We start from the raw sequence: 226082 nt of genomic DNA, 5'->3' as shown, positions 1-226082 counted from the left end.
CGATCTTCTCGGGCGCGTCGCGCTCTTTTCGCCGTGCCTCGTCGGCATTTTCGATCGGGACTTCCAAGCCATCTTCCTGAACGCCTACGGCCGCAGGATGATGGGATTGTCTGAAAACCAAGACCTCTCCGCCTTTTCGCTGGCCAGCTTCTTCGCGCCCGGCGTCCGTGGCGAGATGCTGCCCACGCTGTTGCGCGAAGGCGAGTGCGAGGGCGTGTACCGGCTCGGGCGCTTCGGCGGCGGGAGAGGCGCGAGCGTGAAGTGCAAGGCCTTCCTGTTGCGGGACGGCGCCGGCGAGCTGGCCGGCGCGTGTTGCTTCACCACTGAGCTGAACCAGCGCTCTGACTTCGAGGCTCGGCTCATGGAGAGCGCTCGTCTGAAGGCCGCCGTCGAGCTCGTGGAGTTGGCTTCCTACATCTGGGAGCCACAAACGGGCGTCTGGCGGTGGGATGAACGGCTCAAGGCGCTGTGGGGCCTCCCGGCCAGGACCGAGCCCGACGAGGTGCCGTGGATGCAGGGGATCCATCCCGACGATCGAGCGCGCGTGCAAGCGGCGGCCGACCAGGCGATGAGCCCAGACGGCGATGGAACCTACGCCATCGAGTATCGGGTCATGGGGCTGCAGGGCGCATCGGAGCGCTGGATTTCCACCTTTGGCCAGACTCTGTTCGAAGACCGCAAGCCGGTGTCCGTCACCGGAGCGGTATTGGACATAACCAGTCAGAAGCAGGCCGAGGCGCGCCTACGCGAGACAGAGGAACGCTTCCGCCGGTTCGCGGAAAACTCCAGCGACGTGATCTGGATCCTCGAGCCCAGGCAGCAACGGCTTGAGTATCTGAGCCCCGCGTTCCTGCCGACCTGGGGCCTGCGGTCCGACGAAGCCCTCCGCGACATCGCGGTCTGGCGCGACAGCATTCATCCAGAGGACCGAGCCGTCTGGGCCCAGACGCTGGAATATGTGAGCGCCCAGATGGAAGCCGTCACCCATGAATACCGCATCGTGCGGCCTGATGGATCGGTGCGCTGGATCCGCGACACGACGTTTCCCATCCGCGACGCCGAGGGGCGAATGACGCAGTTGGGCGGGATCGCTCATGACATCAGCCGCCGTGAGGCGGTCAGCGTCTATGTCGTCGAACCCGACCCTCACGAGCGCGAGATAAAGGGGGCGCTGCTGCGAGGCGCTGGTCAACGCGTAACCACCTTCCCCTCAGAGGCCGCCTTCCTCGATGTGGCCGCGGCGCTCACCTGCGGCTGCGTGCTGGTGCGGACTATCGACAGCAGTCCGGAGCCCTTCAGCCTGGCCCGAGCGCTAAAGGCGCGACGCATCAGCCTCCCGGTGATCTTCGAGTCGGCGCTGGGCGGCGACGTGGCGCTGGCCATCGCGGCGATGAAAACCGGAGCCGCCGACGTGCTGCAGGCGCCCGCAGATCCCGGCGCTATGCTCGCTGCAGTGGCCTGCGCCATGGCGAATGTACGCGAGCAGGAGCGCGATGAGCGCGAGGCCATGATCGCCCGCACCCAAATCGCGCTTATGTCCCCACGCGAACGCGAAGTGCTCGACGGACTGCTGGGAGGGGGCACCAACAAGACGATTGCGCGCGAGCTAGGGATCAGCCCGCGCACGGTCGAGATCCACCGCGCCCGGGTGATGGAGCGCTTGGGCGCCCACACGGGGCCCGAAGCGGTGATGGCCGCCGCCTCGGCTGGTCTGAAGCCCTTGCGCCGGAAGTCAGGCGGCGGCTGAGGCCCGTTACAAGCCTCCGGAGCCTGCGAGCTCCGGATTGAGCATGGCCCGCAAAGCCGTCACGACGCGCGCCGCCTCCTGCTGATCCAGGCCCCAAAGGAGCAGGGCCTGATCCGCCAGCCCCAGGCCCGCCGCTAGGTTCTCGGGGAAGACGACGTCGGCGCCTTGCGCCTTCAGTTCGGCCGCCGCGGTCTCGTCGGAAGCGTTGACCAGCCACCGCGCGCGCGGGGCCCCATCCTTGGCCCAATGCAGGATTCGCGCGGCGTCCGGCTCGGTGTCGAAGGTGAGCACCAGCAGTCGACTAGACTCGAGCCCGGCGGCGGCCAACGCGCCGGAGCGGGCCGCATCGGCGAACACCACTAGGACGCCGCGCTCGCGGGCCTCCCGGAAGCGTCGGAAATCCTTTTCCAGCGCCACATAGGGGACGCTGGCCGCGTGAAGCGCAGCAGCCACCAGCCGGCCTATCCTCCCGCAGCCGCACAGAATGACGTGGCCTTCGAGCCCCTGGACCGCGTCCTGAACCGCCGTCGTCGCTGGAACGGGGGCGAGCCAGCGGATCCGGCGCGCCAGCGCGGCCCAGCTCGGCATCAGCACCGGCGTCAATCCCATGCTCGCCGCCAGCGCCGGCACAAGCGGACCGGCCACGCTGGGCGGTATCAGACCTGCCGCTTGCGTCTGGGTTAGCAGCAGCAGACCGAACTCTCCGCCGTTGGCGAGCGCGAGCGAGATGCGCAATGCCTCCTCACCGGGCCAACGGAGCACACGGCCGACCAGCAGCAGCACGGCAGGCTTGACGAGGAGGAACACCGCGAGCCACGCGACGACAGCAAGCGGCTGGGCCGCCGCGGCGTCCAGGTCAAGGGTCATGCCGACGGTGACGAAGAACAGTCCCACCAGAACGTCGCGGAAGGGTCGGATCTCCCCCTCAGCGTGATGGCGGATTTCGCTCTCGCCGACCAGGACACCGGCCATGAAGGCGCCCAAAGGCGCCGCGAGGCCGGCGAGGCCCGCGACCCAGGCCGCGCCAAGGGCGGTGAGTAGGACGGTGAGCAGTATGAGTTCCGCCGATCGGCTTTGCGCGACCCAGACCAGCGCGCCGCGGAACAGGGGCCGTCCGATCACTGCGGCGACGACAAGCACAATTCCGCCGAGCGCGACGTGCCGCATGACCGCGAGCGGCTCGACGTCGGAGCCGCCGGCGTAGGCGCCGACCACGACCAGGAACGGCAGGCTGGCGAGGTCCTGGAAGAGCAGCAGGCCGACAGTGCGCCGGCCGAACGAGGAGCCCAGGTCGCCTTGGTCCGCCAGTTGCTTCAGGACGACGGCGGTGGAGGACATCGCCACTGCACCGCCGGTGAGAACCGCGGCGGTGGGGCCCGCACCCAGCAGGACTGCGAGGCCCGCGGCGAGGGCGGTTGTGAGGCCGACCTGCAGGGCGCCCGCCCCGAAGACATCCCTGCGTGCGGAGAGCATGACCGGCAGCGAGAACTCCAGGCCGCCGGTGAACATCAGGAATATCAGACCAAGCTCCGCCAGAAAGCGCGTCGATCCGTCAGGCGCGACGAGACCAAGGCCTTGCGGTCCGATGACCAAGCCCGCCGCGAGATAGCCCAGGATCGCCGGCAGGCGGAGCGGCCGCAGCAGCGCTACCGCAGCGACGGAGGCCGCTATGAAGACCAGGGTCTTGACCAGCAGCGGCTCGCCCAAGACAGTCACCGCTTGCGGGGCAGGGGCGTGGGCGTCGACCGGCGATTTGCTGCAGATCGCAATGCCGCCCGTAGCCCGCCCGCGCCGGCGCCGATGTCGCTGGATCGCAGGCGTCGGATGTGACGTTCCACATGAGCTCGGATGTCGCGGCCTGGCTGCATTGGCCTTCTCCTGAAGTCCGAACCGCGAACGTGGCCAAGGCGGCGGGCACGATTCCGCAGTCCGGCATTCGCCCTATCGGGCCTTGTGCTCTGGCGGCCGAGGATGCCGGGGGCGGCGGTCCGCCCGCACTGATCTGTGTCAGCGCGCGCCCGGCGGCCACCGAGCAGCCTTTGATGTTGCAGGACGCCGGCCGCGCCTTGCGCCGCTCGGCCCATCACCTTGCGCCGATGAGGTCTCCTAGGCCGCGCGAAGCGGCGCGCCCGGCCTCCACCATGACTGCGGCCCCGATCGCGGCGCTTGGCTTCTGAAGGCGCAGACCTCGGTCAGCAGGTCCCCAGCGCGGCTTCGCGGAATAGTCCTAAGGGATCGTACGAGTTGGCGGCCGCTGCGCCCGAGCCCCACGTTCACGGCGGGAAGAGGGAGAGCCCTATGTTCGAGGCCGCAGCCGCCTCCAGCCCCCGGACCTCGGCGCGCACAGCCCCGCTTGGGTTGTGGTTGGAGCCGCCGCCGGGCCCTCGCCGGGTGCTGGCGGGCTCGGAGAGATTCCTAGCGGCCAGCTCGACGATCTACGCTCAAAGCGCGCGCGCCGAGTTCATCTACCAGATCATCTCCGGCGTCGTGCGTACGGTCACTCTGCATAGAGACGGCCGCCGGATGGTGCACGGGTTCCACCTTCCCGGCGAGATCTTCGGCCTGGAGCACGAGAAGCTGCATCACTGCTCGGCCGAAGCCGTACGCGACACGCGGCTCGTTCAATACCCTGTCAGCCGCCTGAACCTCCTGTCCGACACCGATAGGGCTGCGGTCCAGGAACTCTGGACGAGCCTGCTGCTCAGCCGCGACCGCACCGCCGCGCGCTTCATGTACGTCATGCATGGATCGGCTTTCGAGAGGCTGGCCTACTTCCTGATCGACCTGGCGGAGCGCACCCAGTCGCACGTGCGGATCGAGCTTCCGATGTCTCGCTACGACATCGCCGACTACCTGGGTCTATCGAGTGAGACCGTCAGTCGCACATTCACCGCGTTCCGGGAGCGCGGATTCATTTCCACCAAGGGACGCGAGGTGCGGCTGCTGAGCGATGCGCTCCTGCGCCTGAGCGAAGGCCTTTGCGAGGAACCACGCCCGCACGGGCCACGACAATGACAAGACCCTTGGCGCCGGCCTCCGGGCGCGACGCCAGCAATGGAGGAAGATGCCATGGCCGAGCTTTGCGACATGTGCGGAGTGCGCCCGGCGACCGTGCGCGCGCGAGTGACCCGGAACGGGGAAAGCGAGGTCCTCAGCCTGTGCGACGTGGACTATCGGCGGCTGGCGGCGCGTCAGCGCTCGGCCTCTCCCATGGAATCGCTGTTCGGCGGCGGCGGCAGCCTGTTCAATGACTTTTTCGGCGGCAGCGGTTTCTTCGGCGGGCCGGGCGCGGAAGGCGAGGATCGCTCATTCGGCCAGACGCCTGCGCGCGCCGCGGCCCGGCAGATCGGCGAGCCCGAGGACCGTCTTAGCGACCACGCCAAGGATCTCCTGCAGGCCGCCGCCGAGCGGGCCGTGCAGTTCGGCCGCCGCGAAGTGGATACCGAGCACCTTCTCTATGCGCTCACCAACAGCGACGTGGTCCGCACGGTTCTGGAACAGTTCAAGGTCTCGATTGATGCGTTGCGCCAGCAACTCGACCAGGATTCGCCCCGGGGCGACGCTGGGGACAAGGGAGGCGAGATTGGGGTGACGCCGCGGGTGAAGAGCGCGCTTGGACGCGCCTTCGCCGCCTCGCACGAGCTGGGACATTCCTATGTAGGGCCGGAACACCTGCTGATCGGCCTGGCGGAGGAAGGCGAAGGCATCGCCAACGACGTCCTGCGCCGATATGGGCTGACGCCCCAGGCGCTGCGCCAGCAGATCGTCAAGGTCGTGGGCCAAGGCGCCGAGGCGGGCAGCGTCGATACGCCGACCAACACTCCAAATCTCGACAAGTACGGCCGCGACCTCACCCAACTCGCCCGAGACGGCAAGCTCGACCCGGTGATTGGCCGCGCCAATGAGATCGAGACCGCGATCGAGGTGCTGGCGCGGCGCAAGAAGAACAACCCGGTGCTCATCGGCGAGCCCGGCGTCGGCAAGACCGCCATCGTCGAGGGCCTAGCTCAGCGCATCATCGCGGGCGAGGCGCCAGAGGCGCTACGCAACAAGCGGTTGGTCGAGCTCTCGATCAACGCCATGGTCGCCGGCTCGAAATATCGCGGCGAGTTCGAGGAACGGGCTCAGGAGATCCTCAATGAGGTCGCCGAGCACAAGGATGAACTGATCCTGTTCATCGACGAACTCCACACGATCGTCGGTGCCGGGCAGGGCGGTGGCGAAGGAGGGCTGGACATCGCCAATGTGTTCAAGCCCGCCCTGGCCAGGGGGGAGCTGAACCTGATCGGGGCGACCACCCTCAATGAGTACCAGAAGCATATCGAGAAGGACGCCGCCCTGGAGCGCAGGTTCCAGCCGGTGTTCGTGTCCGAGCCGACGATCGCTCAGACCATTATGATCCTGCGCGGCCTGCGCGACATGTTCGAGGCGCACCACAAGGCGACCATCACCGACGAAGCGATCATCGCCGCGGCCGAACTCTCAGAGCGCTACATCACCAACCGCTTCCTACCGGACAAGGCCATCGACCTGGTCGACCAGGCCGCGGCGCGGGTGAAGATCTCGGCCACCGCCAGACCCCCAGAAGTGCAGGAGCTGGAAGCCGAAGTCCGCCAGATCAAGCGCGAGCTCGACAGCGCCCGGGCGCGCAAGCAGGAGGAGCGGGTCGCGGACCTGAAGCTCCGCTGCGAGGAGAAGGACAAGGCGCTTGATGAGGCCTCGGAACGCTGGCGGCGTACGGTAGGCACCGGAGCTGCGGAGGTGCGGGTCGAGCACATCGCCCAGATCGTCTCCAAGCTTACCGGCGTGCCGGTGTCCGAGCTCACCGTCGAGGAATGCCAGCGGCTAACCCAGCTCGAGCTGCAGTTGCACAAGCGGGTCGTCGGCCAGGAAGAGGCGGTGAAGGCGGTTTCGGACGCGGTGCGGCTGGCTCGCGCCGGCCTGCGCGAAGGCCGCGGACCGATCGCCAACTTCCTGTTCCTGGGCCCCACGGGGGTCGGCAAGACCGAGCTCGCCAAGGCCGTGGCCGAGAATGTGTTCGGCTCCGAGGACGCGATGATCCGGCTCGACATGAGCGAGTACATGGAGCGTCACACCGTGGCCCGGCTGATCGGCGCGCCTCCGGGCTACGTCGGCTACGAGGAGGGCGGCCAGCTCACCGAGCGGGTCCGCCGCCGGCCCTTCAGCGTGGTGTTGCTGGACGAGATCGAAAAGGCCCATCCGGACGTGCACAACGTCCTGCTGCAGGTCTTTGACGATGGCCGCCTCACGGACGGCAAGGGCCGGGTTGTGGACTTCACCAACACCATCATCATCGCTACCAGCAACATTGGCGCGGACATCATCCAGCGGCGGCTACGCCAGAGCGGGGACGAAGCAGCCGATCCCGCGCGGATGCGCGAGGAGCTGATGGAGCCGTTGCGCGCCCACTTCCGACCGGAGTTCATCAACCGGCTGGACGAGGTCATCGTCTTCCATTCGCTGACCCGCGAGCAGATCCGCCAGATTGTGGAGATGCACCTGGAACGCGTCCGTCGTACCGCCCACGCGCAGGGTGTGGAGCTTGAGACCGACAAGAGCTTGGTCGACCACCTGTCCGGCGCAGGCTACAGGCCCGAGTTCGGAGCCCGTGAGCTGCGGCGGCTGATCCGCTCGACCCTGGAAACCGGCCTGGCCCGAAGCATGCTCGCTGGTGAAATCACAGATGGCGACCGCGTCCGGGCTTGTTGGGATGAGGCGTCGGACCGGCTGATGTTGGAGACCCAGCGCGACGCCTCCGCCGACAAGCCGCCGCGCAAGGCCGCCGGTTCCGGCGGAGGAAGGCGCGGGGACGGGCCAGACGGTAAGGATCAGCGACCGCCAGCACGGTCCGCCGACGAGCAACCACGGCCGGCAGCCTGAATCCATGTGAAGGTCGCCTGCGGGAAAGGCCAAAGCGCCATTCAAGCGCAGTATTCGTCCGGCTCTCGCTTGGCGGGCCCATCATCGTCAGCGGCCTACGCACAGGTCGAAGCGGGGCCGCGCCGGCCAGGCTGGCTATGACGCCGTTGCCGAGAGCACTTCCCGCCAGGCCCGGTCGGCGACCGCGACGAGGTCAGCTTCGCGGCAAGGCTTCGGAATGTTGGCGTAGGCGCCAAGTTCCTCGATCACCGCCAGCGTGCGGGGATCGTTCCACGCTGAGGAAAACACGATACGGGTCGGCCGATCCGCCAGGATCCGACGCGCGACTTCCAGTCCGTCGCTTGGTCCAAACAGTCCAATATCCATGAAGATGAGGTCGGGACGGTGCGCTTTGGCCAATTGAAGCGCCTCCTCCGCAGATTGAGCGATTCCGCAGACGATGTGACCGTGTTCGACGAGCGCGGCCTCGAGCCCCCAGCTGACGAACATCTCGTCCTCGACGATGAGCACCTTGAGAGCTGGAGGAAGAAGAGAACTAGACATGGGCGTTGGGCGTAGAGCCCCCCTGGCTGTGGGTTGGGGCCAGATGGCCCAGCGGCAGTTCAAAGGTGCAACGCAGGCCGGTGCGGGCGAAATCGAGCACAGGATCAGCGCCCCGACGCATCATGCCATCGAGCAGCTCGGTGCCGAATCCCCGACGCGAAGGGCCAACTACCGGGGGCCCCCCGCTCTCTCGCCATTGAACCCGCAAGCGCGGCTGCCCCAACTTCTCCTCAGTCCACCATTCGACGTCGACGCGCCCGCTGTCGGCGGAGAGGGCGCCATACTTCGCCGCGTTGGTGGCGAGCTCATGGATCGCGAGACTTAGGGGCACCGCTGCTTGTGGCGGAACCTGACGGCGGTCACCTGCCAGCCGCAGCCGACTGACGTCATAGGGGCGCAGTTCGCGCTCGATCAAGTCGAGAACGTCGGCGCCCTTCCAACCGCCCTGCGTCAGCAACTCATGCGAGGCGGCCAGGGCGATCAGGCGGTCTTCGAACGCCCGGATAAACAGCTGGGGATCGGGGGTCGTACGGGCGCTCCGGGCGGCGATGGCCCGGACGGTGGCCAAGGTGTTCTTGATACGATGCTGCAACTCGCGCATCAGCAGCCGCTGCGTTTGCTCGGCACGGGTCCGTTCGGTGACGTCGGCGCCCTCAAGGAAAATGCCGAAGACCTCGCCAGCAGCGTTGGTCAGCGGCTGGAACACGAAATCCACGGCCTTCTCGGTCGGCTCGGAAAACCCATTGTCGACGATCATCGTCAAGCCGTGGCCTACAAAGGCCTCACCGGTCGCAAAGGCGCGCTCCAGCGCCGAGCCAAATACCTGATAGATCTCCGGCACAGCCTCGCGAGCGGGAAGACCGATCAGGGGCCGGTCTCCGACAAGCCGATGGTAAGCGCCGTTGACCAGCTCGAAGACGTGGTCGACGCCGGTCAGCAGTGCGATGAAGCCTGGCGCCTGATCGAACATCTGGCGCAGCCGATCACGGTCCTCGTAGAGCGCTCGGTTGGTGTCCACTAGGTCCAAAGCGCCCGACAGAATCCGAGACGCGACCTGAGGGACGTCCCCCAGTCGCAGCGGGGGCGAGGAGCCCGGCGCCAGCAGTCGCGCGAATTCGGTGGCGTTGCTCAGATGAGCCAGCACCAGATGAACCGCACCCGTTTCGTCGAAGATCGGAGAATGGCAGATTGTGAAGATGTCGCCGTCGTCCAAGGCCTCTTCCATCGAGCCGGCATGATAGTGCAGGGCGATACGGTCCGGCTGGCCAGTGCGGAAGACAGTGTCCACTGAACGACGAACGGCTTCGTCGCCCTCGACCTCCAGCACGCCGCGGGCTCGCGGAAACGCCTCGAACAAACCCTTCGAGATGAGGTCCGAACGTGCATGGCCAAAGCCCTCAGCCAGGGCCTTGTTGACCCACACCAAGGTCAGATCCGCCGAGAGCACCGAGTACCAGTTTGGCGAAAGGTCCAGGGCGGCGAAGCGATCAAGCATCTGGCGCGTCCTCATGGGATGGGTTGAGGGTGCAGTGACTGGCCCCGGTTCGGATTGCTTCGGCTAGGAGGTCCTCGGGCACTTCGTGCAGCAGGAAGGCGGGAATCACCCTGCGGACGGCCGCGAGCGGCGCCGCGAGCCGACGCAGAGACTTCTCCGTGAAAGGCTGACCTGTTTCAGGCGCCAGCGAACCTGTCGTGCCGGCGCGACGGAGTTGCTCGGCTGCGGTGGATGTCAGGGGGAGTCGGCAAACCACTCCGCGGCTATGGGGGCGCAGGAGAGCGACAATCTCGGCCAGGCGGTCTGGTGGAATTCCAGCTTCGAGATCTATCAGCTCCCACGCGAACGAGTTGCGGGCGCCGGGCTCCAGGCCCTGAACTGCGTGAATCAAGGCGTAGCGGCTGCTGGAATTGGAGATCACCTTGTAGGAAACCGGCACGAGGAGACCGCCGGCCGAACGCGGCGAGCGAGCTCGCAATTCGATTGCTTCGGTCAACGCCGCGAGGTCCACGTCCAGATGATCGGCCGGTTGCAGCTCCGACCGCCGCGCGGCGGAGATCTCGCGATCGGCGCCTTGGTCATGGATGGTGGTCCGCGCGTAGTGGCCAACCATCCGCAGGCCATTCTGGAGATCCCACATTGGCTCCAAGCTAAGGGCGATTGAAAGGTCGCGACCGAGGCGTGTGGGCACAGCGAAGCGCTTCCGCTTGATCTGAGCAGCGGATGGGGGGCTGCTCAGAGCAGGCCCGACCCTCCTGTGCTCTGCGCGAAACCGCCCTACGTCGATCGGTTCGCAGACCAGTCCGCCGCCCTCCGCTGAGGTGACGTTCCGAACGTCGATGTCGCTGTCGCTGGCCGAGCCCAGAAAGAATTGCATCAACTCCCCAGCCAGCCTCAGACATATCGCTTGGGCCGAGGCACCGCGCTCTTGTGTCTGAGCGATTAGGAAATGAACGTCATCGACGCGCACAACGAGGTCGTGGGGCGGCAGCTGCCTCAGCAGCACCGCTTCAAAGTGCGCCCAGATGTGCTCGCATTTCTTCGGCCAGCGGTCACCCAATCTGGCGCGAATGGGCTGCAACCCGATCACCTGGACACTGCCCTGGAGGATCAGGTCATTGATGCCGACGCGCTCCAACTGCGCGATTGCATCCGGGCGCATTACTGGCTGGGAGGAGGCGATCGACGCGATGGGGACTCTACTCATGCACATTCGGGCGTTGGACAAACGTCTAGCCATCTGGGGAGCGCCACACCTACCGAGAAGTTAAGTGCGAGCGTGACCCAAGGTCGCGCATTCGTTCATCGAACGATGGGCACCGATGATGGGGTCGGCCCCGCCGTTCTCCACAGCAGACATCACGCTAGTCCGCTTGGCCTGATTGGCAGAATGCCGAAGGCGAAACGCCGAATGTCGCGACGCCAGAGCAATCGGCTCCGGGCGCTGGCCCGACTGATGGTTAGGGCAACGGATGTCCTGGGAAGTTCGGCCGCCGCCCAAGCTTGGCTGGTCCAGCCAGCAATGGCGCTTGAACGACGGCAGCCGATCTGACTGCTGTCGATGTCCGTTGGCGCCCAGATGGTCGATGACCATCTGACCCGGATGGAGTTCGGCGTTCACACCTGACGCCAGAGGGCAACGACCCAAGACAATAATTTTGGATCGTTGGGACAAAAGCTTTGGATCGTTGGGACAGGAACTTTGGTCAAAAACGCCGGACAGGGCGGAATCCCCAAAAACTCTGACCTTTTAGAACAACAACTGACCCCATGGGGGCCGTCAACAAATATCGCCTAAGTAATATTATCGGCAATATCAACAATGGTCGGCGCACCTGATTGCTCCATCCTGCTGCAGATCGCCGCTCCAGGACATCGGCGCCAGCAAGACCAACTGTCCCGCCTCCAGGTCGCGGTCAGCGCCTGGGCCCCAGCCATGGCGAGGCGGACAATGTAGTTCATCGCAGGAACTCCCTCGGACGCCTTGACCCGTTCGACGCGGCGTCCCCGTTGGCTTCCAGCCATGCCGTCTCCTGCGTTCGTTCGGAGGCCCCTCGACGCATGCCGACTTGATCGTCAGGCCGACGCGGGGTGTGCTGGCCGCCGCCAGATTCCCCTGGCGGTGCGCGCAAGCGAAGGCCCGCTATGACCACGCGAAACCTCGATGCGCTGTTCCACCCGAATGCGATCGCGGTGATCGGCGCAAGCAACGCGCCCGGCTCGGTCGGACAGGTGCTGTCGCGCAACCTGCTGGAAAGCGGCTTCGCCGGGCCTGTCCTGCCGGTGTCGCTTAGCGCGCGGGCGATCCGCTCCTCGATCGCCTATCGCAGCGTCGCCGAATTGCCGCTGGTTCCCGACCTGGCGGTGATCGCCACACCGGCGCCGTCGGTGCCCGGGATCGTCGCCGAACTGGCCCAGGCCGGTTGCCGGGCGGCCATCGTGATCAGCGCCGGCGTCGACGCGACCCTGCGCCAGCAGATGCTGGACGCCGCCAAACCGACCTTGATGCGGATCCTCGGCCCCAACTGTCTGGGCTTCATGTCGCCGCGCCAGGGAATCAACGCCAGCTTCGCGCACCTGTCGCCGGCGCCCGGCGGCCTGGCCCTCGTCTCGCAATCGGGCGCCGTCGCGGCCGCGGCTATCGACTGGGCTCATGCCCGCGGGGTCGGGTTCTCGCACGTCCTGACCATCGGCGATGCGGCCGATGTCGATTTCGGCGACCTGCTCGACTACCTGGCCCTCGATTACGACACCCACGGCGTCCTGCTCTATGTCGAGAGCATCACCGACGCGCGCAAGTTCATGACCGCCGGCCGGATCGCCTCACGCGCCAAGCCGGTCGTCGTGGTCAAGGCCGGCCGAAGCAAGGCCGGCGCTCAGGCGGCGTTCTCGCACACCGGGGCCCTGGCCGGCGCGGACCTGGTCTATGAGGCCGCCCTCCGGCGCGCGGGCATGCTTCGCGTGGGCGGTCTGCGCGAGTTGTTCGACGCCGTCTCGACCCTCGGCGCCGGGATGCGGGTCTATGGCGACCGGCTGGCGATCCTCACCAACGGCGGCGGGGCCGGCGTGATGGCGGCCGACGCCCTTGAGGCCCGCGACGGCCGCCTGGCCGAGCTGTCTCCCGAGACCATGGAGAAGCTGGCCGCCACCGCGCCGAAGTACTGGTCCGGCGCCAATCCGGTCGACATCCTCGGCGACACTCACGCTCCGGTGTACGCCCGGGCGCTGGAGATCATGCTCGAAGACCGCAACGCCGACGCCGTGCTGGTGATGAACTGCCCCACCGCGGTCGAGGACAGCACCGCGGCCGCCGACGCCGTGGTCGAGGTGCTCAAGGCCAAGCGCTACCATCGCCCTGTGCTCAGCGCCTGGATGGGCCAGACCGCGGTCGCCGAGGGCCGGCGGCGGCTGGCCGCGGCCGGCGTTCCGGCCCACGAAACGCCCGACGAGGCGGTCCGCGCCTTCATGCACCTGGTCGATCACCGCAAGAACCAGGAAGCGCTGATCCGCACGCCAGGCGCCATGGCTGCGCCCAACGGCGCGGCGGCCCGCGCGGTGATCGCCAAGGCCCGCGCCGACGGACGCCTCACGCTCACCGACCCTGAAGCCCGCGAGGTGCTCAAGGCCTACGGCGTGCCGGCGCTGGAGGGCCGCGATGCGGCGACGCCCGAAGAGGCAGGCCGCATCGCCGAGCAGATCGGCGGCCCCGTCGCGCTCAAGGTCGTATCGCCGGATGTCAGCCACAAGTCGGAGCTCGGCGGCGTGGTGCTCGGTCTCGAGGGCGCGCTGGAGACCCAGATCGAGGCGCAGGCCATGTTGGCGCGGATCGCCAAGGCCCGCCCCCTCGCCCGCATCGAAGGCCTGGTGGTCGAGCCGCTGGTCCATCGGCCCGAGGCGCGCGAGCTGCTGGTCGGCGTCGCCCAGGACAGCCTGTTCGGTCCCATCGTGATGTTCGGAGCCGGCGGGATCAGCGTCGAGGTCACCGCCGACCATGTGATCGGCCTGCCGCCGCTGGACGACGTCCTGGCCCGCGACATGATCGGCCGCACGCGGGTCTCGCGCCTGCTGCAAGGGTTCCGGGACCACACCGCCGCCGATCTCGACGCCATCGCCGACGTCATCGTCCGGGTGTCGCAGATCGCCGCCGGCGAGCCGGACATCGCCGAACTCGACATCAATCCGCTGCTGGCCGACGCTTCCGGGGCCCTGGCCCTCGCCGCTCGGATCCGGCTGCGGGCGCTGGACGAGGCCCGGCCGCGGCTGGCGATCCTGCCCTATCCCGACGACCTGCAGCGGCAGATCGAAGTCGGCGGCCAGCCGGTGACCCTGCGCGCCATCCGGCCTCAGGACGGCCCGGCGATCGCCGCGATGGTCGAGGCCAGCAGCGCCGAGGACGTGCGGCTGCGCTTCCGCTCAGGCTTCCGCACCCTGCCCCCAGGTTGGCCCGAGCGCCTGTCGCAGATCGACTACGACCGCGAGATGGCGCTGGTGGTCGACGATGGCGAGAAAATCATCGGGGTCTCGCGCCTGGCCGGCGACCCACAGGGCCAGACCGCCGAGTTCGCACTGATGGTCCGCACCGACCAGCAGCACAAGGGCCTGGGCCGACTGCTGCTCAGTGAGATCCTGGATTACGCCGCGGCCAAGGGCCTGGCCGAGGTCTGGGGCGACGTGGCGCGGGAAAACACCGCGATGCTGACCACCGCCAAATCGCTAGGCTTCGAGCGGCGCGCGGCTGAGGACTTCACGCGGGTGAAGATCGTCAAGACCCTGCGGCCGCCGTCCGACTAATCCGGCAGGCGCAGCTCGCCTGCTGCGATGCGGGCCAGGGTCTCGACGAAGAAGCCGGGCTCCATCGCCGCCACCCGTGCCTCCAGCGCCTCGGCCGTATCGCCGGCCGACACCGGCACGGTGCGGCGCTCGATCACCGGGCCGTGGTCGTAGATCTCGTCGACCGCATGGATGGTGGCCCCGCTCTCGCTGGCGCCTGCGGCGATGACCGCCTCATGCACCCGCCGACCATACATTCCCTCCCCGCCGAACGCCGGCAGCAGGCCCGGATGAATGTTCAGGATCCGGTTGCGGTAGCGCCCGAGCGTCAGCGGACCCAGCCGCCGCAGATAGCCCGAGAGGATCACCAGTTCGACGCCGGCGCTCTCCAGCGCCGCGCAAAGCGCCGCGTCGGCCGCATCCGGATCGGCCTGAGTCGGGATGACCAGCGTCGGCACCCCGCGCTCGGCGGCGAATTCCAGGGCCGGGGCCTTGCGGTTGTTGCTGACCACCAGGCGCGGTTCGACCGCCAGTCCCCCTGCGCGCGCCGCCTCGACGATGGCCCGCATGCTGGTGCCGTTCTTTGACGCGAGGAAACCAAGCTTAAGCGGCGATGAAATCATGAAAAATCGCCACTCAATTCATGTTCGAAACGCAGGCCGTCATAGGCCGGCTCGACCCCTTCCGGCAGCTGCGCGGCCAGCTCGGCATAGTCCAGGTCGATATGCATGTTGGTCAGGATCGCCCGGCGCGGACGCGCTCGCGCGATCCACTCCAGGGCCAGCTCGACGTGCGCATGGGTCGGATGCGGCCGCCAGCGCAGCGCGTCCAGGATCCACACATCGAGACCTTCAAGCGCCTCGAAAGCCGCATCGTCCAGCCCAACCACATCGCTTGAATAGGCCACGTTTCCAAAGCGATACCCGACAGACCTCACACCGCCATGATCCTGATCGAAGGTCGTGACCGGGATCGCGCCGGACGGACCGTCCACCGCCCAGGCCTGGCCGTGCGGCGCCAGCGGGGTGATGTCGCCGATCGCCGGATAGCCGTTTTCGCCCTCGAACACATAGCCGAACCGCCGCTGCATGCTGAGCGCGGTCGGCGCGTCCATGTGGCAGGCGATCCGCGCGCGCTGGCGGATGAAGAAGGCGCGGATGTCGTCGATCCCGTGGGTCTGGTCGGCATGATCATGGGTCAGCAGCACGCCATCCAGCCGCTTGGCCCCGGCCTGTGAGGTCTGCCAGACGAGATCGGGCGAGGTGTCGACGATCAGGGTGGTGTCGTTCTCCGCGCCCTGCCCCAGCCGGCGGACCAGCAGCGAGCAGCGGCGGCGGCGATTCTTCGGCTCGGCCGGATCGCACGCGCCCCAGTCGCCGTCGGCTCGCGGCACTCCGCCGGAGGAGCCGCAGCCGAGAATGGTGAATTCCAGCCGCCCGCTCATGGCCGCGGGATCCTGTCGAACAGGGCGAAGAACGCGTCCTCTGCACGCTTCTCGGCGTCATGCCGCGACCAGCCGCGGATCTTGGCCAGCCCGGCCAGGACGTCTGGCAGGAAGGCCGGCTCGTTGCGGCGTCCGCGATGCGGCACCGGCGCGAGATAGGGGCAATCGGTCTCGACGATGATGCGGTCGGCCGGCATGTCGCGGACGATGGCGCGGACATCCTCGGCGGTCTTGAAGGTGGCGATGCCCGAGACGGAGAACCAGGCGCCCAGCGCCGCCGCCCGCGCCGCAAGCTCGGCGCCTGACGTGTAGCAGTGCATCAGCATCTTGAAGGGACCGGCGGCGTACTCCTCCTCGAGGATGTCGCCCATCAGCTCGTCGGCCTCGCGGGTGTGGACCACCAGCGGCAGGCCGGTCTCGCGCGCGGCGGCGACGTGCTGGCGGAAGACCTTGGCCTGGATGTCCCGCGGGCTGAGGTCGTAGTGGAAATCGAGCCCGGTCTCGCCGATCCCGACCACCCGCGGGTCGGCGGCGATGGCCACGAGGTCGGCCGCCGAGAGGTCCGGGTTCTCCTTGGCCTCGTGCGGGTGCGTGCCGACCGTGCACCAGATGTCGGGATGCTCGGCCAGGGCGCGCACGGCGGCGAAGCCCGAGACCTTGTCGCTGATATTGACCATCAGCTCGATGCCGGCGGCGCGGGCGCGGGCGATCACCTCGTCGCGGTCTTCGTCGAACTGGTGTGCGTGCAGGTTTACGTGGCTGTCGATCAGCATTCGGAGGTTTCAGGCGCGCGCGGCGGCGCGCAGTTCGGTGAGGGCCGTGAAGAACGCGTCCGCACGGTCGAGATTGACGGCCTCGACCTCCCGCGGAAGGCGCTGCAGCGTCTCCCATGCTGCGGCCCAGCGATCAAGCCCGCCATAGCCCTCGGCCGCCAGTCGCATGGCGTGGCCGTGGACCCGCTCGGCGAGCCGCTCCAGCAGCAGGTTGAACTGCGCCGCCCCCTCCGCGCCGCGAAATCGGTCGGCCAGCGACAGCGCCAGGCCCTCGTCGACCGCCGGCAGCGACTGCAGGATTTCCTTGGCCGCATCGTCGACGCCGACCGCGCCGGCCAGTGCGAGCGCCAACGCCTTGCCGGGCGCGCCCTTCGACATCCGCGCGAGGCGGATGGCGTCCTCAGGATTGGCGGTCGTCCGCGCCTCGACGAAGGCGGTGACCTCCGCCTCCGGCAGCGGCTGGAACCCCAGCCGTCGGCAGCGCGACTTGATAGTCGGCAAAAGCCCGCCCGGCGCGTGCGAGACCAGCAGGATCACACCGCGCGGCGGCGGCTCCTCCAGAGTCTTTAAGACGGCGTTGGCGGCGTTGACGTTGAGATCGTCGGCCGCATCGATGATCGCCACGCGGTGCGGCGCCGCCGCCGGCGACTTGGCGAAGAAGTCGGTCAGCTTGCGGGCTTCGTCGACCGGGATCACCTTGCGCGGCTTGCCGTCCTCGCCGACCCGCTCCAGCACCATGAGGTCCGGGTGCGAGCGTGCGATGACCTGGCGGCTGACCGGATGATCGGGCGAGGCGCCGAGCACCCCGTAGGCCGGATTGTGGGGCGCGCCCAGCAACCGGCGGGCCGCGCGGAAGGCGAAGGTCGCCTTGCCCACCCCCTCGGTCCCGGTCAGCAGCCAGGCATGGTGCAGCCGGCCGCGGCCGCGCGCCTCTTCAAACGCCGCCTCGGCCGCCTCGTGGCCCTTCAGGTCGAAGACCTGGCGCGGATGGGGCGCGGCGTCAGCCATGGACCAGCCGGCCCTCGACCGCCCGCCACACTTGGCTCTCGACCTCGTCCATGCCCTGAGCGGCGTCGATCAGCGTGCAGCGGTCGGGTTCGGCCGCAGCGATGGCCCGGAACGCCGCGCGCAGGCGCTCGTGGAACGCCACGCCCTTGGACTCGAAGCGTGTCTCGGCATGGCCATCGGCCTTGGCGAACGCTTCGGCGCGGGCCAGGCCGACCTCGACCGGCAGGTCGAAGACCAGCGTCAGGTCCGGCCGGACGTCCGCCAGGACAAAGGTCTCCAGGGCGGTGATGAAGGCCGGGTCGACCCCGCCGGCGCCGCCTTGATAGGCGCGGGTGGAATCGGCGAAGCGGTCGCAGACCACCCAGGCGCCGCGCTCCAGCGCCGGCAGGATGGTCCGCTCGATGTGGTCGCGCCGCGCCCCGTACATCAGCAGGGTCTCGGTGACCGGGCTCCAGCGATCCGCCTCGCCTTTCAGGACCAGGTTGCGGATCGCCTCCGCGCCAGGTGAGCCGCCCGGCTCGCGCGTGGCCACCACGTCATGGCCGGCGGCCTGCAGGCGCGCGACCAGGCGCCGGACCTGCGTCGACTTGCCCGCGCCCTCGCCGCCTTCGAAAGTGATGAACCGCCCACGCGTCACGCCGGCCAAAATGGCCGGTTCGGCCGGTTTGTCCAGCGCTCACCGGCCGCCGGGCGGACTTGTCCCAGCCGACGCGTCAGGCGCCCGGCCGCACGACCCGCGCCTCCGTAAAGCCGTAGGCCGCCACCCGATCGCGCAGATCGAAGGCTTCGGCCTCGTCGGCCGTGCCGTCCACCATCACGCGATAGAGCGTCATCCCGTCGGCCCGCTGGAACGGCTCGACCTTGGCGACGACCGCCGAACCGAGCTGGCTGACCACCCGCTGGGCGTTGGCCGGATCGGAGAACGCCCCAGCCTGGACGCGATAGATCAGCCCGGCGCTGGCGGTCGGTACCGCCGCTGGCGCAGCCGCCGGCAACGGAGCCAGCGGCTGGGCGGCCACCGGCGTCTCGACCGGCCCCGGGTTCAGTCCGGTATAGGCGGTCGGCGCGGCGGGCGGCTGCGCGGCCGGGGTCGGCGTCGGGGTATAGGCCGCATGGCGCAGGCCGGCGTCAGGCGCGCCCAGCGGCGCCGGGCCGACATAGCGGACGCGGACCCGCGCCGTGCCCTGCTGTTCAAAACCGAGTTGGCGCGCAGCCTCCTGCGAGACGTCGATCAGCGCCCCGCCCTTGAACGGGCCGCGGTCGTTGACGCGAACCTGCACCGTTCGATTGTTCTCAAGGTTGGTGACCTCGACGATCGACGGCAGCGGCAGGGTCGTATGAGCGCCCGACAGCGCATAGCGGTCGAACACCTCGCCGTTGGCCGTGGTCTTCAGGTGATGTGACTGACCGTACCAGGTGGCCATGCCTTCCTGGTCGTAGCCGGGCTCCTCCTTCGGCACGTACCAGACGCCGCCGACCTCGTAGGGCGAGCCGACCTTGTAGCGCCCGCCCGCCCCGTTCGGCAGCTGTCCAGGCGTGGGGCCCGCGGTCGGATGCTTGGCGGCGTAGCGCGGCTGAGGCGTGGCGCAGGCAGCCAGCGCCGCCGTTCCCATGAGCACGACGACGACGCCGCGAACCGGCGCGTACGGACGGATGCGAGCCATGGCCGCCCCCTCTTTCAAATCTACGCTCCCCAGCGCTGAGCGCCATGTTCGCCGCGCGAGCCTTGCGCCATGGTTAATGCGTCGGCGAATTTCATTAAGCATCGACGATGGGTGGAGACGCCGCCCGACGCCTGCTATAGGCCCCTCCTTCCGGAAGGGTGGCCGAGTGGTTTAAGGCAGCGGTCTTGAAAACCGCCGTAGGTGAGAGCCTACCGTGGGTTCGAATCCCACCCCTTCCGCCAAGCACCTCCGGAATACCCCCTAGAGCCCGATTTGGCGCTTCACGCGTTCAAGCGGCATGGGGCGGCGACGGGCGTCCCGCTTTGCTGAAAGGGATGCCATGAGCGCCGGCGACAAGGGTTCCAAGTTCACGGTCGAGGCTGACGCCACCGCCGCCTACTGGCGTAAGGGGCCGCACGACACCCTCCCCCCGCCCGACATGGTCGGGCCCTATCAACGCAACCGGCCGGTCGCCCCGAAGGCCGTCAAGGATCGTAAGGCCTACATCATCGGCAGCGGCGTCGGCGGATTGGCGGCCGCGTTCTACATGATCCGCGACGGCGGCATGAAGGGCGAGGACATCACCATCCTCGACGCGCTGAACGTCACCGGCGGGTCGCTGGACGGCGCGGGCGACGCCGAGGCCGGCTACATCGTTCGCGGCGGCCGCGAGATGAACTGGAACTACGACAACTTCTGGGACCTGTTCCAAGACGTCCCGGCGCTGGAATTGCCCGAGGGGTTCAGCGTCCTGGACGAGTACCGGCTGGTCAACGACAACGATCCGAATTTCTCCAAGTCCAGGCTGCTGCACAAGCGCGGCCAGATCCGCGATTTCTCGACCCTGGGCCTGACCAAGGCTCATCAGTGGGAACTGATCCGCCTGCTGCTGAAGCGCAAGGAAGACCTCGATGACGTGACCATCGAGGACTACTTCAGCGAGAGCTTCCTGGAGACCAACTTCTGGTACCTCTGGCGATCCATGTTCGCCTTCGAGAACTGGCAGAGCCTTCTCGAGATGAAACTCTACATGCACCGGTTCCTCGACGCGATCGACGGACTGGGCGACATGTCGGCCCTCGTCTTCCCCAAGTACAATCAATACGACGGCTTCGTCGTGCCGCTGACCCGGCTGCTCCGCGACAAGGGCGTGAAGGTCCAGTTCGACACCCGCGCCTACGACCTCGACATGACGGTCGACGGGGGTGCGCGCACCGTGACCGCCATCCGCTGCAAGGTCGGCGGCAAGGACAGCGCCATCACGGTCGGCCCCGACGACCTTGTGTTCGCGATCACCGGCTCGATGACGGAAGGCACAGCGTACGGCGATCTCGACCATGCGCCGGTGCTCCAGCGTGATCGCCGCGATCCGGGCGAGGCCAGCGACTGGGCGCTGTGGCGCAACCTCGCCAAGGCTTCGCCGATCTTCGGCAGACCGGAGAAGTTCTACGGCGACGTCGATCGCTCGATGTGGGAGTCGGCCACCCTCACCTGCAAACCCTCGCCGTTCGTGGACAAGCTGAAGGAGCTGGCGGTCAACGATCCCTACTCCGGCAAGACGGTCACCGGCGGGGTCATCACCTTCACTGATTCCGCCTGGGTGCTGAGCTTCACCTGTAACCGCCAGCCGCACTTCCCGAACCAGCCCAAGGACGTGCTGGTGATCTGGGTCTATGCGCTGCTGATGGACAAGGACGGCGACTATGTGAAGAAGCCTATGCCGGCCTGCACCGGACGCGAGATCCTGGCCGAGCTCTGCTACCACCTGGGGATCGAGGACCAGCTCGACGCGATCGCGGCCGCGACCAAGGTGCGCATGGCGCTGATGCCCTACATCACCGCCCAGTTCATGCCGCGGGCGGCGGGCGACCGTCCGCATGTCGTGCCGGCCGGCTGCACGAACCTGGGCCTGCTGGGCCAGTTCGTCGAAACCAGCAACGACGTCATCTTCACCATGGAAAGCTCGGTGCGGACGGCCAGGATCGCGGTCTATACCCTGCTGGGCCTGCCCAAGCAGGTGCCGGACCTGAGCCCCACCCAGTACGATATCCGCACCCTGTTGAAGGCTGCGCGGGCCATCAACAACGGCGAGCCGTTCCCCGGAGAGCGGCTGCTGCACAAGCTGCTCGACAACACCTACTTCGCCCACGTCCTGCCGCCGCTGCCCGAGGCGCGCGAGTCAAAACGCGAGCAGATCGACGCCGATCTGGCGGCGGTGCTCGGTCGCGGGAGTCAGGCGTTGAGTTCGGCGGCGGAACGGCTCGACCTCTTCCGCGAGCGCCTGCTGGCCAGGTGGAAATAGCTGCTCAGCGGCGCGCGGCTCTCTGCCGCTCGCCGACATAACCGAGCACCGAGGCACGGTGGACCGCCTGCGGGCGGCCCGCCACGCCCATCTTGTCGGCGGCGTTGCGCATGTGGAAACGGACGGTCGGCATCGAGATCTTCACGATCTCGGCGATCTCCCCGTCCGTCTTGCCCTTGGCCGCCCACTTCAGGCACTGGATCTCGCGCCGGGTCAGGTGGACCAAGCCGTCCGGCGACAGGCCGCGGTCGTTATAGGCGGCCATGAAGCGCAGCGAGAGGATCGACAGCTCTGCGGCGCGCTGTTCGAAGACCGGCCTCACGTCGATCACCTCGGGCGAGGCCCAGACGATCGCGCCGATCACGCCGCCCGGCAGGTGGGCGGGCGCGATAATCGCCGCGCCGATCTCGACCGTGTCGGCGCTCTGCACCACCTCGATCGACTCCAGCCGGCGCGAAGGACGCCAGGCGCCGAAGCGGCCGTCCTGGAAATAGAACGGCTCGGCCGTGTAGCGGCAGGCGAAGACGAAGGCCGAGCGCAGCGCAAAGCCCCGGTCCTTCCAATAACGCAATCCTGGGTCGAGCCACTGAAACAGGGTCTCGGCGAACGGCCGGCCACTGCGGTCGCGCATCGGTTCCGGATCGCCGATGTCGGCGCTGACCGCGACATAGGGCAGGCCGATCTCGCGCCCACGGTCGCGCACCTGGGCCGCAAGGGCTTCGATCAGCTCGTACTCGTCGTGAGCCTCAGCGCTCATCGCCACGACGGCCTGCCCCCCTGCGGCGCCTATCACTTCCGATAGCTTGTCCCGCAAAGCCTGTTTCTGCAAGCATTCCCGCTTCGCCGCGACAAGACGGCGACGTGCAAGAACGGTTCGCCGGCGACGCCGGCAGCGGGAGGGAACATGAAACAAGCACTGGCGACCGCCTCGTGGGCGGTCATCGCGGCGGCCTGCGCGGCCGGATCGTCCGTGGCGCAGGAGAGCGGGACGGTCGCCGAACTGGTGGTCACCGCCCAGAAGCGCGAGCAGAACCTCCAGGACGTCCCGATCGTCGTCACCACCCTTCCGCAGCGGCAACTTCAGGATGCGGGCGTCCGTGACATCAAGGACCTGCAGGTCCTGGCCCCCGGGCTCAGCGTCACCTCCTCGACCAGCGAGGCCCAGACCTCCGCGCGCATCCGCGGCGTCGGCACCATCGGCGACAATCCGGGCCTGGAATCCTCGGTCGGCACGGTGGTCGACGGCGTCTACCGCGCGCGCAGCGGGGTGGCCTTCGGCGACCTCGGGGAACTGGAGCGGGTCGAGATCCTGAAGGGGCCGCAGGGCACCCTGTTCGGCAAGAATACCTCGGCGGGCGTCATCAACGTGCTGACCAAGGCGCCGTCGTTCGACTTCGAGGCCGCCGGCGAGCTCACGGTCGGCGACCATGGCGCGCTGGGCGTGGCCGGCAGCGTGACGGGCCCGATCGTCGCCGACAAGCTGGCCGGACGTCTCTACGCCGCCAAGCGTGAGCGCGACGGCTTCGCCGATGTCCACGTCGGGGCCGGCCCGCGCACCCGCACCGACGACACCGACCAGAACTACTACACGATCCGCGGTCAGCTGCTGTTCACCCCGACCGACAGCCTCAGCATCAAGCTGCTGGCCGACTATTCCGACCGCGACGAACATTGCTGCGTGAACTTCGTCACCGTCGCCGGCCCGACCGCGCCGCTGATCGACGCTCTGGCCGCCGACGAAGGCGTCCAGCGCCCGCCCAATCCGGGCGCTCGGATCGCCAACGCCAACCGCGACATGGGCTCGAAGATCACCGACCAGGGCGTTTCGGCCCAGCTCGACTGGGATATCAGCGACGGCATGGCGCTGACCTCGATCACCGCCTTCCGCGACTGGCGCGCGGAAAACGGCTCGGACATCGACTTCTCCTCAGCCGACATCTGGTACCGCCCCGCCGACGGCTCAAGCTTCAACGAGATCAAAGCTTTCTCGCAGGAAATTCGCCTGGCCGGGTCCACCGAGACCATCAACTGGCTGATCGGCGCCTTCTATTCCGACGAGGACCTCAAGGCCGCGGCCGCGACCACCTTCGGCACGGCGTACGAACCCTATTTCGGCCTGCTTCTGTCGGCGCCGTCCGGCAGCCCCAATCCCACCTTCATCTCCCAGCTCACCGGCCTGCCCTATGGAACCAACTTCCCGGCCGGCGCCGGCCCGCGCGACAGCTACGACCACAATTCCAAGGGCTGGGCTCTGTTCACCAACAACAGCTGGAAGGTCACCGAGGCCCTCGAGCTGACCCTCGGCCTGCGTTACTCCGACGATGAGAAGACCGTCCGCAGCCACTACACCAACTCGGCCCCGGCCAACGCCTGCGCCGCGGCCCTGGCGCGACCGCTGCCCTCAACGGTCCGCGGGGCGATCTGCGCGCCGCATTCGGACCCCGCCTTCAACAACGTCGTCACCAACCAGGAGCAGAGCGAAGGCCGCTGGAGCGGCACCCTCAAGGCCAGCTACCGCTTCGACGAGGGGGTGATGGCCTACGCCTCGTACGCCGAAGGCTTCAAGAGCGGGGGGTTCAACCTCGACCGCGCCCGCCTGGCGGCCGGCGTCATCAACCCGGACACCAGTTTCCCGGCCGAAACCGTGGTCAGTTACGAACTCGGCGTGAAGACCAATACCGCCGACTACGGCCTGGTCGCCAACGCTGCGCTGTTCCACCAGACCTACGAGAACTTCCAGCTCAACACCTACACCGGCATCAGCTGGCTGGTCGCCTCGATCCCCGAGGTGATCTCGCGCGGGGTAGACGTCGACCTGATGTGGCGCCCGCCGGTCGAAGGCCTCAGCTTCTCGGGCGGCGTCACCTATGCCGAGACCCAGTTCGGCGACTTCGCGCCGCCGGCCGGGATCTCCCCTCGCCTGCCGAACGCCCGGCTTTCCTACGCCCCGCTGTGGTCGGCGGCCGGGACGGTGAATTACGAGCGCCCGGTGACCGAGACCCTCGAGTTCCGCGCCAGCGTCTCGGCCAAGTACACCTCGGAGTACAACACCGGCTCCAACCTCGACCCGCTGAAATCGCAGCCGCCGCTGACCCTGGTCAACGCGCGTCTGGTCCTCGCCAGCCAGGACGAACGCTGGTCCGCCGAGCTCTGGGCCCAGAACCTGACCGACGAGGACTACAACCAGGTCGTCGTCGACCAGCCGCTGCAGACCGGCACCTTCGCCACTTTCCTGGCCCCGCCGCGCACCTACGGGGTTACGCTGCGTGGACGCTTCTAGGACGCGCGCCAAGTGAACCTGGATCTGACCGCCGAAGAACTGGCCTTCCGCGACGAGGTGCGCGCCTTCCTGGAGGCGGCGCTCACGCCCGAACTGCGGGAGGCCGGACGCCGGGCCACCAGCGTCTTCATGGACAAACGCTACAGCCTGCCCTGGCAGAAGATCCTGCACGCCAAGGGCTGGGCCGCGCCGAGCTGGCCCAAGGCCTACGGCGGCCCCGGCTGGAGCGAGATGCAGCGGCACATCTTCTCGGCCGAATGCGCGCGGGCCGGCGCGCCCAGCCTGGCCCCGATGGGCCTGCGAATGGTCGGGCCGGTGATCATGGGTTACGGGACCGAGGCCCAGAAGGCCCACTACCTGCCGCGCATCCTGTCGGGCGAGGACTACTGGTGCCAGGGCTATTCCGAACCCGGGGCCGGCTCGGACCTGGCCGCCCTGCAGCTGCGCGCGACGCGCGACGGCAACGACTACGTGCTGAACGGCTCCAAGCTGTGGACCACCCACGCGCACTGGGCCAACCGCATGTTCTGCCTGGTCCGGACGTTGGCCGAGGGCAAGCCGCAGGCCGGGATCACCTTCCTGCTGCTCGACATGCAGACGCCGGGGATCCGGGTGCGCCCGATCATAACCCTGGCCGGCGAGCACGAGGTCAACGAGGTGTTCTTCGAGAACGTCAGGGTCCCAGTCTCCGGCCGCCTCGGCGAGGAGAACCAGGGCTGGACGGTCGCCAAGTATCTGCTCGAGTTCGAGCGCGGCGGCGGCTCGGCGCCGGGTCTGAAGGTGATGATCGAGCGGCTGCGCAGGACCGCCCGCGACGCCGGCCTGCTGGACCAGGCCAGCTTCCGGCGCCGGCTGATGGAAACCGAGGTCGCCGTCCAGGCCATCGAGGTCTCCGAGCAGCGCATCCTGGCGGCGCTGTCGTCCGGCAAGAACCCGGGCCCCGCCTCCTCGATGCTCAAGACCCAGGGCGGCGAGGCCATGCAGCGCATCGACGAGCTGCTGCTGGAGGTCGCCGGGCTCTACGCTGCCCCGGATCAGCCGGCCGCCCGCGAGCCCGGCCCCAACATTCCGCCGATCGGGCCCGACGCGGTGCTGACCGCCATGCCCCGATACCTCAACGATCGCGCCGCCTCGATCTATGGCGGCTCCAACGAGATCCAGCGGGACATCATCGCCCGGCTGGTGCTCGGGCTCTAGGGAGACCGCCCGTGGCCGACACCTCCGTCGACTTCAACGCCATTCCGACCCTGGCCGAGGCGCCGCGCTTCCATGCGCGCGAGCGGCCGAACGCCGTGGCCCTGACCTTCGAGGGCCGCGAGACCACCTACGCCCAGTTCGACGCGGCCAGCAATCGGGCGGCCCAGGCGCTGCTGGCCGAGGGGCTGACGAAGGGCGACCGCATCGCCTATCTCGGCAAGAACAGCGACCACTATTTCGAGCTGCTGTTCGGGGCCGCCAAGATCGGGGTGATCATGGCCCCGATCGGCTGGCGCCTGGCCCCGCCGGAGGTCGCCTACATCGCCGGCGACGCCCAGGCCCGGATGTTGTTCGTCGGCCCGGAGGTGATCGACACCGCCCGCCAGGTCGCCGCCGACCTGCCGGGCCTGAAGGTCGTGGCGATGGAGCCCGGCGCCGGGGACTGGCCGACCTACGAGGCCTGGCGCGACGCGCAAAGCCCGGTCGATCCCGCCCTACCGATCGACGAGCGCGACGTCGCTGTCCAGCTCTACACCTCCGGTACGACCGGGCGGCCGAAGGGCGCGATGCTCAGCCACCTCAACATCCTGGGCGGCCGCCGCCGGGCTCAGGAAAACCCCATGGCCTGGAATCAATGGGCCCCGGACGACATCAGCCTGGTCGCCATGCCGGTCGGTCACATCGGCGGCACCGGCTGGGGCATCGTCGGCCTTGTCAACGGCGCCAAGGGCGTGGTCGCGCGCGAGTTCGATCCGTTCAAGGTGCTGGACTACATCGAGCACGACCGCGTCTCGAAGATGTTCATGGTCCCGGCGGCGCTGCAGATCGTGGTGCGTCAGCCGCGGGCGCGCGAGGTCGACTATTCGCGCCTGAAGTACATCCTCTATGGCGCCAGCCCGATCCCGCTGGACCTGCTGCGCGAGTGCATGGAAGTGTTCGGCTGCGGCTTCGTCCAGCAGTACGGCATGACCGAGACCTGCGGCACCATCGTCTACCTGCCGCCGGAGGATCACGACCCGGCCGGCAACGCCCGCATGCGGGCGGCCGGCCTGCCGATGCCGGGCGTCGAGATCAAGATCGTGAACGAGGCCGGCGAAAGCCTGGGGCCGAACACCGTCGGCGAGGTCGCCGTCCGCTCGGTCTCGAACATGGCCGGCTACTGGCGCCTGCCCGAGGCGACGGCCGCGACCGTCGCCGCCGACGGCTGGCTGCGCACCGGCGACGCCGGCTACCTGGACGAGGACGGCTATCTCTTCATCCACGACCGCGTGAAGGACATGATCATCTCGGGAGCCGAGAACATCTATCCGGCCGAGGTCGAGAGCGCCGTCTATGGCCACCCCGACGTGGCCGAGGTGGCGGTGATCGGCGTGCCCGACGACAAGTGGGGCGAGTCGGTGAAGGCCATCGTCGCACCCAAGCCGGGGACCAACCCCGATCCGGAGGACATCATCGCCTTCGCCCGCACCCGCATCGCCGGCTTCAAGGCCCCCAAGAGCGTCGATTTCATCGAGGCCCTGCCCCGCAACGCTTCCGGCAAGATCCTGCGCCGCGAGCTGCGCGAGCCGTACTGGGCCGGACGTACCCGCCGCGTGAACTGACCTCCGTAGGACTACGTAAGGGCGCCCCCGTAAGGGACGATCCGAAATTTTCCGCCTGCCCGCCCCGTCCTAGTCAAAGGTCATCGGGAGTTGGGTATGATTTGCAGCGAAACGATCCTCCGTGACGACCACGACCTGATCAGCCGGATCGGCGTGCCGATGACCTTCGCCAAGGACGAAGAGATCTACGGCCAGGGCGAGCGCGCCGATCTCGTCTACCGCATGATCAGCGGCACGGTCCGCACCTCACGCTTCATGGCCGACGGCCGCCGGCCGATCGGCGACTTCTACTATCCGGGCGACGTGTTCGGCCTGGAGACGACCGGCAGCCACAGCATGGCGGCCGAGGCGCTCAGCGACTGCGTGATCCTGGCGGCCAGCCGCCAGGCCATGCTGGCCGCGGGCGGCGAGAGCGAACTCAAGGACCTGATGTGGGACGCCACCGTGCGCGACCTCGAAAGCGCTCGCGAGCACCTGACCCTGCTGGTCCGCAAGAGCGCCAGCGAACGGGTCGCCAGCTTCCTGCTGGGCCTGGCCCAACGTCGCGGCGAAAGCGCCGTCGAACTGGCCATGGGCCGCCAGGACATGGCCGACTACCTCGGCCTCACCATCGAGACGGTCTCGCGGATGATCACCCAGCTGCAGTCGTCCGGCGTCGTCGAGTTCGAAAGCTGCCGCCGCTTCCGGGTCCGCAACCGCGAGGCCCTGGAAGACCTCGCCGCCGCCTGATCTCCCCGTTTCTCTAGGATCCCCCCTCACAGCGCCTTGGCGTGCCGGCCTTGCTGGGCGTCGAAGTAGGCGTCCACCGCCGCGCAGATCGAGCGGATCACCAGCCGGCCGTGTCCGATCACCTCGACGCGGCCGGCTTCGGCGTTCAGCAGGCCTTCGCGCCGGAACGGCTCCAGCCGCGCCAGGATCAGCGCCAGGTCGGCCAGCGAGCGTCCATGACGGGCGCACACCGCATGCAGGTCGACCGCGAAGTCGCACATCAGCCGCTCGATGATCTCGCCACGGAATCGGTCCTCGTCGGTGATCGCCACGCCGCGCGCGACGGGCAGCTCGCCACGATCGAGCGCCGCGCGCCAGTCGAGTTCTCTCGTCACGTTCTGGACGAAGCCTTGCGGGAAGGCGCCGATGGCCGAGGCGCCCATCCCGATCAGCGTCTTGGCCGCATCGGTCGTATAGCCCTGGAAATTGCGCCGCAGCCGTCCTTCAACGAGCGCGACGGCAAGTTCGTCGGTCGGCAAGGCGAAGTGGTCGAGGCCGATCCGGACATAACCTTCGGCGATCAGGCGTTCTGCGGCGGTCTCGCTCTGGTCGAGGCGTTCGGCCGGTCCGGGCAGCGCCTCCTCGGCGATCAGCTGCTGGTGAGACTTCATCCACGGCACGTGGGCGTAGCCGAACAGGGCCAGCCGCTCAGGCCGTAGACCCAGCACCGCGTCGATGGTGGCCAGGGTGTTGGCGGTGGTCTGGTACGGCAGGCCGTACATCAGGTCGAAGTTGATCGACGTGACGCCCGCCTCGCGCAGCCATCCGACGCAGCGGGCGGCCTCCTCGATCGTGCCCTTGCGGTCCACGGCCGCCTGCACCTGCGGGTCGAGGTTCTGCACCCCCAGGCTGGCGCGGCGCAGGCCGTGGCCGGCGCAGGCCATCACCCACTCGCGGGTCAGCGCCGGCGGGTCGATCTCGGTCGCCACCTCGATGTCGGGCGAGAGGTCGAAGACCTCGCCGAGCGCGGCGAACAGCACGTCCAGCTCCTCGACCGCCAACATGTTCGGGGTGCCGCCGCCGAAGTGCAGCGCGTTGGCCGGCAGCTTGTCCGGCAGCGCCTGGCCCAGCAGACGGATTTCATCCAGCAGCTTGCCGACATAGGCGGCGATCGGCTCGTGCCGGTTCACGGCCCGCGTATTGCAGCCGCAGTACCAGCACAGCCGCGCGCAGAAGGGGATGTGCATATAGAGCGACACCGGGTCGCTCGCGGACAGCTCGGCCAGCCAGCGTCGGTAGACCGCCTCCCCGACGTCGGGGGTGAACTGCACGGCGGTCGGATAGCTGGTGTAACGCGGCGCGCGACCATCGAAGCGGGCGACCAGGTCGGCCAGCGCCTGGGGATCTTTCAGCGCGGTGAAGGTCACGGGCGGCTCCTGTGGTGTCTCAGGACTTCTCACCCGATCGGCCTCAGGGCGCCGTGATATCCGTCAATCGGGGCGATCGTGCTCCACCAGGATCCGCGAGGCGTCGCCGACCGGGTCCTCGTACTGGCCGCTGCGCAGCGTCCACCAGAAGGCCCCCAGGCCGACCAGAGCCAGCGCCACCGAGGCCGGGGCCAGGAACATCAGGATATCCATCAGCGTCTCCCCGCCCCGGTGCGCAGGGCGTTCAGGGTCACGACCAGCGACGAGCCCGACATCGCCAGGGCGGCTACGAACGGGTTGACCAGTCCGACCATCGCCGCCGGCGCGGCCACCATGTTGTAGAGCGCGGCGAACGAGAAGTTCTCCAGCGCCCGGCGGCGCGCCGAACGGGCGACATCGATCGCCTCGATCACCGCCTCCAGCCGCTCGCCCGAAAACACCAGATCGGCGGCGTTCTGGCTGGCGTCGAGCGCCGTTCCCGGGGCCATCGCCGCGTGCGCCCCGGCCAACGCCGCAGCGTCGTTCAGCCCGTCGCCGACCATTAGCACCTTGCGCCCTTCGGCCGTGCGTTCGGCGACCAGGGCCGCCTTGTCGGCGGGCGTCAGCGCCGCGCGCCAGGCCTCGACCCCGGCCTGCTCGGCCGCCCGCGCCACGGCGGCGAAGGTATCGCCCGAGAGGATCTCGACGCTCAGCCCACGGGCCTTCAGGGCCGCCACTGTGGCGGCCGCATCGGCGCGCAGCTGGTCGGCGAACACGAAGCGGATCTTGGTTTCGCCTTCGATCCCGAACCACAGCTCGGTCTCGCTGGCCGGGGCCCCGGCGACGCCGACGAACGCAGCGCGACCCAGCCGGGCGCGGCGACCGCCGATATAGCCCTCGACCCCCTGCCCTGGCGTCTCGACGACATTGTCGGCCAGCAAGGTCGGCCCGGCATGGGCGGCCAGCGCCCGCGACAGCGGATGGGCCGAGGCCTTGGCCAGCGGCGCGGCCATGGCGATGGCGGCCGGAACCGGGTCGATCAGCTGGGGCCGGCCTTCGGTCAGCACCCCGGTCTTGTCGAGCACCACATGATCGACTTCGGCCAGCCGCTCCAGCGCAGCGCCCGACTTGACCAGCACCCCGCGCCGGAACAGGCGCGCCGAGGCGGTGACCTGCACCGCCGGGACCGCCAGGCCCAAGGCGCAGGGACAGGTGATAATCAGCACCGCGACCGCCCGCAGCAGCGCTTCACGCGGCCCCATGCCCAGCGCCCAGACGCCGACGAAGGTCAGCGCCGCCGCCGTGTGGATGATCGGCACGTAGAGCGCGGCGGCCTTGTCGGCGAGCTGGACGTACTTCGACCGGGACTGGGCCCCGGCCTCGACGAGGCGGGCGATGGCCGCGACCGCGGAATCTTCCGAGCGGGCCACGGCGCGCAGGCGCAGCACGCCGCCTAGGTTGAGGGCCCCGGCTTGGCAGGCCTCGCCCGGAACCACTCGCACCGGCAGCGTCTCGCCGGTCAGCATCGACTTGTCGAGTTCGGAGACGCCCGCGGCGATCACCGCGTCGACGGGGATCCGCTCGCCCGGGCGCACGACCAGCACGTCGCCAGGGGCGACTTCGCTGAGCGGGATGCGACGTTCGGCGCCGTCCTCCCCGAGCAGGGCGGCCGACGGCGCCTGCATGGCCAGCAGGTCGGCGGCCGCGCTGCGGGCGTTGGCGCGCAGCCGGTGATCAAGCCATCGGCCGATCAGCAACAGGAACAAGAGGGTGACGGCGGCGTCGAAATAGGCGTCGCGTCCACGCAACACCGTCTCGATGAACGAGATCACCAGGGTCAGGATCACGCCGATGGAGATCGGCACGTCCATGTTGGCGCGGCCAGAACGCAACGAGCGCCAGGCCGACTCGAAGAACGGCATGCCGGCATAGACCGCGCACGGCGCGCCGATCACCCCGCTCATCCACATCATCAGGGTCCGGGTGGCCGGCCCGAGCTCTTGGCCGAACAGGCCCGCCCAGATCGGCACCGAGAACATCATGGCGTTGCCGGCCCCGAAGGCGGCGACGCCGAGCGCCAGGGTCAGCCGGCGGCCTTCGGCGTCGCGTGCGGCGGCGGCCTTGCCGGGATCATAGAGCGTGGCCGGATAGCCGAGGTCGTCGAGCCGCTCAAGCACCAGGCTGGGATCGCCGGCGCCCGGCTCAAAGCCGACCGTCAACTTGCCGGTCGTCAGGTTCAGCCGCGCCGTCTCCACGGCCGGCAACGCCCGGACCTCGCCCTCGATCTTGGCCATGCACGCCGCGCATCGCGCGCCCTTGACCAGCAACTCCAAGGAGCGGCCGCCGCCCTCGACCGGGCGGAGGAAGGCGGTGAAATCCTGGCGATCAGCGGTCAGGGCCATGTCAGTCGCCGCTCGGCTTGAAAGACCTGCCCGTGGCTCTGGACGTGGACGTCCCAGGCTCCCGCGGCGGGCTTGGCGGGGGCGCGATAGCGGCCGGGCGCCGCTTCCTCGAACTTCAGCGGATGCTCCCCGACCTCGGTCGCCGGACGGCGCAACAGGCCGGTCAGCTGCAGGCCGGAGACCGGCTGCCCCTTCGCGTCGGCGATCTCCACCACCACGCCGCCGGCGTCGGACGCAGCCGTCGCGGTCCAGCCCAGGGCCGCCTGGGCGCGGCGCTGGGCGACGGCGCGGTTGTAGGCCAGGCCGTCCTCGTAGGGGGTCACCGACACCTGCCCCGGGTGCGAGCGATAGGCCAGCACCAGGAACAGGGAGTCGACGGCGATCACCACTCCGAAGAAGGCGACCACGGAGACGAGGACGTGCCAGCCGGTGATCCGGAACGGCTTCTTCACGGCGCGGGCGGTCATGGCGCGTTCGCAGCTCCTGAAAGGAAGGTCGTCTCGGCCCGGTCCTGCGTCGACGGCGTAGCGACGACGAAGGCGGCCGACATGTTGGCGGTCGTGATCGCGGCTGGCGGCAGCGTGACGAACACTCGCACCGCGCGGACCTCATTGGCCGGGACCTCGACCTTCAGCACGTCGCGGCTCTCGCGGTCGCCGGGCGTCTTCAGGATCGCGCCCTTCGGACCGTCGAAAGCGACCGTATAGGTCTGGGCCTGGAACGTCCGGTTGGCGATCTTGATCGTGTACCCGTTGCGAACCGCTCCGTCGTGCAGCCGCACGAACACCGGGTTGCGGTCGTGCAGGACGTGGAGGTCCATGGTCGGCCGGGTCATCAGTCCCCAGGCCATCAGCCCGCCGACGACCGCCAGCGCGACCGCGTAGAAGACCGTGCGCGACCGCACCAGCCGATAGACCGCCGGCTTGCCGGCCGCCCGCGCCTCAACGGCCGCGTCGGTGTCGTAAGCGATCAGGCCCTTGGGCCGGTCGACCTTGAGCATGATCTCGTCGCAGGCGTCGATGCACAGGCCGCAGTTGATGCATTCAAGCTGTGCGCCGTCGCGGATGTCGATGCCCATCGGACAGGCGGTGACGCACTGATTGCAGTCGACACAGTCGCCGCGGCCTTCCCAGCCGGCGTTCTTCTTGTGGGCGCCGCGCGGCTCGCCGCGGTCGTAGCGATAGGTCACCTGCAGCGAGTTGGCGTCGAGCATCGCGCCCTGGATCCGCGGCCAGGGGCACATGTAGATGCAGACCTGCTCGCGCATGGTCCCGGCGAACACATAGGTCGTGAAGGTCAGCAGGACGCAGAACACGTAGCCGGTGATCGGCCCCTGCCCCGCCCAGAAGTCGCGCAGCAGGCTCGGCGCGTCGTGGAAGTAGAAGATCCAGGCCCCGCCGGTGGCGAAGGCGATGCCCAGCCAGGTGGCGTGCTTGCCGATCTTGCGCCAGGCCTTGTCCAGCGACCACGGCGCGGCGTCCAGGCGCATGCGCGCGTTGCGGTCGCCCTCGAACAGGCGCTCGACATAGATGAACAGGTCCGTCCAGACCGTCTGCGGGCAGGCGTAGCCGCACCAGAGCCGGCCGAACAGCGCCGTCACCAGGAACAGCGCCAGCGCCGACAGCACCAGCAGGCCGGTGATGAAGTGCACCTCCTGCGGCCACAGCTGGATGTCGAAGAAGTAGAACCGGCGGCCGGCGAAATCGACCAGCACCGCCTGGTCCGGCAGCACGCCCGGCCGGTCCCAGCGGATCCAGGGGGTGATGTAGTAGATCGCCAGCGTGACGATCATCACCGCCCACTTGATCGCGCGCCAGCGGCCGTGGACCAGCTTCGGATAGATCGGGGCGCGCGGCTTGTAGAGACCGGACCCGCTTCATGCTTGGGGGCGGAAGCTCGGGTCCTGTCTATGACGACGGTCATGGCCCTACTGGCCTCCGGCGTTGGCGTGGATGTAGACGGCGAGCGCCTTCAGGGTTTCCGGGTCGAACCGGGCCTTCCAGCTGGGCATGACGCCGCTGCGGCCGTTCCAGATCTGGGCGTGGATGTCGGCCCGCGTAGAGCCGTACAGCCATTCCTGGTCGGTCAGGTTCGGTGCGCCCTGCTTCTGGTCGCCGGTCCCGGTCGGACCGTGACAGGCGACGCACTGGGTCTGGTAGACAGGTGCGGCGCGGCGCACGGCGGCGGCGTTGGCCGGCCGGCCCGAGAGCGCCACGACATATTCGGTCAGGTCCGAGATCTCGGCCGCGCCCAGCATCTGGTCGCGCCCGAAGGCCGGCATCTGCGAGAAGCGCGTCTGCGGATGGTCGGCGCGGATGCCCACCTCGATGGTATGGTGGATGTCCTCCAGCGAACCGCCCCACAGCCACACGTCGTCGCGCAGGTTGGCGTAACCCTTGGCCCCGACCCCGCCGGTGCCGTGGCAGGTGGCGCAGTTGTCGCCGAACACCGACTGGCCGACCGCCTGGGCGTAGGCCTGCAGCTCCGGGTCGCGCTCGATCTCCTCGAGGCTGGCGGTCTTCAGCCGCGCGGCCTGGGCGCCGCGCACGGTCTTCAGGTCGTTCAGGGCCACGACGACGTCGGCGCGGTCGGACTGGCCGAGCACGCCCTGGGTGTAGCTGCGCACGCCGGGCCAGGCCGGCATCAGCACCCAATAGACGGCCGCCACCACGACACCGGCCCAGAACAGGTACAGCCACCAGCGCGGCAGCGGGTTGTCCAGTTCACGGATTCCGTCCCACTCGTGTCCCGTGGTTTCGACGCCCGTGACCTCGTCGGGTTCACGCTTGGACATCGGGGGCCTCATCATCTTGCAGGGGAAGGCTGGCGAGGCGCTTGAACGCCTCGCGGTTGCGCGGCCAGAGCGCGTAGACGACGCCGCAGGCGAAGATCAGCCCGAAATAGATCAGGCCGCCTTGCTGGGCGAACCGCGCCACGGTCTCGTAGGTGAGATCGCTCATCGACGGTTCTCCGGAGCCTTGGCCTCGTAGGTGCTGAAGTCGACGAGCGTGCCGAGCATCTGCAGGTAGGCGATCAGGGCGTCCATTTCGGACAGCCGGTCCGGCTCGCCGTCGAAGTCGCGCTGGATGACCTTGCCGCCGTAGCGGGCCTGGAACTTGCTGGCCGCCGCGAAGGGATCGGCCTGGGTCTCCAGGTCGTCCTTGGCGTTGTCGATCATGTCCTGGGTGTAGGGCACGCCGACCTTGGTCATGGCGCGGATCTTGTCCTGGATGTCGCGGTAGTCGAGCGCCTTCTCCGAGAGGAAGGCGTAGGGCGGCATCACCGATTCCGGCACGACCGAGCGCGGGTCGACCAGGTGGTCCTTGTGCCAGCCGTCCGAGTACTTGCCGCCGACCCGCGCCAGGTCGGGCCCGGTGCGCTTGGAGCCCCACTGGAACGGGTGGTCGTACATGCTCTCGGCCGCCAGGCTGTAGTGGCCGTAGCGTTCGACCTCGTCGCGCAGCGGGCGGACCATCTGCGAGTGACAGGTGTAGCAGCCCTCGCGGATGTAGATGTCCCGGCCGGCGAGCTCGAGCGGGGTGTAGGGACGCACGCCCTCCACCTCCTCGACGGTGCTCTCCAGCCAGAACAGCGGCGCGATCTCGACGATGCCCCCGATGGACACCACGATCAGGATCGCGATGACCAGCGGCAGGGAGTTCCGCTCAAGTTTGCCGTGATGTTTCCACATGTTGCTTGTCTCGCCTTACTGCGCCGCGACGAGCGCGGGGGCGGGACCGCTCAGGCTCTGGGCGCTGGGCGCAGAGCTGGGCATGCGGATCGTACGCCACAGGTTGTAGGACATGATCACCGCGCCAGCGAGGAACATGGCCCCGCCCAGGGTGCGGATGACGTTCTCGATGTGCTTGGCGGCGACGGTCTCGACGAAGGAGTTCGCGAGGAAGCCCTGCGGCGTGTACTCGCGCCACATGAGGCCTTCCATGATCCCGGAAACCCACATCGCGCAGATGTAGAGAAGGATGCCCAGGGTCGCGATCCAGAAGTGCCACTCGGCGAGCTTCAGCGAATAGAGGCCGTCCTTCTTCCACAGCCACGGCACCAGGCAGTAGACGGCGCCGAAGGTGATGAAGCCGACCCAGCCGAGCGCGCCGGAGTGCACGTGGCCGATGGTCCAGTCGGTATAGTGGCTGAGCGCGTTGACCTCGCGGATAGACATCAGCGGCCCCTCGAAGGTGGCCATGCCGTAGAAGGCGATCGCGACGGCCATCATCCGGATGACCGGGTCGGTGCGCAGCTTGTCCCAGGCCCCGGAGAGGGTCATCAGGCCGTTGATCATCCCGCCCCAGGACGGCATCCACAGCATGATCGAGAAGGTCATGCCCAGCGTCTGGGCCCACTGCGGCAGCGCGGTGTAGTGCAGGTGGTGCGGGCCGGCCCAGATGTAGATGAAGATCAGCGACCAGAAGTGGACGATGCTGAGCCGGTACGAATAGACCGGCCGCTCCGCGCGCTTGGGCACGAAGTAGTACATCATCGCCAGGAAGCCCGCGGTCAGGAAGAAGCCGACCGCGTTGTGGCCGTACCACCACTGCAGCAGGGCGTCCTGCACCCCGGCGAACATCGAGTAGCTGCGGCTGTTCAACCCCCCGACCGGAACGGCCAGGTTGTTGACGATGTGCAGCATGGCGATGGTGACGATGAACGCCAGATAGAACCAGTTGGCCACATAGATATGCGGCTCCTTGCGCTTCCAGAGCGTGCCCAGGAACACCAGCAGGTAGGCCACCCAGACGATGGTCAGCCACAGGTCAACCAGCCACTCGGGCTCGGCGTATTCCTTGGACTGGGTGATCCCCGCCACGTAGCCGACCGCGGCCAGCACGATGAACAGCTGGTAGCCCCAGAACACGAACCAGGGCCAGACGCCGCCGGCCAGCCGGGCGCGGCAGGTCCGCTGCACCACGTAGAAGGAGGTGGCGATCAGGGCGTTGCCGCCGAACGCGAAGATCACGCCCGAGGTGTGCACCGGGCGCAGTCGGCCAAAGTTCAGCCAGCCGTGCTCAGGGAAATACAGCAGGTTCGGCCACGACAGCTGGGCGGCGATGAACACGCCGGCGCTCATGCCGACGATCGCCCAGAACATGGTGGCGATGACCCCCGCTCTCACCACGCCATCGGCGTAGCGATCCTGCGGCGAGCGCAGCCGGCCGGAGTTGATGGCGACCGTCATGATCGACAGCGCGACCAGGAAGGCGCCGAGGAAGATCCAGCCCTGGAGTCGGAACAGCGGGTCTTCGGTGAAGGCGGTGGCGAGGAGCGCCCCGAAGGCGCAGATCCCCGTGGTGATGAACAGAAGGACCGCATCGCGCGGAGCCCTGCTCTCTGGAGCCGGCAAGGTAGTCATGGTCCCCCAAGCGAGTCATGGTGACAGCACCTGTGGGAATGGCCGCCCCCTGACCTAGGGGCATTGATTTCGGTCAAGGCGTCGCCCGACCGGCTAGTTCCTATGGCGGCACGCCAATCAAGGAGAACGCCATGACGTCGCTGAAGTCGGACCTGATCACCGCCGCCGGCGCGGCCATGCTCGTTGGAGCGGCGATCAGCGCGGAGCTGGCCTGGCTGGCCGCCCGCGGCGTGGCCCAACTCGGTGTCATCTGCGGGGCCGCCGGCCAGCCGCACTGCCCCTGGCTGATCGGCGCGGGCGCCCTGTTCGTCTCCGGGACGGCGACCCTCGTCGCGGGTCGCCGACGCATGAAGCCGGCGCCGGTGTCTTCGACCTGATGCGCGGCGCGGCGCCGGCCGGCCCCTGGGGGCCTGACCGGCGCCTTTCAGCCTTCTAGTAGGTGAAGCGCAGGCCGACCGTGAACCGGCGGCCGACGATGTCGTGCGCCGCCCCCGAGTTCGGGCTGCCGAAGATGAAGGTGTTCGGCGACACCGGCGGATCGACGTCGAACAGGTTGCTGATCACCCCGAACGCCTCGAGCGAACGGGCCCCGTCGTCCTTGATCTTCCAGGCGCCCGAGACCGTAGTCACGAACTGGCTGTCGACGTGGGCGTCGTCATAGGTCTGCTCGACGTCATAGAGCCCCTCGCCCACATAGCGGCCCTGGACATAGCCCTTGAAGGGGCCGTTCTCGTAGGACGCGCTGGCGGTCCAGCGCCAGTGCGGACGATTGTTGCCGACTTCGCCGGCCGTATCGAGCGAGGTCATGCCGTCATTGGTGACGTAGCGGTCCAGGTAGCTGCCGAGGAACCGCAGCGTCAGGTCGCCGCCGACCGCCTCGAAGATGTCCGACAGCGGAGTCGAATAGCTGACTTCGGTATCCACGCCGCGCACCTGGATGCTCGACAGGTTGATGAAGGTCCGCATCACCTCGTTGAGCGACCCGTCGGGGTTGCGGGTGATGTAGCGGCACAGGTCCGCCGCGCCGGCCGCGCAACGGTTGACGATGCTCTGCCCGGTCAGGGTCGAGATCGCTCCCTGCAGGTCGATGTCGTAGTAGTCGACCGACAGGCGCAGGCGCGGGGCGAAGGCGGGCTCGTAGACCACCCCGGCGGTGAAGGTGTCGGCCTCCTCCGGCTGCAGCGCGAGGTTGCCCTGCTGGGGCGAACGCACCGTCGACTGCCGGCCGGTCACCGGGTCGGTGATCGACGAGAAGGTCAGCACGTAGGACGAATACAGCTCCGACAGGTTCGGGGCCCGGATGTCGCGCGAGCGGGTGGCCCGGAACTTCAGCCCATCGAACGGCTCGTAGGTGAAGCCGGCCTTCCAGGTCCAGACGGTGCCGCTGGTCGAGTAGTTGGTCGCCCGCACCGCGCCGTTGAAGTCGAGCGACTGGGCGAAGGCCATGTCCTTGGCCAGCGGGATGACCGTTTCGACGAAGGCTTCCTGGACGTCGTACGAACCCTTCATCGCCTTGGGATTGCCGATGGAGAACTGGCTCGCCTGGGCCATCGCGTCGACGCGCTGCTCGACCGAGTCCTTGCGGTACTCCAGGCCCGTGGCGATCGAGACCGGCCCGGCCCAGGTGGAGAACGGCTCGCCCGACAGGCTGGCGGCGGCGGCTTGCTGCTCGATATTGGCGACCAGGTGCTGGCTGCCGGTCACGTAGTCGATCGCCGCGGCCGAGGGCGAGCCCTCGCCGAACAGGTTGATCGGCACGCAGCCGTTGCCGGGCGCGCTCAGGGTCGAGCGGCAGACGATCTGGTTGGTCGCCGGATTGATCACCGCGTCCAGGGCGTTGGTGAAGTTGGCGGCGATGCGGTTGTTGAAGATCCGGGCCGCGTAGCGGTTCTGGCCGTACTGATAGTAGGCGTCCCAGTTCCAGCCGTCGCCGAAGTCGCCCTTCAGGCCGACGACGATCCGCGACGTGGCGTTCTTGTTGTCGACCACGTTGAAGGCGATGTCGCGGTTGAAGCGGCCCATGCGGAAGGTCGAGACCCCGTTCGCATCCATCAAGGCTCCGACGTGCGCCGGCAGGAAGGCGTTGTCGCGACGGATGGTCAGGGTGCCCAGGTCGTAGGACGTCGACAGGTTGAAGGTCGTCTCGGCATAGGCGACCGAGGCCTCCATGAACGCCTCGACATTGTCAGTCAGGTCATAGGTCGTGCGGGTGAACAGGTTGGCTCGGGTCAGCGGGGTCATCAGGCTGATGATGTCGCCCGGATAAAGTCCGTCGCCGTCGGTGTGGTACTGGGTGCCGAGATTGTTGCCGTAGCGGAACGGCGCGGTGGCGCCGCCCGGCAGGAACTGCAGGCCCTTGAGAGGCCCGTCGGTGATCAGGCCGCCCAGCGTCGCCACCGATGCGGTGACGTTGGGAACCAGCAGGTTCTGCGGCTGGCCGTTGCCGGCGCGATAGGCTGGGTTGGCGATCACCTGCTGGTGCTCGCGGAACCAGTCGCGGTCGGCGCCGACGCCCTTCATGTCGACGAACTCGGACGCGGCCATGAAGTGACCGCGGCCGCCGGCGAAACGCAGCCCCCCGGCCAGGGCGAGGTTGAACTCCTCATTGTCCTTGTACTGGCTGGTGCTGCCCTGGACCTGGCCTTCAAGGCCTTCAAGGTCCTCACGGAAGATCAGATTGACCACGCCGGCCACGGCGTCCGAACCCCAGGCCGCCGAGGCGCCCCCAGTCACCACTTCGACGCGTCCCAGCAAGGAGGCCGGAATGACGTTGATGTCGACCAGCCCGCTGGCGGTCGTCGGCACGTGACGACGACCGTCCACCAGCACCAGGGTCCGGTTGTTGCCTAGGTCGCGCAGGTTCAGGAAGTTCGCGCCGGCGTTCTGCGAGCTGTGCGAGGTAGTCGACGGCGTCGTGCCGCCGCCGAAGGTCGGCAGGGTGTTCAGCATGTCGGCGACATTGGTCGCGGCCACGGCCTGCAGGTTGTCGGTGCCCACGACGGTGGTCGGGGTCGGCGCGTCGAATCCGGAGCGATTCACCCGGCTGGCGGTGACCACCAGTTCCTCGACCAGATCCTGGGCCAGCGCCGGCCCCGCCGGCATCATGCAGGCCACGGCCAGGCTGCTGGCCCCCGCCAGAGCCGTCTTGCGCAGCCGGCCGCCGGCCGCGGTGGCGCGGCCGTTCGATGTCGTTGTATTTCGCATGGTCCCCTCGTCGATACCCGTCATGCGAACGGCGATTGACGCCGCCCGTCGTCTTATCGCCGCGGACCTTTGGTCGGCGACCCCGCAACGCCAATGTCGAAGGCTTCCTCCGCCCATAACCTGAGCTCATGGGTCGACGGCGTTCAGGAAATCGTCCGGACGCGGCAGATGCCCCCTGTGGCGGCGCTGAATGATCGGCTATTCCGCAAACGCGTTTTCTCGCCCCAGTCCCGCACGTCCCGCGTTGCGCATCAGGATTTCAGTGGCGTTGAGGGGGAATGGTTATGGTCTCAGTTCCAGGTTCGTCGATGAACCTGCGCCACATCGAAGTCTTCCATGCGGTCTATCAGTCGGGGTCCGTCAGCGCCGCCTCCCGCGCGCTCAACGTCTCCCAGCCGTCGGTCAGCAAGGTCCTCAAACACGCCGAGAGCCGGATCGGCTTTCGACTGTTCCGCCTCGTGAAAGGGCGCCTCGTGCCTACGGACGAGGCGCACACCCTCTTCCGGGAGGTCGACGACATCTATGGCCGCATCGAATCGCTGCGCCAGACCACGCGCAACCTGCGCGCCGGCGGCGACGGGCACATCCGGCTGGCGGTTCTACCGTCCCTCGGATTGGGCGTCGCCCCGGCCGCCGTCGCTCGATTTCGTCAGCAAAGACCGAACGTTTCGTTCGATATTCACACCCTGCACAACGACGACATCCTGAAGGCCCTCTACGAGCGCAACAGCGATCTGGCCGTGGCCTACGACGCCCCGCGCCACCCGCGGCTGGCCGACGTCCGGATCGGTTCGGGCGAGCTGGTCATGCTCTATCGCAAGGACGAAATCCCGGACGCGCCAGAGCGTCTCGCCCTGGACGCGGCCCGCGGCCGCGACCTGATCAGCCTGGCCGGCAGCGGCCCCGTAGGCGCCCTGTTCGCCAGCGAGGTCGTGCAGGACGACCCCGGCCGCAGCGAGCGCATCTTCGTGCAAACCTACTACGTGGCCGCCGCCCTCGTGCGGCACGGCGCGGGCGTGGCCGTGGTGGACGAATTCACCGCGCGCGCCAGTCTCAGCCCGGAACTCGACTTCAGGCCGCTGACCCCCAAGGTGACCTTCGGCGTTCACTGTATCTACCTGGAAGACCGGCCGCCCTCGCGGCCCGCACGCGACTTCATCGGGATCCTCCAACAAACCCTCGCCGAACGGCACACATAACCGACGGCTATATCGCAGCCCCGTCTTTGACCTATCGCCGGGGCCGCCGGACGACATGATCCAGCCCGCCGGGCGCGCCCCGGCTGGTCTGGAGCTGTTGATGATCCCCTCCCCGTTTCTCCTTTATCTCGGCGACTCTCAGGACGAGCTCTCCGTGAAGACTTCGCGCGGTGTCGCCGTCTGGCGCCCGCAGGCCTGCGTCGGGGAATTCCGCGGTCCGAAGTGCAACCAGACACTGGGCCTGCCGCATCTGGGCTTCGAGGAAGCCAAGGCCAAGGGCGCCCGCACGGTGATCATCGGTGTCGCCAACGCCGGTGGGATCATGGGCCCGAGCATCGTCGCCGACGTCGTCGCCGCCCTGCGCGCCGGCCTGAATGTCGCCTCGGGTCTGCATGACCGCCTGCGCAATCACCCCGAAATCGTCGAAGCCGCTCAGGCCGGCGGGCTGGAACTGTTCGACGTGCGCGAGCCGCCGGCCGACATCCCGGTCGGCAACGGCCGGCCCCGGGCGGGCCTGCGGCTGCTGACTGTCGGCACCGACTGCTCGGTCGGCAAGATGTACACGACCCTCGCGCTCGAGAAGGAGATGCAGGCCCGCGGCCTGAAGGCCGATTTCCGGGCCACCGGTCAGACCGGCATCTTCATCGCGCAGTCCGGCGTGCCGATCGACGCTGTGGTCGCCGACTTCATCTCGGGCGCGGCCGAGCAGATCTCCCCCGCGCGTCACGATGGCGGCTGGGACCTCCTGGAAGGTCAGGGCTCGCTGTTTCACCCCTCCTACGCCGGGGTCTCGCTCGGTCTGCTGCACGGCGCCCAGGCCGACGCCCTGGTCATCTGCCACCAGCCGGGCCGCGAGAGCATGCGGGGCCTTCCCGGCCGCGCCCTGCCAGACCTCAAGACCTGCCTGGAGGCCAACCTCGCCGCCGCCCGCCTCACCAGCCCCGACGTGATCGCGGTCGGCGTGGCGCTCAACACCGCGGGCATGACGCCGGAAGCCGCCCACCGCGCCTGCTCCGAGGCCAGCGACCTCCTCGGCCTGCCCGCCCAGGATCCGGTCTCCATGGGCGTCAATCTCATCGTCGACAGGCTGATCGAATGCTTCGAACCCTCCAAGCTCGCCGCGAACACTGGCCGCTAGCCGCGCCGTTCCGCATCTCGCGCGGCGTGAAGACGGCGGCCGACGTGGTCGCCGTCGAGATCGGGCACGAGGGACAGGTCGGCCACGGCGAGGCCGTCCCCTACGGCCGCTACGGCGAAACCCTGGACAGCGTGCTGGCCCAGATTGACTCGGTGGCCGACGCGATCGGCGCTGGCATGACCCGGATCGAGCTGATGCGTGCCCTGCCGCCTGGCGCGGCGCGCAACGCCATCGACTGCGCGCTCTGGGACCTGGAAGCCAAGCTGTCCGGCCGCAGCGTGGCCGAGCTGCTGCACCAGCCCGAGCCGCAACCGGTGACCATCGCCCTGACGGTCAGCCTGGACACTCCCGACGCCATGGCCCGGGCCGCCGCGGCGATGAACGGGGCGCCGGTCATCAAGGTGAAGGTCGACGCGATCGAGCCGGAGGCCTGCCTGCGCGCCGTCCGCGCGGCGGCCCCCGACGCCCAGCTGATCGTCGATCCCAACGAGGGCTGGAGCTTCGCGCTGCTGCGCGACATCCAGCCCGTGCTGCAGGAGCTGAAGGTGGCGCTGGTCGAACAGCCGTTGCCGTCGGACGAGGATCATCAACTTGTGGGCTTCGATCCCGCCATCCCGATCTGCGCCGATGAATCGTGCCACGTCGCCGCCGATCTGGACGAACTGGCCGGCCGCTATCAGGTCGTGAACATCAAGCTGGACAAGACCGGCGGGCTGACCGAAGCCCTCGACCTGCTGGCCGCCGCGCGGTCCCGTGGATTCGGCGTGATGGTCGGCTGCATGGTTTCGAGCTCGCGGTCCATCGCGCCGGCCCTGCTGCTGGCGCACGATGCCGAGTTCGTCGATCTGGACGGCCCCCTGTGGCTCAAGGCCGACCATCCGGGCGGCGTGCGCCTGGAGGCCGGCAAGCTGGCGCCGGCGGCGCCGGGCTTCTGGGGGACGCCATGCCTGCAGGCTATGACCTCGCCAAGCGTCTGACGCTAGGCGAGGTCCGGCCGGGGGACGAGATTTGCCGACGGCGCCGTGGGCGCGGGTATTGGGGGAGAGGCTTGATGACCACGTCCAAGAATATCGCCGTCGCCGGCGCGAGCGCCCTGGCGCTATGCCTCGGCTCGGCTGGCCTCGCCCAGGCGGGCCAACAGGCCGACCTGCTCATCAAGGGCGGCACGGTCTATGACGGCGGCCAGGGCGCCGGCGTCACCGCCGATGTCGCCATCGCGGGCGGCAAGATCGTCTTCGTCGGCGACGCCGCCAAGGCCAAGATCAAGGCCGCCGCCACGATCGACGCCAAGGGCAAGGTCGTCGCCCCCGGCTTCATCGATCCCCACACCCACTATTTCGAGGACCTGTCGTCGGCGGACGCCGGCCTGCGCCGCAATCTGGCCGCCGCCATGCAGGGCGTGACGACCGTCTTCGTCGGCAGCGACGGCCGCGCCGCGCCGGAGGTGAAGGACGCCTTCGCCAAGCTCGAGCAGAACGGCGTCGGAACCAATGTGGCCACCTATGTCGGCTTCGGCACGCTGCGCCAGCGGGTGCTGGGCGATTCTGACCGCGCGCCCGACGCGACCGAGCTGGAGCAGATGAAGGGCATGGTCGCCAAGGCCATGTGCGAAGGCGCGCTCGGCCTCTCGACCGGCCTGTTCTATCCCCCGCAAAGCTACGCCAAAACCGAAGAGGTCATCGCGCTGGCCAAGGAAGCGGCCAAGCGCGGCGGAACCTACGACAGCCACATCCGCGATGAGTCGTCCTACACGATCGGCCTGAAGGGCGCTGTGCAGGAGGTGTTCGACATCGGCCGCGGCGCCGGCATCCCGGTCCACATCGGTCACATCAAGGCGCTGGGCGTCGACGTCCAGGGCCAGGCCGGCGAGATCATCAGGATGGTCGAGGCCGCCCAGGCCTCCGGCCTCAAGGTGACCGCCGACCAGTATCCGTGGGCGGCTTCCGGCACCGGCCTTTCGGCGGCGCTGCTGCCGCGCTGGGCGCAGGTCGACGGCGAGGCGGCGATGCTCAAGCGGCTCGCCGACCCGACGCTCGGCCCGAAGATCCGCGCCGAGATGGCCGAGAACATGCGCCGCCGCGGCGGTCCGGAGTCCCTGCTGCTCACCCGCACCGCGGTCGGCGAAGCCAAGGGCAAGACCCTGGCTCAGATCGCCACGGTCTGGAACGTCGATCCGATCGAGGCGGCGGTGCGCATCCTGCAGCGCGGCGACGCCGGCGTGGCCTCGTTCAACCAGAGCGAAGACGACATCAAGGCCTTCATGCGCCAGCCCTGGGTGATGACCTCGTCCGACGGCTCCGAGGGCCATCCGCGCAAGTACGCCAGCTTCGCCGAGAAGTACGCCAAGTACGTCAAGGCCGAGAAGACCGTCAGCATGAGCGACTTCGTGCACCGCAGCACCGGCCTGACCGCCGACACCTTCGGCCTGACCGGCCGCGGTTACCTGCGGCCCGGCTACCATGCCGACGTCGTGGTGCTGGACCCGGCGACCTACGCGCCCAAGGCCACCTACGTGCAGCCGGAACTGCTGTCCGTCGGCGCCGAGCAGGTGCTGGTGAACGGGAAGTTCGTGGTCCGTGACGGCCAGCCGACCGGCGCCCTGCCAGGCGCGGGCGTGCTGCACGCCCCGACGGCAGGTTCCTGCAACTGATCCTGCGGCTGCGCGGCGCACTAGCGCGACGCGCAGCCGCTACTATCGTCGGTCCTGGCGGCCGATGCGCTCGCACCCTGGGAACACTTGATGGCCACCGAGCAAGACGCCCGCCCTTCGGCTGACGAGGCCGCCCATCGGCGCACCCCCGGGGCGCTGCTGCGGCGCTACTGGTTCGGCGTCGTGCTGTGGAAGCGGATCCTGATCGCCCTGGTGCTGGGGACGATCGTCGGCCTGGCGCTCGGCGAGGCCGCGGCGCAGCTGAAGTGGATGGGCGACGTCTTCATCCGCCTGATCCGCATGGTCGTCGCGCCGCTGGTGTTCTTCTCGATCGTGTCCGGCATCGCCAGCATGGGCGATCCCAAGCGGCTCGGCGCCATCGGCTCCAAAACCCTGGGCCTCTACCTGACCCTGACGGTGATCGCGGTCAGCGTCGGCATGATCATGGGCGTGATCTTCCAGCCCGGCGTCGGCATGGATTTCGCCGGCGCTGCGCCCGCCCAGGTCGCCAAGGCGCCGCCGAGCCTCGGCGAGCACCTGATCAGCATCATCCCGACCAACCCGATCGCCGCCCTGGCCGAGGGCGCGGTGCAGTCGGTGATCTTCTTCGGGATCCTCGTCGGCCTCGCCATCCTGACCATTGCGCCCCGCGCCGAGCCGGTCGGCCGTCTGTTCCAGATGGGCGCCGACATCATGCTGCAGATCGTGCGCTTCGTGATGGAGGTCGCCCCCTTCGGCGTGTTCGCCCTGGTCGCCTGGGTGATGGGCACGGCCGGCCCCAGCGCCTTCGTCCACGTGTTGAAACTGGCCGCCGCCCTGGTGCTGGGCTGCGCCTTCCAGACCCTGATCATCCACGGCGGCCTGGTGCGCCTGGTCGCCCGCCTGCCGGTGCTGCCGTTCTTCCGCGACATCACCGACGTCGTCGCCATCGCCTTCTCCACCTCGTCCAGCGCCGCCACCCTGCCCGTCGCCATGCGGGTCGCCGAGAAGAACCTCGGCGTCAGCCACGCGGTGACCTCGACCGCCATGCCGCTGGGCGTGACGCTCAGCATGGACGGCACGGCTCTCTATGTGGCGCTGCTAGCCGTGCTGTCGGCCCAGGCGTTCGGCGTCGACCTGCACTTTTCGCAGTACGTGATGCTGGCGCTCGCCACCACGGTCGTGGCGCTCGGCACCGCCCCGGTGCCCTCGGCCTCGCTGTTCATGCTGGCCGCGGTCCTGCAGGTCATCGGCCTCGGCGCCGAACAGACCGCCCTGGTCGTCGGCTTCATCCTCCCCTTCGACCGGCTCCTGGACATGACCCGCACGATCACCAGCGCCACCAGCGACCTTTCCACCGCGGTCACGGTCGCCAAGTGGGAGGGCGAGCTCGATCGCGAGCTCTACCTGCGCAAGCCGACGGAGTAGGGGATTTTCCCCAGTAAGCTCTAGGGAAACGCCCGACAGCCAAGCGGCGATGGAACGCCCAGTCTCCTGACGCAGGATCAGGAGACGCCGATGCGGTGGTTCGGGGTATGCGCAGCTCTTCTGCTGGCCGGCGGCAGCCCGCTTGCAGCGCAGGCGCAGGACGATTGGCGGGTCGCGGTCACGCCCTACATCTGGGTCGCCTTCCCGCAAGGCGACGTCACCGCGATCGCTCAGCGAGGCGGCGGCGGCGGCGGGGGTAGACCGGACGACGACGTCAGCGCCAACTTCGACGACGTCGGCCTGTCTGGGGCCTTCACCGGTTCGGTGGATGTCGGCTATGGCCGCTTCGGGGTGCTGGCGGATCTCACCTATTACGAGATCACCGCCGACAAGGACATCGCGCTCGGCCGCCTGCCCGACGTCGAGGGCAAGCTGGAGATCGCCGGCACCAAGGGCCTGATCGTCGGCTACTGGCGGGCCTATGAAACCGAGAGCTCGCAGGTCGACCTGCTCGGCGGCGCGCACTATCTCGGCATCGACACCGACGTTTCGGCCCGCACGCTGACCCGCTCGGTCTCTTACAGCGCCGAGGAGGACCTTTGGGACCCGGTGATCGGGGTGCGCGGCAAGACCCGCTTCGGCGAGCACTTCGGCCTCACGGGCCTGGCGACGTACGGCGGCTTCGGGGTCTCGTCCGACCACCTCTACGAGCTGCAGGGCTATCTCACCTACCGCTTCAACGACCTGATCACCGCCGAAGCCGGATACCGCTACTACTCGACCAAGTGGGACGGCGACCGCCTGATCTACGACGCCTCGTTCAGCGGCCCCCTCGTCGGCCTGACCTTCAACTTCTAAGGCCGGCCGCGATCACCAGAACCGGCGCGGCGTCGAAGGCTGGCCGGCGTCCTGGGCGGGCTGCGCCTGCTCGGCCGAGGGCGCCTGGGACGGCGCCGCATCGCGGCCGTTCACCGAGTTCATGCCGGTGGCGACGACCGACACCCGCAGCCGGCCCTCCAGCGAAGGATCGAAGGCCGCGCCGAAGATGATGTTGCCGTCCGGATCGACCTGGTCGGAGATGACGTTCGCCGCCTCGTCGACCTCCAGCAGGGTCATGTCGGTCCCGCCGGTGACATTGATCAGCACCGCCTTGGCGCCGGCCAGCGAGGTCTCGTCGAGCAGCGGGTTCTGAATGGCGTTCTGCGCGGCGACCGCCGCGCGGTCCGCGCCCGTCGCCTCGCCGGTGCCCATCATGGCGTTGCCCATGCCGCCCATAACGCTCAGCACGTCGGCGAAGTCGAGGTTGATCAGACCGGGCAACACCATGAGGTCGGTGATCGAGCGCACGCCCGAATGCAGCACCTGGTCGGCCATCCCGAACGCGTCGGCGAAAGTCGTCTGTTCGGTGGCGACCCGGAACAGGTTCTGGTTCGGAACGATGATCGAGGTGTCGACGTACTGCTGCAGCTCCTGCAGGCCGGCCTCGGCCAGGCGCATGCGGTGACGCCCCTCGAACCGGAACGGCTTGGAGACGACGCCCACGGTCAGGATGCCGCGCTCACGGGCGCAGCGCGCCACGAACGGCGCGGCGCCAGTGCCGGTGCCGCCGCCCATGCCGGCAGTGATGAACACCATGTCCGCGCCGTCCAGATAGCGGATGATGTCCTCGGCCGACTCCTCGGCGGCGCTGAGACCGGCGTTGGGATTAGCCCCGGCCCCTAGCCCTTGCGTGACCCGCACGCCGAGCTGGATGCGCTGGCTGGCCAGGGACAGCGACAGCTGCTGGGCGTCAGTGTTGGCGACGACGAAGTCGACGCCTTCCAGCCCCTGTTCGATCATGTTGTTGACGGCGTTCACACCGGCGCCGCCGACACCGAACACCACGATCCGGGGCTTCAATTGGGCGGCCGCCGGGCGCGTTCCGTTCGGGGCTGACACTGACATGCTCGCAAAACTCCTCGTCCGTCCCTGCCGCGACCGCCGGCGATTCCACAACCAAGGCGGACCAGTTCCACAGGAATGTGGTGCAATCCGGACTCACCCCCGGGGCACGGGCCAACGAATTGGCCCATTGCGTCACAAACAGCAAGCGTGGGCGTAGCGCGGCGCTTTACGCCGCAGCCTGAAGGTTCCGGCGCGGCGTGGCGATCACCCCGCGGGCGCTGGAGCGCATGAACGCCACCAGCCGGCGGACGTGCTCGTCGTCGGCGACGGCCTCCACCGCCGCCAGGCGTTCAGCCAGCGCGCCGTCGCCATGGAAGATCGCACGGAAGGCGCGCTTCAGAACCGCCGCGTCCCCCGCCCCGATCCCCGCGCGCCGCAGCCCCACGGCGTTAAGTGACACGAGCCGCGCGCGGTCGCCCTGGACCAGGCAGTACGGGGCTACGTCTTGGGTGACGATCGCCCCCCCGGCCACAAAGGCCAGTTCGCCGATCCGCACGTGCTGGTGAACCGCGCAGAGGCCGCTGAGCTGAGCGCGGTCGCCGATTTGGACGTGACCGCCCAGGGTCGCCCCATTGGCCATCACCACCTCGTCGCCGATCACGCAGTCATGAGCGACGTGCGCGGTCGCCATGAACAGGCCCCCGCTGCCGATGCGGGTCGTCGCCTCGCCGCCGGAGTGCACGGTCACGAACTCGCGAAACACATTGCCCGCGCCGATCCGAAGACGGCCGACGTCGCCTGCCCGGCCGGTGATCTGCGGACTGGCCCCGATCGAACAGGAGGCCAGGAACCGATTGTCGGCGCCGATCTCGGTTTCGCCGTCGAGCACCGCATGGGGCCCGACGACATTGCCCGGCCCCAGCCGCACGCCCGGCCCGATCACTGCATAGGGGCCGATTTCGCAACTGGGGTCGATCTGCGCGCCGGGCGCGACAACGGCTGTCGGATGGATGCTCACCATGCGAAGACACCTGGACCCGTCGATGGTCGCCGCCAACTCAACTTCGGTGTCCGATTGCGACGGGCTACAGATGCCGCAACAGATTCGCCTGGACCTCCGCCTTGCCTTCAGCCGTCTACGGAAACCCGCCGCCCGACGTCATCGAGACGCCCAAGGGGGCCGTGCAGCTGTCGCCGCTGATCCCCGGCTCGGCTGACATCGCCAAGCTGGCCGACGCCAGCCAGGACGAGATCGCCTTGCTCGTCCCCGGCGGCGCCATTGAGGCGCGCTATCTGCTGGCCCAGGCGCTGCGGGTCCTACGTCCAGGCGGCGCGCTGACCGCCGCCGCGCCCAAGGATCGCGGCGGCCTCCGCCTGAAGAAGACTCTGGCCAGCCTGGGCTGCGAGGTCATCGAAACCTCACGCCGCCATCACCGCATCTGCCAGGTTGAACGGCCGGCCGGATCCCTGGCTCTCGCCGCCGCCCTGGAAGACGGCGCGCCCCGCATCCTGCCGAGCGGGCTCTGGTCGCAGCCGGGGGTGTTCAGCTGGGATCGGCTGGACCCGGGCAGCGAGCTCCTCCTCGCCCACCTTCCCGCGCTCAGCGGGACGGGCGCGGATTTCGGCTGCGGCGTCGGCTGGCTGTCGCGCGCGGTGCTTTCCTCGCCCGCGGTCACCGCCCTGACCCTGATCGACCTCGATCGCCGCGCGGTCGAATGCGCCGAGCATAATGTCGTCGACCCGCGCGCGACGTTCGCCTGGGCCGACGTCCGGACGGCCGCCAAGGACCTCTCCAACCTGGACTTCGTGGTCATGAACCCGCCGTTCCACGACGGCGGCCAGGAAGACCGGCGGCTGGGTCAGGCCTTCATCCGCGCCGCCGCCGACGCCCTGCGGACCGGCGGCCGGCTCTGGCTGACCGCCAACCGTCACCTGCCCTACGAAGCGGTGCTGGCCGAGGCGTTCAAGGCCGTGACGCCGGTCGCCGACGGCGGCGGCTACAAGGTCTACGAGGCTCGCAAATGAGCAAGACGCCGACCATGCGGCTCGATCGGCTGCTGTCCAACCTCGGCTATGGCAGCCGCAAGGAAATGCACGGCCTGGTCGCCGCGGGCCAGGTGGTGCTGGACGGCCTGGCCCTGACCGACGCGGGCGCGCGGATCGCCATCGGCGCGGACCTGCCGGATCGCATGCGGATCATGGGCAAGCCCGTCGACCCGCCGCCGCCGATGGTGGTGATGATGCACAAGCCGCTGGGCGTCGTCTGCTCGCACAAGGAATACGGCGACCGGGTCTACGACCTGCTGCCGCCGCGTTGGCGGGTGCGCGATCCGGCGCTGTCGACCGTCGGGCGGCTGGATAAGGAAACGTCCGGCCTGCTGCTGATCACCGACAACGGCGACTTCCTGCATCGGGTGATTTCGCCGCGCCGCCACGTGCAGAAAAGCTATGTCGCCGATCTCGACCGCCCGCTGGAAGGCCACGAGGGCGAGGTCTTCGCCGCCGGGACGCTGATGCTCGAGGGCGAGGAGAAGCCGCTGCTGCCGGCCGTGCTGGAACCGCTGGGGGAGCGCCGGGCGCGGCTGCTGATCGAGGAAGGCCGCTACCATCAGGTCCGCCGGATGTTCGCGGCCGTCGGCAACCACGTGACGGCGCTGCACCGCGACCGCATCGGCGGCCTCGTCCTGCCGGATGACCTGGCGGCGGGCGAGTATCGGGTGCTTCCGGCCGCCGTCGCCGAGACGGTGTTCGCCGGCTGACCATAGCCTGAGGGGAGTGAGCCGATGGCCACGGCCGATGACGCGTTCGAACAACTGATGCGATTGGCCGGCCGCCCCCGGCCCGATTTCGTCCGCATCGACGACGAACCGCCCGCTATGGCCACCCGCTTCCAGGCCGAGGCCGGGGCCGCCGCCGCGCTGGCCGCGGTGGGTACCCTCGCCGCCGACCTCTGGACGCTGCGGACCGGTCAGACCCAGCAGGTGAGCGTCTCCCCCCGCGAGGCCGGAGCGGCGCTGGTCAGCTTCGCTCTGCAGGTCTTCGAAGATCCCGACCGCGCACCGCCGCAACGGCCTGAGGACGCCGGCGGCGGCGGACGCGGCACCCCGGCCATGGGGTTCTTCCCGACCAAGGACGGGCGCCACGTCTTTCTGCATCCGAGCTTCCCGGACAGCGCCGCCAAGCTGCACCGGCTGATGGGCTCCCCAGCCGACACCGCGGCGGTCGCCGCCGAGGCGCTGAAATGGTCGGCGCTAGACTTGGAGAACGCCATTGCAGAGGCCGGCGTCTGCGGCGCCATGGTCCGCACCGCGCAGGAATGGGACGCCTCCGAACAGGGCCGCATCCTCGCCGCCCGGCCGACCGTCGAGATCATCAAGATCGCCGAAGGTCCGCCCATGCCCCTGCCCGACCGCGGCGAGGCTCCGCTCTCGGGGGTTCGCGTCCTGGACCTGACCCGGGTGCTGGCCGGGCCCACCTGCGGCAAGACCCTGGCCCAGCACGGAGCGGACGTCCTCTATGTCGCCTCGCCGACTCTGCCGGCCACTGAGTTCTTCATCAGCGACGTGGGGCACGGCAAGCTCGCGACTTGGCTCGATCTGAAGGACCCCGGCCAGTTGGCGCGGCTGAAGGAACTGATCGCGCAGGCGGACGTCTTCAGCCAGGGCTACCGCGGAGGCGCCCTGGAGCGGCTGGGTCTCGGCCCCCTCGATCTCGCCAAGTTGCGGCCGGGGATCGTCTACACCTCGATCAACGCCTATGGGCATGAAGGCCCCTGGGCGAACAGGCCGGGTTGGGAGCAGCTCGCCCAGACCGTGACCGGCATGGCCGATATTCACGGCGGCGACGCCGGGCCGAAACTGCAGCCGGGCGCCGTCGCCGACTACACCACGGGCTTTCTCGCCGCCTTCGGTACGCTGGCGGCGCTGGAGCGGCGCGCTCGCTACGGCGGCAGCTATCTGGTGCGGGTGTCGCTGGTCCAGACCGCGACCTGGCTGCGCGGCCTCGGCATCAAGCCGGTCGACGACCTCGCCAAGGTGCAGCCCGCCGGCCCGGCCGAGATCGATGCCTGGCGCATCACCTCGCCGTCGGGCTTCGGCCCCGTTCGCCACCTGCGCCCGCCGGTGCAAATGTCGGCGACGCCGGCGCGCTGGGCCCGTCCGACGACGCCGCTGGGCGCGGCGCCGGCCGAGTGGCCCCTCTAGAACGTTTTCCGCCGAAGCGTTTGCCGGTCGGCGAAGAAGAGTCCTGAGCAAATTCCGATCCGATCGGATCGGAATTTGCTCTAGGGGACGTCGTCGATCACCGACAGCGGCGGGGCGATCTCCTCCAGTGGCTTGCGCTCGGCGGCGACGCCCAGGAACAGCTCGACGACCGCCGCGCTCAGCATCAGTCCGCCGCCCAGCAGATAGCCCCAGAAGATCTGGCTGCGCTCGCCGCTGTCGATCAGGGCGCCGAACAGGGCCGGTCCGCCGACCCCGCCCAGCAACGTTCCGAAGGCGTAGAACAGCGAGATGGTCACCGCCCGCGTCTCCAGGGGAAAGCTCTCCCCGACGGTCAGATAGGCCGCGCTCGCTCCCGCCGAGGCGAAGAAGAAAATCACCGTCCACGCCGCCGTCTGGGTCGTGGCGGTCAGCAGCCCGGCCGAGAACATCCATCCCGTCGCGCATAGCAGCGCGCCGGCCAGGCCGTAGGTCAGCGCGATCATCGGCTTGCGCCCGACGCTGTCGAAGAAGTGCCCGAGCAGCAGCGGCCCCAGGAAATTGCCCGCCGCGAACGGCAGGATGAACCAGCCGATCGAGGCGGCCGGAACCTCGTAGAACTTGGTCAGGATCAGGGCGTAGGTGAAGAAGATCGCGTTGTAGCAGAAGGCCTGGGTCGCCATCAGCACCAGGCCCAGCACCGTGCGCTTGGGGTGGCGGACCACCAGCGAGCGCGCGATGTCGAACCACGAGGTCCGCATCGGCCGCAGGCGCAGGGTCGGCAGGTCGTTCGTGTGACCAAGGGGGCGGCCCGTATCGCGTTCGACCCGCGCCTCGATCGCCTCGATGACCGCCAGGGCCTCCTCGGGATGGCCATGGGTCATCAGCCAGCGCGGACTTTCCGGGATGTAGCGGCGCACCCAGATGACGATCAGCGCCAGAAGCCCGCCGATGATGAAGGCCAGCCGCCAGCCCCAGGCCTGGTCGATCAGGTTCGGGTCCAGCACGATCAGCGAGCCCATCGCGCCCAGTGCTGCGCCGAGCCAGAAACTGCCGTTGATCGCCAGGTCGGTATAGCCGCGTCGGCGCGCCGGGATCAGCTCCTGGATCGCCGAGTTCACCGCCCCGTACTCGCCGCCGATGCCGGCGCCGGTCAGGAACCGGAACAGCATGAACGACCAGAAGTCCCAGGCGAAGCCGGTGGCGATCGTCGCGACCAGGTAGACCGCCACGGTAATCGTGAACAGTCGCCGCCGCCCGAAAGTGTCGGTCAACCTCCCGAACACCAAGGCGCCCAGCACCGCGCCCAGGATGTAGGCGCTGCCCGACAGGCCGATCTGGGTGGTGCTGAGGCCAAGCCCCTCCGAGATCGCCGGCGACAGCGATCCGACCAGAGTCACCTCCAGTCCGTCGAGTATCCAGGTGATCCCCAGGGCCGCCACCACCAGCCAGTGGAAGCGGCTCCAGGGCAATCGATCGAGCCGCGCCGGCACGTTGGTCGTGAAGCTGTCAGTCATACGCCCCTCCCCCCGTCTTTCGCGTAAGTGAGCGACAACGCGACGGCGCCGCTTGGGTTCACGCCGTTCTGGCTGTATGGCCGCACAAGATGTTTACCGACGAAATCACCGTAGACGCCCGCGGCCACCGCTGCCCGGTGCCGACCCTGCGCCTGCGGCGCGCGCTGGAAGACGCCCAGCCGGGCGTGAAGGTGCGGCTGCTCGCCGATGATCCGCTCGCCCGGATCGACGTGCCGCACTTCGCCAACGGCGCCGGTTTCGTCGTCGTCGAGACCGGCGAGCGCGACGGCGTGCTCAGTTTTCTGGTGGCGAGGGCGGGGCCAGCCTAATCGTCAGGCAGGAGACGACGCTCGCGTTCGCGCAGGACCATCTCGATCTCGGTGGCGAAGGCGCCCCCGAAGAACACCGCGTTCACGCTCCACGACAGCCAGATCAGGAAGACCACGACCGCGGCGACCGAGCCGTAGGTCGCGCCCAGATGCGCCACCTGTTCGACATAGAAGGCGCTCGCCCAGGACACCAACAGGCAGAGGATCGCCGCCGAACCCCCGCCGAGGATGGACGGCAGCCAGGCCACCGGCCGGCTGGACATCGCATACCGGTAGATCAGCGTCATCGCGAAGGTCAGGCCGAAGCTCGCCCAGGTCCATTCGCTGTATAGCCACGAGACGCCCGCCAGCGGCTTGATCCCGAACGCCGCAGCGACGAACCGGAAATAGAAGAAGATGGCCGAGAAGAAGGCCAGCATCGCAAAGGCGGCGATGAGCACGGCCAAGGCCAGCAGATTGAACTGCAGGAAGCTGCGCGGCGCCTCTTCGTCGTGAATGAACGACAGCCCCGCCAACAGCGCCTTGAAGCCGCGGTGCGCGGCATAGCCGCCGACCACCAGCGCCACCCCGCTCTGCGCCGACACCGAATGGAACGGCGTCTGCGCCAGCCGCTCCAGCTCGGCCTGGAAGATCGCCTGCGCCCCCGACGGCATCAACCGGGCCAGGGCCTCGGCCTGGTGCGCCACCTCGTTCGGGTCGGCCAGCAGGCTGTAGAGCCCGATGCCGATCGCCAGCGCCGGAAACACGGCCAGCATGATGAAGAACGACACCCCGCCGGTGTAGAGCATGACGTCCCGCCCCCAGAGCCGGCCCAGCGCGCGCCCCGAAATCAGGACGGCCAGGCGCAGCCAGTGAGAAGGATCCCAGTCCCACTCCCGTACACGCTGGATTCGTTGCCTAAGCGACATGGCGCGGAAGGTGCTGAAGCTCGCCTGCCCGCGCAAGCGATGATCTTCGGCGAACGGCGCGCCGGCCCTTGCTGGGGGGCCGACGCGCCGCCGATGGGCGTGTCATGCCATCGGGCCGGCCGCCGTATCGAGGGACGGGAGTGACGACGACCGACCGTGGCCAAGGATGGCGCCCGGCGGCTGAACCCGCGCTGAACGCGGTTCGTAGAACCTGTTCAGCTCCCGCGCGTTCGTCACCCAACCTTCACATAACCGTCAAACAACAATGTTAGCGCCTCTGCCGTACCCGAGCGGAGCCAGATCATGAAGACTTTCGCCTATCTCGCCGTCGCCGCCGTCGCGCTCAGCGCCTGCGGTCAGCAAGCCCCCAAGGGCGGAGCCGAAAAGGCCGCGGGCCCCAGCGCCAGCGGCCGCGATCAAGTGTGGGCCGCCGGTTCGTCGACCGTCTTCCCGTTCGCGACCCGCGTCGCCGAGAACGTCGCCAAGACCACGGGCGGCCGCGCGGCCAAGGTGGAAAGCCTCGGCACCGGCGGCGGCTTCAAGCTGTTCTGCAGCGGAACGGGCGCGGGCTTCCCCGACATCGCCAACGCCTCGCGGGCGATCAAGAAGTCGGAATTCGAGCAGTGCGCCGCCAACGGCGTCACCGACATCGTCGAGATCAAGATCGGCTATGACGGCATCGTGATCGCCAACGCCAAGAACGGCCCGACCTACAACTTCAAGATCGACCAGGTCTATCGCGGCCTGGCCGCCGAGCTGCCGCAGGGCGCGGGCTTCGCCAAGAACGCCGCCAAGTCCTGGAAGGACGTCGATGCCAGCCTGCCGGCCCAGGCGATCCTGGTCTACGGCCCGCCGCCGACCTCCGGCACCCGCGACGCCTTCGTCGAGCTCGGCCTGGAAAAGGGCGCCCGCAAGCTCCCGGCTCTGGAAGCCCTGCGCGAGAAGGACGAAGACGCCTTCAAGGCCAAGGCCCACACCATCCGCTCCGACGGCGCCTGGGTCGACGCCGGCGAGAACGACAACGCCATCGTCCAGACCCTGACCAAGACCCCGAACGCCCTCGGCGTCTTCGGCTACTCGTTCCTCGAGAACAACATGGACACCGTGAAGGCCGCCACCGTCGACGGCGTCGCCCCGACCTTCGAGACCATCTCGAACGGGACCTATCCGGTGTCGCGCTCGCTCTACATCTACGTGAAGAAGGCCAATGTCGGCGTCATCCCGGGCCTGCGCGAGTACGTCAACGCCTTCGTCTCGGATGCGGCGACCGGCAAGGGCGGCTACCTGCAGCAGCGCGGCCTGATCCCGCTGGCGGCCGAAGAGCACGCCGCCCAGAAGGCCTCGGCGACCGAGCTGAAGACCATCAGCGCGCCCGAGAAGTAAGCTTCGCCCTCAAGGCGACGGAGAAGGCCCCGAAGCGCGAGCTTCGGGGCCTTTTTCGTTATCCGGCCATGTTATCCGGCCAGCGCGCCGGCCGCCTTCAGCTCGTCGATGGCGGCGGGCGAGAAGCCCCAGTCGGCCAGCGCTTCGCGGTCATGCGCGCCGATGGCCGGCGGCGGGCCCTGGATCTCGCCAGGGGTGGCCGAGAAACGCGGCGCCGGCGCTGGTTGCACCACCCCGCCCAGTTCCACGAAGGTCTGCCGCGCGACGTTGTGCGGGTGCTTGGGCGCCGCATCGAGGTCAAGCACCGGGGCGAAGCAGACGTCGGTGGCGTCCATGATCTCGCACCACTCGGCCTGGGTCTTCTGGGCGATCACGTGAGCCAGCTTGCCGCGCAGGTCGTTCCACGCGCCGCGGTCCATTTGGGCGGCGAACGCCGGATCGTTGATCCCGGTCTTTTCCAGCAGCAGGGCGTAGAACTGCGGCTCGATGGAGCCGATCGAAATCCACTTGCCGTCGGCGCACTGATAGGTGTCGTAGAAGTGCGCGCCGCCGTCGAGCAGGTTGGCGCGACGCTCCTCCTTCCACATCCCGCTGGCCTTGAAGCCGTAGAACATGGCCATCAGCGAAGCCGCGCCGTCGCTCATCGCGCAGTCGATCACCTGGCCCTGGCCGGTCTGGCGGGCGTTCAGCACCCCAGCCAGCAACCCGAAGGCCAGGTAGAGCGCCCCGCCCCCGAAATCGCCGACCAGGTTCAACGGTGGGATCGGCTTGTCGCCGGTGCCGATGGCGTGCAGCGCGCCGGTGATGGCGATGTAGTTCATGTCGTGGCCGGCGGCGTTGGCGTAGGGGCCGAACTGCCCCCAGCCGGTCATCCGACCGTAAACCAGCTTCGGATTGCGCTTCAGCGCGACGTCGGGGCCCAGGCCCAGCCGCTCCATGACCCCCGGCCGGAAGCCCTCGAACACCGCATCGGCGCCCTCCATAAGCTTCAGGCAGGTCTCGATGGCGGCCGGGTTCTTCAGGTCCAGCCCGATCGAGCGCCGGCCCCGGCTGGTGATGTCGGCCGGCGAGGAGCGCCCCTGCCCCTTGCGGTCGATCCGCACCACGTCGGCGCCCAGGTCGGACAGCAGCATGCCGCAGAACGGACCGGGGCCGATTCCAGCGAACTCGACGACCTTCAGCCCTGAAAGCGGTCCCTTACCCATGCAACGTCTCCCTGTTTCCTTGCCCCGAAGCTAGCGGCCCAGAACCTAGGGGCCATGACGCGCCGTCAGCCAACGGCTTCAGCCGCCGCCAGGCAGCGACTGGCCGTCGTCGATGGTGATCACCGTCCCGGTGATGGCCCGCGCGGCGGGGCCGCTCAGCATCAGCAGCGAGGCGTCCAGATCCTCGGCGTCCATCAGCCGCCGGCGCGGGAAGCCCTTCATCTGCTTCTGCCCGCCCTCGGTCTTGAACCAGTCGGCATTGATGTCGGTCTCGATATAGCCCGGGCAGATGGCGTTGACGGCGATCCCCCGGCGGGCCCACTCGCGGGCCAGGCCCCGGGTCATCATGGCGACCGACGCCTTCGAGGCGCAGTACGCCGAAAGGCCCGGCAGCACGGTGTGCGAGGCGATCGAGGCGATGTTGACGATGCGCGCGTCGCCGCGCTCGGCCACGCCCGAGGCGATCATCCGCTTGGCGGCCTGCTGGGCGGCGAAGAACACGCCGCGGACATTGACGTCGAAGGTCCGATCCCAGTCCTCGATGGAAAGATCCAGGGCCAGGCCCTCGCCGCCGACCCCGGCGTTGTTGATCAGGATCGAGATCGGGCCGAGCGCCGCCTCGACCTCGTCGAAGGCCGGTCCGATGGCGGCGGCGTCGGCGACGTCCAGCTTCAGCGCCATCGCCTGCCCGCCCGCCCCGGCGATCGCCCCGGCGTGGCTTTCGACCAGGTCCAGGCGGCGCGCGGTCAGCGCCACCGACGCGCCGGCCTTCGCCAGCACCCGCGCGAAGTGCGCGCCCAGCCCGCCCGACGCGCCGGTGACCACAGCCACCTGCCCCTTCAGGGTCTGTTCCATCAGTCTCTCCTCCACAGGCTTGCGACTCGGCGTCGCTGTGTCATTCGCCTTGCGGCTGTATAATCGTCAGGCACGTCGATTCCCGCCCAGCCTGGGCGGGCGCGCGACCGAGTGGCCAGGGTTTAAGCGAATGACGGCGGGCGTCCAGGCGCGAGTCTTGATCGTTGCACGGGACGACGCAGTTGCGGGCCCCCTGGCCGAGGGCCTGGATCGGCTCGGCTGGCGCACGGTGACGGCGCGGGGGCCCTTTGCGGCCACGACCGCGCTGGCCGATCTCAATGTCGAGGCCGCGATCGTCGACCTCGCCAGCGGCGGCCATGAGGCGCTGACCATGGCGCGGCGCCTGAAAACGGCCTGCGCGCCGCGCCGGATACCGGTCATCGCGATCGGCGATCCCGGCCCGGAACTCGAGACCTACGACTTCGACCTGACGCTGGCCGCACCGGTCCATCCGGCCCAGATGGTCATGCGGCTGGAGACGCTGGTCCGCACCGCCGTGGCCGAGGAAGAGTTCGAGCTGCGGCTGGAGACCTTCGCCGAACGTGGGCGGCGGCTGGACATGCCCGAGCCCGAATCCACGCCGTATCAGGTGCTGGCGATCGGCGAGCCGGCTCCTCAGTTCCTGGCCCTGGCGAACGCGTTGACCCGTTCAGGCGCCGAGGTCGTGGGCGCATTCACCGCCTATACCGCCTTCGACTACCTGCATGAGCGTCCGTTCGACGCCGTCGTGCTGTGGGCCGGCGACACCAGCCAGGAGGCGCTGTCCATCGCAGCCGGCATGCGGCGCAACACCCGGCTCTATCACACGCCCGCCCTGCTCTACATGCGCCAGGAGAGCTACGTGACGATGTCGGAGGCCTACCATCGCGGCGTCTCCGACGTGGCTTCGCCAGAGACGCCGGAGACCGAGACCGCCCGCCGCGTGCTGGAATTGGCCCGCAGCTATCGCCGTCAGATCGCGGTCCGCCGGGCGCTGGAACTGGCGCGCACGTCGGGCCTGATGGATGCGGCCACCGGCCTCTTCACTCGCGACCTCTTCGCCCGCCATGCCGGACGCCTGGCCCAGGCCTCGCGCGAGCGTGGACGGCCGCTGTCGGTCTGCGTGCTCAAGGTGGCCGAGCGCACCGACGTCTCCGCCGCACGCGCCGCGGGCTGGCTCGACCGCGCGATCCCGCAGATCGGCTCGATGATCGGCCGCCTGGTCCGCGTCGAGGACACCGCCGCGCGCCTCGGCCAGGAAGTCTTCGCCCTGGCCCTGCCCGCCACCGGCAAGGCCGCCGCCCGTGCCGCGGGCGAGCGTATCGCCGCCGTGATCGGCTGCACCGCGTTCGAGGCCGGCGACGGCCAGCCGCCGTTCGTCGTCGATTTCGACATCGGCGTCGCCGAGGTCACCTCGCCCGAGAGCGTCGGCAAGGCGCTCGAAGAGGCCGCCGCCCGAGCGCACCAGAAGGCCAGCTGATGGCCGTGGCCCCCGGTGGCGGCGCGTGGGGCGTAGTCGTTCCCCTGCTGGTCGTCGCCCTTGTGGCCTGGCGCGCGTTGAGAACCCGGCCTCTGCGCGTCGAGCGGATGTGGATCCTGCCCGCGATCATGCTGTTCGGCGTGGGGCTCGCGCTTCAGGCTCAGGGCCTTCCCAGCGCGCCCCTGCTCGGCGCCGAGGGCCTGGCCCTGCTGATCGGGGCGGCCGCCGGATGGTGGCGTGGGCGCACGACGAGGATTTCAATTGATCCAGCGACACATGAAGTCACCAGCAAGGCTTCGCCAGTCGGTCTCGCCTTGATCGCCGGCCTGTTGCTGGTTCGCTTCGGCCTGCGCGACTACGCCGGCGACCATGCCGCGGCGCTGCACGTCACTCCGATGCAGGTCGCCGACGTCTTCCTGTTGTTCGCCGTCGGCCTGGTCTGCGCCCAGCGCGCCGAGATGTGGCTTCGCGCCCAGAACCTTCTGCGCACCGCCAGAGCATCTTCCGCCGAAGCGGCGACCGGTTCGGCGAAGAAAGTGCTCTAAGCCTTAAGATTCCTGAGCAATTTCCGATCCAATCAGATCGGAAATTGCTCTAGGGGCGGACGCTCAGGCCGCGAGCTTCGCCAGCTCGCTGAGGATGCCCTCGGCCGCCGCCAGACGCTGCTCTGGCGTTTCCCATTCACCTTTCACCACGACCTTGTGGTCCGGGCGGATCTTCCAGGCGACCTGGTTCTTCTGCACGAAGCCGACCAGGCCCATGGGATTCTTGAACTCGTCGCCACGGAAGGTGACGACCGCGCCCTTCGGCCCGACGTCGATCTTGGCGACGTTGGCCTCGCGGCACATGCCCTTGATGGCGACGACCTTCAGCAGCTGTCCGGCCTCAGGCGGCAGCGGGCCGAAACGGTCGATCATCTCGGCCGCCAGCGCCTCGCGGTCGCCCGCCTTTTCGGCGTCCGACAGGCGGCGGTAGAGCGACAGGCGCACGTTCAGGTCGGGCACGTACTCGTCCGGGATCAGCACGGCCGCGCCGGTATTGATCTGCGGCGACCATCCGCGGTCGGCGGCCTCGCCCTTGCCGGCCAGTTCCTTGAGCTCGTTGACCGCATCTTCCAGCATCTGCTGGTACAGCTCGACCCCGATCTCGCGGATATGTCCCGACTGCTCGTCGCCGAGCAGGTTGCCGCCGCCGCGTTGGTCCAGGTCGTGGCTCGCCAGCTGGAAGCCGGCGCCCAGACTGTCGAGCGATTGCAGCACCTTCAGGCGGCGCTCGGCCGACAGCGTGATCTGCTTCTCGGCCGGCGTGGTCAGATAGGCGTAGGCCCGCGCCTTGGCCCGCCCGACGCGGCCGCGCAGCTGGTACATCTGGGCCAGGCCGAACATGTCGGCGCGGTGCAGGACCATTGTGTTGGCGGTCGGGATGTCGAGGCCGCTCTCGACGATGGTCGTCGACAGCAGCACGTCGTACTGGCCCTCGTAGAAGGCGCTCATCACCTCCTCGAGCTGGGTCGGGGCCATCTGGCCGTGGCCGACCACGAACTTCACCTCGGGCACCTGCTCGCGCAGGAACTTCTGCAGATCCGGCAGGTCGCTGATCCGCGGGGCCACGTAGTAGGCTTGGCCGCCGCGATACTTCTCGCGCAGCAGCGCCTCGCGGATGACCACGGGGTCGAACGGCGTGATGTAGGTCCGCACCGCCAGCCGGTCGACCGGCGGCGTGGCGATGATCGACATCTCGCGGATGCCCGACAGCGACATCTGCAGCGTCCGCGGGATCGGCGTCGCCGTCAGGGTCAGCATGTGCACGTCGGCGCGAAGCTCCTTGAGCTTCTCCTTGTGCTTGACCCCGAAGTGCTGCTCCTCGTCGACGATCACCAGGCCGAGGTTCTTGAAGCCCACCTGCTTGGAGAGCACCGCATGGGTGCCGACAATGATCTCGACCTCGCCGTTGGCCAGCGCCGTGCGGGTCTCGCTGGCTTCCTTGGCCGGCACCAGCCGCGACAGGCGGCGGACCTTCACCGGCCAGCCCTGGAACCGCTCTGAGAAAGTCTTGTAGTGCTGGCGGGCCAACAAGGTGGTTGGCGCCACGACGGCGACCTGCTGGCCGCTCATGGCGACCACGAAGGCCGCGCGCAGGGCGACCTCGGTCTTGCCAAAGCCGACGTCGCCGCAGATCAGGCGGTCCATCGGCTTGCCGGCGCCCAGGTCCTCCAGCACGTCGCCGATGGCGTTGAGCTGGTCCTCGGTCTCCTCGTAGGGGAAGCGGGCGCAGAATTCGTCGAACACGCCGTGCGGTGGGACGATCGCGTCGGTGTCCTTGGTCGCCCGCTCGGCCGCGATGCGGATGAGGCCGATGGCCATTTCCCGCAGGCGTTCCTTGGCCTTGGCCTTGCGCGCCTGCCAGGCCGCGCCGCCAAGGCGGTCGAGCTGAACCCCCTCCCCATCGCTGCCGTAGCGGGTCAGCAGATCGATGTTCTCGACCGGAAGGTAGAGCTTGGCCTCACCGCCGTACTGCAGCTCCAGGCAGTCGTGCGGCGCGCCCGCGACGTCGAGGGTCTTCAGGCCCTCGTAGCGTCCAATGCCGTGGTCGATGTGGACGACCAGGTCGCCCGGCGTCAGCGACGAGGCCTCGGCCAGGAAGTTCGATGCGCGGCGGCGGCGGCGCGGCCGCGCTAGGCGATCGCCGAGGATGTCGGTCTCGGAGATGACCGCGAGCTTCTCGGTCTCGAAACCCGACTCCAGCGGCAGCACCACGCGCTGGAAGATTTTCGGATCGGCCGAGCGCGCCGCGTCCCAGTAGGGCGCGAGCGAGATGTTCTTCAGGCCGTGATCGGCGAGCATCGCGCCCAGGCGGTCGGACGAGCCGTCCGACCATGAGGCGAACAGCACCCGCTTGCCCTCGCCGACCAGCCGCTTGGCATGATCGGCGGTCGCCTCGAAGAGATTGACCGAGTCCTGCTGGCGCTCGGCCGTGAAGGCGCGGCCCTGGCGGGCGCCCATGTCGATGACGCTCTCGCCCTCGACCTCCTGGAAGGCCGAGAACCGCCGCGTCGGGCGGACTGCGAGCCGCTCGCGGTACTCGTCGGCGTCCATGTAAAGCCGGGTCGGCTCCAGCGGACGGTAGTGCACCTTGCGGTCGGCCTGGGCGCGGGCGTCATAGGCGTCCTCGATCATCGAGAGACGCTCGTCGCGAGCGCCGTCGGCCAGGTGGTCCAGGGCGATCAGGGTGTCGGCCGGCAGATAGTCGAGCAGCGTCGCCATTTCCGGGTAGAACAGCGGCAGCCAGTGCTCCATGCCCGCGCGACGGCCGCCCTCGCTGACCGTGTCGTAGAGCGGATCGCCGCCCGGCGCCCCGAAGGCCTCGACATAGCCGCGGCGGAAGCGCGAGACGCTGTCCTTGTCCAGCAGGGCCTCGCTGACCGGCAGCAGCGAGATGTCCTTGAGCTGACGGGTCGAGCGCTGGGTTTCGGGATCGAAGGCGCGGATCGATTCCAGGGTGTCCCCGAACAGGTCCAGGCGGACCGGCTCGTCGGCGCTCGGCGGGAACACGTCGATCACCCCGCCCCGGATCGCGAATTCGCCGCGCTCCGACACCGTGGAGGCGCGCTGATAGCCGTTGATCGCGAAGTAGCGCTCCAGGTCGGCGATCTCGACGACGTTGCCGACCGTCGCCGAATAGGCGCCGCCCTCGACGGCCGATCTCGGCGGCGTCCGCTGGATCAGCGCCGGCACCGTGGTCACCAGCAGGGCCGGCTTCTTGGCGTCGAAGCCCTTGGCCAGCCGCGCCAGGGCGGTCATCCGCTCGGCGGCGACCCCGGCCGAGGGCCCGATACGGTCGTAGGGAAGGCAATCCCACGACGGGAACCGCACGATTTCGACGTTCGAGGCGAAGAACGAGAACGCATCGATGAAGGCCGACAGCCGCGAGGCGTCGCGGGCCACGAACACCGAAAGCCCGCCCCGGGCCTTGACGATGTCAGCCATGACCAGCGCGTCGAAGCCCTCCGGCGCGCCGACCAGGTCGAGCCGGCCGGGGTCCTGGGCGATGCGCCGGGTCTCCGCCGCCGTCGGCGCCCGGAAACCGTCAGCCGCCACGAGGACCGCCCCTCGCCTCATAAGCTTCAAAGCGGAAGGTCTTGATCATACGCATGATTTCGCCATCGAACTCAGGCGGGGTCGGGGTGCGCTCGACGACCCACTCATAGAGGTCCTGGTCGGCCTGCTCCATCAGCGCCTCGAAGGCGTCGAGTTGCTCAGGGCTCAGCGTATGGGCGTAGGTATCCGCGAACGGCCCCAGGATGAGGTCCGCTTCCCGGAAGCCCCGGTGCCAGGCCCGGAACTTCAAACGCTTCAGTCGTGTGTCGTCGGTGCTCATGGGAGAGCGGCCGATATAGGCCGCTACGCCCACGCGCGCCAGAGCGCGTTCGCCGAAAAGGTTCAGCCCCAGTCGCCGCCGCGCCAGGTGAAGGCCACCTGCTTGAACGGCGTGTCGCCGACCTGCAGCGCCCCGGTCGCGACCGTCAGGCCGTCCTTGCCCTTCGTGCCCTTGGTCTTCTTGAGCGCCGCGGCGTCGAGCTTGGCGTCCAGCCGCACCTCGCCCAGCTTCGGATGGCTGCCGACGAGGCGGATGCGATCGTCGGTGACAGCGTAGGCGGCCGGCAGCACCTTCAGCTTCACCGAATAGACCACGTTACCCAGCGCGTTCTTGCGGGCCGGGCTGGTGATGTCGACGAACTCCAGCATCACCGGGGCGTAGGTCTTGGTCCGCTCGCCCTTCTCCCAGTCGTTGAAGCCCATCTGGCCGGCGATGTGCAGGTTGTCGAGGCGGTAGTCGCCGACCTTCACCTCGTCGACCGGCAGGTAATAGCCGAACTGGGCGTCGCCTTTCGGGCGGGTCAGGCCGGTGAACGTCGGATCGACCGGCACGGCGGGCTCGGCCACCGGGGCCTTGGCCTGCTCGACCTGTTCGGCCGCAGGGCTGCAGGCCGCGAGCATGGCGACGCCGACGGCCGCCAGAAGCGCTTTACGCATACGATTTCCCCCCTGGGTTTTGCTGAACTTCATCATGGGCGCCGCAGGCTGTCCATGGTCGCGCTATGTTCCGCCCATGCGGCCCGAGATTCTTTTTCCGCTCTACGCACCGATCACGACCCTCAAGGGCGTCGGCGCGCGCGTCGCGCCCCTGCTGGAGAAGCTGGCGGGGCCGATCGTGCGCGACGTCGCCTTCCTGCGCCCGCACTCGGTGATCCGCCGCGAGCACGCCACCGTCGCCGGCGCGGTCGAAGGCGCGGTGCAGATCTTCGAGGTCCAGATCGACGCCTACAAGCGCCCGCGCAGCCCCCAGCAGCCCTGGCGGGTCGAGACCTACGACGGCACCGGCGTGCTCAGCCTGGTGTTCTTCGGCAGCTTCGGCGGCCAGCTCGAGGCCAAGCACCCGCTCGGCTCCAAGCGCCTAGTCAGCGGCAAGGTCGAGCGGTTCGGCGCCGGCCTGCAGATCGCCCATCCCGACTACATCGTCGCCCCCGACCGCGCCGCCGACATCCCGGACTTCGAGGCGGTCTATCCGGCCACCGCCGGCCTGCCGGCCCGCACCGTGCGCAAATTCGCGCTGGAGGCGCTCGGCCGCGCGCCGGAGCTGCCAGAATGGCAGGACCCCGCGTGGCTGGCCCGCGAGCGGTTCCCCTCCTGGCGCGAGGCGCTGGGGCTGCTGCACGCCCCGCAGTCCGAGGCCGACCTCTCCCCCCAGACGCTCCACATCCAGCGCCTGGCCTATGACGAGCTGCTGGCCCACCAGCTGGCCATGGCCCAGCGCAAGTCCGAGCGCCGCGCCGAGCCCGCCGCCCGCATCGCCGCCTCCGCGCTGGCCGAGGCGGTGCGCCAAGACCTGCCCTACCGCCTGACCGGCGCCCAGGAGCGGGCGCTGGCCGACATCCGCCGCGACTTCGAGGCCGGCGAACGCATGAGCCGCCTGGTCCAGGGCGACGTCGGCTCGGGCAAGACCGTCGTCGCCATGCTGGCCATGGCCGACGTCGCCGCCGGCGGCGGCCAGAGCGCGCTGATGGCCCCGACCGAAATCCTCGCTCGCCAGCATTTCGAGACCATCTCCGGCCCGCTGGCGCAGCACGGGATCGCCGCCCTCCTGCTGACCGGCCGCGACAAGGGCGCGGCCCGCGCCGAGAAGCTGCGCGCCCTGGCCTCCGGCGCTGCGCAGGTCGCGGTCGGCACCCATGCCCTGTTCCAGGACGACGTCGGCTTCCAGAACCTGCGGCTGGCGGTCATCGACGAACAGCACCGGTTCGGCGTCGCCGAGCGCCAGCGGCTGCAGGCCAAGGGCCAGGCCGTCCACCTGATCGCCATGTCGGCCACCCCGATCCCGCGCACCCTGGAGCTCACCGTCTACGGCGACCTCGACGTCTCGCGCATCGACGAGAAGCCCCCCGGCCGCACTCCGGTCGCCACCCGCGCCGTGCCGACCAGCCGCCTGGACGAGATCGAGGCACGCCTGCGCGACGCCATCGCCCACGGGGCCCAGGCGTTCTGGATCTGCCCGCTGGTCTCTGAATCCGAACTGATCGACCTCAAGGCCGCCGAGCAGCGCGCCGCCGAGCTGCGCGCCAGGATCGGCCCCGGCGTCGGCCTGGTGCACGGCAAGATGACCGGCCCGGAGAAGGACGCGGTCATGGCCGACTTCGCCGACGGCAAGATCAGCCTGCTGGTCGCCACGACCGTCGTCGAGGTCGGGGTCAACGTCCCCAACGCCACCATCATGGTCATCGAACAGGCCGAGCGCTTCGGCCTGGCCCAGCTGCACCAGCTGCGCGGGCGGGTCGGCCGCGGCTCGCGCGAGAGCGCCTGCGTCCTGCTCTACGACCCGCCGCTGTCGGAGACCGCCCAGAAGCGGCTCGACATCCTGCGCCGCACCGACGACGGCTTCCTGATCGCCGAGCGCGACCTGGAGCTGCGCGGCGGCGGCGACGCGCTCGGCCTACGCCAGTCGGGCTTCCCGGCCTACGTCTTCGCCGACCCGATCGCCCACCGCGCCCTGATCGCCGCGGCCGGCGACGACGCGCGCCTGATCATGGAGCGCGATCCCGCCCTGACCTCGCCGCGCGGCCAGGCCCTGCGGGTGCTGCAGGAGTTGTTCGACTGGCGGCCGAGCTCGCCCCTGAAAGACGCCGGATAGGACTCCGGCTAACTGACCTTGACCATGCGCTTGCCGCGGTTCTCCCCGGCCAGCAGGCCGACCAGCGCCGCGGGCGTGTTCTCCAGCCCCTCGATGACGTCCTCCTGGACCTTCAGCGCGCCGCTCGCCACCCAGGCCTGCAGTTCGGCCAGGGCGATGTCGCGGCGGTCGTAGAAGTCCGAGACGATGAAGCCGCGCACGTTCAGCCGCTTGGTGACGATCAGGCCCGGCACCCCGCGCGGCCCATGCGCGGGCGCCGCGCCGTCGTACTGCGAGACCGCCCCGCAGCAGGCGATACGGCCGAAGTTGTTCATGTTGAACATCGCCGCCTCGAAGACCTCGCCGCCGACATTGTCGAAATAGACGTCGATCCCGTCCGGACAGGCGGCCCGCAGCGCACGGCGCACGTCGCCGGCCTTGTAGTCGACCGCCGCGTCGAACCCGAGTTCGTCCGTCAGCCAGGCGCACTTCTCGGCCCCGCCGGCGATCCCGACCACCCGGCACCCCTTGATCTTGGCCAACTGCCCGACGATCGACCCGACCGATCCGGCCGCGGCCGAGACCACGACCGTTTCGCCCGCCTGCGGTCGGCCGCACTCCATCAGCCCGAAATAGGCCGTCAGTCCGGCCACGCCATAGACGCTGATCAGGTGGGTCATCGGCTTCAGGTCGGGCAGCGGCGCCAGCCCCTTGGCCGGAACGGCGGCGTACTCCTGCCAGCCGGTGTCGGCGAACACCAGGTCGCCCGGCTTCAGGCCCGCCGCCCTGCTCTCCACCACCTCGGCGACCGCGCCGCCGGCCATGACGTCGCCGGACTGCAGCGCCGCACGATAGGTCGCCCCCTGCATCCAGGCGCGGTTCGCCGCGTCGAGCGAGATGTACCGCGTCCGTACCAGCACCTCGCCGTCGACTGGCGCGGGGGCCGGCGTCGTCTGCATCCGGAAGTGATCCGGCGTCAGCTTGCCCTGCGGAATCTGCTCAAGAACGATCTGGCGGTTGTCCATCCGGCGTCTCCTGCCCTGCGGTGACGCAACGATGGTCCCCGAACCCTCGCAGGGTCAATCGGCAGGCGTCGCTCGGGGCTCGGCCAGGGCCGCGACCCGGGCCCCGGCGTCGGCTTCCAGGTCGGCGAAGAACACGTTGTAACCCGGCGCCCGGCGGCGGTCCGTCCACGATCCCGAGGGCTTGAGCGACGACGACTTCGGCCGCGTCACCCGCAGGATGCCCTTGTCGCACTTGGCCCCGACCTGGCGGGTCAGGAACGCCGGCCGCGCGCCCCATTCCAGCCCCGTCGCGTTGGTCGCCCCCAGGTTCAGGCGCGCCGGCGCCTCGGCGTCGACGACCGCGCCGAACAACGGATTGAAGCAGATCGGGGTGCGGCCGCCGAGATTGACCAGTTGGCCGGCGTCGTTCCAGACCAGCGAGCGGTCGAGCAGCGCCTGGGCGCGCTCGGGCTCGCCGTCATAGACCGAGGCCCAGGCCGCCAGGCAACCGGTCTGCTTGGGCGCCAGGCACGGCGGCAGCGGCGGGTTGTCGGACGGGACGACCGTCTGCACCAGATAGGCGGCGGCGAGGCGCGCCCGCAGCGCCGGGTTGACCGCGACCTCCTCGGCGATCAGCCGCGCCGCCAGGGTGCCGCCCTGCTCCACCCCGACGATCACGAACGGGCGATCGAGGTTGTAGTGGGCGATGTAGTAGCGGAACGCCTGGGCGACGTCGCCATAGGCGAAGCGGCGCGCCTCCCTGGCGTCGTCGCGCAGGGTCATCAGCGTATAGAGGCTGGCCTGGCGGTATCGCGGCGCGAAGATCCGGCCGACCCGGACGAAAGGACCGGCATAGTTCGGCGCCATCACCTGTCGAAACAGGCGGTCGGCCTTGGGGTCGTCGATCGGCGCGTTCCAATGGCGGCCGCCGTCGAAGGTCGTCGGCCCGACGAAGAACACGTCGGCCGGCGGCTCGCCCGCCGTCGGCGCCTCGGGCGCGTTCGGCATCAACGCCCAAGCCGACCGCTGCGCATAGTCGGGCGCCGGCGGCGGATCATAGGTCTGGAAGGGCTCCTTCGGATCGAGCCGCGTGCGCAGGATATCGTCGCGCCAGACATAGACGGCAGCCGCCAGCACCAGCGCGACCAGCACGATCGCGGCGGCCATCAGACGCCGAAAACCCTTCGGACGATCGGCCATGCGCCCCTTCGCCTAGCGGTAGGGATCAGGCTGGGAGAGATAGCGCTTCACGTAGTCGCTCACGCCGTCCTCCAGGGTCGTCATCGGCTGGTTGTAACCGGCCGCCTGCAGCCGCTCCATCTTGGCCTGGGTGAAGTACTGGTACTTGTCCCGGATCGCCGGCGGCATCGGCGTGTACTCGATCTCCGGGGCCCGGCCGGCCGCGGCGAAGACGGCGCGCGCCAGGTCCTCGAACGTCCGGGCGGTCCCCGAGCCCAGGTTGTAGATACCGTTGACCTGCTCGTTCTTGGCCAGCCAGCCGATCACGTCGGCGACGTCGCGGACATAGACGAAGTCGCGGGTCTGGCCGCCGTCCGGCACGCCCTCGCGGTACGACTTGAACAGCTGCACCGAATGGCCGTCGCGCACCTTCGGCCAGATCTGCGAGGCGACCGACTTCATCGAGTGCTTATGTTCTTCGTTCGGCCCGTAGACGTTGAAGAACTTCAGCCCGACCCACTGCGGCGGCGCATAGTCGCGCGCGGCTTGGCGCGCGGCGAACAGGTCGAACAGCGCCTTGGACCAGCCGTAAGTATTCAACGGCCGCAGGCCCGTCAGCCACTCCAGGTCGTCGCGATCCTGGAAGTCGACGGAATCTCCATAGGTCGCGGCCGACGAGGCGTAGATAAAGCGGCGCTGGTGATCGGCGCACCAGCGGAACAGGTCGCGCGACAGCGTGAAATTCGAATGGATGATCTTGTCGGCGTCCGGTTCGGTCGTCGACGAGACCGCGCCCATGTGCACGACCAGCTCGACGTCGCGCCAGCGCTTCTCCAGCCACTCGAACATCGCCTCGGGCGCTACGAAATCGCCGATCGGGTGCTTGGCGATGTTGCGCCACTTGCCAAGCTCGGCCTCGCGCAGCCGGTCGCAGACCACCACGTCAAGCGAGGGATCCTCGGCCAGCTTGGCCACGATGTTCGAACCGATGAAGCCGGCGCCGCCAGTGACGAAGATGATCCGACGGGTCATGCCTTCTCCTGCATCCGGGCGATGGCCGCGGTCGTGGAATAGCCATCCACGATCTGGGCCAGCCTGACCTCGCCCCCATAAGACTTCACAAAATCGCCGCCGACCACCTCGCTCTCGGCGTAGTCGGCGCCTTTGATCAGCACGTCGGGGCGGGCGGTCTCGATCAAGGCGATCGGGGTGTCCTCATCGAACGGGGCGACCAGGTCCACCGACCCCAACCCGGCCAGCACCATGGCGCGGCTCTCCAGGTCGTTGACCGGCCGGCCCTCGCCCTTCAGCTCGCGCACCGAACGGTCCGAATTCACCCCGACGATCAGCCGGTCGCACCAGGCCCGGGCCTGGGCCAAATAGGCCACGTGACCGCGGTGCAGGATATCGAAGCAGCCGTTGGTGAAGCCGACCTTCAGGCCCTTGGCCCGCCAGCGGGCGATTTCGTCGGCCATCCGTTGCGGGGTGGCGATCTTGGCCTCGGCCGGCGCCATGTGCGCGGTGATCGACGCCTCGATCAATTCCTCCGGCGTCACGACCGCCGTCCCCGCCTTCCCGACCGCGACCCCGGACGCCAGCATCGCGAATTCGATGGCGTCGGCCACATCGACCTTCGCCGCCAGCGCGACGCCGAGCGCAGCCAGAGTGGTGTCGCCAGCGCCCGAGGCGTCGAACACTTCGCGCGGCACGCCGGGGAAATGGCGCACGCTTTCGCCGCGCACGGCCAGCGAGATGCCCTTGGCGGCCCGCGTCACCAGGATGGCCTTGGCCTCGCAGAGCGTCAGGGCGTGGTCTAGCGCCGCTTCGACCTCGGCGTCGGTCTGGGTCGGCATGTCGGTGGCGTGCGCCAGTTCGGCGGCGTTCGGCTTGACGATGTCGACCGCCCCATAGCGCGCAAAGGAGCGGGCCTTGGAGTCGACGATCATCAGCGCGCCGGACGCCCGGCACGCCTCGATGACCGCCGGGGTCACCACGCCCTTGCCGTAGTCCGACAGCAGGATGACGCCGGCGTCCTTGGCCACGTCGCGGACGGTGCGGACCAGGCGTTGTTCGACCTCGCCGGTCGCCTGGCCGCTGGTCTCCATGTCGACCCGCAGCAGCTGCTGGCCGCCGGACACGAAGCGGGTCTTCAGGGTGGTCGGGCGCGCGGCGTCGGTGACGACGAAGCCCTCGACGCCTTCCTCGGCCTTGATCAGGCGCAGGGCCTCGACGCCCTCCGGATCGCCGCCGATCATCCCGACCAGGCAGACCTCGCCGCCCAGCGCCGCAGCGTTGCGCGCGACGTTCCCCGCCGCGCCCAGCATCACCAGCTCACGCTTGCGGGCCAGGACCGGGATCGGCGCCTCGGGCGAGACGCGGGTCACGTCGCCATAGACGAACCGGTCCACCATCAGGTCGCCGACGCAGGCGATGCGGGCGCCCGACAGGGCCGAGAGGATCTTCTGAAGGGCCGCGAGGTCCATGATGCTCAGAGCCTACGCCGATTACTGGACCGCCGCATGAACGGCTTTGACGCTGGCCAGCAGGTCGCGCGCGCCGTCGAGCGGCAGGCAGCTCGGGCCGTCGCACAGCGCCTTGTCGGGATCGGGGTGGAATTCAAAGAACACGCCGTTGGCGCCCGAGGCCACCGCCGCCTTGGCGATGATCGCCACGCCGTCGCGACGACCGCCGGTCGAGGCGCCCCCGGTGCGCGGATCGGCGCCAGGCAACTGAACTGCGTGGGTGGCGTCGATCGTCACCGGAGCGCCGAGCTTCTTCATCTCCGGGATCGCCAGCATGTCGACCACCAGGTTGTTGTAGCCGAACGAGCTGCCGCGCTCGCAGAGGATCACGCCGACGTCGGACACCTCCTTGATCTTGCTCAGGATGTTCTTGGTGTCCCAGGGGGCGAGGAACTGCGCCTTCTTGACGTGCATCAAGCCGCCGGCCGCGCCGGTCGCCTTGGCGGTCGCCACCACCAGATCGGTCTGGCGGCAGAGAAAGGCCGGGATCTGGACCAGATCGGCGACGGCGGCCACCGGTTCGGCCTGCTCGACCTCATGCAGGTCGGTGCAGACCGGCACGTTCAACTGCGCCTTCACCTCCGCCAGGATCTTCAGGCCCTCTTTCAGGCCCGGACCACGATAGCTCTTCACGGACGACCGGTTGGCCTTGTCGAAGCTCGCCTTGAACACATAAGGCAGGCCGAGCTCCGCGGTGACGGCCTTCAGGTGACGGCCGGTCTCCAGCGCCAGGTCCAGGTCCTCAATGACATTGAGCCCGGCGATCACGACCAGCGGCTGGCCGTCGCCAATCGAGAGATTCCAGCGATTAAGCGTCAGAGCAGTCATGACATTCTCGAAATTGGGATGATCTTCGGCGCGCTTGCGCTGGGGCCTAAGTGGCGCGCGTGCGCCCGGTTCACAAGCGCGAAAACGTGAACCTTGGCAACCAGCTCCACCGCTCCCGCGTACTGGAGTTGATTCTATTCAATCCCAAATGCAGTGTTGCAGGCGTGAAAATCGAGGGTTGCGACCATGACCTTGGCGCATGAACCATCGCTGGCGGCCCTGGCCGCCTCACCCCGGGCCTTCGGCAAGCTGCCCGCATTGGTCGGCGCGCCTGCCGCATTCCGCTTTGCAGCCCGGCTGCTGGCGCTGAACTGGAGAGCCGGTTCACTCACCTTCATCACGCCGTCAGGGCAGGAACTCAGGATCAAGGGCCCGGAGCCCGGCGTCGACGGACGCATCGTCGTCCACGACTTCGGCTTCATGCGCCGCGTCCTCGCGGCCGGCGACATCGGCTTCGCCGAGGGCTACATGGCCGGAGAATGGGACACCCCGGATCTCTCGGCGGTTCTCAGCGCGGTCAGCATGAACTTCGACCGCCTGGCCCGGTTCTTCCTCGGCAACCCGCTCGTGCGGGCCGTCAACTTCATCGGCCACAGCCTGCACGCCAACACCCGCAAGGGTTCGCGCAAGAACATCCACGCCCACTACGACCTCGGCAACGCCTTCTACGGGCAGTGGCTCGACCCGACGATGACCTATTCCTCGGCCCGCTACTCGCGCGACGGCGAGCCATTGGAGCTGGCGCAGATCAACAAGTACCGCTCGCTCGCCCAAGGCATGGGGCTGGAACGCGATCATAGCGTGCTCGAGATCGGCTGCGGCTGGGGCGGGTTCGCCGAGTACGCGGCCAAGGAGGTCGGGGCCAAGGTGACCGGCATCACCATCTCGCAGGAACAGTTCGACTTCGCCCGCAAGCGCATCTTCGAGCAGGGTCTGGCCGAACGGGCCGAGATCCGGATGGTCGACTACCGCGACGTCCAGGGCCAGTTCGACCGCGTCGCCTCGATCGAGATGTTCGAGGCGGTCGGCGAGCGCTACTGGCCGACCTACTTCGGCAAAATCCGTGACGTGCTGAGACCGGGCGGGCGCGCAGGCCTTCAGATCATCACCATCCGCGACGAGATATTCGACTCCTACCGTCGGCGGGCGGACTTCATCCAGAAGTACATCTTCCCGGGCGGGATGCTGCCGTCCGAGGCGCGACTGAAGGACGTCACCAGCGAGACGGGCCTGGCCTGGACCGGGATCACCCGCTTCGGTCAGGACTATGCCGACACCCTCGCCGAATGGGGCCGCCGCTTCGAGAGCGCCTGGGACGGGATCGCCGCGCTCGGCTTCGATGAGCGGTTCCGCAAGCTCTGGCGCTTCTATCTCAGCTACTGCGAGGCGGGTTTCCGCACCGAACGCACCAATGTCGTGCAGCTCAGTCTTTCGCGCGCCTAGGCCCCAGAACAGCTTAGGGCGGTTCGACGAAAGCTGGGGCTTTGCCCCCTGTTCTGCGCCTGCCGCCCGGCTTAAGTAGTCGGCTATGACCGTCGCCAGCAGCGTCCTCGACGCCATCGGAAACACGCCCCTGATTCGTCTTCGCCGTGCGAGCGAGGCGACGGGATGCGAAATTCTCGGCAAGGCCGAGTTCATGAACCCGGGAGCCTCGGTCAAGGACCGCGCGGCCCTCTATATCGTGCGCGATGCTGAACGGCGCGGCCTGCTGAGGCCCGGCGGCCGCATCGTCGAGGGTACGGCCGGCAACACCGGCATCGGCCTGGCGATGGTCGGCGCGGCCAGCGGCTACAAGACCACCATCGTCATCCCGCGGACCCAGAGCCAGGAAAAGAAGGACGCCATCCGCCTGCTCGGCGCCGAGCTGGTCGAGGTTGACGCTGTCCCCTACTCCAATCCCGACAACTACGTCCGCTACTCCGGCCGCCTGGCCGAGGAACTGAACGCCAAGGAACCGGCTGGCGCGATCTGGGCCAACCAGTTCGACAACGTCGCCAACCGCCAGGCGCACGTCGAGACGACGGCTCCGGAGATCTGGGAACAGACCGGCGGCAAGGTCGACGCCTTCATCTGCGCCGTCGGCTCGGGCGGCACGCTCGCCGGCGTCGCCGAAGGCCTGCGCGCGCGCAATCCCGCTATCAAGATCGGCCTGGCCGACCCGCACGGCGCGGCGCTCTATTCCTGGTACGCCGACGGCGAGCTGAAGTCGGAGGGGACCTCGATCAGCGAGGGCATCGGCCAGGGCCGGATCACCGCCAACCTCGAAGGCCTGAACGTCGACCACCCCTACCGCATCGACGACGTCGAGATGCTCAATGTGATCTTCGACATGGTTGAGCATGAAGGCTTGGTGATGGGCGGCTCGACCGGCATCAACGTCGCCGGCGCCATCCGCATGGCCAAGGACCTCGGCCCCGGGCACACCATCGTCACCATCCTCTGCGACCAGGGCGCCCGCTACCAGAGCAAGATCTTCAACCCCGCCTTCCTCAAGGAGCGCGGCTTCCCGATCCCGCGCTGGCTCTAGCCATGGACCCCGTCGTCTCCACCGCCTGGCTGGCCGACCGCCTCGGCGAGGTCCGCGTCGTCGACGGCAGCTGGCACATGCCCGCAGAGGCCCGCGACGGCCGCGCCGAATATCTCCAGCGGCATATTCCTGGAGCCGTGTTTTTCGACATTGATCATGTCGCCGACCACGACACCGACCTGCCGCACATGCTCCCGACTCCCGAAGCCTTCGCCCAGGCCGCCGGCGAGCTTGGCCTGTCCCGCGACGCCGACATCGTCGTCTACGACGTTCACGGCATCCGCTCGGCCGCCCGCGTCTGGTGGACACTACGGGCCATGGGCTACGCCAACGTCCGCGTGCTCGACGGCGGCCTGCGCAAGTGGCTCGCCGAGGGCCGTCCGGTCGAGGCCGGCGACGCGGCGCCCTCGCCGGTCGTCGTCGCGCCGCGCTTCGACCCCGACCTCGTGAGAAGCGCTGCGGACGTCAATGCCATCCTGCAATCGGGGTCGGCGCAGATGCTCGACGCCCGCTCGGCCGCCCGCTTCCGCGGCGATGCGCCCGAGCCGCGCGCCGGCCTGCGGTCCGGGCACATGCCAGGCGCGGCCAACCTGCCCTGGGAGCAGGTCATCGCCGAGGACGGAACCTTGCGCCCTGCCGCTGGACTCAAGTCTGTCTTCGAGCAGGCCGGCATCGATCTGGCCAAGCCGATCGTCACGACCTGCGGTTCGGGGGTCACCGCCTCGGTGCTGGCCCTGGCCCTCGCGCGCCTCGGACGCGACCGCACGGCGGTCTATGACGGCTCCTGGAGCGAATGGGGCGGCTTGGCCGACACCCCCGTCGTCACCGGCGCCTAGCGCGCCGGCGGCGCATAGAGCAGGCCAGGCATCGGGGCGCTCCAAAGCGCATTGTGGCCGCGCTCCAGCTTCAAGGCCGACTGCGCCCCCAGATTGCGGGCGAAGACTTCGTCATAGGCGCCGACCTGCATGATCGCCTGCAGGGCGAAGTCCCGACGCAGGCCCATCAGCGGCCCGAAATCGCCCTCCACCCCCAGCAATCGGCGAACCCGCGGGTCGACCGAACTCTTCGCCAGTTCCTCGGCCGTCTTCGAGGTGACCCCGAACTCCTCAGCGAGGATCAGCGAATAGACGGTCCACCGCACGATGTCGGTCCACACCGGATCATCCTGGCGAACAACAGGCGCCAACGGTTCCTTCGAGATCACGGTAGGCAGGATCACGTGGGCGTTGGGGCTGTTCATCACCGATCGCGCCGAGGCCAGCGCCGAGACGTCGGCCGTGAACGCATCGCAGCCTTCGCTTTGGTAGAGGGCGCGGGCTTCGGACTCGGACTTGGTCACGACGGGCGTGTACTTGAGTCCTCGGGCCTTGAAGTAGTCCTCGACATTGGTCTCGCTCGCCGTGCCGCGCTGGACGCAGATCCGCGCGCCGTTCAGCTCATCGGCGCTCGTCAGGTTCAACGACTTGGGCGCCAGAAACCCTTGCCCGTCGAAATAGGTGATCGCCGCAAAGTCGACCCCCTCGCCGGCGTCCCTCGCCAGCGTCCACGAGGTGTTGCGGGCCAGGATGTCGATCTTGCCGCCGCGCAAGCCGGAGAAGCGTTCGGCCGCGTCGACGGGCGTAAAGCGCACAGCATTCGCGTCGCCCAGCACGGCGGCCGCGACGGCGCGGCAAATGTCAATGTCGAATCCGCGCCAGGCGCCGCGATCATCGGCGTAAGCGAACCCCGGTAAGCCCGGATTGACCCCGCAGGATACCCACCCTCGAGCCTTCACCGCGGCCAGCGTAGGACTGGGTTTGGGCTTGTAATCTCCCGTCGCCGGCGGCGGCTCCACCTTAGGCGCGGGTGGCGGCGGCGGTGCGGCTTGCTCCCTCCCGCAGGCGGCCAGCAGCAGCATCGCGGCGACGCAACCGAGGATCTTGGTAGAAATACTGAGCCGGGAGATTGGCCGCCCTCCTTGATTGCATAGCTGTGGAGGCTCTAAGTGCCATGCGATCATGGCTCAAGTTCGCTCCACCCCGTCAACCCGCGTCACCCAAGAAACCCGCCTCATTCGCGCCGGGGCGCACGACGGCGAGCTTGTGAAGACCGTTGGCCCGCCGATTCAGAAGGGATCGACGGTGCTGCTGCCCAATGCAGCGGCCCTATACGACGATGATTCGTTCCTCACCTACGGCCGCGCAGGCCTCGCCGCTCACGACGCCCTGAGGCAAGCCCTGTCCGAGATGGAGGGCGCTGAGGGCGTCTGCCTTTACCCGTCGGGGCTGGCGGCCGTGACCGGTGCGGTTCTGGCCGTTCTGAAGGCGGGCGACGAAGTGCTGGCGGCCGACAACATCTACAAGCCCAGCCGGAGGTTCTGCGACAACGTCCTGAAGCGCTACGGGATCGGGGTTCGCTACTTCGACCCTCGGCTGTCGCCGGAAGCCTTGCTCGACCTAGCGGGAGAGCGGACGCGGCTGATCATGATGGAGTCGCCTGGCTCGTTGACCTTCGAGATGATGGACCTGGCGGCCGTCGCCGAACTGGCGAAGGCGAAGGGCGTCCTGACCCTGACCGACAACACCTGGGGCGCCGGCTACCTGTTCAAGCCGCTGGAACACGGCGTGGACATCAGCGTCCAGGCGCTCACCAAGTATGTCGGCGGGCACTCAGACGTGTTCATGGGATCGGCCGCGGCTCGCGACCCGGCGTTGGTGCATCAGCTTGCGGACGGGGTTCACAATCTCGGCTGGTCGGTGTCGGCGGACGACGCCTACCAGATGCTGCGCGGCCTGCGCACGCTGCCGGCCCGGCTCAAGGCCCAGGGCGAGGCCGGCCTGCGCATCGCAACCTGGCTGGCGGCCCAGCCGGAGGTCGCCGGGGTCCTCCATCCGGCGCTGCCGGGCGCGGCGGACCATGCCCTCTGGGCACGCGACTACAGCGGCGCCTGCGGCCTGTTCGGCTTCGTGCTGAAGGGCGGCTCGCCGCAGGCCGCGGACGCGTTCCTGGACGCCCTGCAGCTGTTCGGGCTGGGTTTCTCGTGGGGCGGTTTCGAGAGCCTGGCCATCGTCAGCGACCCACAGCTCGGCAAGCGCAAATTCGCCCCGACCTACGACGGCCCGCTGATGCGCCTGCACATCGGTCTTGAGACCGAGCAGGATCTTGTAGCCGACCTCCGCCGCGGCCTCGACGCCTTCTCCGCCGCCCGCTAGGGCCGCGCCATCCGGCTCATGAACAGGGCCGCCCGCTTGGTCTGCCGATCGATGCTGGACAGGTCCATGGTCTCGCCGGGCGCATGCGCCCCGGCGCCCGCCGCGCCGAACCCGATCAGACCCGGCACGATGTCGCCGACGAAGCCGATGTCGCCTGCCCCCCGCTTGAGCGGGTCAAGCTCGGCCATCGGCTCAAGCCCAAGGTCTCTATTGACCTCGTTGAGTCGCCCCAGCAGCCGTCGCGACGCCTCGCTCGGGGCCATGGCCGGATAGCCGTCGTCGAAGGCGATGGACGCGCTCGCTCCGTGCAGCGGCTGAGCCGCGATTGCCCGCATCTTGGCGCGTATGCTTTCTGTCTGGGCGTTGGAAAGCGTCCGCAGGTCGCCGCGCGCCACCGCCTGCGCGGGGATGATATTGGTCTTGCCCGTGGCGACGCCGCCCGTGTCGCTGTCGTTGGGCGCGGCGGCGGTCCCGGCCAGCATGTAGCCGACATTGAAGGTCGCGTTCGGCTCGCGAGCTTCCTTGCGGAAAGCGTCGACGATGCGGGCCAATTCATAGGCCGCGCCATATCCCACGGTGTCGTTGAAGACGCCCGACGAGTGGCCGGACTTAGCTGTTACCGTCAGCGTCCAATCGGTCGACGAGCGTCGGGCGATCGAGGCCATGTCCTTGCCGTTCTCCTGGGCCAGTCCCTCGAACTCGAGCGCCATGTCGCTGGCCTTGGCGGCGTTGATCAACTCGGCGCGCGACACCGACAGCGGCCGCCCTCCCCGCTCCTCGTCGCCGGTGAGGACGATGGTGATGTCGGCATCCGCCAGGGTCCCGGCCGCCTGCATGGCCCGCAGGGCGGCGACCATGATCACCAGCCCGCCCTTCATGTCGTTGACGCCCGGCCCCTCGGCGAGGTCGCCACGGCGGACATATTTCTGGAACGGACTGTCGGGCTCGAAAACCGTATCGAGGTGTCCGATGAGCAGCATCCGCTTGCCCTTGCCCGATCCTCTGTGAACCGCCACCACATGGCCGGCGCGATCGACCGCGTGCATCGGGACCCAACGGACCTCGAAGTCCAGCGCCTTCAACTCGGCCTGCATCCGCCGGCCGACTTCCTCGACACCGGGCTTGTTGAGGGTGCCGCTGTTGATGTTGACCAAGGTTTCCAACAGTTGGAGGGAGCGCCCCTCCTCGGCGGCCGCCGCGCTGACCAGCCGCTGCTCCTGCGCCGACAGGCCGGCGGCCAGCGCTGGGCCGCCCGTCAAGACGACAAGCGCCGCCAAGACGGCGGCGGAGTTCTTGATGCAGGTCATCGCAAATCCCCAGGTCACGGAATCAAGCGACGACCATCCCTGGCCCTGCCAGCAAACTCAACCTGGCCGCTGAGAGCCGCCGTGGCGGCGACGTCGGGTCGGAGGCCGATGTCCTTGTGCGGCGGAGTTGGCGCGCCCAGCAGGACTCGAACCTGCAACCGTCCGCTTAGAAGGCGGATGCTCTATCCGGTTGAGCTATGGGCGCCTGGCAGGCGCTTAGTGCGTCCAGGACTGCTTACGATTGTAGGCGAAGTTGTCGGCGTAGGCCTTGAGGATGCGCTTAGGCGCCTTCGGCTCGGTGATCTGGAACGGAATGCCGTGCGCCTGGGCGTAGGCCACCGCCTCGTCGCTGGTCTCGAAGGAGAGACGAATCTGGCCGTTCATGTCGCTGGTCAGCGTCCAGCCCATCAGCGAATCCGAACGGCGGGCCGAGGCAGGCTCGAACTCGAGCACCCAGTCCTTGGTCTTGGCCTTGCCGGACTGCATGGCGTTCTTGGCCGGACGATAGATACGCGCGAGCATGCGAACCCTCATAGAAATCTGACCGGCGTGGTCGGGGCGGCAGGATTCGAACCTGCGACCCTCTGCTCCCAAAGCAGATGCGCTACCAGGCTGCGCTACACCCCGAAGAGCGCCGGAGAGCGCGGGATATAAGGCTTTGGCCTTTCCCGCAATTGAACAAAGTCCCGCGGTGGCGCCTAGCCATGCCGCCGCATCAACTTGAACACCGCCGAGCCACGCACGACGTCCGTTCCCGCGACATGGGCGCGCGCCTCGACGAAGGCGACGTCGCGCGTCGCGCGCGTCACCCGCGCCTCCCCCATCACCCACTCGCCGACCCGCGCCATGTGCAAGAAGTCGATGGAAAGGTGGATTGTCACCGCGGTCTGCCGCGCGGCGCGATACACCGCCGCGCCCATCAGGCCGTCCAGGAAGGCGGTCAGCATCCCGCCATGCACAAGCCCCAGCCCGTTGGCATGGCGCGGCAGGGCGTAGAACGCCTGCTCAGTCACCTCGCCCATCTCCGCGCGATGGAAGTATGGGCCGTTGTGGCTGGAAAACGGCCCGCGGCTGCCCGAGGCGACAAAGCCGGGCGGCGGTTCGGGGACAACGTCCTTGTCAGTCACGCTTGAATATCCGGTGTTCGATGCGGTCGCCGGGCATCAGGCCGATCTCGCCTGTCCGCCCGCCAGCCAGTTCCAACACGCCGACCACGGGGCCGCCCGAGGGAATCGGCGTCTCCGACAGCGGCGTCGTGTTGCGGGCGATGGACAAGACCGTGCCGTCCGTCCGGATGTAGATGATGTCGAGTGGGATCAGGGTGTTCTTCATCCAGAACGCCACCTCGCGCGGCGTCTTGAAGTCGAACAGCATGCCGCGATCGGGCGGAACCTCCTTGCGGAACATCAGCCCTTTTTCGCGCTCGGCGTCGGTATCGGCGATCTCGACGAAAAAACGAGTGCGGCCGGCAGGCGTCACCGCCTCCAACGCCTCAAAGCCGACCGGCGGCTGTCCGACCGCTCCCGCCGTCGGCGTCGATGCTGCAGCAGGCGCCGTAGCCGCGACGTGCGTCCCCGATTCCTGCGCCGCCGGCTCCTGGGCGCAGGCCGCAAGCAACGAGAGCGCGCCGACAAGCGCGGTCAGGCCGCGTCGCGGCCTCTTCTGACTAGGCACCGGAAACCTCCGAGCTATGGGTCCGGCGCGCGACGGTCGTCGCGCCCCTGGGTCGAGAGCCCGCGAAGGGCTCTAGGCCAGACCTACAGACTCGATCTCGGCGACGACAAGCCCCTTCGGACCTTCCGCAAAACGCACCATGACATCATCGCCCGGTTGCAGGTCCTCAATGCCGGCCCTGCGCAGGGTTTCGATGTGCACGAAGATGTCACCGCTCTCCCCGTCCCTGACTACGAAGCCGTAGCCCTTGGCGCGGTTGAACCACTTCACCTTGGCGCGCTCCAACGGGCCGTGCGCGGTCAGCGGACGGCGCTGCGGGCGGGCGCCGAAGCCCCCGCGATCGAAGCTGCGTCCGTGATGTCCCTCGTCGTGCCTTCGCCGGTCAGATGGCGGCGGAGCGGAACTCTCGTCCACCTCCAGCACCTCTGCGACCTGCCACCCCTTCGGACGTCTGATCACGTCACAGACAATCACCGCGCCTTCGAGCGCGCTCTCGCGCCCCGAATTGCGAAGACTTGTGACGTGAAGCAATACGTCCTTGAGCCCCGTTTGATTGGGGTCGTCAGGAACGACAAATCCATAGCCCTTGCCGGCGTCGAACCACTTCACACGCCCGCTGATCCGCACGGCTTCTTCGTGTGGACCTACTCCCTCGAATTCGTAACCAGACATCTGCCCCTCTGGCCCGGTCTCCCCCCGATCCTTTCGGATATGGCCAACTAGAACAGTGTTCTCGTTACACTAGTGCCGTCAATGGGGCATTTTACAAGCAACACACGCTCCGGTCGCAAAACTCGCGCCAGCGTCGTGAAACTCTACATTTTGGGGAGCCTCGCGGTGGCAGTCCCTAGGGGAGTCGAACCCCTCTCTCCAGGTTGAAAACCTGGCGTCCTAACCGATAGACGAAGGGACCGCGTCCGCGAGAGCGGTGTCTATATGGGCGAATCTTCGGGTGCGCAAGCGCCTTGCTCAAACCTTTTTCAGCACAGCGTTATCCGAACCATCGCCAGAGGCGCATAGCCCTTCTGGCTCAAGGCTTAGCCGACGCGCCGGGGGTCCGCGGCGTCTTCTATTTCCAGCTCGACGCTCTCACGCCCCTGCCAATCATCGGGCTTCAACCGGCCGGCGACATGGATCGCGCCGGCGCCGCCCAGCAGCGTGCGGCCCAGTTCGGTCTCCTCGGCCCGCCAGGCCACGGCCTTGAGACGGCCGCCCGAGCCGTCCGTCAGCGTGACCCGGACATGGCCGCCGCGCAGGGCCATCGGTCGCTCGACGCGGACATTGGCCGCCGCGAACATCGGCTCCGGATTGCCGGGCCCAAACGGCGCCATCGCCTGAAAGGCCTGCCAGAGCCCCCGGTCGGCCCCGCCGGCGGTGACCAGCGCGTCGATATCCAGAGCATCCTCGGCGGCGGCGATCTGCGCCTCCGCAGCGACGTGGTCGTTCAGGAAGGCTCGCAGGTCCGGGATGAGTTCGGGCCGCACCGAAAGCCCCGCGGCCATGGCGTGGCCGCCGCCGGCCAGCAGCAGGCCCTCGTCGAACGCCGCCTGCACGGCGCGCCCGAGGTTCACGCCGGGCTGAGAGCGGCCAGAGCCCTTGCCGACGTTCGCGGCCCGGTCGACGCCGATCACCATCGTCGGCTTGCGATAACGCTCGCGCAGCCGGCTGGCGACGATGCCGATCACGCCTGGATGCCAGCCGTCGGCGGCGACCAGCGCCATCGGCGCGTCGGCCTGATTGCTTTCACGTTCGACGATGCGCACGGCCTCGTCGAAGATCTCCTTCTCGACCTCCTTACGCGAGGCGTTGAGGCCGTCGAGCTCGGCGGCCAATGCAGCAGCCTCCTCGGGATCGTCGGTCGACAGCAGCCTTGCGCCGAGGTCGGAACGGCCAATGCGGCCGCCGGCGTTGATCCGTGGCCCCAGGATAAAGCCGGCGTGGAAGACGCTGGCGGGTCCGGAGCCCTTGGCGACCTCGAGCAGCGCCTTCAGGCCGGGGTTGCGCCAGGCCGACATCACCTTCAGCCCTTGGGCCGTCAGCGCGCGATTGAAGCCGACCAGTTGGGTGACGTCGCAGATCGCGCCCAGCGCGGCGAGATCGAGCCATTGTCGCAGGTCAGGCTCGGCGCGATTCGAAAACAGCCCCCTGCCCCGCGCCTCGCGATTGAGGGCCGCCAGCAGCACGAAGGCGACCCCGGCGGCCGCCAGGACGCCCTGGCCCGATTCGCAGCCCGGCCGATTGGGGTTCACCAGCGCGGCGACATCGGGGATCTGATCGCGCATCAGGTGGTGATCGATCACCACCACCTCGAGGCCGATCTCCTTGGCGCAGGCCAGCGCCTCATACGCCGCCGCGCCGCAGTCGACGGTGACGACTAGATCGACCCCCGACTCGCGGATCTTGCGGAACGCCGCCGGCGACGGGCCATAGCCCTCCGTCATCCGGTCAGGGACATAGATCGGCAGTTCCTTGCCCATCACCCTGAACCAGCGGACCAACTGGGCGGCGCTCGAGGCGCCGTCCACATCGTAGTCCGCAAATACGGTCATCGGCCGGTCGGCCAGCAGGGCGTCGATCAGGATCGCCGCGGCCCGGTCCATGTCGAGAAAGCTCGACGGATCGGGAAACTGCGCCTTAAGCGTCGGATTGAGATAGGTCTCGCCTCCGTCGGCGCCGACCCCACGCGAGGCCAGCGCCCGCGCCAGGGGTTCGGAAAGGCCGAGCGCGAGCTGGTGGCGGCGCACCACGGCAGGATCGGCCGGCCGTTCTCGCCACGCGCGGCCGGTGAGCGACCGTACGACGCCGAGATATCCCGCCGCCGAGCCCCCGTCGGGCACGACCTTAGACCGGCCGCTTCATCCGCACTTCACGCACCGTGCGGGTGGAGGAGTTCATCACCAGGGTGTGGGTGTGAACGAAGCCGTCCTCATAGGCCACGCCGTCCAGCAATGCGCCGTTGGTGACGCCCGTCGCCGCGAAGATCGCGTCGGCGCGGACCATCTCGTGCAGGTCGTACTTCTTGTCGAAGTCGGTGATCCCGACGCGGGTGGCGCGGGCCTTCTCGTCGGCGTTGCGGAACACGAGGCGGCCCTGGAACTGGCCGCCGACGCACTTCAGCGCCGCGCAGGCCAGGACGCCTTCCGGCGCACCGCCCTGGCCGATGTAGAGGTCGACGCCGGTGGTCGGGTCCGAAGTATTGATCACCCCGGCCACGTCGCCGTCGGTGATCAGGTAGACGCGCGCGCCCACCGAACGGACCGAGGCGATGATCTCGGCATGGCGCGGGCGGTCGAGCACGCACACGGTGATCTCGGAGGGATCAACGTCCTTCGCCTCGGCCAGCGCCTTGACGTTGTCGGCCGGCGACTTGTCGAGGTCGATCACACCGGCCGGATAGCCCGGGCCGCAGGCGATCTTGTCCATGTAGGTGTCCGGCGCATTGAGCAGGCTGCCCTTTGGCGCCCAGGCCATCACCGCCAGGGCGTTGGCCATCGCCTTGGCCGTGAGCGTGGTGCCTTCCAGCGGATCGAGCGCGATGTCGATCGCCGGACCTTTGCCGCGGCCGACCTTCTCGCCGATGTAGAGCATCGGCGCTTCGTCCCGCTCGCCCTCGCCGATCACGATCTCGCCATCGATGTCGAGGTCGTTCAGCGCCGTGCGCATGGCGTCCACGGCGGCTTGGTCGGCGGCCTTCTCGTCACCGCGTCCAACCAGCTTCCAGGCGGCGATTGCGGCGATCTCTGTCACCCGGACCGCGTCCAGAACCAGACCGCGATCCAGATCTTGCGAACTCATCTGTCTCTCCCAGCACCTCGAAGGGCGCAGATTATCCTTGGATTCTTATATGCGGGCGATCCGCAAGAGGCGCGGTCTTTCCAGCACCGCCGGCAGATTGGCGATGCGGTCGATCGCCGCCGTCAGCACCGACTCGGCCACGGCGTGCGTGGTGAGCACGATCGGCACGCCTTCGGCGTTCTCTACCGGTTTCTGCAGGAAGCTCTCGATCGAGACGCCGGCCTCGGCCAGGGTCTCCGACACCGCGGCGATGACGCCCGGCTCGTCCTTGACCAGGAAGCGCAGGTAGGCGCGGCTGAGACTGCGGGACGGATCGATCGGCGTGAACGGCTTGAGCGCCTTGGCCGGCGCTTGGAAGACCGGGCGCTTGGCGTTCGTCATCACGTCGGCGATGTCGGCGGCCACGGCGGCGGCGGTCGGTCCCGAGCCGGCGCCCGGGCCTTGAATGAAGATCCGGCCGATGCGCGTTCCCTCGATGAAAAGGGCGTTGAGCGCGCCGCCGGCCTGGGCCAGCGGATGGCTCTGTGCCACCAGGGTCGGGTGGACGCGGACGAGGACGCCCTCAGCCGAACGGTCGGCCGAGGCGATGAGCTTGATCTTGTAGCCGAGGTCCTTGGCCAGTTGGATGTCCAGCAGCGCCACCTGGTCGATCCCCTCGATCTCGGCCGCCGCGTAGTTCGGCGCGCAGCCAAAGGCCAACGCGGCCAGGATCGAGATCTTATGGGCGGCGTCGAACCCGCCCACGTCCATGGTCGGGTCGGCCTCGGCGTAGCCCAGGCGCTGAGCCTCCGACAGCACGTCGGCGAACGAGCGACCGCCGCTGTCCATTTCCGAGAGAATGTAGTTGCAGGTCCCGTTGAGGATGCCGGCCACCGACTTCACGTCGTCGCCGACCATGGCCTCGCGCAGCATCTTCACCGCCGGCGTTCCGCCCATCACCGCAGCCTCGAACAGCAGCGGCACGCCCTTGGACTCCGCAAGGGCCGCCAACTCGGCGCCGTGCTCGGCGATCAGCGCCTTGTTGGCGGTGACGACCGGCTTGCCAGCGTTGAGCGCGGCCTCGACCGCGGCCTTCGCCGGGCCATCCGAGCCGCCGATCAGTTCGACGAAGATGTCGACGTCCGGCGACTTCGCCAGTTCGACGGGGTCGTCGTACCAGGGCAGGTTCGAGATATCGAACGGCCGCGGTCGCGAGCGCGAGCGCGCCGAAACGCCGGTCACCACGGCCTGACCGCCGGCCGGGGCGAAGCCGGCCTCATCCGACAGGAAGTTCAGCAGGCCGCCGCCGACCGTACCCAGGCCCGCGACGCCGACCCGCCACTCAGTTTTACTCATTGCGCCGCCATAGTGTTGTGGGCCCGGCCGAGGATCTCATCGGCGTTGGCCAGGAATTTCTTCACGTTGCGTGCGGCCTGCCGGATCCGGTGCTCGTTCTCGACCAGACCGATACGCACGTAGCCCTCGCCGTACTCGCCGAACGCCACGCCGGGGGCCACGGCCACGCCAGCCTCCTCGATCAGCAGCTTGGCGAACAGCATGGAGCCGGCTTCCCGGAACTTCTCCGGCAACGGCGCCCAGGCGAACATCGAGGCGGGCGGCGGCGGGATGTCCCAGCCGGCGCGCTTCATCGACGACACCAGCGTGTCGCGTCGCGACTTGTAGATCGCCCGGATCTCGTCGACGCAGTCCTGCGGCCCGTTGAGGGCCGCCGCCGCGGCCACCTGGATCGGCGTGTAGGCGCCGTAGTCGAGGTAGGACTTCACTCGCGCCAAGGCCGCGCACATCCGTGCGTTGCCCACCACCATGCCGACGCGCCAGCCCGCCATGGCGTAGGTCTTCGACAGCGAGTTCACCTCGACGGCGATGTCCTTGGCGCCCTCGACCTGCAGGATCGACGGCGGCGGGTTGTCCTCGAAGTAGATCTCCGAATAGGCGATGTCCGACAGCACGAGCATGTCGTGCTTCTTCGCCAGAGCCACGGCTTCCTTGTAGAAATCGAGATCGACCCACTGGGCCGTGGGGTTCGACGGATAGGACAGGATCAGCACGCTCGGCGGGGGCGCCGAGTGCTTCACCGCCCGGCTGATGCCCGACAGGTACTCTTCCGGCGACGGCGCCGGGACATGCCGGATGACCCCGCCGGCCATGATGAAGCCGTAGGCGTGGATCGGATAGGCCGGGTTCGGACAGATGACGACGTCGCCGGGCGCAGTCAGGGCCTGGGCGAGGTTGGCGAAGCCTTCCTTCGAGCCGAGCGTCGCAATGACCTCGGTGTCGGGGTTCAGGTCGACGCCGAAGCGCTTCTTATAGTAGCCGGCCATGGCCTTGCGCAGGCCCGGGATGCCCTTGGAGGCCGAGTAGCGGCCCGCCTTGGGATCACGCGCCGTTTCGATCATCTTGTCGACGATGTGCTTGGGCGTGGGCATGTCCGGATTGCCCATGCCGAAGTCGATAATATCGACGCCCTCGCCGCGAAGCCGCGCCTTGATGCGGTTCACTTCTTCAAAAACGTAGGGCGGAAGCCGGCGAATACGGTGGAATTCGGGAGTCATTTTGAGCTCTGGCCGCGACCCTCGCGGCGGTGGGGAGCTAACGTCGCGCATGGATAGCCCCCATGACAGGGCCGGCCAAGCAGGTTCACGGTCATTTATGCCCCCGCCAGCCGTCTTATCTCGGCGGCGGAGGCGGCGTAGCTCGCTCCCGCAGTTCCTTCGCGAAGGCTTCGCTGGACGGCGTGGTCGAGGCCTCAACCCCGATGTCTGGGCCGGCCTGCGAACGCGCGCGCGTCACGAATCGCTCAGTCCCGCTCAGCGTCCAGGTGTTCGGAGCCGTATTCCGTTCGACCTTCGCGGCAGCGACCTCAAGCTGATCAGCAGCCTGCCCCCACGCCGCTACGGGCCGCGACGACGGCGGCGACGCCGGAATCTGGTCAAATGTCGGAAAAGATCGCGACTCGTGCGCCATCCGCGCCACGTCGTCGGCCACCGCCGAATTCGCGTCCACCTTGGCCTCGGCGAACGGATTTCCGGCGCAACCGGCCGCCAGTACGGCGACAGCCACGCAACCGAGCACGCCCCGGGCGGAGGCCCCGAGAGACGAACATGCAAAAAGTCGAAGCGGCGCGTTCATTTTCGTCTTGGTCTTATGCCACTATCGCGTCGGGCGGAAGAGCGTGGGCGCTTTCGCTCCAAAGGAATGCGTAAGCGGGAGGACAACGGGCGATGAGCGATCAGGCCACTGCGCCGCCGAAAGCCAAGGCGAAAAAGAAGGTCAAGGCCGCGAGCAAAGCCGCCGAGAAGACCAAGGTCGCCGCCTCGCCGCCTCCAGCGGCCGCGCCTGAGCAGCCCGCGCCTGATGCGCCCGGCGCCTCGAGCTTCGAACAGCTGAGCGCCGAACAGCGCGACATGATGGAAAAGCTCTCGACCAATCTGGCCCGTGCGGCGCTGACCGCCCAGGGCGCCATCGCCGAGGCCGCCTTGCGCCAGGCCGAGCGCCCAGCCGGACTGCAGCCCGATCCCTTCCATGTCGCCCCCGCGCTGACTGACGTCATGGGCCGCCTGATCGCTCAGCCTGACCGCCTGGTCCGCGCCCAGGCCGATCTCTTCCAGCGCTATCTGGAGCTCTGGCAGTCCGCCGCCCGTCGCGCTGGCGGCGAGACCGTCGAGCCCGTGGTGCAGCCTGAGCGCGGCGACAAGCGCTTCAACGATCCCGACTGGGCCGAGAACCCGGTCTTCGATGTCATCAAGCAGTCCTACCTGCTCACCTCGAACTGGCTGAACGGCCTGGTGGCCGAGGTCCAGGGCGCCGATCCGATGACCAAGCGCCGGGTCGAATTCTTCATGAAGATGCTGACCGACGCCTTCTCGCCGTCCAACTTCCTGGCTTCCAATCCGGCCGCGCTGCGCGAGGCGATGGCCAGCCGGGGCGAGTCGTTGGTCAAGGGCATGGAGAATTTCGCCGCGGACCTCGCCCGCGGCGGCGGCCAGCTGGCGATCAGCCAGACCGACTATCAGATGTTCAAGATCGGCGAGAACGTCGCCACGGCGCCGGGCAAGGTCGTCTTCCAAAACGAGATTCTGCAGCTGCTGCAGTTCAACCCTACGACCGATCAGGTCCACGAGGTCCCGCTGCTGATCTTCCCGCCCTGGATCAACAAGTTCTACATCCTGGACCTGCGCCCGGAGAACTCGATGATCCGCTGGCTGACCGACCAGGGATTCACGGTGTTCGTCGCCTCGTGGGTGAATCCCGACCCGACCATGGCGGGCAAGACCTTCGAAGACTACATGCACCAGGGCATCTACGCGGCCACGGACGCCGTGATGGCCCAGACCGGCGTCGATCGGGTGAACACCGTCGGCTACTGCATCGGCGGCACCCTGCTCTCCTCGTCCCTGGCGCACATGGCCGCCAAGAACGACCAGCGGATTTCGTCGGCGACCTTCTTCGCGGCCCAGCAGGACTTCGCCGAGGCCGGCGACCTGCTGTTGTTCACCAACGAGGACTGGCTGGCGGACCTCGAGAAGCAGATGGACGCCGCTGGCGGCGTGCTGTCGGGCCAGGCCATGGCCGAGACCTTCAACTCTCTGCGCGCCAACGACCTGATCTGGTCGTTCTTCGTGAACAACTACCTGATGGGCAAGGAGCCCAAGCCCTTCGACCTGCTGTTCTGGAATTCCGACCAGACGCGGATGCCAAAGGCGCTGCACCTGTTCTACCTGCGCAAGTTCTACGGCGAGAACGCCCTGTCGAAGGGCGAGTTGGTGCTCGACAACGTCAAGCTCGACCTGAAGACCGTGAAGACCCCGGTCTATGTGCAGTCCTCCAAGGAGGACCACATCGCCCCGGCCCGCTCGGTCTATCGCGGCGCCAAGCTGTTTGGCGGACCGGTGACCTTCACCCTGGCCGGCTCGGGCCACATCGCCGGCGTCATCAACGCGCCGGCCGCCAACAAGTATCAGCACTGGACCAACAGCGAGCTGCCCGACTCCGTCGAACAGTGGATGGGCGGCGCCGTCGAGACGCCAGGCTCCTGGTGGCCGCATTGGGCGCAGTGGCTGCGGGCCAAGTCCGGCGGACTGGTGCCGGCCCGAGATCCCGCCAAGGGCAAGTTCGCCCCTATCGAGGATGCGCCGGGCTCCTATGTGAAGGTGAAGTCGTAGGCGGCTGAGCTTTCGGGGGCGAGATGATCAGGACGGTCGTGCTGGGGCTGGCGGCGCTGCTCGCCCTATGGGTCGGCGCGGGCTTGGCGCTAGTTGCACTGTCGGGGCCGTTCGAGCCCAGCGGTCGCGATGTCGACATCGGCGGGCGCAAGTTGCGCCTCGTCTGCGCCGGGCCGCAATCCGACCAACCCGTGATCTGGATGGAGGCCGGCGCCTGGGGCCTGGCGGCCGACTTCGCCGCCATCCAGCAGCGGCTCGCCGGCAAGGGGATTCGCTCCTGCGCCTATGACCGCGCCGGCATGGGGTTCTCCGACCCCGGCCCCCAGCCCCGCGATAGCGCCGCGATCGCCGCGGACCTCCACAAGCTGATCGCCGCCTCCGGCGAAGCCGGCCCTTTCGTGTTCATGGCGCATTCGATGGCCGGGCAGCACATCCGCCTATATGCGGGTCAGCATCCGGAGCAGGTCGCCGGCCTGGTGCTGCTTGAAGCCACGACCCCGGAAATGGCCGAGCGCCCGGAAGCCCAGAAGTTCCTCAACCGCGTCCAGGCCGTCGCCCGGGCGACGGCCCTCGCCGGCAGCCTCGGCCTTACCAAGATCGCTTACTACAAGGGAGACCGGATCGGCTTGCCGCCGCAGGGCCGCGCTGAAAAGCGTCACGCCTTCATTTCGGGACGGCACGCGCGCACCGCCGCCGACGAGGTGCTGGTCTGGCCCCAGGGCGCCGCGCAAGCCGCAGCGACGAAACTCGACCCAGCCTGGCCCGTCGCGGTGGTCACCGCCGGGAACGCCGAGTTGATGGCCGGCTGGAACGAGGTCCGCCGTGCGCCAGAGCGCAACTCCCGCGCCGGATACTACGAGAACGAGTCTCAAGCCGGTCACGCCACCCTGCTCGGCCTGACCCACTCCGACGCCGTGCTCCGCGGCGTCGATCACGTCCTGGCGGCGCTGGCCAAGCCGCAATAGCGACGGCTAGTCGGGGATCGCCTGCCAGCTCCGCCGAATAGTCAGAATGTCGCGATCGATCTCCAGCCAGCAGCCGCCGCCCGGATGTGCGGGCCGGTCTTCGCGCCCGATCTCGACGCCCTGGAGGTGAGCCGTCAGCAGGCGCCCGACGCCACCATGCGAGACTACCAGCAGGTCGCCTTGCTCCGGCTCGTTCCGCGCCAGACGCCCGACTGAGCCAACGATCCTGGCCTGCGCCGCACGCGCGCTCTCCCAGCCGCGAACGTTCTCGTCGGGCCGCGCGAAGAAGGCCTCGACCACCTCCCAGAATTCGGGCGGCGCAAGATAGCCCGTCGAGGACCGATCATTTTCGCCAAGGTCGGGATCGACCCGCTGCGGAACGTCGAGCGCGGCCGCGGCGATGGCAGCGCCATCGGTCGCCTTTCGCTCATTGCTCGAATAGACCGCCACGACGCCTTGCGCAGCCTCACAGCCGACAAAGCGTTCCATCCGCCGTCGCCCGACGTCCGAGAGTCCCCACTCCGTGATCGGCGTCGCCGGGTCGATGATCACTTCGGGATGGGTCAGGAAATAAATGGTCGCCATGTCGCGCAGACTAGGCGGCCACGAACCTCAGCGCATCGCCGTTGTTGCAATAGCGCAGCCCCGTCGGGCGCGGGCCGTCAGGAAACACGTGGCCCTGGTGGCCGAGGCATCGTGCGCAGTGATACTCGGTCCGCGGCACGCCGATGGCGAAGTCGGTCTTCTTGCCCAGAGCGCCCTTGATGGCCGTGTAGAAACTGGGCCAGCCGGTGCCGCTCTCGAACTTCCACTGGGATACGAACAACGGCAGCGCGCAGCCGGCGCAGACATAGGTCCCCTTCCGCTTCTCCTTGTTCAGCGGGCTGGTGCCGGCCATCTCCGTCGCCTCTCGGCGCAGGACGTTATAGGTCGGTGTGTCGAGCCGCCGGCGCCAGTCGGCGTCGGACAGCTTGCGCCATGGGGAGGCGGCGTAGGGATCGTCGTCCGCGGCGGCTATCGCCGGAACACAGGCCAGCGCCGATCCCATCAGAAATGCACGTCGGTCGATCTTGCTCATGCCAGGAGATACGGCGCTCTCCGTTCGGCGGATGCAAGCTCAGCGGCCAGGCCAAGCGTAACGAGCGTCCGGCTCCTTCTCGCGGTTGCCCTGGCCGTCGGTCAATTCGACCAGGACCCAACCGCGATCTTCATAGAATTTTCGCGCCCGGGCGTTCTTCTGAAAGGTCCAAAGCTCGCGCGCAGAGCCGTCTTCCAGGGCCTTCGCCATCAGCGCCGGACCGATGCCTCGCCCCTGATAAGCCGGCAGAACGTATAGATGTTCAAGCCAGCCCGGATGGAAGGCGACATAGGCCACCGGCTGGCCGTCCACCTCGGCGATCCAGGTCTCGTTCTCCGGCAGCAGGACGGTCTCGAAGAACGTCAGCGCACCGTTGACATCGGGATCGGCGGGCAGGAACGGCAGGGAGGCCAGATTGGCCTCCCGCTGGACCATCACGCAGGCCGATGCGTCCGAAACGCTGGCCCGCCGCAGGATCACAGGCCTTCGCCTTCCGGCAGGCCGAGCATGATGTTGAGGTTCTGAACCGCGGCGCCGGACGCGCCCTTGCCCAGGTTGTCCAACAGGGCGACGAGCCGGACCTGGCCGCGGTCCTCGTTTCCGAAGACGAACAGCTTCATCCGATTGGTCCCGTTCATCGCCTCGGGATCGAGCGCCGCGTTGTATCCGGCCGCGCCGGCGCGCGCCTTCTGCAGGTCCGCGCACTCGTCGGCCGAGGCGACCTCGACGAACGTCTCCCCGTGATAGGCGGCCGCGAGCGCCTGGCGCAGGGCCTCGGGCGCGGGCTTGCCGGGCAGCGCCCAGAGTTGGAGCGGGACCTCGACGATCATCCCCTGGGCGTAGCGGCCGACCGACGGCGCGAACAGCGGCGGATGGGCGAGGCCGCCATAGGCCTGCATCTCGCCCACGTGCTTGTGCTGAAGCGTCAGGCCATAGGTGCGGTAGGCGTCGTTCGTCCCTTGCGGCGCAGGCGCTTCGAACTCGGCGATCAGGCCCTTGCCCCCTCCGGAATAACCAGAGATGGCGTTGATGGTAATCGGAAAGTCAGGCGGCAGCAGGCCCGCCGCCGTCAGCGGCCGCACGAGCCCGATGAAGCCGGTCGGATAGCAGCCGGGATTGCTGACCCGGGTCGACTCGGCGATGGCCGCGCGCTGCGCCTTGTCCATCTCCGCGAAGCCATAGGTCCAGTCCGGCGCCGTCCGGAAGGCCGTCGAGGCGTCGATCACCTTCACGCTGTTGGACGTCACCATCCCGACAGCTTCCTTGGCGGCGTCATCGGGCAGGCACAGGATGACCGCGTCCACCCCGTTCAGCAGCTCCGCGCGCGCGTCAGCGTCCTTGCGACGAGCCGGATCGATGGACACGATCTCCAGGTCGCGGCGGCCTTCCAGCCGCTGCCTGATCTGCAGGCCGGTGGTGCCGGCTTCGCCATCGATGAAGACTGTGTGGGCCATGGTCGGGGATCCAGAAATTCGGTCCGAAAAACAGAAAGGGCGCCTCGGTTGCCCGAAGCGCCCTTCCCAAACGCGAGTGCTCGCGCGCGGTTAGCGCTTCGAGAACTGGAAGCTGCGGCGGGCCTTGGCCTTGCCGTACTTCTTACGCTCGACCACGCGGCTGTCGCGGGTCAGGAAGCCGTGCGGCTTCAGGACCGGGCGCAGGGCCGGCTCGTAATAGGTCAGAGCCTTGGACAGGCCGTGGCGGATGGCGCCGGCTTGGCCCGACAGGCCCGAGCCTTCGACCGAGACGACGACGTCGAACTGGCCGACGCGGTCGGTCACCTGGAACGGTTGAGCGATCATCATGCGCAGCACCGGGCGAGCGAAGTACACTTCCTGGTCGCGGCCGTTGATCGTGATCGTGCCCTTGCCGGGCTTAATCCAGACCTTGGCGATCGCGTTCTTGCGCTTGCCGGTCGCATAGGCGCGGCCCTGCGAGTCGATCTTCGGCTCGGCCGGCGCGGCTTGCGGGTTGGACGAGAGGCCTTGCAGGGCCTCGAAACCTTGGGTCTCGGACATCTGTCTTACAGGCTCCGCACGTTCTTGGCGTTCAGCGAAGCGAACGCGATGGTCTCGGGGTTCTGCGCTTCGTGCGGATGCTCGCCGGCATTGTAGATGCGCAGGTGCGTCATCTGCTTGCGGGCCAGCGGGCTTTCCTTCGGCAGCATGCGCTCAACGGCCTTTTCCAGGATGCGCTCCGGATACTTGCCGCCAAGGATCTTGTCCGCGGTGCGTTCCTTGATGCCGCCCGGATAGCCGGTGTGCCAGTAGTAGGTCTTGTCCTGCAGCTTCTTGCCGGTGAACTTCACCTTGTCGGCGTTGACGACGACGACATAGTCGCCGCAATCGACGTGCGGGGTGTAGTCCGGGCGGTGCTTGCCGCGAAGACGCATGGCGATGAACGAAGCGAGACGGCCGACCACGGCGTTCTCGGCATCGATCACGATCCACTTCTTCTCGACGTCGGCGGGCTTCAGCGAAGCCGTCGTCTTCATCATGGGAACGGGTCCGTTAGGTTGGCGGGACGAGAAAGGTCCCGGCGAGGGCGCGGCTAGTACGGGGTTACCACGCGCCTGTCAACACTGATTGCGACGTCCCTGGCGCAATGCGTTGCGCCGCAAGGCTTTGCTGCGATTGGTATTATAATACCGTCAATTTCAGCACTCAAGCTTCTATGGTCGTCGCCCGTCCCACAGCCCAGCTGGAAAGCCCACCATGTTTGCGTCGCGTCGCCAGTTCCTTCAGACCGCAGCCGCCTCCGCCGCCTTCGCCGGGCTGGCGCGCTACGCCAACGCCCAGGTCACCGCCGACGCGGAAGGCTATGCCACCCCGGGCTATGCCAGCGAGGTCGCCGGATATGGCCCGTTGCACCGCGACCCGGCTGAAATCTTCGACCTGCCTGAAGGCTTTTCCTACAAGGTGATCTCGCGCGCCGGCGACCGGATGGACGACGGCCTAGTCGCGGCCGGCAAGATGGACGGCATGGGCTGCTTCCCGGCGGGTCGCAATCGGGTCGCCCTGGTCCGCAATCACGAGATCAGCCCGCCTCCCCGCGACGTCCAGATCACCGCCTTCGGCGCAAACCGCAACCTCGCGGGCAAAATCTCCGCGGCCGATCTCTACGACACCGACAGTGAAGGTCTGCCGCTCGGCGGGGGAACCAGCACCATGCTCTATGACCTGAAGACCCAGGAGTTGAAGGCCCAGCACCTCAGCCTTGCCGGTTCGGCAGTCAACTGCGCCGGCGGCGTGACCCCGTGGGGCTCGTGGCTGACCTGCGAGGAGACCCTCGTGAAGGCCGGCCAGGGCGTGAAGAAGGACCACGGCTGGGTCTTCGAGGTGCCGTCCCGCCTGCGCGGGCTGGCTGATCCGGTGGCGATCACCGGCATGGGCCGCTTCAAGCATGAGGCCTGCGCGGTCGATCCGCGCACGGGCGTCATCTACATGACCGAGGACGAGGTCGACGGCAAAGGACTGTTCTACCGCTACCTGCCCAATGACCGGCGCAAGCTGCAGGCCGGCGGCAGGCTGCAGGCCCTGGCCGTGGTCGGTGAAGGCGATCCGCGCAACTGGGACTCGGTATCCTGGAAACAAGGCGACTGGCGGAATGTGCGCTGGATCGACCTGGACGGGGTCGACAATCCCAACAACGACCTGCGCCATCGTGGCAAGGCGGCAGGCGCCTCATGGTTCGCCCGCGGCGAAGGCATCTTCTTCGGCCAGGGCGAGCTCTACTTCACCTGCACCAGCGGCGGACCGAAGTACCACGGCCAGGTCATGCGCTACGTGCCCAGCCAGCATGAAGGCCAGGGCGGCGAAATCGACGAGCCCGGCCGCCTGCAACTGTTCGTCGAGCCGTCGGACACCCGGGTCATGGAGATGGCCGACAACCTCGCCATCTCGCCCTGGGGCCACATCGTCACCTGCGAGGACAAGATCGGCGGCACAAACTACCTGCGCGCCATCACCCCCCAGGGGCAGATCTACACTATCGGCCGCAACGCCCAGACCCTACCCGGCGCCAAGGTCCGCGGCACATCTGAACTGGCCGGCGTCTGCTTCTCACCGGACGGGTCGACCCTGTTCGTCAACATCTACAGCCCGGGCTGTACCCTTGCGGTCACCGGCCCCTGGCGGTCGTTCAGGGCCTAGGGGCGACGCACGCGCCAGGCGAAGGCCACAGCCAGCGACAGGACCAGAGCCGCCGTCACCTGGTGCGCCATCCCCAGCCATACGGGGACCCCGGCCACCAGCGTGACGACGCCCAGCAGCGCCTGAAGCACGATCGCCGCGCCAGTGGCCAGGGCCAGCAGCTTGGCCTCGTCCGGCAGATAGCGCGAGCGCCAGGCCACCCACGCCATGGCGACGCCGACCGCGGTCAGCAGGTAGGCGACGATCCGATGGTTGAACTGCACGGCCGCCTGGCTGTGCGCCAGCGTGGCCCACAGGCCGCCACCGCCGTAGTCGGCCGGGAACAGCGCCCCGTTCATCAGCGGCCAGTCGTTGTAGACGAAGCCTGCATCGTTTCCGGCCACCAGCGCCCCAAGCAGGATCTGGAAGAAGATCAGGCCGATCAGCGCCAGACCGCCACGGGTCCAGGGACTGGGAACCGTCTGGCGGGCCGCGCCCGACCAGGCATCCAGCGCCGTCCAGACCAACGCCCCCAACAGCGCAAAGGCCAGCCCCAGGTGGATCGCCAGCCGCTCGGGCACGACCGACACCCGATCGACCAGGCCACTGGCCACCATCCACCAGCCGACCGCCCCCTGCAGCCCGCCCAGGAGGAACAGGCCGGCGCAGCGCACGATCAACCGTCGGGGCATCTCGCGGCGGATCAGGAAGTAGGCGAACGGCAAGGCGAAGGCCGCGCCGACCAGGCGGCCCAGCAGTCGATGGCTCCACTCCCACCAGTAGATCGCTTTGAAGGCCTCCAGGGTCATGCCCTTGTTGACCTGCTGGTACTGGGGAATGGCCTTGTAGAGCGCGAACTCGTCGGCCCAGTCCTGCGCCGACATCGGCGGCAGCGCGCCGGTGACGGGCTTCCACTGCGTGATCGACAGGCCGGAATCGGTCAGGCGCGTCGCGCCCCCGACGACCACCATCGCTAGCACCAGGGCGGCCACGATGAACAGCCAAACCGCGACCGGGCGCGACCGATCTGAACGAAGAAACGAGGTCATGACTTAAGGTGCAGGCTCTTCAGGGCGTTCTTACGGCGATCCGCTATCGGAGATCGCGCCGCAGGTCCATGCTCGGAAGGCGGAACCACGGAAGCTTGACCGCATTTGGTGAGAGGGACTCAACAAAGGGCACAATCATGCAAGGCGTCGGTATCATCGGGTGGATTGTCATCGGCATCGCCGCCGGCTTCGTCGCCGAGAAGGTGATGAAGCGGGACCATGGATTGATGACCAACCTGCTCGTCGGGGTGGTCGGGGCCTTGCTTGGCGGCTGGCTCGCGGGCCTCGTCGGCTTCAACTTCGGCGGCTGGATCGGCAGTTTCATCGTCGCCTCGATCGGCGCGATCCTGCTTCTCTTCCTCCTGGGCCTCATCAAGAAGCGCTAGGGGCTTAACGGAACGCGCGCCGGCGCCTATAGGCATGGAATGAGCGCGCGCGTCCGGAAGTTCATCGGTGGCATCGGCATCGTCCTGTTCCTGGGATTCTACGCCTGGATCATGACGATGATCGGCGAGCGGCTGCCGGACCATTGGGCCGCCCAACTCGCCTTCTATGGAATCGGCGGCCTCGCCTGGGGCGTGCCGATTCTGCCACTGATCAGCTGGATGAACCACGGTCGGTAGCGGCCAGCCGCCCCAGACGCGGCCGCGCAGGTCATTGAAGTACGGATGGCGTGGGACAAGGTGGTCCTAAGGACCAATTCGCCGATGGTCGGAGCGACAGGATTCGAACCTGCGACCCCTTGACCCCCAGTCAAGTGCGCTACCAGGCTGCGCCACGCTCCGACATCGGCGAGCGGCCCTTCTAACCACTTGGGCACGGCGGGCAAGCTGAATTTCCAATTCCGACGACGATCACCCGCCGAAGCGGGCCCTCATTCCTTGTCCAGCAAGGAATCCAGGCGCCGCTTGGCGCTCTGCAGGTCGTCCAGCGCGAACAACAGCCGCTCGCGCCCCTCGTCGCTCAGCTCGCTGCTGGCAAAGCCCAAGGCGAGTCCCGACGGCCGCGGCCCCACATCGCCGTCAGCGGCCGCCAGGAGCCGCTTCAGCCCCTGCTCCTTATGGAGTTTCTGCACGCCTTTGATGGTGTAGCCAGCGTCATGCAGCAGCACCCGGACGCCGCGTAGGACCGCAATGTCATGCGGGCGATAGAATCGCCGTCCGCCCGCGCGCTTCATCGGCCGGATGAAGGAGAATTTCGTCTCCCAGAACCGCAGCACGTGCTGCGGAACGTTCAGCTCGTCGGCTGCTTCCGAGATCGTCCGAAAGGCGTCCGGCCCCTTGGCCACCTGGCCGCCTTCCTCACTTCGCCAGGGCGCGGTCCACCCGCGCCTTCATGACCTGGGAGGCCCGGAAGCCGATCACTCGGCGCGGCTCGATCGCCGCCGGTTCGCCGGTCTTAGGATTGCGGCCCATGCGCGCGCGCTTTTCGCGCACCTGGAAGACGCCGAATCCGGAAAGCTTCACCTGCTCGCCCTTTTCGAGGGCCTGGGCCATGAGTTCCAGCGTCCGCTCGACCAGCTCGGAACAATCCTGCCGGGTCAGCCCCACTTCCTCATGAACCGCCTCGCACAGGTCGGCCCGCGTCACAGTAGCGCCTTTCATGAACGCCCCTACCCCGAAAAACACCGTTACTCTAATAGTTGACCCGCCGTCACTACCTGATTGTCACGTCAGGTCAAAGACTTCAGGCCCGTTTGTCTGAATGCACCCTCGCGCCTACGCGCGCCAGACGCAAGCGTCTCGCAACAAACGTTACAGACGAACGACGCACGCGCCCCAAGTCAGGCCGCCCCCCATCGCCTCAAGCAGCAGCATTTGGCCCGGCTTGATCCGACCGTCCTGCATGGCTTTCCACCATGCCAGCGGGATCGACGCCGCCGAAGTGTTGGCGTGTTCGGACACCGTCGAGACGACTTTCGACTCGTGGATACCGACGCGCTTGGCCACGCCCTCGAGGATCCGCTGGTTGGCCTGGTGCGGAATGAACCAATCGACGTCGTCGATCGCGACGCCAGCATCGGCCGCCGCCGCGAAAATCGCCTCGGAGATGTTCACCACGGCGTGGCGAAACACCTGATTGCCTTGCATCCGCAGATGACCGATCTGGCCGTTGGTCGAAACCCCGCCATCGACATAGAGCAGGTCCTGCTTCGTGCCGTCGGCCCGCAGCGCGAATCCCAACAACCCGCGATCGGCCGTCGTCCCGTCGCCCTCCTGCGGTTCGAGCACGACCGCACCGGCGCCGTCCCCGAACAAGACGCAGGTCCCGCGATCGGTCCAGTCCATGAGGCGGGTCATGGTCTCGGCGCCGATGACCAGCGCGCACTTGGAGCGCCCGCGGGCGACGAAGCCGTCAGCCGTCGAGAGCGCATAGACGAATCCCGAACACACGGCCTGAACGTCGAAGGCCACGCCGACCGGACAGCCAAGCTTGCGCTGGACGATGGTGGCGGTCGCCGGGAAGGTCAGGTCGGGCGTCGTCGTCGCCACGATGATGAGGTCGACGTCGGCGGGTGTCTTGCCAGCCGCCTCCAGCGCCAGGCGGGCCGCCTCGACCGCCAGGTCGGAGACCGGCTGGTCCTTGGCCGCACGGTGGCGCTGGCGGATGCCGGTACGTTCGATGATCCATTCGTCAGACGTGTCGACGACTTGGGCCAGATCGGTGTTGGTGACGATTTCATCGGGCAGATAGCCCCCGACACCGGTCACGACGCTACGCAGAACTTTGGTCACTCAGGCGGCTCCATCCACGGCCGGCGGCTGCTGTTCGGCCACCGCGGCGGTGAGCCGCGTCATATTCCGTTCGATCTCCGCTGCGAAGTCGCTTTGCGCGAGCTTCGAGGCCATGCGGATCGCGGCGGCGATGTCCCGGGCTGACGCGCCGCCGTGGCTCTTTACCACCACTCCATTGAGGCCAAGCAGGGGCGCCGCGGCGTCGGGACTCAGCTTTTCACGCAACTTCAGCAGGCCAGACTTGGCCAGCAGCGCGCCCAGCTTCGATGTCAGACTGCTCGTCAGCGCCGCACGCAATTCGCCGTTGATGTAGCGCGCCGCGCCCTCGGCGGTCTTCAGCGCGACATTTCCGGTGAACCCGTCGGTGACGACGACGTCGACCTTGTTCTGGAACAGTTCGTCGCCCTCGACGAAGCCGCGATAGTCCAGGTCGAATTTGCCGCTGCGCAGGATGCCGTGGGCCTGTCGGACCTCTTCGTGGCCCTTCATATCCTCGGCGCCGACGTTCAACAGCCCGACGGTGGGCTTGGCTACGCCGTGAGCCGCACGATGGAAGGCCTCGCCGAGAATGGCGAACTCGACCAGGCGCTCAGCGTCGCAATCGACGTTGGCCCCGACGTCCAGGACGGTGGTGATTCCTCTCACGCCGGGCCAGCCGACCACCAGGCACGGCCGCTCGACGTCGACGCTCATCCGCAGGATCAGCAGCGAGATCGCCATCAAGGCGCCGGTGTTGCCGGCCGAGACTGAGCCCTGCGCCTCACCGGACTTCACCGCCTCGATCGCCGCCCACATCGAGGTGCCCTTGCCCCGGCGCAGCGCCTGGGCGGGTTTCTCATCCATCGCCACCACGCGGTCGGCGTGGCGGATCTCGACACGGTCCTTCAGGGTCGGATGCTTGGCGAGTTCGGCCGAAATCGCCGCCTCGTCGCCATGCAGCAAATAGCGGAGTGCGGGCGCCTCGGCCGCCGCCAAGGCGACTCCGGGAACCACGACGGAGGGGCCGTGGTCGCCCCCCATTGCATCAATCGAAATGGTCAGGGATTTCGTCACGGCGCTGTTTTCACCCCTCGCAGCGTCGCGCCGCAAGCAGGTTCAGGATATGGGCCGAGGCGCCGCGATGCAAATTGAGAGCAGATCACGCACCATCGTCCTTCAAGCGCTTCAGGACCGCGAACGGAGATTCCTTCGGCGCGTCCGATTCGTAGTCGAATTCAGCGCCGGGCTTGCGCGGAAAGGGGTCGATCTCAAGCGCGAGATGCTCGACCAGGTAGCCCGCCAGGTCGATGTCGTCCGAAGTGAGCACGTCCGGCGGGTCGGGCGCTTCGAGATCCATCTCGACCTCGCCGCCCTCCGAATCGGCCGGCGCGTTGGGACTTCCCGCGGGAACGGCCCGAACCACGAAGTCGCCGTCGATCTGCGTCTCGAAAGGGTCCAACGTCACGCCGCAGATCTGCTCGACGACCGCCCTGAACCGGCCGCTGATCTCGGCCCCGTCCAGCCAAGGCCGGACGGTGAGGCGGCCTTGCAGGGCCGGCAATCCTTCCAGCGCGAGTTCCTTGGCGATCGCCGTACGAGCCTCGGCGTCCGGCTCGAGCGTAACGCTGAGCGGGCCGCGCGCCAGGTCCGAGAGGCGGATCATATGACGCCAGACGCTCATGCTGCGCTCCAGTCCGCGCGACCGTCCAACAGCCCCTCCAGCTTCTGCTCAGCGAGCGCGGCGCGCTGACGCAGCACGTATTCGCCGAGCTCGGCCACGTGCTCGGCGCCGCCCTGGGCATAGACGGTCCTGCCCAGCAGGGCGTGCAGATGGTCCGTCTGCGGCAGGGCCGCGAACGCAGATTCGTAAGACTTCACCCGGCCGTAGAAGGCTTCGCCTAGCTTGCGCATCTTCTTGCCGACCGACAGGTCGCCGACGCCCATTTCCCGCAGCGCATCGTCCAACGCGCCGAGATAGGTGTCGAAAAGGGCCTGCGAAGTCTCGCTCGCGCGCGCGCCCTGTCCCCTCAGCCGATCCAGCAGCAGAAAGACGTGGACTGTGTACAGTTCGAATCGGCCCTCGACGGTGTCCGGCGCGCCGTAGGCCTCATAGAGCGCAGGCGTGCGCGCCTGAGCGACAACGCCGGCGTACAGCTTCTGACCCATGGCCAGGGTCGCGCGTGGGCGGAAGAAGCGGTCCAGGAACATATCGGCCTCGATTTCGCCCTCAGGCGCAGATACAGGCGGCATTGAACTAAGGGGCGGCGAGCGATAGGTCAAAGCCTCGAAGAATTGAACAGGTCCGGTTCGCACATGTTTCGCCGCGTCGCCTATGCCGCACTCGCCGCCGGTCTGCTGACCTCCGCCACGGCCTGCGCGCCTATTACGACCTATTCCGGCTTCCAGGCCATCGAGGCCAACCCCAAGGACGTCAAGGTCGGGACGGACACCAAGTCCACCGTGCGCGCCAGCCTCGGCTCGCCGTCGGCGACCTCCACGTTCGACCCGAACGTCTGGTTCTATATCGACCAGGTGAAGGAGCGTGTGGCGTTCCGCCGCCCCGTCGTCACCTCGCGCAACGTGGTGGCGGTGACCTTCGACAAGGACAGCGAAGTCGTGAAGACCGTCGACACCATGACGCTGAAGGATGGCAAGGTCATCGCCTTCAACGGCCGTGAGACCCCGACCCGGGGCCGCGAGCTGACCATCCTGGAACAGCTGCTGGGCAACGTCGGCCGGGGCGGCATGCTGCCGAACGCCGACGACGAAGGCATTCCGGGCACACGTCCGGGCGACCGCCGCTAGGGCAAGCAGCCTTCGTAGAATCAAACAGGCCCCGGAGATCGCTCTCCGGGGCCTGATCTTTTGGTGCGAAACGTCGGCTAGCCGACAGCTCCGTTGGCCAGCACCGCCAGCAGCAACAGCGCCACGATGTTGGTGATCTTGATCATCGGGTTCACGGCCGGACCGGCGGTGTCCTTGTAGGGATCGCCGACGGTGTCACCGGTGACCGCGGCCTTGTGCGCCTCGGATCCCTTGCCGCCGTGATGCCCTTCCTCGATCAGCTTCTTGGCGTTGTCCCAAGCGCCGCCGCCCGAGGTCATCGAGATGGCGACGAACAGACCGGTGACGATCACGCCCATCAGCATCGCGCCGAGGCTGGCGAAGGCGTTCACCTTGCCGGCGATGGCGTTGATCACGAAGAACAGCACGATCGGCGAGAAAACCGGCAGCAGCGACGGGACGATCATCTCCTTGATCGCCGCCTTGGTCAGGATGTCCACGGCCCGGCCGTACTCAGGCTTGACCTCCCCGGTCATGATGCCGGGGTTCTCCTTGAACTGACGGCGGACCTCGGCGACCACCGACTCGGCGGCCCGGCCCACCGCAGTCATCGACATGCCGCCGAACAGGAAGGGCAACAGCCCCCCGATCAGCAGGCCGACGACGACATAGGGGTTGGAGAGGTCGAAGGCCACCGCGCCCAGCCCGTCGAAGAAGGAGCCCGGCGCGGCGTTGGCCGCGAAGTACTTGAGGTCTTCGGTGTAGGCGGCGAAGAGCACCAGCGCCCCCAGGCCGGCCGAGCCGATCGCATAGCCCTTGGTGACGGCCTTGGTGGTGTTGCCCACGGCGTCGAGGGCGTCGGTGGTGACCCGAACCTCCGGCGGCAGGCCGGCCATTTCGGCGATCCCGCCGGCGTTGTCCGTCACCGGCCCGAAGGCGTCGAGCGCGACGATGAAGCCCGCCAGCGACAGCATCGCGGTCGTGGCGATGGCGATGCCGAACAGACCAGCGAGCCCGTAGGTGACGATGATGCCGACGACGATGACGAGCGCTGGCGCTGCGGTCGATTCCAGCGACATGGCCAGGCCCTGGATGACGTTGGTGCCGTGCCCGGAGACCGAGGCCTTGGCCACCGACTTCACCGGACGGAAGCCCGTGCCGGTGTAGTACTCGGTGATCACCACGATCAGGGCGGTGACGATCAGGCCCGTGATGCCGCACCAGAAGAGGCTCATCGCATCGAAGGTCTTGTCGCCGACGGTGACCGGCCCGGTGACCAGCGAGGTCACGACCCAGTAGATCGCCGCAACCGACAGCACGCCGGTGACGATCAGGCCCTGATAGAGCGCGCCCATGATGTTGTTGGACTTGCCCAGGCGCACGCCGAAGGTGCCGATGATCGAGGTGACGATGCAGACCCCGCAGATGGCCAGCGGAAGCAGCATCATGCTGCCGACGACATCGCTGCCGCGGAAGAAGATCGCCGCCAGGACCATGGTGGCGACCGTGGTCACCGCATAGGTTTCGAACAGGTCTGCGGCCATGCCGGCGCAGTCGCCGACATTGTCGCCGACATTGTCGGCGATCGTGGCGGCGTTGCGGGGATCATCCTCGGGAATGCCGGCCTCGACCTTGCCGACCATGTCGCCGCCGACGTCGGCGCCCTTGGTGAATATCCCGCCCCCGAGACGCGCGAAGATCGAGATCAGCGAGGCTCCGAAACCGAGCGCCACCAGCGAGTCGACGACTTCGCGGCTGGTGTTCTCATGTCCAAGCGGCCCGATGAGAAAAGCGTAGTAGCCCGCAACGCCCACCAGGGCGAAACCGGCGACCAGCATTCCGGTGATGGCGCCGGACTGGAACGCCAGCGACAAACCCTTGGCGAGCCCCTCGGACGCGGCCTGAGCGGTGCGGACGTTGGCCCGGACGGAGATGAGCATGCCGATAAAGCCGGCTGCCCCCGAGAGGATCGCGCCGATCGCGAACCCGACGGCCGCCAGCGGTCCGATCAGCACCGCCGCGGCGATGAGCACGACGACCCCCACGATCCCGATCGCAGTGTACTGACGCCGCAGGTAGGCCTGCGCGCCCTCCTGGATCGCCGCGGCGATCTCCTGCATGCGTGGGTTACCAGGTGAAGCCCGCAACAACTGCGCGGTTCGCACGATGCCGTAGAGCACCGCCAGCAGGCCGGCGGCGATCACCAGCGTAAGCGTAAGACTCATGTTCTAAGCGCCCCTATCGATTGCGCGAAGACGCCGGCCGCCGCCCACGATTGGGCGGTGCTCGACGCTCCAGGCCCCTGTCGTTTTTCCCTCAAGTGGAGCGCCGTTAATCCGCCGCTCCTTATTGATGGACGAGACGTTGCCAGTTGTAACGGACGCGTGCAACGCCCCGTTGACCATGGTTACGCGACGATAGGCGGGACTTCGCGATATCTAGGGTTGAATCTCGGCCCGAACGGGGCGTGGCCCGGGCTTCGGCAGTCCGCGGCGCTGTTTGGCGGTCTGGGCGGTGATCACGACGTTCTTGACGTCCTTGCCCGCGATGGCGAGCGCTTCGCGCTGGAAGGCGGCGATAAGGCGCGTCGCATCGACGGACGCATAGTCCTTCGGGTCGCCGAACGAACCACGGCCGCCAAGACGCGCCAGGGCGTCGCGGAAGTAAGGCTCCTTGCCGCGCCATTTGCTCGCATTGGCGCTGGGCGCGAGGTTCACCCGCATGGTGACGAACACGTAGTTGACCAGCCGCCCCTCAGCCAGGATCGGCACGGCCACAGGCGCGACATCGACATATTGCCCGATCGGCGCATCCTTGGACGGAGCCTCGGTCTTCGCTGCGACAGCGGGTCCGGCGGCGGAAGCGGCGAGCAGCACGGCGATAAGGGCGCGACGGATCATGCGCTGACCCTTAGCGCAAAGGCGTTTCCGGAAGCTTTCCCATCACTTGTGGCGCCAGCCGCCGGGGCCGGCCTCGACGACCCGGCCGCTGCCGACCACCTCGATTCCCTCGCCAGCCGACACCTCTCCGATGACCGAGAAGCCGGGGATGGGCGCTTCTCCGGTGCAGACGACCTCGTAGTCGTCGCCGCCTCCGGCGAGCGACATCAGCGCCGCCAGCCGATCAGGCTGCGCACGCAGCCACGCCTGCGCCGGCTTCGACAGCGGCACGGCGTCGAGATCCAGGCGCAGCCGGACACCGCTCGCGCGGGCGATATGGCGCGCATCTGCGATCAGGCCGTCGGAAACGTCCGCCGCCGCGTTCGCCGCATCGCGCAGCGCCTGGCGCAGGTCCAGCCGCGGCGTCGGCAGGCGGAAGCGCCCGGCCAGATAGCCGTCGACGTCGGCCAGTTCGCCCCGGGCGGCCGCGAGGCCGAGCCAGCCGTCCCCGATCACGCCCGACACCATCAGCAGGTCGCCGGGCCGCGCGCCGCCCCTGCGGACCATCCCGCCTGACGGGACCCAGCCCAGCATGGTCAGCGAAACGGTCAGCGGCCCCGGCGTCGAGACTGTGTCCCCGCCCAGCAGCACCAGGCCGTAGGTCTCACCGTCCTGCGCCAAGCCGGCCGCGAAGGCCCGCCGCGCCGCCCAGTCGTAGCTGGCCGGCCAGGCAGTCGCCAGAAAGTAGCCGTAGGGCTCGGCGCCCTTGGCCGCGAGGTCGGAGAGGTTCACACGCAGCAGCCGGCGCGCCACGATTTCGGGCGCCTCCCCCAGCAGGAAGTGGACGCCTTCGACCATCGCGTCCTTGGTCACCACCAGGTCATGGCCGGCTCGCGCCGGTATCGCCGCCGCGTCGTCGAGCAGGTCGAACGCTTCCGGCGCGCCCCGCGTCAGTGGGCGATAGAGGCGAGCGATCTGCCCGAACTCATCGGGCAGATCCTCGGTCGGCTCGTCAGCCGCGGACATCGCGGGCCACCGCGTCCAATGCGCCGTTGACGAACCCCGCTTCCGGGCCGTCGAAGAACGACTTGGTCAGTTCGACATACTCGTTGATCGCGACCTCGGTCGGCACATCCGGCCGGTGCGAAAGCTCGAACACCCCCGAGCGCAGGATGGCCCGGACGGTGGCGTCGAGACGCTCCAAGCGCCAGTTGGCCGCAAGCCTGCCCGCGACCGTCGCGTCGATCTCGCGCTGATGGCCGACGACGCCGCGCACTAGGTCGGCGAAGAAGGCTTCGTCGGCGGCGGCGAGGGTCGCGCCCTCCCCTTCCGGATCGCCTTCCAGCGTCCGGTCGAAGCGGTGGTCGGAGAACTCGCGGATGACGGCCTCCACGCCGACGCCGGACACCTCCATCTGATAGAGGGCCTGGATGGCGGCAAGACGCGCGACGGATCGTTGGCTGCGGCTCATCAATCTTGTCCGAGCAGTTGGCGCTTCAGGGCGATCATCGCGAACGCGGCCCGCGCCGCGCCCCCGCCCTTGTCGCCCTCGCTGGCCTTGGCGCGAGCCCAGGCCTGATCCTCGTCCTCGACGGTCAGGATGCCGTTGCCGATCGCCAGGCGCTTGCCGACGGTCAGGTCCATGATCCCGCGCGCCGACTCGTTCGAGACGATCTCGAAGTGATAGGTCTCGCCGCGGATCACCGTGCCGAGCGCGACATAGCCGTCATAGCGCTTGCCGGCCGGACCTTGGCCGCCCTCTTCGGCGATCGCGATGGCGCCGGGGATTTCCAGCGCGCCGGGCACGCTGATGACGTCGTATTCGGCGCCGTGCGCAGTGATCACGTCGGCGGCGGCCTTCAGCATCTCGTCGGCCAGATCGTCGTAGAAGCGCGCTTCGACGATGAGGATGCGGATTTTGTCTTCGAGCATGGGGCTCCAGTCTCTGTTTGGAGGGACCCTTTAGGCCGTTTCTCGCCAGCGGGCGAGATAGCGAGCGAGCATGTCGATCTCCAGATTGACCTTCATGCCGGGCTTCAGACGCCCAAGGGTGGTCACATCCCAGGTGTGCGGGATCAGATTCACCCCGAACACGTCGTCCTCGACCTCGTTCACAGTCAGCGACACGCCGTCCACCGTGATCGACCCCTTCGGCGCGATGAAGCGGTGCAGCGGCCGTGGGACGCGGATTTTCACCCGGTGGGAGCCGCCTTCGGATTCGACCGAGATCACCTCGCCGACGCCGTCCACGTGGCCCGACACGATGTGGCCGCCGAGTTCGTCGCCGACGCGCGCGGCGCGCTCAAGGTTCACTGCGTCGCCTTCCTTCCAGGCGCCCAGCGTCGTCAGGCTGAGCGTCTCGCCGGAAATCTCCACCGCAAACCAGTTGTCGCCCTTCTCGACGATCGTCAGGCAACAGCCGGCGTGGCTGATCGAGGCGCCCATGTCGATCGTCGCCAGGTCGAAGCTGGTCTCGACCTCGAAGCGCAGATCGCGGTTGGTTTCACGGACGGCGCGAAGGCGGCCCACATCGGTGACAATGCCGGTGAACATTCAGATCCTCTCGTAACGCTCCCAGAGGTCGTCGCCGACCTCACGGACTTCAACACGGCGCAGCCGGGGCGCGTCGGCCAAAGCGCTCAGCGCCAAGGCGCCGACGCCTGGACGCCCCTCCCCGCCGATGACCAGCGGCGCACGGAACCACTCCATGCGATCCACCAGCCCGCACCGCAGGAAACTCCCAGCAACCTGACCGCCGCCCTCGACGAACAGCCGGCCCAGGCCTTCTCTTGCCAGAGTTTCCACGACGTCACGCAACTGCGGGCGCTCATCGCCGACCGCATGGACCTGCAAGACCCTGACGCCGGCCTCGACAAGGCGCGACTCGGGCGTGGCGGTGGTGACAAGATAGGTCGGAATGTCTCGGGCGGTCGCCACGAGCTTGCAGCCGTCGGCCAGGCGCTGGCGGCTGTCCAGCACCACGCGCGCCGGCTGCGGACCGCTCCAGCCCTCCAGCCGCACCGTCAGCTCGGGATCGTCCGCCAACGCGGTTTCGACGCCGATGAGCACGGCGTCATGTTCCGCGCGCAGCTGGTGAACCGCCTCGCGCGCCTGCGGCCCGGTGATCCAGCGGCTTTCGCCCGCTGCGGTCGCGATGCGGCCATCGAGCGAGGTCGCCAGCTTAAGGGTGACGCTAGCGGCCATCCTCGTCGCCGTCGTTCAGACCTTCTTCGCCCAGGAAGGTGGCGAACTCTCCCGCCTCACGGAAGTCGCGATAGACGGATGCGTAGCGGACATAGGCCACGTCATCGAGGCTCTTGAGATGCTTCATGATCAGCTCGCCGACCGCCGACGACGGCAGCTCGGTTTCGCCCATGCTCTCGAGCTGGCGAACGATGGTCGAGATCATCTTCTCGATGCGCTCGGGCTCGATCGGCCGCTTGCGAGTGGCCAGGGCGATCGAGCGGGCGAGCTTGTCGCGATCGAAGGGCGCGCGGCGGCCCGCGCGCTTGACGATCGTCAGCTCACGCAGCTGCACGCGCTCGAAGGTCGTGAACCGACCTTCGCACTCCGGGCACATACGACGGCGCCGGATAGCCGCGCCGTCTTCCGACGGGCGGCTGTCCTTAACCTGACTTTCGGCGTGGCCGCAGAACGGGCACCGCATGATCTAGCCCCTTCCGGCCAACCAAACCCCTAAATACAGGGACTAGCTGTAGATGGGGAAGCGTTTCGTCAGCGCCAGCACCTCGTCGCGGACCTTGGCTTCCACAGCGCTGTTGTCGCCGCCCTTGGCCAGGCCATCGAGGACCTCGCCGATCCAGGTCCCGATCTGACGGAACTCGCCCGGGCCGAAGCCCCGGGTGGTGCCCGCCGGCGTGCCGACGCGCAGGCCCGAGGTCTGCATCGGAGGCAGCGGGTCGAACGGGATGCCGTTCTTGTTTGTGGTGATGTGGGCGCGTTCCAGCGCCACCTCGGCGTCCGAGCCCGACACGCCCTTCGGCGTCAGGTCGACCAGCATCAGGTGGCTGTCGGTGCCATTGGAGACGATCTTGAAGCCGGCCGTCTGCAAGCTGTCGGAGAGCGCGCGGGCGTTGTCGACCACCTGGCGGGCGTATTGCTTGAACTCCGGCTTCAGCGCCTCGCCGAACGCGACGGCCTTGGCGGCGATCACGTGCATCAGCGGACCGCCCTGCAGCCCAGGGAACACCGCCGAGTCGATCTTCTTGGCGAGCTTCTTGGAGTTGGTCAGAATCATGCCGCCGCGCGGACCGCGCAGGGTCTTGTGGGTGGTGGTGGTGACGATATCGGCGTGCGGGAACGGGTTCGGATAGACGCCGCCCGCCACCAGACCCGCATAGTGGGCGATGTCGACCATCAGCAGCGCCTCGACGCTGTCGGCGATCTCCTTGAAGCGCGCGAAGTCGATGTGGCGGCTGTAGGCCGAGCCCCCGGCGATGATCACCTTCGGCTTCTCGGCCAGGGCGACCTCGGCGGCCATGTCGTAGTCGATCAGGTGATCCTGCTGGCGCACGCCGTAGGCCACCGGACGGAACCACTTACCCGACTGGTTCACGTTCTTGCCGTGCGTCAGGTGGCCGCCGGCGGAAAGGTCCATACCCATGAAGGTGTCGCCCGGGCTCATGGTCGCCATGAACACCGCCTGGTTCGCCTGGCTGCCCGAGTGCGGCTGCACATTCGCGAACTCGCAGCCGAAGATCTGCTTGGCCCGGTCGATGGCGATCTGCTCAGCCACGTCGACGATTTCGCAGCCGCCGTAGTAGCGCTTGCCCGGATAGCCCTCGGCGTACTTGTTGGTCAGCACCGAGCCTTGGACGTCCATCACCGCCTTGGACACGATGTTCTCGGAGGCGATCAGCTCGATCTGGTCCTGCTGGCGCTTCAGCTCGCCCGACAGAACGGCGGCGATGTCATTGTCGGTGTCGGCGACGCCGGCCGAGAAGAAGGCGTCTGCGGGGGTCTGGGCGTGGACGGTCATGGGCGGGCCTTTCGGGAAACCTGGGAGGCGGAAGTGGGCTGAGCGCCTCGTGCTGCGCTCTTTAGCGCCATCGGACCTGCGATCCAACGGCATGGAACGATCTTCTGTGTGCGGCGTTGCAACCCCCACGGAGGGGCGCGCGCCGATGCGCCCGCTTCGCGTGTCATTGCGTTCTCAGGGGGTCCTGAATGAGTATGGAAGCCGAGCCCGAGGTTCGTTCGGGCGAGGAGTTGATGCGGCTTGGGGCCGATATCGTGGCCGCATATGTCAGCCGCAACGCTGTCGCCGCTGAAGCGGTCCCCGAGATCATCAGGTCCGTCTATGGCGCGCTCGAAGGGCTTAGCAAGGGCCCGGCCCCCGCTCCCGAGGAAAAACCCCGGCCTGCCGTGCCGGTGGGCCGCTCGATCCAGCACGACTACATCATCTGCCTGGAAGACGGCAAAAAGCTGAAGATGCTGAAGCGCTACCTGCGCTCGCGGTACGACATGAGTCCGGAAGACTATCGCCGACGCTGGGGGCTGCCGCCCGACTATCCGATGGTGGCGCCGGCCTATGCGGCGCGCAGATCCGATTTCGCCAAGCAGATCGGCCTTGGCCGGGGCGTTCGTCGGGGGAAGTAGCGGGGGCGGCGTGGCCGCCCTTACTTGTTTTTGATCAGTGAACCCGAGGGGTCTCCTAAAACACAGAACTCAGGCAGGTATGTCCTGCCTGACGCTGGCGACAACGACTAAGCGGCCTGGCCGCCCACGCGGGCGACGTTGCAGTGAACCCACAGCTTCTCGAGCGCCTCGGCCAGGGCGTCCATCATGCCGTCGGTATGCGCCGGCGACGGCGTGAACCGCAGTCGCTCGGTGCCGCGCGGCACGGTCGGATAGTTGATCGGCTGCACATAGATCCCGAAGTCGGACAGCAGGATGTCCGAGATCATCTTGCAGTGGACCGGATCGCCGACCAGCACCGGGACGATGTGGCTGACCGACGGCATGACCGGCAGACCCGCCTTGCGCAGGCGCGCCTTCAGGGCTTCGGCCCGCTCATGGTGGGCCTCGCGGACCTCATTGTGCTCCTTGAGGTAGCGGATCGAGGCCACCGCGCCGGCGGCCAGGGCCGGCGGGATCGAGGTGGTGAAGATGAAGCCGTCGGCGTAGGAGCGGATCGCATCGACGATCATCGCGTCAGCGGCGATGTAACCGCCCATCACGCCGAACGCCTTGCCCAGCGTGCCTTCGATGATATCGATCTCGGCCATCACGCCGTCGCGCTCGGCGACGCCGGCGCCGCGCGGACCGTACATGCCGACCGCGTGGACCTCGTCCAGATAGGTCATCGCGCCGTACTTCTTGGCCAGCGCGACCGTGCCGGCCATGTCGGCGATGTCGCCGTCCATCGAGTAGACGCTTTCGAACGCGATCACCTTCGGCGCGTCGACCGGGGCCTCGGCCAGAAGTTGCTCGAGGTGCTCAAGATCGTTGTGCCGGAAGACCCGACGCTGGGCGCGGCCGCCGGCGCGGATGCCCGAGATCATCGAGTTGTGATTCAGCTCGTCCGAGAAGATGATCAGGCCCGGAAGGATTTTATACAGCGTCGAGAGCGAAGCCTCGTTCGACACGTAGCCGGAGGTGAACAACAGCGCGGCTTCCTTGCCATGCAGGTCCGCCAGCTCTTGCTCGAGCTCAACGTGGTAGTGGGTGGTGCCCGAGATGTTGCGGGTGCCGCCCGAACCGGCGCCCGCCTCGTCGATCGCCTTGTGCATGGCGTCGGTCACGATCGGGTTCTGGCCCTGGCCGAGATAGTCGTTGGAACACCAGACCACGACGTCCGATTGCGCCCCGTCCGGGCGGGTCCAGGTCGCCTGCGGGAACTGCCCGCGGTGGCGCTTCAGGTCGGCGAACACCCGATAACGGCCTTCCGAACGGATCTGTTCGAGGGCGGTGCGGAAGGCGTTCTTATAATCCATCGACTTGAACTCCGCCCGAGGCGTTCGACGATCTCGCGCCGCAGGGCGGTCCCCTTGCAATTGCCCGGCTTATCGCGCCGCGGGCATCGATTGTCTACAATTCGTCATGCGTAATCATTCAGATTTCGATGACGCACCGTAAGCTTGGGCGCTCAGCCGTGCAGCTCGTCTAGCCGACCGCGCAGCATCTGCAGAACTCCGGAAAAGTCCGTAGTCCCGAAGCCGAGCCGCTCAAATAGGGCATAAAGTCCCTCGGCCTGCGCCCCCATCGGCGCGGCCGCGCCGGCCGTGGCCGCCGCCTGTTGAGCTAGCTTGAGATCCTTGAGCATCATGGCCGTCGCGAAGCCGCCCTGGTAGCCGCGGTTGGACGGCGCGGTCTCCACCGGCCCTGGCCAGGGATAGTAGCTGGTGATCGACCAGCACTGGCCCGACGACTTCGACGCGATCTCGAAGAAGCGCTCCGGGTCCAGGCCAAGCTTCTCGGCCAGGGCGATCGCCTCGCAGACGCCCAGCATCGAGATCCCCAGGACCATGTTGTTACAGATCTTAGCCGCCTGCCCGGCCCCATGATCGCCGGCCCGGATCACCGCGCGGGCCATGGGCTGGATGACCGCCTCGACGTCGGTGAAGTCGGCCTCATCGCAGCCCACCATAAAGGCGAGAGTCCCTGCGTCCGCCGCAGCCGTGCCGCCCGAGACCGGCGCGTCGGCAAAGCGGAATCCCTCGCCGCGCGCCTGTTCGGCGACAGCCCTGGCGCTGTCCACATCGATGGTCGAGCAATCGATCAGCAACGCGGTCTTCGGCGCGTTGGGCAGGATCTCCTCGGCGTAGACCTTGCGGACGTGCGGACCGGCCGGGAGCATCGTCACCACCGCGTCGGCGTCGCGAACGGCTTCGGCGACCGATCCGGCCGCCGCGCAGCCGGCCGCCTTGGCGCGCTCCAGGGCCGAGGGGGCAAGGTCGAAGGCGGCCACCTGGCGCCCCGCCTTCGCCTGGTTGGCGGCCATGCCGCCGCCCATGTTTCCCAATCCGATGAAGGCGATACGCATGTCAGGTCCCTAATGTCGGTCGCCCTGGGCCGGGCGATCCTTGTGTCGACGTCAAGCTAGCGGCGACCACTCCTGGTCGGAAGGAAGCGGCGCGAAAATCTCGTCGAGCATCGCCTCGCTGACGCCCTCGGGCGTCGCAGGGTTCCAGCGCGGCGCATTGTCCTTGTCGACGATGACCGCCCGCACGCCCTCGATGAAGTCGTGACGCTGCACGACGCGGGCGCCGATACGGTATTCCATCGTCATGTTTTCGGCGAAGGACTCCATCTTCCCGCCGAGACGCAGCTGGCGCAGCGCAACCTTCATGGTCTGCGGCGACTTGGTCGCCAGCACCTTGAGCTGCTCCGACGCCCATTTGGTCCCGGCCGCCTTCAGGCCGGCCAGGATCTCCTCGAGCGTATCGGCCCCGAAGATCCGGTCGATCTCGTCCTGGTGCGCGGCCAGTGGCGGACGGCCGGCGTCGCCCTCGTATTCGGTCAACAAGCGGTCGACGGCGGCCGGATCGGCCACGATTGCGGCCTTGAGCGCCTCGACCTTGCCGCTCTCGACGAAGTCGGTGGCCACGCCGATCAACTCGCAGTCAGCCGCCTTGATTCGCCCGCCGGTCAGGGCCAGCCAGGTTCCGATGTGGCTGGGCATCCGCGGCAGGAACCACCCGCCCCCGACGTCGGGAAAGAGGCCAATGCCCGTCTCAGGCATGGCGAAGGTGGTCCGCTCGGTCGCCACGCGATAGCCGGCCGGCATGGCGAGGCCCACGCCGCCGCCCATGGTGACACCGTCCATGATGACGACCACCGGCTTGGCGTACTCGAACAGCAGGTGGTTCAGGCGGTACTCGATGAAGAAGAACGCGCGCGCATCCTTGCCGTCAGAGGCGCCGCTTTCGGCCAGCATCCGGATGTCGCCGCCGGCGCAGAAGCCGCGCTCGCCGGCATGATCGAGCAGCACCAGCTTCACCGCAGGATCGTCACGCCAAGCCAGCAGCGCGTCGGTCATCGCCGCGCACATGGCGGTGGTCAGGGCGTGCAGCGCCTTGGGCCGGTTCAGCGTGATCCGCCCGACACTACCTTCGACACGGATCAGGACTTCATCGGTCATTGCCGGAACATCTCCCGGGCGATGATCACCCGCATGATTTCGTTGGTGCCTTCGAGGATCTGGTGGACCCGCAGGTCCCGCACGACTCGCTCGAGCGGATAGTCCTTCAGATAGCCGTAGCCGCCGTGAAGCTGCAGCGCCTGGTTGGCGACGTCAAAGCCGGCGTCGGTGGCGAAGCGCTTGGCCATGGCGCAGTACTTGGTGGCCTGCGGATCGCGGTTGTCGAGCGCATTCGCCGCTCGGCGCACCATCAGCCGCGCCGCCTCCAGCTCGGTCGCCATGTCGGCGATCTTGAACTGCAGCGCCTGGAAATCGGCCAGCTGTTTCCCGAACTGCTTGCGCTCGGTCATGTAGGCCTGGGCCGTATCGAGCGCGAAGGCCGCGCCGCCCAGCGAGCAGGAGGCGATGTTCAGCCGCCCGCCATCGAGGCCCATCATCGCGAACCGGAAGCCCTCGCCCTCCCCGCCGATCCGATTCTCGACCCGGACGCGGACATTGTCGAAGTTCACCTGGGCCGTGGGTTGGGCGTTCCAACCCATCTTCTTTTCCTGGGCCCCGAACGAGAGGCCAGGCGTCCCGTTCTCGACCACGATGGCCGAGACCCCCTTGGCCCCCGGCTCGCCGGTGCGGGCCATGACCACGTAGAGATCGGAGACCCCGCCGCCGGAAATGAACGCCTTGGAGCCGTTGAGGACGTAGTGGTCGCCATCCAGCGTCGCCGTCGTGCGCAAGGCGGCCGCATCCGAACCCGAGCCGGGCTCGGTCAAGCAGTAGCTGGCGATCAGTTCCATGGTCGTCAGCCGCGGCAGATACTTCCGCCGCAGCTCCTGCGAACCGAAGCGGTCGATCATCCACGAGGCCATGTTGTGGATCGTCAAATAGGCCGCGACCGAGACGTCGCCATAGCTGAGCGCCTCGAAGACGATCGAGGCGTCGAGCCGGGTCAGGGCCGAACCGCCGACGTCCTCTCCGATGTAGATCCCGGCGAAGCCGAGCTCAGCGGCCTTGCGCAGCACGTCCGTCGGGAAATGCTTGTCCTCGTCCCAGCGCGCCGAATTGGGGGCAAGTTCCGCCTCGGCGAACGCCGACGCGGCCTCCTGAATTGCGCGTTGATCGTCGGAGAGGGTGAAATCCATTCGCTCGGACCCAGGTTTGAGAGGCTGACTTGAGCAAGTCGCTCTGCTGGCGCAACCTGTCAACGACGCGACGCGCGGGGGCGTGTCTTTCTCGGGGTCTATTGCATGGCGGTCCAAGGGGTCGACGGACGCAGCGGCGAGTCCGCGCGCAATCTCGCCTTCATCAACTACGCCCTGCTGTTTTCAGCGATCTTCTTCGCCGGAGTGCCGGCGCTGATCGCCGCGATCATCGCCTATTCGCAGCGCGACGAGGCGCCGCCGACCATCGGCTCGCACTACAGCTTCCAGATTCGGATCTTCTGGGTGGCGTTCGTCATCGCCCTCGTGGCCGGTCTCTGCTTCCTCGGGGCGGTGGTCAGCATCGCCGGCGAGATTTTCCAGGTCACGCGCCTGGAGGGCTGGCGCATGCCAGATCAGGTCCAGGTCAAGCTGTCCGACGTGACGGTCGATCGAACGCTGATCGTCCTATTCGCCGGAACGGGCCTGTTTTCGGCGATCGGCGGCCTCTGGCTGGTGTTCGCACCGGCCCTGGGCTTCATCAGGCTTGCGTCGGCGCAGGGGATGGGCCACAGCGCGCGCTCATGAGCATGCCCCCCCTCGCCGCCTACCCCGCCCTGCGTCTCCGTCGCTTGCGCCAGGCCGACTGGGTCCGACGCCTGGTCCGCGAAAGCGTCCTCACCCCCGCCGACCTGATCTGGTCGATGGTCGTGCATGAAGGCGAAGGCGAGGTTCCCGTCGCCTCGATGCCGGGCGTCTCACGCCTGTCGGTCGACCAGTGCGCCCAGGCCGCTGTCGAAGCCCGCAAGCTCGGCATTCCGGCCATCGCCATCTTCCCGCATATCGACGGCGCCAAGAAGGACGCCGCCGGTTCGCTGGCCGCCGACCCGAACGGGGTGGTCTGCCGCGCCGTGAAGGCCATGAAGGACGCCGCGCCCGAGGTCGGCATCATGTGCGACGTCGCCCTGGACCCGTTCACCGACCACGGCCACGACGGGATCATCGAGAACGACAAGATCGCCAACGACGCGACCATCGAACGCCTGGTCGAACAGGCCCTGGTCCAGGCCAAGGCCGGCTGCGACATCCTCGCCCCCTCCGACATGATGGACGGCCGCTGCGGCAAGCTGCGCGCGGCGCTGGAGGCCGAGGGCCTGCAGGACGTGATGATCATGTCCTATGCGGCCAAGTTCGCCTCAGCGTTCTACGGCCCCTACCGCGACGCCATCGGCTCGGGGAAGCTCGGCACCGCCGGCCCGGCCGACAAGAAGACCTACCAGATGGACTCGGCCAACACCGAAGAGGCTCTGCGCGAGGTCGCTCTCGACATCGCCGAGGGCGCCGACATGGTCATGGTCAAGCCGGGCATGCCTTATCTGGACATCGTGAGCCGCGTGGTTCGCGAGTTCAACATGCCGACCTTCGCGTTCCAGGTGTCGGGCGAGTACGCCATGATCATGGCCGCAGCCCAGAACGGCTGGATCGACGAGGAACGCGCCATCCTGGAAAGCCTGGGCGCCTTCAAGCGCGCCGGGGCGGCTGGGATCATCACCTACTTCGCACCGCGCGCCGCGCGAATGCTGGGGGCGTGAAAGCCGTCGAGATCGTCGCCGGCGTGATCCGCGATCATGGGGGCCGGGTGCTGACCGTGCGCAAGCGCGGCACGACCGCATTCATGTTGCCCGGCGGCAAGCGCAATCCTGGCGAGGCCGACATCGACACGCTCTCGCGCGAACTCGGCGAGGAGCTCGGTTGCGACCTGGTCAGCGCCGAGCACCTGGGCACCTACGACGCGCCGGCCGCCAACGAACCGGACACCCGGGTCTATGGCGCGATCTACCTGGCGCAGGTCGCCGGCGGCGTCCTGCCCAAGGCCGAGATCGAGGAACTGCTCTGGATCGAACCGAAATCGCCGCCCAGCGTGCGGCTCGCACCGCTGCTGGAGCGGCAGGTCCTGCCGCGGCTGGGGTAAAGCGGCTTCGGACTCTGCAGCCCCTTCAGTCGTGCTGCGCGCCACCTCCCTCAGCAGGGGGAGGAACTAGGGGGGACTACTTCTCCAATCGCGCCACCAGGCTCGACGTGTCCCAACGATTGCCGCCGAGTTCCTGCACCTCGGCGTAGTAGCCGTCGACCAGGGCGGTCACGTCGAGCTTGGCGCCGTTGGCCTGGGCCTCGTCGAGCACCAGGCCCAGGTCCTTGCGCATCCAGTCGACGGCGAAGCCGAAGTCGAAGCGGTTCTCGGCCATGGTCGTCCAGCGGTTGTCCATCTGCCAGGACTGCGCCGCGCCCTTGGAGATCGCCGCGGCGACCTCCAGCGGGTCGAGGCCCGCGCGCTTGGCGAAGTGCATGCCTTCGGCCAGGCCCTGGACGACGCCGGCGATGCAGATCTGGTTGACCATCTTGGTCAGTTGCCCGGCGCCGGGGCCGCCCATCAGGCGGGTGGCCTTGGCGAAGGCGGCGATCACCGGCTCGGCGCGGGCGAAGGCGGCCGGATCGCCGCCGCACATGACCGTCAGTTGGCCGTTCTCGGCTCCCGCCTGCCCGCCGGAGACCGGCGCGTCGATGAACCAGCGGCCGCCCTGCCCGGCCAGTTCCGCCATCTCGCGCGCCACCTTGGCCGAGGTCGTGGTGTGATCGACGATGATCGCGCCCGCGGCCATGGTCGGCAGGGCCTGGGCGACGACGCCGCGCACGTCGTCGTCATTGCCGACGCACAGGAAGACGATCTCCGCGCCCGCGGCGGCCTCGGCGACGGTCGCGACGGCCGCGCCCGGATGCTGCTCCGCCCAGGCCTGCGCCTTCTGCGGGCTGCGGTTGAACACCGTCACGTCGTGGCCCGCCTTCGCCAGATGTCCGGCCATCGGAAAGCCCATGACACCCAGGCCCACGAACGCGACTTTCATTCCAACTTCCTTCTTAAGCTCAACGCCATCTTAACGGCCTCCCGCGCAGTTTGCCGGGAAATCAGGGCTTCCGAGGTAGAACACCATGGCGATGGGCGAAGCGCCTATCCTGATCAAGAAGGTCAAGAAAGGCCACGGGCACGCTCACCACGGCGGCGCCTGGAAGGTGGCCTATGCCGACTTCGTGACGGCGATGATGGCCTTCTTCCTTCTGATGTGGCTGATCAACACCACGAGCCCAGAGCAGAAGCGCGGCATCGCCGACTATTTCGCCCCGGCCAGCGTGTCGGAAAGCACCTCGGGCTCAGGCGGCATCCTCGGCGGCACCGCCCTGGGCGACGACGGGGCGATGGCCGCTGGGTCGCAGTCGATGGTCGAGGAAATGGCGCCTGAGTCGCGCAATCCGAACGACGGCACCCAGACCGACGCCGCCAAGGAGATGGCCCGCGAGGCCTCGACCGAAGCCCTGCGCGAAGCGGTGCTGCAACGCGAGCAGGCGGCCTTCGCCTCGGCCGCGCAATCGCTGCGTCAGGCGCTGCAGGACATGCCCGAACTGGCCGAGCTGTCGAAGAACATCCTGATCGACGTCACGCCCGAGGGGCTGCGCATCCAGCTGGTCGACCAGGAAGGCCGCTCGATGTTCGCCAACGGCCGCGCCGAACCTAACGACCGCGCCAAGCTGCTGCTGCGCGCCGTCGCCCGCGTCATCAATCAGTTGCCCAACCGGATCAGCGTTTCGGGCCACACCAGCATGTCGCCCAACGGCGCGAAGGCCGACGGCGACTGGCAGCTGTCGGCCGGCCGCGCCGACGCCTCGCGTCGGGTGCTGCAGGCCTCGGGCGTCGACCCCGATCGCGTCTATCAGGTTTCGGGCAAGGCCAATTCGGAACCGCTGTACCCGGACGATCCGACCCTGGCCGGAAACCGTCGGATCGCCATCGTGCTGCTGCGCGAGGCCCCTGTCCTGCCGCCGGATCACGGCCTGCAATGAGGAGTTCTCTTCACTGACGCATGGGACCTTGCGCCCGAGCTTCCCATGACGCCTAATCGGTCCAGGCGCACTGTTTCGAGAGCGGTCCGTGACGCAGCACTTTCCGACGCGACAGCTCAGGTTCTTTCTGACGGCGCCCAGTCCGTGCCCTTACCTGCCGGACCGCCACGAACGGAAGGTCTTCGCGCATCTGCCGCTGTCCGACGGCGCCAGCGTCAATGACAGCCTGACCCAGGTCGGCTTCCGTCGCTCCCAGAACATAGCCTACCGCCCGGCCTGTGAAAGCTGCTCGGCCTGCGTGTCGGCCCGAATCCCGGCCCGCGACTACGAATTCTCGCGCTCCGAACGCAAGGTCCTGGCCCGCAACGAAGACATCGAGCGCCACCTGGTCGAGGCCGAGGCGACGATGGAGCAGTTCGACCTGCTCCGCCGCTACCTGACAACAAGGCACGCCGACGGCGGCATGGCCGAGATGACCTGGCCCGACTACGTCGCCATGGTCGAGGATACCGCTGTCCGGACTCACATAATCGAGTACCGGCTGCGTTCGAAGGACGGCGGTCCCGGCGACCTGATCGCCTGCGCGCTAGTCGACCTGATGAACGACGGCCTCAGCCTGGTGTATTCGTTCTACGACCCTGCGCTCGCGCGGCGGAGCCTCGGCTCGTTCATGATCCTGGACCACGTCGTCCAGGCCAAGCTGACACAGATCCCCTACGTCTATCTCGGCTATTGGGTCCGGGGCTCCGAGAAGATGGACTACAAGGTCCGCTTCTCGCCGATCGAACTGCTACGCCCCGAAGGCTGGTCGCTGATGTCGGCCCGCGACCGTATCCGGCCGACGGAGGCCTGAGGCCCCCGCCAGCGGGACCGCGGCTATTGCCGCGCCATGGCCACCTTCAGCCGGTCCTCCGCGGTCACGAGATGGTCGTGGTCGTCGCCCTTGAGGTCGATCTGCACCCACTCGATCTTGCCGGTGAACTTGTTGCCGGTGGCGCCGTATTCGGGCGAAGCCGGCGAGCCCGTGTCGCCGCCGACGTCGCAGGCCTCGTCCGAGGAGTAGCCCATCGGCTCAGTCTTCTCGACGCGTCCCTTGCCCACCTGCTTGCCGTCGTAAAACAAGGCGACATCGCCGCCCTTCGCCAGGCCGCCCCCGTCGTACTTGAATTCCATCCGCACCTGGTGCTCGCCCGCCGCGATCGCGGTGTCGGCGCCGACGATGTAGTGCTCGATGCCGAAGAAGTTGAAACAGTACTTCAGCTTGCCGCCCTTGAAGTAGAGCGACCATCCCCCCGCGTCACCGCCTTGGGTGATGATCACGCCCTCGGCGCCGGCGGCGGGGACAGTTATCTGCGCCGTCACCGCATAGGACTTGTTCTTCAGGGTGAGGATGCAGGCCTCGGAAACCCGCATGCCGGGGAACAGCAGTTGACTGTCGCCGGTGATGATCTGCGGGCGGCCGGCGATATCGGGATTGATCCGCTCGAACCCCCGGTCATCCAGCGGCACGACGTTGTACTTGGTCGCCTCGATCAGCCACAGACGCTGCAGGTCGGCCAGCTTCTTCGGCTCCTTGGCCGCGATGTTGTTGGACTGGGTCCAGTCGTCGGGCCCGTAGAGCTCCCAGACATCGTCATCAAACGGCGGCGGGGCATCGGCCTTCCACGGGGTCCGGTGACGTGTGCAAGCCGTCCAGCCCTTGTGATAGATGCCGCGATTGCCCATCATCTCGAAGTACTGAACCGTATGGTTCTCGTCCGCCTTCGGGTTGGTGAAGGTCGAGACCATGCTGGCGCCTTCGAGCGGCGCCTGGGCGATGGAGTTGACGATCGTCGGTTCCGGCAGGCCGCAGACTTCCAGCACAGTCTTGGCGACGTCGATGACGTGGTGGAACTGGTCACGGGTCTCGCCCTTGGCCTTGATCACCCGCGGCCAGTGGACAATCGTTCCATTGCGGGTGCCGCCCCAGTGCGAGGCGATCTGCTTCGTCCACTGATAGGGCGCGCACAGCGCGTGCGCCCAGCCGACGGCGTAGTGATTGTAGGCCTTGGGCGTACCGAAGTCGTCGATCTTGCTGAGCAGGAATTCGGGCGTCTCGATCCCCGGCATGCCGTTCAGGGTGCACATCTCGTTGAAGCAGCCGTTGATCGTGCCTTCAGCCGAGGCGCCGTTGTCGCCGATGATCAGGTAGATCAGCGTGTCGTCCATGACCCCCAGATCGTTGATCGCGTCGATGACTCTGCCAATCTCGTGGTCGGTCTGCTCCATGAAGCCCGCATAGATCTCCATCTGGCGGGTCAGCACCGGCTTAAGTTCAGCCGGCATCTCGTCCCACGCCGGGATCTCTTCGTGGCGCTTGGTGAGTTCGGCGTCCTTGCCGATCACGCCGAGCTTCTTCTGGCGGGCGAAGGTCTCCTCGCGCAGCTTGTCCCAGCCCCCGTCGAACTTACCCTTGTACTTGTCCGACCATTCCTTCGGGACGTGGTGCGGCGCGTGAGTGGCGCCGGGCGCGTAGTAGACGAAGAACGGCTTGTCCGGCATCAGCACCTTCTGCTGGCGGATCCAGGTGATGGCGCGGTCGGCGAGGTCCTCGTTGAGGGTGTAGCCCTCCTCTGGAGTGCGCGGCGGCTCCACCGCCGTCGTCCCCTCGTACAGACCTGGATAGTACTGGTTCGCCTCGCCGCCGACGAAGCCGTAGAAGTGCTCGAAACCCGAACCGGTCGGCCATTGAGTGAACGGCCCCATCGGCGAGACCTCCCAGTACGGCACCTCGTGGCACTTGCCGAACTGCGCGGTCGAGAAGCCGTTGAGCTTCAGAATTTCCGCCAACGGCGCCTTGTCCTTCGGGCGCACGCCGCTGTTGCCCGGCGCCGACGTGCCCATCTCGGTGATCGCTCCCATGCCGACCGAGTGGTGGTTGCGGCCGGTCAGCAGCGCCTGGCGCGTGGGCGAACACAGGGCGGTGGTGTGGAAACGGATGTACTTGAGCCCGCCGCCTGCCAGCTTCTCGAAGTTCGGGGTGTGGCATGGCCCGCCGAACACGGACGAGGAGCCGAAGCCAGCGTCATCGACCAGGAAGATCACCACGTTGGGCGCCTGCTTGGGCGGCCGCAGCGCCTTGATCGGCGGGTAGCGGGTATCGGGATCCTTGGCGTCGTAGGTCGTCAGACCGACGTACTTGGGCTCTGGAATGGGTAGGATCGTGCGGTTCAGTCGCTCGTCGGCGGGCATGGCGCAAATCTCCAGCTGAGGCCCCCGATCCTCGACCATGCGCCACCGGCTGGGCCTCGGGCCTTCACCTGAGGAACGCCGCGTATCGGCCCCTGGACGGGCAGTTTCGCCCACATTTTCGGCCAATCATCCCCAGGCCGCCCCTCCACGTGCGTCGACCCCGGCCCGGCGTCTTGGTAAATTGAGGTTCTGTTTCAGTTGCCTGGACCTGGCGCATGACGCGGCAATTACGCCTGAGGCTCCGGCGCCCGGCTTCCTACGCTCGCGAAGACTTGGTTCGCGGCTCTTCCAACGCCCTGGCTATCGCCACGCTGGACGCTTGGCCGGCCTGGCCAGGCGGCGCGCTGGCGCTGTTCGGCCCCGCGGGCAGCGGCAAGACGCATCTGGCCCGCGAGTGGGCGCATCGTGTCGGCGGGTTGATCATGGACCGCGTCGTACCCGACGTAGCCTCGGCCGTCGGACGCCCGGTGCTGATCGAGGACGTCGACCAGGGCGTCGACGACGAAGCGCTGTTCCACCTGATCAACATGGCCGGGCGCGACGGCGCCGGCCTGCTGCTGACCGCGCGCGAGGCGCCCACGGCGTGGCGCGCCGAACTCCCCGACTTGCGCTCGCGCCTCAACGCGCTGTTCGTCGCCGAAATCGAGGAACCTGACGATGAAGTGCTGGAGGGCGTACTAAGAAAATTCTTCCGCGAGCGGAGCATTCGCCCGCCCAAGGAGGTTTATCCATATCTGCTGCGCCGCATGGAACGGTCGATTCCGTGCGCGCGCGAAATCGTGAAGCGGCTGGATGAAGCCGCCGATGATGAACAGCGCCCCATTTCGCGCATGCTTGCGCGACAGATTCTTGAAGATGATATGGAGAATCTTGACCTTTTCGAGTGATGACTTGCGAGACCCGAACAGCTGGTCCAGAACCAGTCCATGTCTACGGAAGCGCCCTCGATGACCTACGCCGCCCCTTCGCCGCGGCCGGCCGACGCCAGTCCGCTGGCCCTCGATCAGGAACTGTTCAGTTCCCCCGACCGCTTCTTCAATCGCGAACTCTCCTGGCTGGCCTTCAACGAGCGCGTGCTCGACGAGAGCAAAAACCCCCGCCACCCGCTGCTCGAACGCCTGCGGTTCCTGTCGATCTCGGCCAACAACCTCGACGAATTCTACATGGTGCGCGTCGCCGGCCTTAAGGCCCAGGCCCGCGAAGGCGTCCGCGTCGTCTCGCAGGACGGCCTGACGCCGGTGGAGCAACTGTTGCGGGTCAACGCCGAGGCCGCAAACCTGATGGCCGACCAGCAGTCACAGTGGCGCAGCCTGCGCAAGGAACTGGCCGGCGAAGGCCTGACCGTCGTCATGTCGGACGAAGTCAACGCCACCGAGAAGCAAGCTCTTGAAGGGATCTTCCTGTCGCGGGTCTTCCCGGTGCTGACGCCGCTGGCCATCGATCCGGCGCATCCGTTCCCCTTCATCCCGAACCTGGCGTTCTCCATCGTCCTGAAGCTCAAGGGCAAGTCGGACGGCCGCATGCTCTACGCCCTGGTGCCGATCCCGGCTCAGGTGGCGCGGTTCTGGGAACTGCCCGCCCCGCCGACCCGTCGCAAGCGCCCAGAGCGCCGCTACATCAGCCTGGAGAGCCTGACGGCGCTGTTCCTCGACCACCTGTTCCCGGACAGCGATGTCGAGGCCCTGGGCGTCATCCGGCTGATCCGCGACAGCGACGTGGAGATCGAGGAAGAAGCCGAGGATCTGGTGCGCGAGTTCGAGGTCCGCCTCAAGCAACGCCGGCTCGGCTCGGTAGTCCGCGTCGAGATCGAGGCCACCATGCCCCCGGATCTGCGGACTTTCATCGTCGAAAACCTGCACGCCAAGGAAGAGGACATCATCCTCATCGACGGTCTGCTGGGCCTGGATGAGCTGTCGCAGCTAATCCCGTCGAACCGACCGGACCTGAAGTTCAAGCCGTTCGAGGCGCGATTCCCCGAGCGAATCCGCGACTATGGCGGCGACTGCTTCGCCGCCATCCGCGCCAAGGACATCCTGGTCCACCACCCGTTCGAGAGCTTCGACGTGGTGATCCAGTTCATCCGCCAGGCCGCCCGCGACCCGAACGTGCTGGCGATCAAGCAGACCCTGTACCGGACCTCTTCGGACAGCCCGATCGTCGCGGCTCTGATCGAGGCGGCCGAGAACGGCAAGAACGTCACCGCCCTGGTCGAGATCAAGGCCCGCTTTGACGAAGAAGCCAACCTGAAGTGGGCGCGCGATCTGGAGCGCGCCGGCGTGCATGTCGTGTTCGGCTTCGTGGAGTATAAGACCCACGCCAAGCTCTCGATGGTCGTGCGCAAGGAAGGCGACCAGTTGCGCACCTACTGCCACTTCGGGACCGGCAACTACCACCCGGTCACCGCACGCATCTACACCGACCTCTCGCTGTTCACGTGCGATCCGGCGTTGGGCCGCGACAGCGCCAAGCTGTTCAATTTCATCACCGGCTACGCCCGCCCCGAGCACCTGGAAAAGCTGTCCCCCTCGCCGCTGACCATGAAGGCCGACTTGCTGACCTTCATCATGCGCGAAGTCCAGGCGGCCCGCGCCGGCAAACCGGCCGGCATCTGGGCCAAGCTGAACTCGCTGGTCGACCCGGTGATCATCGACGCCCTCTACGAGGCGAGCCAGGCCGGGGTGTCGATCGATCTGGTGACCCGCGGCATCTGTTGCCTGCGTCCGGGCGTTCCGGGCCTCTCGGAGAACATCCGGGTCAAGTCGATCGTCGGACGGTTCCTGGAACACGCCAGAATCGTCGCCTTCGCCAACGGCGCAGCGATGCCCTCGGCCGAGAACCGGGTGTTCATCTCGTCGGCCGACTGGATGCCCCGCAACCTCGATCGGCGTGTCGAATGCCTGACGCCTGTCGAGAACCCGACCGTCCACCAGCAGGTGCTGCAGCAAATCATGGTGGCCAATCTGAAGGATGAAGCGCAAAGCTGGACGCTCGACGCGGACGGCCGCTATACCCGGGACCCATCATGGGACCACCCGGGCGCCTTCTCCGCGCACGAGTACTTCATGACCAATCCCAGCCTGTCGGGCCGGGGGGAGAAGGTGAAGGACATGCCGCGCGCGATTGATCATGTGGCCCCGCGCGGATAGCCGGGCTTTCCAAGGCGACCCTGGGGCTGACACGTTTCAGGATCCGAGTTCGCGCCAGACCGCCGTCATCGACGTCGGCTCCAACTCCGTGCGCCTGGTCATCTATCGCCTGGAAGGACGGGCGATCTGGACCGTCTTCAACGAAAAAGCCCTCGCCGGCTTGGGCCGCGACCTGCCCGCCACCGGCCGGCTGTCGCCGGAAGGCGTCGAGACTGCGATGGTCGCGTTGCGCCGGTTTCGGTCCGCGCTGAGCGGCTGGAACCGGGCCGACATCTTCGCGGTGGCGACCGCCGCCGTGCGCGAAGCCTCGGACGGCCCAGCCTTCCTGGCCCGGGTCGAGATGGAGACCGGCCTGCGGCTGCGGGTGGTTTCCGGCGCAGAGGAGGCGCGCTACGCCGCGCTCGGCGTGGTCGCCGGCCAGCCGGACGCCGCCGGGGTCGTCGGCGACCTTGGCGGCTCAAGCCTCGAACTCGTCCACCTGGACCCAGCCGCCCCTCGCGACGGGATCACCCTGCCGCTCGGGCCGTTCGCGCTTGGCGCACCCCGTCCGCTGGACCTCGACAAGGTTCGCAAGACCATCGACCAGCGGATCGACGGCGCGGGCCTGGCCTTCCGCTCCCGCGAATTCCACGCCGTCGGCGGCGCTTGGCGGAACCTGGCGCTCCTCCACATGGAGATGGCCGACTACCCGCTTCGCGTCGCCCACCAGTACGAAATGAACCGTTCCGACGCCGTCGACGTCGCCCGCTTCGTCGCCCGGCAATCCAAGGGCAGCCTGGAGCGGATGCAGGGGCTGTCCAAGAAGCGCTTCGACACCCTGCCCTATTCCGCTCTGGTGCTCGACGCCCTGATCGAACGCCTCGGCATCGAACGCATCGTGATCTCGGCGTACGGCCTGCGCGAAGGCCTGCTGCTTGAGGCCATGCCGCCGGAGGAAGCCTCGCGCGATCCGCTGATCGAGGGCTGCGAAGCGCTGACCACGGTGCGCGGCCTCTCGGCGGACCTGGGCGCTGCGCTTCATAGGTGGCTGCAGCCGGCCTTCGCCCAACTGGCCCCCGTGTTCGGCGCCCGTGAGCCGACCCTGATCGCCGCGGCCTGCCGGCTGGCCGATCTGGGCGCGCGGCTGCACCCCGACCATCGTGGCGAGCTGGCCTTCGAGCAGGTTCTGCGCGCGCCGATCGCCGGCATGAACCACCCCGAACGGGCGTTCCTCGCCAGCGCCGCCTTTGCTCGGCATTCGTCGGCGCCGAGCACTCCCGACCCGCAGACCGTCGCCAAGGTGCTGTCGACGGAACGCCGCCAGCGGGCCCGCGCGCTCGGCTCGGCGATCCGCCTCGGTTGCGACCTCTCGGGCCGCAACGCCAGCCTGCTGCCCCGCTCGACGCTCGCGATAGACGGCGACCGGCTGGTGCTTTCGGCCCAGGAGGGCTGGGGCGACATGCTGCTCGGCGAGCAGACGACCAAGCGCGCGCAGGCGCTGGCCCAGGCCCTGCGGTTGAAGCTGCAGGTCGGCTGACGCCAATCGACACCAAGCTGTCATCGGCGCGTCATGCCGCTGTAGCCAATCACCACCAAGAGGACGCCCATCTGTATGGAGGGCGTGAACCTTGGCGAACATCGGCGGCAAGTTGGCGGCGGGACTTTGCGCCTTGGCCTTGGCGAGCGGACCGGCCTCGGCCGCCGAGCGGGCCAAGAACGTCATCCTCTTCATCGGCGACGGCATGGGGGTCTCCACCCTGACCGCAGCGCGGATCTATGACGGCCAGAAGCGCGGCGTCGACGGCGCCACCAACCTGCTGTCCTTCGAACGCTTTCCGGACCTGGCGCTGGTGCGCACCTATTCCGCCGACAGCTTGGTCACCGACTCGGCCGCCGGCGCGTCGGCCCTGCTGACCGGGCGCCGGACGCTGAACGGAGCACTCGGCGTCACCGACCAGATCAGGTTCGCCGACTGCGCCTCGACAAAAGGACAGTCGGCCCCGACGCTGGCCGAGCAGGCCAAGCAGGCCGGACTGGCGGTGGGCGTCGTGACGACCGCCGCGATCACCGACGCGACCCCGGCCTCGCTCTATGCCCACACCCCTTCGCGCCGCTGGCAATCGGACGCCGATCTGCCGCCGGAGGCGGTCAGCGGCGGCTGCGTAGACATCGCCCGCCAGATGCTGGACGTTCCAAAATCGAAGCGCTTCGACGTCATGCTCGGCGGCGGCCAGGCCAACTTCGTCGCGGACGACGGCAAGCGGATGGACGGTCGCGACCTGACCGCCGAATGGCGGCAGGCCGGCGGGCTCTATGTCCAAACGGGAAGCGAGCTGGCCGCCGCCCCCAAGACCGACGCCCCGCTGCTGGGTCTGTTCGCCCCGAACAACATGATGCGCGACAGCGCCCGCCTGGCGACCGGAACCGACGCCCCGACCCTGACGCAAATGACCAGCCAGGCGATCGAACGGCTGGCCCGAAACAAGAAGGGCTATTTCCTGATGGTCGAGGGCGCGCTGATCGACAAGGCGCACCACGTCAGCCTGGCCGGTGAGGCCTTGAACGAGACGGTCGAATTCGCCAAGGCGATCGCCGCGGCCGCAGCGATGACCGATCCGAACGACACCCTGATCATCGTCACCGCCGACCACAGCCACGGCCTGACGATCAACGGCGGGGCCCGCGACACCTCGATCCTCGGCGTCCTGCAGGGCAATGACGACGACCCGCCGGTGGCGCTCGACGGCCGCATGGTGCCGATCCTGATGTACGCGACCGGTCCCGGCGCCCCGGCCGCCGGCGAGCCGCGCCCCGTGCCCGGCAAGAGCGATATCGACGATCCGGACCGCCTCACCTACGCCGCCGTGCCGCTTACCAGCGCGGCGCACACCGGCGAGGATGTCGCGGCCTATGCCCGCGGTCCCGGCGCCTCGAAAATCCGCGGCCTGATGGACCAACCCGGCGTCAACCGAGTGATGCGCGAGGCGCTCGGGCTCTAACTGAGCCATCGCCCCTAGCCACGCCGGCGTACCTCCTCGTAGAATTCGCGTAACAAGAATCTCCAGGGGGAAACGTCATGAGCATCACGCGCAAGGGCCTGCTCTATGGGCTGGTGGCTTCGGCCGCCATCATTGCGGGTCCGGCCGTCGCCGAGGTCAAGCTTGCGAACCCGAGCGAGGCGGGAATGTCCACGGACGGCCTCGCGACCCTCGACAAGAGCTTCCACGGCCTGGTCGACGACGGGCGGCTGGCTGGCGTGACGACCCTGGTCGCCCGCCACGGCAAGGTGGTTCACTTCGACGCCTACGGAGTGCAGGACGTCAACACGGGCGCGCCGATGAAGCGCGACACGATCTTCCGCATCGCCTCGATGACCAAGCCGGTCACCGGCGTGGCGATGATGATCCTCTACGAAGAGGGCAAATGGAAGCTGGACGATCCGGTCGCCAAGCATATTCCCGAGTTCGCCGACCTGATGGTCAAGGGACCGGACGGGACCCTGGTGGCGCAGACTCACCCGATGACCATGCGCGAGCTGATGAGCCACACGGCCGGCTTCGATGTTTCGGGGGGATACGCCCCTGCCGTCACGGACCGCAATCAGCCTCTGCAGGCGATGATCGACAAGCTGGCCAAGCTGCCGCTGGCGACCCAACCGGGCACGGACTGGCGCTATGGCCCCAGCGTCAACATCCAGGGCTACATCGTCGAGAAGCTGTCGGGCCAGCCGCTGGACGTCTACTTCCAACAGCGGATCTTCGCGCCGTTGAAGATGACCGACACCGGCTTTGCGGTTGCGCCAGCCAGCCTCCCGCGGGTGGCCTCGATCCACACCTATGACGCGGCGAAGAAGCTGATCGCTCCGCCCAACCCGTTCGACCCCTCGGTAAAGCCGGCCTTGCTGTCCGGGTCCGGCGGCCTGTTCTCGACCACCGAGGACTACTGGCGGTTCTCGCAGATGCTGGTCAACGGCGGCGAGTTGGACGGCGCGCGCATCCTGAGGCCCGACACCGTCAAGCTGATGCGCCAGAACGTCCTGAAGGACGGCGTGTTGGTCGACCTCTATGGGCCCAGCATGCAGGGCGTGGGCTTCGGCATGGACTTCGCGGTCATCCTCGATCCGGCCAAGGCCGGGACGCCGCAGGGCCAGGACAGTTACTACTGGGGCGGAGCCTTCGGCACCTGGTTCTGGATCGACCCTACCAACGATCTGGTCTTCGTCGGCATGATCCAGAACCTGAACGGCTCCATCCCTGGCCGTGACACGCCGGACGTCCGTTCGATTTCCTATCCGCTCGTCTATGGCGCGATCACCAAGACCGGCCAGCAGGACGCCCAATAGCAAGAAGGCGGCGCAGTGGTTTCCCGCCGCGTCGCCTTCTCATTCCAAGCCAGAAGGCTTGAAGGCCTCGAGGTCTTCGACTTCGCTGGCGGGCGAGATTTCTCTGGTCGGCCAACTCTGTCGTCGTGACCCTTCGATCGGCGGCCTTGGGTCGCCCCGCGGCTGCGTCTCTTGGAGCCTTCCGCTCGCCTTTCGATCCGGTCTCCCGGTTCGCCGCGCCGCGTTTCCTTTCGACAAGTCGAGCCTCGCGCTGATCCCGCCGCCCCGCAAGCCCGCACGCACGCCGACATACCGTCGTTCGGTGGATAGGCGGTGGGCAAGGCTGTCGACGAACCGCGATACGCCAGATACGGCAAGCGCCCTGAGCTATCCACAGCTTCGTCAGGGCAATGTCGGCAGGCGGATGTTTGCGGCCAGGAAGTCGATGAACGCCCTCACCCGCGCGGGCAGCCGCCCGCCTTGGCCGACGAAGACGGCGTGCGCCTCGAGCCTGTCGCCGGGATTGAACGCCTCAAGTACCGGCGTCAGCCGCCCGGCGCGGATGTCCTCGGCCGCCGCAAAGACGCTCATTCGGGCCAGACCGGCCCCGGCCAGAGCCAGGCGACGCAGGCTCGCGCCGTCCCCGACCTGCACTCCGCCTGCGCCGGGCAAATAGACAACCTGGCCATCTGGCCCGCGAAACGGCCAATTGCGGACGCTGCGGGTGAAAGTGAAGTCCAGCTGATGGTGATCGGCGAGATCCTCCAGCCGCATGGGCACGCCACGTCGCGCCAGATAGTCGGGGGCGGCGACCACGACCGCCCGGCTTTCACCCAGCTTACGGGCGGTGAGGTTCGACGAGCGCAGCGCGCCCATCCGGATCGCGACATCGGCCCGCTCCTCGAGCAGGTCCACGACTTGATCGGTCAGTACAATGTCCAGGGTCACGTCCGGATGCTGCTCCAGGAAGGCCGGAACCAGCGGCAGGATGAACTGGCCGCCGAGATCGACCACGCTGTTGACGCGAACCCGGCCGCGCGGCGCGGCTCCGGCTAAGACCTCGCGCTCGGCCTCGTCGATGTCGGCCAGCACCCGGACGCTGCGGGCGAAGAACGCCTCGCCTTCCGGGGTCAACTGCAGGCGGCGGGTCGAGCGGTTCAGAAGCCGGGCGCCGAGTCGCGTTTCCAGCCTTGAGACGAGCTTGCTCACCGCAGACGGCGTCAACTTGAGCGCCCGGGCGGCGGCCGACAGCCCGCCGGTCTCCACCACCCGGACGAACACCTCCATCTCGGTCGAACGATTGACTTCGGCGCGCGACATTAACTTGAACTCACAGGTGATGTTCCCAAAGGCAATCTATTTCACATAACGCAAGACCTCCATCTAGCGCCGATCGCTGCTTGGAGAACTCCGTTGCCTATCGCCCTCTACGCTCTGACCGCCGGCGCCTTCGGCATCGGCGTCACCGAATTCGTCATCATGGGCCTGCTATTGCAGGTATCCGGCGACCTCGGCGTCTCGATCTCCGCGGCCGGCTTGCTGATCACCGGCTATGCGCTCGGCGTGTTCGCAGGCGCGCCGCTGCTGAGCATCGCCACCCGCCGCCTGCCGCGGAAAACCACGCTGATCGCGCTGATGATCATCTTCACGCTCGGCAACCTCGCCTGCGCGCTGGCCCCGAACTACCCGATCCTGATGGTCGCCCGGGTCGTGACCGCGCTGGCCCACGGCACGTTCTTCGGAGTCGGCTCGGTGGTCGCGGCCGGTCTGGTCGCGCCCGACAAGCGCGCCTCGGCCATCGCCCTGATGTTCACCGGCCTGACCGCCGCGACGTTGGTGGGCGTCCCGTTCGGCGCCTGGCTAGGCGAAAGCTTCGGCTGGCGCTCGACCTTCTGGGCGGTCGCCGGGATCGGCGTTCTCGCCGCTGCGGTTCTGACGGCCTTCGTACCGCGCGCGGAGCAGCCGGTGGAGGCCGGCGCCCTCGCCGATGAGCTGGCGGTGCTGGGCCGACCGCAGGTGCTGCTCGGGCTGCTGATGACCGTGCTGGGCTTTGGCGGGGTGTTCGCCGTCTTCACCTACATCCAGCCGATCCTGACCCAGATCACCGGCTTTCCGATCGCCGCCGTCTCGCCGATCCTGCTGGTGTTCGGCGGCGGACTGGTGGCCGGCAACTTCCTCGGCGGCAAGGCCGCCGACCGGGCGCTCAATCTCGCGCTGATCGGCACACTGATCACCTTGACCGTGGTCATGCTGACCATGAGTTTTGCGCTGGAAAGCAAGGTCGCCGCGGTCGTGTTCACCGGACTGCTGGGCGCCGCGGCCTTCGCCACGGTCGCGCCGCTGCAGCTGCGCCTCATGGAGGCGGCGGGCGGGGCCGGCCAGACCCTAGCGTCCAGCCTCAACATCGCCGCCTTCAATCTCGGCAACGCGATCGGCGCCTGGCTAGGCGGGGCGGTGATCGATCACGGACCGGGCCTCGCCGCCGTGACATGGGTCGGGGCCCTGATGCCGGCCGCGGCGCTGCTGACGGCTCTAATCAGCCGCCGGCTGGAGAGCCGCGCTGCGATCGCCGGTTGAAGCCGCGGCGGCGGAGCCCTACTCCGCCGCTTCGGTCGCCTTGGCCTTGGGCGCGCGTCGCACTTCGACGACGCGCACGCGCGTGCCGTCCAGGACCAGGGCCAGTTCCCCGCGCTTCAGGCGCAGGGCGTCCTCGCCGAACGCCTCGCGCCGCCAGCCTGTCAGGGCCTGGGTCTTGGCGTTGTCGTCGTTGGCGATCTGCTCGAGGTCCGAGACCGTCGCGATCAGTTTGGACGCCACGCCGGCGTCTTCCGAACGCGCCTTGAGCAGCACCTTGAGCAGCTCGACGACGGCGCCGGCGGCCGGCGACGGCTGGTGCTTGGTTTTCTCGATGACCGGGGCGTAGGCCTCGGGATCCTTCAGCGCCTCGCGCACGGCGGCCAGCAGGTCCGGCCCGAAGCGCGAACCGGAAAAGCCCTTCGGCACCGAGCGCAGACGGTCGAGTCCGTCGGTGTCGGTCGGCGCCTGGGTCGCGATTTCGTCGATGGCGTCGTCCTTGAGGATCCGGCCGCGCGGCTGGTCGCGCAGCTGGGCGGTGCGCTCGCGCCAGGCGGCCACCGCCTTGAAGATCGCCAGATACTTGGCCGTGTGCCGGCGGGGACGAAGCCGCTTCCAGGCGTTTTCCGGGCTGACGTCGTACATCGCCGGATCGGTCAGGCTGCGCATCTCGTCGACGACCCAAGCCAGGCGGCCGTCCTTCTCGAGGCGGGCGCGCAGCATCGGGTAGAGCTTGGCCAGGTGCGTCACATCGCCCACGGCATAGACCAACTGGGCTTCGGTCAGCGGCCGGCGCGCCCAATCGGTGAAGCGCGACGACTTGTCGATTTCGACCTTGAGCATCTGGCGGACCAGGGCGTCATAGGCGATCTGCTCGCCGAACCCGGCGGCCATGCCGGCCACCTGGGTATCGAACAAAGGCGTCGGCATCGCATTGAGGTTGTTGAAGATTTCAACATCCTGGCGTGCGGCGTGAAAGACCTTCTCGATCTTCGGATCGCGCAGAATCTCAAGGAACGGCTCCAGGTCGATGCCGTCGGCCAGCGGGTCGATCACGGCCTCGGCGTTCGGTGCGGCGGCCTGGATCAGGCACAGCTTCGGCCAATAGGTCGTCTCGCGCATGAACTCGGTGTCCACGGCGACGAAAGGCTGGTCTTTGATCTTGTCGCAGAACGCCTGGAGGTCGGCGGTAGTTGTAATCGGCGTCATCAAGTAGCTATACGCTCGCGCAGGGCCGAGTCTGCAAGCGCCCGATGCGCGCAGCGGCCAATTTCTAGTCGTCCTAGCACCAAAGGCGTCACATGACCGACCGGCCCAATGGCCTCACCTACGCCCAGGCCGGCGTCGACATCGATGCCGGAAACGCCCTGATAGAGCGTATCAAGCCTCTGGCCAAGGCGACGCGTCGTCCCGGCGCCGATGCGGCGCTTGGAGGTTTCGGCGCGCTGTTCGATCTCAAGGCGGCCGGCTACGAGGATCCGCTGCTGGTCACGACGACCGACGGCGTCGGCACCAAGCTGAAGATCGCCATCGACACCGACCAGCACGACACGGTCGGGATCGACCTCGTCGCCATGTGCGTCAACGACCTTCTGGCCCAGGGCGCCGAGCCGCTGATGTTTCTGGACTACTTCGCGACCGGGAAGCTGGACGTCGACGCCGCCGCGCGGGTGGTCGCCGGCATCGCCGAAGGCTGCACCCAGGCCGGCGCGGCCCTGGTCGGCGGTGAAACCGCCGAAATGCCGGGCATGTACTCCGAAGGCGACTACGACTTGGCCGGGTTCTGCGTCGGCGCGGTCGATCGCGGCGGCGTGCTGCCCAAGCTGGACGCCCAGCAGCCGGGCGACATCCTGATCGGCCTCGGCTCGTCCGGCCCGCACTCCAACGGCTACTCGCTGGTCCGCCGGATCGTCGAGCGCTCGGGCCTGGCCTGGGACGCGCCGGCCCCGTTCGCGGAGGGCAAGACCCTGGCCCAGGCGCTGATGGCGCCGACCCGGATCTACATCAAGAGCGTGCTGCCCCAGATCAAGAAGGGCCGCATCAAGGGCTGCGCCCACATCACCGGCGGCGGACTGATCGAGAACCCGCCCCGCGCCATCGCCGAGGGCCTGGTCCCGAAGTTCGACTGGAACGCCTGGACCATGCCGCCCGTGTTCCAATGGCTGGCCGAGGTCGGCGGCGTCGCCGAGCACGAGATGCGCCGCACCTTCAACTGCGGCGTCGGCCTGATCCTGATCGTCGATCCGCACGATCTGCCCGACGTTCTGGACGGCCTGCTGCACGCCGGCGAGGACGCTTTCGTCTGCGGCGAGCTCGCAGCCGCCTAGCGAGATCAAGGGGGAGCTACTCCCCCTTGAACACCGCCGTGCGCTTCTGATTGAAGGCCGCCACGCCCTCGCGGCGGTCCTTGGTCTTGAACAGGCGGTTGTACTCGACCAGTTCCAGCGCCATGGCCTTGTCCAAGGCCAGCGCCGCCCCCCCGCGGACGACCTTCTTCAGGGCCCTGACCGACAAGGGCGCCTTGCCGGCGATCACCCGTGCGCGCTCCAGCACCTGCGGCATGAGTTCGTCGGGCGGAGCCACGTGATTGACCAGGCCGAAGTCCAGCGCCTGGGCCGCGTCGATCGGCAGACCGGACATCAGCAGCTCAGCCGCCCGGCGCTCGCCGGCGGCGCGGACAATGTATTGGGTGCCGCCGAGCCCCGGAATGATGCCGAGTCCCACTTCCGGCAGACCAAGCCGCGCGGTCTTCGAGGCCCACGCGAAGTCGCAAGCCAACGCCATCTCACAGCCGCCGCCCATGGCCGCGCCGTTGACCGCCGCGATGATCGGGAACGGACAGGACAGTTGCGCGCGGATCATCGCCTCGAACATGACGTGCTGATCGGACCAGGCCTGGTCGCTCATGCCGTCGCGTTCCTTCAGGTCCGCGCCGGCGCAGAAGAACCGGCCAGCGCCGGTCAGCACCGCCACCCGCACCGAGGCGTCCTTGGCGAGCGCGGTCCAGAGTGCGAGCAGCTCCACGCCCATGGCGGTGTTCAGCGCGTTGGCGGCGTCCGGCCGGCTGAGGGTGACGACCTTGACCCCGGGAGACGGCTCGCTGACCTCGATCGTACTGCTCATCGTCCCTCCGGTCCGGCCACGACGCCGGCGTCATGCAATCTGGCGATCTCTCCGTCCGACATTCCAAGCACCTCGGCCAAGACCTCGTCGGTGTGCTGGCCGAGGCGCGCAGCGCCGCCGGCCGGCCTCCGCTCCTCCTGGGGAATGGTCCCAGCAAAGCCCGCGGTCGGATAGGTTCGGCCGCTCGGATGGGTCGCCTCGGCGAAGATCGGGTTGCCCTTGATCAGCCGCGGGTCCTCCGCCGCCGCGCTCATCGGCTGATATGGCCCCCAGCAGACCCCCTCCTTGTCGAAGGCGGGCTTCAGCTCGGCCAGGCTCTTGCGGGCGAACGCCGCCTCGAACAGTGGAAATAGCCGTGCGCGGTGATCGAAGCGCAGGCCCTCGTCGGCGGCGAAGCTGACTCCGAGCTCGGCTTCAAGGGCGGCTACCGGCGCTTCGATCTCGAGGACCTGGGTCAGACCCTTCCACTGCCGCGGCGTGATCGCGACCAGCATGATCCGCGGCCCGCCCTTCAGCAGGAAATCGCGGCCGAAGGCGCCGAACAGGTCGTTGCCCATCCGCTGCCGGTCCTGACCGCCGAGGCTCTCGGCGAGATAGCCGAGATTGGCCATGGTCGTGCCGGCGATGTCCGACAGCGGGATGCGGATCTCGCGCCCCTTGCCGTCCCTCTGACGGGCGTGAAGCGCCGAGACCAAGGCGAACGCCGCATAGGCGCCGGTCAGCAGGTCCCAGGCCGGCAGGACGTTGTTCACAGGCCGTGGCTCGTCCGGGAAGCCATTCAGCATCGGCACGCCGACCGCGCTGTTGACGGTGTAGTCGACGGCCGGGCCGCCATCGGCCCAACCCATGACCCGCGCACAGATCAGATCGGGCCTCAGCGCGCTCAATTTCTCATAGGAAAGAAAGCCTTCGACCGGAAAGTTGGTAACGAAGACGCCGCCCTCCTCGCCTGGCGCCGCGGCCAGCCGCGCCGCCAATTCGCGGCCTTCGGGCCGGGACAGATCGATGGCGATGGACTTCTTGGCCTTATTCAGCCCTTCCCAATAGAGGCTCTCGCCGCCCTCGCTGAGCGGCCAGCGGCGAAAGTCCGGGCCGCCGCCGATGTTGTCGAAGCGGATCACCTCAGCGCCCAGTTGCGCCAGATAGAGGCCGCAGGTCGGTCCGGCGACGAAAGCCGAACCTTCGACCACTCGCAGGCCCTTCAGAAGATCGTACATCCCACGTCCCTCAGAACGATTTCGGCATGCCCAGCACGTAGGTGCCCACGTGGCTGAGGATCAGGTTCGTAGAGATCGGTGCGACCTGATAGAGCCGTGTCTCGCGGAACTTGCGTTCGATGTCGTAGTCCTCGGCGAAGCCGAAGCCGCCGTGGGTCTGGATCGCCATATCGGCCGCATACCACGAGGCCTCCGAAGCCAGCATCTTGGCCATGTTGGCCTCAGTGCCGCAGGGCTCGCCGGCGTCGAACATCGCCGCGGCCTTGTCGACCATCAACGCGGCGGCGGTCACCTGAACGTGCGCCCGGGCGATGGGGAACTGGACGCCCTGGTTCTGGCCGATCGGTCGGCCGAAGACCTCGCGTTCGGTGGCGTAGCGGCTGGCGCGGTCGACAAAGAAGCGTCCGTCGCCGATGCATTCCGAAGCAATCAGAATGCGCTCGGCGTTCATCCCGTCGAGGATGTAGCGGAATCCTTTGCCCTCCTCGCCGACTAGGTTCGCCGCCGGAACCCGCAGTCCGTCGAAGAACAGCTCCGTTGTGGCGTGATTGAGCATGGTCCGCACGGGGCGGATGGTCAGGCCATTGCCGACCGCCTCGCGCAGGTCAACGATCAGAACGCTCATCCCGTCGGAAGGCTTGGCCGCGTCCTCGCGCGCCGTCGTGCGGCACAGCAGCACCATCAGATCGGAATGCTCGGCGCGGCTGATCCAGAGCTTCTGACCGCTCACCACGTAGTGGTCGCCCTCCCGCCGCGCGAATGTCGAAATGCGCGTTGTGTCGGTTCCCGCCGTCGGCTCGGTGACGCCGAAGGCCTGCAGGCGCAGTTCCCCGGATGCGATCTTCGGGAGGTAGACCTCCTTCTGGGCCTCGCTGCCGTGCTTAAGGATCGTGCCCATGGTGTACATCTGGGCGTGGCAGGCGCCGCCGTTGCAGCCCGAGCGATGAACTTCCTCAAGAACGGCCGTCGCGGCGGCCAGACCAAGTCCTGACCCGCCGTAGGTTTCCGGGATCAGGACCGACAGGAACCCCGCCTCGGTCAGCGCAGCGACGAACTCCTTGGGATAGGTGCGTTCTCGATCACGCTCGCGCCAGTATTCGCCGGGAAACTGGGCGCACAGCTTGCGCACGGCCTCACGGATCTCAGGAAAACTCTCCGTTCCGCTCAAGCCCGCCTCCACCAACGCACAAGGTCCGGCTCCAGCTAGCCGAAAGCTCTCCGAGGCGAAAGCCATGCCGCAACGTCACCGACGGCTTGAACAAGCTTAAGTGTTCGCACCCGAAAACCAGAGCGAACTCAAATACAACTTCCGGAAATTTGCGAATCGTTAACCAAGTTCTGGCGGAACTTCAGTGCGCTTGCGTTGTTCGAACCGGCATGGACAGCATGAACCGCAATGAACGCTTGCATAGGGAGGCCGTCAGCCTCTGGCGCGCGTTGAGCGCTGACCCGCCGCCAAGAGGTCTGCGCGGCGAACGCCTGCTGGATGCGGCGCTGCACCTGAAGATAGCCGACAAATACGACCGCTTTCATTCGCCGCACCTGCGGCCGAGCCAGATCGTTCGTCCTCGCTAACTCCGGATAAGAGAAGGCCCCGCCCGGCATTCGCCGAACGGGGCCTGTCATGCGGCTGGTCCGCTGGGGGGACCGGAGTGGGGCTCGTGGCCGCGCTTGTTCAACGCGGCCAAAGCCCAGCCGTTCCCGATCAGCCGACGATTTGGTCGTCGGTGAAGAACTGGGCGATTTCGATCTTGGCGTTGTCCAGGCTGTCCGAGCCGTGGACCGAGTTTTCGCCGACGTTCAGGGCGAACAGCTTGCGGATCGTGCCGTCAGCAGCCTGTTCCGGGTTGGTCGCGCCCATGACTTCGCGGTACTTGGCCACGGCGCCTTCGCCTTCCAGAACCTGAACAACGACCGGAGCCGAGGTCATGGTTTCAACCAGCTCGCCGTAGAACGGGCGCTCGGCGTGGACTTCGTAGAACTTCTTGGCCTGGGCCTCGGTCATTTGAATGCGGCGTTGAGCGACGATGCGCAGGCCGGCGCCTTCGATCACGGCGTTGATCTGACCCGTCAGGTTGCGCTTGGTGGCGTCCGGCTTGATGATCGAGAAGGTGCGTTCGGTCATGTCTTTTGCTTGTCTTAATTCTTGGGGAGGCGCGGGTCCCGCGCGGGTGGCGGGCTTATAACCGCCCCACGTGACAACGCCAAGCGGACGACAGTCGCCTTGCGCGGCGGTCTCTGCTAAGGCCCCGCGCTCCCATGCTGCAGATCAACGACCTTACCTTCGACTCCTGGGGCCGCCGCTTCTTCGACCACGCGAGCGTCAGCATACCCGTGGGCGCCAAGGTCGGCCTGGTCGGACGCAACGGCGTGGGCAAGTCCACGCTGTTCAAGCTGATCCTCGACCAGTTGCACGCCGGCGACGGCGAGATCGGCTATCCGAAGCAGGCCCGCATCGGCTCGGTCGACCAGGAGCACCCCGCCACCCCCGTGCCCTTGATCGACACGGTGCTGGCCGCCGACGAGGAACGCGCCGCGCTGCTGCATGAGCTGGAGACCGCCGATCCCGAACGGATGGGCGACATCTATGGCCGGCTGTCGGAAATCGGCGCCGACCGCGCGCCGAGCCGGGCGGCGGAAATTCTCTCCGGTCTCGGCTTCTCGAACGCCGACCTCACGCGCCCGATGGCCGAGTTCTCGGGCGGGTGGCGGATGCGCGTGGCCCTGGCCGCGGCGCTGTTCGCCGAGCCCGACCTGCTGCTGCTGGACGAACCGACCAACTACCTCGACCTGGAAGGCGCGCTCTGGCTGGAAAGCCGGCTGAAGAAGTACCCCCATACGGCGGTGATCATCAGCCACGACCGCGAGATCCTGAACAACAGCTGCGACCACATCCTGCACCTGCTCGACGGCAAGCTGACCCTGTATGTCGGCGGCTACGACCAGTTCGAGCGCCAGCGCGAGGAAAAGGCCCGCCTGCAGGAAGCCACCAAGGCCAAGGTCGAGGCGCAGCGCGCCCACCTGCAGTCCTTCGTCGACCGGTTCCGCGCCAAAGCGTCGAAGGCGACGCAGGCCCAGTCGCGCCTGAAGATGCTGGCCAAGCTGCCGCCGGTGTCGGCGGTCGTCATCGAGCACACCGCCCCGTTCCTCCTGCCCTCCCCCGAACGCCCCTTGGCGCCGCCGCTGGTGCGGCTCGAAGGCGTCGCCACCGGCTATGCCGACGGCCCGCCGATCCTCAAGGGGCTGAACCTGCGGCTAGACCTGGACGACCGCATCGGCCTGCTCGGGGTCAACGGCGCCGGCAAGTCGACGTTCGCCAAGCTGGTCGCCGGCGCGCTGGAGCCTCTCGCCGGCGAGCTGAAGCGCTCGGCCCGGCTGAAGGTGGGCTGGTTCCACCAGCATCAGATCGAGGCCCTAGATCCGAACGACACCCCGTTGGACATCATCCGCCGCGAAATGCCCGAGGCGTCTGAGGCGAGCCGTCGCTCGCGCCTCGCGCAGTATGGGCTCGGCCACGAGAAGGTGGAGACCTCGGTCGCCAACCTGTCCGGCGGCGAGCGCGCGCGCCTGCTGCTCAACCTGGTCGCGGCCGAGAAGCCGCACCTGCTGATCCTCGACGAACCGACCAACCACCTCGATATCGACAGCCGCCGGGCCCTGCTCGATGCGCTGAACGACTACGAGGGCGCGGTGATCCTGATCACCCACGACCGGTCGCTGATGGAACTGGTCGCCGACCGCCTCTGGCTGGCCTCGGACGGGACCATCGCCCCCTACGACGGGGACATGGATGACTACGCCAGGTTCGTCATCGAGCGCGCCAAGCAGGCCGGCAAGGCGCCCACTCAGGTGCGCGAGGCCGAACCCGTCGCTCCCGCCAAGCCGCCGGCGACCAGGGCCAAGGCGCCGACCGGCACCGCCCGCCGTCGCGCCGAGGCCGCCGAGGCCGCCCTAGCCCGCGCCAGCCAGGCGCTGGCCCGCATCGACGCTGCGCTCACCGACCCGAAGGTGTTCAGCGAAAACCCCGCCAAGGCCGCCGAACTCGGCCGGCAACGGGCTGCGGCCGAGGCCGCGCTGGAGGCGGCCGAACAGGAGTGGCTGGAGGCGACCGAAGCCTACGAGGCGATGAAGGGCGAGGGCTAGAGCCCCTTCCCCTGCCGGCCGAGCCGCCTATGGTTGCGGCATGCCTCCCGCCGACGCGATCTCGCCCCCCGAACCTGGCCAGCGCCGTCTCGCTCCACGCATTCGCGCACGGCTGCACGAGCTCTATTTCGGCAAGTCCGAGCGGTCGGTGCGCTTCCGCCTGACCGTGATCGCGATCGATTTCGTGATGATCGCGTTCTTCATCGCCGCGCCTCTGCTGCGCGACACCCCGGCCTTCCTCTTCATCGACTACGCCATGGCGCTGGTGCTGGCGGCCGACCTCGTGGCCCGGGCGCTGGCGAGCGACAATCTGGCCGCCTGGATTCGGCGGCCGGTGACCTGGATCGACCTGTTCGTCCTGGTCACGCTGCTGTTTCCGCTTTGGCTGTTCAACCTGGCCTTCCTGCGGGTGCTGCGGCTTTGGACCCTCGTCCACTCGGAGTTCTTCTGGGACACGGTCGGCCGCCGATACAACGAGACGCGCTGGGAAGACGTGATCCGCGCGGCTTCGACGCTGATCACCTTCATCTTCATCATGACCGGGTTCGTCTACACGAGCTTCGCGCGCACCGAGGGCATCGGCGGCTACATCGATGCGCTCTACTTCACCATCGCGACCCTGACGACCACCGGGTTCGGCGACATCACCCTGCCCGGCGCCTGGGGCCGGGTGATCTCGATCGTGACCATGCTGACCGGGATCACGCTGTTCGTGCGCCTGGCCCAGGCCCTCTTCCGGCCCTACAAAATCCGCTTCACCTGCCCCACCTGCGGCTTACGCAGGCACGACGTGGACGCCGTCCACTGCAAGGCGTGCGGCGAGCTGCTCAACATTCCGAACGACGACGAGGTCTAGGATCGTGCCCGAGGAAGCCCGCCTGATCTATCTGCTGGGGGTGCTGGTGCTGCTCGCGCCCGCGGGCATGGCGGCGTTGCGCCGCATGCTTCGCAAGCGCAACAAGTAGGAAGCCCTAGAGCGCGCGCGCCAGGCGCAGGTTCTCAGCGTGCTCAGCCTGCGCGCGGCGCAGGTTGATTTCCAGCGACAGGCTGTCCTGGCCCTCTTCGACCACGGCTTCGATCATGGTTTCGGCGACATCGGCGTCGTCGAACGGGGACGCGACTTCGAACGGTTGGTTCGGCATCGGAGGACCTCCTTGGCTGGTTGGCGAAACTGTTAAGCAAAGCTTGACGGCAACCAAGCGCTTTCGCGTAACAGGCGCGTGAAATTTACCCGGTTTCACAGCAACTTGAGCGGTCAGGCGCCGCGCCGCGGCTAGGAGTCCCTCTGATGCGGCGCCCGCGACGTCAGTCGATGAAATCGCCGCCTCAGTCGTCGAAGTCCGCAAGAAATGTATTGGCTACCGCCGCGATAGGGTCCTACCATCCCTTCGAACGCTGCGTCGCGGTAAGGCGAGTCTGCTTTCACTGACCCTCGTCTTCGCAACCGCGAAAGAATGGCGTGTGGGAAGGAAGCGATTGTGCAGCGCACCAGTACCGAGGGGCCTGACTACTTTCATAAAGTCGTCGATTGCCAGTGGGCCTGCCCGGCCCACACGCCTGTTCCAGAGTACATCCGCCTGATCGCCGAGGGCAGGTACTCAGACGCCTACATGGTCAACTGGAAGTCGAACGTCTTCCCTGGAATCCTGGGACGGACCTGCGACAGACCATGCGAGCCCGCTTGCCGACGCGGGCGAGTCGAGGACGAACCGGTGGCGATCTGCCGGCTGAAGCGTGTCGCCGCGGACAACAAGGAGGACATCACAGGCCGGCTGCCTGCGCCGGTCGCGGTGTCCAACGGCAAGCGTGTGGCGCTGGTCGGCGCCGGGCCAGCCTCGCTGACCGTCGCGCGCGACCTGGCGCCCCTGGGCTACGAGCTGACCCTGTTCGACGGCGAGGCCAAGGCCGGCGGCATGATCCGCAGCCAGATCCCCCGTTTTCGGCTGCCTGAAGAGGTGATCGACGAGGAGGTCGGCTACGTCGCCGGGCTGGGCATGGACCTGCGGCTGGGCGAGCGGGTCGACAGCCTCAAGGCGCTGCTGGCCGAAGGCTACGACGCGGTGTTCGTCGGCTCAGGCGCGCCGCGCGGACGCGACCTCGACCTGCCGGGACGGCGGGAGGCCGCCGCCAATATCCACATCGGCATCGACTGGCTGAGCAACGTCTCGTTCGGCCATGTCGACCAGATCGGCCGCCGGGTGATCGTGCTGGGCGGCGGCAACACGGCCATGGACTGCTGCCGCACCTCGCGCCGGCTGGGCGGACAGGACGTCAAGGTCATCGTCCGCTCGGGCTTCGAGGAGATGAAAGCCAGCCCCTGGGAGAAGGAAGACGCGCTCCACGAAGACATTCCGATCCTCAACTACCTGGTGCCCAAGGCCTTTGCCCATGAGGGCGGTAGACTCACCGGCGTGACCTTCGAGAAGGTGCGCCCCGAATACGACGCCAAGGGCCGTCGCAGCCTGGTCCCCTCCGGGGAGCCCGACGAGCACTACGAATGCGACGACGTGCTGATCGCCGTCGGCCAGGAGAACGCCTTTCCCTGGATTGAGCGCGACATCGGCCTGACCTTCGACACGTGGGGCATGCCGACGGTCGATCCCCTCACCTTCCAATCGACTCTGGCCAACGTGTTCTTCGGCGGCGACGCGGCCTTCGGGCCCAAGAACATCATCTGGGCGGTCGCTCACGGCCACGATGCGGCGATCTCCATCGACAAGTTCTGCAAGGCCGAAGACCTGAACGACCGCCCGCCTCCAGGCACGTCGATGACGAGCCAGAAGATGGGCATCCACGAGTGGAGCTACGACAACGACCCGGCCAACGACGCCCGCTATCGCGTGCCGCTGCTCGACAAGGGCGAGGCGCTGAAGGATGTCCGTCTGGAGGTCGAGTTGGGCTTTGACCGGGCGACGGCCTATCGCGAGACCCAGCGTTGCCTGAATTGCGACGTGCAGACGGTCTTCGCTGAGTCGGCCTGCATCGAATGCGACGCCTGCGTCGACATCTGCCCGACCGACTGCATCACCTTCACCGAGAACGGCGATGAAGCCGACCTGCGCGGCCGGCTGAAGGCCCCAGCGCTGAACCTGGAGCAGGCGCTGTTCGTCTCCGGCGACCTCCCGACCGGCCGGGTGATGGTCAAGGACGAGGACGTCTGCCTGCACTGCGGTCTTTGCGCCGAACGCTGTCCTACCGGCGCATGGGACATGCAGAAGTTCCTGTTGGAAATGACCCATGCGGGGGGATCATGCCGCTAGAGGCGCTCAACGATTTCGTCGTCAAGTTCGCGAACGTCAACGGTTCCGGGTCGGCCAGCGCCAACAGCATGTTCGCCAAGGCGATCCTGCGCATGGGCGTGCCGGTAGCGGCGCGCAACATCTTCCCGTCCAACATCCAGGGCCTGCCGACCTGGTTCGAGGTCCGCGTGACCGAGGCAGGGCATCTGGGGCGGCGGGGCGGCGTCGACCTGATGGTGGCGATGAACCCGCAGACCTGGGACCGCGACGTCGCCGAGATCGAGCCCGGCGGCTACCTGTTCTACGACTCCACCAAGCCGTTGCCGCCATCCAAGTTCCGCGACGACGTCACGGTGGTCGGCGTGCCGCTGACCGCGATGTGCAACGCCGCCTACCAGATCCCGCGCGAGCGCCAGCTGTTCAAGAACATCATCTATGTCGGCGCCCTGGCCGCGCTGCTCGACATCGAGATGGGCGTCATCGAGCAATTGCTGAGCGAGCAGTTCGCCGGCAAGGACCGGCTCATCGCCGCCAATGTCGCGGCGCTCCACATGGGCCGCGACTATGTGGCCGAACATCTCTCGCCCCTGCGCCTCAGGGTGCGGCGCGCCGATCGGGTCGGCGACCGCATCTTCGTCGAGGGCAACGCCGCCGCGGCGCTGGGCGCAGTCTATGGCGGGGCGACCGTCTGCGCGTGGTATCCGATCACCCCCTCGACCTCGCTCGCCGAGGCCTTCACCGGCTATTGCGAGGACCTACGTACCGACCCTGAAACGGGTAAGGCGCGCTACGCCATAGTCCAGGCTGAGGACGAAATCGCCTCGATCGGGGTGGTCGTCGGGGCCGGCTGGAACGGCGCCCGGGCGTTCACGGCCACATCCGGACCGGGCGTGTCGCTGATGACCGAGTTCATCGGCCTCTCCTACTTCGCCGAAATCCCGGCGGTGATCTTCGACGTCCAGCGCGGCGGCCCGTCCACCGGCATGCCGACCCGCACCCAGCAGGCTGACCTGCTCGCCGCCGCGTATGCCGGCCACGGCGACACCAAGCACCCGTTGCTGCTGCCGGCCGATCCCGGCGAGTGCTTCGAGATGGGCGCCCAGGCCTTCGACTTGGCCGACCGCCTGCAGACCACGGTCTTCGTCATGCTCGACCTCGACATCGGCATGAACGAATGGCTGACCCAGCCCTTCGAGTGGGATGACGACCGCGCGCTCGATCGCGGCAAGGTAATGACCTACGAGGATCTGGAAGCCGGCCGCGACTTCGGCCGCTACCTCGAGGTCGACGGCGACGGCATTCCCTATCGCACCTATCCCGGCACGCACCCGACGAAGGGCGGCTACTTCACCCGCGGGACCTCACGCAATCCCTATGCCCGCTACAGCGAGGAAGGCGCGGTCTATGTCGGCAATATGGAGCGTCTGCTGCGTAAGTTCGACACCGCGCGGCGCTTGGTGCCCGGCCCTGTCGCGCGGAACGCTACGCGCGCCACCCGAGACGGCGTGATCTATTTCGGCTCGAGCACGCCGGCGGTGCATGAGGCGCTGAGCAGCCTTGAGCACGCAGGCCTGCATCTCGACGCCTTGCGGGTCCGCGGCTTTCCCTTCGCCGACGAGATCTTTGAGTTCGTCGCCACCCATGACCGGGTCTTCGTCATCGAACAGAACCGCGACGCCCAGCTGCGGACGCTGCTGATCAACGAAGGCGAAATCGATCCGTCGCGACTGACGGCCGTGCTGCACTACGACGGCACTCCGATCACCGCGCGCTTCATCACCGATGCGGTCACCCGGCTGATGAGCGAGCGCAGGCCCATGCCGGAGGCGGCTGAATGACCTACATCACCAAGCCGCAACTGCATCACCCGCAGCTCAAGCCAAACGCGCTCGGCTACACACGGCGCGACTACGAGGGCGCAGTCTCGACCCTGTGCGCCGGCTGCGGCCACGACTCGATCTCGTCGGCGATCATACAGGCCTGCTACGAACTGGAGCTGCCGCCGCACCGGGTCGCCAAGCTGTCAGGCATCGGCTGTTCGTCGAAGACGCCAGACTATTTCCTCGGGAACTCTCACGGATTCAACACCGTCCACGGGCGCATGCCGTCGGTGCTCACGGGCGCCAACCTCGCCAACCGCGACCTGATCTATCTTGGCGTATCCGGCGACGGCGACAGCGCTTCGATCGGACTGGGACAGTTCGCCCACTCGATCCGCCGCGGCGTGAACATGCTCTACATCGTCGAGAACAACGGCGTGTACGGCCTGACCAAGGGCCAGTTCTCAGCGACCTCGGACAAGGGCTCGAAGTCGAAGAAGGGCGTCGTCAATCACGACGCGGGCATCGACCTGGTCAGCTTGGCCCTGCAGATGGGCGCGACCTTCGTGGCGCGATCCTTCTCCGGCGACAAGGACCAGCTCGTGCCGCTGATCAAGGCCGCGTTGAGTCACAGGGGCGCGGCGTTCATCGACTGCATCAGCCCGTGCGTGCAATTCAACAATCACGCCGGCTCGACCAAGTCCTACGACTATGTGCGCGAGCACAACGAAGCGGTGAACCGCATGGACATCGTGCCGGCGCGCAACGCCATCACCATCGACTATGCCCCGGGGGAAACCGTCCCGGTCGCTCAGCACGACGGTTCGATCCTGCACCTCCACAAGCTGGCCGAACATTACGACCCGTCCGATCGGGTCGGGGCGCTCGCCTACCTGCAAGCGCGTCAGGCGCTGGGGGAGATCGTCACCGGGCTGCTATTCCTCGACCCTGAGGCGCGCGACCTGCATGAGAACCTGGGCACCGTCGACGTTCCGCTGAATTCGCTGAGCGAGCGTGAACTGTCCCCAGGCGCGGCCGCCCTGGCCCGGATCAACGCCTCGCTTCGATAGTCGGCCACGCCACAACTCCAGCTGGCGCCTTCATCGCCGCCGCCGGCTAACCTATGGTCTTCGGCTACCGCTGATTCATCAGCGGACCGGTGGGGAGCGATCTGGGCATGTGGTTGCTGCGCGCGGCGCTTGGCGCCCTGGCTCTGCTGAGCCTCGCGATCGCGATCGCGCCTGAGCCCCCGGCCGCGCCGATGCTCGGCATGAAGACCGAGATCATCGTCGGAAAGCCGGACACCGTACCCCTAGCCGGCGCAGTGGTTCTCGATAGTGCGCTCCGGGCCGGCTCGCCCCGTGATTCCGCGCTCTATCGCTCAACCTCGCCGGCAGGCGTTCGGCCGTTGGCGCTGGAGATGGGGCCGCTGGAGCCGGTTGATTTCGTCGGGGTGACGTACCAGGGCGCAATCCGCGAGTACGAGACACGTAACGCGCTCTACCTGCGTTGCTCGACACACCAGCAGATCAAGCCCATCGCCGGCGGAGCCACGGAGGGAGTCTACACCGAGGCCATCGTTCCCCTGGGACGGACCTGGTGTCCAGGCGGCGAAGTGTTCCTGCGGCTCGTCGGAACGTCCGACTTCCGGCACGTCGGCGTCGCCCCGCCTTACGAGGTCTCTGCGCTGAGCTACCTCAAGCAATCCTATCTCGGTTACGCCGGCTATCTGCTCTTGGCGTTCGCCGTCGTGTTTGCGGCGTTCTTCACCGGCGGGCTCGTGGCCAGAGCCACGCGCAGCGGGGTCGATCCCGTGCTCGGCGGCTTCCTTGGCCTCGCCGTCGCGTCGCTGGCCCTGTTCTACCTCTACGCGTGGACGCCCGCGCCCCCGTTCAGCGCGCTTCTGCTGGTCGGCGCGGTGGTGGCGATCGCGGTCGGCGCACGCTGGAAGGCGCCCGACCTCGCCAAGTCCGTCTGGCGCGCCCAGAAGGCTCCAGTCTACGCTTGGTTCCTGACCGCCTTTCTCGTTTTCACCGTCCTGCATCTCGGGGCGACTGGATCGGGGGTCTGGGAGCCGGCCCGGAGGTTCGCACCAGCGGTCTGGTCCTCCGACCACCTGTTGCCAGGCCTGTTCGCCGAGACCGTGCGGCTTGGGACCCATCCATTGCAGACCGCGCCCGGCGACTGGTCGCTCAGCGATCGCCCGCCGCTGATGGCCGGCGGCTACCTGCTCTTCGCCGACCTGTTTGCACTGCTGCAGGCGAACAATGACGGCGCACATCTGCAGCCCGTCGCGCTCGGCGTGGGCGGCATATCGCTTTCAGCGTTGTGGGCGGCGGCGTTCTACTGGGCCGTGCGCCGGGCGGCCAAGCTGCCGCCGGCGGTCGCCGCGACCGGCGTCCTGCTCGTGGCGCTTACCCCGTTCGCGCTGTTCAACACCGGTTACACGTGGCCGAAGCTGATGGGCGCAGCGTTCAGCATCGCTGCGGCAGGCTACGCATTCCGGCTGCGGCCCTCGCCACGCGCCTCGATCGGCGAGACCGCGACGTTCGGCGGCCTCGCCGGCTTCGCCATGCTCTGCCACGCAGCCTCGTCGTTCTTCCTCGCGCCCGTGGCGCTGGTCTACTTCGTGACCCGCCTGTGGCGTTCCCCCAAGGCGCTGGTGGCCGGAGCCGCGGTCGGCCTGGCCCTGCTGGCGAGTTGGTCGGCGTACAAGGCCACTGCGTTGCCGAGCCAGGACCCCCTGCTCGCCTACGCCCTCACCGGCGAACTGCAGCTCGCCCCCAAGCAGTCGCTGAGCGAACGCCTGGCCACGCGCTACCAGAGCTACACCGCCCTGGAGTGGCTCCAGACCAAGGCCGAGATCGCCGCCTATCTGTTTACGCCCAGCCCACCGCAGGCGCCCGAGCCGCTGGCGCGCCCCCTCGGCGCCGGAGAGACCGACCTGGCCGGAGCGCTGCGGCGCTGGGACTTCTACGCGCTCAGCGGGGGCAACGTCGCCTTGCTGCTGCTGGGCGCGCTGGCGCTCTGGAGCGTTGCGCGCCGACGTCCCGGCCGTCCGCCGCAGACCGCGATGGCCGGCCGCCTGCTCGTCTCAGTCGCCGGGTGCTACGCGCTGTTCGTAGGCGTGACCTTCCTTGCCCTCTTCCTGCACCAGTTCAGCTACGACGCCATTCTGGCGCTCGCCCTCGCGGGCGTCGTGGCAATCGGCGCCGAGGCCTGGGGACGCAAGACGTTGCTGGCCATGACCATGGCCACAGGGCTCTATACGGGCCTTGTCTGGGTCGCCGCGCCGCTGGGCGGGGTGATCACCCTGGATCTTGCGGCGTTGGCGACGCTGATCCTGACCGGGCTGGGGCTCACGCTCGCCTGGCGCCAAGTCGGCAAGGCCTCACTCCGCCGCACAGGTCTCGTGGCGCTTGGCCTCGCCGCGCTCGCTGGCGGATGCCTCGCGCTTCGGCCAGCCGCCGTCGTTCGTGGTGCGAGCCCGCCGGACCTGGCCTACATGTCCCGGCTCGTCGCCAACCCGGCGGTGGATCCCACCCGCTGTCGCGGCAACCTTGATGGCGTCGTGCAACGCAAGACCGGCGGCTGGCGGGTGTTCGGCTGGGCGTGGGACGTTGCGGCCGAGGCGCCGGTCAAGGCCGTCGCGGTGGTCGACAACGGCTTGATCCTTCGCGCGGCCGTCGCCGACGATCCGCGCCCCGACGTGCCCGCCGCCCTCCCGTCGGTGACCGACGCCAATGTCGGCTGGCGTCTCGACGTCGAGAAGCCTCTCCTGCGCCCGCAGGTGCTGGTAACGCTCGCTGACGGTTCTAACTGTGCGCTCTGGGCCGCCCCCTGATGAGCGACAGAATCGTCCCATGCTCGCTGCGCCCGGCCGCAAGGCCTAAGCCGACGCGGTCCGTCGGCGAGCTATCCCAAAAGCGTGTTCTTCCATGATGCAGCGTATTCTCGTCACCGGCGCCGCAGGCCTCGTCGGCCAGAACCTGATCGCCCAGTTGGCGCGAACAGGCGAGTTCGACCTGGTCGCCGTCGACAAGCACCCGCAGAACACCGCCATCCTCCAGCGCCTGCATCCCCAGCTGCAGGTGATCACCGCCGACTTGGCCGAACCCGGCCCGTGGGAGGACGTCGCGGCAGCCTGCGACGCGGTGGTCATGCTGCAGGCGCAGATCGGCGGGCTCGATCCAGAGGCGTTCCGCCGCAACAACATCGTCTCGACCGAACGCGTGCTGGCTGCCGCCGCGCGCGGCAAGCGGCCCTACGTCGTCCATGTCAGTTCGTCGGTGGTGAATTCCCAGGCCCGCGACCTCTACACCGAGAGCAAGAAGGCGCAGGAGGCCATCGTGGCGCGGTGCGAACTGCCACACGTGATCCTGCGGCCGACGCTGATGTTCGGCTGGTTCGACCGCAAGCACCTGGGCTGGCTGGCCCGCTTCATGCGCCGCGCGCCGGTGTTCCCGATCCCGGGAGACGGGCGCTATCTGCGCCAGCCGCTCTATGCCGGAGACTTCGCCAGCATCATCGGCGCCTGCCTGCGCGAGCGGCGGGAGGGGACGTTCAACATCTCCGGCCAGGAGCGGATCGACTACATCGACCTCATCCGGCAGATCCGCGACACCGACGGTTCGCGGACGCCTATCGTCAGGATTCCGGTCTGGCTTTTCAGTTTGCTGCTGAAGACCTACGCCATCTTCGACCGCAACCCGCCGTTCACGACCGCGCAGCTGAAGGCTCTGCGGACACCCGACGTGTTCGAGGTGATCGACTGGCCGGGCATCTTCGGCGTGCGGGCCACCCCGCTGCGCGAGGCGTTGAACGCGACCCTGAAGGACCCCGCCTACGCCGATGTCGAGCTGACGTTCTGACCATGGCGCGGACGGACGACAGACTGCTGGTGATCGGCGCGGGGCCGATGGGGCTGGCCGCCGCCTACTACGCCGCCAAGGCCGGCTGGAAGGTCGAGGTGCTGGAGGCCGGCGACCGCCCCGGCGGCATGGCCGCGCACTTCGACTTCAACGGCCTGTCGCTTGAGCGCTTCTATCACTTCTGCTGCCGCAGCGACGCCGACACCACCGCCCTGCTCGCCGAGCTCGGCCTGCCGCCGATCCGGTGGGTTCCGACCAAGATGGGCTTCTACGTCGATGGCAAGCTGCACCCGTGGGGCGATCCGATCTCGCTTCTGACCTTCCCGGGCATGAGCCTGATCGAGAAGGTCCGCTACGGCCTGCAGGCCTACCTCTCGACCAAGCGCTCGGACTGGCGGCGGCTGGACAGGATCGGCGCCGCGGACTGGTTCCGCGCCTGGTGCGGGCCGCGGGTCTACGACAAGCTCTGGCGCCCGCTGTTCGAGCTGAAGTTCTACGAGCACGCCGAGAGCATCTCGGCGGCCTGGGTCTGGCAACGGATCAAGCGGCTCGGCCGCTCGCGCCGCTCGCTGTTCCAGGAAGAACTGGGCTACATCGAGGGTGGCTCAGAGGCGCTGGTCATGGCCCTCACGGCGGCGATCGAAAAGCTGGGCGGCAAGATCCATCTGTCGACCCCGGCCAGGCGCCTGCTGATCGAGGCGGGCCAGGTCCAGGGCGTCGAAGCCTCGGATGGTCGCCGGTTCGAGGCCAGCCAGGTGATCTCGACCGTCGCCATGCCCTATGCGGCCGCGATGTTGGCCGACCATCCGGATCTGGCTGGCGCCTATTCGCAGTTCGAGAACGTCGGCGTGGTCTGCGTCGTCCACCAGCTGGCCAAGCCGGTCACTGCGAATTTCTGGGTCAATGTCTCCGACCCGGCCATCGGCGCGCCCGGCTTCGTCGAGTTCTCAAACCTTCGGCCACTCGACCGGCACATCGTCTACGTCCCTTACTACATGCCGACGTCCAACCCCGCGTTCGGCCGGAGCGACGAGGCCTTCGTCGATGAAAGCTATGGCTATCTGCAGCGGGTGAACCCGGCCCTGGGCGCTTCCGACCGCATCGCCAGCCATGTCGCGCGGCTGCGCTACGCCCAGCCGGTCTGCGACATCGGATTCGCCGACAGGATCCCCGATCCGCAGACGCCGGTGGCCGGCCTTCAGATTGCAGACACCTGCTTCTACTATCCAGAGGATCGCGGCGTGTCCGAGAGCATCGGCTATGCGCGGCGCCTGGTGGAGAGCCTTCCGCGTGCATGAGCGCCTGCGCCCATTGCTGAGCCGGCAGTTCGCGGCCTTCCTGCTGGTCGGCGGGACCGCGGCAGCAGCCCAATGGCTGAGCCGTTTCGCCTTCAGCCACGCCCTGCCTTATGCAGCAGCGGTAGTCTGCGCCTACGCGGTCGGCGTGCTGGTCGCCTTCGAGCTCAACCGGCGCTTCGTCTTTCCCACCGCGCCGGGCGACCGCCGCGGACAGTTCATGCGCTTCCTGGCGGTCAACGTCGTCTCGTTCGCGGTCGTCTGGCTGGTCTCGATGCTGCTGGGCGAGCTGCTGCTGCCACGGTTCATGTCGCGGGCTTGGGCCGAGGCCATCGGGCACGGAGTCGGCGTGCTGTCGCCCGCGGTGCTGAGCTTCGCCTTGCATAAGCGCTACACGTTCCGATCCCACGGACCCGCCAAATGACCCTGCACTCGAACCTCGAAGGCGGGCCGCGCGCCGCCCCGGTGCTGGTCGTCGACCTGGACGACACGCTGGTGCGCACCGACACCCTGGCCGAACAGTTCGTGGCCCTGGTGTTCCGCAACCCATTGGCCGCGCTCATGCTGCTGCCTGTGCTGCTGCGCGGTCGGGCCGCCTTCAAGGCGCGCCTGGCGCACCTGCAGCCGCTGGATCCGGCGGCCCTGCCCTATCACGAGGCGCTGCTCGATTTCCTGCGCCAGCAGAAGGCGCGCTCGCGGCCGATTCACCTGGTCACCGCCGCGCACCAGTCGGTCGCCGATGCTGTGGCCGCCCATTGCGGCCTGTTCGACAGCGCCGAGGGCAGCGACGGCGCGCGGAACCTGAAGGGCGTGCACAAGGCCGAGCGGCTGGTCGAGCGCTTTCCCGACGGCTTCGCCTATGCCGGCGACTCGCGCGCCGACCTGAAAGTCTGGGCCAAGGCCCAGGGCGTGGTCCTGGCCGGACCGGCCGCCGCCGTCGCCTTAGAGGCGCGCAGGCTGGGCAAGCCGCTGGAAGCCGAGTTCGAGCGCGATCGCCCAAGCCTGAAGACCTGGCGCAAGGCGCTGCGCCTGCACCAGTGGACGAAGAACCTGCTGGTGTTCCTGCCGCTGCTGCTGTCACAGAAGTTCACCGATCCGCAAGCGGTGATGCTCAGCCTGGCCGCCTTCGTCGCCATGGGGCTGACCGCCTCAGCGACCTACCTGATCAACGACCTTTCGGACCTGGCCTCGGACCGGCGGCACGCCACCAAGCGGCATCGGCCGCTGGCGGCGGGCGTGCTCCGCATCGAGCACGTCGCGGCGGCTGTGCCGCTGCTGCTGGCGGCCGCGGCCGCGCTGGCGCTGGCGACGTCGCCGGCCCTGCTGCTGGGGCTGGCGGGCTACGCCGTCCTGACCCTCGCCTACACCTTCCGCCTGAAGCGCCGGGCCATTCTCGACGTCGCGTCCCTGGCCTTGCTCTACGCTATCCGCATCGCCATCGGCGCGGCGGTGATCGCCACGCCGCAATCACCGTGGCTGATCACCTTCTCGCTGTTCTTCTTCTTCTCGATGTCGCTCGCCAAGCGCTATGCCGAGATCCACAATCTGCGGGCCGGCGACGTCTCCCGCCCCCTGCCTGGCCGCGGCTATCGCACGGACGACGGGCCGGCGGTGCTGGCGCTCGGCGCGGCCTCCAGCGTCGCCTCGGTGCTGATCGTGGTGACCTACCTGATGGAAGAGGCGTTTCCCTCGAACATCTACGCGCAACCCGACTGGCTGTGGGTCGCCCCGCTGCTGCTGATGATCTGGGTCGCTCGGCTGTGGCTGGTCGCCGGGCGAGGTGAGTTGGACGAGGATCCGATCGCCTACGCCATCCGCGACCGTTTCAGCTGGAAATTGATGGGCCCGCTGCTCGCAGCCTTCGTGCTGGCGACGGTCGCATGGCCCTGAGCTACCACAGCCAGGTCGTCGAGCCCTGGGGTCGCACGCCGCGCTTGCCCCACAAGGTCGCGCGCCCGCAACATCAGGACCAGCTGCCCGGCCTGATCGCAGAAGCGTCCGGAATCGGCAGCCTGCTCGCCGCCGGCCTACACCGCTCATACGGCGACAGCGGGCTCAATCCCGACGGACTGATGATCTCGATGCGCGGCCTCGACCGCTTCATCGCCTTCGATCCGGCGAGCGGCGTCCTGCGCGCCGAAGCCGGGGTCAGCCTCGACGAGATCCTGCGCACGGTCACCCCGCACGGCTGGTTCCTGCCGACCACGCCCGGGACGCGGTTCGTGACTCTCGGTGGGGCGATCGCCAACGATGTGCACGGCAAGAACCACCATCGCGCCGGCTCGTTCGGGCGGCACGTGCGTCGTATCGGCCTGCTGCGATCGGACGCCGGCGGCCTGGAGTTGTCGGCGCAGGATCGGCCCGAGCTGTTCCACGCCACCCTCGGCGGCCTGGGCCTCACCGGCCTGATCGCTTGGGCCGAGATCGCCCTGGCGCCGATCCCAAGCACCTTCGTCGACGAAGAGACCGTGCCCTTCGCCAACCTGCAGGAATATTTCCGGCTGACCGCCGAAAGCGACGGGCGCTTCGAGCACGTCTCCTCGTGGATCGATTGCACCGCGGGCGGCGCCGCGCTCGGCCGCGGAGTGATGTACCGGGCCAACTGGTCCGCCGCCGGCCCGCTGACCCTGCACGCGCCGCGCCAGAAGCTCCAGGCGCCGATCGCCGCTCCGCCGGGCCTGATGAACCGGTTGACCCTGCGAGCCTTCAATACCGCCTATGGCGGGATGCAGCGGCTGCGACGGGGGACCGCCCGCAAGCACTATGGCGGGGCGTTCTACCCGCTCGACGCCATCGGCGGCTGGAACCGCTTCTACGGTCCGGCGGGCTTCTACCAGCATCAGTTCATGGCGCCGGTGGGGACCCAGCAGGACGCCATGGCCGAGGCGCTGCGGACCCTTTCGGCCGCCGGCCAGGGTTCGTTCCTGGCCGTGCTCAAGAGCCTGGGCCCGCTACGGTCGGGCGGCCTCATCTCGTTCGAAGGCCCCGGCGCTTCGCTGGCGCTGGACTTCCCCAACCGCGGCGAGGCGACCCTGAACCTGCTGGAGCGGCTCGACAGCATCGTCGTGGCGGCCGGCGGCAAGGTCTATCCGGCCAAGGACGGGCGCATGTCGGCGGCGACGTTCCGCGCCGGCTATCCGCGCTGGCGCGAACTGGAAGCCCTGCGCGACCCTCTGTTTTCTTCACGTTTCTGGCGACGAGTGACACATGACCAATAACGCCTGGCGCGGCCGCGGCGTCCTCATTCTGGGCGCGGCCTCGGCCATCGCCGAAGCGGTCGCCCGCGACCTCGCCGCCCAAGGCGCCCAGCTGATGCTGGTGGCGCGCGACGGGGCGCGGCTGGAAGCGATCGCCGCCGACCTGCGGGTGCGCGGATCTCCCAACGTCGCGGTGCGGGCGCTCGACCTAGTGGAATCCGAACCCACCGACGAGCTGCTGCAGTCGCTGGCCGACGCCATCGGCGGTTTCGACACCGCACTGATCGCGCACGGCCTGCTGGGTGATCAGACTCGCGCCGAACAGGACGCCGCCCACGCCGCAGCGCTGATCGACGTGAACTTCACCTCCGCCGGCCTCTGGGCTCTGGCCCTGGCGCGGCGGCTGGAACGCACCGACGGCCGCAACGGCGTGGTGGCGGCGATCGGCAGCGTGGCCGGCGACCGCGGCCGGAGCTCGAACTTCGTCTATGGCGCGGCCAAGGCCGGCCTGGCGGTGCTGATGCAGGGCCTGGCCCATCGCAGCGCGCTGCACGGCGGCCCCAAGGCCGTGGTCTTCAAGCTGGGCTTCGTCGACACCCCGATGACCGCCGCCCTGGCCAAGGGCGGGCCGCTATGGGCCACGCCGCAAGCGGTGGCCAAGGTCATCGTCAAGGGCCTGAACGGGCGCAGCGCCATCGTCTACGGCCCGTGGTTCTGGCGATACGTCATGCTGATCATCCGGCTGCTGCCCCAGCCGGTGATCGCCCGGATCGACATCTAGTCGTCCGGGCGGCCGGGTCAGCCCTTGGCGCGGCCTTCGCGCAGACGCTCGATCGGGTCGAGCAGGTAGGCAAAGTCCTGACGGCGGAAGCTGCGGAACAGCAGGATCACACCGCTGAGCGTCAGCCAGGTCACACCGCTGGCCACAGTGATGATCAGCGGGTGATTGAAGCTCTCACGCTTGGTGTAGTCCATGATATGGATCATCCAGAAGATGTCCCACAGCCGCCAAGTGTCGTTGCGCACCAACGACACCTCGCCGGTGGCGGCCGACATGAACAGCGTCGTCTTCCCGGCGTCGGCGAACTCCACCCGCCAGGCCGGCAGTTCGGCGGTGCGGGACTCCACGTCGTGCTTCTCGACCCTGCGGATCGAGGCGACGCCCTCGGGCCCCGCGTAGGCCGCGGCCGCGAGCGCCCCGGCCCGGGCCGCATCGATGACCACCGGCTGGCCCGTGGCCGCGTCGAGCAGCTTGATCCCCGACGGCGTCGTCGCCTGATAGACCTGGGCCTGGCCGAGGGTCTTGAGCTGAAGCTTGAGGACCGGCTCGCCCAAGGCGGCCGCAACCTGGGACAAAGGCAGGGTCTGGGCCGGCAGCATGACCTGGGCGGGCTCGCGAATGGAGCCTTCGCCCGAGACCTTGTGATGGTCCAGCAGGGCCATCATCGCCCCGCTGATCGACCAGAGCAGCATCTGCAGGCCCAGCACCAGGCCGAACCACTTGTGAAGCGTGCGGATCAGGAACATCAGTCGATCCTCTAGGCCGCTTTGCGCGCGCGGCGCCGGCGGCGGAAACTGTAGAGCAGCAGCCAGCCGCCCGTGGCCGAGGTCGCGACGGCCATCCAGGTGGCGACGCGCAGCAGCGTGTTGTTCATGTCCGTGCGTTCTTCGTAGTCCATGATGTGGAACATCCAGACGAAATCGAAGATGCGCCAAAGGTCGTGCCGCTTGGCGGAGAGCTCGCCGGTCTGCGGCGCGATGTAGAGCGTGGGCTTCCACATGCCCTCGAACTCGACGCGCCAGATCGGCATCTGGCGACCCTTGATCTCGCTGAGCGCGGTGTCGAGCAGTTCGACCTTGGTCACGGCCCCCTCACCCGCATAGAGCGCCACGGCGCGGTCGCGCGCGGCCTTTTCACCCAGCGGCGAGAGCATCTGGCCGGTACGGGCGTCGAACAGCATGCGGCCGGGAATGGCGTCGACGATGTAGACCGGCTGGCCAAGCTGGGTGTCGAGGCGCACCGAGCGCGTCCCGCCAGGGACGAGAGTCGTTGGTTCGACCAGGCCTTCCAGGGCGATCGGCTGCTGGCGCGGCGTGCGCACCAGATGGTCGCCGTGGATGATATCGATGTGGACGGCGGTCATGTAGAGGCCGCTCAGCATCCAGAACACCGCCTGGACGGCGATGATCAGGGCGAGCCACTTGTGGGTCTTTCGAGCCAGGGCCGGCAAACGCATCTGGGAAATCTCTCAGAAATGGCCGACGCCGGGCGGGCCGTGGGGCAGCCCGCCCGGCGTCGCGCGCCAACCTAGTTGAACTGGTAGGTCAGGCGCACATAACCGCGACGACCGAGCAGGTCGTAGGTCATGGTGTCGGTGTTGCCGTCGGTGAAGCTCTGGATGTACGGAGCCTTCTTGTCGAAGATGTTGTCGACCCCGACCGCAATGTCGGCGTTCTCGGCGAAGCGATAGGCGAGCTGGGCGTTGTGGTAGAACACCCGCGGCGCTTCGTAGCCGATATCCCCCGGCGCGGCGTTGAAGTCCGTCGCCTTGCCGATCATCTGCACCGAGTAGGTCCCGGTCCAGTTTTCGTCGGTGACCGTGAAGCTGGCGTTGGAGCGCCACTTCGGGAAGCCGCCGTTGCCGCCGCCGATATGGCCGTCGAACTCGATCGGTTCGGCGCCGTCATAGGCGGTGATCAGGTACTCGCCGAGATAGGTCGTGTTCCAGTCGAAGCTGGCGCGGCGGTCGAACAGGTCGAAGTCGTAGTGGATGCCGATATCGACGCCGGTCATCTCTTCCTTGCCGGTGTTCACCGGGATGGACGACAGGAAGTTGACCTCGCCGGTCAGCGTGCTGCGGGTGAAGTTGCTCGAACCGCAGAACGGATGGGTCATCCCCGCCGAGGCGTAGCAGACCGCCAGCTTGGTCGAGCCGGGGATCGAACGGATCGCGTCGGTGATCTCGATATCGAAGTAGTCGATCGTCACCGACAGACCGCTGATCTGCGGCGGCGTGAAGACCAGGCCCAGGGTAAGGGTCTTGGCCTCTTCCGGCTGCAGGTCGCTGTTGCCGCCATTGGTGGTCAGGATCGTGGTGCCCAGCTGGCGGTAGCCGGCCGGAACGCCCGAGGCCTGGCAGTTGGCGATCAGGGTCGCATTGCCGCTGGTGCTGTAGCCGCTGCAGGGGTCGGTGGTGGTGAGGTTGCCCTCGGCCACGCCGCCGAACAGCTCGGGCACGCTGGGAACCCGGAAGCCGGTCCCGTACGTGGCCCGCAGACGCAGGCCTTCGATCGCCGTCCAGTTCAGGCTGGCCTTGTAGGTCACGTTGCTGCCGAACAGGTCGTAGTCCGAGTAGCGGAGCGCTCCGTCGACATCGAGGCTCTTGATCAGCGGCAGATCGGCCAGCAGCGGAGCCGAAACCTCCAGATAGGCTTCCTTGGCCTTCATCGAGCCGGAAATCGGGTCCTGCTGGTTGGTGTTGCCGATGCCCAGCACCGTCAGGGCGTCGGGATCCCGCCAGCCTTCTTCCTCGCGGTAAAGCAGGCCCACCGCCGCGCCGACCGGACCGGCGGGCAGTTCGAACAGCGTCCCGGAGAAGTCGAGCGTGGCGCTGCGCTGCTCGTTACCGCCGGTGTCGCGCGAGGTGTAGAGGATGTACTCCAGCACCTCCTTGGTCAGGCTGCCGGCGCCGAGATAGTCGCCGCAGGGCGCCCCCGGCACGCAGTTCAGGGTCTTCTGCACGCGTTCGAGGTTGGCGATGTTGGTCATCGCGTCGATGCCGGTGTTCCGACCCCAGTTCACCGCCGCTTCCCAGGTCCAGTCGCCGACCACCTTGCCGCGGGCGCCCGCCACCAGGCGGTAGGTGTCGGTTTCCTGGAAGAACTTGCGGGGGCCGCCCTCGCCCAGCCGCCGCGCCAGCAGGACCAGGTCCTGGCCCGTCGGGTTGTTCGGGTTCGTGGCGCGGATGGTGAAGTCACGCAGCACGTCGGGCGTGCCGTCCGGATTGGTCGGCCGATGGGTCAGGCCGCCAGGCGTCGCCAGCTGGTTGCTCTTGCGGTGGGTGAAGAAGAACTCGCCGAACAGCTGCACGTCGTCGGTCAGGTCGTAGTCGGCCAGGAACGCCGTGCTGATCCGCTCGATCGGCGACACCGCGTTCAGGTACGGGTTCGAGTTGAAGCCGTGCTTGGCGCCGTTGTAGGGCTCGAAATAGTTGCCGTCCGGGCCGGGCGTCTGGCTGAAGTTCACGACGCGGCCGTCGGCCAGCCGCGCACGGCCGCCAAGGGTGTTGCCGCTGTACGAGCAGACCAGCTGGCCGTTGCTCTCGCCCAGGCTGCAGGGCGCGCGGCTCGCCATGTTGACCGCCTCGGTCTTCTGGTAGGTGAACGCCGCGGTCACGCCGCCGCGGTCGCCGCGCATGCCCCACAGCAGGTCGACGGTGTACTCCTCGCCGTCCTTCTCGTCGGTGATGCCGTACTTGCCGGAGACCTTCAGGCCTTCGTAGCCGTCGATGGTGACGATGTTGACCACGCCGGCGACCGCATCGGCGCCGTAGATGGCCGACGCGCCGTCCTTCAGCACGTCCATCCGCCCGATGATCGAGGTCGGGATCATGTTGAGGTCGGGCGCGCTGTTGGCGCCGGTGCCGCCGTTCACGACGCGGCGGCCGTTGATCAGGGTCAGGGTGCGGTTGATGCCGAGACCGCGCAGGTTCACCTGCGCCGTGCCGTAGCCGTTGCCGGTCCAATAGGCGCTGGTCTGGCCGCCGGCGGCGCCGGCCGAGGCCGGAAGCCGCTGCAGCAGGGTCTCGACGTTGGTGATGCCGGTGTTCGAAATCTCTTCCTGGCTGACCACCGTCGCCGGGCCGACCCCGCTGATGTCCACCCGCTTGATGCGGCTGCCGGTGACGATGACTTCCTCGACGTCGCTCGCGGCTTGAGCGTGCGCCTCGGCGCTCCAGATCGCGCCGCTCAGCATGGCGCTGGCCAGCAGCAGACGCTTAGAAAAACGGTTCATAACCTACCCCCTTTGATCGGCGCCTGGGGCCACCCTCCCGGCGTATCCCAAGCGCCCGCGCGCCGCCGCGGTGAACCGCCAGCAGCTAATGTCTATACATATTTTGGTTCGCGCAGGCGGGACCACCGGCCCAGGAATCGATGACGATGTCTGATTGCATCGACGTCCGGCCAGGTTCACGACGACAACCTCCGTCGCCGCATAGCGCCTGGTCAGCCGAAATCCCCCGCCTGATCGTCCGCTTCGCCGACGATCGCGACTCTTCTCAAATCACCCCGAACTCACCGTGTTGATCCCCTCCTCTGGGCGCGGATTGCCCGCGCCGTGAGAGCGACCCTCCAGTCGCTCGTTGGGGATACGCGCGCCCCGCCCCCATCCCTCAAAATTTTTCCGGGTACGGCCGGAATTTTGACGAGGGTCAAGGTGGGGGCCTCCAGAGCGTCGTCGCGCTCCGGAGGCAGGCCAACCTATTGCGGGCGGATGGCGGTGATCGTCTGACCGTTGAGGTCGAAGCGGACCTTCGCCCCGACTTTGACCTTGGCGAGCAGGGCCTTGTCGGCGACCTTGAACGGCATGGTCATCGCCGGCCAGTTCAGGGCCTTGATCGGGTCGTGGGCGATGGTCACCGAGCCGCTCTTGGCGTCGATCTTCTTGACCACCCCCGTGCCTTCGACGCTGCCGGCGGCGGCCGGAGCGGTATGGCCGGCATGAGCGCTGTGGTCCTGGCCGTGGGCCAGGGCCCCGGTCGCGCAGACGCCGAGGGCCGCGACGGCCAGAAGCAGGGTCTTCATCTATTCTCTCCAACTAAGCTTGCGCCGACGGCGCGATGACTAGAACCAGGCGCGCACGCCCAGAACGAAACGGGTGTCTTCGACGTCTTCTCCGGCGGCCCGCGCGAGATCGGCGGTGTCGCCGAACTTCCGCTCGTAGGAGACGCCGACATAGGGGCCGAGCTCACGGCGAAGCTCGTAGCGCAGCCGCAGGCCAAGCTCGGCGCTGGTCAGGCCTGAGCCGAGCTCCAGTTCAGGAACCTCCTGGGCCGCCAGTTCGACCTCGGCGCGGGGCTCGAGGATCAGCTTCTGGGTCAGGCGCAAGTCGTAGGCGCCCTCGAGCCGCGCGGAAAGATCGCCCCTCTCGGAGAGGAAGGCCGCGCCTTCCAGTTCGAACCAGTAGGGCGCTACGCCCTCGAACCCGACCGTGGCGTAGGTCCGCGAGGGGCCCGGCTCGAAGTCATGCCGGACGCCCGCCTGCAGGTCGAAATAGGGCCCGATGGCGCGCGAATAGAGGACCTGGGCTTCTGCGGAGTGCAAATCACCGCCGAACTCGCCCTCGCCCGCCGACTTCACCACCAGGCGATTGACGTCGCCGCCGTACCAGAACTCGCCCTCCCAGGCGTAGGCGTCGTCGCCCGAGGTCGGCCGCACCTCGGCGGTGCTCAGCATGACCTTCCAGGCCTTCCCGCCGCCGTGCTCCTTGGCGAGCTGGGCGCGGGCCGCAGCCATGGCCTCGCGACCAAAGTAGCGCTCGGCGGCGTAGTCGCTCGGGGCCGGCGGCGCAGGCGCGTTCCCGGCCGGCGGGACGTTGGCCGGCGCCGGCATGGCGTGACCTGCATGCGGGTCCGCAGCGGGCGCAGGCATCGCGTGGCCGGCATGGGGATCGGCTGCCGCGGACGGCACAGCGTGCCCCGCGTGCGGATCGACCGTCGGAGCCGCGGCGGGCGGGGCGTGATGCTCGTGCTGTGCGGCGGCGGGCGTGGCCAGCATGAGCGGCGTCGCGGCGAGCGGCGCCAGGGCGATCAAAAGCTGACGGTTCACGCGGCGTCTCCTTCCAGGGGACGCACGGTCACCACGTTAAACATGCCCGCGTGCATGTGGTACAGTAGGTGGCAGTGGAACGCCCAGTCGCCGCGCTCGTCGGCGGTGAAGTCGAACGCCACCTTGCCGCCCGGCAGCACATTGACAGTGTGCTTGCGCGGGTGACGGCCCGGGTTGCCGGTCACCACCTCAAAGAAATGGCCATGCAGATGGATCGGGTGGGCCATCATCGAGTCGTTGACCAGCACCACGCGAACCCGCTCGTTGTAGCGGAACGGGATCGGGTCCTTCAGGTGGCTGTAACTGACCCCGTCGAATGCCCACATGAAGCGTTCCATGTTGCCGGTCAGGTGGATCTCCAGCTCCCGCGAAGGCGACCGGGGATCGGGATTGGGATCGAGCGAGACCAGGTCCTTGAGCGTCAGCACCTTGTGGCCGACGTCCTCAAGCCCCTGCCCCGGATCGCCGGTCCGGTCAGCCGGCATCGGCGAGATCATCTGCACGCCCGGGCCAAGCTTGACCTGCGGCGCGTTGCGCGGGTCGAGCATGGACATGCCGGAGTGGTCCATCTCCATGCCTTCCATGCCGGGCATGGCCGAGTGGTCCATCCCCATGTCGCGCATGTTGAGCAGCGGCCGCTTGCGCAGCGGTGGGACCGGCGCAGTCATGCCCAGGCGCGGCGCCAGCGTGGCGCGGCCCATGCCGGAACGGTCTGCGGCCTCGGCGACCAGCGTATAGGCCCGGTCCTCCGTCGGCTGGACGATGATGTCGTAGGTTTCGGCCGGCGCGATCTGAAACTCTTCGACGCCCACCGGAACGACGTTCTGGCCGTCGGTCTGCACGACGCTGAGCTTCAGGCCCGGAATACGGACATTGAAGATCGTCATCGCGCCGGCGTTGACGAACCGCAGCCGCACTCGTTCTCCAGGGGTGAACAGGCCCGTCCAGTTGTCCTTCGGCCCATGGCCGTTGATCAGGAAGGTGTAGGTCGACCCGGTGACGTCCAGGACGTCCGTCGGGTCCATCAGCATCTTGGACCACTCCTTGCGGTCCTTGAACGATTGGTCCTGCCCCTTCAGCAGCCCGGCGACGGTCTGCTTCTGCATGTTGAAGTAGCCGGCGTGGGCCTTCAGCTTCCGGAAAATCTCGTGCGGATGCATGAAGCTGTAGTCGGACAAGACAATCACGTGCTCGCGATCGTATTTCACCGGGTCCTCGCCGGCCGGATCGATGACGATCGGACCGTAGTGGCCCATCTGCTCCTGCAGGCCCGAGTGGCTGTGATACCAGTAGGTGCCCGCCTGACGGACCTTGAACTCGTAGTTGAAGGTCTCGCCCGGCTTGATGCCGGGGAAGCTGACGCCCGGCACCCCGTCCATCTCGAACGGCAGCAGCAGGCCGTGCCAGTGGATCGAGGTGTCCTCGTCGAGATTATTGGTGACCGACAGGCGGACCTGTTGGCCCTCCTTCAGGCGGACCAGCGGCGCCGGCACGGTGCCGTTGACGGTGATCGCATGCCCGGCGCGGCCGTCGACCTTGAACGGCGTGTGGCCGACGGTCAGGGCGATATTTTCGCCCGACACGGTCGGCAGGGTGCTGACGATGCCAGGAGTGCCGCTCTGCGCCCAGGCCGGCAGCAGCGCGCTGAGGGCCGCCCCGCCGCCCAGGGCGGACGCTCCACGCAGGAGCTGACGTCGATCCAAGTCCTTCATGGGCGGCCCTTCGAAGCAAAGCCCGCCAGGCGCAGGGGAGCGCCGACGGGTCGGGTACAGGTCGTTTCAGTCATGGCGGGAAAAGAACGGGTTCCCATCGTGGGAGGGTCAAGCGAGCAGTCAAAACAGAATACGCGCGCCCCGCCGTTTCCCCTCAGGGTCGCCCGACCAAATCTTCGACCTCCAGCAATTCGGCCAGCCGCCGGCGGGCGCGATAGACCCGCGTCTCGATAGTCTTGGCCGAAACCCCCAACACCTCGCCGGCGGCCTGTTGGGACAGTTCCTCAAACACCGTGAGGATCAGAGGCTCCTTGAGCTTGGCCGGCAGCAAAGCGATCGCGCGGTCGAGCGCCCGCCGTCGTTCGGCGGCGATCAGACCGCTATCGGCGCGGGGCTGCGGATCGGGCGCGGCGGCCACCGCCTCGCCGCCCGGATCGGCCCCGAAGAAAGCCCGCCGCACAGCTTCGCGCCGCCCGCGGTCGCGGCACTTGTTGAGGGCGATGGCCCGAATCCAGCTCGCGAACGAGCGGCCGGCGTCGTAGCGCCCCAGATTGCGCCAGGCGGCGACGAAACTTTCCTGGACGATCTCGTAGGCGGAATCGGCGTCGCCGACGTACCGGCGGACGAAGCGATATAGCCATTCCTTGTGGCGTCGCATGAGCTGGGTGAAGGCGTGATCCTCCCCCCCGAGCGCCAGACGGACCAGCTCGGCGTCGGACTCCTCGTCGGAACCCGTCACTTCGCGTCTTCGGTCAGGGCCTCCGACACGCGTCTGTCGAAGATCGCGGCCTGTTCGGGGGTCAGGATCGCCCGCATCTGCAGGATATGGACGACCGTCTCCTTCTGAAGCTCGCCCATCACATCGTGGAAGTGCTCGATCGCGATCCGCACTTCGGGTGAGTACTCGTGCTTGGCGTTGATCGCGCCGGCCAGCTCGGCGTTCGCCATGCGCAATTCGGCTTCGCGGGCGCTGCGGGTGATGGAGAACTCCCGCTCGATCGCCTGGAGCTGGCGCCCCTGTTCGGCGCTCAGGCTGAGCTTCTCGTGCATAAACTCATGCAGCGAGGGCTCCTTCGTGGCGTTGAGCACGTATGTGGCCCCGCCCCAGGCGCCGAGCCCGGCGGCCAGCGCGGCGAACAGCACGGTCAGGATCGCGCTTCGCAGACCGCTCACCGACGCGCTTCCAGCAGGGTCGAAGGCGCAAGCCGGCTATCCAGGGCGAAGACCGACGTCTCCTTCGGCGCGGCGACCGAGGCCACCGCCGAGGCGCTGCCGACCGCGGCGCCGACGACCAGCGCCATGACCAGCGTCGCCATGCGAACAGGCGCAAACCCGAACGCCGCGGCGCGCTCGATGCGCGCGCCGCCGATCCGCCGCCACACCACGGGTTCAAGCTGGCTCAGATCACGATCCAGGCCCTGGGATCGCAGGCCCTCGACCAGTTCATCCAGCGATTGGTTCATCGACGACTCCGAATACGTCACCCCATCTATACGCGACGACCACGCAAATCCCTCAGCTTTTGGCAGATGCATCGCAGCGTCGAGCGCGCAACGGTTGCATCCACCCCGGCGCCACCCGACATCCACTGAGCGTCCACAGTCCGGCGGCAAGACGAGGCGCCCTACCGAGGAGCGCCCATGCCTGTCGTCGACGCCGCCGAACCGCCCCTGAGCGACCTGACGCCAAAGGCCGCGCCGCTGTTGCAAGCGCGACTGTCGAAATCCCGCGCCCCCGGCCTGGCTGCCGCCGTCGTAAACCGCAACGGCGTGGTCTGGTCGGGCGCCGGAGGGATCCGGCGACGTTCTCAAGAAGACGCAATAGGCCATTATGACTGCTGGCATATTGGCTCCAACACAAAGGCCATGACCGCAGCGCTGTTCGCCCGCCTCGTGCAGGCCGAGCTCGCCCGCTGGGACGTCCCGCTGACGAACCTGTTCCCGGACCTGCGGCTCGACGGCGCGTGGGACGCCGTCACTATCGCTGATCTGTTGCGGCATCGATCCGGCCTTCGCGACCGCGGTCTCGTTGACGCCGCATGGATTGCGAGCGCACGCGCGGCGCCCGCGCTGGCCGCCGACCAGCGCAGTGAACTGGCGGCGCGGGCCCTACGCGCCCCGCCCCGCCGACGTGATCGAAGGTTCGCCTACGCCAACGTCAACTACGTGATCGTCGGCGCGGCGATCGAACGGATCACTGGACAGGCCTGGGAAGACGCGATGCGGACCTGGCTGTTCGAGCCGCTCGGCATGGAGTCGGCCGGGTTCGGAGCGCCGCGCGGCGACCAGCCCTGGGGCCACCGCAGCCAGTTCGCCGGGCTCGGCGTTGGCGAGGCGATCGATCCGCAGCGGCCGGAGGCAGACAATCCCGCGGTCCTCGGCCCGGCCGGGACCGCGCATATGTCGCTGACCGACCACGCCCGGTTCGCGCGGCTGTTCCTTACTGACGGAGCCGGCTTCCTCACCCGCGCCAGCATCAGCGCCCTGACGACGCCGGCGGCGGGCGAGGCGAACGACTACGCCTTCGGCTGGGGGGTGATCGCCGAACGGCCCTGGGCCCGCGGGCCGGTGCTGCTGCACGAAGGCTCGAACACGCTTTGGCACTCGGTCGTCATCGTCGGACCGCAACGTGGGCTGGCGGTCCTGACCGCCGCCAACGCCGCCGGGCCTGGAGGACGCGCCGCCCAGGGACTGGCGCTGGACCTCCTCAAGCTATACGCAGGCGCCGACCGGCTCTAGGCGTTCCGCGCGTGCGCATGGGCTGGCCGGGTTCTGCGCGAAATCTCCACAATCGCCCGGCTCGTGGCCCACATGGACAACGCCCTCATCCTGATCGTCGAAGACGAGCCCGAAATCGCCGAGATCCTCGAGGCCTATCTTGGCCGCGACGGCTTTCGAACCGTCCGGGCGGGCGACGGCATGACGGCCCTGCAGCACCACCGGATGCTGCGGCCCGACCTCGTCGTGCTCGACGTCAAGCTGCCCAAGGCCGACGGCTTCGAGGTCCTGGCCGAGATCCGTCGGCGCGGCGACACGCCGGTGATCATGGCCACGGCGCTGGCCGAAGACCTCGACAAGCTCTCGGCGCTGCGCATCGGCGCCGACGACTATGTGGTCAAGCCCTTCAATCCGCTCGAACTGGTGGCCCGCGCCCGCGCGGTCCTGCGCCGGACTCAGGCCCGCGGCATGAGTCATCTGTTGCGCCTCGGCCCGCTGGAGATCGATCCGCAGGCCTATTCGGTCGCGGTCATCGGTGATGCCGAGACCAAGGCGCTGGACCTGACGCTTACCGAGTTCAGGCTGCTCGAACACATGGCGCGCACGCCGCGCAAGGTGTTCAGCCGCGCCGAGCTGCTCGACGCCTGTCTCCCGGACGGCGACGCCCTGGAGCGGACCGTCGACAGTCACGTGTCCAATCTGCGTCGGAAGCTGGAGGCGGCTGGGGCCACCGACCTGCTGGAAGGCGTGCGCGGCGTCGGCTATCGGCTGGCCTACTTGGCATGACCCGCCTGCGCCGCCTGCCCCGTCGGCCCTGGAAGCTGAGCGCCCAGCTGGTCGCGGCGATGACCGCGGTCGTCTCCCTGTCGGTGATCATCATGATCGGCGGCATGGCGCTGTACTATCTGATCCTCGACAAGATCCTGCGGCTGCAGATGCCGCCCCAGGCGCTGGCGGCCTACAACGCGATCGAGGCCAACCGCCCGCCGCAGCCGACGGACTTCCAGGTCCTGCTCGATGTCCACAAGGGGCTGGAGACGCGGCTCAGCCTGATGGAGTTGGCGGCCCTGGCCATCTGCGGAGCGGTGGCCCTGACCGCAGGCGTGGCCGCCGCGCTCTGGTTCGCGCGGCGGATCAGCGAGCCGCTGCACCGGGTGGCGGCGACCGCCCGCCGCGTCGCCGGCGGCGACCTCGGCGCCCGCGTCGTGCAACCCGAGTTCGGCGGCGGCGCCGGCGAAACCCACCAACTCATCGCCGACTTCAATCTGATGGCCGACGAGATGCAGCGCGCCGAACGTGACATGCGCGAAAGCGTAGCGGCTATCGCCCACGAGCTGCGCACCCCGCTGACGGTGCTGCGCGGACGACTGCAAGGCATGTCGGACGGCGTGTTCGTGCCCGACAGCAAGGGCCTGGCCGGACTGATCCTGCAGGTCGACTCGTTGACGCAGATCGTCGAGGACCTGCGCACCCTGAGCCTGGCCATGGCCGGCCGGCTCCTTCTGCAGCCGGCCAATCTCGACCTGGCCCAGGAGATCGAGGCGGCGGTCGACGCTCTGGCCCCGGACTTCACCGCGGCGGGACTGACGATCGAACGTGACCTGCGCCCGGCGCCGGTCCGGGCCGACCCGGCGCGGCTGCGCCAGGTGTTGCTGGTCATGCTGGAGAACGCCCGCCGCTACGCCCTGACCGGCGGCGTGGCGCGGGTCGAAACCCGGCGCGGCGAAGGCATGGTCTATCTGCGGGTGCTGGATCGCGGCCCAGGCCTGCGCGTGGGCGACGAGGAGCGCGTTTTCGAACGCTTCTGGCGGGCCGACGAATCCCGCTCGCGCGACGCCGGCGGCACCGGTCTGGGCCTGGCGGTGGTCAAGGCCATCGCCGAGGCCCACGGCGGATCGGCGATCGCCTTCGCGCGCCCCGGCGGCGGCGCCTGTTTCGAGATCCGCCTTCCGGCCTAGGACTCCACGTAAACTTCACGCGCTCACCACCGCCGCCCGATGGTCCCACGCGACCTGGGCGCCATGATCCCCCTCGCCCGCAAATCCATCATCTACGAGTGGCGGCGTTTCGCGCCCGCCATATTCGCCGTCGCCTTCTCCGGCGTCCTGCTGCTCGCCCAGGCTGCGCTGGCGGTCGGGATATTCGCGACCGTCGCGGTCTACATCGAGCGCTCGGACGCCGAGCTGTGGGTCGGCTTTCCCGGCACGCCCAGCATCGACCAGGGCCGCTACATCTCATCGCGCACGGAATCGCTGGTGCGCATGCATCCCGACGTCGCCCGCACGGAGCCGTTTTCCTGGGCCGGCGGGGTCTGGCGCTCGCGCCCCGGCGCCGGCGACATCGCCGTGGTCCTGGCCGGCATCGACCCGCGCGCCGGATCGCTGACCTTCGCCGACGTGGTCTCGCCCGCCTTGCGTGATCGGCTGAGCACGCCGGACGCGGTGCTGGTCGACGTCGCCGACAAACAGAAGCTCGGCGTCGAGATCGGCTCGTCCGCCGAGATCAACGGCAAGCGCGTGCGCGTGGTCGGCTTTACCGAAGGCCTGCGGGGCCTCGGCAGCATCAACGTGATCTCCTCGCTCAGCACCGCGCGGTATCTCGACCCCGGCCTGCACGAGACGGACGACGTGGCCTACTTCCTCGTCAAGCTGCGGCCCGGCGCCGATCCCGAGGCCGTACGCAAGGACCTGTCGCCCAAGGGACCGCTCGCCCGCTACGAGGCGTGGACGGCCCGAGACTTCGCCGACCGGACGACCAACTTCTGGCTGTTCGAATCCGGCATGGGCACCGCCTTCGGGGTCTCGTCGCTGATCGCCCTGGCGGTCGCCATCGTGATCACCAGCCAGACCCTGATGGCCGCCGTCGCCGCCTCCATCCGCGAGTACGCGACCTTGCGGGCCCTCGGCGCGCCGGGCCGGCTGCTGCGCGGCATCGTCCTGCAGCAGGCGCTGTGGGTCGGCCTGGCGGGCATGGCGATCGCCGGGATCGTCTCGGCGCTGATCCTCTGGCTGGCCAAGCTGGCCTACGTGCCGATCGCGCTGTCGCCGCTCATCGTCGGCGGCTGCCTGGGCCTGGTGCTGATGGTGGCCCTCGCGTCCGGGCTTATCGCCCTGGGCCAGCTTTCCAAGGCCGATCCGGCCGCGCTCCTCCGGTGAGCCTTCCGATGACCAAGACCTTCAATCCCGCCATTTCCGCCCGCGGCGTCAGCAAGTCCTACACGGTCGGCAAGGTCCGCACGCAGGTGCTGTTCGACGTCGACGTCGCCGTCGAGCCGGGCTGCCTGACCCTGGTCGCCGGCCCGTCGGGCTGCGGCAAGAGCACCCTGCTGGCCATCCTCTCGGGCCTCACCGCCCCCGACACCGGCGAGGTCCGCGCCCTGGACCGCCCGCTCTGGAGCCTCAAGGCCGGACAGCGGGATGCGTTCAGGCTGGAACATACCGGCTTCGTGTTCCAGGGCTTCAACCTGTTCAACGCGCTCACCGCGGCCGAACAGGTCGCCTTCACGCTCGAATGCATGCAGGTGCGTTCCAGCGAGGCCATGGCGCGGGCGAAGACGGCGCTCGAGGCGGTCGGCCTGGGCCCGCGGATGCACCTGCGGCCGATGGAGCTGTCGGGCGGCGAGAAGCAGCGGGTAGCCATCGCCCGCGCCCTCGCCAAGCAGCCTCAGCTGTTGTTCGCCGACGAACCGACCAGCGCGCTGGACTCCCAGAACGGCCTGGCCGTGGTCGGGCTCCTGCGCGAGATCGCCCACAGACAGGGGGCCGCAGTGCTCTGCGTGACCCACGACCCCCGCCTGCTCTCCTTCGCCGACCGCATCCTGCACATGGAGGACGGCCGCATCGTCGCCGACGAGCGTCCGGACCCCGCGGCGGCCCCCTCCCTCATTCCCGAAGACCAGCACTCATGATCATGCGTTTCCTCTCCACCGTCGCCGCGGCGGCGGTCCTGACCGGCTCGCTTGTCGCCTGCGGCCAGTCCGAGCCTAAGGCCGAGCCGGCTCCCGCTTCGCGACCCGTCGCCATGGCCAAGGGCAAGATCGACGTCGAAGGCGGCGTCATCCGCCTGGCCGCCCAGCGCGAGGGCCTGATCCAGGACGTCTTCGCCGAGGAAGGCGACCGGGTCCGAAAGGGCCAGGTCCTGGCCCAGATCGACAGCCGACAGGCCGCCCTCAGCGTCGCCCAGGCCAAGGCGGATCTTTCCGAGGCCCGGGCCCGGCTGCTGGCCGCGATGGCCAGGTCGGACGCCGCCGAGCGCGAAGCCAAGCGCCTGGCCGGACTGGGCGAGGTCGACGCGGTCGCTCGCCAGGAAGCCGACAAGGCCATGGACGAGGCCCGCGTCCAGCGCGGCGAACTGGCCGCCGCCAAGGCCGCCGTCGAAGTCGCCGCGCAGAAGCTGAAGACCCAGGAGTTCGAGATCGAGGCCCGACAGGTCCGCGCGCCGCTGGACGGCCGCATCGTCCGCCGCTCGGCCAAGCCAGGGGACGGCGCCTCCACCCTTAACGTCACCGAGCTGTTCCTGCTGGCCCCGGACTCGCCGCGCATCGTCCGGGCCGAGCTGGACGAGCAGTTCGTCGCCGGCGTGAAGGCCGGCCAGCGGGCCGACGTCCTGCTGGAGTACGACGAGAAACAGTCGTTCCGCGGTCATGTGCTGCGGCTGGGCGAGGTGTTCGGCTCGCGCAAGCTGGCCAGCGACGACCCCAACGAGCGCCAGGACACCCGCGTCGTCGAGATGGTCGTCGCCATCGAAGGCAGCGACAATCTGCGCATCGGCCAGCGCGTGCTCGTGCGGGTGATGCCGTGAGGACGCTGCTGATCATCACCGCCGGTGCCCTGGCGCTGGGCGGGTGCGCGAGCTTTTCGGGGGGCGGCCAGCCCGTCAGCTCGGCGCAGCTGGCGCCAACAGGAACGATCGCCTGGACCTACGACCTCGGAGATCCGGGCTTCGCCGCCTATCTGCGCAGCGCCGATCTGGGCTCGCTGGACGTGAAGTCCGCCCTGGCCCGGGCCAAGGCCGCCGACGCCGCCCTGCGCGCCGCGCGCTCAGAAGGCTGGCCCGAACTCACCCTGAGCGGCGGGGCCGGCCGGTCCATCCCGGGCGAAGGCGCTTCGCGCGGCGCGGCCGACCTCGACCTGGTCGGTCGCTGGACCATCGATCTCTGGGGCGAGGTGCGCGCGGCGACGGGCGCGGCTCGCGCCGACGCGGAGGCGGCCAAGCTGGACGTCGAAGCGGCCCGCGCGATCCTGGCGATGGAAGCTGCGCGCAGTTGGCTGGCGCTGGCCGCGATCGAAGACCGGCTGGGACGGCTGGACTCGCGTCGCACCATGGAGGCCGAAGGGCTGGCCCTGGTCGAACGCCGCATCGCCGCCGGGCGCGCGAGCAAGGACGAGGCTCTTGAGCGCCGCGCCAATCTCGCCCGCATCGAGGACGAACACCATGCGGCGCTGGGCGAACGACTGATCGCGCGCCAGCGACTGATCGCGCTAGCCGGCCCCTCGTCCGAACCGTTCGCCGCCGGGCCGATGCCGCTGTACGACCTGGCGCCGTTCGCGCCGGACGGCCTCAGCAGCACCGACCTGGAAAAACGCCCGGACGTCGCCGCAGCCGCGGCGCGACTGGAAGCGGCCGACGCCCGGCGGCTGGCGGTGATCCGTGCGGCCCGACCCAAGCTTTCGCTCGGCGCCGCCCTTCGCGGCCAGGAGGACAGCCTCTCCGGCCTGCTGGAGCGGCGCAGCCTGACGCTCACGCCCGGCGTCAGGATCGAGGGGGCCATGTTCGACGGCGGCCGGGCCGGCGCGCGCGCAGACAAGGCCGCCGCGGAAGCGGCCGACGCCGAGGTGAGCTACCTCAAGGCGATCATCACAGCGGAGTCGGATCTGGCGGCGGCGCTTGCGCTCGGCGCCGCAGCACGGGCCAGGCAAACGCCTGCAGGCGAAGCCGTATCGCTGGCGCGCCAGCGGCTTCAGTTGGCCCAGTCGCGACTAACCGCAGGGACCGCTGCGCGGCTCGACGCCATCGACGCCGAGCGTGCGCTGGTGGACGCCCGCGACGCCGAAGCCAGCGCCCGGCGCGCCCTGATCGACGCCTCGATCCTCGCCCAGGCGGCGATCCTCGGGGGACGCTCGGCCGATGCCAGCCCCACGCTCTGAGGCCTTCGCCGCGGCTCTGCGCACACTGCGCCCAAGCTCCACACTAGGGGCTCATCTGCACTCTCGCACGGTCGAGTTGCGACCGTGCTTCCGAGGAGATTTGACTATGAAATTCTGGATCAGCCCCCTCGTCGCAGCGCTCGCGCTCGGCGCCACGGCCGCCAGCGCCGAGCCGTTCCAAGGCTTCCACGTCGGCGCCGGCATCGGCGGATCGAAGATCCAGTCCGAGGACGCCATTCCGGGCTTCGCCCGCAAGGCCGACAACGACGCGAGCAGCCTGGCTTATCGCGCCTTCGCCGGTTACGACCTGCGGGTGTCCGAACGGGTGGTGATCGGCGCCGAAGCCGGGATCAGCGGCGGCGACAAGAAGATCGAAAGCCGGGTCGACGCCGCGCGCGTCAAGGTCGATCCGGGCCGCGGCTACGACCTCACCGCGCGCCTGGGCTTCCTGGCCACCGACAATCTGATGCTCTACGGCCGCGCAGGCTGGGCGCGTCAGAACTTCGAGCGCGAGATCCGCTTCACCAACAACGCGGCGGTCATCCGCAGCGACAAGGACGTCGACGGCAAGCTGTTCGGCCTCGGCGCCGAGTACGCGGTCTCCGACAACATCGCCGTTCGGGCCGAGTACGACCGCACCGACTTCGACGGCGACCGCAAGCGCGACCGCCTGCTGGTCAGCGCCGCCTACCGCTTCTGAGCCAATGCGGCCGCGCGCGCTCCCCATTGCGCGCGGCCGCAGGGGCGGCCCCCATGCCCCGGGGCCGCCCCGCCGCGCCTTAACCGCGTGCGGTAACAATCTCGCAACGCTCGCGTGAGTAGGTTTCATCCGGGGCAAAACGCCCTGCGGACACGTTTGTCCGCCTCCGGGAACCGAGGCTTCGTCATGCCGCTGAACAGCGTCAATACGAACACCAGCGCGATGATCGCGCTGCAGAGCCTCAACGCCATCAATACGGAATACGCTCAGGTCCAGCGGCGCATCTCGACCGGCCTGAAGATCGCCGGCCCCAAGGACAACCCCGCCATCTGGGCGATCGCCCAGAACATGCGGGCCGAATCCAAGTCCCTCGACGCCGTGATGAGCTCGCTGCAGCGCGGACAGTCCATCGTCGACACGGCGATGACCGCCGGCGAGACCATCTCCGACATCCTCTCCCAGATGAAGGAAAAGGCGCTGGCCGCCACCGAGGCCGGCCTCAGCACCGCCAGCCGCCAGGCGCTCAACGACGAGTACGTCGCCCTGCGCCGCCAGATCGACCTAGTGGCGTCGAACGCCAGCTTCGACGGGGTGAACCTGATCTCGGCCGGTTCGACCGGAAACATCCGCGCCTTGGCCAACACCAAGGCGACGGCGACGATCAACGTCGACCACATCGACCTATCCACGACCGGCGGGGCCATTTCCCCGACGCTCGCCAATCTGATGGGCGGTGTCACCTCCGCCGACATCCGGGCGCTGGAGGCCTCCTCGCAAAAAGTGTCCGCCGCGATGTCGAAGCTCGGAGTCGGCGGCAAGGCCCTGGACCGCCAGCTCGAAATGAGCGCCAAGCTGCAGGACAGCTACGACGCCGGGATCGGCAACCTCGTCGACGCCGACATGGCCAAGGAAAGCGCCCGGCTGACCGCCCTGGACGTCAAGATGCAGCTGGCCATCCAGGCGTTGCGGATCGCCAACCAGGGCCCCTCGCTGCTGCTCGCCCTGTTCCGTTAGCGGCGATCTTCCGATCGCCCCCTCCCAGCGGAGCTGCAAGCGCCTATATCGCGCTGATGGTTGATCTCTCGGTTCTCGATCTCTCGCCGATCGTCGAAGGCGGCGATGCCGCTCAGTCGCTGCGCAACAGCCGCGACCTCGCCCAGCACGCCGAGCGCTTCGGCTACAAGCGCTTCTGGCTGGCCGAGCACCACAACATGGCCGGGGTCGCCAGCGCTGCGACCTCCGTGGTCATCGGTTACGTCGCCGAGGGGACCTCCACGATCCGGGTCGGCGCCGGCGGCATCATGCTGCCCAATCACGCGCCGCTGGTGATCGCCGAGCAATTCGGCACCCTCGCCTCGCTCTATCCTGGCCGCATTGACCTTGGCCTCGGGCGAGCTCCCGGCTCGGACCAGGCCACCGCGCGCGCCCTGCGGCGGACCCTGGCCGGCGACATCGACGACTTCCCGCGCGATGTGATCGAGCTGATGAACTACTTCGAACCGGTCAAGCCGGGCCAGATCATCCGCGCCGTGCCCGGGGCTGGCCTGGACGTCGAGTTCTGGATGCTGGGGTCGAGCACCTACGGCGCCCAGCTCGCCGCTGCGCTCGGCCTGCCCTACGCCTTCGCCTCGCACTTCGCCCCTGCCCAGCTGGAGCTGGCGCTGAACGTCTACCGCAGCCAGTTCCGCCCGTCGGAGCACCTGGACAAGCCGCGGGTGATGCTCGGGGTCAACATCACGGCCGCGGACACCGACGCCGAGGCCCAGCGCCTGTTCACCTCGCTCAAGCAGGCCTTCATCAATCTTGGCCAAGGCCGTCCCGGTCCGCTGCCGGCGCCGGTCGACGATCCGGACGGGCGCCTAGACGAAATCGGCGGGGCGATGCTGCGGCAGAGCTTGAGTTGTTCGATCGTCGGCTCGCCCGAGCGTGTGCGTCAGGGCCTGGCCGATTTCGTGCGCCGGACCGGCGCCGACGAGCTGATGGTCACCGCCCAGGTCTACGATCACACCGCCCGGGTCAGGTCGTTCGAGATCGCCGCTCAGGCGCGCGACGAACTCGCACGCCTGGCGGACGCGCCGGCCTAGCTGTTGTCTTCGACTTCAGCGCCAGGGCCGTTCTTCTTGATGGAATCGATCGCGTTCTGAGCGCTCGCCTTCGACGAATAGCCTTCGGTCGAGAACATCGTTTCGCTGTTGTACTTGAAGCGAACCCGGAATTCTCCGGCCTTGTCCTTATAGATTTCGAACTTGTGCGCCACAGGTCGTCTCCGTTTTACAATTGAACATGCCCATCCCCTGCCGGGCAGACTTGGGCGCCGCTCCAATCAGGTCAAGCCTGATCCCGGCGCGGCGCGCCACACTAAGGCCACGCTTGGATGATGGCTTTGCGACAGGCGGTCGTGCGCCCCATCTAGTCAGACAGATTGTGTCGTCCTTTCGCCTGGAGCCCGTCATGCGCGCCCTGCTTTTCACCGCCTTCGCCACCCTTGCGCTCGCCGGTTCGGCGATCGCCGAGCCGATGCCGACCGTCGCCAGCGTCGAGGTCAAGCTCAGCCCCGAGCTGCAGAAGAAAGCCGCCGAGGAATACGGCGTGCGCGACGTCGAGCGCCTGGCCGCCGAGCTGCGCAAGGACGTCGAGCGCGAGATGCATCGCACCGGTGTTCTCGCCGGCGGCCGCCTGGAGCTGACCCTGGTCGACGCCCGGCCGAACCGGCCCACTTTCAAGCAGCTCGGCGACACGCCTGGCCTGTCGATGGAGAGCTTCGGTGTCGGCGGCGCCAAGATCGAGGGCCGGGCCATTTCGGTCGACGGCGAGGTCACCCCCGTCCGTTACGACTGGTACGAAACCGACATTCGCCAGTCGCGCCTGACCACCACATGGTCGGACGCCGAGTACGCGATCAACCGCTTCGCCTATCAGCTGGGCCGCGGCAATGTGTACGCTCGCCGCTAACGCCGAAAGGCCTTGCCACCCTAGGGGCTGAGGGTTCACATCGCGCCGCTCGCCGGACGCCAGTAGATCCGGAAGCGCCTAGGGGATGAGTGAAATGACCGCAAAGGCGGAACGGCGTTCCAACTGGACCTTGGCGGCGCTGGCGGCGCCATGTCTTCCGCTCGCGGGCCTTGGCCTGCCGCTCGTGGTCTACCTCCCCGAATACTATGCGAACGAACTTGGCCTCAGCCTCGGCGCCGTCGGCATGGCGTTCATGCTCGTGCGCCTGCTCGACATGGCCTTCGACCCCTACATCGGCGGGGTCATGGACAGCACGCGCTCGCGGTTCGGCCGCTTCAAGCTGTGGTTCGCGATCAGCGCGCCGCTGCTGATGCTCGCCTCCTACATGCTGTTCATGGCCAAGCCCGGCGTCTCCACCGGCTATCTCTGGCTCTGGCTGCTGGTGGTCTATGCCGGCGTCTCCATCGCCGGCCTGTCGCAGCTGGCCTGGGCCGCCGTGCTCTCGCCGCAGTACGACCAGCGCTCACGGATCTATGCTTGGTGGCAAGCCGGCAACGTCGTCGGCATGATCTTCGTGCTCACCCTGCCGGCCCTGCTGCCGATGCTCGGCGTGACCGGACACCGCGCCGGGGTGCAGGCGATGGGCTGGTTCATCGTCGTGCTGCTACCGATTACGGTGGGCCTGGCCCTGTGGCGCGTCCCCGAGCCCCAGGTCGCCTCCGAGGTCAAGAAGTCGGGCTTCCGCGAGTACCTGGCGCTGTTCAAGCGCCCGAGCGTGGTCCGCATCCTGGTCGCCGACCTGCTGATCGGCACTGGCCCGGCGATCACCGGCGCGCTGTTCTTCTTCTTCTTCGGCCGGGTGAAAGGCTTCACCCACGCCGACGCGAGCATGCTGCTGCTGATCTACTTCATCGGCGGCCTGGTCGGCGCGCCGCTGTGGACCTGGCTCTCGTACAAGATCTCCAAGCACAGGGCGCTGGCCGTCTCCGGCGTCGTCTACGCCGTCCTGACCCTGTGCTCGCTGCTGATTCCGCAAGGCGCGATGATCCCCGCGGCTATCCTGATGTTCCTGATCGGCGTGCCCTACGCCGCCGGCGCCTTCCTGCTGCGGGCGATGATGGCCGACATCGGCGACGAGGAGCGGCTGGCCAGCGGCGTCGACCGTACCGGCCTGCTCTACGCGATCCTCTCCGGCACCGTGAAGGTCGGCTCGGCGGCTGCCGTCGGCATCAGCTTCCCGCTGCTGCAGGCCATGGGCTTTGATCCTAAGGGCCAGGGCGTCGACACCGGCCTCCAGGGCCTGGCCATCCTGTTCGCGGCGGTGCCCGCGGCCATGTCGATCGCCGCCAGCGTCATCGTCTGGAGCTTCCCGCTGACCTCCGAGCGCCACGCGGAGATTCGCGCGGCCCTGGCGGCGCGCGATATGAAGGACGCCGAACTCGCCGAGGCCGCCGAATAGTCCATGAGCTCCAATCCCAGCGATCAGCGCCCCATCGACCGCCTGCTGTCCATCATGGCGCGGCTGCGCGACCCTGACGGCGGCTGCGCCTGGGATCTGGAGCAGACCTTCGCGACCATTGCCCCCTATACGGTCGAGGAAGCCTACGAGGTCGCCGACGCCATCGAGCGCGGCGACCTGAACGACCTGCGCGAGGAACTGGGCGACCTGCTACTGCAGGTCGTGTTCCACAGCCGCATGGCCCAGGAACAGGGCGCCTTCGCCTTCGACGACGTGGCCGACGCCATCTCCGAAAAGATGATCCGCCGTCACCCGCACGTGTTCGGGCAGGACGAGCAACGCACCAGCGCCGAACAGACCCGCGCCTGGGAGGTCATCAAGGCTCAGGAGCGGGCCAAGAAGGGCAAGAACCAGAGCCTGCTGGACGACGTGCCGACCGGCCTGCCCGCCCTCACCCGCGCCGTGAAGCTGACCGCCCGCGCCGCGCGCGTCGGCTTCGACTGGCCGGACGTCTCATTCGTGCTCGACAAGCTGCGCGAGGAGACCGCCGAGCTGGAGCACGAGATCGCCGCCGGTCGTGACGTCGCCCGGATGCGCGACGAGCTGGGCGACATCCTGTTCGTCTGCGCCAACCTGGCCCGCAAGCTGGACCTGGAGCCCGAGGACGCACTGCGCTCGACCAACGCAAAGTTCGTGCGCCGCTTCCAGTTCATCGAGGCCGAACTCGCCAAGCGCGGGAAGAGCGCCGAGCAGTCCGACCTCGCCGAGATGGACGCCCTCTGGGACGCCGCCAAGGCCGCGGAGAAGGCCTGACCCCGATAGGCCTCCGCCGTCCGGGATGATAGATTTCGATCATTCACCGCCGCGATCCATGCGGCGACCTCATGGATGATCGCCATGGCCATCTCGCCCGTCGCGTCTGCGCCATTGTCTCGTGGCGTCGTGGAGGTCCGGCATCTGCGGCTGGTCCAGGCCATCGCCGGCGAAGGCGGCGTGACGCGCGCGGCCGGGCGGCTGAACCTCAGCCAGTCGGCGCTCAGCCATCAACTGCTCAATCTGGAGCGCGATCTAGGCGCACGGCTGTTCGACCGGGTCGGCAAGAAGATGGCGCCCACGCCGGCCGGCCTGCGGCTGCTGGCGGTGGCCGAGCGGGTGCTGCGCGACCTGCATGAGGCCGAGACCGACCTCGCTGCGGGCAAGGAAGAACGAACGCCGCTGCGCGTGGCCGCGGCGTGCCACACCTATTACAGTTGGCTGGCCGCGGTCTTGGCCCGCTTCGGCGCCAACCGGCCGCAGCTGGACGTCCAGGTCGCCTTCCAGGCCACCCGCCGGGTGATCGAGGCCCTGGCCGCCGACGAGGTCGACGTGGTGATCACCTCGCGCCCGCCGAACGACGAGCGCTTCGCCCGGCAAGCATTGTTCTCGCTGGAGATCGTCGCCCTGCTCGGCACGAGGCACGAACTGGCCGCGGTCCCGCGCCTGGCCTGGAGCGACCTTGCCGACCAGACCCTGCTCATCCACGACCTCCCGGACGACGATGTCGAACTGCTACGCGCCTCGGTTCGCGATCGCGGCGGCGCGGCGCCTGGCCAGGTTTGGCGCGTGCAGTTGACCGAGGCGATCGCCGAGCTGGCGCGCGCCTGCCACGGGGTCGGCGTCATCACCCGCTGGTCCGCCGCGCCGCTGGAGACGGATCTGGGCCTGCACCTGCGCCCTCTGCACCCCCGCGAGCAGCGTCAATACTGGGCGGTCTGGCGACGGAGCAATCCACGCGACCTGCCGGTCGAAGCGCTGAGCGACTTCCTGTCGGCCGAGATGATCGTCGAAAACGATGCGACAGACGCATGATTTCCATGTCGACAATGCGTTTCACGCATCCATAGGCCGTACCTAGGCTCACCGGCGTCTCTCCCCAACTGGAAGCCGCCACATGAGAACCTGGTCCTACATCGATCACGTCGCCCTTGATGACCTGCGCATGGTCGAGCGCCCCGATCCGAATCCGGGGCCGCACGACGTCGTCCTGCGGATGCGCGCCGTCGCCCTGAACTATCGCGACGCGGCCATCGCCTCCGGCCACTACCACATCGGTGTCGCCGCCCCCCTGATCCCGGTCTCGGACGGGTGCGGCGAGGTCGTCGCAGTCGGCTCTGCGGTCAGCCGCTTCAAGGTCGGCGACCTCGCCTGCCCGACCTACCTGCCCGACTGGATCGACGGACCGATCAGCGCCCGAACCGCGATGCGCCGCCTGGGCGGGCCGTCCGACGGCGTCCTGGCAGACCTGGTGATGCTGAAGGAGGACGAGGCGGTGCGCGCGCCGGCCCATCTCTCGCCGGAGGAAGCCGCAACCCTGCCGGTCGCCGCGGTCACCGCCTGGCATTCGCTGCACGTGCTGGGTCGGCTGCGCCCCGGCGAGGTCCTGCTGGTGCAGGGCGCCGGGGGCGTGTCGTCCGCCGCCGTCCTGATCGGCAAGGCCAGCGGCGCCCAGGTGATCGTCGCCACCCGAGGCGCGCGCCATGCTGAGGCGCTGGTCGCCCTCGGCGCCCATGCCGTGATCGATTCCGAAGCCGCCGACTGGCCCGTGGCCCTGCTGCGCGCCACGGGAGGTCGCGGCGCAGACGTCATCGTCGACGTGGCCGGCGGCGCATCGCTCAACCGATCCCTTCAGGCGCTGCAACCGGGCGGGCTGCTGCATCAGGTCGGCTACGCCGCCGACACCCATGCGGACATCGACATTTACGAGGCCATCCGCCGCGCCGTGACGATCCGGGTCGCCACCGCCGGCCACCGGACCAGCTTCGAAGAGGTGGTCCGCACGTTCGAGCTTCACCGCCTGCACCCGCCGATCGCCCAGATCCTGCCGGCCGACGACTTCGTCGGCGGGCTGGCCGCGCTCAAGGCTGGCGGCCACCTCGGCAAGGTGGTGCTGACCTTCTAGTGGGTAAGCTCGACCTGCGGGAACTGCTGCTCGAACTGGCCCAGAGCCTGCGGGCTGAGACGCACCGCGATGCGCGATCCGCCATCCTCGTCGTCGACGCGGTCCATGACCCGGCCGTGCCGGTACAGCCACGCCATCGCTGCGCCATCGGCCGCCGTCAGCTTGACCGAAACCGGCGGCGCGTCGTCCACCAGCCGCGCGATCGCCGCCAGCAGCGCATCGCAGCCCTCGCCGCTCACCGCCGAGACCATGACCGCTGGCGGGTGATGGCGCCGCGCATCGCCGGCGACCTGCTCGCGGTCCTCGGGCTCCAGCAGGTCTGCCTTGTTCCAGACCTCGATGACGTTGCGCTCCTCGACGTCGACGCCGAGCCGGTCGAGCACCGTCCGGACGTCCTCGGCCTCGGCCTCCGTCTCCTCGCTGGCGATGTCGCGGACATGCAGAATGACGTCGGCCTCCTTCACCTCCTCGAGGGTCGCGCGGAAGGATTCGACCAATTCGTGCGGCAGGTCGGAGATGAAGCCCACGGTGTCCGACAGGATCGCCGGGCGGCCGTCGGGCAGGTCCAGCATCCGCAGGGTCGGGTCAAGGGTGGCGAACAGCATGTCCGCCGCCATCACGTCCGCCTTGGTCAGGCGGTTGAACAAGGTCGACTTGCCCGCGTTGGTGTAGCCGACCAGGGCGACCGCCGGGAACGGATGGCGCTGGCGCGCCCCGCGCTGCAGGTTGCGGGTGCGCCGCACCTCGACCAGCTCACGCTTCAGCTTGCCGATCTTTTCGGCCAGCAGCCGGCGGTCGGTCTCGATCTGGGTTTCCCCCGGACCGCCCATGACCCCGAAGCCGCCGCGCTGGCGTTCCAGGTGGGTCCAGGTGCGAACCAGCCGCGAACGCTCGTACGACAGGCGGGCCAGTTCGACCTGCAGGATGCCCTCGCGGGTGCGGGCGCGCCGGGCGAAGATCTCAAGGATCATCCCCGTGCGGTCCATCACCTTGACCTGCCACGCCTTTTCCAGATTGCGCTGCTGGACTGGCGTCAGGGCGTCGTCGACGACCGCGACGTCGACCTGGAGCTGAAAGCAGAGCTCCCCGATCTCGTCGACCTTGCCGCTGCCGAACAGCGTCGCAGGCGTGCGCTTGCGCAGGGGCGCGATGATCGCGTCCCGGATTTCCAGGTCGAGCGCCAGCGCAAGGCCGACGGCCTCGTCCAGGCGCGCCTGTGAGCTGCGCGCCGAGTCGCGGCCGTCTCGCTGGGGATGAATAACGAGCGCCCCCTGAGGGGGCGCTTCACGATCGATGGACTTGGAGGTCAATCGCCCTCGTCTTCCGCCGGTTCATAGAGCTGAACGGGCTGGGCCGGCATGATGGTGGAAATGGCGTGCTTGTAGACCAGCTGCGACTGGCCGTCGCGGCGCAGCAGCACACAGAAATTGTCGAACCAGCTCACGACGCCCTGCAGCTTCACGCCGTTCACCAGGAAGATCGTCAGCGGCGTCTTCGATTTGCGGACGCTGTTCAGGAACGTGTCCTGGAGGTTCTGTTTCTTTTCGTTGCCGGACATGGCTTGTCGCCCTTTTTTCTGTTCGGGAGGCAAGACGCCTCCCACACACATGCATGAGGCTAGACCGGCGGACATGACCGGCGCAATCGCGCCGCTCGCATCAGACGGCCGTCGCCCTCGCGCGCTCGATATAGAGGCGACGGAGCTTTATCGCCACCGGTCCGACCTCACCATTTCCGATCGGCTTGTCGTCGAGCGCCACCACCGGCAGCACCAGGCTGCCGGCGCCGGTGATGAACGCTTCCTTCGCGGCGACCGCCTCGGCGGGCGTGAACGGCCGCTCATCGACCTGCATGCCTTCGTCGCGCAGGACCTCCAGCAGCGTGCGCCGGGTGACGCCGCGCAGGATGTTGGCGTTGGTGTCGCGGGTGCGCAGCACGCCGTCGGCATCGATGATCCAGGCGTTGGACGAGGCGCCCTCGGTGACGAAGCCCAGCTCGTCGACGAACCAGGCCTCGGCCGCGCCACGCTCCTTGGCCGCCTGTTTGGCGAGCGCATTGGGCAGCAGGCCGACGGTCTTGATGTCGCAGCGGCCCCAGCGGTTATCCGGAGTGGTAATGACCTTCACGCCCTTGGCGGCCTTGGCCTCGGTCGCTGCGCGATCCACCGGCGAGACGGTGATCACCACGCTCGGCGCCACCGGCTGGTCGGGGAAGGCGTGGCCGCGCGGGGCGACGCCACGGCCGACCTGCAGGTACAGCAGGCCTTCACGGATCCGGTTGCGGCGCACCGCCTCGCGCAGGACGATGGTCAGGGCCGCGCGGCTCATCGGCATCGGGATGCGCAGTTCGGAGAGGCTGCGCTCCAGGCGCGCGAAGTGCCCCTCGGCGTCGGCCAGCTTGCCGTCGAACAGGGCCCACACTTCGTAGACCGCGTCGGCCAGTTGGTAGCCGCGGTCCTCGATGTGCACCACGGCCTCGCCGTGCCGCACGAACTGCCCGTTCACATAGGCGATACGCCCCACCTTACGCGTCCTCTTCTTCCATAGGCCTGGCGCCCGAAAGGCCCAGAGACTTCAGTTTGCGGTGCAGGGCCGAGCGCTCCATGCCGATGAAGGCCGCGGTCCGCGAGATGTTGCCCGAGAAGCGCAGCATCTGGGCGTTGAGGTACTCGCGCTCGAACACCTCGCGCGCCTCGCGCAGCGGCAAGGCGATGATCTTCTCTGCCCCTAGGCTGGACGGCTGATCGTTCACCACCGCGTCGTTGGGCAGCATCTCCGCGCTGATCGGCTCGCCGGGATCGCCGGCCGCCAGGATCAGCATGCGTTCGACGTTGTTGCGCAGCTGGCTGAGGTTGCCCGGCCAGGCCCGCACCTGCAGCGCAGCCAGCGCATCGTCGGCCAGCCGCCGGCGCGGCATGCCGGTCGCCTCGCAGATCCGGTTGACGAAGTAGTCGATCAGCTCGGGGATGTCCTCGCGCCGCTCCGACAACCCCGGGACGCTGACCGGGACCACGTTCAGGCGGTGGAACAGATCCTCGCGGAACCGGCCCGCATTGATCTCCTCACGCAGATCGCGGCAGGTCGAAGAGACCACCCGAACATCGACCTGCACGTCCTGCTCTCCGCCCACGCGGCGGAATCGCTGCTCCACCAGGACCCGTAGGATACGGCTCTGGGTCTCGCGCGGCATGTCCGCCACTTCATCGAGGTATAGCGTCCCGCCATGGGCCCGCTCGAAGACCCCGATCTTGGCCGGGCGGCCGCCTTCCAGCTCCTCGCCGAACAGCTCGGTGTCCACGCGCTCGGGCGTCATGCCGGCGGCGCTGATCACCACGAACTCGTTGCGCGCTCGCGGGCTGGCGGCGTGGATCAGCCGCGCCACGGTCTCCTTGCCCGAGCCGGGCGGACCGGCGATCAGCACCCGGCTGTTGGCCGAGGCCAGCTTGGCGATCAGGCCGCGCAGTTGCTGGGTGACCACGGACTTACCGATCAGCCCGTCCGGCTGGATCGTCTGGGCGCGCAGGCGGCGGTTCTCGCGCTTGAGATTGCTGGTCTCCAGCGCCCGCTCGACGCAGAGCAGCAGCCGGTCGGACTTGAACGGCTTTTCCAGGAACTCGTAGGCGCCGCGCTTTATCGCGCTGACCGCGGTCTCGATGTTGCCGTGCCCGGAGATCATGATCACCGGGATATCGGCGTCCAGGGTCTTGACCAGGTCGAGCAGTTCCAGCCCGTCCATCCCCCCGCCCTGCATCCAGATGTCGAGGATCAGCAGCGCCGGCTTGCGCGACTTGATGGCGGCCAGCGCGCTCTCGGAGTCGTTGGCCGTGCGCACCGCATAGCCTTCGTCCGACAGGATGCCTGCAACGAGCTCGCGGATATCCGCCTCGTCGTCGACCACCAGTACATCAGCCGCCATCACATCACTCCTGCGTCTTGAGCTCTTGGCTCAGGTCCGGCGGCGGCGTCGGACGCGCCCGGCGCCGCCGTGGGAAGTTTCAGCACTGCACGGGCCCCGCGTCCGCCCGTCGCATCGGTCAAAATCAACTCGCCGCCGTGGTCTTCCAGGATGCGCTTAACGATCGCCAGGCCCAGCCCCGTGCCCTTCTCGCGGGTCGTCACATAGGGCTCGGTCAGGCGATCGCGATCCTTGTCGGGCAGGCCGACGCCGTTGTCCTCGACGATCACCTGCACCCCCTGCTCGTCGGCGATCAGGCGCGCGGTGATCCGGCCCTTGGGCTCGGGCTCGACAGCGACGCGCGCGGCCACGGCCTCGGCGGCGTTCTTCAGGATGTTGGTCAGCGCCTGGGCCAGCATCCGGCCGTCGGCGACCAGCGTCACGTGCGGCGTCGGGTCGAGCAGCTCGACCTCGATGTCCGGGGCGGCGACCCGCTGAGCGAACACCGCAGCGCGGACCAGTTCGGCGCCGTCCTGCGCGGCGAACTTCGGAGTCGGCATCCGGGCGAAGGACGAGAACTCGTCGACCATCCGGCCGATCCCGTCGACCTGGCGCACAATGGTGTCGGTGCAGCGGTCGAAGGTCTCGAGATCTTCGACCGGCACGTCCTTGCGGAACTTGCGGCGCAGGCGCTCGGCCGACAGCTGGATCGGGGTGAGCGGGTTCTTGATCTCGTGGGCGATCCGGCGCGCGACATCGCGCCAGGCGGCGTTTCGCTGGGCCGAGACCAGGCGGGTGATGTCGTCGAAGGTCAGCACCAGTCCGCCTTCCGAGCGGCTGGCGCGCACGCGCAGCCGGTGGGTTTCGCGGGCCCGCGCCACGTCCACCTCCGCCTCGGATTCGCCGGCGGCGTCGGCGCGATCGGCGATGGCGACGAACTCCGGCGCCACCTCGGCCAGCCGCCGGCCGCTGGTCTGGCCCTCGACCAGATCGAGCAGGATGCGCGCCTGACGGTTCACGGCCGAGATCCGGCCGTCGGAGTCCAGGCCGATGACCCCGGCCGAGACTTCGGCCAGCACGGTCTCGATGAACTGGCGACGCTCCTCGGCTTCGTCGCCCGCGCGCTTCAGGGCCGCTTGCTGGGCCTGAAGATCGTGCGTCATGCTGTTGAAGGCGCGGGACAACACGGCCAGCTCCTCGGGATCTTCGGAGGTGTCGACCCGCACGTCGAGATCGCCGCCGGCGACCCGCCCGGCGGCCTGCACCAGCCGCCCGACCGGGGCGGAGATGGCGCTGGCCGCGCCCATGCCGAGCCACACCGCCCCGACCAGCACCAGCATCGCCGTTTCGATGTAAGAAAGGGCGAAAACCCGTTGAATTCGCGCGCGACTCTCCGCCGCCTCGCGATAGGCGGTCACTGCCCGGTCGGCCTCGTGCAGCTGGTTGACGATGCCCGCCTGCACCGGGCGCGTCACATAGAGATAGGCGTCGGGATAGGCGGTCAGCCGGGTCAACGCGCGCGTCAGGTTGGGCGACACCGAGATCGACCCCTCGTCGGCGGCCGCGAAGCTGGAGGGCGGCGGCGCCTGGAAGCCGACCACCCCGACCGCCTCGGCCCGCGCCAGGATCCGGCCCTCGCGATCGATCAGATAGGCGGCCGGAAACGCGTGATAGGAGGCCTGATAGGCCAGGAAGTGGCTGAACGTGACCGGGCTGACCTGCAGCGCCGGGGCGGCGCGGTTCAGGTCGTTGGCCATCAGGGTCACGTGTTCTTCGACGAACTGGCTCTGATCGTCGACATAGGACCGCATCACCGTCGCCGAGTTCTCGACCACAGTCTGAACGCGCTCGGAGAACCAGTTCTCGACCCCGCGGTTGACCAGCACCGTGTAGAACAGCGCCACGACCATCGCCGGGGCGACCGCCGCCAGCGCGAACAGGGTCACGAACCGCACATGCAGGCGCGCCGCCGGGTCCACCGACCGCGCCCGTAGCATCGTCGCCACCCGGAAGCCCACCTGCGCGGCGAGCGCCAGGATCAGCACCAGGTTGAGGCCCAGGATCGCCAGGATGTTCTTGGAGGCCGGAGCCAGCGGGCCCGTCTCGGGCGGCGAGGCGGCCAGCAGGATCGCCACCGCCGTGAGCACCGCGGCCAGGGCGTAACCCCCGCCGAGCACATAGCGCGACTGCAGCGCCCGCCAGAACCGCGCGGCGGGCGTCGCGTGAGTTCCGCCATCGTGACTCAAAGACGCCATTGCAGCGGCGAGCCTAACCAGCTGTGCCCCAAATTCAACACTGATGTTGCGCTCAGGCTTCACAGTCGTCTGACAGCCGCCTGGGGATGACAGCGCTCTGCGAGTGCGCTATCGGTGGTCGCGATGATCCTCGCCACCAGCCAATATTCGTTTTGGTATTTTGGCTATTCCGATGCCGCTGGCGGAGGAAGGGGATCGCGCGACAGCACGCTGTCATAGGACGCAAGACCCACCCAGCCGCCAGCACCTGGCGGCTTTTCTTTTGCGCCGCCGGAGCCTGAAATCACCCGGAGCGCACCCGTGAACACCGACGACCTACGTATCCTCGACATCAAGCCCCTCGCCTCGCCGGCGCAGGTTATGGGCGACCTGCCGGCCAGCGACGCCATCGGCGCACTCGTGTCGGACAGCCGACAGAAGATCCACCAGATCCTGCACGGCGCCGATGACCGGCTGGTGGTGGTCATCGGTCCCTGCTCGATCCACGATCCGGTCGCGGCGATGGACTATGCGCGGCGACTGGCCGCACAGCGCGCCCGCTTCGAGGGCCAGCTCGAAATCGTCATGCGGGTCTATTTCGAGAAGCCGCGCACCACCGTCGGCTGGAAGGGCCTGATCAACGACCCGCATCTCGACGGCACCTTCCGGATCGATGAGGGCCTGCCGCTGGCGCGCAAGCTGCTGCTGGAGGTCAACGCGCTCGGTCTGCCGGCCGCGGTTGAGTTCCTGGACGTGACCACGCCGCAGTACCTGGCCGACCTGGTGGCCTGGGGCGCGATCGGCGCCCGCACCACCGAGAGCCAGATCCACCGCGAGATGGCCTCGGGTCTTTCCTGCCCGATCGGTTTCAAGAACGGCACCGACGGCAACCTGCGCATCGCCGTGGACGCGGTGAAGGCCGCCAGCCAGCCCCACCATTTCCTGGCCATCGGCAAGGACGGCCGCGCCGCCATCGCCGCCACCCGGGGCAATGACGACAGCCACGTGGTCCTGCGCGGCGGCAAGGCCCCGAACTACGACGCCGCCGGCGTCGCGGCAGCCTGCGCGGAGCTGGCCGCCAGCGGCCTGCGCCAGAGCCTGATCATCGACGTCAGCCACGCCAACAGCGGCAAGAATCCGGAGAACCAACCGGCTGTCACCCGCGACGTCGCCGCCCAGGTCGCCGCCGGCGACGCGCGGATCGCCGGGGTGATGATCGAGAGCCATCTGGCGGCCGGGCGCCAGGATCTCGTCGAGGGCCAGCCGCTGGTCTATGGCCAGAGCATCACCGACGGCTGCATCGACTGGGACAGCTCGGTCGAACTGCTCGAAGAGCTGGCCCTGGCGGTCGAGGCCCGTCGTCGGGTGCGCGCCGCCCAGCCGGCCGGCGAACCGGTCCAGGCCTGATCGGCCAGGCGGGAGCGCGCACCGGGGCGCGCTCCCGTCGATATTCTCCCCCTCCCGCCGCCTCGGGACTTGGCGCGCCCGACCGGTTCAGGTCTGTTGACGTCAGCTTCGCCGTCAACAGACCAGGACCTGACATGGCCGATCCCCGCTCCCTGGGCTTTTGCCCCGACCGCCTCGCCAAACTCGACCGCTTCATCAGCGAAAAGTACCTGCAGCCCGGCCGCATGCCCTGCGCCCAGGTGCTGATCGCCCGCCATGGCGAGATCGTGCACGAGTTCGTCGGCGGTCAGCGCGACCTGACCCGAGGGCTGGCCTGCGAGGCCGACACCGTCTTCCGCATCTATTCGATGACCAAGCCGATCACCTCGATCGCCTTCATGATGCTGGTCGAGGAAGGCAAGGTCGCGCTCGACGATCCGGTCCACCGTTTCATTCCCGAGTGGGCCAATCTCGGCGTCTTCAACGCCGGGGTCACCGGCGGCTTTCTGACAAAGCCGCCCGCGCGGCCGATGCAGATGGTCGACCTGCTGCGCCATACCTCCGGCCTAACCTACGGCTTCCAGAACCGCACCAATGTCGACGCCGCCTATCGCAAGGCGGGGGTCGGTGAGATCGGCAGCACCCTGCCCCTCGACGCCATGATCGAAACGCTCGCCACCCTGCCGCTGGAGTTCTCGCCCGGCGAGGCCTGGAACTACTCGGTCTCCACCGACGTGCTCGGCTACCTGGTCGGCAAGATCGCCGGCATGCCGTTCGAGCAGTTCCTGCAGCAGCGGATCTTCACGCCGCTTGGCATGACCGACACCGGCTTCCAGGTCCGCGAGGGCCAGGGCGGGCGGCTGGCCGCCTGCTACAACGCGACCCCGAAGGGCGGGTTGGACCTGCAGGACGACGCGACGACCAGCCCCTACCTGCGGCCGCCGTCGTTCGTCTCGGGCGGCGGCGGGCTGGTCTCGACCGCGGCCGACTACATGAAGTTCTGCCAGATGCTGCTGAACCGCGGCGAGTACGGCGGCGTGCAGCTCATCGCGCCCAAGACCCTCGACCTGATGACCGCCAACCACCTGCCCGACGGCAAGGACCTGACCCAGCTGTCGCGCTCGCTGTTCTCCGAGGCGACCAACGCCGGCGTCGGCTTCGGCCTCGGCTTCGCCGTCGTGCAGGACGCGCCCCGCACCCTGGTGCCGTGCAGCGACGGGGAGTTCTACTGGGGCGGCGCGGCGAGCACCGCGTTCTGGGTGGATCCGGCCGAGGATCTCTCGGTGGTGTTCATGACCCAGGTGCTGCCCTCGTCGGCCTATCCCATCCGGCGAGAGCTGCGGACCCTGATCTACTCGGCCCTGATCGAACCGGCCGTCTGAGCGCCGGCCGCTAGCGGCGGCCGCGGGCCATCTCCACGCCCAGGTCCTGGATCTTCTTGCGCAGCGTGTTGCGGTTGAGGCCCAGGATCTCGGCGGCGCGCACCTGGTTGCCGCGGGTCGCCGAAAGGGTCAGCTGGATCAACGGCCGCTCGATCTCCTCGAGCACGCGATCATAGAGCCCGGGCGGCGGCACTCCGTCCGGCTGTTCGGCGAAGTAGCCGCCCAGGTGCCGCTCGACCAGCGTCGCCAGGGTGACCGGCCCCTCGTGCCCGGGAATGGCCGGCTGCTGGTCGGCCAGTTCGCGCTCGACGATGCGGGCGGTGATCAGTTCCTCGGCATAGAGCGCGCAGATCCGCCGGATCAGGTTCTCCAGTTCGCGGACGTTGCCCGGCCAGCCGTGCAGCTTCAGGCGCTCCAGGGCGCTGGCGTCGATGGTCTTGGCCGGCAGACCCTCGCGGTTGGCGCGCAGCAGGAAGGCGCGGGCCAGGTCCGGAATGTCCTCGGTGCGGTCGCGCAGCGGCGGCAGGCGCAGCGGCGCGACGTTCAGGCGGAAGAACAGGTCTTCCCGGAACAGCCCCTGCTGGATCAGCGCGCGCAGGTCGCGGTTGGTCGCCGCGATGATCCGCACGTTCGGCGGGCGACCGGTCTTGGGGTTCACCGACTGCTCCGAGCCGTCGATCACCCGCAGCAGGCGGGTCTGGGCGTCCAGCGGCATGTCGCCGATCTCGTCGAGGAACAGCGTGCCGCCGTCGGCCTCGACCAGCTTGCCGTAGTCGCCGTCGTCGCGGCCGAACAGCTCGGCCTCGACCCGCTCGCGCGGCACCGCGGCCAGGTTGATGACCACGAACTTGCCGTCCTTGCGGCGACCCATGTCGTGCAGGGCGCGGGCCACCAGTTCCTTGCCGGTGCCGCTTTCCCCCAGGATCAGCACCGTCAGGTCCGCCCCGACCAGCCGCGCGATGGTGCGATAGACGTCCTGCATCGGTCCCGAGCGCCCGATCAACGGCAGCCGCTCGTCGCGCACTGCACGGGCCTGGGCCTTGGTCGCTTCGGTGTCGGCCGGCCGCGAGAGCGCGCGGCGCGCCGCCGAGGTCATGTCGTCCAGGTCGAACGGCTTGGAGACGTAGTCGAACGCCCCGGCGTCGGCCGCGTTGACCGCGGTCAGCAGGGTGTTCTGGGCGCTCATCACGATCACCGGCAGCCGCGGCCGCTCCTTGCGGATGCGCGGCAGCACGTCGAACACGTTCTCATCCGGCATCACCACGTCGGTGACGACCAGGTCGCCCTCGCCGTCCGACACCCACTTAAGCAAGGTGGTGGCGTTGCCGGTGGCCCGGACCTGATAGCCCAACCGGGTGAAGGCCTGGCTCAAGACCAGCCGGATCGACGCGTCGTCGTCGGCGATCAGGATCTTCTTGCTGGCGTTCGTCATCGCATTCATGCCGGCGTATCCTCTCCAGACGCGATCGGCAGGAGCACGCGGAAGGTCGTGCGCCCCGGCTCGGATTCGAAATCGATCAGGCCGCCGTGCCCGGCGACCAACTTGGCGACCAGGGCCAGGCCCAGGCCCGCTCCATGGGTCTTGGTGCTGACGAACGGTTGGAACAGGCTCTCGCGCAGGTGCGCGGGCACGCCTGGGCCGTTGTCCTGAATGCGCACTTCCAGCGGCGCGCCGCGCAGCACGTGTCCCTTGGCGGCGCGGACCTTCACGCCATGCCGATAGGCCGTGTGGATGGTGATTGCCCCGCGACCGTCGCCCCGCGCATGGGCGGCTTCGGCGGCGTTTTTCACCAGGTTCAGGAAGATTTGGATCAACTGATCCTCGTCGCCGTAGGCCGGCGGCAGCGAGGGATCGTAGTCGTCGGTCAGGATCAGGCCGTCGGCAACGCCGTTGGCGGCCAGCGCCTTCACCCGGTCGAGTACCTGGTGGATGTTGATCGGATGGCAGTCCGGCAGCGCGTCGTCGGAGAACGCCTCCATGCGGTCGACCAGCCGCCGGATACGGTCGGTCTCATCGACGATCAGTTGAGCCAGGGGGGCGTCCTCGGCCCGCGCGCCAGCCTTCAGCAGCTGGGCCGCGCCGCGGATTCCGGCCAGCGGATTCTTGATCTCGTGCGCCAGCATGTGGCCGAGCCCGACAATGGTCCGGAGGCCCGCTTGCTCGGCGCCGGTCCGCTCCGCGCCCAGCGCCCCGCCCTTGACGTGCAGGGTCAGCAGCACCGAGCCGTCGCCGAGCGGCGCGGCCGCGCCGTCCGCCTCGAAGGACGGATGGCCGAACAGGCTGATCTCCACGCCCCGCTCGCGGACCCGAACCCCCTCCTCCAGGGCCCGCTCGAGCAGCGAGACCAGGGCCGATCCCGGCGGCAGCGCCGCGTCGAACCGCCCTCGGGTCAGCAGCCCCAGCCCCTGCCCGAACAGCGCCTCGGCCGCCTCGTTCACCGCAACCAGCGCCCCGTCGCGGCTGACCACCAGCGCCGGTTCCGGAGAGACGTCGAACGCGCTCGACTTCAGGAGTTCCAGATTCAGGCCGGACGACGCCGCGCGGGTTTGGTTGTTCATGCGGCCAGTCTCGGTTGGGGGTCACGCCACAGGGCGGCCAGGCCGGCTTCGACCTCCGCCGGATCGTCGAGCCGGCACAGCGTCGAGCGTGCGGCCCGGCGCGCCTCGGCCGTCTCAGGCCAGGGCGCATTTTCGATGTAGGAGGCCAGGTGCTTTCGGAAGATCCGAACTCCCAGCCGATCGCCGTAGAAGTTGAGGCTGTCGCGGAAGTGCTCCAGCGCGATCTCCAGTCGCCGCTCGGCTTGCGGCTCCTCGAACGCGCGCCCGGCCAGCTCGGCCTCGATCTGGGTGGCGACCCACGGCCGCCCGTAGACGCCGCGGCCGACCATCACCCCGTCGGCGCCCGAGGCCGCCAGCGCCTTGCGCGCGCTGTCCCCGTCGGTGATGTCGCCGTTGACGATGACCGGGATCGAGACCGCCTCGGTCACCGATCGGACCGCGCTCCAGTCGGCGCTGTCTTTGTAGAACTGACTGCGCGTCCGCCCGTGGATCGTCACGGCGCGCGCGCCCCTGGCCTGCGCACGGGCGGCGATGTCCGGCGCGTTCTTCGAGACCGCGTCCCACCCCAGCCGCATCTTCACGGTGACCGGCACGTCGACCGCATCGACCGCGGCAGCGATCAGACTTTCGGCCAGCTCCGGCTCGCGCATCAGCGCCGAGCCTGACAGCACGCCAGTCACTTCCTTGGCAGGGCAGCCGAAGTTCAGGTCGATGATCTGGGCGCCCGCCTGGGCCGCCAACCGCGCGCCCTCGGCCATGTGCGCCGGCTCGCGCCCGACGAGCTGGACGACCATGAGCGGCAGCCCCTCGCCCACCGCCGCGCGCCGCACGACGTCCGGCCGGCCTTTGGAGAATTCGGCGCAGGCCACCATCTCGGTCGCGACATAGGTCGCGCCCAGCTTGCTGGCGGCCTTGCGGAACGGCAGATCGGACACGCCGGTCATCGGCGCGATCCAAGCGCGGCCGCCGACTTCCACATCCCCGATCTTGAGCGCGCTGCTCATTTTGTAATCACCCCTACCGCCTCCGTTTTAGGCAAATTGTGCGGCGCCGTAAAGCCTAGACAGCGGGCATATGCGCCCTAAACAAGCCCCATGGATTTCTCAGCTGTCATCGTCGCCGCCGGTTCCAGCACCCGCGCCGGTCCCGGAGCGCCCAAGCCGTGGCGCAGCTTGGGCGGCCGCCCCATCCTCTCCTGGTCGATCGACGCCTTCAGCGCCGCCGGCGCGCGACAAATCGTCGTGGTCGTGGCGGACGGCTGGATCGATGAGGCCGCCGAACTGCTTGAGGCGGTCGACAACTGGTCGGTCGTGCCGGGCGGCGCGACCCGGGCCGAGTCCGTGCAGGCCGGCCTCAAGGCCATCACCGGGCCCGCCGATGCGCCGGTCCTGGTCCACGACGCCGCCCGCCCCCTTCTGAACGGCGCGCACATCGAGGCCTTGCTGGCCGCGCTCACCGACGCCGACGGCGCGGTTCCCGCCCTGCCGATGGCCGATACGCTCAAGCGCGGAACCGGCGGCGTGGTCTCCGAGACCGTGCCGCGCGAGGGCCTGTGGCGCGCCCAGACGCCCCAGGCGTTCCGCCTGTCGACCCTGACCGACGCCTATGGCGCCTGGCCGGCCGACGCCGAGCCGACCGACGACGCCGCCGTGGTCGAACGCGCTGGCGGCAAGGTGGCGATCACGCCTGGCGACCCGCGGCTGATGAAACTGACCTATCCGGAGGATTTCGCCATGGCCGAGCAACTGGCGGGCGGCGCGCGCATCACCCGTATCGGCCAGGGCGTGGACGCGCACCGCTGGGGCCCGGGCGAAGCGGTCTGGCTATGCGGGGTGAAGATCGAGCACGACCAGACCCTGATCGGCCATTCCGACGCGGACGCCGGGCTGCACGCCCTGACCGACGCGATCCTCGGCGCCATCGGCGAAGGCGACATCGGCGAGCACTTCCCGCCGTCCGATCCGCAATGGAAGGGCGCGGCGTCCGACAGATTCCTGCTGCACGCGGTCGAAATCCTGACGAACAAGGGCGGCCGGATCATCAACGCCGACGTCACCCTGGTCTGTGAGCGGCCCAAGATCCGCCCCCACCGAGACGCCATGCGCCAGCGCCTGGCGCAGCTGCTGGGCGTGCCGCTCGACCGCGTCAGCGTGAAGGCCACCACCACCGAGGGCATGGGCTTCACCGGCCGCCAGGAGGGCCTGCTGGCCCAGGCGATCGTGGCCGTCGAGACCCCTGCCTAGGGCAGCCAGGGCCAATTCACCTTCATCTGCGCGTACATCGCCCCGGCGAGGTTCATGTAGTCGTCGGTCCAGGGCCGAGCTGCGGTCGGGTCCGTCTGCGACCAGCGCTTATCGACCTCATACGGCGCCAGCGCCGCCAGGCTGCGGCTCACGATCATCGCGTCCTCGGCCGACTCCCAGAGCGGCGGGCTGCCCTTGGCCGGGCTGTGGCGCTGGATCAGGGCGAAGCCTCCCGCCGCCTCGGCGACCGCCATGGCCGGCGCGCGCAGCTCAAGATTGCGGTTCGACAGGTGGACGATGAGCACGCCGTCGGGCTTGAGCTTGGCCAAATAGCCCTTCATCGCCTCGACGGTCAGCAGGTGCGCCGGCACCGCATCAGACGAGAAGGCGTCGATCAGCAGGACGTCGAACGTTCCGGCGGGCTGCTTGGCGAGAGTCAGGCGCGCGTCGCCGACCACATAGTCGATCACCCCCTTGGCGCAGGTCGTCGTGTAGCTGAAGTACTTGGGATCGGTCGACAGCCGGATCACCAGCGGGTCGATCTCGAAGAAGGTCAGGTGGTCGCCCTTGCGGGAATAGGCCGCGACCGCCCCCGTCCCCAGGCCCACCGCCCCGACCCGAAGCGGCGTCGGACGCTTGGTCTCATGGCTGAAAACCTGCCCGATCGGCGTCTCCGGCGCGTAGTAGACCAGCGGTCGGCACATGTAGCGCGGATCCTGGGCCTGGGCGCCGTGCAGGGTCGTGCCGTGCGACAGCATCTTCACGGCTCCGCCCATCGCCGGGACGGGCATCTCCGACTGGCGAAGGACGCCGAAAAAGCTGCGCCAGCTGTGGCGCACATCGACACGGTCGCCGACCAGCTCGGCGGAAATCGAGAGCAGGACCACCAGCCCGAAGAACACGATCATCTGGCGGCGGATCACGAAAGCGCTGACGCTCGCTAGAATCAGCAGGGCGCCGACGACGACCTTGAAATGATCGACCATCCCGAACTTCAGCGCGATGACCGGCGCAGCCGCCGCGGCGAGCCCCCCGAGCGCGAAGATGGCCCAGCGCCAGGGTTCGACGGGCTGAAGCCCTGGTCGCGCCAGGCAGGCCAGCACCAGCACCAGCGGATACTCCCAGACGTTGGTGAAGATCACCGGCGCCAGGAAGGCGTTGAACGCGCCGCCGACGACGCCGCCGAACGACATCCAGAGATAGAACTCCGTCAGGTGCGCCGGATCGGGCCGCCGGGCGACCAGCGTCTGGTGGCACATCAGCGCGGTCAGGAAGAACGCCGCCAGGTGCACCGACAGCTGCAGCATGAAGTTGGCCGACTTGAACGGCATCAGGGCTGCGCAGGCGACCACCGCCGCGGCCTGCAACATCAGTGTCAGCTTCGGCGAGACGATCGGCCGGTTGGAGAAGGCGATGATGAAGGTCAGCAGGTAGAGGGCCAGCGGAATGACCCAGAGGAACGGCGCCGAGGCCACGTCGGTGGTGATGTGGGTCGTCACCCCGAGCATCAGGCTGGAGGGGATCGCCGCCAGGCCGATCCAGATCGCCCGGTCGCGCCAGCTCGGCGCAGGACCGGCGGCGGCGGCCGGCGCTTCGATCGTCGCCACCCTCGCCCGCGAGACGAACAGGGCCAGGGTCGCCATCAGCACGACGAAGGCGACATAGCCCGTGCTCCAGCCGGCGGTCTGTCCGTGCAGGGTGGCCAGCGGCTCGACCAGCGCCGGATAGGCCAGCAGCGCCAGCAGGCTGCCAAGGTTCGAGGCCGCATAGAGGACATAAGGCTCGGCCCCGGTCTCGGCATGGATGGTGCGCGCATGCCAAGCCTGCACCAGCGGCGCCGTGGCCGACAGGATGGCGAACGGCGCCCCGATGGAGACCGCCAGCACTCCCAGCAGCCACAGCGACGGGTAATCGGAGGACGGCTCGCCCAACGCCCCGGTCACCCGCAGCGGCAGGGCCAGCGCCGCGGCCAGCAACGCCGCGACATGCACCAGCGCCTGGACCCGCACCGACCGGATCTTCTGAAGAAAGTGGGCGTAGCCGTAGCCGACCAGCAGCGCGGCCTGGAAGAAGGCGATCGAGGTGTTCCAGACCGAGGAGCTGCCGCCCAGCAGCGGCAGGACCAGCTTGGCCACCATCGGCTGGACCAGGAACACCAGGCACGCGCTGGCGAACGTCGTCACCGCGAAAAGGATCGGCGAGATCGAGGCGGCTGGCCGTTCGGCCCGCTCTAACGTGGTCATGGGATCGAATCGGCTTGTGTGGGGGGCTCGGGCGATGTTGTGGTCAGCCTTCGTCCTTGCCTAGAGCCTGCTGGAGTCGCCCCCATGTTTTCCCTTGAGATCGAAACCCTGGCGCGACTGCTGATCGACGAAGCGCGCGAGCGCTCCCTGCGGATCGTCACCGCCGAGAGCTGCACGGGCGGTCTGGTGGCCGGCGCGATCTGCTCGATCCCCGGAGCCTCGGACGTCTTCGAGCGCGGCTTCGTCGTCTATACCAATCGCGCCAAACAGGAGCTGCTCGGCGTCCCTGGCGACCTGATCGCCGATCTGGGGGCGGTGTCCGAGCCGGTCGCCCGCATGATGGCCGAAGGCGCGCTTGAGGCGTCCAACGCCCATGTCGCCGTGGCGATCACCGGCGTCGCCGGTCCGGGCGGCGGCACGCCGATGAAACCGGTGGGCACCGTCCACATAGCCACGGCTCGCTCCAACCAGGCGCTGATGCACCGCGCCGAGCTGTTCGACGGCGTCACCCGCGGCGAGATTCAGGAACAGGCGGTGCAGGCCGCGCTGCAGGCGCTGCGCGACCGTATGACCTAAGCCGGGTAGAGCGCCCTAGCCCGCCCTTCGAAGCAGGCCATCAGGCGCTCGACGGCATGATTGAAGTTGGCGTCCAGAACGCCCGTGAGCAGCCGGGTCTTGAACTCGAAATCGATGTCGAACTCGATCCGGGTTCCGCCCGGCGCCTCGACGAAGCGCCAGCGGTTCAACAGGTGCTTGAAGGGCCCGGACAGCAGTTGCACGTCGATCTGCCGCGCGTTCGCGTCCCGCCGCACGCGGGTCGAGAAGGCTTCCTTCAGGAACGAAAAGCCGACACCGACCTTGGCGTCGAACTGGCTGATTCCCTCGCCCTGCGTCGTATGGTTCCAGGTCCGCATCGACTGGACCCAGGGCACGAACTGCGGATAGGCCTCCACGTCGCCGACCAGCGTGAACAGCTGGTCGGGCGCGTAGGGCAGCACCTTTTCGATATGGTGGCGCGGCAAGTGGTTAGGCCGCCGCGTCCTTGGCGAGCCGCGCCGCCTTGAGCCGCGCGAAGTCCTCACCGGCGTGGTGCGACGAGCGGGTCAGCGGGCTGGCCGAGACCATCAGGAACCCCTTGGCTCGCGCGATTTCCTCATAAGCCTTGAACTCGTCGGGCGTCACGAAGCGGTCGATGGCCGCGTGCTTGCGCGTCGGCTGGAGGTACTGGCCGATGGTCAGGAAGTCGACGCCGGCCGACCGCATGTCGTCCATGACCTGCATGACCTCTTCCTTGGCCTCCCCCAGCCCGACCATCAGGCCGGACTTGGTGAACTGGTTGGGGTCGCGCTCCTTCACGCGCTCCAGCAGCCGCAGCGAGTGGTAGTAGCGCGCGCCCGGGCGGATCGAGAGATAGAGCCGCGGCACCGTCTCGAGGTTGTGGTTGAAGACGTCCGGCTTGGAGTCGATGACGATCTCAGCCGCGCTCGGGGCCTTGCGCAGGAAGTCCGGGGTCAGGATCTCGATCGTGGTGCCGGGCGCGGCCGCGCGGATCGCATGCACCACCGCGGCGAAGTGCGCCCCGCCGCCGTCGGCCAGGTCGTCCCGGTCGACGGAGGTGATGACCACATGCTTCAGCCCCATCTTGCGAACCGCGTCGGCGACGCGCGCCGGCTCGGTCGGGTCGAGCGGCAGCGGCTTGCCGGTGCTGACGTTGCAGAAAGCGCAGGCGCGGGTGCAGATCTCGCCCATGATCATCATGGTCGCGTGGCTCTGGCTCCAGCACTCCCCGATGTTCGGGCAGGCCGCCTCCTCGCAGACCGTGGTGAGCCCATGCTCCTTCACGATCGAGCGCGTGGCGTTGTAGCCGGGCGAGCCCGGCGCGCGCACGCGCAGCCATTCCGGCTTTCGCAGGATCGGCGTGTCGGGGCGCGACTGCTTTTCGGGATGTCGGGGCCGTGGCCCCCCGAGGGTGTCGATGACGGTCGCCATGAGGCCTAGATCGGCTTTCTGCCCCTTCGGATCAAGGCGTGATTGAGCGGCCCGGCGACGCATGGTCAAACTCGGCCATGGTTCGTGCGTTCCTGCTCGCCGCTCTGCTTCTTTCGCTTGCGGCCTGCGAGCGCGACGGCGGCCGCGAACCGTTCGCCGAAAGCCGCACGCCGGCCTCGCTCGCGCCGCGGTTCTATCCGCCCGAGGGCTGGGCCTGGGGCTATATCGGCGTGGGCGACCAGCCGCTGCAGCGATATGGCGTGGCCAGCACCCGGCGGGTGCCGGTCGCCACCGTGGTGATCGTGCCCGGCTACGGCGAAACCGCCGAACTCTGGTTCGAGACCGCCTCGGACCTGATCGAGCGCGGCTGCACGGTCTGGATCCTCGACCGCGCCGGCCAGGGCGGCTCGGGGCGCTACGTCCTGCCGCGCGACCTCGGCTTCATCCCCTCCTTCGATCCGGAGGTCGCGGCCCTGCGCGAACTGGTGCGGGTCGTGGTCCGGCCGACGCCCGAAACGCCGCTGATCCTGCTGACCCAGGCCGACGGCGCGGTGGTCGCGCTCAGCGCGGTCCGCTCGGGGCTGAGGACGGACGGCGTGATCGCCAGCTCGCCGCAAATCGCCGAACCGCCGGAAAAGGCCCTGCTGGGGCCTGTGAAGCGCGCCTCCAAACCACCGCCGGGATGGAAGCCCTGGAGCCGCGAGCGCGCCGACGACCGCGCCGCGGGCCGGACCCACGACGCCTGGCGCGGACAGGTCGGCCACGCCTGGATGACGGCCAATCCCGACCTGCGCCTGGCCGGCCCCAGCCTTGGCTGGACCAAGGCCTTCGAAACCGCCAGCCGCGTGCTCGAATCCGGCGCGCGGCAGGTCCGCGCGCCGGTCCTGATGCTGAACCCCGACCGGGGCGCGGACGCCTTCTGCCGGCAGTTGGCCGATTGCACCGCCACCACCCTGAGCAGCGCGCGCAGCGCCCTGCATATCGAGGCCGATCGCTGGCGACGCCCCTGGCTCGACGCGGTGGAGGCGTTCATCGACGCCCGCCGCTCCGATGGCGCGACTGCGACGATTTCGGCAGTTCCGGCAAGGTCTTAAGCGCCTTTCCGCACTTGACGCGCAGGCCGAAGCTCACGACCTGTTACGCATCTTTTCAACCACCGGCGTCAGCGATAGGCTCGCGCCCAACAATAATCGGCGAGACGTTCGGGGAGGTTTTCGCCTTTGTCGCGTTCTTTTGATCCGCGTTCGTGCGAGCGCTCACTTTTCGATGCGCTGGTCGACGCTCGCGCCACCTACGGCGCCAAGAAGCCGATCCTGGAAGACCAGGAGCGCAAGCCGCTCACCTATACCGACCTGATCCGCGCCTCGTTCGCCCTCGGGCGCAAGATCGCGGCCATGACCACCGAAGGCGAGCGCGTCGGCGTCATGCTGCCGGCCAGCGCCGGCGCGGTCGTCACCTTCTTCGCCCTGCACGCCTTCGGCCGCACCCCGGCGATGCTCAACTTTACGGCCGGCATCCGCAATCTGAAGGCGGCCTGCGAACTGGCCGGGGTCAAGCGCGTGCTCACCTCCCACCGCTTCATCGAGCAGGGCAAGCTGCACGACCTGATCGACGCCCTGGAGCCGTTGGCGGCGGTCACCTATCTCGAAGACGTGCGCGAGACGGTCGGCCTGTCCGACAAAGTGTTCGCGGCTGCGGCCGGCGCCTTCCCCAAGCGCTTCCGCGCCGCCACCAAGCCGTCGGACCCGGGCGTGATCCTGTTCACCTCCGGCAGCTTCGGCGCGCCGCGCGGGGTGATCCTCAGCCAGTCGAACCTGATCGCCAATGTCGAGCAGGTCGCCGCCCACATCCCGCTCGACCCGTCGTGGGTGATGTTCAATCCCCTGCCGACCTTCCACTGCTTCGGCCTGACCGGCGGGGTGCTGCTGCCGCTGCTGAAGGGCATGAAGGCGTTCGAGTATCCGTCGCCGCTGCACGTCAAGCAGATCCCGCCGCTGATCAAGGACACCGGCGCTTCGATCCTGTTCGCGACCGACACCTTCCTCAATCAGTACGCCCGCGCCGCCGAGCGCGATGAGCTGTCGGGCCTGAAGTTCATCGTCTGCGGCGCCGAGAAGGTGCGCGACGAAACCCATAACCTGATCCGCGACCGCTTCGGCGACATCCCCGTGCTCGAGGGGTACGGCGCGACCGAGGCCTCGCCCGTGATCGCCGTGAACAAGCCCACCGACAACCGTCGCGGCACTGTCGGCGGCCTGCTGCCAGGCATGGAGATCAAGCTGGAAAAGGTCGAAGGCATCCCGGGCGGCGGCCGCCTGTACGTCCGTGGCCCCAACGTTATGGCCGGCTATCTCACCGAGAACGGCCTCGAGCCGCCGCCCGGCGGCTGGCACGACACGGGCGACGTGGTCGACATCACTGACGACAACTGGATCAAGATCCTCGGGCGGGTGAAACGTTTCGCCAAGATCGGCGGCGAAATGGTCTCGCTGACTGCCGCCGAGGACATCGCCACCGCCGTCTGGCCCGACAGCCGCCACGCGGTGATCGCCATGCCCGACCCCAAGAAGGGCGAGCGCCTCGTGCTGGTCACCGACCGCCGCGACGCCGATCCTGGCCCGCTGGTCGCCCACGCCCAGACCATAGGGGCGCCAGAGCTGGCGGTGCCGCGCAAGATCATCCGGGTGACCGAGATCCCGGTGCTCGGCACCGGCAAGACCGACTATGTGGCGATCATGCGGATGGCGGAGGCTGACGGGCGCCGCGCCGCCTGATCCCGACGGCATCGCGCCGCGTCCGGCGCCGATTGGGAGGGACTGCCATGCCGAACCTCGAGGCCTGGGCGCCGCGGGTGCTGAGTCTGTTGCGCATCATTGCGGCCCTGCTCTTCATGGAGCATGGGCTGATGAAGCTGTTTCACTTCCCCGCGCCGCAGCCGGGCGCCCCCGATCCGTTGCCGATGATGCTGCTGGCGGCGGCCTGGATCGAGGTGATCGGCGGCGGCCTGCTGGCGCTGGGGCTGTTCACCCGGCTGGCGGCCTTCGTCTGCTCGGGGCAGATGGCGGCGGCCTACTTCATCGCCCACGCCTCGCAGGGATTCTGGCCGGCGCTCAACGGCGGCGAGCCGGCGATCCTGTTCTGCTTCGTCTTCTTCTATCTGGTGTTCGCCGGCGGCGGCGCCTGGAGCCTCGACGCCATGCGCCGCGGTCGCCGCCGACGGCTGTAGTTTGAGGGCGCCAGAGCGCCCTCACCTACGTCAGATGTGCAGAACGCGCCCGTAGGCGTCGAGCGCGGCCTCGTGCATCGCCTCGCTCAGGGTCGGGTGCGGGAAGACGGTGGCGAACACCTCCTCCTCCGTGGCCTCCAGGGTGATGGCCAGGGTGAAGCCCTGGATCATCTCGGTGACTTCCGCGCCGATCATGTGCGCGCCGATCAGCGCGCCGGTCTTGCCGTCGAACACGGTTTTCACGAAGCCCTCGGTCTCGCCGGCGGCGATGGCCTTGCCGTTCACCTTGAACGGGAAGCGGCCGACCTTGGCCTCGATCCCCTGTTCCTTGGCCTGGGCCTCGGTCAACCCGACCGAAGCGATCTGCGGAGTCGAATAGGTGCAGCCGGGGATCGGCGAGCTGAGGTTGTTGGGCTTGAGGCCGGCGATGTGCTCGACGCAGTGCACGCCCTCGTGGCTGGCCTTGTGCGCCAGCCATGGCGGGCCGGCGACGTCGCCGATCGCGTAGAGGCCGGGCACGCCGGTCCCGCCGTGGGCGTCGGTGACCACGTGGGTCTTCTCGATCTTCACGCCCAGCGCCTCAAGGCCGAGGTCCTCGACATTGCCGACGATGCCGATGGCGACGATGGCGATTTCGGCTTCCAGCGTCTCAGTCTTGCCGCCGGCCTCCAGCTCGATGGTCACGCCGGTCTTGGACTTGGCGAGCTTCTTGACGCTGGCGCCGACCCGAAACTTCAGGCCACGCTTCTCGAACGCCTTGTGGGCGGTCTTGGAGACCTCCTCGTCCTCGACCGGCAGGATGCGCGGCAGCGCCTCGATCACGGTCACGTCCGAGCCCAACGCCCGGTAGAAGCTGGCGAATTCGATGCCGATGGCGCCCGACCCGATGACGATGAGCGACTTCGGGGCCGCCTTCGGAACCATCGCCTCGCGATAGGTCCAGACGCGATCGCCGTCCGGCTCCATGCCGATCGCCGGGACGGTGCGCGCCCGCGCGCCGGTGGCCAGGATCACGTGCTTGGCCTGCAGCGTCCGCGCGCCGCCGGCCTTCAAGGCCACGGCGACCTTGGGCGCGCCCTGCCCCTTTTCGAGCTTGGCGACGCCTTCGATGACCTCGATCTTGTGCTTCTTCATCAGGAAGGCGACGCCCGAGTTCAGCTGGCCGGCGACCTTGCGCGAACGCTCGATGATCTTGCTGAAGTCGAAGCTCGCCTTCTCGATCTTGAGGCCGTAGTCGGCCATGTGGCTGAGGTTCTCATAGGCCTCGCCGGACTTCAGCAGGGCCTTGGTCGGGATACAGCCCCAGTTGAGGCAGACGCCGCCCAGCGCCTCGCGCTCGACGATGGCGGTCTTGAAGCCCAGCTGGCTGGCGCGGATGGCGGTCACATAGCCGCCCGGGCCCGAGCCGATGACGATGACGTCGAAATCCATGACTTACTGCTTCCTCAGACGATCATCGTGATGGGATCTTCGATCAGGGCCTTGAAGGCCTGCAGCCAGCGCGCGCCGGTCGCGCCGTCCACCACGCGGTGATCGCATGACAAGGTGACGGTCATCACCGTGGCGATCGCCAACTGGCCGTTCTTGACCACCGGCCGCGGTTCGCCCGCGCCCACCGACAGGATGCAGCCCTGCGGCTCGTTGATGATCGAGCCGAACGACTTGATGCCGAACATGCCCAGGTTCGAGACTGAGAAGGTGCCGCCCTGGAACTCTTCCGGCTTCAGCTTGCGGGTGCGGGCCCGCTCGGCGAGGTCCTTGGCCTCCACCGCGATCTGGGCCAGGCCCTTGGTCTCGGCCTTGCGGATGATCGGGGTGATCAGGCCGCCCTCGATCGCCACGGCCATGGCGATGTCCGCGTTGTGGTGCATGGCGATGCCTTCGGGCGAATACGACGCGTTCGCTTCCGGCACCTGCTTCAGGGCCACGGCGGCGGCCTTGATCACCAGGTCGTTGACACTGACCTTCACGCCCTGCTTCTCCAGCATGGCGTTGATCTTGGCGCGGCTGGACAGCAGGCCGTCGATCTCCAGGTCGATGGTCAGCGGGAAGTGCGGCACGTCCCGGAAGCTGTCGGTCATCCGCCGCGCGACGGTCTTGCGCATGCCGTCCAGCGGAATGAGGTCGTAGCTGCCGTCCGGAATGCCCATCTGGGCCAGGCTCAGCGCCTGACGCGGCGCCGCGGCGCTCGCAGCCGCGGCGGCGGCCGGCTTGGCGGCCTGGGGCGTCGCGCCCTCGACGTCGCGCTTGATGATCCGCCCGTGTGGGCCTGAGCCCTGCATCTGGGCGAGGTCGAGGCCCTTCTGCTCGGCGATCCGCCGCGCCAGCGGCGAGGCGAAGATCCGTTCGCCCGAGGCGCGAGCGGACGCAGGCGCCGCCGCAACCGGCGCCGGAGCGGGTTTGGACGCCTCGGCCTTGGCGGGCTCAGCCTTCGGAGCCTCCGTCTGCGCCGTCGCAGCCTTGGGCGCCGGCGGCGCGGCGGCCGCGTCGTCGCCGCTCAGGCGGGCGATCGGAGTATTGACCTTCACGCCCTCCGACCCTTCCGGCACCAGGATGTCCTCGACCACGCCCTCGTCGACGGCCTCGACCTCCATGGTCGCCTTGTCGGTCTCGATCTCGGCGATCACGTCGCCGGACGAGACCTTGTCGCCCTTCTTCACGTGCCACTTGGCGAGCGTGCCCTCTTCCATGGTCGGAGAGAGCGCGGGCATCAGAACATCAATGGACATCTTCAAGCTTCTCATGCGCTGGGCGAGGCTTCGACAAGCACGGTGGGCGTCCAGCGCGCCTTTCGCCGGGCCAGCCTGTCCTCGTCAGTTTCGTCGTCATGGGCGACAGGTTCACCAGAGCGGCCAGTGAACCCGTCAAGGGCGACGCCCGCCACGTTCAGGGTGGCGAGCATCCTGTCTTCGATCTCGATGACCGAGGCGACGTAGACGCCGCACTCCTCGCACAGCAGGGCTTCCACCGCTCGTCGCCCGAATCGGTAACGATTGAGCGATCCCGGCGCCGCCTCGATGTTGAGCCGGCAGTCCGGGTCGCTGGTGGTCATGGCCCCGTGCCGCCGGCAAAAGCCGCATTGGCAGGACCGCAGAGGAAGCTCACCCGCCGGCTTGCCGGTTTCGAGCTCCACCCGGATCGCGCCGCAGTGGCAGTGGCCGGCGAGCGTGGTCATGCGCGGCCGGTCATCACTTGTAGGCGACCGCCTTGGCCGCCTTCACGATGTCCTCGACCGAGGGCAGCGAGAGGGCCTCCAGGTTGGCCGCATAAGGCAACGGCACGTCCTTCTGGTGCACGCGGGCCGGCGGCGCATCCAGGTAGTCGAAGGCATGCTCCAGCACCCGCGCCACCACCTCGGCGCCGACGCCCATCGGGCCCCAGCCTTCTTCGGCGGTGACCAGTCGGTTGGTCTTCTTCACGCTCTCGACGATGGTCTCGTGATCGAGCGGGCGCAGGGTGCGCAGGTCGATGACCTCGGCATCGATGCCCTCCGCCGCCAGTTCCTCGGCCGCCTTCAAGGCCAGGCCGACCATCCGCGAGTGGGCGGTGATGGTGACGTCCTTGCCCTCACGGCGGACCTTGGCCTTGCCGATCGGCACCACCCAGTCGACGTCCTCGGGAACGTCGAACTCCTGGCCGTACATCATCTCGTGCTCGAGGAAGACGACCGGGTTCGGGTCGCGGATCGCCGCCTTCAGCAGGCCCTTGGCGTCGGCCGCGTCATAGGGGGCGACGACCTTCAGGCCCGGGACCTGGGCGTACCAGGCCGAATAGTCCTGGCTGTGCTGGGCGCCTACGCGGGCCGCCGCGCCGTTCGGGCCGCGGAACACGACCGAGCATTTGATCTGCCCGCCGGACATGTAGAGCGTCTTGGCCGCCGAGTTGATGATGTGGTCGATCGCCTGCATGGCGAAGTTCCAGGTCATGAACTCGACGATCGGCTTCAGCCCCGCCATGGCCGCGCCGACGCCAAGGCCGGCGAAGCCGTACTCGGTGATCGGGGTGTCGATGACGCGCTTGTCGCCGAACTCCTGCAGCAGGTCGCGACTGACCTTGTAGGCGCCCTGGTACTGGGCGACTTCCTCGCCCATCAGGAACACCTTGTCGTCCTGGCGCATCTCCTCGGCCATCGCATCGCGCAGGGCGTCGCGGATAGTGGTCTTCACCAGCTTGGCGCCTTCCGGCAGCTCGGGATCGCGCAGCTCGACCTTCGGAGCCACCGGGGCGGTCGCGGCGCCTTCCGCCTGGGCCTCCGCGGTGACAGGCGCGGCCTTCTCCGCCTCGCCCGCGGGCGGAGCGGGAGCGGCGGCCGGCGCGCCGTCGCCCGACAGACGGGCGATCGGCGTATTCACCTTCACACCCTCGGAGCCTTCGGGGACCAGGATCTCCTCGATAGTCCCTTCGTCGACGGCCTCGACCTCCATGGTCGCCTTGTCGGTCTCGATCTCGGCGATCACGTCGCCCGAACGGACGGCGTCGCCCTTCTTCACATGCCACTTGGCGAGCGTGCCTTCCTCCATGGTCGGGGAAAGCGCAGGCATAAGGACGTCGGTCACTGAGCGGCCTCCAGGTAGACGTCCGTGTAGAGTTCGGAGGGTTCCGGCTCGGGCGAGGTGCGGGCGAACTCGGCGGCGTCGGCGACGATCGCCTTCACCTCGGCGTCGATCGCCTTGAGCGCGGCCTCGTCGGCCCAGCCCTTCTTCTCCAGCAGTTCCTGGACGTGGTCGATCGGGTCGCGGGTCTTGCGCACCTCGTCGACCTCGTCGCGAGTCCGGTACTTGGCCGGGTCGCTCATCGAGTGACCACGGTAGCGGTAGGTCTTCATCTCGAGGATGTAGGGCCCCTCGCCCGAGCGGGCGTAGTCGGCGGCCTTCTGGGCCGCGGCCTTGACCGCCAGCACGTCCATGCCGTCGACCTCCTCGCCCGGGATCCGGAACGAAGAGCCGCGCTTGTAGAGATGGGTTTCGGACGAGGACCGCTCGATCGAGGTGCCCATGGCGTACTGGTTGTTCTCGATCACGTAGACGACCGGGAGGTTCCACAGCCGAGCCATGTTGAAGCTCTCGTAGACCTGCCCCTGGTTGGCCGCCCCGTCGCCGAAGTAGGTGAACGAGACCTTCTTGTTGTCGCGATAGTGGTTGGCCAGCGCCAGCCCGGTGCCGAGCGCGACCTGCGCGCCGACGATGCCGTGGCCGCCGTAGAAGTCCGCTTCGGTCGAGAACATGTGCATCGACCCGCCCTTGCCTTTCGACGAGCCGCCGGCCCGGCCGGTCAGTTCGGCCATGACCTCGCGCGGATCCATCCCGCAGGCGAGCATGTGGCCGTGGTCGCGGTAGCCGGTGATGACCTGGTCGCCGGGCTCCTTGATCGCCTGCACGCCGACCGCGATCGCTTCCTGGCCGATGTAGAGGTGGCAGAAGCCGCCGATCAGGCCCATGCCGTAGAGCTGACCGGCCCGCTCCTCGAAGCGGCGGATCAGCAACATGTCGCGATAGTACTTGAGCAGTTCGTCTTTGCTCACGGCGCCTACGGCGCCGCCGTCCGAGTCATTGCTCTTTCGCTTAGCTGCGGAGCTGGTTTGCCCACGCGCCATCTGTCTCTCCCGTAGGAATGATTTTGCGCGGTTAAATTCCACGCTTTCGGGTCGTTTATGAACGAACGAATCCGCCCTAGGGCTTCACGCGGACCACATAGTCGTTCGGATGCCCGAAACCTAGCAGGGAACGGGCACGTTCTTCCAGTAGATCGGCAGAGAGGCTTGTGTCGCGCAGCAGCTTGGCGCGGGCCTCCAGGTCCTGGCGCTGGACGCGCAGCTCGGCGAGCTCCTTGGACTTGGCGGCGAGCGCCGCATCCCTTTGCGTGGAAGACAGAAGGCCACGCTCGCCCGTGAAGGCGTGGAACCCGAAATAGAGGATCAGGAGTACGAGCGCCGCAGTCGGCAGATATGGGCGGAAGCGCGCGAACACGGTCGAAATCCAGGACTCCTGATCAGCGACATCTCACGCAAACGTGCTTAATTTCCGGTTACAAACACCGGTTCGGCGGGCCGGATGCGAAAAATCCTGCCCGCCGAGACGTGAGCCGTCCTAGCGCTGCTTCAGCGCCTTGGCGCCGAGGTAGATCGCCTGGTCGCCCAGCTCTTCCTCGATGCGCAGCAGTTGGTTGTACTTGGCGGTGCGGTCCGAACGGGCCAGCGAGCCGGTCTTGATCTGACCGCAGTTCATGGCGACCGCCAGGTCGGCGATGGTCGAATCCTCGGTCTCGCCCGAACGGTGGCTCATCACCGAGGTGTAGCCGGCGCGGTGAGCCATTTCGACGGCGTCCATGGTCTCGGACAGCGTGCCGATCTGGTTGACCTTGACCAGGATGGAGTTGGCCAGGCCCTTGTCGATGCCCATCGACAGGCGCGCCGGGTTGGTCACGAACAGGTCGTCGCCGACCAGCTGGACCTTGCCGCCCAGGGCGTCGGTGAGCAGCTTCCAGCCCTCCAGGTCGTCCTCGGCGGCGCCGTCCTCGATGCTGACGATCGGGAAGTTCTTCACCAGACCTTCCAGGTACTTGACCATGCCGGCCGGATCGAGGGTCTTGCCCTCGCCTTCCAGCACGTACTTGCCGCCCTTGAAGAACTCGGTCGAGGCGACGTCGAGGCCCAGCTGGAAGTCCGAACCGGCCTTGTAGCCGGCCGCCTCGCCCGCCTTGACGATGAAGGCCAGGGCTTCTTCGGCCGAACCGATATTGGGCGCAAAGCCGCCCTCGTCGCCGACGTTGGTGTTGTGGCCGGCGTCCTTCAGGGCCTTCTTCAGGCCATGGAAGATCTCCGCGCCCATGCGCAGGCCTTCGGCGAAGGTCGGCGCGCCGGTCGGCAGGATCATGAATTCCTGAATGTCGATCGGGTTGTCGGCGTGGGCGCCGCCGTTGATGATGTTCATCATCGGCACCGGCAGCACTCGGGCCGAGACGCCCCCGACGTACTTATAGAGCGGCAGGCCGGCGCTGATCGCCGCGGCCTTGGCGGTCGCCAGGCTGACGCCCAGGATGGCGTTGGCGCCCAGGCGGGCCTTGTTCGGCGTGCCGTCCAGCTCGATCAGGCGCTGGTCCAGGCGGCGCTGGTCTTCGGCGTCGAAGCCCGACAGCGCGTCGTAGATCTCGGTGTTGACGGCCTCGACGGCCTGCAGGACGCCCTTGCCGCCATAGCGGCTCTTGTCCCCATCCCGCTTCTCGACCGCCTCGTGCGCGCCCGTGGAGGCCCCGGACGGGACCGCCGCGCGACCCATCGAGCCATCTTCCAGGACGACATCGACCTCGACCGTCGGATTGCCGCGGCTATCCAGGATTTCACGGGCTGTGATGTCGATGATTTCGGTCATGGGAGCTCCAGGTCTTCAGGCGGAAAGGCGCGCGTTCGTTTAGCCACCTTCGCCCGCGTGAGCAAATCGCCAGCCGTATGGGGCCATGCAAAAGCCCCCGCCCGGCATCCCGGACGGGGGCTTTCGAAACTCGCCGGCGCGCGATGCGCCGGAACGTCGATGGCTTAGTCGGCCTTCGGCGTGATGACCTGGCGGCCCTTGTACATGCCGGTCTTCAGGTCCACGTGGTGCGGACGCTTCAGTTCGCCGGTTTCCTTGTCTTCGACATAGGAGTTGGCGCCCAGCGCGTGGTGCGAGCGTCGCATGTTGCGCCGCGAGGGGGATACTTTTCGCTTCGGAACGGCCATCGGAAAATCTCGCAGGCGTAGAAAATGGAGAAGGCGGCCGAACGGGCGGCCGCCGACGTGAGCGCGGGTGTATGCCGGAAAACGCCCGCGGTTTCAACCGCCCTTGTGAATCCCGTGCAAAACGTTCGCCTGCAAGGCCTTGGACGCCACCTGCGCCCAGGCCATGCGCATCAGGCCCACCAAGTCGGCCTCATCGATTCGCTCGAACCACACGAAAGTCGAGCCGTTCTTGCCCCAATAGCCCGCAACCGGCTCGATCACCCCGGGCCTGCCCTCGCTCAGGTTGCGCTGGTCTTCGGGGTCGAGCTTGAGCATCGCCCGCGGCAGGTCCTGGTGGATCGTGCAGAAGATCTTCTTGCCGACACGGAACGACGGCATGCCGTGGTGGTCGGCCTCATAGGCCTCCGGCTGGGCCAGCGCGATACGGCGGACGTCGTCGCGGGTGAGCATGGCTGGAGCCTAACCGTCCCTCCCCTTCATGGGGAGGGTGGATCGGCGCGAAGCGACGAGGGTGGGGACCGAAGCGCCCAGCCCCACCCCGGCCGCTACGCGGGCTCCCCTCCCCGCAAGGGGGAGGGAGAAATGCCTAGACCAGGCGGCTGCGCTCCTTGGCCGCCCCGATGAAGCCGGTGAACAGCGGGTGCGGGTCGAACGGGCGGCTCTTGAGTTCCGGGTGGAACTGGACGCCGACGAACCACGGGTGATCGCTGCGCTCGCAGATTTCCGGCAGCACGCCGTCGGGCGAGAGGCCGGAGAAGGACAGGCCGGTGTTCTCGATCGCGGCGCGATAGCTGATGTTCACCTCGTAGCGGTGGCGGTGACGCTCGCTGATCGTGCTGGAGCCATAGATCTCCGAGACCTTGGAGCCGGGCGTCAGCACCGCCTCATAGGCCCCCAGGCGCATGGTGCCGCCCAGGTCGTCGCCTGCCGTGCGGGTCTCGCGCTCGTTGCCGCGCACCCACTCGGTCATCAGCCCGACGATCGGCTCCGAGGTCGGGCCGAATTCGGTGGACGAGGCCTGCTTGATGCCGGCCAGGTTCCGCGCCGCCTCGATCATCGCCATCTGCATGCCGAAGCAGATGCCGAAGTACGGGATCTCGTGCTCGCGCGCGAAACGGACAGCGCGGATCATGCCTTCCGAGCCGCGCTCGCCAAAAGCGCCCGGCACCAGAACGCCGTGGACCCCGGTCAGGCGCTCGGAGATCAGCCCCTCCTCGCGCTCGAAGGCCTCGCCCTCGATCCAGTCGAACTTGACGCGGACGTTGTTGGCGACGCCGCCATGCACCAGCGCCTCGACCAGCGACTTATAGGCGTCGGTCAGACCGGTGTACTTGCCGACGACGGCGATGTTCACCTCGCCGTCCGGATGCGTCAGGGTGTTGGAGATCGACTGCCAGCGCGACAGGTCGGGCGCCGGCGCGGTGTCGAGCATGCCGAACACCGACAGCACTTCGCGGTCCAGCCCCTGGGCGTGGTAGTCGAGCGGCACGTGATAGATGTTCGGCGAGTCCATCGCCTGGATCACGGCGCTTTCCCGCACATTGCAGAACTGACCGATCTTGCGGCGTTCGCCGGCCGGGATCGGCTGCTCGCAACGGCAAAGCAGGATGTCCGGTTGGATCCCGATCGAGCGGAGCTCCTTGACCGAGTGCTGGGTCGGCTTGGTCTTCATCTCGCCGGCCGTCTTGATGTACGGCAGCAAGGTCAGATGGATGTAGCAGGCGTGGCCGCGGGGCAGTTCCTGACCGAGCTGGCGGATCGCCTCGAAGAACGGCAGGCCTTCGATGTCGCCGACCGTGCCGCCGATCTCGACCAGCACGAAGTCGACGCCCTCGCCCGGATCGGAGAGCACGAAGTTGCGGATCTCGTCGGTGACGTGCGGGATCACCTGCACCGTCGCGCCGAGATAGTCGCCGCGGCGCTCCTTCTCGATGATCGTCTTGTAGATCTGACCGGTGGTGATGTTGTCCGCCTTGGTGGCGTTCACACCGGTGAAGCGCTCGTAGTGCCCCAGGTCGAGGTCGGTCTCCGCCCCGTCGTCGGTCACGAAGACCTCGCCGTGCTGATAGGGGCTCATCGTCCCCGGATCGACGTTCAGATAGGGGTCGAGCTTGCGCAGGCGGACCTTATAGCCGCGAGCCTGCAGGAGCGCGCCAAGGGCGGCGGACGCGAGACCTTTTCCCAAGGAGGAGACCACGCCGCCGGTGATGAAAATGTACCGGGCCATGGGCGTTCAGATTACCTCCGATTCGCGTCGGGCGCCCTGCGGCGTTTCGCCAAACCCTGTGGATTGCGAGCAGGGTTCTGCGAGATGCGGCGCGCACAAACGCCGAACGAGCCGCCGAAGCGGCTTTTCAGTGGGGCTCACGATCATAACGGGGCTTAGGGGTTGGACGGCGCCGCGGGGGCGGTCTGCGGCGCGGCCGGAACTTGCGCGGCCGGCGCTTCGAAGGGGCTGCGGACCTGCGGAGTCGGCGCGCTCAGCGGCGCGGGCGCATCGCTGGGGGCGGCCGGGGCCGCCGGTTGCGGGGCGGCCGGCTGGTTCAGCTGGTTCGGGTCGAGGCCCTGGACCTTGATGCGGTCGACGACCGACGAGGCGCCGCGCTCCTGGCCGGCCAGGATCGTCAGCGCCAGGCTGAGCACGAAGAACACGCCCCCGAGGATCCAGGTCGTGCGGGTCAGCAGGTCGCCGGCGCCGCGCGCCGTCATGAAACCGGTGTTGCCCCCGCCCATGCCCAGGGCGCCGCCTTCGGACCGTTGCAGCAGAACCACAGCGATCAGGGCGATGCAGACGATGACGTGAATGGTGAGCAGAATGCCGAGCAGCATGACGTATCCAATGACTTCGGGCGGTCCCCCGCTCCGAAATGAAGCGCGCGATCTACCACCAGGCAGCGCGTAAAGCCATAGCTAGCGCGTCGCATCGCTCGGACAAGGTCATGATTTTGGAAACCGAACGCCTCAGTCTGCGACCGCTGAGGCCGCTGGACGCCGAGCTGTTGTTTCCGCTGCTGAGCGACCCCGAAGTGATGGCCCACTGGGACATCGCCGAGGTCGACGACCCCGACCTGGTTCGGGTCATCGTCGAAGGTCAGGTCGCCGCGGCCGACGCCGGCAAGGCGGTGCACTGGACCATCCACACCCTGGACGGCGACACGTTCCTCGGCGCCTGCGATCTTTCCGACATCGACCGCTGGCACAAGCGCGCGGAGATCGGCTTCATGCTGGGGCGCGGGGCCTGGGGCCAGGGCTATGCGCTGGAGGCCATGCGCTCGGTCGTCGGCCATGCCGCGACGATGGGCCTGCGGCGGCTCTCGGCCCGAACGCACCTGGGCAACCTGCGCTCGGACGCCCTACTGGAGAAGCTCGGCTTCGAGGAAGAAGGCCTGCTGCGCGGCCATGTCCTGCGCGACGGTGAACATCGCGACTGCCGCCTGTTCGGACTATTGCTCTAGCAACGGCTGGCGGGCGGCTTAACTAGAACGGCATGAGCCATCCGATCCAGACCGCCGGCCTCGACCACATCGTCCTGCGCATCGTCGACAAGCAGAAGATGGTCGCCTTCTACCGCGACGTCCTCGGCTGCCCCGTCGAATGGGACCGCCCGGACCTGGGCATGACCCACATGCGCGTCGGCGCGTCCCTGATCGACCTGGTGACCGTAGACGGCAAGCTGGGCCGTCAGGGAGGACCTGCGCCCGGCCCCGATGGGCGCAATCTCGATCATTTCGCCCTGGTGGTCCGGCCGTTCGACGAGGCCGCCATCCGCGCCCATCTGGCCGTCTACGGCGTCGAGATCGGAGAGACGGCGCCGCGCTTCGGAGCCGACGGCGAAGGGCCCTCGATCTACATCAAGGACCCCGAAGGCAACACCGTCGAGCTGAAGGGCCCGCCCGACTGAGCGGGTCTCAGATGGCGTTGATGATGCCCAGGAAGTCCTGGGCCTTCAGCGACGCACCGCCGACCAGCGCCCCGCCGACCTCGGCCGCTCCGAGAATCTCGGCCGCGTTCGACGGCTTCACCGAGCCGCCGTACAGGATGGCCACGCTCTTTCCGGGCTCGCCGAACATCTCGACCAGGGTCGCGCGGATCGCGACGTGCACTTCCTCGATCTGCGGGGTGGTCGGGGTCAGGCCGGTGCCGATGGCCCAGACCGGCTCATAAGCGACGCAGAAGGCCTTGCCGGCCAGCTCCGCCGGCAGCGAGCCCCTCACCTGCCCTGTCACGATCTTCAGCGCGTCGCCCGCTTCGCGTTCGGCCAGGGTCTCGCCGACGCAGACGATCGGCTCCAGGCCCGCGCGGAGCGCCGCCCCCACCTTGGCGGCGACCACCTGGTCGGTCTCGCCATAGCCGGCGCGGCGCTCGGAGTGACCGAGGATCACCAGGGTTGCGCCCGCATCGGCCAGCATTTCGGCGGCGACGTCGCCCGTGAAGGCGCCGGAGACTTCCGCGCGGCAGTCCTGGCCGCCGACCAGCACCTTGCCGCCTTCGAGCGCCGCAGCCGCCCGGGCGACCAGCGTCGCCGGCGGGCAAATCGCCACGCGGGCCTTGGCGCTTTGGATGCCGGCGGCCACCGCCTGCGCCTCCGCCAGCGACGCGGCGACCCCGTTCATCTTCCAGTTGCCGGCGATCAAAGGGGTCGGAGAAGTCATGTCTTGCCTCGCATTTCGTGGGTCGCAGGGCCGTTAAGCTATGCGGCTTCTTCTGTCACGTGCTTGCGGGGGGGAAGCGGCCTCCACTATACCCGCCGTTCCACATTCGCGCCGAAGGGGCTCCGGTAGGGTCAAATGCTGTCCGCCACCCGACAATTCGCCAAATCCTGGGTCGCCGCCGTGCTGATCGGCCTGCTGGTCGTCAGCTTCGCGATCTTCGGCGTCAACGATGCCTTCCAGGGCAATTACACCAACGATGTCGTCAAGGCTGGGTCGCGACACGTGTCCGGGCCTGACTTCCGGCGCGAGTTCGACAATTTCCGCAAGGGCGCCGAGGAACAGACCAAGCGGCCGATCACCATCGAGGAGGCCGTCGAGGCCGGCCTCGACCGTCGGCTGATGGAGGAGATCGCCACCCGCGAGTCGTTCGGCGAGATGCTGCGCAAGATCGGGATCCATCCCTCCGACCGGCTGATGGAATCGGAGCTGCGCAAGATCCCCGCCTTCTTCGACCAGGTGTCGGGCGCCTTCGACAAGGCGCTCTACCAGCAGCGCCTCAGCGAGAACGGCCTGACCCCGGCCCGCTTCGAGACCCTGCTGCGCGACCAGATCGCCGAATCCCACACCGCCGCGGCGATGGTGAACGGCCTGCGCGTGCCGCGGGCCTATGGCGCCCTGACCGCCATCTACGAGATGGAGGCCCGCGACGTCGGCTACTTCATGATCGATCCGCGCAGCGTGGCCCAGCCGGCCCAGCCGACCGACGCCCAGCTGCAGGCCTTCATGAAGGAAAACGCCGACCGCATGACGCTGCCGGAGTTCCGGGTCCTGACCGTGGTGGCCTTCACCCCCGCCCAGGTCGGCGAGGTGAAGGTCGATCCGGCCGAGGTCCAGAAGCGCTTCGACTTCCGCAAGGACACGCTGTCGCGTCCCGAAACCCGCACCCTGATCCAGATCCCGGCCAAGGACGCCGCCGCCGCCCAGGCGATCGCCGCGCGCCTGACCAAGGGCGAAGATCCCGCCGCCATCGCCAAGTCCACCGGCGTCGAGGCCATCAACTATGCCGACAAGCCGCAATCGGCGATCGCCGACAAGCGCGTCGGCGCCGCCGCTTTCGCCCTGAAGGAAGGCCAGGTCTCGGTCATCCAGGGCGACCTGGGCATGGCCGTGGTCAAGGTGGCCAAGGTGACCCCGGGCCAGGTCGTCACGATCGATCAGGTCCGCCCGCAGATCGAGGCCGAGGTCCGCAAGGACGCGGCCGCCGAGAAGGTCTACGCCCTCAGCCAGGCCTATGAGGACGCCCGCGCCGACGGCGCCAACCTCGTCGAAGCCGCCAAGAAGGCCGGCGTGCCGACCTTCACCATCGGCCCGGTGACCCAGCAGGGCCAGGGCCAGCAGGGCCAGCCGGTGGCGGGCCTGACCCCGAAGATGCTTGAGCTCGCCTACAGCCTGCCGGCCGGCGGCGAGAGCGAGGTCCAGGACGCCGGCGAAGGCCAGTACTTCGCCATCCGGGTCGAGCGCGTCATCCCCAAGGCGCTGCCGCCGCTCGCCGAGGTCAAGCCGCAGCTGACCCGCTTCTGGATGATGCGCGAGCTGGTCAAGACCATGCAGGCGCGGGCCGACGAGCTGGCCGCCCGGGTCAGGAAGGGCGAAAGCCTGGACGCGGTGGCCGCCTCGGCCGGCGCCAAGGTGGTCCACGTGACCAACCTCGACCGCCAGAACGCGGCGCAAAGCACCGCCCTGTCGCGCGACGCGCTGGGCAAGGCGTTCAGCGGCAAGCAGGGCGACGTCTTCACCGCCGAAGGCACGCAGTTTGGCCTGATCGTCGGCAAGCTGGAGGCGGTCCGCGCCCCGAGCGGCCCGACCCTGGCCCGCATCACCGAGGACGTGCGCCCGCAGCTGACCATGGCGCTGTTCCGCGACCTCGGGGCCGACGCCCGCAAGGCCGCCCGCACCGAGGTGAAGGCCAAGGTCTATCCGGACAAGGCGCGCGCGGCCCTGGGCCTGGCGCCGATCGAAAAGGGAAAGGCCGCTGAACCGGCGGCCAAGACGGAGAAGGCGAAGTGACGATCGATCCTGCGTTTGCGGACTTTGAGGCGAAGTACTCTCAGGGCGCGCCGCAGGTCGTTTGGACCCGGCTCATCGACGATCTGGAGACGCCGGTCTCGGCCTATCTGAAGATCGCTCACGGTCGGCCCTACGCCTTCCTGTTCGAGTCGGTCGAGGGCGGGGCCCACCGCGGCCGCTACTCGGTCATCGCCATGAAGCCGGACCTGGTCTGGAAGTGCCGCGGCGACCAGGCCGAGATCGCGGTCGGCCCGGACATCGCCGCCGGGCGGTTCCAGACCCAGGCGGGCGGCGCGCTGGATTCGCTGCGCGACCTGGTCGCCCGCTCGCGGCTCGACCTGCCTGAGGGCCTGCCGCCGATGTCGGCCGGCGTGTTCGGGGCGATCGGCTACGACATGATCCGGCTGGTCGAGCGCTTGCCGAACATCAATCCTGACCCGCTGGACCTGCCCGACGGGCTGATGATCCGTCCCTCGATGGTGGCGATCTTCGACGCCATCGCCCAGGAGATCATCCTGGTCACCACGGTCCGCCCGTCGGAAATCACCGCCAAGGCCGCCTACGAAGACGCCCAGGCCCGGCTGGCCGAGGTCGCCGCCGACCTGCGCAATCCGGCCCCGGCGCTGACCGGCGCGGCCCAGCCCGAGCCGGACCGCTTCACCACCCCGGTGAGCCGCGAGGACTATCACCGCATCGTCGCCCGGGCGAAGGACTACATCCTGGCCGGCGACATCTTCCAGGTCGTGCCCAGCCACCGGTTCCGCGCGCCCTTCGCGCACGACCCGTTCGCGCTCTACCGCTCGCTGCGGCGCATGAACCCCTCGCCGTTCCTGTTCTACATGAACTTCGGCGACTTCCAGCTGGCCGGTTCGTCCCCTGAGATCCTGGTGCGGCTGCGCGACGGCAAGATCACCATCCGGCCGATCGCCGGCACCCGGCCCCGCGGCGCAACGCCCGAGGAGGACCGCGCGCTCGAGGCCGAGCTGGTCGCCGACCCCAAGGAACGCGCCGAGCACCTGATGCTGCTCGACCTCGGCCGCAACGACGTCGGCCGCGTGGCGATGCTGAAGAACCAGGGCGCCAACGAGCCGCAGCCGATCGCCCGCGGGCCGCGGGTGCGGGTCACCGACTCTTTCTTCGTCGAGCGCTACAGCCACGTCATGCACCTGGTCTCCAACGTCGAGGGCGACGCCCCCGAAGGCCTGGATCCGATCGACGTGGTGATGGCCGCCCTCCCCGCCGGCACCCTGTCGGGCGCGCCGAAGGTGCGGGCGATGGAGATCATCGACGAGCTGGAGCTGGAAAAGCGCGGCATCGCCTATGCCGGCGCGGTCGGCTACTTCGGCGCCGACGGCTCGGTCGACACCTGCATCGTGCTGCGCACCGCCTGCTTCAAGGACGGCCAGATGTACGTCCAGGCCGGCGGCGGCGTGGTCGCCGATAGCGATCCGGACGCCGAGTACGACGAGACCCTGCACAAGGCCCGCGCCCTGCGCCGCGCCGCCGAGGAGTCCTGGCGCTTCGTCTAGTCTGCGCGGTCGACCACGTGGGTGGTCGTCACGGGCGGGGCGGTGATCATGGCCGCGGCGAGCGCCAGCGCCGCCACGGCCGCGAAAGCCGCAGCGCCCAGGGCCGGCCAGGCCCGCTCGCGCTGGACCGGGGCCCGCAGCAAGCTGCGCGCATAGGCCATCTGGTCCGGGTCGAGGGCGGAATCGGCAGGCGTCATGGACACAGCATCCCGCCAACGCGCGGCCCAGGCAATCGGGGCTTGGCGTCGGGGCGGGCCGAGCCTAGAGAACCCTTATGATCTTGGTGATCGATAACTACGACAGCTTCACCTACAACCTCGTTCACTATCTGAACGAGCTGGGGGCCGAGACGCTCGTCTATCGCAACGACGCGCTGAGCGTCGAAGAAGCGCTGGGCCTGAAGCCGCAGGGCGTGCTGCTCTCGCCCGGCCCCTGCACCCCCAACGAGGCCGGCATCTGCCTGGACCTGCTGGCCGCTGCGCCGGACGACATGCCGATCCTCGGCGTCTGCCTCGGCCACCAGGCGATCGGCCAGGCCTATGGCGGCCAGGTGGTGCGCGCCAAGGCGATCATGCACGGAAAGACCAGCCCGATCGAACACACCGGCAAAGGGATCTTCGCGGGCCTGCCCAACCCGGTGACCGCAACCCGCTATCACAGCCTCTCGGTCGAGCCCTCGACCATGCCGGCGGTGCTGGAAGTCATCGCCTGGACCGAAGACGGCGAGGTCATGGGCTTCCAGCACAGGACCAAGCCGGTGCACGGCGTGCAGTTCCACCCCGAGTCCATCGCCACGGAAGGCGGCCACGCCATGCTGGCCAATTTCCTGAAGCTCGCGGGCGTCCCGCCCCTGGTCGACGCCTAAGACATGTCCGACGCCTTCAAGCCGCTCCTGGGCCGCCTCGCGGACGGCGGGACCCTGACCGAAGACGACGCCGGGGAGTTCTTCGCCGCCTGCCTGCGCGGCGAGCCGACCCCGGCCCAGGTCGCCGCAGCCGTCACCGCCATGCGCATGCGCGGCGAGACGACCGGCGAAATCACCGCCTGCGCCCGGGCCATGCGCAAGGCCGCCGTCACCCTGGACCATCCGTTCCAGGTCATGGACGTCTGCGGCACCGGCGGCGATGGCCTGCACACGCTCAACGTCTCCACCGCGGTCGCCTTCGTCGCCGCTGGCGGCGGGCTGAAGATCGCCAAGCACGGCAACCGGGCGGTCTCCTCGCGTTCAGGAGCCGCCGACGTGCTGACCGAGCTGGGCGTCAACCTGGCGGCCACCGCCGAGCAGCAGCTGCGCGCGCTGGACGAGGCCAATGTCGCGTTCTTCTTCGCCCCGGCCCACCACAGCGCCATGCGCCACGTGGCCCCGATCCGCACTGACCTTGGCTTCCGCACGATCTTCAACCTGCTGGGCCCGCTGACCAATCCGGCCCACGCCCAGCGCCAGGTGATGGGCGTCTTCGCCGACCGCTGGGTCGAACCGCTGGCCCGCGTGCTCGGCGCGCTGGGCGCCGAACGGGCCTGGGTCGTGCACGGCGGCGGTCTCGACGAGATGACCACCACGGGCGAGACCAGCGTCGCCGAATACCGCGACGGCCAGGTCCGCCTGTTCACGATCACGCCCGAGGCGGTCGGCCTGCCGCGCTCGGCGCTCGCCGACCTGACCGGCGGCGCCCCGGCCCAGAACGCCGTGGCCCTGCGCGAGCTGCTGGACGGCGCCCAGGGCGCCTATCGCAATATCGTGCTGCTCAACGCCGCCGCCGCCTTCCTGGTCGGCGAGCGGGTCGAAACCCTGCGCGAGGGCGTCGAACTGGCGGGCCAGATCATCGACGACGGCCGCGCCAAGGCCGCGCTGGACAAGCTGATCGAGGTGACCGCGGCATGAGCGACATCCTCGACAAGATCGCGACCTACAAGCGCGCCGAAGTCGCCGAGCGCAAAGCCCTGCGCACGCTCGCCGACCTCGAGGCCGCAGCCCAGGCCGCCTCCGCGCCTCGCGGTTTCCGCGCCGCGCTCGAACGCGCCCATGCGCCCGGCAGGCTGGCCCTGATCGCCGAGATCAAGAAGGCCTCGCCGTCCAAGGGCCTGATCCGTGAGGACTTCGATCCGCCGGCCCTGGCCCGCGCCTACGAGGCCGGCGGCGCGGCCTGCCTCTCAGTGCTTACAGACGGCCCCAGCTTCCAGGGCGCCGACGCCTTCCTGACCGCCGCGCGCGAGGCCGTCGCCCTGCCCGCCCTGCGCAAGGAGTTCCTGGTCGATCCATGGCAGGTCGTGGAGGCCCGCGCTCTGGGCGCTGACGCCATCCTGGTGATCATGGCCATGGTCGACGACGCCCTGGCCGCCGACTTGATGTCGGAGGCCGCGCGCCTCGGCATGGACGCCCTGGTCGAGGTCCACGACGAGGACGAGATGCTCCGCGCCGGCAAGCTGGGCGCCACCCTGGTCGGGGTGAACAACCGCAACCTGCGCACCTTCGAGACCGACCTGGCGATCACCGAGCGCTTGGCGGGCGCCGCGCCTGCCGATGCCCTACTGGTCACCGAAAGCGGCATCTTCACGCCGCTGGACGTCACCCGGCTGGAGCGCTGCGGCGCGCGCGCCATGCTGGTCGGTGAGAGCCTGATGCGCCAGGCCGACGTCGCCGCCGCGACCCGCGCCCTGCTCGGCTGAGTCGGTCCCGGGCGACCTCAAGCGACCGAAAACGCCTGGCTTTTCAAAGGCTCCACGGTAACTTGACATTAACCCAGAACACCTAGAGAACATTCGTGACGTTAGCGCTTTGTTCTCAAGGGCACGACAGCCATGCTCACCCGCAAGCAACACGAACTTCTCATGTTCATCCATGAGCGGATCAAGGAAACCGGGGTCTCGCCGTCGTTCGACGAGATGAAGGAAGCGCTGGATCTGGCTTCGAAGTCGGGCATTCACCGGCTGATCACGGCGCTGGAGGAGCGCGGCTTCCTGCGCCGCCTGCCCCACCGGGCCCGCGCGCTGGAAGTGGTGAAGCTGCCGCAGCAGGCGACCACCGCCGCGCCGCCCAAGGGCCGCGCCCCCTTCAAGCCGCAACTGGTCGAGGGCGCCGGCGATGCGCCGTTGATGCCGATCGCCAACGACACCCGCGAACTGCCGATCCTCGGCCGCATCGCCGCCGGTACCCCGATCGAGGCGATCCAGCAGGAGCGCGACCGGATTCCGGTGCCCGAGACCATCCTCGGCGCAGGCGAGCACTTCGTGCTCGAGATCGCCGGCGACTCGATGATCAACGCCGGCATTCTCGACGGCGACTACGTGGTGATCCGCAAGACCGACACCGCCAACTCCGGCGACATCGTCGTGGCCCTGGTGATGGGCGAGGAAGCCACCCTCAAGCGCCTGCGCAAGAAGGGCGCCTCGATCGCGCTCGAGGCCTCGAACCCGGCCTACGAGACCCGCATCTTTGGGCCCGACCAAGTGCAGGTGCAGGGCCGCCTGGTCGGCCTGATCCGCCGCTACCACTGACCCGCCTCAGCGGCTCCAGGGCCGCTGGCCGCGCAGGTCCTGCGCCCACACGATCCGCCAGCCGTCGGCGGTGCGGTAGAGCTCGGCTGAGCCGCCGCGCGTGAAGTCGGCTTCAGTGAGTGTGAGCGCCATCGGGCAAGGTGCGGCCGCGCCGCGAACCACCACGACCTCGGCCCACTGGCAAAACAGGGGCTGTTTCTTCTCGATGGTCGAAGCCCGGCGCGTGAAGATCGTAGCGACCCGCGGGTCGCCGCTCGCCTGCCGCGGCGCGCAGGACCATCGATCGCAGTCGTAGCCGGCCTCGCGCGCAGACTCCTCCCCCACGGTCAGGCCGCGTCGCCTGGCCCATAGCTCGGCCGCGAACAGCTTGGCGTCCGGCCGCAACAGCACCGCCTCGTCGCCGCGCCGCACGGCGGCCGCGGCCCCATCGGACGAGATCCAGACGTCGGGCGCCGGGGGCCGCGGGCAGAGCCAGACGGCCAGGGCCAGCGGCAGCCCCAGCCATCTCAGCGGCCCCTTCCACAGACAGAGCCACAACACGCCGATGAAGGCGGCCGGCAGGGTCCAGGCCGGCGCGCTGGCGAAAATCCGCTGACTGCCTGGCATCGCCGCCACCCAGGACGCGATCATGTTCATGGTGTCGATCGCGAGATCGGCCGCGGCTAGGGGCGCGCCGCCGAGCCCCAGCGGCGCCAGCACCGCGCCGATCGCCAGAGCCGGCATCATCAGGAACGACGAGATCGGCGCGGTGAGCAGGTTGGCCACGAGCCCGAAGGTCGAGACCCGGTTGAAGTGCTGCATGGCGAACGGCCCGGTCGCCAGACCCGCGACGAAGCTCGCCCCGATGCTGGCGGCGGTCCAGACGCCGATCGCCTGCGCGGCGCGTATCGGCCAGGGCGTGTTGATCTCCTTCGCCGGACGCGGCCATGCCTCGGCCAGGGCCACCAGCGCCGCAGTGGCCGCGAACGACATCTGAAACCCGGGCGCGGCGACGGCTTCCGGCTGCAGCGCCAGGATGACGAGGGCGGCGATGGCCAGGGTGTGCAGGCTGATCGCTCGGCGGTCGACCAGGATCGCCAGGAAGGCGGCCCCCGCGGTGATCGCCGCACGCTCGGCAGGAGCCGGAGCGCCTGAGATCACCAGATAGAGCATGACTGCGAACAGGCCTGCGGCGGCCGCGACCTTTTTCGACGACACCCGCAGCGCCGCCCATGGCCAGGCCGCGATCCCCAGCCGCACAGAGGCGAAGGCGAACCCGCCGACGATGGCCATGTGCAGGCCCGAGATCGAGATGATGTGCGCCAGGCCCGACGCGCGCAGGTCCTCGACTTGTTCCTTGGGCACGAAGGCCTCGTGCCCGGTGATCATGGCGGCGGCCAGACCGCCGCTTTCGACGCCCATCTCCCCGACGATGCGCTTGGCCAGGGCCCAGCGCACGGCGTTGACCTTCATTTCCAGCGCCAGCCGCCAGGGCGGCGGCGCAGCCTCAATCGACCGGACCTCGGTCAGCGCGAAACCGACCCCGCCGACCCCGTCGAAGAACGCATCGCGCGCGAAATCGTAGGAGCCGGGGCTGGCCGGCGGCGGGGGCGCATTGATCATCCCCTTCACCGAAATGACCGACCCGGGCGCCGGCAGCAGGTCATTCTCACGCAAGGTGATTCTGATCCGGATCGGCGTCGCATCGGGGACGAGGCCAGATATTCGGATCGGCGCGACCAGCAATCGCGGACCGCCCTGGCCGGGGCTCGCCACATCGACGACGAAACCTTCGATCAGCCGCACGCCGCCCCCGGCCGGCGCAATGGGCGCCCGCACGGTCTGCGTCCGCAGCTTGGCGGCCGCGAAGCCGCCGAGCGCGAAAGCGGCCAGAACCAGAACGACGACGGCCGGCCGGCCAAGGCTGAGCCGGGAGGCCGCTAGCAGCAGCAGGCCCGCGGACAACAGTGTGACGTACGCCACCAGCGCGAGCGGTTCGGCCGGCAGCGACAGGTAGATCGCGGCCCCGCACCCGAACGCGACCGGCGTCCACAGGCTGACCGATTGCACGGAGGCTTGATCGACAAACCATGTTGCGATGCGGCGAAAACTAGGACGTCGGGAAATGACCGTGTTAAGAGGCGCCGCGCGCACGTCAGGCGCGCCTGCTGCAGTCATAGCCCCAACCTCGATGTCCGACCGTCCCGTCGTCACCCGGATCGCCCCCTCCCCCACCGGCTCCATGCACATTGGCACGGCCCGGACGGCGCTTTTCAACTGGCTTTACGCAAAACACACCGGCGGCCAGTTCCTGCTGCGCATCGAGGACACCGATCGCGAGCGTTCGACGGACGCTGCGGTGCAGGTCATTTTCGACGGCCTCGACTGGCTGGGCCTGAAGCCCGACGCCGAGCCGGTGTTCCAGTTCGCCCGCGCCGACCGCCATCGTGAAGTCGTGGCGCAGATGCTGGCCAACGGCGGCGCCTATCGTTGCTACATGACGCCCGAGGAACTGGAGATCGAGCGCGAGGCCGCACGCGCCGAGGGCCGCGTCATCCGCTCGCCGTGGCGCGACCGCGCCGACGCCGGCAACTACGACGAGGCCCAGCCCTACGTCGTGCGCCTCAAGAGCCCGCTCGAAGGCGAAACGATCATCGCCGACCAGGTCAAGGGTTCGGTCACCTTCCAGAACAAGACGCTGGACGACCTGATCCTGCTGCGCTCGGACGGCACCCCGACCTACAACCTCGCCGTGGGGGGGGGGGGGGGGGGGGGGGGGGGGGGGGGGGGGGGGGGGGGGGGGGGGGGGGGGGGGGGGGGGGGGGGGGGGGCGGGGGGGGGGGGGGGGGGGGGGGGGGTG

Annotated in this window: 206 protein-coding genes, 5 tRNA genes and 2 pseudogenes (1 of these 213 running past the window's edge); 92 read left to right on the top strand and 121 right to left on the bottom strand. The window is 68.3% G+C overall.

The features are described from left to right. Nucleotides 1–1747, top strand: partial view of a PAS domain-containing protein gene (locus OUA97_RS02850; protein WP_267230278.1) — the 3' portion only. It extends 35 nt beyond the left edge of the window; the window shows 1747 of its 1782 coding nt (coding positions 36–1782); its start codon lies beyond the left edge, outside the window; the stop codon is at nt 1745–1747. Nucleotides 1748–1753: 6 nt separating this feature from the next. Here OUA97_RS02850 and OUA97_RS02845 read toward each other — a convergent pair whose 3' ends face one another. Beyond that, nucleotides 1754–3454, bottom strand: coding sequence for a cation:proton antiporter (locus tag OUA97_RS02845; RefSeq protein WP_267230276.1), 1701 nt, complete (start codon nt 3452–3454; stop codon nt 1754–1756). A gap of 131 nt (nt 3455–3585) precedes the next feature. On the opposite strand from OUA97_RS02845, the gene OUA97_RS02840 reads away from it, so the two are divergent. The 3 genes from OUA97_RS02840 to OUA97_RS02830 all read left to right on the top strand — a co-directional run bounded on the left by OUA97_RS02840 (nt 3586) and on the right by OUA97_RS02830 (nt 7648). Continuing rightward, entirely contained in the window at nt 3586–3924 is a 339-nt protein-coding gene (locus tag OUA97_RS02840; protein ID WP_267230275.1) for a hypothetical protein, read from the top strand. Between the two features lie 121 nt (nt 3925–4045). After that, on the top strand, nt 4046–4762 hold the full coding sequence (locus OUA97_RS02835; protein WP_267230273.1) for a helix-turn-helix domain-containing protein: 717 nt from the start codon (nt 4046–4048) through the stop codon (nt 4760–4762). Between the two features lie 54 nt (nt 4763–4816). Next, nucleotides 4817–7648 (top strand): ATP-dependent Clp protease ATP-binding subunit, encoded by a 2832-nt coding sequence (locus OUA97_RS02830; protein ID WP_267230272.1) that lies wholly within the window; start codon nt 4817–4819, stop codon nt 7646–7648. A gap of 135 nt (nt 7649–7783) precedes the next feature. Here the strand turns inward: OUA97_RS02830 and OUA97_RS02825 are convergent, their stop codons facing one another. Genes OUA97_RS02825 through OUA97_RS02815 form a run of 3 tightly spaced genes read right to left on the bottom strand, consistent with a single transcriptional unit; the run spans nt 7784 to nt 10893 of the window. After that, nucleotides 7784–8158: a response regulator gene (locus OUA97_RS02825; RefSeq protein ID WP_267230271.1), complete on the bottom strand. Its 375-nt coding sequence runs from the start codon at nt 8156–8158 to the stop codon at nt 7784–7786. A gap of 25 nt (nt 8159–8183) precedes the next feature. Beyond that, complete coding sequence (locus OUA97_RS02820; protein ID WP_267230270.1) at nt 8184–9686, bottom strand: sensor histidine kinase; 1503 nt, start codon at nt 9684–9686, stop codon at nt 8184–8186. Beyond that, nucleotides 9679–10893, bottom strand: coding sequence for a hypothetical protein (locus OUA97_RS02815; protein WP_267230268.1), 1215 nt, complete (start codon nt 10891–10893; stop codon nt 9679–9681). The genes OUA97_RS02820 and OUA97_RS02815 overlap by 8 nt, the downstream gene beginning before the upstream one ends. Nucleotides 10894–11831: 938 nt before the next feature. On the opposite strand from OUA97_RS02815, the gene OUA97_RS02810 reads away from it, so the two are divergent. Next, on the top strand, nt 11832–14477 hold the full coding sequence (locus OUA97_RS02810; RefSeq protein ID WP_267230266.1) for a bifunctional acetate--CoA ligase family protein/GNAT family N-acetyltransferase: 2646 nt from the start codon (nt 11832–11834) through the stop codon (nt 14475–14477). Here the strand turns inward: OUA97_RS02810 and OUA97_RS02805 are convergent. The 6 genes from OUA97_RS02805 to OUA97_RS02780 all read right to left on the bottom strand — a co-directional run bounded on the left by OUA97_RS02805 (nt 14474) and on the right by OUA97_RS02780 (nt 19345). Next, entirely contained in the window at nt 14474–15079 is a 606-nt protein-coding gene (locus OUA97_RS02805; RefSeq protein ID WP_267230265.1) for a phosphoribosylglycinamide formyltransferase, read from the bottom strand. The two genes, OUA97_RS02810 and OUA97_RS02805, sit on opposite strands and share 4 nt — an antisense overlap. After that, nucleotides 15076–15900 carry an MBL fold metallo-hydrolase gene (locus tag OUA97_RS02800; protein WP_267230263.1) on the bottom strand — a complete coding sequence of 275 codons (825 nt, stop codon included), beginning with the start codon at nt 15898–15900 and terminating at the stop codon, nt 15076–15078. Before OUA97_RS02800 ends, OUA97_RS02805 begins: the two co-directional genes overlap by 4 nt. Continuing rightward, nucleotides 15897–16673: a TatD family hydrolase gene (locus tag OUA97_RS02795; protein WP_267230261.1), complete on the bottom strand. Its 777-nt coding sequence runs from the start codon at nt 16671–16673 to the stop codon at nt 15897–15899. The genes OUA97_RS02800 and OUA97_RS02795 overlap by 4 nt, the downstream gene beginning before the upstream one ends. 9 nt (nt 16674–16682) lie before the next feature. Further along, nucleotides 16683–17681, bottom strand: a complete 999-nt coding sequence (locus OUA97_RS02790) for a DNA polymerase III subunit delta' (RefSeq protein WP_267230260.1) — start codon at nt 17679–17681, stop codon at nt 16683–16685. Further along, nucleotides 17674–18318, bottom strand: coding sequence for a dTMP kinase (tmk, locus tag OUA97_RS02785; RefSeq protein WP_267230337.1), 645 nt, complete (start codon nt 18316–18318; stop codon nt 17674–17676). Before tmk ends, OUA97_RS02790 begins: the two co-directional genes overlap by 8 nt. 76 nt (nt 18319–18394) lie before the next feature. After that, entirely contained in the window at nt 18395–19345 is a 951-nt protein-coding gene (locus tag OUA97_RS02780) for a septal ring lytic transglycosylase RlpA family protein (RefSeq protein WP_267230258.1), read from the bottom strand. Nucleotides 19346–19497: 152 nt separating this feature from the next. On the opposite strand from OUA97_RS02780, the gene OUA97_RS02775 reads away from it, so the two are divergent. Together OUA97_RS02775 and OUA97_RS02770 are read left to right on the top strand one after the other, a co-directional pair. Next, nucleotides 19498–19587, top strand: a tRNA-Ser gene (locus OUA97_RS02775). Between the two features lie 98 nt (nt 19588–19685). Next, nucleotides 19686–21647 (top strand): oleate hydratase, encoded by a 1962-nt coding sequence (locus OUA97_RS02770; RefSeq protein ID WP_267230257.1) that lies wholly within the window; start codon nt 19686–19688, stop codon nt 21645–21647. 4 nt (nt 21648–21651) lie between these two features. On the opposite strand, the gene OUA97_RS02765 is transcribed toward OUA97_RS02770, so the two are convergent. After that, complete coding sequence (locus tag OUA97_RS02765) at nt 21652–22404, bottom strand: helix-turn-helix transcriptional regulator (protein WP_267230256.1); 753 nt, start codon at nt 22402–22404, stop codon at nt 21652–21654. 147 nt (nt 22405–22551) lie between these two features. On the opposite strand from OUA97_RS02765, the gene OUA97_RS02760 reads away from it, so the two are divergent. From OUA97_RS02760 to OUA97_RS02745, 4 genes are all read left to right on the top strand, one after another. Then, complete coding sequence (locus OUA97_RS02760; RefSeq protein WP_267230255.1) at nt 22552–24927, top strand: TonB-dependent receptor; 2376 nt, start codon at nt 22552–22554, stop codon at nt 24925–24927. 12 nt (nt 24928–24939) lie between these two features. Next, complete coding sequence (locus OUA97_RS02755) at nt 24940–26124, top strand: acyl-CoA dehydrogenase family protein (protein ID WP_267230254.1); 1185 nt, start codon at nt 24940–24942, stop codon at nt 26122–26124. An 11-nt stretch (nt 26125–26135) separates the two neighbouring features. Further along, nucleotides 26136–27725 (top strand): fatty acid--CoA ligase, encoded by a 1590-nt coding sequence (locus OUA97_RS02750; protein ID WP_267230252.1) that lies wholly within the window; start codon nt 26136–26138, stop codon nt 27723–27725. A gap of 96 nt (nt 27726–27821) precedes the next feature. Continuing rightward, complete coding sequence (locus OUA97_RS02745; RefSeq protein WP_267230250.1) at nt 27822–28454, top strand: helix-turn-helix domain-containing protein; 633 nt, start codon at nt 27822–27824, stop codon at nt 28452–28454. Between the two features lie 26 nt (nt 28455–28480). Here OUA97_RS02745 and hemN read toward each other — a convergent pair whose 3' ends face one another. From hemN to ccoN, 9 genes are all read right to left on the bottom strand, one after another. Beyond that, nucleotides 28481–29860: an oxygen-independent coproporphyrinogen III oxidase gene (gene hemN, locus OUA97_RS02740; RefSeq protein ID WP_267230249.1), complete on the bottom strand. Its 1380-nt coding sequence runs from the start codon at nt 29858–29860 to the stop codon at nt 28481–28483. A gap of 63 nt (nt 29861–29923) precedes the next feature. Next, complete coding sequence (gene ccoS, locus OUA97_RS02735; protein WP_267230247.1) at nt 29924–30073, bottom strand: cbb3-type cytochrome oxidase assembly protein CcoS; 150 nt, start codon at nt 30071–30073, stop codon at nt 29924–29926. After that, nucleotides 30073–32241 carry a heavy metal translocating P-type ATPase gene (locus tag OUA97_RS02730; protein ID WP_267230245.1) on the bottom strand — a complete coding sequence of 723 codons (2169 nt, stop codon included), beginning with the start codon at nt 32239–32241 and terminating at the stop codon, nt 30073–30075. The genes ccoS and OUA97_RS02730 overlap by 1 nt, the downstream gene beginning before the upstream one ends. Beyond that, nucleotides 32232–32708, bottom strand: coding sequence for a FixH family protein (locus OUA97_RS02725; RefSeq protein ID WP_267230238.1), 477 nt, complete (start codon nt 32706–32708; stop codon nt 32232–32234). The genes OUA97_RS02730 and OUA97_RS02725 overlap by 10 nt, the downstream gene beginning before the upstream one ends. After that, a complete protein-coding gene (ccoG, locus tag OUA97_RS02720) occupies nt 32705–34033 on the bottom strand; it encodes a cytochrome c oxidase accessory protein CcoG (protein ID WP_416362407.1) in 1329 nt (442 codons plus the stop codon). The genes OUA97_RS02725 and ccoG overlap by 4 nt, the downstream gene beginning before the upstream one ends. A 135-nt stretch (nt 34034–34168) precedes the next feature. Further along, nucleotides 34169–35035 (bottom strand): cytochrome-c oxidase, cbb3-type subunit III, encoded by an 867-nt coding sequence (gene ccoP / locus OUA97_RS02715; protein WP_267230236.1) that lies wholly within the window; start codon nt 35033–35035, stop codon nt 34169–34171. Continuing rightward, on the bottom strand, nt 35022–35201 hold the full coding sequence (locus OUA97_RS02710; RefSeq protein ID WP_267230235.1) for a cbb3-type cytochrome c oxidase subunit 3: 180 nt from the start codon (nt 35199–35201) through the stop codon (nt 35022–35024). The genes ccoP and OUA97_RS02710 overlap by 14 nt, the downstream gene beginning before the upstream one ends. Beyond that, a complete protein-coding gene (gene ccoO, locus OUA97_RS02705; RefSeq protein WP_267230233.1) occupies nt 35198–35932 on the bottom strand; it encodes a cytochrome-c oxidase, cbb3-type subunit II in 735 nt (244 codons plus the stop codon). Before ccoO ends, OUA97_RS02710 begins: the two co-directional genes overlap by 4 nt. 15 nt (nt 35933–35947) lie before the next feature. Next, the gene (gene ccoN, locus OUA97_RS02700) at nt 35948–37606 is read right to left on the bottom strand and encodes a cytochrome-c oxidase, cbb3-type subunit I (protein ID WP_416362406.1); all 1659 of its coding nucleotides are present in this window, start codon (nt 37604–37606) and stop codon (nt 35948–35950) included. Between the two features lie 131 nt (nt 37607–37737). Here ccoN and OUA97_RS02695 point away from each other — a divergent pair, with 131 nt between their 5' ends. Further along, nucleotides 37738–37983: a hypothetical protein gene (locus tag OUA97_RS02695; RefSeq protein WP_267230232.1), complete on the top strand. Its 246-nt coding sequence runs from the start codon at nt 37738–37740 to the stop codon at nt 37981–37983. Between the two features lie 55 nt (nt 37984–38038). Here OUA97_RS02695 and OUA97_RS02690 read toward each other — a convergent pair whose 3' ends face one another. Then, the gene (locus tag OUA97_RS02690) at nt 38039–40810 is read right to left on the bottom strand and encodes a TonB-dependent receptor plug domain-containing protein (RefSeq protein ID WP_267230231.1); all 2772 of its coding nucleotides are present in this window, start codon (nt 40808–40810) and stop codon (nt 38039–38041) included. A 284-nt stretch (nt 40811–41094) separates the two neighbouring features. Here OUA97_RS02690 and OUA97_RS02685 point away from each other — a divergent pair, with 284 nt between their 5' ends. The 6 genes from OUA97_RS02685 to OUA97_RS02660 all read left to right on the top strand — a co-directional run bounded on the left by OUA97_RS02685 (nt 41095) and on the right by OUA97_RS02660 (nt 48062). Continuing rightward, nucleotides 41095–42009: a LysR family transcriptional regulator gene (locus tag OUA97_RS02685; RefSeq protein WP_267230230.1), complete on the top strand. Its 915-nt coding sequence runs from the start codon at nt 41095–41097 to the stop codon at nt 42007–42009. A gap of 100 nt (nt 42010–42109) precedes the next feature. Beyond that, nucleotides 42110–43147: an N-acetyltransferase DgcN gene (gene dgcN, locus OUA97_RS02680; protein WP_267230229.1), complete on the top strand. Its 1038-nt coding sequence runs from the start codon at nt 42110–42112 to the stop codon at nt 43145–43147. Then, entirely contained in the window at nt 43105–44124 is a 1020-nt protein-coding gene (gene dgcA, locus OUA97_RS02675; protein WP_267230228.1) for an N-acetyl-D-Glu racemase DgcA, read from the top strand. Before dgcN ends, dgcA begins: the two co-directional genes overlap by 43 nt. 74 nt (nt 44125–44198) lie before the next feature. Then, the gene (locus OUA97_RS02670; protein WP_267230226.1) at nt 44199–45797 is read left to right on the top strand and encodes an N-acyl-D-amino-acid deacylase family protein; all 1599 of its coding nucleotides are present in this window, start codon (nt 44199–44201) and stop codon (nt 45795–45797) included. A gap of 90 nt (nt 45798–45887) precedes the next feature. Next, nucleotides 45888–47204: a dicarboxylate/amino acid:cation symporter gene (locus OUA97_RS02665; RefSeq protein WP_267230225.1), complete on the top strand. Its 1317-nt coding sequence runs from the start codon at nt 45888–45890 to the stop codon at nt 47202–47204. A 90-nt stretch (nt 47205–47294) separates the two neighbouring features. Next, nucleotides 47295–48062, top strand: coding sequence for a hypothetical protein (locus OUA97_RS02660; protein WP_267230224.1), 768 nt, complete (start codon nt 47295–47297; stop codon nt 48060–48062). Nucleotides 48063–48089: 27 nt separating this feature from the next. On the opposite strand, the pseudogene ftsZ reads toward OUA97_RS02660, so the two are convergent. Then, a pseudogene (ftsZ, locus tag OUA97_RS02655) lies at nt 48090–49148 on the bottom strand (cell division protein FtsZ); the annotation flags it as partial. A gap of 166 nt (nt 49149–49314) precedes the next feature. Further along, complete coding sequence (lpxA, locus tag OUA97_RS02650) at nt 49315–50109, bottom strand: acyl-ACP--UDP-N-acetylglucosamine O-acyltransferase (protein WP_267230223.1); 795 nt, start codon at nt 50107–50109, stop codon at nt 49315–49317. Between the two features lie 101 nt (nt 50110–50210). Between lpxA and OUA97_RS02645 the strand changes: the two genes are divergently transcribed. From OUA97_RS02645 to OUA97_RS02635, 3 genes are read left to right on the top strand one after another with little or no spacing between them, the layout of a single operon-like run. Beyond that, nucleotides 50211–51113 carry a class I SAM-dependent methyltransferase gene (locus OUA97_RS02645; RefSeq protein ID WP_267230222.1) on the top strand — a complete coding sequence of 301 codons (903 nt, stop codon included), beginning with the start codon at nt 50211–50213 and terminating at the stop codon, nt 51111–51113. Further along, a complete protein-coding gene (locus OUA97_RS02640; protein ID WP_267230221.1) occupies nt 51110–51847 on the top strand; it encodes a 16S rRNA pseudouridine(516) synthase in 738 nt (245 codons plus the stop codon). The genes OUA97_RS02645 and OUA97_RS02640 overlap by 4 nt, the downstream gene beginning before the upstream one ends. A gap of 24 nt (nt 51848–51871) precedes the next feature. Then, complete coding sequence (locus tag OUA97_RS02635; RefSeq protein WP_267230220.1) at nt 51872–53290, top strand: CoA transferase; 1419 nt, start codon at nt 51872–51874, stop codon at nt 53288–53290. A gap of 80 nt (nt 53291–53370) precedes the next feature. Here OUA97_RS02635 and OUA97_RS02630 read toward each other — a convergent pair whose 3' ends face one another. Further along, on the bottom strand, nt 53371–54804 hold the full coding sequence (locus tag OUA97_RS02630) for an MFS transporter (protein ID WP_267230219.1): 1434 nt from the start codon (nt 54802–54804) through the stop codon (nt 53371–53373). Between the two features lie 89 nt (nt 54805–54893). Here OUA97_RS02630 and OUA97_RS02625 point away from each other — a divergent pair, with 89 nt between their 5' ends. Continuing rightward, nucleotides 54894–55133, top strand: a complete 240-nt coding sequence (locus OUA97_RS02625; protein ID WP_267230218.1) for a sulfurtransferase TusA family protein — start codon at nt 54894–54896, stop codon at nt 55131–55133. Here OUA97_RS02625 and OUA97_RS02620 read toward each other — a convergent pair. Then, nucleotides 55130–56077, bottom strand: a complete 948-nt coding sequence (locus OUA97_RS02620) for a YihY/virulence factor BrkB family protein (protein ID WP_323690512.1) — start codon at nt 56075–56077, stop codon at nt 55130–55132. The genes OUA97_RS02625 and OUA97_RS02620 overlap by 4 nt on opposite strands. 267 nt (nt 56078–56344) lie before the next feature. Here OUA97_RS02620 and OUA97_RS02615 point away from each other — a divergent pair, with 267 nt between their 5' ends. Further along, nucleotides 56345–57424: a substrate-binding domain-containing protein gene (locus OUA97_RS02615; RefSeq protein ID WP_416362405.1), complete on the top strand. Its 1080-nt coding sequence runs from the start codon at nt 56345–56347 to the stop codon at nt 57422–57424. A gap of 71 nt (nt 57425–57495) precedes the next feature. Here OUA97_RS02615 and OUA97_RS02610 read toward each other — a convergent pair whose 3' ends face one another. Both OUA97_RS02610 and OUA97_RS02605 read right to left on the bottom strand, forming a co-directional pair. Beyond that, nucleotides 57496–58629 carry a CaiB/BaiF CoA transferase family protein gene (locus tag OUA97_RS02610; protein WP_267230217.1) on the bottom strand — a complete coding sequence of 378 codons (1134 nt, stop codon included), beginning with the start codon at nt 58627–58629 and terminating at the stop codon, nt 57496–57498. Between the two features lie 78 nt (nt 58630–58707). Continuing rightward, nucleotides 58708–59484 carry an SDR family NAD(P)-dependent oxidoreductase gene (locus OUA97_RS02605; protein WP_267230216.1) on the bottom strand — a complete coding sequence of 259 codons (777 nt, stop codon included), beginning with the start codon at nt 59482–59484 and terminating at the stop codon, nt 58708–58710. A 130-nt stretch (nt 59485–59614) separates the two neighbouring features. Here OUA97_RS02605 and OUA97_RS02600 point away from each other — a divergent pair, with 130 nt between their 5' ends. Together OUA97_RS02600 and OUA97_RS02595 are read left to right on the top strand one after the other, a co-directional pair. Further along, nucleotides 59615–60943, top strand: a complete 1329-nt coding sequence (locus OUA97_RS02600) for a diguanylate cyclase domain-containing protein (RefSeq protein WP_267230214.1) — start codon at nt 59615–59617, stop codon at nt 60941–60943. Next, a complete protein-coding gene (locus tag OUA97_RS02595) occupies nt 60943–61488 on the top strand; it encodes a CcdC protein domain-containing protein (protein ID WP_267230213.1) in 546 nt (181 codons plus the stop codon). Before OUA97_RS02600 ends, OUA97_RS02595 begins: the two co-directional genes overlap by 1 nt. A 63-nt stretch (nt 61489–61551) precedes the next feature. On the opposite strand, the gene mfd is transcribed toward OUA97_RS02595, so the two are convergent. The 3 genes from mfd to OUA97_RS02580 form a co-directional block, all read right to left on the bottom strand. Continuing rightward, entirely contained in the window at nt 61552–65040 is a 3489-nt protein-coding gene (gene mfd, locus OUA97_RS02590) for a transcription-repair coupling factor (protein WP_416362404.1), read from the bottom strand. Beyond that, nucleotides 65030–65320, bottom strand: a complete 291-nt coding sequence (locus OUA97_RS02585; RefSeq protein WP_267230212.1) for a succinate dehydrogenase assembly factor 2 — start codon at nt 65318–65320, stop codon at nt 65030–65032. Before OUA97_RS02585 ends, mfd begins: the two co-directional genes overlap by 11 nt. Before the next feature lie 62 nt (nt 65321–65382). Next, entirely contained in the window at nt 65383–65976 is a 594-nt protein-coding gene (locus OUA97_RS02580; protein WP_267230211.1) for a hypothetical protein, read from the bottom strand. Nucleotides 65977–66052: 76 nt separating this feature from the next. On the opposite strand from OUA97_RS02580, the gene recG reads away from it, so the two are divergent. Then, nucleotides 66053–68128: an ATP-dependent DNA helicase RecG gene (recG, locus tag OUA97_RS02575; RefSeq protein WP_267230209.1), complete on the top strand. Its 2076-nt coding sequence runs from the start codon at nt 66053–66055 to the stop codon at nt 68126–68128. A gap of 8 nt (nt 68129–68136) precedes the next feature. Here the strand turns inward: recG and OUA97_RS02570 are convergent, their stop codons facing one another. From OUA97_RS02570 to kdsA, 5 genes are read right to left on the bottom strand one after another with little or no spacing between them, the layout of a single operon-like run. Further along, complete coding sequence (locus OUA97_RS02570; RefSeq protein WP_267230208.1) at nt 68137–69132, bottom strand: NADP-dependent oxidoreductase; 996 nt, start codon at nt 69130–69132, stop codon at nt 68137–68139. Between the two features lie 54 nt (nt 69133–69186). After that, a complete protein-coding gene (locus tag OUA97_RS02565; RefSeq protein WP_267230207.1) occupies nt 69187–70311 on the bottom strand; it encodes a DUF3089 domain-containing protein in 1125 nt (374 codons plus the stop codon). A 12-nt stretch (nt 70312–70323) separates the two neighbouring features. Next, nucleotides 70324–71322, bottom strand: coding sequence for an ADP-glyceromanno-heptose 6-epimerase (gene rfaD / locus OUA97_RS02560; RefSeq protein WP_267230205.1), 999 nt, complete (start codon nt 71320–71322; stop codon nt 70324–70326). Then, complete coding sequence (gene rfaE2 / locus OUA97_RS02555; RefSeq protein ID WP_267230204.1) at nt 71319–72773, bottom strand: D-glycero-beta-D-manno-heptose 1-phosphate adenylyltransferase; 1455 nt, start codon at nt 72771–72773, stop codon at nt 71319–71321. Before rfaE2 ends, rfaD begins: the two co-directional genes overlap by 4 nt. Nucleotides 72774–72794: 21 nt before the next feature. Further along, a complete protein-coding gene (kdsA, locus tag OUA97_RS02550) occupies nt 72795–73640 on the bottom strand; it encodes a 3-deoxy-8-phosphooctulonate synthase (RefSeq protein ID WP_267230203.1) in 846 nt (281 codons plus the stop codon). Between the two features lie 186 nt (nt 73641–73826). Here kdsA and OUA97_RS02545 point away from each other — a divergent pair, with 186 nt between their 5' ends. From OUA97_RS02545 to sseA, 3 genes are all read left to right on the top strand, one after another. Further along, the gene (locus OUA97_RS02545; protein ID WP_267230202.1) at nt 73827–75083 is read left to right on the top strand and encodes an SAM-dependent methyltransferase; all 1257 of its coding nucleotides are present in this window, start codon (nt 73827–73829) and stop codon (nt 75081–75083) included. An 85-nt stretch (nt 75084–75168) separates the two neighbouring features. Continuing rightward, a complete protein-coding gene (locus tag OUA97_RS02540) occupies nt 75169–76167 on the top strand; it encodes a cysteine synthase A (protein ID WP_267230201.1) in 999 nt (332 codons plus the stop codon). A 2-nt stretch (nt 76168–76169) separates the two neighbouring features. Next, entirely contained in the window at nt 76170–77003 is an 834-nt protein-coding gene (gene sseA, locus OUA97_RS02535; RefSeq protein WP_267230200.1) for a 3-mercaptopyruvate sulfurtransferase, read from the top strand. On the opposite strand, the gene OUA97_RS02530 is transcribed toward sseA, so the two are convergent. Beyond that, nucleotides 77000–78064 carry an amino acid ABC transporter substrate-binding protein gene (locus tag OUA97_RS02530; protein WP_416362403.1) on the bottom strand — a complete coding sequence of 355 codons (1065 nt, stop codon included), beginning with the start codon at nt 78062–78064 and terminating at the stop codon, nt 77000–77002. The genes sseA and OUA97_RS02530 overlap by 4 nt on opposite strands. Nucleotides 78065–78164: 100 nt before the next feature. Here OUA97_RS02530 and metC point away from each other — a divergent pair, with 100 nt between their 5' ends. Next, a complete protein-coding gene (gene metC, locus OUA97_RS02525) occupies nt 78165–79358 on the top strand; it encodes a cystathionine beta-lyase (RefSeq protein ID WP_267230198.1) in 1194 nt (397 codons plus the stop codon). Here the strand turns inward: metC and OUA97_RS02520 are convergent. The 13 genes from OUA97_RS02520 to OUA97_RS02460 form a co-directional block, all read right to left on the bottom strand. Then, complete coding sequence (locus OUA97_RS02520) at nt 79355–80665, bottom strand: M20/M25/M40 family metallo-hydrolase (RefSeq protein ID WP_267230197.1); 1311 nt, start codon at nt 80663–80665, stop codon at nt 79355–79357. The two genes, metC and OUA97_RS02520, sit on opposite strands and share 4 nt — an antisense overlap. Nucleotides 80666–80793: 128 nt before the next feature. Then, a tRNA-Arg gene (locus OUA97_RS02515) sits at nt 80794–80870 on the bottom strand. A gap of 11 nt (nt 80871–80881) precedes the next feature. Then, nucleotides 80882–81187, bottom strand: coding sequence for an ETC complex I subunit (locus tag OUA97_RS02510; protein WP_267230195.1), 306 nt, complete (start codon nt 81185–81187; stop codon nt 80882–80884). Between the two features lie 28 nt (nt 81188–81215). After that, nucleotides 81216–81292: transfer RNA gene (locus tag OUA97_RS02505), tRNA-Pro, on the bottom strand. A gap of 71 nt (nt 81293–81363) precedes the next feature. Then, nucleotides 81364–81792 carry a PaaI family thioesterase gene (locus OUA97_RS02500; RefSeq protein ID WP_267230194.1) on the bottom strand — a complete coding sequence of 143 codons (429 nt, stop codon included), beginning with the start codon at nt 81790–81792 and terminating at the stop codon, nt 81364–81366. Beyond that, complete coding sequence (locus OUA97_RS02495) at nt 81785–82144, bottom strand: DUF192 domain-containing protein (RefSeq protein ID WP_267230193.1); 360 nt, start codon at nt 82142–82144, stop codon at nt 81785–81787. Before OUA97_RS02495 ends, OUA97_RS02500 begins: the two co-directional genes overlap by 8 nt. 267 nt (nt 82145–82411) lie before the next feature. After that, nucleotides 82412–83011, bottom strand: a complete 600-nt coding sequence (locus OUA97_RS02490; RefSeq protein WP_267230192.1) for a cold-shock protein — start codon at nt 83009–83011, stop codon at nt 82412–82414. A gap of 166 nt (nt 83012–83177) precedes the next feature. Beyond that, nucleotides 83178–83252: transfer RNA gene (locus OUA97_RS02485), tRNA-Glu, on the bottom strand. A 124-nt stretch (nt 83253–83376) separates the two neighbouring features. Beyond that, a complete protein-coding gene (gene recJ, locus OUA97_RS02480) occupies nt 83377–85176 on the bottom strand; it encodes a single-stranded-DNA-specific exonuclease RecJ (RefSeq protein ID WP_267230191.1) in 1800 nt (599 codons plus the stop codon). A gap of 4 nt (nt 85177–85180) precedes the next feature. Beyond that, the gene (gene glpX, locus OUA97_RS02475) at nt 85181–86134 is read right to left on the bottom strand and encodes a class II fructose-bisphosphatase (protein ID WP_267230189.1); all 954 of its coding nucleotides are present in this window, start codon (nt 86132–86134) and stop codon (nt 85181–85183) included. 45 nt (nt 86135–86179) lie between these two features. After that, nucleotides 86180–87469, bottom strand: a complete 1290-nt coding sequence (locus OUA97_RS02470) for a homoserine dehydrogenase (protein WP_267230187.1) — start codon at nt 87467–87469, stop codon at nt 86180–86182. Then, entirely contained in the window at nt 87466–88686 is a 1221-nt protein-coding gene (locus tag OUA97_RS02465; RefSeq protein WP_267230186.1) for an LL-diaminopimelate aminotransferase, read from the bottom strand. Before OUA97_RS02465 ends, OUA97_RS02470 begins: the two co-directional genes overlap by 4 nt. Before the next feature lie 115 nt (nt 88687–88801). Further along, nucleotides 88802–89263: a hypothetical protein gene (locus OUA97_RS02460; RefSeq protein WP_267230185.1), complete on the bottom strand. Its 462-nt coding sequence runs from the start codon at nt 89261–89263 to the stop codon at nt 88802–88804. A gap of 92 nt (nt 89264–89355) precedes the next feature. Here OUA97_RS02460 and phaC point away from each other — a divergent pair, with 92 nt between their 5' ends. Together phaC and OUA97_RS02450 are read left to right on the top strand one after the other, a co-directional pair. Further along, nucleotides 89356–91296 (top strand): class I poly(R)-hydroxyalkanoic acid synthase, encoded by a 1941-nt coding sequence (phaC, locus tag OUA97_RS02455; protein ID WP_416362402.1) that lies wholly within the window; start codon nt 89356–89358, stop codon nt 91294–91296. 23 nt (nt 91297–91319) lie between these two features. Then, entirely contained in the window at nt 91320–92261 is a 942-nt protein-coding gene (locus OUA97_RS02450; RefSeq protein WP_267230184.1) for an alpha/beta hydrolase, read from the top strand. Between the two features lie 6 nt (nt 92262–92267). Here OUA97_RS02450 and OUA97_RS02445 read toward each other — a convergent pair whose 3' ends face one another. From OUA97_RS02445 to rplM, 6 genes are all read right to left on the bottom strand, one after another. Beyond that, nucleotides 92268–92846 (bottom strand): histidine phosphatase family protein, encoded by a 579-nt coding sequence (locus OUA97_RS02445; RefSeq protein ID WP_267230183.1) that lies wholly within the window; start codon nt 92844–92846, stop codon nt 92268–92270. A 10-nt stretch (nt 92847–92856) separates the two neighbouring features. Continuing rightward, entirely contained in the window at nt 92857–93339 is a 483-nt protein-coding gene (msrB, locus tag OUA97_RS02440) for a peptide-methionine (R)-S-oxide reductase MsrB (RefSeq protein WP_267230182.1), read from the bottom strand. A gap of 39 nt (nt 93340–93378) precedes the next feature. Beyond that, nucleotides 93379–93819 (bottom strand): GNAT family N-acetyltransferase, encoded by a 441-nt coding sequence (locus OUA97_RS02435; RefSeq protein ID WP_267230181.1) that lies wholly within the window; start codon nt 93817–93819, stop codon nt 93379–93381. Then, nucleotides 93816–94793 carry an N-acetyl-gamma-glutamyl-phosphate reductase gene (gene argC, locus OUA97_RS02430; RefSeq protein WP_267230179.1) on the bottom strand — a complete coding sequence of 326 codons (978 nt, stop codon included), beginning with the start codon at nt 94791–94793 and terminating at the stop codon, nt 93816–93818. The genes OUA97_RS02435 and argC overlap by 4 nt, the downstream gene beginning before the upstream one ends. Before the next feature lie 90 nt (nt 94794–94883). Next, nucleotides 94884–95354, bottom strand: coding sequence for a 30S ribosomal protein S9 (rpsI, locus tag OUA97_RS02425; RefSeq protein ID WP_267230178.1), 471 nt, complete (start codon nt 95352–95354; stop codon nt 94884–94886). 5 nt (nt 95355–95359) lie between these two features. After that, a complete protein-coding gene (rplM, locus tag OUA97_RS02420; RefSeq protein WP_267230177.1) occupies nt 95360–95833 on the bottom strand; it encodes a 50S ribosomal protein L13 in 474 nt (157 codons plus the stop codon). Nucleotides 95834–96050: 217 nt separating this feature from the next. Between rplM and OUA97_RS02415 the strand changes: the two genes are divergently transcribed. After that, nucleotides 96051–97487 carry an alkaline phosphatase PhoX gene (locus OUA97_RS02415; RefSeq protein WP_267230176.1) on the top strand — a complete coding sequence of 479 codons (1437 nt, stop codon included), beginning with the start codon at nt 96051–96053 and terminating at the stop codon, nt 97485–97487. Here the strand turns inward: OUA97_RS02415 and OUA97_RS02410 are convergent. Beyond that, a complete protein-coding gene (locus OUA97_RS02410) occupies nt 97484–98515 on the bottom strand; it encodes a COX15/CtaA family protein (RefSeq protein ID WP_267230175.1) in 1032 nt (343 codons plus the stop codon). The genes OUA97_RS02415 and OUA97_RS02410 overlap by 4 nt on opposite strands. Nucleotides 98516–98652: 137 nt before the next feature. Here OUA97_RS02410 and OUA97_RS02405 point away from each other — a divergent pair, with 137 nt between their 5' ends. Together OUA97_RS02405 and OUA97_RS02400 are read left to right on the top strand one after the other, a co-directional pair. Then, on the top strand, nt 98653–98901 hold the full coding sequence (locus OUA97_RS02405; protein WP_267230174.1) for a GlsB/YeaQ/YmgE family stress response membrane protein: 249 nt from the start codon (nt 98653–98655) through the stop codon (nt 98899–98901). Between the two features lie 39 nt (nt 98902–98940). Beyond that, on the top strand, nt 98941–99138 hold the full coding sequence (locus tag OUA97_RS02400; RefSeq protein WP_267230173.1) for a DUF2842 domain-containing protein: 198 nt from the start codon (nt 98941–98943) through the stop codon (nt 99136–99138). Between the two features lie 85 nt (nt 99139–99223). On the opposite strand, the gene OUA97_RS02395 is transcribed toward OUA97_RS02400, so the two are convergent. From OUA97_RS02395 to OUA97_RS02365, 7 genes are all read right to left on the bottom strand, one after another. Next, a tRNA-Pro gene (locus OUA97_RS02395) sits at nt 99224–99300 on the bottom strand. 89 nt (nt 99301–99389) lie between these two features. After that, the gene (locus tag OUA97_RS02390) at nt 99390–99803 is read right to left on the bottom strand and encodes a MerR family transcriptional regulator (protein WP_267230172.1); all 414 of its coding nucleotides are present in this window, start codon (nt 99801–99803) and stop codon (nt 99390–99392) included. Nucleotides 99804–99816: 13 nt separating this feature from the next. Beyond that, nucleotides 99817–100119: an integration host factor subunit alpha gene (locus tag OUA97_RS02385; protein WP_056019003.1), complete on the bottom strand. Its 303-nt coding sequence runs from the start codon at nt 100117–100119 to the stop codon at nt 99817–99819. 150 nt (nt 100120–100269) lie between these two features. Further along, the gene (locus OUA97_RS02380; protein WP_267230171.1) at nt 100270–101250 is read right to left on the bottom strand and encodes a beta-ketoacyl-ACP synthase III; all 981 of its coding nucleotides are present in this window, start codon (nt 101248–101250) and stop codon (nt 100270–100272) included. After that, the gene (gene plsX / locus OUA97_RS02375) at nt 101251–102303 is read right to left on the bottom strand and encodes a phosphate acyltransferase PlsX (protein ID WP_267230170.1); all 1053 of its coding nucleotides are present in this window, start codon (nt 102301–102303) and stop codon (nt 101251–101253) included. An 85-nt stretch (nt 102304–102388) separates the two neighbouring features. Further along, on the bottom strand, nt 102389–102910 hold the full coding sequence (locus tag OUA97_RS02370) for a YceD family protein (RefSeq protein WP_267230169.1): 522 nt from the start codon (nt 102908–102910) through the stop codon (nt 102389–102391). Then, nucleotides 102907–103437, bottom strand: a complete 531-nt coding sequence (locus OUA97_RS02365; protein ID WP_267230168.1) for a ubiquinol-cytochrome C chaperone family protein — start codon at nt 103435–103437, stop codon at nt 102907–102909. The genes OUA97_RS02370 and OUA97_RS02365 overlap by 4 nt, the downstream gene beginning before the upstream one ends. Before the next feature lie 105 nt (nt 103438–103542). On the opposite strand from OUA97_RS02365, the gene OUA97_RS02360 reads away from it, so the two are divergent. Then, nucleotides 103543–104034: an outer membrane protein assembly factor BamE gene (locus tag OUA97_RS02360; protein ID WP_183769959.1), complete on the top strand. Its 492-nt coding sequence runs from the start codon at nt 103543–103545 to the stop codon at nt 104032–104034. A 77-nt stretch (nt 104035–104111) separates the two neighbouring features. Here OUA97_RS02360 and OUA97_RS02355 read toward each other — a convergent pair whose 3' ends face one another. From OUA97_RS02355 to glyA, 9 genes are all read right to left on the bottom strand, one after another. Further along, the gene (locus tag OUA97_RS02355; RefSeq protein ID WP_267230167.1) at nt 104112–106238 is read right to left on the bottom strand and encodes a sodium-translocating pyrophosphatase; all 2127 of its coding nucleotides are present in this window, start codon (nt 106236–106238) and stop codon (nt 104112–104114) included. A 213-nt stretch (nt 106239–106451) separates the two neighbouring features. Then, nucleotides 106452–106913 carry a hypothetical protein gene (locus tag OUA97_RS02350; RefSeq protein WP_267230166.1) on the bottom strand — a complete coding sequence of 154 codons (462 nt, stop codon included), beginning with the start codon at nt 106911–106913 and terminating at the stop codon, nt 106452–106454. 42 nt (nt 106914–106955) lie between these two features. Then, nucleotides 106956–107918, bottom strand: coding sequence for a thiamine-phosphate kinase (thiL, locus tag OUA97_RS02345; RefSeq protein WP_267230165.1), 963 nt, complete (start codon nt 107916–107918; stop codon nt 106956–106958). Next, nucleotides 107905–108363: a transcription antitermination factor NusB gene (gene nusB / locus OUA97_RS02340; RefSeq protein WP_267230164.1), complete on the bottom strand. Its 459-nt coding sequence runs from the start codon at nt 108361–108363 to the stop codon at nt 107905–107907. Before nusB ends, thiL begins: the two co-directional genes overlap by 14 nt. Further along, nucleotides 108363–108824 (bottom strand): 6,7-dimethyl-8-ribityllumazine synthase, encoded by a 462-nt coding sequence (ribH, locus tag OUA97_RS02335; protein WP_267230163.1) that lies wholly within the window; start codon nt 108822–108824, stop codon nt 108363–108365. The genes nusB and ribH overlap by 1 nt, the downstream gene beginning before the upstream one ends. A gap of 30 nt (nt 108825–108854) precedes the next feature. Next, nucleotides 108855–109445 carry a riboflavin synthase gene (locus OUA97_RS02330; RefSeq protein ID WP_267230162.1) on the bottom strand — a complete coding sequence of 197 codons (591 nt, stop codon included), beginning with the start codon at nt 109443–109445 and terminating at the stop codon, nt 108855–108857. Further along, entirely contained in the window at nt 109446–110096 is a 651-nt protein-coding gene (locus OUA97_RS02325) for a RibD family protein (RefSeq protein WP_267230160.1), read from the bottom strand. Further along, the gene (gene nrdR, locus OUA97_RS02320; RefSeq protein WP_267230159.1) at nt 110086–110559 is read right to left on the bottom strand and encodes a transcriptional regulator NrdR; all 474 of its coding nucleotides are present in this window, start codon (nt 110557–110559) and stop codon (nt 110086–110088) included. The genes OUA97_RS02325 and nrdR overlap by 11 nt, the downstream gene beginning before the upstream one ends. Nucleotides 110560–110601: 42 nt before the next feature. After that, nucleotides 110602–111891: a serine hydroxymethyltransferase gene (glyA, locus tag OUA97_RS02315; protein WP_267230158.1), complete on the bottom strand. Its 1290-nt coding sequence runs from the start codon at nt 111889–111891 to the stop codon at nt 110602–110604. Nucleotides 111892–112079: 188 nt separating this feature from the next. Here glyA and OUA97_RS02310 point away from each other — a divergent pair, with 188 nt between their 5' ends. After that, the gene (locus OUA97_RS02310; protein ID WP_323690511.1) at nt 112080–112511 is read left to right on the top strand and encodes a MucR family transcriptional regulator; all 432 of its coding nucleotides are present in this window, start codon (nt 112080–112082) and stop codon (nt 112509–112511) included. Between the two features lie 107 nt (nt 112512–112618). On the opposite strand, the gene hemA is transcribed toward OUA97_RS02310, so the two are convergent. The 4 genes from hemA to OUA97_RS02290 form a co-directional block, all read right to left on the bottom strand. After that, nucleotides 112619–113848, bottom strand: a complete 1230-nt coding sequence (hemA, locus tag OUA97_RS02305) for a 5-aminolevulinate synthase (RefSeq protein ID WP_267230157.1) — start codon at nt 113846–113848, stop codon at nt 112619–112621. A 152-nt stretch (nt 113849–114000) separates the two neighbouring features. Continuing rightward, nucleotides 114001–114897: a 3-hydroxyisobutyrate dehydrogenase gene (gene mmsB / locus OUA97_RS02300; RefSeq protein ID WP_267230156.1), complete on the bottom strand. Its 897-nt coding sequence runs from the start codon at nt 114895–114897 to the stop codon at nt 114001–114003. A gap of 51 nt (nt 114898–114948) precedes the next feature. Further along, nucleotides 114949–115995, bottom strand: coding sequence for an enoyl-CoA hydratase/isomerase family protein (locus OUA97_RS02295; RefSeq protein ID WP_267230155.1), 1047 nt, complete (start codon nt 115993–115995; stop codon nt 114949–114951). Beyond that, nucleotides 115992–117131, bottom strand: a complete 1140-nt coding sequence (locus OUA97_RS02290; RefSeq protein ID WP_267230154.1) for an isobutyryl-CoA dehydrogenase — start codon at nt 117129–117131, stop codon at nt 115992–115994. The genes OUA97_RS02295 and OUA97_RS02290 overlap by 4 nt, the downstream gene beginning before the upstream one ends. Nucleotides 117132–117236: 105 nt before the next feature. Here OUA97_RS02290 and OUA97_RS02285 point away from each other — a divergent pair, with 105 nt between their 5' ends. Genes OUA97_RS02285 through OUA97_RS02275 form a run of 3 tightly spaced genes read left to right on the top strand, consistent with a single transcriptional unit; the run spans nt 117237 to nt 119100 of the window. Next, the gene (locus OUA97_RS02285) at nt 117237–117716 is read left to right on the top strand and encodes a hypothetical protein (protein ID WP_267230153.1); all 480 of its coding nucleotides are present in this window, start codon (nt 117237–117239) and stop codon (nt 117714–117716) included. Further along, on the top strand, nt 117713–118720 hold the full coding sequence (hemB, locus tag OUA97_RS02280) for a porphobilinogen synthase (RefSeq protein ID WP_267230152.1): 1008 nt from the start codon (nt 117713–117715) through the stop codon (nt 118718–118720). Before OUA97_RS02285 ends, hemB begins: the two co-directional genes overlap by 4 nt. Beyond that, entirely contained in the window at nt 118717–119100 is a 384-nt protein-coding gene (locus OUA97_RS02275; RefSeq protein ID WP_267230150.1) for an NUDIX hydrolase, read from the top strand. The genes hemB and OUA97_RS02275 overlap by 4 nt, the downstream gene beginning before the upstream one ends. Before the next feature lie 76 nt (nt 119101–119176). Here OUA97_RS02275 and OUA97_RS02270 read toward each other — a convergent pair whose 3' ends face one another. Continuing rightward, nucleotides 119177–120031 carry an NAD(P)-dependent oxidoreductase gene (locus tag OUA97_RS02270; RefSeq protein WP_267230148.1) on the bottom strand — a complete coding sequence of 285 codons (855 nt, stop codon included), beginning with the start codon at nt 120029–120031 and terminating at the stop codon, nt 119177–119179. A gap of 85 nt (nt 120032–120116) precedes the next feature. Here OUA97_RS02270 and OUA97_RS02265 point away from each other — a divergent pair, with 85 nt between their 5' ends. Next, nucleotides 120117–121022: a flagellar motor protein MotB gene (locus OUA97_RS02265; protein ID WP_267230147.1), complete on the top strand. Its 906-nt coding sequence runs from the start codon at nt 120117–120119 to the stop codon at nt 121020–121022. Between the two features lie 88 nt (nt 121023–121110). Next, nucleotides 121111–121875, top strand: coding sequence for an arginyltransferase (locus OUA97_RS02260; protein WP_267230146.1), 765 nt, complete (start codon nt 121111–121113; stop codon nt 121873–121875). 23 nt (nt 121876–121898) lie between these two features. On the opposite strand, the gene OUA97_RS02255 is transcribed toward OUA97_RS02260, so the two are convergent. Beyond that, nucleotides 121899–124253: an arylsulfatase gene (locus OUA97_RS02255; protein ID WP_267230145.1), complete on the bottom strand. Its 2355-nt coding sequence runs from the start codon at nt 124251–124253 to the stop codon at nt 121899–121901. A 215-nt stretch (nt 124254–124468) separates the two neighbouring features. Between OUA97_RS02255 and OUA97_RS02250 the strand changes: the two genes are divergently transcribed. From OUA97_RS02250 to OUA97_RS02230, 5 genes are all read left to right on the top strand, one after another. Continuing rightward, on the top strand, nt 124469–125140 hold the full coding sequence (locus OUA97_RS02250; RefSeq protein ID WP_267230144.1) for a DnaA ATPase domain-containing protein: 672 nt from the start codon (nt 124469–124471) through the stop codon (nt 125138–125140). A gap of 39 nt (nt 125141–125179) precedes the next feature. Then, nucleotides 125180–127399, top strand: a complete 2220-nt coding sequence (locus OUA97_RS02245; RefSeq protein WP_267230143.1) for an RNA degradosome polyphosphate kinase — start codon at nt 125180–125182, stop codon at nt 127397–127399. Beyond that, nucleotides 127380–128915 (top strand): Ppx/GppA family phosphatase, encoded by a 1536-nt coding sequence (locus OUA97_RS02240; RefSeq protein WP_416362401.1) that lies wholly within the window; start codon nt 127380–127382, stop codon nt 128913–128915. The genes OUA97_RS02245 and OUA97_RS02240 overlap by 20 nt, the downstream gene beginning before the upstream one ends. Nucleotides 128916–129006: 91 nt before the next feature. Beyond that, nucleotides 129007–130377 (top strand): alkaline phosphatase, encoded by a 1371-nt coding sequence (locus OUA97_RS02235; protein ID WP_267230140.1) that lies wholly within the window; start codon nt 129007–129009, stop codon nt 130375–130377. Between the two features lie 77 nt (nt 130378–130454). Next, a complete protein-coding gene (locus OUA97_RS02230; protein WP_267230138.1) occupies nt 130455–131720 on the top strand; it encodes a serine hydrolase domain-containing protein in 1266 nt (421 codons plus the stop codon). 381 nt (nt 131721–132101) lie between these two features. Here the strand turns inward: OUA97_RS02230 and OUA97_RS02225 are convergent, their stop codons facing one another. Next, complete coding sequence (locus OUA97_RS02225; protein WP_267230137.1) at nt 132102–133019, bottom strand: LysR family transcriptional regulator; 918 nt, start codon at nt 133017–133019, stop codon at nt 132102–132104. A gap of 93 nt (nt 133020–133112) precedes the next feature. Here OUA97_RS02225 and OUA97_RS02220 point away from each other — a divergent pair, with 93 nt between their 5' ends. After that, complete coding sequence (locus OUA97_RS02220) at nt 133113–134276, top strand: MFS transporter (RefSeq protein WP_267230135.1); 1164 nt, start codon at nt 133113–133115, stop codon at nt 134274–134276. Between the two features lie 18 nt (nt 134277–134294). On the opposite strand, the gene rnd is transcribed toward OUA97_RS02220, so the two are convergent. Continuing rightward, the gene (gene rnd, locus OUA97_RS02215) at nt 134295–135482 is read right to left on the bottom strand and encodes a ribonuclease D (RefSeq protein WP_267230134.1); all 1188 of its coding nucleotides are present in this window, start codon (nt 135480–135482) and stop codon (nt 134295–134297) included. 92 nt (nt 135483–135574) lie between these two features. On the opposite strand from rnd, the gene purM reads away from it, so the two are divergent. Then, nucleotides 135575–136600: a phosphoribosylformylglycinamidine cyclo-ligase gene (gene purM / locus OUA97_RS02210; RefSeq protein WP_267230132.1), complete on the top strand. Its 1026-nt coding sequence runs from the start codon at nt 135575–135577 to the stop codon at nt 136598–136600. A gap of 16 nt (nt 136601–136616) precedes the next feature. Here purM and OUA97_RS02205 read toward each other — a convergent pair whose 3' ends face one another. From OUA97_RS02205 to ndk, 5 genes are all read right to left on the bottom strand, one after another. Beyond that, the gene (locus OUA97_RS02205) at nt 136617–137396 is read right to left on the bottom strand and encodes an enoyl-CoA hydratase/isomerase family protein (RefSeq protein ID WP_267230131.1); all 780 of its coding nucleotides are present in this window, start codon (nt 137394–137396) and stop codon (nt 136617–136619) included. Continuing rightward, on the bottom strand, nt 137393–138613 hold the full coding sequence (locus OUA97_RS02200; RefSeq protein WP_267230130.1) for a CoA transferase: 1221 nt from the start codon (nt 138611–138613) through the stop codon (nt 137393–137395). The genes OUA97_RS02205 and OUA97_RS02200 overlap by 4 nt, the downstream gene beginning before the upstream one ends. Before the next feature lie 10 nt (nt 138614–138623). After that, a complete protein-coding gene (locus OUA97_RS02195; protein WP_267230128.1) occupies nt 138624–139781 on the bottom strand; it encodes an acyl-CoA dehydrogenase family protein in 1158 nt (385 codons plus the stop codon). Between the two features lie 128 nt (nt 139782–139909). Then, nucleotides 139910–140146, bottom strand: a complete 237-nt coding sequence (locus OUA97_RS02190; protein ID WP_267230127.1) for a hypothetical protein — start codon at nt 140144–140146, stop codon at nt 139910–139912. Between the two features lie 172 nt (nt 140147–140318). After that, the gene (gene ndk, locus OUA97_RS02185; RefSeq protein ID WP_267230125.1) at nt 140319–140738 is read right to left on the bottom strand and encodes a nucleoside-diphosphate kinase; all 420 of its coding nucleotides are present in this window, start codon (nt 140736–140738) and stop codon (nt 140319–140321) included. Between the two features lie 134 nt (nt 140739–140872). On the opposite strand from ndk, the gene OUA97_RS02180 reads away from it, so the two are divergent. After that, nucleotides 140873–142756, top strand: coding sequence for an ABC-F family ATP-binding cassette domain-containing protein (locus tag OUA97_RS02180; RefSeq protein ID WP_267230124.1), 1884 nt, complete (start codon nt 140873–140875; stop codon nt 142754–142756). A 40-nt stretch (nt 142757–142796) separates the two neighbouring features. After that, a complete protein-coding gene (locus OUA97_RS02175) occupies nt 142797–143612 on the top strand; it encodes a potassium channel family protein (protein ID WP_267230123.1) in 816 nt (271 codons plus the stop codon). Nucleotides 143613–143727: 115 nt separating this feature from the next. On the opposite strand, the gene OUA97_RS02170 is transcribed toward OUA97_RS02175, so the two are convergent. Next, nucleotides 143728–143898: a hypothetical protein gene (locus OUA97_RS02170; RefSeq protein ID WP_267230122.1), complete on the bottom strand. Its 171-nt coding sequence runs from the start codon at nt 143896–143898 to the stop codon at nt 143728–143730. A gap of 336 nt (nt 143899–144234) precedes the next feature. Between OUA97_RS02170 and OUA97_RS02165 the strand changes: the two genes are divergently transcribed. From OUA97_RS02165 to OUA97_RS02120, 10 genes are all read left to right on the top strand, one after another. Continuing rightward, nucleotides 144235–146016, top strand: a complete 1782-nt coding sequence (locus OUA97_RS02165) for an FAD-dependent oxidoreductase (RefSeq protein WP_267230121.1) — start codon at nt 144235–144237, stop codon at nt 146014–146016. Continuing rightward, on the top strand, nt 146007–147833 hold the full coding sequence (locus OUA97_RS02160) for a 2-oxoacid:acceptor oxidoreductase subunit alpha (protein ID WP_267230120.1): 1827 nt from the start codon (nt 146007–146009) through the stop codon (nt 147831–147833). Before OUA97_RS02165 ends, OUA97_RS02160 begins: the two co-directional genes overlap by 10 nt. Beyond that, complete coding sequence (locus OUA97_RS02155; protein WP_267230119.1) at nt 147830–148885, top strand: 2-oxoacid:ferredoxin oxidoreductase subunit beta; 1056 nt, start codon at nt 147830–147832, stop codon at nt 148883–148885. Before OUA97_RS02160 ends, OUA97_RS02155 begins: the two co-directional genes overlap by 4 nt. Nucleotides 148886–148992: 107 nt before the next feature. Beyond that, a complete protein-coding gene (locus OUA97_RS02150; RefSeq protein ID WP_267230118.1) occupies nt 148993–151659 on the top strand; it encodes a hypothetical protein in 2667 nt (888 codons plus the stop codon). A gap of 94 nt (nt 151660–151753) precedes the next feature. Further along, on the top strand, nt 151754–152686 hold the full coding sequence (locus OUA97_RS02145) for an NAD-dependent epimerase/dehydratase family protein (RefSeq protein ID WP_267230116.1): 933 nt from the start codon (nt 151754–151756) through the stop codon (nt 152684–152686). Nucleotides 152687–152688: 2 nt separating this feature from the next. Next, nucleotides 152689–153984, top strand: coding sequence for an NAD(P)/FAD-dependent oxidoreductase (locus OUA97_RS02140; protein ID WP_267230115.1), 1296 nt, complete (start codon nt 152689–152691; stop codon nt 153982–153984). Next, nucleotides 153977–154405: a GtrA family protein gene (locus tag OUA97_RS02135; RefSeq protein WP_267230114.1), complete on the top strand. Its 429-nt coding sequence runs from the start codon at nt 153977–153979 to the stop codon at nt 154403–154405. The genes OUA97_RS02140 and OUA97_RS02135 overlap by 8 nt, the downstream gene beginning before the upstream one ends. Further along, nucleotides 154402–155871 (top strand): UbiA family prenyltransferase, encoded by a 1470-nt coding sequence (locus tag OUA97_RS02130; protein ID WP_267230113.1) that lies wholly within the window; start codon nt 154402–154404, stop codon nt 155869–155871. Before OUA97_RS02135 ends, OUA97_RS02130 begins: the two co-directional genes overlap by 4 nt. Further along, the gene (locus OUA97_RS02125; RefSeq protein WP_267230112.1) at nt 155862–157199 is read left to right on the top strand and encodes an FAD-binding oxidoreductase; all 1338 of its coding nucleotides are present in this window, start codon (nt 155862–155864) and stop codon (nt 157197–157199) included. The genes OUA97_RS02130 and OUA97_RS02125 overlap by 10 nt, the downstream gene beginning before the upstream one ends. Next, nucleotides 157189–157959 (top strand): SDR family NAD(P)-dependent oxidoreductase, encoded by a 771-nt coding sequence (locus tag OUA97_RS02120; RefSeq protein WP_267230111.1) that lies wholly within the window; start codon nt 157189–157191, stop codon nt 157957–157959. Before OUA97_RS02125 ends, OUA97_RS02120 begins: the two co-directional genes overlap by 11 nt. A 17-nt stretch (nt 157960–157976) precedes the next feature. Here OUA97_RS02120 and OUA97_RS02115 read toward each other — a convergent pair whose 3' ends face one another. The 9 genes from OUA97_RS02115 to OUA97_RS02075 all read right to left on the bottom strand — a co-directional run bounded on the left by OUA97_RS02115 (nt 157977) and on the right by OUA97_RS02075 (nt 167181). Then, nucleotides 157977–158705 (bottom strand): PepSY domain-containing protein, encoded by a 729-nt coding sequence (locus OUA97_RS02115; protein ID WP_267230110.1) that lies wholly within the window; start codon nt 158703–158705, stop codon nt 157977–157979. An 11-nt stretch (nt 158706–158716) separates the two neighbouring features. After that, nucleotides 158717–159415 carry a hypothetical protein gene (locus tag OUA97_RS02110; protein ID WP_267230109.1) on the bottom strand — a complete coding sequence of 233 codons (699 nt, stop codon included), beginning with the start codon at nt 159413–159415 and terminating at the stop codon, nt 158717–158719. 71 nt (nt 159416–159486) lie between these two features. Beyond that, complete coding sequence (locus tag OUA97_RS02105) at nt 159487–162192, bottom strand: TonB-dependent receptor domain-containing protein (protein ID WP_267230107.1); 2706 nt, start codon at nt 162190–162192, stop codon at nt 159487–159489. A 467-nt stretch (nt 162193–162659) separates the two neighbouring features. Beyond that, nucleotides 162660–162983, bottom strand: a complete 324-nt coding sequence (locus OUA97_RS02100) for a copper-binding protein (RefSeq protein ID WP_267230105.1) — start codon at nt 162981–162983, stop codon at nt 162660–162662. A 39-nt stretch (nt 162984–163022) separates the two neighbouring features. Further along, nucleotides 163023–164006, bottom strand: coding sequence for a copper resistance protein B (locus tag OUA97_RS02095; protein ID WP_267230104.1), 984 nt, complete (start codon nt 164004–164006; stop codon nt 163023–163025). After that, the gene (locus OUA97_RS02090; protein ID WP_267230102.1) at nt 164003–165718 is read right to left on the bottom strand and encodes a copper resistance system multicopper oxidase; all 1716 of its coding nucleotides are present in this window, start codon (nt 165716–165718) and stop codon (nt 164003–164005) included. Before OUA97_RS02090 ends, OUA97_RS02095 begins: the two co-directional genes overlap by 4 nt. 154 nt (nt 165719–165872) lie before the next feature. Further along, nucleotides 165873–166457, bottom strand: coding sequence for an RNA polymerase sigma factor (locus tag OUA97_RS02085; protein ID WP_267230101.1), 585 nt, complete (start codon nt 166455–166457; stop codon nt 165873–165875). Beyond that, nucleotides 166454–166891: a Spy/CpxP family protein refolding chaperone gene (locus OUA97_RS02080; RefSeq protein ID WP_267230100.1), complete on the bottom strand. Its 438-nt coding sequence runs from the start codon at nt 166889–166891 to the stop codon at nt 166454–166456. Before OUA97_RS02080 ends, OUA97_RS02085 begins: the two co-directional genes overlap by 4 nt. Further along, entirely contained in the window at nt 166888–167181 is a 294-nt protein-coding gene (locus OUA97_RS02075) for a hypothetical protein (RefSeq protein ID WP_267230099.1), read from the bottom strand. The genes OUA97_RS02080 and OUA97_RS02075 overlap by 4 nt, the downstream gene beginning before the upstream one ends. A 177-nt stretch (nt 167182–167358) precedes the next feature. Between OUA97_RS02075 and OUA97_RS02070 the strand changes: the two genes are divergently transcribed. The 10 genes from OUA97_RS02070 (at nt 167359) to OUA97_RS02025 (ending at nt 177365) form a co-directional block, all read left to right on the top strand. Continuing rightward, nucleotides 167359–168456 carry a serine hydrolase domain-containing protein gene (locus OUA97_RS02070; protein WP_267230098.1) on the top strand — a complete coding sequence of 366 codons (1098 nt, stop codon included), beginning with the start codon at nt 167359–167361 and terminating at the stop codon, nt 168454–168456. A 72-nt stretch (nt 168457–168528) separates the two neighbouring features. Then, nucleotides 168529–169221 (top strand): response regulator, encoded by a 693-nt coding sequence (locus tag OUA97_RS02065; protein WP_267230097.1) that lies wholly within the window; start codon nt 168529–168531, stop codon nt 169219–169221. Then, a complete protein-coding gene (locus OUA97_RS02060) occupies nt 169218–170393 on the top strand; it encodes an ATP-binding protein (protein ID WP_267230096.1) in 1176 nt (391 codons plus the stop codon). The genes OUA97_RS02065 and OUA97_RS02060 overlap by 4 nt, the downstream gene beginning before the upstream one ends. Nucleotides 170394–170456: 63 nt before the next feature. Beyond that, nucleotides 170457–171590 carry an ABC transporter permease gene (locus tag OUA97_RS02055; protein ID WP_267230095.1) on the top strand — a complete coding sequence of 378 codons (1134 nt, stop codon included), beginning with the start codon at nt 170457–170459 and terminating at the stop codon, nt 171588–171590. 8 nt (nt 171591–171598) lie between these two features. Beyond that, complete coding sequence (locus OUA97_RS02050) at nt 171599–172342, top strand: ABC transporter ATP-binding protein (RefSeq protein WP_267230094.1); 744 nt, start codon at nt 171599–171601, stop codon at nt 172340–172342. Further along, on the top strand, nt 172339–173235 hold the full coding sequence (locus OUA97_RS02045; protein ID WP_267230093.1) for an efflux RND transporter periplasmic adaptor subunit: 897 nt from the start codon (nt 172339–172341) through the stop codon (nt 173233–173235). The genes OUA97_RS02050 and OUA97_RS02045 overlap by 4 nt, the downstream gene beginning before the upstream one ends. Next, a complete protein-coding gene (locus tag OUA97_RS02040; RefSeq protein WP_267230092.1) occupies nt 173232–174581 on the top strand; it encodes a TolC family protein in 1350 nt (449 codons plus the stop codon). The genes OUA97_RS02045 and OUA97_RS02040 overlap by 4 nt, the downstream gene beginning before the upstream one ends. Nucleotides 174582–174687: 106 nt before the next feature. Beyond that, nucleotides 174688–175281, top strand: a complete 594-nt coding sequence (locus OUA97_RS02035) for an outer membrane protein (RefSeq protein WP_267230091.1) — start codon at nt 174688–174690, stop codon at nt 175279–175281. 186 nt (nt 175282–175467) lie between these two features. Further along, nucleotides 175468–176295, top strand: a complete 828-nt coding sequence (locus tag OUA97_RS02030; protein ID WP_267230090.1) for a flagellin — start codon at nt 175468–175470, stop codon at nt 176293–176295. A 56-nt stretch (nt 176296–176351) separates the two neighbouring features. Further along, entirely contained in the window at nt 176352–177365 is a 1014-nt protein-coding gene (locus tag OUA97_RS02025; RefSeq protein ID WP_267230089.1) for an LLM class flavin-dependent oxidoreductase, read from the top strand. On the opposite strand, the gene OUA97_RS02020 is transcribed toward OUA97_RS02025, so the two are convergent. Continuing rightward, nucleotides 177362–177538: a YegP family protein gene (locus tag OUA97_RS02020; protein ID WP_267230088.1), complete on the bottom strand. Its 177-nt coding sequence runs from the start codon at nt 177536–177538 to the stop codon at nt 177362–177364. The two genes, OUA97_RS02025 and OUA97_RS02020, sit on opposite strands and share 4 nt — an antisense overlap. 194 nt (nt 177539–177732) lie before the next feature. Here OUA97_RS02020 and OUA97_RS02015 point away from each other — a divergent pair, with 194 nt between their 5' ends. The 5 genes from OUA97_RS02015 to OUA97_RS01995 all read left to right on the top strand — a co-directional run bounded on the left by OUA97_RS02015 (nt 177733) and on the right by OUA97_RS01995 (nt 182630). Then, nucleotides 177733–178233 (top strand): hypothetical protein, encoded by a 501-nt coding sequence (locus OUA97_RS02015; protein ID WP_267230087.1) that lies wholly within the window; start codon nt 177733–177735, stop codon nt 178231–178233. A 94-nt stretch (nt 178234–178327) separates the two neighbouring features. Next, entirely contained in the window at nt 178328–179692 is a 1365-nt protein-coding gene (locus OUA97_RS02010) for an MFS transporter (protein ID WP_267230086.1), read from the top strand. Between the two features lie 3 nt (nt 179693–179695). Further along, a complete protein-coding gene (gene mazG / locus OUA97_RS02005) occupies nt 179696–180505 on the top strand; it encodes a nucleoside triphosphate pyrophosphohydrolase (RefSeq protein WP_267230085.1) in 810 nt (269 codons plus the stop codon). A gap of 84 nt (nt 180506–180589) precedes the next feature. Continuing rightward, nucleotides 180590–181540, top strand: a complete 951-nt coding sequence (locus tag OUA97_RS02000) for a LysR family transcriptional regulator (protein ID WP_267230084.1) — start codon at nt 180590–180592, stop codon at nt 181538–181540. 82 nt (nt 181541–181622) lie between these two features. Next, entirely contained in the window at nt 181623–182630 is a 1008-nt protein-coding gene (locus tag OUA97_RS01995) for a zinc-dependent alcohol dehydrogenase family protein (protein ID WP_267230083.1), read from the top strand. Here OUA97_RS01995 and hflX read toward each other — a convergent pair. The 5 genes from hflX to OUA97_RS01970 all read right to left on the bottom strand — a co-directional run bounded on the left by hflX (nt 182627) and on the right by OUA97_RS01970 (nt 188779). After that, on the bottom strand, nt 182627–183940 hold the full coding sequence (gene hflX / locus OUA97_RS01990) for a GTPase HflX (protein WP_267230081.1): 1314 nt from the start codon (nt 183938–183940) through the stop codon (nt 182627–182629). The genes OUA97_RS01995 and hflX overlap by 4 nt on opposite strands. After that, nucleotides 183937–184188 carry an RNA chaperone Hfq gene (gene hfq, locus OUA97_RS01985; RefSeq protein ID WP_183770024.1) on the bottom strand — a complete coding sequence of 84 codons (252 nt, stop codon included), beginning with the start codon at nt 184186–184188 and terminating at the stop codon, nt 183937–183939. The genes hflX and hfq overlap by 4 nt, the downstream gene beginning before the upstream one ends. 100 nt (nt 184189–184288) lie before the next feature. Continuing rightward, a complete protein-coding gene (locus OUA97_RS01980) occupies nt 184289–185152 on the bottom strand; it encodes a D-amino-acid transaminase (protein WP_267230080.1) in 864 nt (287 codons plus the stop codon). A 1-nt stretch (nt 185153) separates the two neighbouring features. Next, on the bottom strand, nt 185154–186545 hold the full coding sequence (locus tag OUA97_RS01975) for a sigma-54-dependent transcriptional regulator (protein WP_267230079.1): 1392 nt from the start codon (nt 186543–186545) through the stop codon (nt 185154–185156). Further along, nucleotides 186545–188779 carry a sensor histidine kinase NtrY-like gene (locus tag OUA97_RS01970; protein ID WP_267230078.1) on the bottom strand — a complete coding sequence of 745 codons (2235 nt, stop codon included), beginning with the start codon at nt 188777–188779 and terminating at the stop codon, nt 186545–186547. Before OUA97_RS01970 ends, OUA97_RS01975 begins: the two co-directional genes overlap by 1 nt. Nucleotides 188780–189079: 300 nt before the next feature. Between OUA97_RS01970 and OUA97_RS01965 the strand changes: the two genes are divergently transcribed. Together OUA97_RS01965 and OUA97_RS01960 are read left to right on the top strand one after the other, a co-directional pair. Next, the gene (locus OUA97_RS01965) at nt 189080–190165 is read left to right on the top strand and encodes a 3-deoxy-7-phosphoheptulonate synthase (protein WP_267230077.1); all 1086 of its coding nucleotides are present in this window, start codon (nt 189080–189082) and stop codon (nt 190163–190165) included. Between the two features lie 134 nt (nt 190166–190299). After that, nucleotides 190300–191526, top strand: a complete 1227-nt coding sequence (locus tag OUA97_RS01960; protein ID WP_267230075.1) for a serine hydrolase domain-containing protein — start codon at nt 190300–190302, stop codon at nt 191524–191526. Nucleotides 191527–191536: 10 nt separating this feature from the next. Here the strand turns inward: OUA97_RS01960 and OUA97_RS01955 are convergent, their stop codons facing one another. The 3 genes from OUA97_RS01955 to dusB are packed head-to-tail and all read right to left on the bottom strand — an operon-like array spanning nt 191537 to nt 195089. Beyond that, nucleotides 191537–192958: a sigma 54-interacting transcriptional regulator gene (locus OUA97_RS01955; protein ID WP_267230329.1), complete on the bottom strand. Its 1422-nt coding sequence runs from the start codon at nt 192956–192958 to the stop codon at nt 191537–191539. Between the two features lie 5 nt (nt 192959–192963). After that, on the bottom strand, nt 192964–194085 hold the full coding sequence (locus OUA97_RS01950) for a two-component system sensor histidine kinase NtrB (RefSeq protein WP_267230074.1): 1122 nt from the start codon (nt 194083–194085) through the stop codon (nt 192964–192966). Continuing rightward, the gene (dusB, locus tag OUA97_RS01945; protein ID WP_267230073.1) at nt 194082–195089 is read right to left on the bottom strand and encodes a tRNA dihydrouridine synthase DusB; all 1008 of its coding nucleotides are present in this window, start codon (nt 195087–195089) and stop codon (nt 194082–194084) included. The genes OUA97_RS01950 and dusB overlap by 4 nt, the downstream gene beginning before the upstream one ends. A gap of 90 nt (nt 195090–195179) precedes the next feature. Between dusB and OUA97_RS01940 the strand changes: the two genes are divergently transcribed. Further along, nucleotides 195180–196328, top strand: a complete 1149-nt coding sequence (locus tag OUA97_RS01940; protein ID WP_267230072.1) for a bifunctional 2-C-methyl-D-erythritol 4-phosphate cytidylyltransferase/2-C-methyl-D-erythritol 2,4-cyclodiphosphate synthase — start codon at nt 195180–195182, stop codon at nt 196326–196328. Here the strand turns inward: OUA97_RS01940 and OUA97_RS01935 are convergent. After that, nucleotides 196325–198571: a spermidine synthase gene (locus OUA97_RS01935; RefSeq protein WP_267230071.1), complete on the bottom strand. Its 2247-nt coding sequence runs from the start codon at nt 198569–198571 to the stop codon at nt 196325–196327. The genes OUA97_RS01940 and OUA97_RS01935 overlap by 4 nt on opposite strands. Nucleotides 198572–198655: 84 nt before the next feature. On the opposite strand from OUA97_RS01935, the gene OUA97_RS01930 reads away from it, so the two are divergent. Next, the gene (locus OUA97_RS01930) at nt 198656–199147 is read left to right on the top strand and encodes a CinA family protein (RefSeq protein ID WP_267230070.1); all 492 of its coding nucleotides are present in this window, start codon (nt 198656–198658) and stop codon (nt 199145–199147) included. Here the strand turns inward: OUA97_RS01930 and OUA97_RS01925 are convergent. Continuing rightward, entirely contained in the window at nt 199144–199593 is a 450-nt protein-coding gene (locus OUA97_RS01925; RefSeq protein WP_267230068.1) for a type II toxin-antitoxin system RatA family toxin, read from the bottom strand. The two genes, OUA97_RS01930 and OUA97_RS01925, sit on opposite strands and share 4 nt — an antisense overlap. Before the next feature lie 4 nt (nt 199594–199597). Continuing rightward, nucleotides 199598–200560 (bottom strand): lipoyl synthase, encoded by a 963-nt coding sequence (lipA, locus tag OUA97_RS01920; RefSeq protein WP_267230067.1) that lies wholly within the window; start codon nt 200558–200560, stop codon nt 199598–199600. A 77-nt stretch (nt 200561–200637) separates the two neighbouring features. Here lipA and OUA97_RS01915 point away from each other — a divergent pair, with 77 nt between their 5' ends. The 3 genes from OUA97_RS01915 (at nt 200638) to OUA97_RS01905 (ending at nt 203786) form a co-directional block, all read left to right on the top strand. Next, the gene (locus tag OUA97_RS01915) at nt 200638–201654 is read left to right on the top strand and encodes a serine aminopeptidase domain-containing protein (protein ID WP_267230066.1); all 1017 of its coding nucleotides are present in this window, start codon (nt 200638–200640) and stop codon (nt 201652–201654) included. Between the two features lie 126 nt (nt 201655–201780). Next, entirely contained in the window at nt 201781–203334 is a 1554-nt protein-coding gene (locus tag OUA97_RS01910) for an AMP-binding protein (protein WP_267230065.1), read from the top strand. Nucleotides 203335–203381: 47 nt separating this feature from the next. Then, entirely contained in the window at nt 203382–203786 is a 405-nt protein-coding gene (locus OUA97_RS01905; protein WP_267230064.1) for a DoxX family protein, read from the top strand. Nucleotides 203787–203816: 30 nt separating this feature from the next. Here the strand turns inward: OUA97_RS01905 and lpdA are convergent, their stop codons facing one another. From lpdA to secG, 11 genes and pseudogenes are all read right to left on the bottom strand, one after another. Next, nucleotides 203817–205217 (bottom strand): dihydrolipoyl dehydrogenase, encoded by a 1401-nt coding sequence (gene lpdA / locus OUA97_RS01900; protein WP_267230063.1) that lies wholly within the window; start codon nt 205215–205217, stop codon nt 203817–203819. Nucleotides 205218–205231: 14 nt separating this feature from the next. Continuing rightward, nucleotides 205232–206515, bottom strand: a complete 1284-nt coding sequence (locus OUA97_RS01895) for a pyruvate dehydrogenase complex dihydrolipoamide acetyltransferase (protein ID WP_267230062.1) — start codon at nt 206513–206515, stop codon at nt 205232–205234. Between the two features lie 11 nt (nt 206516–206526). After that, nucleotides 206527–206616 (bottom strand): annotated as a pseudogene (locus OUA97_RS01890) (aldehyde-activating protein); the annotation flags it as partial. Nucleotides 206617–206974: 358 nt separating this feature from the next. Continuing rightward, nucleotides 206975–208342: a pyruvate dehydrogenase complex E1 component subunit beta gene (locus OUA97_RS01885; RefSeq protein WP_267230060.1), complete on the bottom strand. Its 1368-nt coding sequence runs from the start codon at nt 208340–208342 to the stop codon at nt 206975–206977. Continuing rightward, nucleotides 208339–209379, bottom strand: coding sequence for a pyruvate dehydrogenase (acetyl-transferring) E1 component subunit alpha (gene pdhA / locus OUA97_RS01880; protein ID WP_267230059.1), 1041 nt, complete (start codon nt 209377–209379; stop codon nt 208339–208341). The genes OUA97_RS01885 and pdhA overlap by 4 nt, the downstream gene beginning before the upstream one ends. 76 nt (nt 209380–209455) lie before the next feature. Then, nucleotides 209456–209752, bottom strand: coding sequence for an FtsB family cell division protein (locus OUA97_RS01875; protein ID WP_267230058.1), 297 nt, complete (start codon nt 209750–209752; stop codon nt 209456–209458). A 120-nt stretch (nt 209753–209872) separates the two neighbouring features. Continuing rightward, a complete protein-coding gene (eno, locus tag OUA97_RS01870) occupies nt 209873–211153 on the bottom strand; it encodes a phosphopyruvate hydratase (RefSeq protein WP_267230057.1) in 1281 nt (426 codons plus the stop codon). Between the two features lie 164 nt (nt 211154–211317). After that, nucleotides 211318–211500: a 50S ribosomal protein L32 gene (gene rpmF / locus OUA97_RS01865; protein WP_056018768.1), complete on the bottom strand. Its 183-nt coding sequence runs from the start codon at nt 211498–211500 to the stop codon at nt 211318–211320. A 93-nt stretch (nt 211501–211593) separates the two neighbouring features. After that, a complete protein-coding gene (locus OUA97_RS01860; protein WP_267230056.1) occupies nt 211594–211950 on the bottom strand; it encodes an MmcQ/YjbR family DNA-binding protein in 357 nt (118 codons plus the stop codon). A 136-nt stretch (nt 211951–212086) separates the two neighbouring features. Beyond that, entirely contained in the window at nt 212087–213727 is a 1641-nt protein-coding gene (locus OUA97_RS01855; protein ID WP_267230055.1) for a CTP synthase, read from the bottom strand. 155 nt (nt 213728–213882) lie between these two features. Then, entirely contained in the window at nt 213883–214329 is a 447-nt protein-coding gene (secG, locus tag OUA97_RS01850; protein WP_267230054.1) for a preprotein translocase subunit SecG, read from the bottom strand. Nucleotides 214330–214439: 110 nt separating this feature from the next. Between secG and OUA97_RS01845 the strand changes: the two genes are divergently transcribed. Then, entirely contained in the window at nt 214440–214955 is a 516-nt protein-coding gene (locus OUA97_RS01845; RefSeq protein WP_267230052.1) for a GNAT family N-acetyltransferase, read from the top strand. Nucleotides 214956–214987: 32 nt separating this feature from the next. Then, entirely contained in the window at nt 214988–215401 is a 414-nt protein-coding gene (locus OUA97_RS01840; RefSeq protein WP_267230051.1) for a VOC family protein, read from the top strand. 7 nt (nt 215402–215408) lie between these two features. Here the strand turns inward: OUA97_RS01840 and tpiA are convergent, their stop codons facing one another. Beyond that, nucleotides 215409–216152: a triose-phosphate isomerase gene (gene tpiA / locus OUA97_RS01835; RefSeq protein WP_267230050.1), complete on the bottom strand. Its 744-nt coding sequence runs from the start codon at nt 216150–216152 to the stop codon at nt 215409–215411. A gap of 135 nt (nt 216153–216287) precedes the next feature. Here tpiA and OUA97_RS01830 point away from each other — a divergent pair, with 135 nt between their 5' ends. Further along, nucleotides 216288–218219, top strand: a complete 1932-nt coding sequence (locus OUA97_RS01830) for a peptidylprolyl isomerase (RefSeq protein WP_267230049.1) — start codon at nt 216288–216290, stop codon at nt 218217–218219. Continuing rightward, complete coding sequence (gene trpE, locus OUA97_RS01825) at nt 218216–219748, top strand: anthranilate synthase component I (protein WP_267230048.1); 1533 nt, start codon at nt 218216–218218, stop codon at nt 219746–219748. The genes OUA97_RS01830 and trpE overlap by 4 nt, the downstream gene beginning before the upstream one ends. Here trpE and OUA97_RS01820 read toward each other — a convergent pair. Continuing rightward, nucleotides 219745–219945 (bottom strand): hypothetical protein, encoded by a 201-nt coding sequence (locus OUA97_RS01820; protein ID WP_267230047.1) that lies wholly within the window; start codon nt 219943–219945, stop codon nt 219745–219747. The two genes, trpE and OUA97_RS01820, sit on opposite strands and share 4 nt — an antisense overlap. 77 nt (nt 219946–220022) lie before the next feature. On the opposite strand from OUA97_RS01820, the gene OUA97_RS01815 reads away from it, so the two are divergent. The 4 genes from OUA97_RS01815 to lexA all read left to right on the top strand — a co-directional run bounded on the left by OUA97_RS01815 (nt 220023) and on the right by lexA (nt 223243). Next, the gene (locus OUA97_RS01815) at nt 220023–220613 is read left to right on the top strand and encodes an anthranilate synthase component II (protein ID WP_267230046.1); all 591 of its coding nucleotides are present in this window, start codon (nt 220023–220025) and stop codon (nt 220611–220613) included. A gap of 3 nt (nt 220614–220616) precedes the next feature. Beyond that, entirely contained in the window at nt 220617–221630 is a 1014-nt protein-coding gene (gene trpD / locus OUA97_RS01810) for an anthranilate phosphoribosyltransferase (RefSeq protein WP_267230044.1), read from the top strand. Next, nucleotides 221627–222415 (top strand): indole-3-glycerol phosphate synthase TrpC, encoded by a 789-nt coding sequence (gene trpC, locus OUA97_RS01805; RefSeq protein WP_267230043.1) that lies wholly within the window; start codon nt 221627–221629, stop codon nt 222413–222415. Before trpD ends, trpC begins: the two co-directional genes overlap by 4 nt. A 132-nt stretch (nt 222416–222547) precedes the next feature. Beyond that, complete coding sequence (gene lexA, locus OUA97_RS01800) at nt 222548–223243, top strand: transcriptional repressor LexA (RefSeq protein ID WP_267230041.1); 696 nt, start codon at nt 222548–222550, stop codon at nt 223241–223243. 6 nt (nt 223244–223249) lie between these two features. Here lexA and OUA97_RS01795 read toward each other — a convergent pair whose 3' ends face one another. Then, nucleotides 223250–225292: a ComEC/Rec2 family competence protein gene (locus OUA97_RS01795; protein WP_323690510.1), complete on the bottom strand. Its 2043-nt coding sequence runs from the start codon at nt 225290–225292 to the stop codon at nt 223250–223252. A 121-nt stretch (nt 225293–225413) separates the two neighbouring features. On the opposite strand from OUA97_RS01795, the gene OUA97_RS01790 reads away from it, so the two are divergent. Beyond that, the coding region (locus OUA97_RS01790; RefSeq protein ID WP_267230039.1) for a glutamate--tRNA ligase at nt 225414–226082 on the top strand (669 nt) is incomplete at its 3' end.

The organism is Phenylobacterium sp. 58.2.17, assembly GCF_026411515.1.
In the GTDB taxonomy this organism is placed as follows: Bacteria; Pseudomonadota; Alphaproteobacteria; order Caulobacterales; family Caulobacteraceae; genus Phenylobacterium.
Note: the sequence above shows the minus strand (reverse complement) of the source record. Positions and strands in the feature narration are given on the sequence as shown.

What these genes read in the sequence shown, in the direction of transcription:
- OUA97_RS02815 (WP_267230268.1), bottom strand. Translation starts at nt 10,893, where the DNA reads ATGAGTAGAGTCCCCATCGCGTCGATCGCCTCCTCCCAGCCAGTAATG.
- OUA97_RS02120 (WP_267230111.1), top strand. Translation starts at nt 157,189, where the DNA reads ATGACCAATAACGCCTGGCGCGGCCGCGGCGTCCTCATTCTGGGCGCG.
- OUA97_RS02610 (WP_267230217.1), bottom strand. Translation starts at nt 58,629, where the DNA reads ATGGGTAAGGGACCGCTTTCAGGGCTGAAGGTCGTCGAGTTCGCTGGA.
- OUA97_RS01960 (WP_267230075.1), top strand. Translation starts at nt 190,300, where the DNA reads ATGGCCGATCCCCGCTCCCTGGGCTTTTGCCCCGACCGCCTCGCCAAA.
- OUA97_RS02805 (WP_267230265.1), bottom strand. Translation starts at nt 15,079, where the DNA reads ATGATTTCATCGCCGCTTAAGCTTGGTTTCCTCGCGTCAAAGAACGGC.
- OUA97_RS01915 (WP_267230066.1), top strand. Translation starts at nt 200,638, where the DNA reads ATGGTTCGTGCGTTCCTGCTCGCCGCTCTGCTTCTTTCGCTTGCGGCC.
- OUA97_RS01905 (WP_267230064.1), top strand. Translation starts at nt 203,382, where the DNA reads ATGCCGAACCTCGAGGCCTGGGCGCCGCGGGTGCTGAGTCTGTTGCGC.
- OUA97_RS02400 (WP_267230173.1), top strand. Translation starts at nt 98,941, where the DNA reads ATGAGCGCGCGCGTCCGGAAGTTCATCGGTGGCATCGGCATCGTCCTG.
- OUA97_RS02205 (WP_267230131.1), bottom strand. Translation starts at nt 137,396, where the DNA reads ATGAGCAGTACGATCGAGGTCAGCGAGCCGTCTCCCGGGGTCAAGGTC.
- OUA97_RS02745 (WP_267230250.1), top strand. Translation starts at nt 27,822, where the DNA reads ATGATTTGCAGCGAAACGATCCTCCGTGACGACCACGACCTGATCAGC.
- tpiA (WP_267230050.1), bottom strand. Translation starts at nt 216,152, where the DNA reads ATGACTTCTCCGACCCCTTTGATCGCCGGCAACTGGAAGATGAACGGG.
- hemB (WP_267230152.1), top strand. Translation starts at nt 117,713, where the DNA reads ATGAGCATGCCCCCCCTCGCCGCCTACCCCGCCCTGCGTCTCCGTCGC.
- phaC (WP_416362402.1), top strand. Translation starts at nt 89,356, where the DNA reads ATGAGCGATCAGGCCACTGCGCCGCCGAAAGCCAAGGCGAAAAAGAAG.
- purM (WP_267230132.1), top strand. Translation starts at nt 135,575, where the DNA reads ATGACCGACCGGCCCAATGGCCTCACCTACGCCCAGGCCGGCGTCGAC.
- nrdR (WP_267230159.1), bottom strand. Translation starts at nt 110,559, where the DNA reads ATGCGGTGCCCGTTCTGCGGCCACGCCGAAAGTCAGGTTAAGGACAGC.
- OUA97_RS02625 (WP_267230218.1), top strand. Translation starts at nt 54,894, where the DNA reads ATGTTTACCGACGAAATCACCGTAGACGCCCGCGGCCACCGCTGCCCG.
- OUA97_RS02605 (WP_267230216.1), bottom strand. Translation starts at nt 59,484, where the DNA reads ATGGAACAGACCCTGAAGGGGCAGGTGGCTGTGGTCACCGGCGCGTCG.
- OUA97_RS02170 (WP_267230122.1), bottom strand. Translation starts at nt 143,898, where the DNA reads ATGCCGAACCAACCGTTCGAAGTCGCGTCCCCGTTCGACGACGCCGAT.
- OUA97_RS02830 (WP_267230272.1), top strand. Translation starts at nt 4,817, where the DNA reads ATGGCCGAGCTTTGCGACATGTGCGGAGTGCGCCCGGCGACCGTGCGC.
- OUA97_RS02370 (WP_267230169.1), bottom strand. Translation starts at nt 102,910, where the DNA reads ATGAGCGTCTGGCGTCATATGATCCGCCTCTCGGACCTGGCGCGCGGC.
- ccoP (WP_267230236.1), bottom strand. Translation starts at nt 35,035, where the DNA reads ATGTCCAAGCGTGAACCCGACGAGGTCACGGGCGTCGAAACCACGGGA.
- OUA97_RS02510 (WP_267230195.1), bottom strand. Translation starts at nt 81,187, where the DNA reads ATGCTCGCGCGTATCTATCGTCCGGCCAAGAACGCCATGCAGTCCGGC.
- trpC (WP_267230043.1), top strand. Translation starts at nt 221,627, where the DNA reads ATGAGCGACATCCTCGACAAGATCGCGACCTACAAGCGCGCCGAAGTC.
- OUA97_RS01995 (WP_267230083.1), top strand. Translation starts at nt 181,623, where the DNA reads ATGAGAACCTGGTCCTACATCGATCACGTCGCCCTTGATGACCTGCGC.
- OUA97_RS02630 (WP_267230219.1), bottom strand. Translation starts at nt 54,804, where the DNA reads ATGACTGACAGCTTCACGACCAACGTGCCGGCGCGGCTCGATCGATTG.
- OUA97_RS02840 (WP_267230275.1), top strand. Translation starts at nt 3,586, where the DNA reads ATGAGCTCGGATGTCGCGGCCTGGCTGCATTGGCCTTCTCCTGAAGTC.
- OUA97_RS02585 (WP_267230212.1), bottom strand. Translation starts at nt 65,320, where the DNA reads ATGAGCACCGACGACACACGACTGAAGCGTTTGAAGTTCCGGGCCTGG.
- rpsI (WP_267230178.1), bottom strand. Translation starts at nt 95,354, where the DNA reads ATGTCCGAGACCCAAGGTTTCGAGGCCCTGCAAGGCCTCTCGTCCAAC.
- OUA97_RS02765 (WP_267230256.1), bottom strand. Translation starts at nt 22,404, where the DNA reads ATGAGCGCTGAGGCTCACGACGAGTACGAGCTGATCGAAGCCCTTGCG.
- recG (WP_267230209.1), top strand. Translation starts at nt 66,053, where the DNA reads ATGCGGCCCGAGATTCTTTTTCCGCTCTACGCACCGATCACGACCCTC.
- OUA97_RS02405 (WP_267230174.1), top strand. Translation starts at nt 98,653, where the DNA reads ATGCAAGGCGTCGGTATCATCGGGTGGATTGTCATCGGCATCGCCGCC.
- OUA97_RS01860 (WP_267230056.1), bottom strand. Translation starts at nt 211,950, where the DNA reads ATGCTCACCCGCGACGACGTCCGCCGTATCGCGCTGGCCCAGCCGGAG.
- OUA97_RS02410 (WP_267230175.1), bottom strand. Translation starts at nt 98,515, where the DNA reads ATGACCTCGTTTCTTCGTTCAGATCGGTCGCGCCCGGTCGCGGTTTGG.
- OUA97_RS02490 (WP_267230192.1), bottom strand. Translation starts at nt 83,011, where the DNA reads ATGTCTGGTTACGAATTCGAGGGAGTAGGTCCACACGAAGAAGCCGTG.
- OUA97_RS02820 (WP_267230270.1), bottom strand. Translation starts at nt 9,686, where the DNA reads ATGCTTGATCGCTTCGCCGCCCTGGACCTTTCGCCAAACTGGTACTCG.
- OUA97_RS02295 (WP_267230155.1), bottom strand. Translation starts at nt 115,995, where the DNA reads ATGACCGATGAAGTCCTGATCCGTGTCGAAGGTAGTGTCGGGCGGATC.
- mazG (WP_267230085.1), top strand. Translation starts at nt 179,696, where the DNA reads ATGAGCTCCAATCCCAGCGATCAGCGCCCCATCGACCGCCTGCTGTCC.
- OUA97_RS02025 (WP_267230089.1), top strand. Translation starts at nt 176,352, where the DNA reads ATGGTTGATCTCTCGGTTCTCGATCTCTCGCCGATCGTCGAAGGCGGC.
- OUA97_RS01975 (WP_267230079.1), bottom strand. Translation starts at nt 186,545, where the DNA reads ATGGCGGCTGATGTACTGGTGGTCGACGACGAGGCGGATATCCGCGAG.
- hemA (WP_267230157.1), bottom strand. Translation starts at nt 113,848, where the DNA reads ATGGATTATAAGAACGCCTTCCGCACCGCCCTCGAACAGATCCGTTCG.
- dgcA (WP_267230228.1), top strand. Translation starts at nt 43,105, where the DNA reads ATGCTTCGAACCCTCCAAGCTCGCCGCGAACACTGGCCGCTAGCCGCG.
- lipA (WP_267230067.1), bottom strand. Translation starts at nt 200,560, where the DNA reads ATGGCGACCGTCATCGACACCCTCGGGGGGCCACGGCCCCGACATCCC.
- hfq (WP_183770024.1), bottom strand. Translation starts at nt 184,188, where the DNA reads ATGTCCGGCAACGAAAAGAAACAGAACCTCCAGGACACGTTCCTGAAC.
- OUA97_RS02780 (WP_267230258.1), bottom strand. Translation starts at nt 19,345, where the DNA reads ATGGCTCGCATCCGTCCGTACGCGCCGGTTCGCGGCGTCGTCGTCGTG.
- OUA97_RS02065 (WP_267230097.1), top strand. Translation starts at nt 168,529, where the DNA reads ATGGACAACGCCCTCATCCTGATCGTCGAAGACGAGCCCGAAATCGCC.
- OUA97_RS02200 (WP_267230130.1), bottom strand. Translation starts at nt 138,613, where the DNA reads ATGTACGATCTTCTGAAGGGCCTGCGAGTGGTCGAAGGTTCGGCTTTC.
- OUA97_RS02730 (WP_267230245.1), bottom strand. Translation starts at nt 32,241, where the DNA reads ATGGCCCTGACCGCTGATCGCCAGGATTTCACCGCCTTCCTCCGCCCG.
- OUA97_RS02190 (WP_267230127.1), bottom strand. Translation starts at nt 140,146, where the DNA reads ATGAAAGCGGTCGTATTTGTCGGCTATCTTCAGGTGCAGCGCCGCATC.
- OUA97_RS01840 (WP_267230051.1), top strand. Translation starts at nt 214,988, where the DNA reads ATGAGCCATCCGATCCAGACCGCCGGCCTCGACCACATCGTCCTGCGC.
- OUA97_RS02810 (WP_267230266.1), top strand. Translation starts at nt 11,832, where the DNA reads ATGACCACGCGAAACCTCGATGCGCTGTTCCACCCGAATGCGATCGCG.
- rplM (WP_267230177.1), bottom strand. Translation starts at nt 95,833, where the DNA reads ATGATGAAGACGACGGCTTCGCTGAAGCCCGCCGACGTCGAGAAGAAG.
- OUA97_RS02665 (WP_267230225.1), top strand. Translation starts at nt 45,888, where the DNA reads ATGGCCACCGAGCAAGACGCCCGCCCTTCGGCTGACGAGGCCGCCCAT.
- metC (WP_267230198.1), top strand. Translation starts at nt 78,165, where the DNA reads ATGGCTCAAGTTCGCTCCACCCCGTCAACCCGCGTCACCCAAGAAACC.
- glyA (WP_267230158.1), bottom strand. Translation starts at nt 111,891, where the DNA reads ATGACCGTCCACGCCCAGACCCCCGCAGACGCCTTCTTCTCGGCCGGC.
- thiL (WP_267230165.1), bottom strand. Translation starts at nt 107,918, where the DNA reads ATGTCCGCGGCTGACGAGCCGACCGAGGATCTGCCCGATGAGTTCGGG.
- OUA97_RS02355 (WP_267230167.1), bottom strand. Translation starts at nt 106,238, where the DNA reads ATGAGTCTTACGCTTACGCTGGTGATCGCCGCCGGCCTGCTGGCGGTG.
- OUA97_RS02350 (WP_267230166.1), bottom strand. Translation starts at nt 106,913, where the DNA reads ATGATCCGTCGCGCCCTTATCGCCGTGCTGCTCGCCGCTTCCGCCGCC.
- OUA97_RS02570 (WP_267230208.1), bottom strand. Translation starts at nt 69,132, where the DNA reads ATGGACAACCGCCAGATCGTTCTTGAGCAGATTCCGCAGGGCAAGCTG.
- lpdA (WP_267230063.1), bottom strand. Translation starts at nt 205,217, where the DNA reads ATGGATTTCGACGTCATCGTCATCGGCTCGGGCCCGGGCGGCTATGTG.
- OUA97_RS02635 (WP_267230220.1), top strand. Translation starts at nt 51,872, where the DNA reads ATGGCCACGGCCGATGACGCGTTCGAACAACTGATGCGATTGGCCGGC.
- OUA97_RS01930 (WP_267230070.1), top strand. Translation starts at nt 198,656, where the DNA reads ATGTTTTCCCTTGAGATCGAAACCCTGGCGCGACTGCTGATCGACGAA.
- OUA97_RS02310 (WP_323690511.1), top strand. Translation starts at nt 112,080, where the DNA reads ATGAGTATGGAAGCCGAGCCCGAGGTTCGTTCGGGCGAGGAGTTGATG.
- OUA97_RS02125 (WP_267230112.1), top strand. Translation starts at nt 155,862, where the DNA reads ATGGCCCTGAGCTACCACAGCCAGGTCGTCGAGCCCTGGGGTCGCACG.
- OUA97_RS02445 (WP_267230183.1), bottom strand. Translation starts at nt 92,846, where the DNA reads ATGGCGACCATTTATTTCCTGACCCATCCCGAAGTGATCATCGACCCG.
- OUA97_RS02725 (WP_267230238.1), bottom strand. Translation starts at nt 32,708, where the DNA reads ATGACCGCCCGCGCCGTGAAGAAGCCGTTCCGGATCACCGGCTGGCAC.
- OUA97_RS02265 (WP_267230147.1), top strand. Translation starts at nt 120,117, where the DNA reads ATGGCGATGGGCGAAGCGCCTATCCTGATCAAGAAGGTCAAGAAAGGC.
- lpxA (WP_267230223.1), bottom strand. Translation starts at nt 50,109, where the DNA reads ATGGTGAGCATCCATCCGACAGCCGTTGTCGCGCCCGGCGCGCAGATC.
- OUA97_RS02540 (WP_267230201.1), top strand. Translation starts at nt 75,169, where the DNA reads ATGACCGTCGCCAGCAGCGTCCTCGACGCCATCGGAAACACGCCCCTG.
- ccoS (WP_267230247.1), bottom strand. Translation starts at nt 30,073, where the DNA reads ATGGATATCCTGATGTTCCTGGCCCCGGCCTCGGTGGCGCTGGCTCTG.
- glpX (WP_267230189.1), bottom strand. Translation starts at nt 86,134, where the DNA reads ATGAGTTCGCAAGATCTGGATCGCGGTCTGGTTCTGGACGCGGTCCGG.
- OUA97_RS02270 (WP_267230148.1), bottom strand. Translation starts at nt 120,031, where the DNA reads ATGAAAGTCGCGTTCGTGGGCCTGGGTGTCATGGGCTTTCCGATGGCC.
- OUA97_RS02460 (WP_267230185.1), bottom strand. Translation starts at nt 89,263, where the DNA reads ATGAACGCGCCGCTTCGACTTTTTGCATGTTCGTCTCTCGGGGCCTCC.
- mmsB (WP_267230156.1), bottom strand. Translation starts at nt 114,897, where the DNA reads ATGCGTATCGCCTTCATCGGATTGGGAAACATGGGCGGCGGCATGGCC.
- OUA97_RS02010 (WP_267230086.1), top strand. Translation starts at nt 178,328, where the DNA reads ATGACCGCAAAGGCGGAACGGCGTTCCAACTGGACCTTGGCGGCGCTG.
- OUA97_RS02035 (WP_267230091.1), top strand. Translation starts at nt 174,688, where the DNA reads ATGAAATTCTGGATCAGCCCCCTCGTCGCAGCGCTCGCGCTCGGCGCC.
- rnd (WP_267230134.1), bottom strand. Translation starts at nt 135,482, where the DNA reads ATGACGCCGATTACAACTACCGCCGACCTCCAGGCGTTCTGCGACAAG.
- OUA97_RS02385 (WP_056019003.1), bottom strand. Translation starts at nt 100,119, where the DNA reads ATGAAAGGCGCTACTGTGACGCGGGCCGACCTGTGCGAGGCGGTTCAT.
- OUA97_RS02465 (WP_267230186.1), bottom strand. Translation starts at nt 88,686, where the DNA reads ATGACTCCCGAATTCCACCGTATTCGCCGGCTTCCGCCCTACGTTTTT.
- OUA97_RS02150 (WP_267230118.1), top strand. Translation starts at nt 148,993, where the DNA reads ATGTGGTTGCTGCGCGCGGCGCTTGGCGCCCTGGCTCTGCTGAGCCTC.
- rpmF (WP_056018768.1), bottom strand. Translation starts at nt 211,500, where the DNA reads ATGGCCGTTCCGAAGCGAAAAGTATCCCCCTCGCGGCGCAACATGCGA.
- OUA97_RS02015 (WP_267230087.1), top strand. Translation starts at nt 177,733, where the DNA reads ATGCGCGCCCTGCTTTTCACCGCCTTCGCCACCCTTGCGCTCGCCGGT.
- OUA97_RS02790 (WP_267230260.1), bottom strand. Translation starts at nt 17,681, where the DNA reads ATGGCTGACGCCGCGCCCCATCCGCGCCAGGTCTTCGACCTGAAGGGC.
- ccoG (WP_416362407.1), bottom strand. Translation starts at nt 34,033, where the DNA reads ATGATCGTCACGCTGGCGATCTACTACATCACCCCCTGGATCCGCTGG.
- OUA97_RS01950 (WP_267230074.1), bottom strand. Translation starts at nt 194,085, where the DNA reads ATGAACAACCAAACCCGCGCGGCGTCGTCCGGCCTGAATCTGGAACTC.
- OUA97_RS02255 (WP_267230145.1), bottom strand. Translation starts at nt 124,253, where the DNA reads ATGCCCGCCGACGAGCGACTGAACCGCACGATCCTACCCATTCCAGAG.
- eno (WP_267230057.1), bottom strand. Translation starts at nt 211,153, where the DNA reads ATGACCGAAATCATCGACATCACAGCCCGTGAAATCCTGGATAGCCGC.
- OUA97_RS01820 (WP_267230047.1), bottom strand. Translation starts at nt 219,945, where the DNA reads ATGACGCCTGCCGATTCCGCCCTCGACCCGGACCAGATGGCCTATGCG.
- ndk (WP_267230125.1), bottom strand. Translation starts at nt 140,738, where the DNA reads ATGACCGAACGCACCTTCTCGATCATCAAGCCGGACGCCACCAAGCGC.
- msrB (WP_267230182.1), bottom strand. Translation starts at nt 93,339, where the DNA reads ATGAGCAAGATCGACCGACGTGCATTTCTGATGGGATCGGCGCTGGCC.
- ribH (WP_267230163.1), bottom strand. Translation starts at nt 108,824, where the DNA reads ATGCTCGAAGACAAAATCCGCATCCTCATCGTCGAAGCGCGCTTCTAC.
- ccoO (WP_267230233.1), bottom strand. Translation starts at nt 35,932, where the DNA reads ATGTGGAAACATCACGGCAAACTTGAGCGGAACTCCCTGCCGCTGGTC.
- OUA97_RS02795 (WP_267230261.1), bottom strand. Translation starts at nt 16,673, where the DNA reads ATGCTGATCGACAGCCACGTAAACCTGCACGCACACCAGTTCGACGAA.
- kdsA (WP_267230203.1), bottom strand. Translation starts at nt 73,640, where the DNA reads ATGACTGCTCTGACGCTTAATCGCTGGAATCTCTCGATTGGCGACGGC.
- OUA97_RS02695 (WP_267230232.1), top strand. Translation starts at nt 37,738, where the DNA reads ATGACGTCGCTGAAGTCGGACCTGATCACCGCCGCCGGCGCGGCCATG.
- OUA97_RS02030 (WP_267230090.1), top strand. Translation starts at nt 175,468, where the DNA reads ATGCCGCTGAACAGCGTCAATACGAACACCAGCGCGATGATCGCGCTG.
- OUA97_RS02000 (WP_267230084.1), top strand. Translation starts at nt 180,590, where the DNA reads ATGGCCATCTCGCCCGTCGCGTCTGCGCCATTGTCTCGTGGCGTCGTG.
- OUA97_RS02070 (WP_267230098.1), top strand. Translation starts at nt 167,359, where the DNA reads ATGCCTGTCGTCGACGCCGCCGAACCGCCCCTGAGCGACCTGACGCCA.
- OUA97_RS02180 (WP_267230124.1), top strand. Translation starts at nt 140,873, where the DNA reads ATGCTGCAGATCAACGACCTTACCTTCGACTCCTGGGGCCGCCGCTTC.
- OUA97_RS02225 (WP_267230137.1), bottom strand. Translation starts at nt 133,019, where the DNA reads ATGTCGCGCGCCGAAGTCAATCGTTCGACCGAGATGGAGGTGTTCGTC.
- OUA97_RS02045 (WP_267230093.1), top strand. Translation starts at nt 172,339, where the DNA reads ATGATCATGCGTTTCCTCTCCACCGTCGCCGCGGCGGCGGTCCTGACC.
- OUA97_RS02835 (WP_267230273.1), top strand. Translation starts at nt 4,046, where the DNA reads ATGTTCGAGGCCGCAGCCGCCTCCAGCCCCCGGACCTCGGCGCGCACA.
- OUA97_RS02250 (WP_267230144.1), top strand. Translation starts at nt 124,469, where the DNA reads ATGACGCGGCAATTACGCCTGAGGCTCCGGCGCCCGGCTTCCTACGCT.
- OUA97_RS01845 (WP_267230052.1), top strand. Translation starts at nt 214,440, where the DNA reads ATGATTTTGGAAACCGAACGCCTCAGTCTGCGACCGCTGAGGCCGCTG.
- OUA97_RS02285 (WP_267230153.1), top strand. Translation starts at nt 117,237, where the DNA reads ATGGCGGTCCAAGGGGTCGACGGACGCAGCGGCGAGTCCGCGCGCAAT.
- secG (WP_267230054.1), bottom strand. Translation starts at nt 214,329, where the DNA reads ATGCTGCTCGGCATTCTGCTCACCATTCACGTCATCGTCTGCATCGCC.
- OUA97_RS02690 (WP_267230231.1), bottom strand. Translation starts at nt 40,810, where the DNA reads ATGCGAAATACAACGACATCGAACGGCCGCGCCACCGCGGCCGGCGGC.
- OUA97_RS02140 (WP_267230115.1), top strand. Translation starts at nt 152,689, where the DNA reads ATGGCGCGGACGGACGACAGACTGCTGGTGATCGGCGCGGGGCCGATG.
- OUA97_RS01970 (WP_267230078.1), bottom strand. Translation starts at nt 188,779, where the DNA reads ATGGCGTCTTTGAGTCACGATGGCGGAACTCACGCGACGCCCGCCGCG.
- pdhA (WP_267230059.1), bottom strand. Translation starts at nt 209,379, where the DNA reads ATGGCGCGTGGGCAAACCAGCTCCGCAGCTAAGCGAAAGAGCAATGAC.
- OUA97_RS02520 (WP_267230197.1), bottom strand. Translation starts at nt 80,665, where the DNA reads ATGACCTGCATCAAGAACTCCGCCGCCGTCTTGGCGGCGCTTGTCGTC.
- OUA97_RS02130 (WP_267230113.1), top strand. Translation starts at nt 154,402, where the DNA reads ATGACCCTGCACTCGAACCTCGAAGGCGGGCCGCGCGCCGCCCCGGTG.
- argC (WP_267230179.1), bottom strand. Translation starts at nt 94,793, where the DNA reads ATGGCCCACACAGTCTTCATCGATGGCGAAGCCGGCACCACCGGCCTG.
- OUA97_RS02685 (WP_267230230.1), top strand. Translation starts at nt 41,095, where the DNA reads ATGGTCTCAGTTCCAGGTTCGTCGATGAACCTGCGCCACATCGAAGTC.
- OUA97_RS01815 (WP_267230046.1), top strand. Translation starts at nt 220,023, where the DNA reads ATGATCTTGGTGATCGATAACTACGACAGCTTCACCTACAACCTCGTT.
- OUA97_RS01830 (WP_267230049.1), top strand. Translation starts at nt 216,288, where the DNA reads ATGCTGTCCGCCACCCGACAATTCGCCAAATCCTGGGTCGCCGCCGTG.
- OUA97_RS02580 (WP_267230211.1), bottom strand. Translation starts at nt 65,976, where the DNA reads ATGCGTAAAGCGCTTCTGGCGGCCGTCGGCGTCGCCATGCTCGCGGCC.
- OUA97_RS02660 (WP_267230224.1), top strand. Translation starts at nt 47,295, where the DNA reads ATGCGGTGGTTCGGGGTATGCGCAGCTCTTCTGCTGGCCGGCGGCAGC.
- OUA97_RS02155 (WP_267230119.1), top strand. Translation starts at nt 147,830, where the DNA reads ATGACCTACATCACCAAGCCGCAACTGCATCACCCGCAGCTCAAGCCA.
- OUA97_RS02100 (WP_267230105.1), bottom strand. Translation starts at nt 162,983, where the DNA reads ATGAAGACCCTGCTTCTGGCCGTCGCGGCCCTCGGCGTCTGCGCGACC.
- ccoN (WP_416362406.1), bottom strand. Translation starts at nt 37,606, where the DNA reads ATGACTACCTTGCCGGCTCCAGAGAGCAGGGCTCCGCGCGATGCGGTC.
- OUA97_RS02105 (WP_267230107.1), bottom strand. Translation starts at nt 162,192, where the DNA reads ATGAACCGTTTTTCTAAGCGTCTGCTGCTGGCCAGCGCCATGCTGAGC.
- OUA97_RS02450 (WP_267230184.1), top strand. Translation starts at nt 91,320, where the DNA reads ATGATCAGGACGGTCGTGCTGGGGCTGGCGGCGCTGCTCGCCCTATGG.
- nusB (WP_267230164.1), bottom strand. Translation starts at nt 108,363, where the DNA reads ATGAGCCGCAGCCAACGATCCGTCGCGCGTCTTGCCGCCATCCAGGCC.
- OUA97_RS02075 (WP_267230099.1), bottom strand. Translation starts at nt 167,181, where the DNA reads ATGAACCAATCGCTGGATGAACTGGTCGAGGGCCTGCGATCCCAGGGC.
- dusB (WP_267230073.1), bottom strand. Translation starts at nt 195,089, where the DNA reads ATGAGCAGCGCGCTCAAGATCGGGGATGTGGAAGTCGGCGGCCGCGCT.
- OUA97_RS02415 (WP_267230176.1), top strand. Translation starts at nt 96,051, where the DNA reads ATGTTTGCGTCGCGTCGCCAGTTCCTTCAGACCGCAGCCGCCTCCGCC.
- OUA97_RS02365 (WP_267230168.1), bottom strand. Translation starts at nt 103,437, where the DNA reads ATGTTCCTGGACCGCTTCTTCCGCCCACGCGCGACCCTGGCCATGGGT.
- OUA97_RS02600 (WP_267230214.1), top strand. Translation starts at nt 59,615, where the DNA reads ATGACGGCGGGCGTCCAGGCGCGAGTCTTGATCGTTGCACGGGACGAC.
- OUA97_RS02360 (WP_183769959.1), top strand. Translation starts at nt 103,543, where the DNA reads ATGTTTCGCCGCGTCGCCTATGCCGCACTCGCCGCCGGTCTGCTGACC.
- OUA97_RS02060 (WP_267230096.1), top strand. Translation starts at nt 169,218, where the DNA reads ATGACCCGCCTGCGCCGCCTGCCCCGTCGGCCCTGGAAGCTGAGCGCC.
- OUA97_RS02115 (WP_267230110.1), bottom strand. Translation starts at nt 158,705, where the DNA reads ATGTTCCTGATCCGCACGCTTCACAAGTGGTTCGGCCTGGTGCTGGGC.
- OUA97_RS01855 (WP_267230055.1), bottom strand. Translation starts at nt 213,727, where the DNA reads ATGGCCCGGTACATTTTCATCACCGGCGGCGTGGTCTCCTCCTTGGGA.
- OUA97_RS02290 (WP_267230154.1), bottom strand. Translation starts at nt 117,131, where the DNA reads ATGGATTTCACCCTCTCCGACGATCAACGCGCAATTCAGGAGGCCGCG.
- OUA97_RS01895 (WP_267230062.1), bottom strand. Translation starts at nt 206,515, where the DNA reads ATGTCCATTGATGTTCTGATGCCCGCGCTCTCTCCGACCATGGAAGAG.
- trpD (WP_267230044.1), top strand. Translation starts at nt 220,617, where the DNA reads ATGTCCGACGCCTTCAAGCCGCTCCTGGGCCGCCTCGCGGACGGCGGG.
- OUA97_RS02670 (WP_267230226.1), top strand. Translation starts at nt 44,199, where the DNA reads ATGACCACGTCCAAGAATATCGCCGTCGCCGGCGCGAGCGCCCTGGCG.
- OUA97_RS02230 (WP_267230138.1), top strand. Translation starts at nt 130,455, where the DNA reads ATGAGCATCACGCGCAAGGGCCTGCTCTATGGGCTGGTGGCTTCGGCC.
- OUA97_RS02145 (WP_267230116.1), top strand. Translation starts at nt 151,754, where the DNA reads ATGATGCAGCGTATTCTCGTCACCGGCGCCGCAGGCCTCGTCGGCCAG.
- OUA97_RS02110 (WP_267230109.1), bottom strand. Translation starts at nt 159,415, where the DNA reads ATGCGTTTGCCGGCCCTGGCTCGAAAGACCCACAAGTGGCTCGCCCTG.
- OUA97_RS01940 (WP_267230072.1), top strand. Translation starts at nt 195,180, where the DNA reads ATGGATTTCTCAGCTGTCATCGTCGCCGCCGGTTCCAGCACCCGCGCC.
- sseA (WP_267230200.1), top strand. Translation starts at nt 76,170, where the DNA reads ATGGACCCCGTCGTCTCCACCGCCTGGCTGGCCGACCGCCTCGGCGAG.
- OUA97_RS02325 (WP_267230160.1), bottom strand. Translation starts at nt 110,096, where the DNA reads ATGGCCGCTAGCGTCACCCTTAAGCTGGCGACCTCGCTCGATGGCCGC.
- OUA97_RS02240 (WP_416362401.1), top strand. Translation starts at nt 127,380, where the DNA reads ATGTGGCCCCGCGCGGATAGCCGGGCTTTCCAAGGCGACCCTGGGGCT.
- OUA97_RS02595 (WP_267230213.1), top strand. Translation starts at nt 60,943, where the DNA reads ATGGCCGTGGCCCCCGGTGGCGGCGCGTGGGGCGTAGTCGTTCCCCTG.
- OUA97_RS02050 (WP_267230094.1), top strand. Translation starts at nt 171,599, where the DNA reads ATGACCAAGACCTTCAATCCCGCCATTTCCGCCCGCGGCGTCAGCAAG.
- OUA97_RS02800 (WP_267230263.1), bottom strand. Translation starts at nt 15,900, where the DNA reads ATGAGCGGGCGGCTGGAATTCACCATTCTCGGCTGCGGCTCCTCCGGC.
- dgcN (WP_267230229.1), top strand. Translation starts at nt 42,110, where the DNA reads ATGATCCCCTCCCCGTTTCTCCTTTATCTCGGCGACTCTCAGGACGAG.
- OUA97_RS02545 (WP_267230202.1), top strand. Translation starts at nt 73,827, where the DNA reads ATGACCTTGGCGCATGAACCATCGCTGGCGGCCCTGGCCGCCTCACCC.
- rfaE2 (WP_267230204.1), bottom strand. Translation starts at nt 72,773, where the DNA reads ATGGACCTCGCGGCCCTTCAGAAGATCCTCTCGGCCCTGTCGGGCGCC.
- OUA97_RS02160 (WP_267230120.1), top strand. Translation starts at nt 146,007, where the DNA reads ATGCCGCTAGAGGCGCTCAACGATTTCGTCGTCAAGTTCGCGAACGTC.
- OUA97_RS02470 (WP_267230187.1), bottom strand. Translation starts at nt 87,469, where the DNA reads ATGAGTAAAACTGAGTGGCGGGTCGGCGTCGCGGGCCTGGGTACGGTC.
- OUA97_RS02565 (WP_267230207.1), bottom strand. Translation starts at nt 70,311, where the DNA reads ATGGCCGATCGTCCGAAGGGTTTTCGGCGTCTGATGGCCGCCGCGATC.
- OUA97_RS02760 (WP_267230255.1), top strand. Translation starts at nt 22,552, where the DNA reads ATGAAACAAGCACTGGCGACCGCCTCGTGGGCGGTCATCGCGGCGGCC.
- OUA97_RS02615 (WP_416362405.1), top strand. Translation starts at nt 56,345, where the DNA reads ATGAAGACTTTCGCCTATCTCGCCGTCGCCGCCGTCGCGCTCAGCGCC.
- OUA97_RS02530 (WP_416362403.1), bottom strand. Translation starts at nt 78,064, where the DNA reads ATGCTGCTGCTGGCCGCCTGCGGGAGGGAGCAAGCCGCACCGCCGCCG.
- rfaD (WP_267230205.1), bottom strand. Translation starts at nt 71,322, where the DNA reads ATGACCCGTCGGATCATCTTCGTCACTGGCGGCGCCGGCTTCATCGGT.
- OUA97_RS02055 (WP_267230095.1), top strand. Translation starts at nt 170,457, where the DNA reads ATGATCCCCCTCGCCCGCAAATCCATCATCTACGAGTGGCGGCGTTTC.
- OUA97_RS02245 (WP_267230143.1), top strand. Translation starts at nt 125,180, where the DNA reads ATGTCTACGGAAGCGCCCTCGATGACCTACGCCGCCCCTTCGCCGCGG.
- OUA97_RS01955 (WP_267230329.1), bottom strand. Translation starts at nt 192,958, where the DNA reads ATGACGAACGCCAGCAAGAAGATCCTGATCGCCGACGACGACGCGTCG.
- OUA97_RS02090 (WP_267230102.1), bottom strand. Translation starts at nt 165,718, where the DNA reads ATGAAGGACTTGGATCGACGTCAGCTCCTGCGTGGAGCGTCCGCCCTG.
- OUA97_RS02330 (WP_267230162.1), bottom strand. Translation starts at nt 109,445, where the DNA reads ATGTTCACCGGCATTGTCACCGATGTGGGCCGCCTTCGCGCCGTCCGT.
- OUA97_RS01935 (WP_267230071.1), bottom strand. Translation starts at nt 198,571, where the DNA reads ATGACCACGTTAGAGCGGGCCGAACGGCCAGCCGCCTCGATCTCGCCG.
- OUA97_RS02710 (WP_267230235.1), bottom strand. Translation starts at nt 35,201, where the DNA reads ATGAGCGATCTCACCTACGAGACCGTGGCGCGGTTCGCCCAGCAAGGC.
- OUA97_RS02770 (WP_267230257.1), top strand. Translation starts at nt 19,686, where the DNA reads ATGAGCGCCGGCGACAAGGGTTCCAAGTTCACGGTCGAGGCTGACGCC.
- lexA (WP_267230041.1), top strand. Translation starts at nt 222,548, where the DNA reads ATGCTCACCCGCAAGCAACACGAACTTCTCATGTTCATCCATGAGCGG.
- OUA97_RS02640 (WP_267230221.1), top strand. Translation starts at nt 51,110, where the DNA reads ATGAGCAAGACGCCGACCATGCGGCTCGATCGGCTGCTGTCCAACCTC.
- OUA97_RS02175 (WP_267230123.1), top strand. Translation starts at nt 142,797, where the DNA reads ATGCCTCCCGCCGACGCGATCTCGCCCCCCGAACCTGGCCAGCGCCGT.